This window comes from Winogradskyella maritima (assembly GCF_042650215.1).
In the GTDB taxonomy this organism is placed as follows: Bacteria; Bacteroidota; Bacteroidia; order Flavobacteriales; family Flavobacteriaceae; genus Winogradskyella; species Winogradskyella maritima.
On record NZ_JBHSAT010000004.1, the window covers coordinates 1,037,868 to 1,268,553 of the forward strand.

The 230,686-nt window shown below is 38.1% G+C and carries 209 protein-coding genes, 2 tRNA genes and 1 pseudogene (2 of these 212 only partly in view); 124 read left to right on the forward strand and 88 right to left on the reverse strand.

All coding sequences use genetic code 11. The annotated features are described in order from the left end of the window. The 20 genes from ACFOSX_RS05715 to ACFOSX_RS05810 form a co-directional block, all read left to right on the forward strand. On the forward strand, positions 1-1,076 hold the 3' portion of the coding sequence (locus ACFOSX_RS05715) for a cytochrome P460 family protein (protein ID WP_386097901.1). It extends 13 nt beyond the left edge of the window; 1,076 of the gene's 1,089 nt are visible here — the last part of the coding sequence; its start codon lies off the left edge, out of view; it ends in the stop codon at positions 1,074-1,076. A gap of 36 nt (positions 1,077-1,112) precedes the next feature. Then, a complete protein-coding gene (locus ACFOSX_RS05720) occupies positions 1,113-1,721 on the forward strand; it encodes a cytochrome P460 family protein (RefSeq protein ID WP_386097903.1) in 609 nt (202 codons plus the stop codon). A 161-nt stretch (positions 1,722-1,882) separates the two neighbouring features. Continuing rightward, entirely contained in the window at positions 1,883-2,044 is a 162-nt protein-coding gene (locus ACFOSX_RS05725; RefSeq protein WP_386097905.1) for a hypothetical protein, read from the forward strand. Further along, positions 2,044-3,042: a type I glyceraldehyde-3-phosphate dehydrogenase gene (gene gap, locus ACFOSX_RS05730; RefSeq protein WP_386097907.1), complete on the forward strand. Its 999-nt coding sequence runs from the start codon at positions 2,044-2,046 to the stop codon at positions 3,040-3,042. Before ACFOSX_RS05725 ends, gap begins: the two co-directional genes overlap by 1 nt. A gap of 11 nt (positions 3,043-3,053) precedes the next feature. Beyond that, on the forward strand, positions 3,054-3,566 hold the full coding sequence (gene msrB / locus ACFOSX_RS05735) for a peptide-methionine (R)-S-oxide reductase MsrB (RefSeq protein WP_386097909.1): 513 nt from the start codon (positions 3,054-3,056) through the stop codon (positions 3,564-3,566). A 16-nt stretch (positions 3,567-3,582) separates the two neighbouring features. Then, positions 3,583-4,134: a peptide-methionine (S)-S-oxide reductase MsrA gene (gene msrA / locus ACFOSX_RS05740; RefSeq protein ID WP_386097911.1), complete on the forward strand. Its 552-nt coding sequence runs from the start codon at positions 3,583-3,585 to the stop codon at positions 4,132-4,134. A 4-nt stretch (positions 4,135-4,138) separates the two neighbouring features. Then, positions 4,139-5,233 (forward strand): S1C family serine protease, encoded by a 1,095-nt coding sequence (locus ACFOSX_RS05745; RefSeq protein WP_386097913.1) that lies wholly within the window; start codon positions 4,139-4,141, stop codon positions 5,231-5,233. 10 nt (positions 5,234-5,243) lie between these two features. Next, the gene (locus tag ACFOSX_RS05750; RefSeq protein WP_386097915.1) at positions 5,244-8,780 is read left to right on the forward strand and encodes a ShlB/FhaC/HecB family hemolysin secretion/activation protein; all 3,537 of its coding nucleotides are present in this window, start codon (positions 5,244-5,246) and stop codon (positions 8,778-8,780) included. Between the two features lie 11 nt (positions 8,781-8,791). Continuing rightward, positions 8,792-9,586 carry a hypothetical protein gene (locus tag ACFOSX_RS05755; protein ID WP_386097917.1) on the forward strand — a complete coding sequence of 265 codons (795 nt, stop codon included), beginning with the start codon at positions 8,792-8,794 and terminating at the stop codon, positions 9,584-9,586. Positions 9,587-9,731: 145 nt separating this feature from the next. Next, the gene (locus ACFOSX_RS05760) at positions 9,732-10,289 is read left to right on the forward strand and encodes a glutaredoxin family protein (RefSeq protein WP_386097919.1); all 558 of its coding nucleotides are present in this window, start codon (positions 9,732-9,734) and stop codon (positions 10,287-10,289) included. Between the two features lie 50 nt (positions 10,290-10,339). Continuing rightward, a complete protein-coding gene (locus ACFOSX_RS05765) occupies positions 10,340-11,749 on the forward strand; it encodes an FAD-dependent oxidoreductase (protein ID WP_386097921.1) in 1,410 nt (469 codons plus the stop codon). 100 nt (positions 11,750-11,849) lie between these two features. After that, a complete protein-coding gene (locus ACFOSX_RS05770; RefSeq protein ID WP_386097923.1) occupies positions 11,850-12,680 on the forward strand; it encodes a formate/nitrite transporter family protein in 831 nt (276 codons plus the stop codon). After that, positions 12,670-13,584: a glutaminase gene (locus ACFOSX_RS05775; RefSeq protein WP_386097925.1), complete on the forward strand. Its 915-nt coding sequence runs from the start codon at positions 12,670-12,672 to the stop codon at positions 13,582-13,584. The genes ACFOSX_RS05770 and ACFOSX_RS05775 overlap by 11 nt, the downstream gene beginning before the upstream one ends. Before the next feature lie 52 nt (positions 13,585-13,636). Next, the gene (locus ACFOSX_RS05780; protein WP_386097927.1) at positions 13,637-14,851 is read left to right on the forward strand and encodes a bifunctional alpha/beta hydrolase/OsmC family protein; all 1,215 of its coding nucleotides are present in this window, start codon (positions 13,637-13,639) and stop codon (positions 14,849-14,851) included. A gap of 108 nt (positions 14,852-14,959) precedes the next feature. Continuing rightward, positions 14,960-15,391, forward strand: coding sequence for a DoxX family membrane protein (locus tag ACFOSX_RS05785; protein ID WP_386097929.1), 432 nt, complete (start codon positions 14,960-14,962; stop codon positions 15,389-15,391). Positions 15,392-15,597: 206 nt separating this feature from the next. Then, positions 15,598-15,963 (forward strand): hypothetical protein, encoded by a 366-nt coding sequence (locus tag ACFOSX_RS05790; RefSeq protein WP_386097931.1) that lies wholly within the window; start codon positions 15,598-15,600, stop codon positions 15,961-15,963. Between the two features lie 92 nt (positions 15,964-16,055). Next, entirely contained in the window at positions 16,056-17,663 is a 1,608-nt protein-coding gene (locus tag ACFOSX_RS05795; RefSeq protein ID WP_386097933.1) for a glutamate synthase-related protein, read from the forward strand. 80 nt (positions 17,664-17,743) lie between these two features. Further along, the gene (locus tag ACFOSX_RS05800) at positions 17,744-19,591 is read left to right on the forward strand and encodes a P-loop NTPase fold protein (RefSeq protein ID WP_386097935.1); all 1,848 of its coding nucleotides are present in this window, start codon (positions 17,744-17,746) and stop codon (positions 19,589-19,591) included. Positions 19,592-19,628: 37 nt separating this feature from the next. Then, positions 19,629-19,757: a hypothetical protein gene (locus ACFOSX_RS05805; RefSeq protein ID WP_386097937.1), complete on the forward strand. Its 129-nt coding sequence runs from the start codon at positions 19,629-19,631 to the stop codon at positions 19,755-19,757. 26 nt (positions 19,758-19,783) lie between these two features. Then, positions 19,784-20,083 (forward strand): RidA family protein, encoded by a 300-nt coding sequence (locus ACFOSX_RS05810; RefSeq protein WP_386100235.1) that lies wholly within the window; start codon positions 19,784-19,786, stop codon positions 20,081-20,083. 117 nt (positions 20,084-20,200) lie between these two features. On the opposite strand, the gene ACFOSX_RS05815 is transcribed toward ACFOSX_RS05810, so the two are convergent. Beyond that, the gene (locus ACFOSX_RS05815) at positions 20,201-20,569 is read right to left on the reverse strand and encodes a hypothetical protein (protein ID WP_386097939.1); all 369 of its coding nucleotides are present in this window, start codon (positions 20,567-20,569) and stop codon (positions 20,201-20,203) included. A 436-nt stretch (positions 20,570-21,005) separates the two neighbouring features. Between ACFOSX_RS05815 and ACFOSX_RS05820 the strand changes: the two genes are divergently transcribed. Next, on the forward strand, positions 21,006-21,848 hold the full coding sequence (locus ACFOSX_RS05820) for a helix-turn-helix domain-containing protein (protein WP_386097941.1): 843 nt from the start codon (positions 21,006-21,008) through the stop codon (positions 21,846-21,848). Between the two features lie 32 nt (positions 21,849-21,880). Here ACFOSX_RS05820 and ACFOSX_RS05825 read toward each other — a convergent pair whose 3' ends face one another. Both ACFOSX_RS05825 and ACFOSX_RS05830 read right to left on the reverse strand, forming a co-directional pair. Further along, positions 21,881-22,333, reverse strand: coding sequence for a hypothetical protein (locus ACFOSX_RS05825; protein ID WP_386097943.1), 453 nt, complete (start codon positions 22,331-22,333; stop codon positions 21,881-21,883). A gap of 183 nt (positions 22,334-22,516) precedes the next feature. Continuing rightward, positions 22,517-23,065, reverse strand: a complete 549-nt coding sequence (locus tag ACFOSX_RS05830) for a carboxymuconolactone decarboxylase family protein (protein WP_386097945.1) — start codon at positions 23,063-23,065, stop codon at positions 22,517-22,519. A gap of 515 nt (positions 23,066-23,580) precedes the next feature. On the opposite strand from ACFOSX_RS05830, the gene ACFOSX_RS05835 reads away from it, so the two are divergent. Together ACFOSX_RS05835 and ACFOSX_RS05840 are read left to right on the forward strand one after the other, a co-directional pair. Then, the gene (locus ACFOSX_RS05835; protein ID WP_386097947.1) at positions 23,581-24,159 is read left to right on the forward strand and encodes a DJ-1/PfpI family protein; all 579 of its coding nucleotides are present in this window, start codon (positions 23,581-23,583) and stop codon (positions 24,157-24,159) included. Positions 24,160-24,226: 67 nt separating this feature from the next. Beyond that, positions 24,227-24,862 carry a peroxiredoxin-like family protein gene (locus ACFOSX_RS05840; RefSeq protein WP_386097949.1) on the forward strand — a complete coding sequence of 212 codons (636 nt, stop codon included), beginning with the start codon at positions 24,227-24,229 and terminating at the stop codon, positions 24,860-24,862. Between the two features lie 47 nt (positions 24,863-24,909). Here the strand turns inward: ACFOSX_RS05840 and ACFOSX_RS05845 are convergent. The 5 genes and pseudogenes from ACFOSX_RS05845 to ACFOSX_RS05865 all read right to left on the reverse strand — a co-directional run. Continuing rightward, positions 24,910-25,113: pseudogene (locus ACFOSX_RS05845) on the reverse strand (recombinase); the annotation flags it as partial. A gap of 221 nt (positions 25,114-25,334) precedes the next feature. Further along, positions 25,335-26,177 carry an oxidoreductase gene (locus ACFOSX_RS05850; RefSeq protein ID WP_386097951.1) on the reverse strand — a complete coding sequence of 281 codons (843 nt, stop codon included), beginning with the start codon at positions 26,175-26,177 and terminating at the stop codon, positions 25,335-25,337. Positions 26,178-26,207: 30 nt separating this feature from the next. Further along, entirely contained in the window at positions 26,208-27,140 is a 933-nt protein-coding gene (locus ACFOSX_RS05855; RefSeq protein WP_386097953.1) for an SDR family NAD(P)-dependent oxidoreductase, read from the reverse strand. Positions 27,141-27,224: 84 nt separating this feature from the next. After that, positions 27,225-28,109, reverse strand: coding sequence for a helix-turn-helix domain-containing protein (locus ACFOSX_RS05860; RefSeq protein WP_386097955.1), 885 nt, complete (start codon positions 28,107-28,109; stop codon positions 27,225-27,227). 145 nt (positions 28,110-28,254) lie between these two features. Then, complete coding sequence (locus ACFOSX_RS05865) at positions 28,255-29,469, reverse strand: phage integrase SAM-like domain-containing protein (protein ID WP_386097957.1); 1,215 nt, start codon at positions 29,467-29,469, stop codon at positions 28,255-28,257. A gap of 403 nt (positions 29,470-29,872) precedes the next feature. Between ACFOSX_RS05865 and ACFOSX_RS05870 the strand changes: the two genes are divergently transcribed. Beyond that, positions 29,873-31,246: an MFS transporter gene (locus tag ACFOSX_RS05870; protein WP_386097959.1), complete on the forward strand. Its 1,374-nt coding sequence runs from the start codon at positions 29,873-29,875 to the stop codon at positions 31,244-31,246. Positions 31,247-31,261: 15 nt separating this feature from the next. Here the strand turns inward: ACFOSX_RS05870 and ACFOSX_RS05875 are convergent, their stop codons facing one another. The 4 genes from ACFOSX_RS05875 to ACFOSX_RS05890 form a co-directional block, all read right to left on the reverse strand. Further along, entirely contained in the window at positions 31,262-31,747 is a 486-nt protein-coding gene (locus tag ACFOSX_RS05875) for an SRPBCC family protein (protein ID WP_386097961.1), read from the reverse strand. A gap of 55 nt (positions 31,748-31,802) precedes the next feature. Continuing rightward, positions 31,803-32,219: an SRPBCC family protein gene (locus ACFOSX_RS05880; protein ID WP_386097963.1), complete on the reverse strand. Its 417-nt coding sequence runs from the start codon at positions 32,217-32,219 to the stop codon at positions 31,803-31,805. Positions 32,220-32,285: 66 nt separating this feature from the next. Next, positions 32,286-32,741, reverse strand: a complete 456-nt coding sequence (locus tag ACFOSX_RS05885; RefSeq protein WP_386097965.1) for a DinB family protein — start codon at positions 32,739-32,741, stop codon at positions 32,286-32,288. Next, positions 32,741-33,322 carry a TetR/AcrR family transcriptional regulator gene (locus ACFOSX_RS05890; RefSeq protein ID WP_386097967.1) on the reverse strand — a complete coding sequence of 194 codons (582 nt, stop codon included), beginning with the start codon at positions 33,320-33,322 and terminating at the stop codon, positions 32,741-32,743. The genes ACFOSX_RS05885 and ACFOSX_RS05890 overlap by 1 nt, the downstream gene beginning before the upstream one ends. An 84-nt stretch (positions 33,323-33,406) precedes the next feature. Here ACFOSX_RS05890 and ACFOSX_RS05895 point away from each other — a divergent pair, with 84 nt between their 5' ends. After that, the gene (locus tag ACFOSX_RS05895) at positions 33,407-34,312 is read left to right on the forward strand and encodes a helix-turn-helix domain-containing protein (protein WP_386097969.1); all 906 of its coding nucleotides are present in this window, start codon (positions 33,407-33,409) and stop codon (positions 34,310-34,312) included. An 86-nt stretch (positions 34,313-34,398) separates the two neighbouring features. Then, the gene (locus tag ACFOSX_RS05900; protein ID WP_386097971.1) at positions 34,399-35,166 is read left to right on the forward strand and encodes an SDR family NAD(P)-dependent oxidoreductase; all 768 of its coding nucleotides are present in this window, start codon (positions 34,399-34,401) and stop codon (positions 35,164-35,166) included. Between the two features lie 17 nt (positions 35,167-35,183). On the opposite strand, the gene ACFOSX_RS05905 is transcribed toward ACFOSX_RS05900, so the two are convergent. The 5 genes from ACFOSX_RS05905 to ACFOSX_RS05925 form a co-directional block, all read right to left on the reverse strand. Further along, positions 35,184-35,555: a hypothetical protein gene (locus tag ACFOSX_RS05905; protein ID WP_386097973.1), complete on the reverse strand. Its 372-nt coding sequence runs from the start codon at positions 35,553-35,555 to the stop codon at positions 35,184-35,186. Positions 35,556-35,629: 74 nt separating this feature from the next. After that, positions 35,630-35,983 (reverse strand): SnoaL-like domain-containing protein, encoded by a 354-nt coding sequence (locus tag ACFOSX_RS05910; protein ID WP_386097975.1) that lies wholly within the window; start codon positions 35,981-35,983, stop codon positions 35,630-35,632. A gap of 15 nt (positions 35,984-35,998) precedes the next feature. After that, positions 35,999-36,502 (reverse strand): SRPBCC family protein, encoded by a 504-nt coding sequence (locus tag ACFOSX_RS05915; RefSeq protein ID WP_386097977.1) that lies wholly within the window; start codon positions 36,500-36,502, stop codon positions 35,999-36,001. A gap of 219 nt (positions 36,503-36,721) precedes the next feature. Then, a complete protein-coding gene (locus ACFOSX_RS05920) occupies positions 36,722-37,183 on the reverse strand; it encodes a DinB family protein (protein WP_386097979.1) in 462 nt (153 codons plus the stop codon). A gap of 59 nt (positions 37,184-37,242) precedes the next feature. Beyond that, positions 37,243-38,148, reverse strand: coding sequence for an RNA polymerase sigma factor (locus ACFOSX_RS05925; RefSeq protein WP_386100238.1), 906 nt, complete (start codon positions 38,146-38,148; stop codon positions 37,243-37,245). A 109-nt stretch (positions 38,149-38,257) separates the two neighbouring features. Between ACFOSX_RS05925 and ACFOSX_RS05930 the strand changes: the two genes are divergently transcribed. The 3 genes from ACFOSX_RS05930 to ACFOSX_RS05940 all read left to right on the forward strand — a co-directional run bounded on the left by ACFOSX_RS05930 (position 38,258) and on the right by ACFOSX_RS05940 (position 40,187). Beyond that, positions 38,258-38,767 carry an SRPBCC family protein gene (locus ACFOSX_RS05930; protein WP_386097981.1) on the forward strand — a complete coding sequence of 170 codons (510 nt, stop codon included), beginning with the start codon at positions 38,258-38,260 and terminating at the stop codon, positions 38,765-38,767. Positions 38,768-38,835: 68 nt separating this feature from the next. Next, complete coding sequence (locus ACFOSX_RS05935) at positions 38,836-39,579, forward strand: alpha/beta hydrolase (protein ID WP_386097983.1); 744 nt, start codon at positions 38,836-38,838, stop codon at positions 39,577-39,579. Next, positions 39,576-40,187, forward strand: a complete 612-nt coding sequence (locus ACFOSX_RS05940; RefSeq protein WP_386097985.1) for a DinB family protein — start codon at positions 39,576-39,578, stop codon at positions 40,185-40,187. The genes ACFOSX_RS05935 and ACFOSX_RS05940 overlap by 4 nt, the downstream gene beginning before the upstream one ends. A 6-nt stretch (positions 40,188-40,193) precedes the next feature. On the opposite strand, the gene ACFOSX_RS05945 is transcribed toward ACFOSX_RS05940, so the two are convergent. The 9 genes from ACFOSX_RS05945 to ACFOSX_RS05985 all read right to left on the reverse strand — a co-directional run bounded on the left by ACFOSX_RS05945 (position 40,194) and on the right by ACFOSX_RS05985 (position 54,466). Then, positions 40,194-41,057 (reverse strand): phosphatase PAP2 family protein, encoded by an 864-nt coding sequence (locus ACFOSX_RS05945; protein ID WP_386097987.1) that lies wholly within the window; start codon positions 41,055-41,057, stop codon positions 40,194-40,196. Continuing rightward, complete coding sequence (locus ACFOSX_RS05950) at positions 41,058-42,155, reverse strand: DUF2652 domain-containing protein (RefSeq protein ID WP_386097989.1); 1,098 nt, start codon at positions 42,153-42,155, stop codon at positions 41,058-41,060. A 79-nt stretch (positions 42,156-42,234) separates the two neighbouring features. Next, a complete protein-coding gene (locus tag ACFOSX_RS05955; RefSeq protein ID WP_386097991.1) occupies positions 42,235-43,125 on the reverse strand; it encodes a hypothetical protein in 891 nt (296 codons plus the stop codon). Positions 43,126-43,174: 49 nt separating this feature from the next. Continuing rightward, entirely contained in the window at positions 43,175-43,756 is a 582-nt protein-coding gene (locus ACFOSX_RS05960) for a TetR/AcrR family transcriptional regulator (RefSeq protein WP_386097993.1), read from the reverse strand. 216 nt (positions 43,757-43,972) lie between these two features. Continuing rightward, a complete protein-coding gene (locus ACFOSX_RS05965; RefSeq protein WP_386097995.1) occupies positions 43,973-46,876 on the reverse strand; it encodes an alpha-amylase family glycosyl hydrolase in 2,904 nt (967 codons plus the stop codon). A gap of 72 nt (positions 46,877-46,948) precedes the next feature. Beyond that, the gene (locus tag ACFOSX_RS05970) at positions 46,949-48,757 is read right to left on the reverse strand and encodes a SusE domain-containing protein (protein WP_386097997.1); all 1,809 of its coding nucleotides are present in this window, start codon (positions 48,755-48,757) and stop codon (positions 46,949-46,951) included. An 11-nt stretch (positions 48,758-48,768) separates the two neighbouring features. Beyond that, a complete protein-coding gene (locus ACFOSX_RS05975) occupies positions 48,769-49,869 on the reverse strand; it encodes a SusE domain-containing protein (protein WP_386097999.1) in 1,101 nt (366 codons plus the stop codon). Positions 49,870-49,885: 16 nt separating this feature from the next. Next, positions 49,886-51,544, reverse strand: a complete 1,659-nt coding sequence (locus ACFOSX_RS05980) for a RagB/SusD family nutrient uptake outer membrane protein (RefSeq protein WP_386098001.1) — start codon at positions 51,542-51,544, stop codon at positions 49,886-49,888. Between the two features lie 6 nt (positions 51,545-51,550). Then, positions 51,551-54,466 (reverse strand): SusC/RagA family TonB-linked outer membrane protein, encoded by a 2,916-nt coding sequence (locus ACFOSX_RS05985; RefSeq protein ID WP_386098003.1) that lies wholly within the window; start codon positions 54,464-54,466, stop codon positions 51,551-51,553. A gap of 284 nt (positions 54,467-54,750) precedes the next feature. Here ACFOSX_RS05985 and ACFOSX_RS05990 point away from each other — a divergent pair, with 284 nt between their 5' ends. From ACFOSX_RS05990 to ACFOSX_RS06035, 10 genes are all read left to right on the forward strand, one after another. After that, complete coding sequence (locus ACFOSX_RS05990; RefSeq protein WP_386098005.1) at positions 54,751-55,791, forward strand: LacI family DNA-binding transcriptional regulator; 1,041 nt, start codon at positions 54,751-54,753, stop codon at positions 55,789-55,791. 129 nt (positions 55,792-55,920) lie between these two features. Continuing rightward, positions 55,921-57,456: an MFS transporter gene (locus tag ACFOSX_RS05995; protein WP_386098007.1), complete on the forward strand. Its 1,536-nt coding sequence runs from the start codon at positions 55,921-55,923 to the stop codon at positions 57,454-57,456. Beyond that, a complete protein-coding gene (gene pgmB / locus ACFOSX_RS06000; protein WP_386098009.1) occupies positions 57,449-58,111 on the forward strand; it encodes a beta-phosphoglucomutase in 663 nt (220 codons plus the stop codon). Before ACFOSX_RS05995 ends, pgmB begins: the two co-directional genes overlap by 8 nt. Positions 58,112-58,153: 42 nt before the next feature. Next, a complete protein-coding gene (locus ACFOSX_RS06005) occupies positions 58,154-60,460 on the forward strand; it encodes a glycoside hydrolase family 65 protein (protein WP_386098011.1) in 2,307 nt (768 codons plus the stop codon). Between the two features lie 63 nt (positions 60,461-60,523). After that, positions 60,524-62,527, forward strand: a complete 2,004-nt coding sequence (locus tag ACFOSX_RS06010; protein WP_386098013.1) for a glycoside hydrolase family 13 protein — start codon at positions 60,524-60,526, stop codon at positions 62,525-62,527. Continuing rightward, the gene (locus ACFOSX_RS06015; protein ID WP_386098015.1) at positions 62,520-63,479 is read left to right on the forward strand and encodes an alpha/beta hydrolase; all 960 of its coding nucleotides are present in this window, start codon (positions 62,520-62,522) and stop codon (positions 63,477-63,479) included. The genes ACFOSX_RS06010 and ACFOSX_RS06015 overlap by 8 nt, the downstream gene beginning before the upstream one ends. A 3-nt stretch (positions 63,480-63,482) precedes the next feature. Beyond that, a complete protein-coding gene (locus ACFOSX_RS06020; protein WP_386098017.1) occupies positions 63,483-65,906 on the forward strand; it encodes a TIM-barrel domain-containing protein in 2,424 nt (807 codons plus the stop codon). A gap of 9 nt (positions 65,907-65,915) precedes the next feature. Beyond that, complete coding sequence (locus ACFOSX_RS06025; protein WP_386098019.1) at positions 65,916-67,340, forward strand: alpha-amylase family glycosyl hydrolase; 1,425 nt, start codon at positions 65,916-65,918, stop codon at positions 67,338-67,340. Between the two features lie 2 nt (positions 67,341-67,342). After that, the gene (locus ACFOSX_RS06030; protein WP_386098021.1) at positions 67,343-69,016 is read left to right on the forward strand and encodes an alpha-amylase family glycosyl hydrolase; all 1,674 of its coding nucleotides are present in this window, start codon (positions 67,343-67,345) and stop codon (positions 69,014-69,016) included. A gap of 150 nt (positions 69,017-69,166) precedes the next feature. Beyond that, the gene (locus ACFOSX_RS06035; protein WP_386098023.1) at positions 69,167-71,548 is read left to right on the forward strand and encodes a GAF domain-containing protein; all 2,382 of its coding nucleotides are present in this window, start codon (positions 69,167-69,169) and stop codon (positions 71,546-71,548) included. Here ACFOSX_RS06035 and ACFOSX_RS06040 read toward each other — a convergent pair. After that, a complete protein-coding gene (locus tag ACFOSX_RS06040; RefSeq protein ID WP_386098025.1) occupies positions 71,538-72,821 on the reverse strand; it encodes a Pycsar system effector family protein in 1,284 nt (427 codons plus the stop codon). The two genes, ACFOSX_RS06035 and ACFOSX_RS06040, sit on opposite strands and share 11 nt — an antisense overlap. Before the next feature lie 163 nt (positions 72,822-72,984). Here ACFOSX_RS06040 and msrB (ACFOSX_RS06045) point away from each other — a divergent pair, with 163 nt between their 5' ends. From msrB (ACFOSX_RS06045) to ACFOSX_RS06140, 20 genes are all read left to right on the forward strand, one after another. Continuing rightward, the gene (gene msrB / locus ACFOSX_RS06045; RefSeq protein WP_386098027.1) at positions 72,985-73,443 is read left to right on the forward strand and encodes a peptide-methionine (R)-S-oxide reductase MsrB; all 459 of its coding nucleotides are present in this window, start codon (positions 72,985-72,987) and stop codon (positions 73,441-73,443) included. Then, the gene (gene msrA, locus ACFOSX_RS06050; protein ID WP_386098029.1) at positions 73,430-73,969 is read left to right on the forward strand and encodes a peptide-methionine (S)-S-oxide reductase MsrA; all 540 of its coding nucleotides are present in this window, start codon (positions 73,430-73,432) and stop codon (positions 73,967-73,969) included. Before msrB (ACFOSX_RS06045) ends, msrA (ACFOSX_RS06050) begins: the two co-directional genes overlap by 14 nt. Then, positions 73,970-75,532 (forward strand): protein adenylyltransferase SelO, encoded by a 1,563-nt coding sequence (locus ACFOSX_RS06055; protein WP_386098031.1) that lies wholly within the window; start codon positions 73,970-73,972, stop codon positions 75,530-75,532. A gap of 29 nt (positions 75,533-75,561) precedes the next feature. Next, on the forward strand, positions 75,562-75,843 hold the full coding sequence (locus ACFOSX_RS06060; RefSeq protein ID WP_386098033.1) for a DUF427 domain-containing protein: 282 nt from the start codon (positions 75,562-75,564) through the stop codon (positions 75,841-75,843). Between the two features lie 5 nt (positions 75,844-75,848). After that, positions 75,849-76,211, forward strand: coding sequence for a DUF1622 domain-containing protein (locus ACFOSX_RS06065; protein WP_386098035.1), 363 nt, complete (start codon positions 75,849-75,851; stop codon positions 76,209-76,211). Further along, positions 76,208-77,428, forward strand: coding sequence for a bifunctional alpha/beta hydrolase/OsmC family protein (locus ACFOSX_RS06070; RefSeq protein ID WP_386098037.1), 1,221 nt, complete (start codon positions 76,208-76,210; stop codon positions 77,426-77,428). The genes ACFOSX_RS06065 and ACFOSX_RS06070 overlap by 4 nt, the downstream gene beginning before the upstream one ends. Positions 77,429-77,430: 2 nt before the next feature. Further along, positions 77,431-78,600: an ergothioneine biosynthesis protein EgtB gene (egtB, locus tag ACFOSX_RS06075; RefSeq protein ID WP_386098039.1), complete on the forward strand. Its 1,170-nt coding sequence runs from the start codon at positions 77,431-77,433 to the stop codon at positions 78,598-78,600. A gap of 1 nt (position 78,601) precedes the next feature. Beyond that, the gene (locus ACFOSX_RS06080) at positions 78,602-79,540 is read left to right on the forward strand and encodes an L-histidine N(alpha)-methyltransferase (RefSeq protein WP_386098041.1); all 939 of its coding nucleotides are present in this window, start codon (positions 78,602-78,604) and stop codon (positions 79,538-79,540) included. A gap of 86 nt (positions 79,541-79,626) precedes the next feature. Next, entirely contained in the window at positions 79,627-83,346 is a 3,720-nt protein-coding gene (locus ACFOSX_RS06085) for a metallophosphoesterase (protein WP_386098043.1), read from the forward strand. 12 nt (positions 83,347-83,358) lie between these two features. Then, positions 83,359-84,639, forward strand: a complete 1,281-nt coding sequence (locus tag ACFOSX_RS06090) for a DUF2254 domain-containing protein (protein WP_386098045.1) — start codon at positions 83,359-83,361, stop codon at positions 84,637-84,639. A gap of 38 nt (positions 84,640-84,677) precedes the next feature. Continuing rightward, the gene (locus ACFOSX_RS06095) at positions 84,678-85,901 is read left to right on the forward strand and encodes a BaiN/RdsA family NAD(P)/FAD-dependent oxidoreductase (RefSeq protein WP_386098047.1); all 1,224 of its coding nucleotides are present in this window, start codon (positions 84,678-84,680) and stop codon (positions 85,899-85,901) included. Positions 85,902-85,958: 57 nt separating this feature from the next. After that, positions 85,959-86,210 (forward strand): hypothetical protein, encoded by a 252-nt coding sequence (locus tag ACFOSX_RS06100; protein WP_386098049.1) that lies wholly within the window; start codon positions 85,959-85,961, stop codon positions 86,208-86,210. Next, entirely contained in the window at positions 86,194-86,463 is a 270-nt protein-coding gene (locus tag ACFOSX_RS06105) for a type II toxin-antitoxin system RelE/ParE family toxin (protein ID WP_386098051.1), read from the forward strand. Before ACFOSX_RS06100 ends, ACFOSX_RS06105 begins: the two co-directional genes overlap by 17 nt. 18 nt (positions 86,464-86,481) lie before the next feature. Beyond that, the gene (locus tag ACFOSX_RS06110; RefSeq protein ID WP_386100241.1) at positions 86,482-87,006 is read left to right on the forward strand and encodes a DUF1697 domain-containing protein; all 525 of its coding nucleotides are present in this window, start codon (positions 86,482-86,484) and stop codon (positions 87,004-87,006) included. Positions 87,007-87,060: 54 nt separating this feature from the next. Beyond that, positions 87,061-88,131, forward strand: a complete 1,071-nt coding sequence (mvaD, locus tag ACFOSX_RS06115) for a diphosphomevalonate decarboxylase (RefSeq protein ID WP_386098053.1) — start codon at positions 87,061-87,063, stop codon at positions 88,129-88,131. Between the two features lie 21 nt (positions 88,132-88,152). Beyond that, positions 88,153-89,082 carry a mevalonate kinase family protein gene (locus ACFOSX_RS06120; RefSeq protein ID WP_386098055.1) on the forward strand — a complete coding sequence of 310 codons (930 nt, stop codon included), beginning with the start codon at positions 88,153-88,155 and terminating at the stop codon, positions 89,080-89,082. A 9-nt stretch (positions 89,083-89,091) separates the two neighbouring features. Next, a complete protein-coding gene (locus ACFOSX_RS06125) occupies positions 89,092-89,994 on the forward strand; it encodes a geranylgeranylglycerol-phosphate geranylgeranyltransferase (RefSeq protein WP_386098057.1) in 903 nt (300 codons plus the stop codon). Then, complete coding sequence (locus tag ACFOSX_RS06130) at positions 89,995-90,942, forward strand: carbon-nitrogen hydrolase family protein (protein ID WP_386098059.1); 948 nt, start codon at positions 89,995-89,997, stop codon at positions 90,940-90,942. Positions 90,943-91,018: 76 nt separating this feature from the next. Next, entirely contained in the window at positions 91,019-91,888 is an 870-nt protein-coding gene (locus tag ACFOSX_RS06135; protein WP_386098061.1) for a pseudouridine synthase, read from the forward strand. A 23-nt stretch (positions 91,889-91,911) separates the two neighbouring features. Next, a complete protein-coding gene (locus ACFOSX_RS06140) occupies positions 91,912-92,412 on the forward strand; it encodes a hypothetical protein (RefSeq protein WP_386098063.1) in 501 nt (166 codons plus the stop codon). 4 nt (positions 92,413-92,416) lie between these two features. Here ACFOSX_RS06140 and ACFOSX_RS06145 read toward each other — a convergent pair whose 3' ends face one another. The 3 genes from ACFOSX_RS06145 to ACFOSX_RS06155 form a co-directional block, all read right to left on the reverse strand. Further along, positions 92,417-93,427, reverse strand: a complete 1,011-nt coding sequence (locus ACFOSX_RS06145; protein WP_386098065.1) for a transglutaminase domain-containing protein — start codon at positions 93,425-93,427, stop codon at positions 92,417-92,419. Between the two features lie 13 nt (positions 93,428-93,440). Then, positions 93,441-93,857 (reverse strand): carboxypeptidase-like regulatory domain-containing protein, encoded by a 417-nt coding sequence (locus tag ACFOSX_RS06150; protein ID WP_386098067.1) that lies wholly within the window; start codon positions 93,855-93,857, stop codon positions 93,441-93,443. A 229-nt stretch (positions 93,858-94,086) separates the two neighbouring features. After that, complete coding sequence (locus tag ACFOSX_RS06155; protein ID WP_386098069.1) at positions 94,087-99,357, reverse strand: VPS10 domain-containing protein; 5,271 nt, start codon at positions 99,355-99,357, stop codon at positions 94,087-94,089. Between the two features lie 484 nt (positions 99,358-99,841). On the opposite strand from ACFOSX_RS06155, the gene ACFOSX_RS06160 reads away from it, so the two are divergent. From ACFOSX_RS06160 to ACFOSX_RS06185, 6 genes are all read left to right on the forward strand, one after another. After that, positions 99,842-101,293: an arginine decarboxylase gene (locus ACFOSX_RS06160; protein ID WP_386098071.1), complete on the forward strand. Its 1,452-nt coding sequence runs from the start codon at positions 99,842-99,844 to the stop codon at positions 101,291-101,293. A 19-nt stretch (positions 101,294-101,312) separates the two neighbouring features. After that, a complete protein-coding gene (speB, locus tag ACFOSX_RS06165; RefSeq protein WP_386098073.1) occupies positions 101,313-102,251 on the forward strand; it encodes an agmatinase in 939 nt (312 codons plus the stop codon). Then, positions 102,241-103,227 (forward strand): deoxyhypusine synthase family protein, encoded by a 987-nt coding sequence (locus ACFOSX_RS06170; protein ID WP_386098075.1) that lies wholly within the window; start codon positions 102,241-102,243, stop codon positions 103,225-103,227. The genes speB and ACFOSX_RS06170 overlap by 11 nt, the downstream gene beginning before the upstream one ends. Positions 103,228-103,229: 2 nt before the next feature. Next, positions 103,230-103,553, forward strand: a complete 324-nt coding sequence (locus tag ACFOSX_RS06175) for a hypothetical protein (RefSeq protein ID WP_386098077.1) — start codon at positions 103,230-103,232, stop codon at positions 103,551-103,553. Positions 103,554-103,641: 88 nt separating this feature from the next. Then, entirely contained in the window at positions 103,642-104,421 is a 780-nt protein-coding gene (locus ACFOSX_RS06180; RefSeq protein WP_386098079.1) for an RMD1 family protein, read from the forward strand. Positions 104,422-104,478: 57 nt separating this feature from the next. After that, the gene (locus ACFOSX_RS06185; protein ID WP_386098081.1) at positions 104,479-104,844 is read left to right on the forward strand and encodes a hypothetical protein; all 366 of its coding nucleotides are present in this window, start codon (positions 104,479-104,481) and stop codon (positions 104,842-104,844) included. Between the two features lie 229 nt (positions 104,845-105,073). Here the strand turns inward: ACFOSX_RS06185 and ACFOSX_RS06190 are convergent, their stop codons facing one another. Continuing rightward, positions 105,074-106,507 carry a mannosyltransferase gene (locus ACFOSX_RS06190; protein ID WP_386098083.1) on the reverse strand — a complete coding sequence of 478 codons (1,434 nt, stop codon included), beginning with the start codon at positions 106,505-106,507 and terminating at the stop codon, positions 105,074-105,076. Positions 106,508-106,612: 105 nt separating this feature from the next. Between ACFOSX_RS06190 and ACFOSX_RS06195 the strand changes: the two genes are divergently transcribed. Then, positions 106,613-107,041, forward strand: coding sequence for an SRPBCC family protein (locus ACFOSX_RS06195; RefSeq protein ID WP_386098085.1), 429 nt, complete (start codon positions 106,613-106,615; stop codon positions 107,039-107,041). Here the strand turns inward: ACFOSX_RS06195 and ACFOSX_RS06200 are convergent. The 5 genes from ACFOSX_RS06200 to ACFOSX_RS06220 are packed head-to-tail and all read right to left on the reverse strand — an operon-like array spanning position 107,038 to position 112,598. Further along, positions 107,038-108,528, reverse strand: coding sequence for a cellulose synthase family protein (locus ACFOSX_RS06200; protein WP_386098087.1), 1,491 nt, complete (start codon positions 108,526-108,528; stop codon positions 107,038-107,040). The genes ACFOSX_RS06195 and ACFOSX_RS06200 overlap by 4 nt on opposite strands. Beyond that, a complete protein-coding gene (locus ACFOSX_RS06205; protein ID WP_386098089.1) occupies positions 108,525-109,217 on the reverse strand; it encodes a glycosyltransferase family 2 protein in 693 nt (230 codons plus the stop codon). The genes ACFOSX_RS06200 and ACFOSX_RS06205 overlap by 4 nt, the downstream gene beginning before the upstream one ends. Next, complete coding sequence (locus ACFOSX_RS06210; RefSeq protein ID WP_386098091.1) at positions 109,218-109,691, reverse strand: toxin-antitoxin system YwqK family antitoxin; 474 nt, start codon at positions 109,689-109,691, stop codon at positions 109,218-109,220. Continuing rightward, on the reverse strand, positions 109,691-111,286 hold the full coding sequence (locus tag ACFOSX_RS06215) for a 4Fe-4S binding protein (protein ID WP_386098093.1): 1,596 nt from the start codon (positions 111,284-111,286) through the stop codon (positions 109,691-109,693). The genes ACFOSX_RS06210 and ACFOSX_RS06215 overlap by 1 nt, the downstream gene beginning before the upstream one ends. Positions 111,287-111,290: 4 nt before the next feature. Further along, positions 111,291-112,598, reverse strand: a complete 1,308-nt coding sequence (locus ACFOSX_RS06220; protein ID WP_386098095.1) for an NAD(P)/FAD-dependent oxidoreductase — start codon at positions 112,596-112,598, stop codon at positions 111,291-111,293. Positions 112,599-112,827: 229 nt separating this feature from the next. Between ACFOSX_RS06220 and ACFOSX_RS06225 the strand changes: the two genes are divergently transcribed. The 4 genes from ACFOSX_RS06225 to ACFOSX_RS06240 all read left to right on the forward strand — a co-directional run bounded on the left by ACFOSX_RS06225 (position 112,828) and on the right by ACFOSX_RS06240 (position 116,928). Beyond that, a complete protein-coding gene (locus tag ACFOSX_RS06225; protein WP_386098097.1) occupies positions 112,828-113,538 on the forward strand; it encodes a DUF547 domain-containing protein in 711 nt (236 codons plus the stop codon). 81 nt (positions 113,539-113,619) lie between these two features. Then, positions 113,620-114,489 carry a hypothetical protein gene (locus tag ACFOSX_RS06230; RefSeq protein WP_386098099.1) on the forward strand — a complete coding sequence of 290 codons (870 nt, stop codon included), beginning with the start codon at positions 113,620-113,622 and terminating at the stop codon, positions 114,487-114,489. Between the two features lie 34 nt (positions 114,490-114,523). Further along, a complete protein-coding gene (locus ACFOSX_RS06235; RefSeq protein ID WP_386098101.1) occupies positions 114,524-115,537 on the forward strand; it encodes a glycoside hydrolase family 113 in 1,014 nt (337 codons plus the stop codon). A 125-nt stretch (positions 115,538-115,662) separates the two neighbouring features. Continuing rightward, positions 115,663-116,928 (forward strand): POTRA domain-containing protein, encoded by a 1,266-nt coding sequence (locus ACFOSX_RS06240; protein WP_386098103.1) that lies wholly within the window; start codon positions 115,663-115,665, stop codon positions 116,926-116,928. A 75-nt stretch (positions 116,929-117,003) separates the two neighbouring features. On the opposite strand, the gene ACFOSX_RS06245 is transcribed toward ACFOSX_RS06240, so the two are convergent. The 12 genes from ACFOSX_RS06245 to ACFOSX_RS06300 form a co-directional block, all read right to left on the reverse strand. Next, positions 117,004-117,393: a hypothetical protein gene (locus ACFOSX_RS06245; protein ID WP_386098105.1), complete on the reverse strand. Its 390-nt coding sequence runs from the start codon at positions 117,391-117,393 to the stop codon at positions 117,004-117,006. Between the two features lie 61 nt (positions 117,394-117,454). Then, positions 117,455-118,144, reverse strand: a complete 690-nt coding sequence (locus ACFOSX_RS06250) for a TIGR04283 family arsenosugar biosynthesis glycosyltransferase (protein ID WP_386098107.1) — start codon at positions 118,142-118,144, stop codon at positions 117,455-117,457. A 35-nt stretch (positions 118,145-118,179) separates the two neighbouring features. Further along, complete coding sequence (locus ACFOSX_RS06255; RefSeq protein ID WP_386098109.1) at positions 118,180-119,082, reverse strand: DUF547 domain-containing protein; 903 nt, start codon at positions 119,080-119,082, stop codon at positions 118,180-118,182. A 22-nt stretch (positions 119,083-119,104) separates the two neighbouring features. Further along, positions 119,105-119,989 (reverse strand): sterol desaturase family protein, encoded by an 885-nt coding sequence (locus ACFOSX_RS06260; RefSeq protein ID WP_386098111.1) that lies wholly within the window; start codon positions 119,987-119,989, stop codon positions 119,105-119,107. An 11-nt stretch (positions 119,990-120,000) separates the two neighbouring features. Further along, positions 120,001-120,969 carry an arsenosugar biosynthesis arsenite methyltransferase ArsM gene (gene arsM, locus ACFOSX_RS06265; RefSeq protein WP_386098113.1) on the reverse strand — a complete coding sequence of 323 codons (969 nt, stop codon included), beginning with the start codon at positions 120,967-120,969 and terminating at the stop codon, positions 120,001-120,003. A gap of 8 nt (positions 120,970-120,977) precedes the next feature. Beyond that, on the reverse strand, positions 120,978-121,790 hold the full coding sequence (locus ACFOSX_RS06270; protein ID WP_386098115.1) for a purine-nucleoside phosphorylase: 813 nt from the start codon (positions 121,788-121,790) through the stop codon (positions 120,978-120,980). Continuing rightward, a complete protein-coding gene (locus ACFOSX_RS06275) occupies positions 121,787-122,410 on the reverse strand; it encodes a TIGR04282 family arsenosugar biosynthesis glycosyltransferase (RefSeq protein WP_386098117.1) in 624 nt (207 codons plus the stop codon). Before ACFOSX_RS06275 ends, ACFOSX_RS06270 begins: the two co-directional genes overlap by 4 nt. Continuing rightward, positions 122,403-122,918 (reverse strand): rhodanese-like domain-containing protein, encoded by a 516-nt coding sequence (locus ACFOSX_RS06280; protein WP_386098119.1) that lies wholly within the window; start codon positions 122,916-122,918, stop codon positions 122,403-122,405. The genes ACFOSX_RS06275 and ACFOSX_RS06280 overlap by 8 nt, the downstream gene beginning before the upstream one ends. Before the next feature lie 2 nt (positions 122,919-122,920). Continuing rightward, on the reverse strand, positions 122,921-123,985 hold the full coding sequence (gene arsS / locus ACFOSX_RS06285) for an arsenosugar biosynthesis radical SAM (seleno)protein ArsS (RefSeq protein WP_386098121.1): 1,065 nt from the start codon (positions 123,983-123,985) through the stop codon (positions 122,921-122,923). A 45-nt stretch (positions 123,986-124,030) separates the two neighbouring features. Beyond that, the gene (locus ACFOSX_RS06290; protein WP_386098123.1) at positions 124,031-124,366 is read right to left on the reverse strand and encodes an arsenosugar biosynthesis-associated peroxidase-like protein; all 336 of its coding nucleotides are present in this window, start codon (positions 124,364-124,366) and stop codon (positions 124,031-124,033) included. Between the two features lie 121 nt (positions 124,367-124,487). Then, positions 124,488-124,772 (reverse strand): GIY-YIG nuclease family protein, encoded by a 285-nt coding sequence (locus tag ACFOSX_RS06295; protein WP_386098125.1) that lies wholly within the window; start codon positions 124,770-124,772, stop codon positions 124,488-124,490. A gap of 79 nt (positions 124,773-124,851) precedes the next feature. After that, positions 124,852-124,927, reverse strand: a tRNA-Phe gene (locus ACFOSX_RS06300). Positions 124,928-125,389: 462 nt separating this feature from the next. Here ACFOSX_RS06300 and ACFOSX_RS06305 point away from each other — a divergent pair. The 7 genes from ACFOSX_RS06305 to ACFOSX_RS06335 all read left to right on the forward strand — a co-directional run bounded on the left by ACFOSX_RS06305 (position 125,390) and on the right by ACFOSX_RS06335 (position 133,263). Further along, entirely contained in the window at positions 125,390-126,118 is a 729-nt protein-coding gene (locus ACFOSX_RS06305) for a type III pantothenate kinase (RefSeq protein ID WP_386098127.1), read from the forward strand. After that, positions 126,118-127,446 (forward strand): hypothetical protein, encoded by a 1,329-nt coding sequence (locus ACFOSX_RS06310; RefSeq protein WP_386098129.1) that lies wholly within the window; start codon positions 126,118-126,120, stop codon positions 127,444-127,446. Before ACFOSX_RS06305 ends, ACFOSX_RS06310 begins: the two co-directional genes overlap by 1 nt. Positions 127,447-127,461: 15 nt before the next feature. Continuing rightward, positions 127,462-128,817 carry a tetratricopeptide repeat protein gene (locus ACFOSX_RS06315; RefSeq protein WP_386098131.1) on the forward strand — a complete coding sequence of 452 codons (1,356 nt, stop codon included), beginning with the start codon at positions 127,462-127,464 and terminating at the stop codon, positions 128,815-128,817. 3 nt (positions 128,818-128,820) lie between these two features. Continuing rightward, positions 128,821-129,375: an LPS export ABC transporter periplasmic protein LptC gene (lptC, locus tag ACFOSX_RS06320; RefSeq protein ID WP_386098133.1), complete on the forward strand. Its 555-nt coding sequence runs from the start codon at positions 128,821-128,823 to the stop codon at positions 129,373-129,375. A 124-nt stretch (positions 129,376-129,499) separates the two neighbouring features. Then, complete coding sequence (locus ACFOSX_RS06325; protein ID WP_386098135.1) at positions 129,500-129,703, forward strand: hypothetical protein; 204 nt, start codon at positions 129,500-129,502, stop codon at positions 129,701-129,703. Positions 129,704-129,709: 6 nt separating this feature from the next. Continuing rightward, entirely contained in the window at positions 129,710-130,993 is a 1,284-nt protein-coding gene (locus tag ACFOSX_RS06330) for a hemolysin family protein (RefSeq protein WP_386098137.1), read from the forward strand. Positions 130,994-131,112: 119 nt separating this feature from the next. Next, on the forward strand, positions 131,113-133,263 hold the full coding sequence (locus ACFOSX_RS06335; protein ID WP_386098139.1) for a SurA N-terminal domain-containing protein: 2,151 nt from the start codon (positions 131,113-131,115) through the stop codon (positions 133,261-133,263). Positions 133,264-133,355: 92 nt separating this feature from the next. Here ACFOSX_RS06335 and ACFOSX_RS06340 read toward each other — a convergent pair whose 3' ends face one another. Both ACFOSX_RS06340 and ACFOSX_RS06345 read right to left on the reverse strand, forming a co-directional pair. Further along, complete coding sequence (locus ACFOSX_RS06340; protein ID WP_386098141.1) at positions 133,356-134,264, reverse strand: GYDIA family GHMP kinase; 909 nt, start codon at positions 134,262-134,264, stop codon at positions 133,356-133,358. A 2-nt stretch (positions 134,265-134,266) separates the two neighbouring features. Next, positions 134,267-135,574, reverse strand: a complete 1,308-nt coding sequence (locus tag ACFOSX_RS06345) for a hydroxymethylglutaryl-CoA reductase, degradative (RefSeq protein ID WP_386098143.1) — start codon at positions 135,572-135,574, stop codon at positions 134,267-134,269. A gap of 147 nt (positions 135,575-135,721) precedes the next feature. Here ACFOSX_RS06345 and ACFOSX_RS06350 point away from each other — a divergent pair, with 147 nt between their 5' ends. From ACFOSX_RS06350 to ACFOSX_RS06360, 3 genes are all read left to right on the forward strand, one after another. After that, positions 135,722-137,953 (forward strand): S9 family peptidase, encoded by a 2,232-nt coding sequence (locus ACFOSX_RS06350; protein ID WP_386098145.1) that lies wholly within the window; start codon positions 135,722-135,724, stop codon positions 137,951-137,953. Between the two features lie 24 nt (positions 137,954-137,977). Continuing rightward, positions 137,978-139,570: a peptide MFS transporter gene (locus ACFOSX_RS06355; protein ID WP_386098147.1), complete on the forward strand. Its 1,593-nt coding sequence runs from the start codon at positions 137,978-137,980 to the stop codon at positions 139,568-139,570. A 71-nt stretch (positions 139,571-139,641) separates the two neighbouring features. Continuing rightward, complete coding sequence (locus ACFOSX_RS06360; protein ID WP_386098149.1) at positions 139,642-140,199, forward strand: thioredoxin family protein; 558 nt, start codon at positions 139,642-139,644, stop codon at positions 140,197-140,199. A 3-nt stretch (positions 140,200-140,202) separates the two neighbouring features. Here ACFOSX_RS06360 and ACFOSX_RS06365 read toward each other — a convergent pair whose 3' ends face one another. From ACFOSX_RS06365 to surE, 5 genes are read right to left on the reverse strand one after another with little or no spacing between them, the layout of a single operon-like run. Continuing rightward, positions 140,203-142,233, reverse strand: a complete 2,031-nt coding sequence (locus ACFOSX_RS06365) for a ComEC/Rec2 family competence protein (protein ID WP_386098151.1) — start codon at positions 142,231-142,233, stop codon at positions 140,203-140,205. A 22-nt stretch (positions 142,234-142,255) separates the two neighbouring features. Then, the gene (locus ACFOSX_RS06370; protein WP_386098153.1) at positions 142,256-142,780 is read right to left on the reverse strand and encodes a C40 family peptidase; all 525 of its coding nucleotides are present in this window, start codon (positions 142,778-142,780) and stop codon (positions 142,256-142,258) included. Further along, complete coding sequence (lpxB, locus tag ACFOSX_RS06375; protein WP_386098155.1) at positions 142,764-143,882, reverse strand: lipid-A-disaccharide synthase; 1,119 nt, start codon at positions 143,880-143,882, stop codon at positions 142,764-142,766. Before lpxB ends, ACFOSX_RS06370 begins: the two co-directional genes overlap by 17 nt. Then, positions 143,882-144,169, reverse strand: coding sequence for a hypothetical protein (locus tag ACFOSX_RS06380; RefSeq protein ID WP_386098157.1), 288 nt, complete (start codon positions 144,167-144,169; stop codon positions 143,882-143,884). The genes lpxB and ACFOSX_RS06380 overlap by 1 nt, the downstream gene beginning before the upstream one ends. Next, positions 144,162-144,938: a 5'/3'-nucleotidase SurE gene (gene surE, locus ACFOSX_RS06385; protein WP_386098159.1), complete on the reverse strand. Its 777-nt coding sequence runs from the start codon at positions 144,936-144,938 to the stop codon at positions 144,162-144,164. Before surE ends, ACFOSX_RS06380 begins: the two co-directional genes overlap by 8 nt. Before the next feature lie 172 nt (positions 144,939-145,110). Between surE and ACFOSX_RS06390 the strand changes: the two genes are divergently transcribed. Both ACFOSX_RS06390 and ACFOSX_RS06395 read left to right on the forward strand, forming a co-directional pair. Beyond that, positions 145,111-147,228: a carboxy terminal-processing peptidase gene (locus tag ACFOSX_RS06390; protein ID WP_386098161.1), complete on the forward strand. Its 2,118-nt coding sequence runs from the start codon at positions 145,111-145,113 to the stop codon at positions 147,226-147,228. Between the two features lie 6 nt (positions 147,229-147,234). Beyond that, the gene (locus tag ACFOSX_RS06395) at positions 147,235-148,329 is read left to right on the forward strand and encodes an ABC transporter permease (RefSeq protein ID WP_386098163.1); all 1,095 of its coding nucleotides are present in this window, start codon (positions 147,235-147,237) and stop codon (positions 148,327-148,329) included. Here the strand turns inward: ACFOSX_RS06395 and yihA are convergent. Continuing rightward, on the reverse strand, positions 148,326-148,943 hold the full coding sequence (yihA, locus tag ACFOSX_RS06400; RefSeq protein ID WP_386098165.1) for a ribosome biogenesis GTP-binding protein YihA/YsxC: 618 nt from the start codon (positions 148,941-148,943) through the stop codon (positions 148,326-148,328). The two genes, ACFOSX_RS06395 and yihA, sit on opposite strands and share 4 nt — an antisense overlap. An 86-nt stretch (positions 148,944-149,029) precedes the next feature. Beyond that, positions 149,030-149,794, reverse strand: a complete 765-nt coding sequence (locus ACFOSX_RS06405; protein WP_386098167.1) for an alpha/beta fold hydrolase — start codon at positions 149,792-149,794, stop codon at positions 149,030-149,032. A gap of 271 nt (positions 149,795-150,065) precedes the next feature. Between ACFOSX_RS06405 and mraZ the strand changes: the two genes are divergently transcribed. The 18 genes from mraZ to wecB all read left to right on the forward strand — a co-directional run bounded on the left by mraZ (position 150,066) and on the right by wecB (position 169,016). Next, positions 150,066-150,536 carry a division/cell wall cluster transcriptional repressor MraZ gene (gene mraZ / locus ACFOSX_RS06410; protein ID WP_386098169.1) on the forward strand — a complete coding sequence of 157 codons (471 nt, stop codon included), beginning with the start codon at positions 150,066-150,068 and terminating at the stop codon, positions 150,534-150,536. After that, the gene (rsmH, locus tag ACFOSX_RS06415) at positions 150,511-151,419 is read left to right on the forward strand and encodes a 16S rRNA (cytosine(1402)-N(4))-methyltransferase RsmH (protein WP_386098171.1); all 909 of its coding nucleotides are present in this window, start codon (positions 150,511-150,513) and stop codon (positions 151,417-151,419) included. Before mraZ ends, rsmH begins: the two co-directional genes overlap by 26 nt. Further along, positions 151,416-151,736, forward strand: coding sequence for an FtsL-like putative cell division protein (locus ACFOSX_RS06420; protein WP_386098173.1), 321 nt, complete (start codon positions 151,416-151,418; stop codon positions 151,734-151,736). Before rsmH ends, ACFOSX_RS06420 begins: the two co-directional genes overlap by 4 nt. A gap of 54 nt (positions 151,737-151,790) precedes the next feature. Beyond that, positions 151,791-153,749: a penicillin-binding protein gene (locus tag ACFOSX_RS06425; protein WP_386100244.1), complete on the forward strand. Its 1,959-nt coding sequence runs from the start codon at positions 151,791-151,793 to the stop codon at positions 153,747-153,749. Then, a complete protein-coding gene (locus ACFOSX_RS06430) occupies positions 153,746-155,209 on the forward strand; it encodes a UDP-N-acetylmuramoyl-L-alanyl-D-glutamate--2,6-diaminopimelate ligase (protein WP_386098175.1) in 1,464 nt (487 codons plus the stop codon). The genes ACFOSX_RS06425 and ACFOSX_RS06430 overlap by 4 nt, the downstream gene beginning before the upstream one ends. Positions 155,210-155,280: 71 nt before the next feature. Continuing rightward, on the forward strand, positions 155,281-156,522 hold the full coding sequence (gene mraY / locus ACFOSX_RS06435) for a phospho-N-acetylmuramoyl-pentapeptide-transferase (RefSeq protein WP_386098177.1): 1,242 nt from the start codon (positions 155,281-155,283) through the stop codon (positions 156,520-156,522). Continuing rightward, positions 156,523-157,854, forward strand: coding sequence for a UDP-N-acetylmuramoyl-L-alanine--D-glutamate ligase (gene murD / locus ACFOSX_RS06440; protein ID WP_386098179.1), 1,332 nt, complete (start codon positions 156,523-156,525; stop codon positions 157,852-157,854). 11 nt (positions 157,855-157,865) lie between these two features. Continuing rightward, entirely contained in the window at positions 157,866-159,056 is a 1,191-nt protein-coding gene (locus ACFOSX_RS06445) for an FtsW/RodA/SpoVE family cell cycle protein (RefSeq protein ID WP_386098181.1), read from the forward strand. Further along, positions 159,053-160,162 (forward strand): undecaprenyldiphospho-muramoylpentapeptide beta-N-acetylglucosaminyltransferase, encoded by a 1,110-nt coding sequence (murG, locus tag ACFOSX_RS06450; protein ID WP_386098183.1) that lies wholly within the window; start codon positions 159,053-159,055, stop codon positions 160,160-160,162. The genes ACFOSX_RS06445 and murG overlap by 4 nt, the downstream gene beginning before the upstream one ends. Next, complete coding sequence (gene murC / locus ACFOSX_RS06455; protein WP_386098185.1) at positions 160,159-161,508, forward strand: UDP-N-acetylmuramate--L-alanine ligase; 1,350 nt, start codon at positions 160,159-160,161, stop codon at positions 161,506-161,508. The genes murG and murC overlap by 4 nt, the downstream gene beginning before the upstream one ends. Next, the gene (locus ACFOSX_RS06460) at positions 161,498-162,217 is read left to right on the forward strand and encodes a cell division protein FtsQ/DivIB (RefSeq protein ID WP_386098187.1); all 720 of its coding nucleotides are present in this window, start codon (positions 161,498-161,500) and stop codon (positions 162,215-162,217) included. The genes murC and ACFOSX_RS06460 overlap by 11 nt, the downstream gene beginning before the upstream one ends. Before the next feature lie 3 nt (positions 162,218-162,220). Then, complete coding sequence (gene ftsA, locus ACFOSX_RS06465) at positions 162,221-163,552, forward strand: cell division protein FtsA (RefSeq protein WP_386098189.1); 1,332 nt, start codon at positions 162,221-162,223, stop codon at positions 163,550-163,552. Between the two features lie 53 nt (positions 163,553-163,605). Beyond that, a complete protein-coding gene (gene ftsZ / locus ACFOSX_RS06470) occupies positions 163,606-165,516 on the forward strand; it encodes a cell division protein FtsZ (RefSeq protein ID WP_386098191.1) in 1,911 nt (636 codons plus the stop codon). A gap of 231 nt (positions 165,517-165,747) precedes the next feature. Continuing rightward, positions 165,748-166,200, forward strand: coding sequence for a GatB/YqeY domain-containing protein (locus ACFOSX_RS06475; RefSeq protein WP_386098193.1), 453 nt, complete (start codon positions 165,748-165,750; stop codon positions 166,198-166,200). Positions 166,201-166,214: 14 nt separating this feature from the next. Beyond that, entirely contained in the window at positions 166,215-166,523 is a 309-nt protein-coding gene (locus tag ACFOSX_RS06480) for a GIY-YIG nuclease family protein (protein WP_386098195.1), read from the forward strand. Continuing rightward, a tRNA-Arg gene (locus tag ACFOSX_RS06485) sits at positions 166,501-166,574 on the forward strand. The genes ACFOSX_RS06480 and ACFOSX_RS06485 overlap by 23 nt, the downstream gene beginning before the upstream one ends. A gap of 420 nt (positions 166,575-166,994) precedes the next feature. Then, positions 166,995-167,873 (forward strand): zinc-dependent peptidase, encoded by an 879-nt coding sequence (locus ACFOSX_RS06490; protein WP_386098197.1) that lies wholly within the window; start codon positions 166,995-166,997, stop codon positions 167,871-167,873. A 48-nt stretch (positions 167,874-167,921) separates the two neighbouring features. After that, positions 167,922-169,016 (forward strand): non-hydrolyzing UDP-N-acetylglucosamine 2-epimerase, encoded by a 1,095-nt coding sequence (gene wecB / locus ACFOSX_RS06495; RefSeq protein WP_386098199.1) that lies wholly within the window; start codon positions 167,922-167,924, stop codon positions 169,014-169,016. On the opposite strand, the gene rpe is transcribed toward wecB, so the two are convergent. The 6 genes from rpe to rpsO all read right to left on the reverse strand — a co-directional run bounded on the left by rpe (position 169,013) and on the right by rpsO (position 175,187). Beyond that, entirely contained in the window at positions 169,013-169,675 is a 663-nt protein-coding gene (gene rpe / locus ACFOSX_RS06500) for a ribulose-phosphate 3-epimerase (protein WP_386098201.1), read from the reverse strand. The genes wecB and rpe overlap by 4 nt on opposite strands. Positions 169,676-169,874: 199 nt before the next feature. After that, positions 169,875-170,738 carry a sigma-70 family RNA polymerase sigma factor gene (locus ACFOSX_RS06505; RefSeq protein ID WP_008270568.1) on the reverse strand — a complete coding sequence of 288 codons (864 nt, stop codon included), beginning with the start codon at positions 170,736-170,738 and terminating at the stop codon, positions 169,875-169,877. Positions 170,739-170,834: 96 nt separating this feature from the next. Beyond that, the gene (locus ACFOSX_RS06510; RefSeq protein WP_386098203.1) at positions 170,835-171,209 is read right to left on the reverse strand and encodes a hypothetical protein; all 375 of its coding nucleotides are present in this window, start codon (positions 171,207-171,209) and stop codon (positions 170,835-170,837) included. 48 nt (positions 171,210-171,257) lie between these two features. Then, on the reverse strand, positions 171,258-172,286 hold the full coding sequence (locus ACFOSX_RS06515; RefSeq protein ID WP_386098205.1) for a hypothetical protein: 1,029 nt from the start codon (positions 172,284-172,286) through the stop codon (positions 171,258-171,260). A 94-nt stretch (positions 172,287-172,380) separates the two neighbouring features. After that, complete coding sequence (locus tag ACFOSX_RS06520; protein WP_386098207.1) at positions 172,381-174,648, reverse strand: polyribonucleotide nucleotidyltransferase; 2,268 nt, start codon at positions 174,646-174,648, stop codon at positions 172,381-172,383. A 269-nt stretch (positions 174,649-174,917) separates the two neighbouring features. After that, on the reverse strand, positions 174,918-175,187 hold the full coding sequence (gene rpsO, locus ACFOSX_RS06525) for a 30S ribosomal protein S15 (RefSeq protein ID WP_386098209.1): 270 nt from the start codon (positions 175,185-175,187) through the stop codon (positions 174,918-174,920). Positions 175,188-175,368: 181 nt separating this feature from the next. Here rpsO and ACFOSX_RS06530 point away from each other — a divergent pair, with 181 nt between their 5' ends. Further along, the gene (locus ACFOSX_RS06530) at positions 175,369-176,214 is read left to right on the forward strand and encodes a hypothetical protein (RefSeq protein WP_386098211.1); all 846 of its coding nucleotides are present in this window, start codon (positions 175,369-175,371) and stop codon (positions 176,212-176,214) included. 147 nt (positions 176,215-176,361) lie between these two features. On the opposite strand, the gene ACFOSX_RS06535 is transcribed toward ACFOSX_RS06530, so the two are convergent. The 11 genes from ACFOSX_RS06535 to tamL form a co-directional block, all read right to left on the reverse strand. Then, entirely contained in the window at positions 176,362-177,162 is an 801-nt protein-coding gene (locus ACFOSX_RS06535) for a T9SS type A sorting domain-containing protein (RefSeq protein ID WP_386098213.1), read from the reverse strand. Between the two features lie 10 nt (positions 177,163-177,172). Continuing rightward, positions 177,173-178,156, reverse strand: a complete 984-nt coding sequence (locus tag ACFOSX_RS06540; RefSeq protein ID WP_386098215.1) for a hemagglutinin protein — start codon at positions 178,154-178,156, stop codon at positions 177,173-177,175. A gap of 10 nt (positions 178,157-178,166) precedes the next feature. Continuing rightward, entirely contained in the window at positions 178,167-179,663 is a 1,497-nt protein-coding gene (locus tag ACFOSX_RS06545; RefSeq protein WP_386098217.1) for a hypothetical protein, read from the reverse strand. A gap of 31 nt (positions 179,664-179,694) precedes the next feature. Beyond that, positions 179,695-182,304, reverse strand: a complete 2,610-nt coding sequence (locus ACFOSX_RS06550; protein WP_386098219.1) for a hypothetical protein — start codon at positions 182,302-182,304, stop codon at positions 179,695-179,697. A 284-nt stretch (positions 182,305-182,588) separates the two neighbouring features. Beyond that, on the reverse strand, positions 182,589-182,786 hold the full coding sequence (locus ACFOSX_RS06555) for a hypothetical protein (RefSeq protein WP_386098221.1): 198 nt from the start codon (positions 182,784-182,786) through the stop codon (positions 182,589-182,591). Positions 182,787-182,889: 103 nt separating this feature from the next. Continuing rightward, positions 182,890-183,582, reverse strand: coding sequence for a LytR/AlgR family response regulator transcription factor (locus ACFOSX_RS06560; RefSeq protein WP_386098223.1), 693 nt, complete (start codon positions 183,580-183,582; stop codon positions 182,890-182,892). A gap of 72 nt (positions 183,583-183,654) precedes the next feature. Next, positions 183,655-185,574, reverse strand: coding sequence for a histidine kinase dimerization/phosphoacceptor domain -containing protein (locus tag ACFOSX_RS06565; protein WP_386098225.1), 1,920 nt, complete (start codon positions 185,572-185,574; stop codon positions 183,655-183,657). 14 nt (positions 185,575-185,588) lie between these two features. After that, a complete protein-coding gene (locus tag ACFOSX_RS06570) occupies positions 185,589-187,322 on the reverse strand; it encodes a tetratricopeptide repeat-containing sensor histidine kinase (protein ID WP_386098227.1) in 1,734 nt (577 codons plus the stop codon). Positions 187,323-187,583: 261 nt separating this feature from the next. Further along, positions 187,584-188,441 (reverse strand): acetyl-CoA carboxylase, carboxyltransferase subunit beta, encoded by an 858-nt coding sequence (accD, locus tag ACFOSX_RS06575; protein WP_386098229.1) that lies wholly within the window; start codon positions 188,439-188,441, stop codon positions 187,584-187,586. 126 nt (positions 188,442-188,567) lie between these two features. After that, positions 188,568-189,635, reverse strand: a complete 1,068-nt coding sequence (fbaA, locus tag ACFOSX_RS06580) for a class II fructose-bisphosphate aldolase (protein ID WP_386098231.1) — start codon at positions 189,633-189,635, stop codon at positions 188,568-188,570. Positions 189,636-189,759: 124 nt separating this feature from the next. Further along, on the reverse strand, positions 189,760-192,360 hold the full coding sequence (gene tamL / locus ACFOSX_RS06585) for a translocation and assembly module lipoprotein TamL (protein ID WP_386098233.1): 2,601 nt from the start codon (positions 192,358-192,360) through the stop codon (positions 189,760-189,762). A gap of 106 nt (positions 192,361-192,466) precedes the next feature. Here tamL and ACFOSX_RS06590 point away from each other — a divergent pair, with 106 nt between their 5' ends. Then, the gene (locus tag ACFOSX_RS06590) at positions 192,467-193,198 is read left to right on the forward strand and encodes a TrmH family RNA methyltransferase (RefSeq protein ID WP_386098235.1); all 732 of its coding nucleotides are present in this window, start codon (positions 192,467-192,469) and stop codon (positions 193,196-193,198) included. On the opposite strand, the gene porT is transcribed toward ACFOSX_RS06590, so the two are convergent. Both porT and ubiE read right to left on the reverse strand, forming a co-directional pair. Beyond that, complete coding sequence (gene porT / locus ACFOSX_RS06595) at positions 193,191-193,904, reverse strand: type IX secretion/gliding motility protein PorT/SprT (RefSeq protein ID WP_386098237.1); 714 nt, start codon at positions 193,902-193,904, stop codon at positions 193,191-193,193. The genes ACFOSX_RS06590 and porT overlap by 8 nt on opposite strands. A gap of 2 nt (positions 193,905-193,906) precedes the next feature. Continuing rightward, positions 193,907-194,638 carry a bifunctional demethylmenaquinone methyltransferase/2-methoxy-6-polyprenyl-1,4-benzoquinol methylase UbiE gene (ubiE, locus tag ACFOSX_RS06600; RefSeq protein WP_386098239.1) on the reverse strand — a complete coding sequence of 244 codons (732 nt, stop codon included), beginning with the start codon at positions 194,636-194,638 and terminating at the stop codon, positions 193,907-193,909. A gap of 131 nt (positions 194,639-194,769) precedes the next feature. Here ubiE and trkA point away from each other — a divergent pair, with 131 nt between their 5' ends. The 4 genes from trkA to ACFOSX_RS06620 all read left to right on the forward strand — a co-directional run bounded on the left by trkA (position 194,770) and on the right by ACFOSX_RS06620 (position 198,424). Further along, positions 194,770-196,119, forward strand: coding sequence for a Trk system potassium transporter TrkA (gene trkA / locus ACFOSX_RS06605; protein ID WP_386098241.1), 1,350 nt, complete (start codon positions 194,770-194,772; stop codon positions 196,117-196,119). A gap of 12 nt (positions 196,120-196,131) precedes the next feature. Further along, the gene (locus ACFOSX_RS06610) at positions 196,132-197,625 is read left to right on the forward strand and encodes a TrkH family potassium uptake protein (RefSeq protein ID WP_386098243.1); all 1,494 of its coding nucleotides are present in this window, start codon (positions 196,132-196,134) and stop codon (positions 197,623-197,625) included. A gap of 185 nt (positions 197,626-197,810) precedes the next feature. Beyond that, positions 197,811-198,059, forward strand: coding sequence for a hypothetical protein (locus ACFOSX_RS06615; protein ID WP_386098245.1), 249 nt, complete (start codon positions 197,811-197,813; stop codon positions 198,057-198,059). Between the two features lie 86 nt (positions 198,060-198,145). After that, entirely contained in the window at positions 198,146-198,424 is a 279-nt protein-coding gene (locus tag ACFOSX_RS06620) for a hypothetical protein (RefSeq protein ID WP_386098247.1), read from the forward strand. Here the strand turns inward: ACFOSX_RS06620 and ACFOSX_RS06625 are convergent, their stop codons facing one another. Together ACFOSX_RS06625 and ACFOSX_RS06630 are read right to left on the reverse strand one after the other, a co-directional pair. Next, positions 198,425-199,609, reverse strand: a complete 1,185-nt coding sequence (locus ACFOSX_RS06625) for a pyridoxal phosphate-dependent aminotransferase (protein ID WP_386098249.1) — start codon at positions 199,607-199,609, stop codon at positions 198,425-198,427. Between the two features lie 10 nt (positions 199,610-199,619). Beyond that, positions 199,620-200,720 carry a fatty acid desaturase family protein gene (locus ACFOSX_RS06630; protein ID WP_386098251.1) on the reverse strand — a complete coding sequence of 367 codons (1,101 nt, stop codon included), beginning with the start codon at positions 200,718-200,720 and terminating at the stop codon, positions 199,620-199,622. A 144-nt stretch (positions 200,721-200,864) separates the two neighbouring features. Between ACFOSX_RS06630 and rsmG the strand changes: the two genes are divergently transcribed. Beyond that, entirely contained in the window at positions 200,865-201,497 is a 633-nt protein-coding gene (rsmG, locus tag ACFOSX_RS06635) for a 16S rRNA (guanine(527)-N(7))-methyltransferase RsmG (protein ID WP_386098253.1), read from the forward strand. Positions 201,498-201,831: 334 nt separating this feature from the next. On the opposite strand, the gene pruA is transcribed toward rsmG, so the two are convergent. Beyond that, positions 201,832-203,457: an L-glutamate gamma-semialdehyde dehydrogenase gene (gene pruA / locus ACFOSX_RS06640; protein WP_386098255.1), complete on the reverse strand. Its 1,626-nt coding sequence runs from the start codon at positions 203,455-203,457 to the stop codon at positions 201,832-201,834. 158 nt (positions 203,458-203,615) lie between these two features. Between pruA and ACFOSX_RS06645 the strand changes: the two genes are divergently transcribed. Next, positions 203,616-204,623, forward strand: a complete 1,008-nt coding sequence (locus tag ACFOSX_RS06645) for a DUF6695 family protein (protein ID WP_386098257.1) — start codon at positions 203,616-203,618, stop codon at positions 204,621-204,623. Here ACFOSX_RS06645 and apaG read toward each other — a convergent pair. The 3 genes from apaG to ACFOSX_RS06660 all read right to left on the reverse strand — a co-directional run bounded on the left by apaG (position 204,616) and on the right by ACFOSX_RS06660 (position 207,739). Further along, the gene (gene apaG, locus ACFOSX_RS06650; RefSeq protein ID WP_386098259.1) at positions 204,616-205,002 is read right to left on the reverse strand and encodes a Co2+/Mg2+ efflux protein ApaG; all 387 of its coding nucleotides are present in this window, start codon (positions 205,000-205,002) and stop codon (positions 204,616-204,618) included. The genes ACFOSX_RS06645 and apaG overlap by 8 nt on opposite strands. A 37-nt stretch (positions 205,003-205,039) precedes the next feature. Continuing rightward, positions 205,040-206,413, reverse strand: a complete 1,374-nt coding sequence (locus ACFOSX_RS06655; protein ID WP_386098261.1) for a pyridoxal phosphate-dependent decarboxylase family protein — start codon at positions 206,411-206,413, stop codon at positions 205,040-205,042. 78 nt (positions 206,414-206,491) lie between these two features. Beyond that, positions 206,492-207,739, reverse strand: a complete 1,248-nt coding sequence (locus tag ACFOSX_RS06660) for a type IX secretion system plug protein (protein WP_386098263.1) — start codon at positions 207,737-207,739, stop codon at positions 206,492-206,494. Between the two features lie 268 nt (positions 207,740-208,007). Here ACFOSX_RS06660 and ACFOSX_RS06665 point away from each other — a divergent pair, with 268 nt between their 5' ends. From ACFOSX_RS06665 to nqrF, 6 genes are read left to right on the forward strand one after another with little or no spacing between them, the layout of a single operon-like run. Next, a complete protein-coding gene (locus tag ACFOSX_RS06665; RefSeq protein ID WP_386098265.1) occupies positions 208,008-209,360 on the forward strand; it encodes a Na(+)-translocating NADH-quinone reductase subunit A in 1,353 nt (450 codons plus the stop codon). A gap of 1 nt (position 209,361) precedes the next feature. Continuing rightward, entirely contained in the window at positions 209,362-210,588 is a 1,227-nt protein-coding gene (locus tag ACFOSX_RS06670) for an NADH:ubiquinone reductase (Na(+)-transporting) subunit B (RefSeq protein WP_386098267.1), read from the forward strand. A 2-nt stretch (positions 210,589-210,590) separates the two neighbouring features. Beyond that, positions 210,591-211,385, forward strand: coding sequence for a Na(+)-translocating NADH-quinone reductase subunit C (locus ACFOSX_RS06675; protein WP_386098269.1), 795 nt, complete (start codon positions 210,591-210,593; stop codon positions 211,383-211,385). 3 nt (positions 211,386-211,388) lie between these two features. Next, entirely contained in the window at positions 211,389-212,033 is a 645-nt protein-coding gene (locus ACFOSX_RS06680; protein ID WP_386098271.1) for an NADH:ubiquinone reductase (Na(+)-transporting) subunit D, read from the forward strand. Between the two features lie 3 nt (positions 212,034-212,036). Further along, positions 212,037-212,771, forward strand: coding sequence for an NADH:ubiquinone reductase (Na(+)-transporting) subunit E (gene nqrE, locus ACFOSX_RS06685; protein WP_386098273.1), 735 nt, complete (start codon positions 212,037-212,039; stop codon positions 212,769-212,771). Between the two features lies 1 nt (position 212,772). Then, positions 212,773-214,086: an NADH:ubiquinone reductase (Na(+)-transporting) subunit F gene (gene nqrF / locus ACFOSX_RS06690; RefSeq protein WP_386098275.1), complete on the forward strand. Its 1,314-nt coding sequence runs from the start codon at positions 212,773-212,775 to the stop codon at positions 214,084-214,086. A gap of 151 nt (positions 214,087-214,237) precedes the next feature. Here nqrF and ACFOSX_RS06695 read toward each other — a convergent pair whose 3' ends face one another. The 5 genes from ACFOSX_RS06695 to ACFOSX_RS06715 form a co-directional block, all read right to left on the reverse strand. Further along, on the reverse strand, positions 214,238-214,633 hold the full coding sequence (locus tag ACFOSX_RS06695; protein ID WP_386098277.1) for a response regulator: 396 nt from the start codon (positions 214,631-214,633) through the stop codon (positions 214,238-214,240). Then, on the reverse strand, positions 214,626-216,125 hold the full coding sequence (locus ACFOSX_RS06700) for a PAS domain-containing sensor histidine kinase (RefSeq protein ID WP_386098279.1): 1,500 nt from the start codon (positions 216,123-216,125) through the stop codon (positions 214,626-214,628). The genes ACFOSX_RS06695 and ACFOSX_RS06700 overlap by 8 nt, the downstream gene beginning before the upstream one ends. A 214-nt stretch (positions 216,126-216,339) precedes the next feature. Next, a complete protein-coding gene (locus tag ACFOSX_RS06705; protein ID WP_386098281.1) occupies positions 216,340-216,810 on the reverse strand; it encodes a Na(+)-translocating NADH-quinone reductase subunit F in 471 nt (156 codons plus the stop codon). A 54-nt stretch (positions 216,811-216,864) separates the two neighbouring features. Beyond that, positions 216,865-217,242, reverse strand: a complete 378-nt coding sequence (locus ACFOSX_RS06710; protein WP_386098283.1) for a cupin domain-containing protein — start codon at positions 217,240-217,242, stop codon at positions 216,865-216,867. Positions 217,243-217,247: 5 nt separating this feature from the next. After that, a complete protein-coding gene (locus ACFOSX_RS06715) occupies positions 217,248-218,684 on the reverse strand; it encodes an SLC13 family permease (protein ID WP_386098285.1) in 1,437 nt (478 codons plus the stop codon). A 54-nt stretch (positions 218,685-218,738) separates the two neighbouring features. Here ACFOSX_RS06715 and ACFOSX_RS06720 point away from each other — a divergent pair, with 54 nt between their 5' ends. From ACFOSX_RS06720 to ACFOSX_RS06765, 10 genes are all read left to right on the forward strand, one after another. Continuing rightward, entirely contained in the window at positions 218,739-219,599 is an 861-nt protein-coding gene (locus ACFOSX_RS06720) for a DUF4846 domain-containing protein (protein ID WP_386098287.1), read from the forward strand. Between the two features lie 67 nt (positions 219,600-219,666). Continuing rightward, entirely contained in the window at positions 219,667-220,044 is a 378-nt protein-coding gene (locus ACFOSX_RS06725) for a Na(+)-translocating NADH-quinone reductase subunit F (protein WP_386098289.1), read from the forward strand. A gap of 1 nt (position 220,045) precedes the next feature. After that, positions 220,046-221,026 carry an FAD:protein FMN transferase gene (locus ACFOSX_RS06730; protein ID WP_386098291.1) on the forward strand — a complete coding sequence of 327 codons (981 nt, stop codon included), beginning with the start codon at positions 220,046-220,048 and terminating at the stop codon, positions 221,024-221,026. 96 nt (positions 221,027-221,122) lie between these two features. After that, on the forward strand, positions 221,123-224,065 hold the full coding sequence (locus ACFOSX_RS06735) for a sensor histidine kinase (RefSeq protein ID WP_386098293.1): 2,943 nt from the start codon (positions 221,123-221,125) through the stop codon (positions 224,063-224,065). Continuing rightward, complete coding sequence (locus tag ACFOSX_RS06740) at positions 224,046-224,804, forward strand: LytR/AlgR family response regulator transcription factor (RefSeq protein ID WP_386098295.1); 759 nt, start codon at positions 224,046-224,048, stop codon at positions 224,802-224,804. Before ACFOSX_RS06735 ends, ACFOSX_RS06740 begins: the two co-directional genes overlap by 20 nt. Positions 224,805-224,913: 109 nt before the next feature. Continuing rightward, the gene (locus ACFOSX_RS06745) at positions 224,914-226,170 is read left to right on the forward strand and encodes a T9SS type A sorting domain-containing protein (RefSeq protein ID WP_386098297.1); all 1,257 of its coding nucleotides are present in this window, start codon (positions 224,914-224,916) and stop codon (positions 226,168-226,170) included. Between the two features lie 29 nt (positions 226,171-226,199). After that, positions 226,200-227,222 carry a hypothetical protein gene (locus tag ACFOSX_RS06750; protein ID WP_386098299.1) on the forward strand — a complete coding sequence of 341 codons (1,023 nt, stop codon included), beginning with the start codon at positions 226,200-226,202 and terminating at the stop codon, positions 227,220-227,222. Positions 227,223-227,339: 117 nt separating this feature from the next. After that, the gene (locus ACFOSX_RS06755) at positions 227,340-227,690 is read left to right on the forward strand and encodes a hypothetical protein (protein WP_386098301.1); all 351 of its coding nucleotides are present in this window, start codon (positions 227,340-227,342) and stop codon (positions 227,688-227,690) included. 89 nt (positions 227,691-227,779) lie between these two features. Further along, positions 227,780-228,685, forward strand: coding sequence for a BspA family leucine-rich repeat surface protein (locus ACFOSX_RS06760; RefSeq protein WP_386098303.1), 906 nt, complete (start codon positions 227,780-227,782; stop codon positions 228,683-228,685). A 120-nt stretch (positions 228,686-228,805) separates the two neighbouring features. Then, entirely contained in the window at positions 228,806-230,371 is a 1,566-nt protein-coding gene (locus ACFOSX_RS06765) for a T9SS type A sorting domain-containing protein (RefSeq protein ID WP_386098305.1), read from the forward strand. A 314-nt stretch (positions 230,372-230,685) separates the two neighbouring features. Here ACFOSX_RS06765 and ACFOSX_RS06770 read toward each other — a convergent pair whose 3' ends face one another. Next, position 230,686 carries a 1-nt sliver of a class I SAM-dependent methyltransferase gene (locus tag ACFOSX_RS06770; protein WP_386098307.1) on the reverse strand. 764 nt of this gene lie beyond the right edge of the window, so only 1 of the gene's 765 nt is visible here; its start codon lies beyond the right edge, outside the window; only part of the stop codon is in view: it crosses the right edge, with 1 base visible at position 230,686.

Sequence of the window (230,686 nt, forward strand, 5' to 3'; positions counted from 1 at the left end):
TAGTATTTATAATGTGTGGCTTATTTCTCGTATCCTGTAATAACAGTTCGGGATACGAAGAAGTCACCTATTTCACTGTGAATGGCGATGAGCTACAACGTCCCACAGATTATCGGAAATGGGTATTTGTAGGAACGCCTACCACACCTAATGATATGAATAATGGCGAAGCTGCCTTTCCAGAATTTCATAATGTGTACATCGATCCACAAAGTTACCAAGAGTGGAAAGAAACAGGAAAATGGCGAGAAGGCACCATACTGGTAAAAGAATTAGTAAGTGTAGGTAGCAAAGCTGCTGCGAGTGGCAACGGTTATTTCATGGGCGATTTTATTGGACTGGAAGCAACGATAAAAAGTAAAAAACATTTTCCAGATGAGCCAGGAAATTGGGCGTATTTCAGCTTTACAAATCCTGAAGGGAAAGAGCTTAAAAATACGGCTTCGGCTTTTGGTACTAATGATTGTAATGCCTGTCACGCGGCAAATGCTAAAGATGATTTTGTGTTCACACAGTATTATCCAGTTTTAAGAGCGGCGAAAGGTATAGGCGCAGACGTCATACCAGAAAATAGTGGGAAACGTGAAGGAACTAAAAAAGTAGTAGGCGTTTGGGACCCAGCAGCACCAACGCCAGAAGGACTGGACACAGAAATACCGCTGGCTAAAGAAAGCTTGTTTGCCTACCTGCAATCTGGCGCTTACAAAAAGTTTAAAACCCAAGAGAAAGAAATGCACCCATCGCAAGGACCACACACGCAAATAGGATTGCCCGTAAGAGTTTTTATGAATGACGCTATAGCCACATCACTTGCCGAAAACAGAGACGAGCATCCGCTGGGAGCGAGTATAGTTAAGGAGATGTTTAATGACAAAGGAGAACTCGCAGGCTGGGCAGTTATGGTGAAAACGCAAGACGAAACCGAAAAAGGGTTGGGTTGGTTCTGGTATGAAGTAACTAGTACAACAGACTCAAATGCGCTGGCAGCAATGGGTAATGGTGTGCAAGGATGCATAAGTTGTCATCATACTGGCGGGCGAGACTTGGTAAGAACGCAATTTCCTTTTAATAACTAACCATATCAATAATAAATAATTTAAAATCAAATAATTATGAAGACAATAGTATCAAAAGTAATAGCAATTATACTTATTTCTCTCAGTTTTTCCTGTGGAGAAAAAGACAATTATGAAAAAGTAACTTACTTCACAATGCAAGGCGATGAGCTTAAACGCCCTACAGATTACAGAAGTTGGGTGTTTGTAGGTGCACCACTTACACCTAACGATATGAATAATGGTAAAGCAGCTTTTCCAGAATTTCATAATGTATATATAGACCCACAAAGTTATGATGAGTACAAAGCTACAGGCAAATGGCGTGATGGTACTATTCTCGTTAAAGAGTTAGTAAGCGTAGGAAGCAAGGCAGCAGCAAGTGGCAATGGCTACTTTATGGGAGACTATATAGGATTAGAAGCCACTATTAAAAGTAGCAAGCACTTTCCAGATGAGCCTGGCAATTGGGCTTACTTCAGTTTTACAACGCCACCTGACGAAGATTTGAAGAATATGGCCACACCATTTGCCACAAATATGTGTAATAGCTGTCACGCTACAAGTGCAAAAGATGATTTTGTGTTCACTCAATATTACCCTGTATTGAGAGCTGCCAAAGGTGTAGGAGCAGAAATGGTTCCTGAAAATACATCTGCCAGATAGCAGATGGATATTGGTTTTATTGGTTAATAGTGAGAAGATGGGGTTGTGTTATACGCCCCATTTTTTATCTAAGGGAAAAATGTATAAGTATATCGGAAATACCAGTATTTCAGAAGCCTCATATCCAGAGTAGTTTTACAGTAAATAAAAATAAGAGCATTATGGACTATACAAATGACACCTCGGGAATAATGGATAAAGTACTCTACGGACTTTCAGGAGATACAATGTTGCTATCTGATAAATTCAGAATAGCAAGTTTTTTGGAGACTACAAAACATACATTAAATAAAATCAATAAACCATCAAAAACACAAGCATAATGAAGATTGCAATTAATGGAATGGGACGCATCGGGAGAGCTGCGCTCAAAGTAATTTTAGAAAACAAAGAATTAGAACTCGTAGCGGTAAATGATATTATTGATATCGAAAATGTAGCTTATCTATTAAACTACGATACCGTGTACGGAAATTATGAACACAAAGTTACACATACCAATACGTCACTTGAAATAAACGGAAAAACCATTCCCTTTTACAGCGAACGCAATCCAGAAGAATTGCCTTGGGAGGAATACAAAGTCGATTTGGTTATAGAAAGTACAGGAGTATTTACAGGCTACGAGGATGCAGAAAGACATATCAAAGCGGGAGCAAAAACAGTCATCATCTCAGCACCTACAAAAAGCGTCGAAGCACCAACAGTTGTTCACGGTGTAAATACAAAGGCAGGACATACCTCAGTATTTTCTTGTGCCAGCTGTACGACAAATAATATAAGTCCTATTGTTGAAATTTTAGGAAGACGTTTTGGCGTTAAAAAAGCCATAATAACAACCGTACACGCTTACACTGCATCACAAACAGCAGTAGATGGACCTAATAAAAAGAATTTTAGAATGGGTCGTGCAGGTGCAGCAAATATTATCCCAACCACAACAGGAGCTGCAATTGCCACTACTAAGGCATTACCAGAATATGAAGGGAAATTTGATGGTGTGGCCATTAGAGTGCCTATTCCTGTGGGTTCATTGTCAGATATGACTTTTGTAATGGAGAAAAATGTAACGGTTCAAGAGGTTAATGAAATCCTGCAAGAAGAAGCAAAAACAGACCGCTACAAAGATGTCATAGATACGACCTACGACCCAATTGTATCGTCAGATATTGTAAAAAGTCCTTTTGCCTCAACGGTAGATTTAAGTATGACGCGTGTGGTAGATGGTGATTTATTAAAAGTAATGACTTGGTATGATAATGAATGGGGTTTTACCAATCAAATGGTGCGTCAGATAATTGATATCAAGAATAACAAATAAATCAAACGATTATGAATTGGAATACAATTATAGAGTACATCAAGCACGGAAACCCAGAACCCAATCGTCGTGTAGACAAAACAGATGATGAGTGGCGAGCACAGCTCACACCAGAGCAATATAGAATTACAAGACAACAGGGAACAGAACGTGCGCATACAGGAGCATTATGTAGCATTTTTGAAGACGGAAAGTATAGTTGTGTTAATTGTAAAACACCTCTTTTTGATTCTTTTGGGAAATTCAATTCAAGTTCAGGCTGGCCAAGTTTTACAGAGCCAGTCGAGCAAAACGCAATAAAGTATATCAAGGATAAATCCCACGGAATGTTACGAGTAGAAACTGTATGCAATACCTGCGATGCACATTTAGGGCACGTTTTTCCTGATGGTCCAGGAGAAACAGGATTGCGTTTCTGTATCAATTCTGAAGCGATAGTATTAGAAAAAGCAAGTGATAAAAAACTTGCTAAGAAGAAAAGACCGCGTATTGCCAAGCAAATCAAGAAAGCCAATACTCTTTAATTAGTAGCGTAGTAAAATGAAAAACACAACATATAAAACAGCAATTTTTGGAGGAGGATGCTTTTGGTGTACCGAGGCTTTTTTTCAAGAAGTAAAAGGTGTCATCAATGTTACTTCTGGTTACAGCGGTGGAAATTCTGAAGAAGAACCAACCTACCAAGCAGTATCCTTAGGAATGACTGGTCACGCAGAGGTTGTACACATTACCTACAACCCAGAAATTGTGACTTATGAAGAATTGCTTGTCATTTTTATGATCACGCATAATCCAACATTATTAAACCGCCAAGGTGCAGACATTGGAACCCAATATCACTCTGTAGTGTTTTATGAAACACCTCGCGAAAAGCAAATTATAGATATTGTCTTTAAAGAATTACAACCCTTTTTTGACAAGCCTATAGTTACAGAAGTCAGCCCAAGAAAGACCTTTTTTAAGGCAGACGAAAAGCATCAAGATTACTATAAAAACAACCCAGAGTATCGCTATTGCACCGCAGTCATAGAGCCTAAGCTGTCTAAGTTTAGAAAACAATATGCAGAGATGCTCGCACAAAAACCAGCATAACACAATGAAAACCACCATCAAAATCATCATTTTTCTGCTCGCAACTACCGTTGTGGCACAAGAAAACAAGCACGTACAACCCTTAAAGCGCGTCATACCTGCAAACATTACAACTTCAGAAAAAAGTGTGGCAACCGTTTATGAAAAAGCGTTGCCAGCAGTAGTAACCATATTTACATCAAGCACAACACCATCAGAAAGAGGACTGCGTCAAGGTGGTGGTTTAGGCTCTGGCGTATTAGTTTCCAACGACTGCCATATTCTTACCGCAGCGCACGTTGTATCTGGTAATTCAGATATTATGGTAAAGACCCAAGACGGTAAAATGCGCAAGGCAACAGTACTTTTTAGCGAGGCAAATGCAGACATCGCCTTGCTGAAACTTGACATACCAGATAGCACACTGGTACACGCAACGCTTGGTGATTCAGATAAACTGGTGGTAGGTCAAAATATCTACGCCATAGGAAGTCCTTATGGTATGGAAAACTCATTTTCATCGGGAATTATATCTGCCTTTAGAGGCTTTAATAAAATTTACGATGGTACGGTTAAAGTTGAATTTATTCAGACTGACGCGGCCATAAATTCAGGTAACAGCGGTGGCCCATTATTTAATTCTAATGGAGAAGTTATCGGGATTGCGTCCAGTATTCTTACTGTTTCTGGTGGTTTTCAAGGCATCGGGATGGCGGTAACTATAAACACGGCTAAGGATTTATTGTCTTTTGAAGATAGACCTTGGATAGGTGTAGATGGATTATTACTCGTACGTGAAGAGTTAGAGCATTTGTTCAACCAGTCATTAGAAGGTGGCGTACTCATTCAAAGTGTGGCCAAAGGCAGTCCTGCGCACAAAGCTGGACTCAGAGCTGGAGACATTAAAGCAGTCGTAAATGGTCGCGAGCTGTTTCTGGGCGGAGACCTCATTGTATCCATAGAAAATCACAACACCTGTCACGTAGATTGTATGGAAGCCACAAGAATTTTACTTCAAGATAAAAACAGTTTAGAAATTAAATATATGCGAGATGGCCAGTTACATACTACCACGCTAGATGTCTCGGAGTCTCGTAAAAACTTTTTAGAAAAAATTTAAAACCACCATTATGAAACCAACTATACCAATACTAACTCTCTTAATAATGTTATTTGTTTCCGCTTTCGCGAAAGCGCAACAAGAACTACCCAATAAGAAAATATCACACACCTTTTATGCCATAGGAAACACGGCCGAGGGAACGACTGCTCAATTACAAGAAGTGCTGGACGGCTTGCAAAAAACTACAAAGAATGCGTCAAAGGAAAGTACACTACTTTTCTTAGGAAATGCAGTAAATTCAAAGGACGATAACACACTTCAACTACAAACCAAACTTGCTAATTCATTTAAAGGAACTTCCTTTTTTATCCCAGGTGATGCCGAGTGGACTGATGGTTTTGAAAACCTTAGAAATATTGAAAAAACGATAGACAAAGCGGTAGGCAAAAACACCTTTCAGCCAGAAAGAGGTTGCCCGATGGAGCGCGTAAAAATAAATGATGAAGTAGATATGATAATCGTAGATTCTCAATGGGCCATAATGAATTGGGACGCATATCCTACAATTAATGAACATTGTGACATAAAAACTAAAGAAGAATTTTATGTAGAACTGGAAAGCACAATTAAAAAAAGCGAGGGCAAAACGGTTATACTCGCAATGCATCATCCGGTAGAAAGTTTAGGGCGTGCTGGTTCTCAGTTTAGTTTTGGCGTTAATCCGCAAGATGTTAGTAACGTACATTATAAGGAATTGAGTGAGCGAGTGGTGACTATAGCAAGACAAATCAAAAATGTAGTGCTTTTAAGTGCTCACGACCATAGCTTGCAATATTTTGACATTAAAGGAATCCCAAATATCATAAGCGGTTCTGGTAGTGCAACTGCAAAGGTTGGTTCTGTAAAAGGTGGATTTAGCAGTTCACAATTAGGGTTTTCCAAAATCACACAATTTAAAGATGGTGCGGTTTGGGTAAGTTTTTACGATGCGTCAAACGGTTTTAGTACGGCTGTATTTTCAAAAGAAGTGCGACCACGGTATGAAATGGTGGCGATGCAAGATTATAAGGAATATGAAAGTCCGCAGTATGTCAACAAATCTATTTATACCGAAGAAGAGCTGGAAAGAAGCGGTTTTTATAAAGCATTATGGGGAGAACACTACCGTGATGATTATGCAAAAGAAATTAAGATAAAAACTGCCCTACTCGATACCTTATACGGTGGTTTAAAACCCTTGCGCAAAGGTGGTGGACATCAAACCAATTCCATACGTTTGGTTGATAAAGACGGAAGACAATATGCAATGCGTAGCGCAAAGAAAAGTGCCCTTAGATTTATACAATACTTCTTATTTAAAACAGAATATCTTGAAGCTGAAGTAGAGGAAACTTATTTTGTCCAACTCTTACAAGATTACTGGACTACGGCAAATCCTTTCGGTGCGTTAACCATAGGCGACCTTGCAGATGCTGTGGGCATTTTACACCCAAATCCAGCATTATATTACATTCCAAAACAGAATGCGCTGGGCAATTATAATGACGATTATGGTGATAATATTTATTTTATTGAAGAACGCTTATCAGACGGTCAGGAAGATGTGGCATCTTTAGGCGCAGGCGATAAAATTATCAATACCCTTGAGCTTTTTGAAGAATTACGAAATAAGGATGAGGTTACCATAGACGAAAGATTGTACATACGTACACGTATTTTTGACAACCTCATAGGTGATTGGGACAGGCACGCAGACCAATGGAAATGGACAGAGACCGAAGATGAAAATGGCAAGATGCACTATCGCCCAATACCAAGAGACCGTGACCAGGTCTATTCAGATTTTGATGGGTTTATTCTTGGAGCTTTAACCACACTTACACCGCCATTGCGTTTTATGCAACGCTATGACGAAGATTATAATCACGTAAAATGGTATAATGATGCTGGAGATGATGTGGACCTCGCAGTCCTAAAAAATCACAAAAGAGAAGATTGGGTTGAAGAAGCCCAGTTTATAAAAGCAAATATCACAGAGGATGTCATTGAAAAAGCATTTGCAAACCTTCCGCCAGAAATAGACCAAGAAAAAGTAGCTCGAGTAAAAAAAGCGCTCAAAGGCAGGTTAGCAAACATTGAGAGTAATGCAAACAATATGTTTGAGTATTTATCTCGCTGTATTCTTGTCACAGGAACAGATAAGAAAGATTTATTCATCATTACCAGAATGCCAGATGGTAAAACCAAAATTGTAGGAGAACGCCAGACCAAAGAAGAAATGGGTGAAGTGTTTTGGGATGTTACCTATGATAGAAAAGACACCAAGGAAATCTGGATTTACGGACTTGCAGACGATGACACCTTTAGAATAGAAGGTGAAGGCAATAAAACTATTCACTTAAAAATCATAGGTGGTAATGGAAACGACACCTATGAAGCGCTCAACCGCAAAAATGTAAAAGTGTACGACCATAAAAAGGAAGAAAACACCTTTAAAGCACCTGTGGCTAAAATGCTATCAGATAATTATGACCTTAATACATATTACTTTAAAAAACATCGAAGAGATTTGAGTAATACAACACCGCTTTTAGGTTTTGACCCAGATGACGGATTAGGCATAGGCGCACGTTTTAATTATCAAAAAAATTCATTGGTAAGAAATCCGTTTACAGATGAACATCATCTAGGGCTTACCTATTTCTATGAAACCAGTAGTGTAAATGTGTCCTATTCTGGCGAATTTGCATACATATTTAATAAAGTGAATTTAGGCATAGAAGCCGGATACAGCAGTCCAAGTTATACAGACAATTTTTTTGGCTTCGGAAATGAGACCGAAAATTTTGAAGATGATTTAGGAAGAGACTTTAACCGAGTACGCACACAACGCTTATCGTTTGCACCATCACTTATTTTTAGAGGCTATCAAGGAAGCGAGATTAAACTGGGCGTACGTTACGATAATTATGAGATTGAAAATACTGCCAACCGTTTTATAGCGCAAGCTGACATAAACCCAGAGAACTTTGAGGGACAGAATTTTGGGAGTATTGAAGCCTCTTACGAGTATGATAATCTTAAAGACGCAGTCGTTTCAAAAGCGGGATTAGGTTTTAAGTTAACGGCTGGTTTTACATCAAATTTAGAAAACAGTAACAACTTTGGCTATCTTATTCCAGAGGCGCGTATTGCGACCAAATTAGATAATCGAGGTAACTTTATACTCGCTTCAAAAGTAAAAGGACACATCAATTTAGGTAATGAATTTGAGTTTTATCAAGGCGCAACCATAGGCGGTAATGATGGGTTGAGAGGTTTTAGAAACGAGCGCTTTACAGGAAAACAATCTTTTTACCACAGCACAGACTTTAGAGTGGCATTAGGAAGATTACGCAACGGTATCATACCCATTACCGTAGGCGCTTATGCAGGATTTGATTACGGGCGTGTATGGTTGCAAAATGAAGATTCAGAGGAGTGGCATACCTCACCAGGAGCAGGTATGTACTTCAAAATGGGAGGATTTGCGGCCTTGAACTTTGCCTATTTTGATTCTGATGAAGGCGGGCGTATCACATTTGGGTTAAGTCTTCCATTTTAAAATAGAAAACTATGGGAGCTTATACAATATCACATCAAAAAGTAGAAATAGAGGTTCATAAAATCATACAATACCTCGCGGCGACGGCAAATAGTTTTCTTCCTAAGAAAAAGGACGACAGTCATACCAACTTAAAATCACTTACGGGCTGTGGCTGTTTAACAACGCGACCGTTAAACACAAATGGCGATGTGCTGGCTTTTAGCTATTCTTCATTTTCAATAGAATGGTGGATTGAAGGTTTTGATAAAATAAAATTTCCTTTAGAAGGTAAAACGCATAAAGAAGTCTTAGACTGGATAGAAAAACAAGCTATAGAAAATGGTATTTCGTTGCCTTTTACATATGAAATGCATTACACCTTACCTTATGAGCCTATAACTGATGAGTATGTCTTTCATCTTGAAAATATGCCACGATTGGGAGAGATTATGCACTACAGGATAATGGCACACTTAGCCTTAGAGGATGCGCTTCAGGAATTTACACCACATTCAGAAATTAGGGTGTGGCCACATCACTTTGGTATTGCATCATTGTACACTTTTAATAAACACAGAGGTCACGTTATAGGCCTTGGGATGTCGATTCCAGATGAGGTAAGTTCAAAATTCTATCTCTATGTAAAAGGCTATGCAGGAGAACATTCAGTAAATGTTGATACCATAACAGCGCTCAAAAATGGGCATTGGGACACTAAGTTTCAAGGTGCTGTGCTTGAACTTGATGACAACTGTACCATTAATGGCGGACATCAATTTTTTAAAGAAGCGGTACATAAACTCAAAGCAGAAGGCAAGGTATGAGTACGCTTTCGCGAAAGCGAATAAAGTAGCTTCACGATTGCCAAGAGAGTATAACCGTAAAGCAAACAACTTAGCTTCACGACCATCGGGAGAGCGAAAGCGATAAAGCGCAAACAAAATAATTCAACAGTAAAAGACACACGATATGGAAGCAATAAAACTTTTTGGGAAGGCAACCTGCCACAAGTCCAGATTTTATAAGCAATGGATGAGCGACAACCACATACCGTATGATTTTTACGAACTGGAGAATGATGTGATGAATCAAGAGTTCTTAACGCTGTTTTATGCTAATGGAGAGCAACATTTCCCAACCATAGTCATAGGGAACAAAACGTTGAGAAATCCATCAGTAACCAAAGTAAGCAAACAGCTTATTAAGGCAAGTGTTGAACAGTTAGAGGAAGGCTATTCTGAAGTGAGTTATAAGGGTCAAAAATATGCGGTGACCAAAGCGATTTTTAATCACGGAAAGAGTGTAAAAGTATATGCTGAAAATCTGAAAGATGGTGATTTTATTTCCTTCAATCTCTATCATACAAAAGCTGGCTTACAACTAAAACCTTGTGAGATGCCCGAGCATAAAGTGATTGATTTTTTAAAGCAATATGAACACTTACAGTACGGCAAAAGCTTTTCTGATTCACAAATGGGAAAAATGTATAATCACTTCGGAAATATGACTATTACAGAAACTGTGTAACCACAATACATTTGTGCTATCAAATATTCATAACTACAAAACCAATAAAAATGAACACACTAAAATTATACGGAGCCGACTGGTGTCCAGATTGTCGAAGAGCAAAAGCATACTTAAAAGAAAATAATATCCCTTTTGAATTTATAGATGTAGATTTAGATGAAAGCGCGACACGTTTGGTGGAAAAAATCAATAACGGTAAACGCATTATTCCGACCATAGATATAAACGGAACCACTTACACCAATCCAAACAACGCAGAGCTTGCAGATGTTTTGGGAATTAATGATGCTGGTGTGGTACAATTATTTGGCGCAGACTGGTGTCCAGATTGTCGTAGAGCCAAGAGCTACTTAGCAGATAACGGCGTTAACTTTCAATTTATAGATGTAGACGAACACGAGTGGGCAACCGATGAAGTTGAGAAAATCAATAAAGGAAAACGCATTATTCCTACCATTTTAATTGATGGTACGCCATACACAAATCCTGATAATGCCTCGTTAAAAGAGTTGCTGGATATTGATGTAAAGAAAGAACACAAGGTGTATGATGTTATCATTATTGGCGGTGGTGCAGCTGGATTAACCACAGCTATTTATGCACAACGCGACCGTTTTGATTCTATCATTTTAGAAAAGAAAACCATAGGTGGTAATGCTTTTTTAACCCAAACGATTGAGAACTATCCAGGATTCACAAATATTTCTGGTCCAGATTTAATGGATAAAATGGAAGAGCAAGCCCGTACTTACGGAGCAACTATTGCCACAGGAGTAGATGTAGAGTCTATTGAAAAGAAGGATAATAAATTCTACGTAAAATCTGCTACGGAAACATACATAGGTCGTAGTGTGGTGGCAGCTACTGGCTCAACGTACAGACGCTTGCACATTCCTGGAGAAGAAGAGCTCATAGGCTCTGGCGTTCATTTTTGTGCAACTTGTGATGGTGCGTTTTATAGAGATAGAACAGTCGTTGTCGTTGGTGGTGGTAACAGCGCGCTGGAAGAAGGAATATTCCTGTCCGGCTTTGTAAAAGAAGTGAAAATTGTACACCGTTCTGAAGAGTTTACGGCATCGCCTACCTATACAGAGAAATTGCCAAAAATGGAAAATGTCTCTACTTATATGAATAAAACCTCTTTAGAGTTTGTTGCAGATGATAATGGTCAATTTAAAGGATTAAAAGTCAGAGACAATGCGACTGGAGAAGAAGAACTCATTGAAGGCGATGGTACATTTATCTTCATAGGATTGATACCTAACTCGAAGCTTTTTGAAAACGTCATTGACTTAAATAAACAAGGCTTTATTACTTCCAGCGGACTCGCAAAAACATCTGTCGAAGGCATTTTTGCAGCTGGTGATGTGCGTGAAGGCGCTATTGCCCAAGTCGCAGCAGCGACCGGCGAAGGTGTTTTGGCAAGTTACGGACTTAAAGACTATTTAAAACATTAGGTTGTGCAAGCGAGTGGCATATATCTATAACCTTATTTCTGAGTATGTATAAGTCCATTTTACTAACTGATTAAATAATAAGCATAAAAATTTATTACCAATGAAAACCCAGTTCCTTAACATAAGTCGAGTTTCTGCAGAAATGTACAAAGAAACAAAGCATAATATAGAGATATCCTCTATAACCAGAATATTCATTCTAGCCTTATTAGGCGGTAGCTTCATTACGTTCGGAGCGCTGTTTTCAGTATTAATCTCAGCTGGTGTTGAAACCTTAGGGACTAAATTGCTGTTACAAGGCTTAGGTTTTTCTGTAGGTTTTTTTATTGTGATAATGACAGGAGCATTACTGTTTTCGGAAACTAATGTTGTCTTGCCTACATCTATTCTCAATTGTACTAGAAGAGAATTGGTGTCAAATGTTTTTAAATTCTGGGGAGTAACCATATTAGGCAATGTGACTGGGGCACTTACTGTGGGTTGGCTTATTAATTTTGCCCACGTATATCCTGAAGAAGTACAAACCGAACTTTTCCATCTAATTGAAAAAAAAATGTACTACGCTGAAGTTGGCACAACACTAAGTTGGTTCAAAGCATTAGTGTCTGGGATGTTTGGAAATATGCTTATTGGGATTGCTGCAATTTTAGCCCTTATGGGAAGGACAATTATTGGGAAATATATACCTGTGTTTTTGTCAGTGTCGCTTTTCGTTGCTGCAAATTTTCAACATAGTCCTGCAAATATGGGATACTTCTCTATCGCTATCCCAATGGGACAAGGTACGGCTTGGGCAGATGCTATAATGTGGAACATTTTACCTGCTGCACTAGGCAATATTCTAGGTGGCACCTTACTAGTGGCTTTGCCGCTGTATTATGTTTTTGCTGAAAAAAACGAAATGCAAGAAGAAAATAACGATGAACTATAAAAAAATAATACATAAAATTTATCATTCTATTAATGAACTAGAAAATTATGGAAAGATTGCAGACTACATTCCGCAATTGTCTTGTATAGACCCAGAAAAGTTTGGGATTTACTTTCGTACGGCTATTGGTGAGGAATATGGAACGGGAGACTATCAAACCAAATTTTCTGCTCAAAGTATCTCAAAAGTATTGTCACTCACCTTGGCCTACAAACTTGAAGGAGATGAGATATGGAACCGTGTTGGTGTTGAGCCTTCTGGAAATGCCTATAACTCATTGGTGCAACTTGAAGATGAAAATGGCATACCAAGAAACCCTTTTATCAACTCTGGTGCATTGGTTATATGTGACATTCTCGTAAGCAGACTAAAAAATCCTAAAGATGAATTTCTACAATTTGTACGCTCTTTATGTTCGGCAGAAAATGTTGGGTACGACTTATCCGTGGCAACTTCAGAAAAATCTGTGGGCTATAGAAACATAGCACTATGTAATTATTTGAAGTCATTTGGGAACATCAAAAATAAACCTAACGATGTTTTGGATTTCTATTTTACGATGTGTTCTCTGGAAATGAGTTGCGAAAATTTATCAAAAGCCTTTATGTTTTTGGTTAGTGACGCTCATAAAGGAAATGACAACCAACCCATAATTAATCCCATAAAGGCGGACAGAATTAATGCGCTTATGCAAACTTGCGGATTTTATGATGAATCTGGAGAATTTGCCTTTCGTGTAGGTCTTCCAGGTAAAAGTGGCGTTGGTGGTGGTATCATAGCTGTGTATCCAGAAAAATACAGTATTGCAGTATGGAGCCCAAGATTGAACGCTAAAGGAAATTCCTATCGCGGTATGAAAGCGCTAGAACTTTTTACAACCTATACAAAAACTACGATTTTTTAAGACAGTACCATTAGGTAGAGATGTTATTATTTAACTAAAAGAATAAACCAAAATGAACTCAAAACTTAAAATAAAAAACAGAAAAGGATATCTACTGCACACGCAGTTAGAATTACCATTACAACAGAAGCCTAAGGCCTACGCCATTTTTGCTCATTGTTTTACGTGCAGCAGCAGTCTTAATGCGGTAAGAAATGTAAGTAGAGCGTTAACCGATTATGGATTTGCGGTGGTACGCTTTGACTTTACAGGACTAGGACGTAGTGAAGGCAGTTTTGCTGAGAGTCACTTTGGCGCAAATGTGCAGGATTTGATTGACGTACATCAATACATCAAAGAAACTTACGAAGCACCATCTTTACTTATTGGGCATTCTTTAGGTGGAGCGGCTTCAATAGTTGCAGCTTCTCAACTGGAAGATATCAAGGCATTGGTCACCATAGGTACGCCATCAGATATTGAGCATACCGCGCAGCATTTTATAAATCAAGTAGATAAAAGCAGTAATGAGCCATCTTATGAAGTAAATATAGGCGGCAGGCCATTTGTTATCAACGATGAATTTATCGATAATTTTAAGAAAACGAAGATTGTAGATGTAATGAAGGAACTTAGAATCCCTTATCTTAATCTGCACTCGCCTATAGACCGCATCGTAGGGATTTCAAATGCTTTAGAACTCTTTAATGCTGCCAGACATCCGCGTAGTTTTGTGAGTCTGGATGATGCAGACCACTTGTTGAACAGAAAAGAAGATAGTCTTTATGTGGGCAAAGTCATTGGTTCTTGGGTAGAAAAGTATTTTCCGCAGTTGGAAAACACTGCTTTAGATGCTGGCGAAGACCAATTGGTGGCGCACCTTAATCTTCTCGAAGATAATTTTACTACAAATCTCAGTACAAATACGCATAACTTTATCGCAGATGAACCTGGCTCAATAGGAGGAGATGATTTTGGGCCATCGCCTTATCAATATTTAACCGCTTCCATTGCAGCTTGTACTACAATGACTTTAAAACTCTATGCACAGCGCAAAAAATGGGATTTACAAGAAGTGTACGTCTATATCTCTCACAGCAGGAAACACAGCGATGATTTAATGCTGGACATAGAAAAGCCAGGTTACATCGACCATATTTCAAAGAAATTAAAATTTGTAGGAGACTTAGATGATGCTCAAAAGGAAAAATTAAAAGCCATTGCCTCTAAGTGTCCAGTGCATAAAACAGTCGCAAGCAAGGTCATTTTTGACATAAAAGTGTTGTAAATGTACTCAAAGGGAAAAATGTATAAGTCGTAAGGAACTTAAGCTATTATTTGAGGGTAAGACGCCAAGTATATTTGTACCATACAATAATCATTAAAACAATATATTATGAAATCACAAAATTCAAAAATCAACGGAAATTTATTAATCAGAATCGGAATAGGATTTATCTTCATTTGGGGTGGACTTGAAAAGTTTATACCAGGCTTTTTAGGTGGACCAGGACTTGAAGGCGCTACTGGATTTATAGGAGGCGTATTTGGAGTGAGTGGCGTTATTGCTACTATAATGACTATAGGTCTTGCCATAACTGAACTAGTGGCTGGTGTTTTGTTAATCCTAGGCAAGAAATTATTTGAAACTTATGCGGTACTAACGCTGCTTTTATTAGTAGCAACAGTAATGGTTTGGCTTCCAGCAGGATTTGCCGATATGAGTGGAAACAACAATGTCACTTGGATAATTGTAATAACACACATAGGATTATTATTTACTCTAGCAGGTCTTACATTAAATGCTAAAAATGAGAAGTCTGCATAGAGCTTCTTAGATATACTCTTTCGCGAAATCGAGTCTGAGAGATTCACGACTGTAAGGAGAGCGAAGCGGTAAAGCGTAAAAACTCAATAGCTATCAAGGGAAAAATGTACAATATATTAGGGAATTACCATAAGCATAAAACGCATTTTTCATCGGATATTTGAACAACAAATTAATATCAATAAATACAATTAAAAAGACATATTATGAATACAACAGAAACAACAATCGAAAACAATTTAAAGAAAGTACACGGTCTTCTTGAAAAAGGAGCATTTATCGAAGCAATGGAAACCTATCTTCACGACGATGTACAATTAAGAGAAGCAAATGCAGCACCTAAAATAGGGAAGAAAGTAGCTTTAGATTTTGAGCACGACCTTATCAATAATCACTTGGAAGAGTTCATCAGCTATGAGATTGGAGACTACGCCGTACAAGGTAACCACAGTTATTATGACGCAGTAATGAAGCTCAAAATGAAAGATGGCAGCACAATGGTATCAGAACAAGTGGTAGCCACAGAGTGGAAAGACGGTAAAATCTATAGAGAGCGTTATTACCACGCATAGGCTTAAAAAACAGCTCAAATAGGGCAAAGGGACGAGTGTTTTCATTCGTCCCTTTAGTGCGTTTATATCTCAACAACTAATCAAATCAAACTATGATGACCAAAAAACAACTATTTAACCTTTCAGAATTAGAAGATAAAGTCCCTGTACACGCCTTAGTTTCAAAAACCGACCTTGTTATTGTAAAGTACGGAACAGAAGTTTCTGTACTCTACGGAAGATGCCATCATCGTGGCGCATTGCTGGGCGGTGGATATATAGATGGCGAGAATTTAATTTGCGGTGTTCACGGTTGGGATTATAGATACGATACGGGAATAAGTGAATACAATAATGATGAAAAGCTACACAAGTTTGAAGCTATCATTTCTGAAGGAAAACTCTTTGTAAATACAGATGAAATTCTTGAATTTGAAAAAGAGAACCCACCACCATTTAACCGTGATGAATATCTGGGAGCTTATGCAGACACTCATCCCGAAGACACCGAACCTTATACAGGTTACATAAAGAATTTATCTAAGAATGGTCTCAAAAAAGTAGGACATCACGGCGAGACCGTTTCTATGGGTGTAGATAGAAATCTGTTACCAAAATGGGAGAATATACAATACCTACCAGCACAATTACATCGTAAACCATTGTTAGATGATGCTTCTGTAAATACAGATACCGTTATAGGGCCAAAAGCCAAAAAGCCACTCACGTTAAAGATGCCCATTTTTGTGAGTGATATGAGTTTTGGCGCACTTTCTAAAGAAGCAAAAATCGCTTTATCAAAAGGTGCCGAACTCGCAGGAACAGGAATCTGCTCTGGAGAAGGCGGAATGTTACCTGATGAACAAGCTAATAATAGTCGTTATTTCTATGAGTTGGCTTCCGCAGGATTTGGGTTTAAATGGGAACTGCTCGATAAGGTTCAAGCCTTTCATTTTAAAGCTGGGCAAGGCGCAAAATCAGGAGTTGGTGGTCATTTACCAGGCAATAAAGTCACTAAGGATATCGCTAAAGTTCGCGGTATAAATGAAGGAGAATCAGCAATCTCGCCAGCAACTTTTCGAGATTTAAAATCAGTCGAAGATTTTAAGGAGTTTGCAGGCAAAGTACGCTCAAAAACAGGTGGTATTCCCATAGGTTTTAAATTGGCAGCTGGTCATATAGAAAAAGACATTCAGTTTGCACTTGATGTAGGTGTAGATTATATCATCCTTGATGGTCGCGGTGGCGGTACAGGAGCTGCACCTTCTATCATTAGAGATAATATCAACGTTCCTACGATACCAGCATTAGCACGAGCTCGAAAGTATCTAGACGCACAAGGTGCCACCGATGTTACCCTAATCGCGACTGGTGGTTTAAGAGTCGCCCAAGATTTTGCAAAAGCATTGATGCTGGGCGCAGATGCGATTGCGGTGGCAAACTCAGCCATACAAGCCATAGGCTGTTTAGGAATGCGTGCTTGTGCAACAGACTTTTGTCCCGTTGGTATCGCGACCCAAAAAGAATCGCTACGTAGTCGTTTAATTATTGATTCCTCAGCAAAGCAATTACATAATTTTTTCGATGCCTCTAACGAGCTTCTCAAAGTAATATCTCGCTCTTGCGGTTATGATGATATCACAAAGTTTAACGCAGATGATTTAGTAACCATTAATAGGGATGTGCATCACTTGACTGGGATTAATTATGCAGGAGTGTAATTTTTGAGCTTTAAAACTAAAAATCTATTATTAATATGTAAACCGTAAAAAATTGATTATAATGGTATTAAATTTTTTAAATGCGAACAGAAAATATTCAAGACATAATAAAGGCATACTTAGATAAACCGCAAACCCAATATGCTCTATTAATTAATGGCGGTTGGGGTAGTGGTAAAACATTTTTTTGGAAAAAATCATTGGTTAATGTTATAGAGAGTAAAGATTTAAAACCAATGTATATTTCATTAAATGGAGTCAACTCTATTGAAAAATTAGAACAATTAATTTTCATAGAATTGATACCTAAGCTTGGCTCTAGCCAGAGTGATATTGTAAAGAATCTTGCAGCGGTTTCAAAAAATATTGCCAATGCCACAAGTAAGTTTTTTTTCAAAAGTGATTTAACTGACATCGCTAAAGGTACTAGTATCAAAGCTTTTGGTTTTAAAAAATATTGTATCTGTTTTGATGATTTGGAAAGGTGTAAAATCCCAATTGACGAGTTGTTTGGGTATTTAGCAGATTTTATAGAACATAAATCATTAAAATGCATCGTTTTGGCAGACGAGGATAAAATTAAAGACCAAGAAACAAATAGGGCTTTAATTAACGGGTATGATATTATCAAGGAAAAAATAATAGGTAGAGTTCTCAATTATGATCCTGAGCTAGAAACGATAATTCCAATTTTAATTGAAACCTATAAAAATGAGAGTTCATTTTATGATTTTCTAAAAACGAAAGAAGATTATATAATAAGTGTTTTCAAAGAACAGAAAATAAAGAATTTAAGAATAGTAAACTTTTACTTAGAGTGTATTCAAACCATTTACCCAACTATAAAGACTAAAGAGAGTCAATATATTACAGAGTGTTTGTTTCTTGTTGCCATCTTTTCAATAGAGTTCAAGCAAGGAAAACTACAATCAAAAGATGCAACCACTTTTGATGATTTTAAGGCGATAGATGCTAACTGGTATTCAAGAATAACTTCCAACTATCTGTCTCGCCAAAACAAAGACGAAAAGCGAATAAAAACAAGGGCTGAACTGTTTTATGAAAAATACCTTACTTCTAATATAGACAAGTATCATTTTTACCCAAGCTTGTATTACTATGTGCTTTCTGGACATTTTAATAAAGAAATTTTTAAATCAGAGCTCAAAGTCAGAGAACCAGAAGTTCTATCTGATGAAATAATAGCATTCCGAAGAATATTAGATTATAAATTTAGAGAGCTTGATGACGAGGATTTTGCAAGAGTAAGTAAGAAAGTTTATGACTATGCTAAAAAAGGTGTTTACTGGATGTATGACTACAAACAGATAGCAAATTTCTTTTTCTATTTTTCAGATAAAGGTTTAATAAAATTAACTAAGGAGAAAATTGAAAAAGACCTGCTAAAAGGATTATCTATCTCTGGAAAGAGGAAAGAAATACACGAATATACCTATACTAATTTAATGCATTTTAAAAATGAAAACCCAGAAACGCAAATTATAGTTAATGCTATAAAAACTATACATCAAAAAATTAAAGCAGAGGAGGACACATCAATTTCCCTACAAGTTATAAAATACCTTAAAAACGAGAATAAAGTAGCTTTGGCCACTTTATTTACTGAGAACAAATTAAGTAAAGAGTTATTACAATACTTAGATGTTCCAGAGATACTGAAGTTAATACCTGACATTAGCAACGATTTAATCTTTGTGCTTTCAGAACTATTTAGAGAACGCTATGATTACGGTAACCCTGGGGAACATATGCATTTAGACTTATTATTTTTAGAAGACTTTCATAAAGGTGTCGTTGACTATTACAAACATATAGTTAAAACACAACCTCTAAGACGACATAATGTAAAAGATTTAATTAGTTCCTTAGAGAAAGCAATTAAAAAAATTAAAGCAACTATGAAATAGATTTAAGTGACTTAGTATTATCATATATAATTAGCAAATGAACATTACAAAACAACTAAACGAGCTCAATCTCAGTTTGCCCAAAGCTTCCGCACCAGGAGGTTCGTACAAATCTGTAAATATCAGAGGTAAGGTGGCTTACATTGCCATTCAGTTTCCTATTTAAATGAGAAGTTTCATTATCAAGGTAAACTGGGTAAAGAATTCACAACAGAAGAAGGTATTCGTGCAATGGAAATATGTGCTTTAAATGTGCTCGCTCAAATTGTTGAAAAGGTTGGGGAAGAAAACATTTTAGGCTTAAACCATATAGATGCTTATTATCAATCTTTAGATGATTGGGATGACGCGCCTATAGTTGTTGATGGCGCTTCAGATTTGTTTGTAAAAGTTCTTGGTGATGCAGGACATCATTCTAGAGCAATATTTGGGGTTCATAAACTACCTCGTAATTTTTCGGTAGGGCTTACTGTTAGCTTAACGATGATTTAATATTTTGAATTCTGTTTAAGCTTTCGCGAAAGCGTAATATTCAATATTTAAAAAGCCTATCTTCTCAAATCAATTAATGATTTGAGAAGATAGGCTTTTTGTTGTGATTAGATTTTACTAGGCTAAGGCAACAGGTTTTTGAACTTCGGCTTTATGTAGAGAGACTACAAGAAGTACAGCTGCGCCATTAATCCAATAAAAATAGGCGTCCAAACCTTCAAAAGAAAAGATAAAAGGTGCTAGTAAGAATAATATGGCTACCGCACCATCTACGATGAGGTGCAAGCGATACGGTATGAGTGACAGCAATCCTGTTTGGTGGTCTGTAAGTATAGTCAGGCCTAAGGCAGCTACACCTACAATGACTGAGAGATAAAAGGCTATAGGGTTTGTCTCGCCTAAGCCTAATAAAAAAGGCAATAGTATTAACGAGATTGCTACTGGGTAATCTAGGTACGAGTGAATTTTCTTTGTGATAAATCGCATAATTTTACGTTTTAAGATTATTAATAGTTCAAATGTAGGTGGATATCTAAGTGGTTGAAATATAATTTGTTCCCGTATGATTGTACATTTTTCATTTAAAAATTCATTTACAACTCTAAGGTGTTTAAATTTTGCCTATAAACGTCTCTGGTTTGAGAAATAACAATCTGAAATTATAAATAATAAGCATAAGGAAAGTCACTTAATAGCTTTAAAGTGTAAACTGAATCAAATTTTATCGTCTTTATATAAGAGACAAAACTTTTTAGTGCAGATTTAGAGTTCGTGTGAAGAAAATATTTCTAACGATAGCGACCGAATCACTATAAAGATTATGGTTTTTAATTAAATCAACTTACAAAGGTTTGCATAATGAAATCTAGGCGCTATTTAGAATTTTCTATCTTTATAAGTTGTTTGTAACAGTATACTATTTATGAAATTAGATTACTCAAGTATAAAAGATGAGAGTTCAATTACCCTAACCAATTTCACCTGCGGTCCAGCAATGAACCTATTGGATAGGAAAGGAATGTACAAAATCCTATGGGCAAGGGAAAAAGATGCTACCATAATTGTAGATGGCTATAGGTTACAAATAAATAAGAACCAAGTTGCTTTCTGTACACCGCTCAATATTGTTGAAATGAAAAAAGACTCAGGTTTAACCGCAGTCGTTTTCAACCGTGAATTCTATTGCATACGTGACCACGATGCAGAGGTTTCCTGTCAAGGGTTTTTGTTTTTTGGTTCTTCATTGCCACCAGTTGTAACTTTGTGTGAAAAAGATATAGCCAGTTTTGAAGCAATGTTTTTAATTCTGAAAGAAGAATTTGAAACCAAAGACCATATCCAAGGCGAAATGCTACGTTCTATTCTGAAGCGTTTATTGATTAAAGCGACACGCTTAATTAAAAATGAACAACCAGAAGCAGATTTGCCAAAACCGCAATACGACCTAGTAAGGCAATATCATATTTTGGTAGAACAACACTTTCGTGAAAAGCATCAAGTAGCAGATTATGCCGAGATGCTCTTTAAATCGCCAAAAACGTTGTCAAACTTGTTTAATAAATCTGGTGATAAAAGTCCTCTGAAAATTATCAATGAACGTATAATTCTAGAAGCAAAAAGGCTTCTGTTTTACTCGGACAAAACTGCCGAGGAAATTGGTTATGAAGTAGGGTTTTCTGAGCCTGCTCATTTTTCTAAATATTTTAAAAACCAAGTAGGTTCGCCACCGGCTACTTTTAAAAAAGAGTTTAAAGCATCTTTGTAAGTTCTTTCAGTTCTTTCAAAATTTACATAGTACTAGAAAATCCCACTTGGCAATTTATCTAAATAAGCGTGCAATGTACCTTCTCTAAACTTTGTGAAGATGTCAGCTGTTTCTCGTTCTGAAACATTGTTTAAGAATTTTGGATTATAGTCTGTAAGAAATTCTTCAAATTCTATAACATTTTCGGACCGTCTTGCGCCTTTTCTAAAAATCTTGACCAATTCTTTCTTTGTGTAAATTTCTCGCCCTATTTGATACCTTTTTTTAGCATCTTCGGCATCCTTTAAAAAGGTACGGTATTCAAAATTTGATGTTTCATAAATTTCGAGTGTCAATGCTGATACTGATTTTGTTTTAGAAATTTTCTTTGTAGAAACTGTTCTTACATCAGTTTCAAAATTTGAAGTATTTACGGCTACATAGTTTTGTGCTGTAAGCGTTACGGTTAGTAAAAGTGTTACGATTGTTGTGATTAAAGTTTTCATATCTATTTTGTTTTAAATTATAATGTAAAAGTAGCTTGATTATCAAGGCGGTATAATGGCTGTTTGGTGCTTTAAATTGTATATCTTTCCCTTGTCTGGCGGTTGCATCATATAATTGCCTAAATCAAGAACAGCTCACATAACAGTGAGCTGTTCAAAGTGAAACTGCATAAGTTAGGGGATTTATATTTGCGCAGTTTCTAATGATTGTACTTGAGGAAAATCTACCGGAATTCTTGTAGTGTTATTGATATAGTTAGATATAGTCTTGTCACCTACAAGCGAGATAGTGTCAATTAGGTTTTCCTTTGTCCAGCCAGCATTAAAGAAATTTTCTAATACATCGTGGTCTGTGTTTCCTCTATTTTCTGTAATATTTTTGGCAAGTTTTGCCAATGCATCAAGCTTTTGGTCAAAAGGTGCTTGTCCAGCTCGTAAGTCTAGGATTTGGTCCTCTGTAAATCCATTCATTTTGCCAATAGCTGTGTGAGCAGATAAACAGTATTCACAATTGTTTACTTGGCTAACCGCAAGGTTAACAACTTCTTTTTCTTTCGCTTTAAGCGATGTTTTCGCATTAGCAAAATCGAGATAGTTTTTAAGCGCATTATCAGAGTAAGCATAGGTTGCAAAAAGGTTAGGTACAAAGCCTACTGCTTTTTCTAAGTTGTCAAAAATTGCTTGGTTCGTTGTGTTTACTTCTTCTCTTGTTGGTACATTAAATGTTGTCATAATACTTGATTTTAATTGTTTAAAAATTGTTTATTGAAAATTTGAAATAAAAGGTTTTTCTGATTCACAGTACACACCAGATGCATACGGGTTATCACAATCTGCCTTTATGATTTGCAGTTGCACATCGTTTGATACGCTCTTGTTTGAATTGCTAAAAAGTGCCCTGAGTATGTTAAAAATTGTCGTCATCTTGATATATGTTTTGATTACACTACAAAGATGCGGTAGAGAAGGGCCTTCAGAAATAGATATGCTTCCTGAGGTATTATAGATTTTTCCTTTAAGATATATACTTTAGAAATTACTGTTGATTTAGGGTGTTTTTATTGGCTGAAGTTTGATTTTGATTGAATATAAGAGAGAAATCATTTTAAGGTAGTCACTCATCCAATCTATAGTAAGGCGCATATTGAAAATGCAGACACTTTTAGGGTTACAAAAGAGTAATTTATCCGTGATGATATCGACTACCTTTTTGTAGTATCGCATAAGAAGAATAAAATGATTTAAGAATGAAAAAAATACTTCTACTACTCGCTGATGGTTTTGAAATTTTTGAAGCAAGCGCTTTTATTGACGTGATGGGCTGGAATCTTGAAGAAGGTGATGGCAGTACTATTCTGCACACCAGTGGCCTTTCAAATACAATAACAAGCACCTTTAATCAAAAGTTGATAGTCGATTATGTTATTAACGAAATAGACATAAACGACTATGACGCATTGGCAATTCCGGGAGGCTTTGAGCAATATCATTTTTATGAGCAGGCATTTAGCGAACCTTTTCTTGAAGTCATTAGGAAATTTAGAGAAAAAGGCAGTCCTATTGCATCCATCTGCACAGGAGCGCTGCCCATTGCCAAAAGTGGTATTCTTAACCATAAAAAAGGTACCACTTATAATAAAAACCCGTTAAGACAGGATATGCTGAAAGAAATGGGTGTAAACGTCATCTCTAAGGCAATTGTAACGGATGATGATATTACGACATCTTGGAATCCCTCAACTGCAGTTGATGTTGCATTACTACTTTTAGAACGCCTCACTTCAGCTCAAAATGCAAAAAAAGTCCGTGAGCTAATGGGATTTTAATTTAACCTTTTGTTATGAAATTGAAACGAAGATATCTCGACGTAGAGATAAACTTAAAACCAAAAATATGTCTTTAGCAGAAACATTACTAAAAGCCAATACACTTAGCAGGAGTAAAATACCCACAGAAACACTTGCTGTTATGGATAAAGCCACAAACATCCTTGTTGAAGAGGGAATTTCAAAACAAGCCATACAGATAGGAGAAAAGTTCCCAAAGTTTGTGCTAAAAAATGCCAAAAGTGAAACTATTTCATCAAGTCATCTTTTAAAGAATGGTCCTCTGGTTATATCTTTTTATAGAGGAGGATGGTGTCCATATTGCAATATAGAGCTTAAGGCTTTACAAGCGGCTTTACCTGAGTTTAAAAGCAAAGGCGCCAATTTAGTGGCCATCAGTCCTGAAACACCAGACAACTCTTTGTCCACCGCCGAAAAAAACGAACTATCTTTTGAGGTGTTGACCGATGAGGATAATCTTTTGGCAAAACAAATCGGTCTAGTCTTTCAACTACCCAAAGAAATACAATCTATATATGACAACTTTGGTATTGATGTAGCAAAACATAACGAAAATGATAAGTTTGAACTTCCAGTTGCAGCAACATTTGTTGTTAATAAGGATGGCATCGTGACCTATCGCTATGTTAACGAAGACTATACTAAACGCGCAGAAATATCTGAAATCATTGAGGCTTTGTAGAAAAAGTTTTTTCCAAGAAATGATAGCGCATCTTTCACTTTTGTATATTAAAAGTTTACCACACTATCCAGAGCATCATCAGCCTCTTTATGAATGAAATTAGCCTGATAATTGATGGTAGTTTTTAAATCACTATAACGATATAGTTTTTGAAGCATCAAAGGATGAATAGAATCGCCAGCAATGTTGCCAAAAGAATGGCGGGCAATGTGAATTGTCACTTTCTTTGTAATCTTGCCTTTTTTGGTAATTCGGATTGCTAAAGGATATAAGCCTATGGAATTCCTCTTTTTTTGTAAAACGATTTGTGCACTTGCTGACATAGTTGACCTGTTTAAATTGGTCAAGTCAGATATGGCCTTACAACACTTTGTTTTTGTGAATTTGGACAAAAGGCGAAGACAATTATGCCATTGGCAGTCTGTACGGTCTTGAAAATTCAATTTCGCCTTTAGTATGTTTCTATATACCGTTATTTTTCAAACCGAGTATTCTCTCCTGTCTCTCTCCATTCCTCCAATTCTTTAATCAATACTTCGGCGTGTTCCTTTACGGCACTTATAGCATCCTCACCTAATTGAAGTCTTAGAGGTGTTTTATCAGATTGAAGAGCAATATCTATGGCTTTAGCAGCTTTCAACGGGTCACCTTCTTGGGTGCCATCCATTTCCTTCGCAAAATCGCGAGTTCCTCCTACAATTTCGTTATATGCCTCTATTTTTGGCATATGCCTGAATCCATCCCCAGCAAAATCCGTTCGAAATGCACCTGGTTCCACTATCATAGTTTTGATTCCAAATGGAGCTACCTCTTGAGCTAAAGCTTCCGAGGCTCCTTCCAATGCAAATTTTGAAGCTGAATATGCACTGAAACCCCCAAAACTCATATTACCGCCCATACTGCTTATATTAACTATAGCACCACTTTTCTGTTTCCTCAAATAGGGTAAAACTACTTGCGTCACGGCAACGGCACCAAAGAAGTTGGTTTCCATTTGACTTCGAAGTTCCTTTTCAGGAGTCTCTTCCAAGGCTCCAACAATGCCATATCCTGCATTATTAATCAATACGTCTATTTTACCATATTTTTCAATGGCTTTTTGAACGGCATTTTTAATTTCTGCGCGTTCGGTGACATCCATGGAAATCGGTAATATTTGCTCGGGTGCTGCCTTGGCAAGTTGTTCCAATTTTTCCTGCCTTCTTGCGGTCGCCACTACATTATAGCCTTGAGAGACCGCATATTGGGCGAATGCTTTTCCAAAGCCTGAAGAGGCCCCAGTTATGAACCAAACTTTACTATTTTCTTTTGTCATAATTTCTTTATTTTTTATTAAACTTACTTTTTATCCTGTGTATCTGGCATTACCTCCTGCTGCAACATCTAACACCAAACCACTGATGAACTTTGAATTATCTGAAGCTAAAAAAGTCGCTGATTGTGCAATATCTACAGGGTCTAAAGCTGGCGTAGGTAGTGAGTGATAACCCATCATTGCATTGTCTTGGTCCTCAAAGGATGACATACCCGTAGATTTGTATTGACCCTCGCTTCTGTACAACGGAGTATTTACAGCTGTTGGTGCAATAGAATTTACCCGAATATTATACTTTCCCAATTCCAAGGACAATGTTTTGGTAAGCCCTATTATCGCCCATTTAGTGGATGCATAATTGGCTACTCCGGGAACACCTTGTCTTCCGCCAATTGAGCTTAGTGTAATAACACTTCCACTTTTTTGTTTCTTTAATTGGGGAAGTGAGGCCCATACCGTATTTGCCACTCCGGTTAGATTAACATCGATGACATCTTTCCATTGTTTCTCGTTCATATCCTCAAAAGGGGACCAAATACCCACACCGGCATTAGCCACGACAATATCAAGCCCACCCAATTCCGAAATGGTCTTGTCCACAGCTTTTTTCATAGCTTCCAGATTTCGAACGTCGGCTTGAATGCCAATAGCTTTCACTCCCAGTTTTTGAATTTCTTTTGTGGCGGAATCAAGTTCTGATTTATTTGCTAAACGATATCCTTCAATTGCCATTCCACCTTTAGGGTCAGCAATATCCAATAATGCAACATTGATACCCTGCTTAGCGAAATCGACGGCTATACCAAGTCCGATACCTCTGGCAGCACCTGTCACTAAAGCTGTTTTTCCTTTTAAATCCTTAAGTTCCGTACTATTTACGTTTTGTGCGAAGAGACCTGTGGTACTTACTGCTATTCCCGCAGTACCTAATCCTACCGATTTGAGAAAATCCTTTCTGTTCATATCCTATAATTTTTTAGTTATACATTTAATACGACCCAAAATTAGAAATGAGCAGAACCAAAAAATTGTAAATTCTTGGGGTATTTAAACAGATTTATAAAATTGCCTTGGTGTCACTCCATAAAATCTTTTAAAATTGTTGGTAAAGTGACTTTGGTCATAAAATCCTATCGAATGGGCAATCTCAGTTAGGCTTATTTTCTTTAAACGTATGAGTTCACTTGCTTTCTCAAGTCGTAGCTTGAGAACGAATTGATGTGGGGATAACCCAGTAGTATTTTTAAATACCTTGGCAAAATGATAAGGGCTCTGATGAACTACCTCGGATAAAGATTGTAAACTAAGGTCTTGATAGAGGTTGGACATTACATAATCTAATATGTTTTTTGTTTGTATGCCGAAAAGTTTTCCAGTTGGGTTTTTAATTTTCTTGCCACCTGTTGAGTATTGGTTCAAAAGAAATGTCGCAAAAGCCATCCCCAGTGTATCTCGATAAAGCTTTCCATAACCGCTATTTTTTAAAAGCTCATTTTGAAAAAGCTTAGTGAAAAGAATTACGTTTTTGTCAATAGTACCCCTCTGGGTCATAAATTCCAATTCACGATAGTTCGTATTAGGTAGGATTTGTTCATAATACTGTGGTTTGATAGCTATTGCCAAAAATTGATAATCCTCCATCCATCTTGGAACACCAATATCACCGTGGTTTTGCATATTGAAAGAACCAGGATGGAGTGATATTGGCTTCCAAATCCCTTTTTCCCTGTGCTCAAAAGGTATTGAATTGTTACCCAAAGTTATAGCGAGCCTATGGTCTATGATAGTATGTTCTGGTAGTTCACCTTTTTGCAAAAAATGATGTTCAACTATCACTCCGTTAAAATCTAGTGAATTATTAACAGAAGATTTGGGAGCTGAGGGAATTATTTCTCCATTTTTAAGAAGTGATATCTTTGAAGATTTGCTCATTTACATAACTAGAACTTTTAATTTATCTATTATTTTTTATGGATTTTAGATGCCATTAATATCGTGAAATCAGTACCGAAATCCTAATAGATAATGGACTGATTATTGATGTCACTCAAAGTGATAAAGTCTTTTCTTGAGAATCTTAAAAATCAATAACACTATTTAAAGCTTCATCAGCCTCTTTATGGATAAAGTTTGCTTGATAGCTTATAGTAGTTTTCAAATCGGTATGTCGATATAGTTTTTGAAGCATTAGTGGGTGAATAGAATCTCCAGCAATATTGCCGAAGCTATGACGAGCAATGTGCATTGTCACTTTCTTTGTAATCTTGGTCTTTTTAGTTAAAGTTTTTAGATGCCTATTGAATTTATAATTGGCAGTCCTGGTTTTGTTGTAAACATCTTTAGCATTACTTAAGTCCGCTTTTTTCATTTCAGGAAATACAAAATCGTCTTCAGAAAGTCTATCTTTTTCATAGGATTTTAGAATAGCCAAAGCTTTTATTGGGATTTTGAGTGAGACCAATTTGCCGTTCTTACTCATACGATAATGCAGCCTACCATCATAAATCATTGACCAGCGTGTAAATAGCACATCCGAAACACGCATCCCAGCAAAATAAAAGCTGTAGAGCCAAACATTGAGGGCGTGTCGTTCTACATCCGTAATATTTTCAACATTTTCAAATATCAGTATCTCTTTTTTGTTCAGGCCAACCTTATGGGTCTCTGGAAACTTAATTTGAAAACCACCCTTTCCAAAAGGGTATAAATCTTTACTCACCACCTTATCTGAAATTGCCCGGTTGTATAATAACCGAATAAGGACCATAACATTGAGAGCCGAAGTTTCGGAAAGCTTTCTTTCACCAAGAAGATAGGTTTTAAATTTTTTTAGCCAGCGTTCGCTAATATCTTGAAATCGTAAATTTTTGGACCTGTGAAATACCCATATATAAGTGGTCAAGGCAGTATCTGTAGTTAGCCGGTTTATCTTTTTTTCAGCTTCGAGATTGTCCAAATGCTCTTTGGCATAATCGTGTAGGGTCAAACTCGAGATAGGCTTGTATATATTCCTTTTGATTTGACCAGCTGAAAAATCGGTGTTCTCGCTTTGAAGATTCATCAATCCTTTGCGTACTTCGGATAATCTTGAAGACAGAAGGTTGTTCAGGCTATCCGCATCGGGATTCGATTTTTTGACCTTCAGGTTTTTATCGTCCCAATCCTCAAGGTCAATGGTATGACCGATATGTTTGAAGGTTGAACGGCGGTTTTTGGTAATTCGGATTGCTAAAGGATATAAGCCTTTGGAATTCCTCTTTTTTCGTAGAACGATTTGTGCACTTGCTGACATAGTTGACCTGTTTAAATTGCGAAAGTCATATCAGGTACAACACTCAGTAAAAATCTTTTTTAAAGATACGGATTTAATACGATTTTTGGGTACAACATAGGTACAACAAATGCTGAAATCAACTGATATTAAATGACTTCAAATAAAATTTGAAAAAACACAACTAATTGAAAATGAATTAGTTTGGTGTTTATTGGGGCAAGATAGACAAGACTTAGGATCTAGTGCCGCGAGGTGTGGGAGTTCGAGTCTCCCCGCCCGCACGAAAAAGGATAAAGCTTCTCAGAAATGGGGAGCTTTTTTTGTGTTTTAAATTTGGGGTCAATAAGTGCTTCAATTGAGAATTGCAACCCTGGAGAATAGCAACATTTAGAGCTTAATTAAAACCAGCTATCTTTGTTAAATGCTCATCAATTCGACTTCCAATTTCTTTAAATCCAAAATCTTCCCGATTCTCTTGGTCAATTTTATTGGGATTCTGGGCTATAGTATCGTTGTCCCCATTCTCATTTTTATTGTTACCAAATTTGGTGGGAACGGATTCATCTATGGAATTTTAGGCGCCATGTATCCTTTCTTTCAATTTATAGGTGCGCCTATTTTGGGTAGACTCTCGGATAGGTTGGGTAGGAAGAAAGTGCTAATTATTTCACAGGCAGGTACTTTCGTAGCTTGGTTACTTTTTCTCTTGGCCTTTATTTTACCAGAAACCGAATTATGGTCTCAAGACACCGATACCACAGGAAGTTATGTTATGACTTTGCCTCTTCTGATTATTTTTATCGCGCGAATTTTTGATGGCTTTACAGGGGGAAATATTTCTGTAGCGAATGCCTATATGTCTGATATATCAACTGATGAAAACAGGAGTGGTAATTTCGGTAAGATGGGTGCCTCCACGAGCCTAGGATTTGTTCTTGGTCCAGCCGTTGCTGGCGTTTTAGCAAGTACTATTTTGGGTGAAGTTTTGCCATTAATACTAGCATCCGTGATTTCTCTAGTCGCCATATTTGTGATACATCTGCGGTTAGTAGAAAGTGTACCCTGCGTAGTAGACACTGGGAATGTATCTTTAAAGAATATTAGACGTTTCTTTCAAGTGGAACATAAAGACTGCTATACTGAGGGCGAGTTGGAATCTGGCCCTAAAGAAAAGAAAGATTGGCTGTCTATTTTGAGGATTTCCGGGATTCCTTTATTATTCACGATTTACTTTTTAACGTTTTTTGCGTTTAGCCTTTTCTATGCGGGATTACCAATTTATGCAAGCACAATTCTGGAATGGTCGGCCACAGATTTAGGGCTTTTTCTAGCGTACTCTAGTCTAATTATGGTTCTAATTCAGGGCCCTGTATTGTCTCGTTTGTCTCAAAGATTTTCCAGTCACAGTTTGGTGCTTTCGGGTTCGTTTTTATTAGGAATTAGCTTCTTAGTTCTTTCTAAGGAGAACTTTGTTTTACTATATCTAGCGAATACCCTGTTGTCTGTCGGAAACGGTTTAATGTGGCCTAGTTTTCTCTCCATTCTTTCCTCTACTGGGTCAAAAGCAAGTCAAGGCACCATTCAGGGCTATGGCACATCCATGGGGAGCATTGCCAGTATGATGGGCTTGATTGCCGGCGGATTGCTTTTTGGACGTATGGAAACCGACGTTTTTATTTTAGGTGGTTTTGTGTTTTTTTTAATTACACTTTTAATGACGATACATCGGTTGAATCATCGTAAAAAGTCCAGAATGTCCAAGGAAGAATATACGCTCATTTTGGATAAGTCCTGACATTAAGATTTTAAGTCATTTGAGATTTTTGAGTTCTCGTTTGGTAATTTTCCTTCCGGTTTTTAAGTAATGTTCCAAACCTATCAGAAAGTTTTCCGTGCCCTCGGTCATTTTTGGTCTAATCATAATGGGATTCATAATTTTGCCCATAATTCCTTTTGTTTCATACTGAAAGGTAAATGAAATTGTAGTTTTATCTTCTATCTCGGTCAATTCGATAATGCCACCCATATTCTTAATTGGTGGCAATTTTGCACCGTCATAGATATCAATGACCATTTTTTTATTGGGGACGTATTCTGTGATGCGTTCTTCAAATGAGCCGAAAGGTGCAAGGTCGCAGTGTCTTTGAGCACCTAATCCAGTCTTATTGCCTAAGGTTGTGCTATGGGAATCTTTTAATCCAGGATTCCAAAGGTGTATGTTATCAAAGTCATCCAATACTGCCCAAACTTCTTCCTTAGGAAAAGGCAAAGTGCGTGTTGCTGTTATTTTTTCCATATGTATTTTTATTGTAAAACACCGTCCATTTTAAATGGACGGTATTAATTGATTTTTAGGCGTTAGCAAATTCTGCAAGACTTATTGAGGCCATTTGATAGATTCCCTCGATGTTTTTCTTTATTTCAGGAAACGCTGGCTCATTTTCTTTAGATATTTCAAAATCTACGTCCCAATGCATCGTGGTATTGTCTCCATTATCTTTAAGGGTAATGGTACCTTCAATATCACTTATGGGCATAAAATCTTGCTTGTCGATACTGTATTTAAAGACTTTATTTTCGGCATCGGTCTGAATAGTTTCGTGTAAAGTGGCACCTTCTGGAGTTGTGCAAATACGTTTGTTACCCTCTACAGAACAGGTCTCAATAATTGGCATCCATTTGTCCATATGGGTTCCTGGCTCTACTTTTGCCCACACTTTAGCTAATGGTGCATTGACTTGGTTTACGGTTTCAATTCTTTTTTTCATTGTTTAAAATTTAAATTATAATTAATTATATAGATTGGTCTGTCTAATCGAATAGTAAAAAATATATTACCACCCTAAATACGATGGTGGTTTTACGTTTTTCAGTCTTAAATAAACAACCAGTTGTCCTCTATGATGCGACAGATGATTGTCCATTACGTTGGCAATTTCATATCGCGTTCGTTTCCCATACCAAACGTCTACTGTCTCGTTGATTTGCTCATCTGTCATCTGTTGTAACTGTTCAATGAACGTATCGAAAAAATCTTCTAGCGCTGTTTTGATTAAATCCTTTGACGTGAGTTTCGCTTTTGCGCCTGCCCGCTGTGGCGGGAAAGCGTAATCTGTAACAAATCGACTATGCGTTCGTAACCAACTCGTGATATGGCTCAATTGTGATTTATAGCTCTTTACTTCTGATGAAGGCTTAAAATCAAAATCTTCTTCTGGTAACGCATCCACAAATTTTAAGGTATAGCGTTTATTACCTTTCCATTTTCTGACCAATTCTTCGTTTCTCATTAGGGTTTCAGCATTAATTCTAATTGATTTTGAAAAGCGATAAGTGGTTCTTCGTGCATGCCTGATTTCATTAATACCAGTGCACCATTATACATCGCAAGCATAGCAATGGTTAAACTTCTAGCATCTTGTGCTGATGAAATCGTTCCATCGTTTTGTCCTTCTTCTATGCAGGCCTGAAAGACATCTATGAAATGTTCAAAATTAGTCGAGCAGGCTTCGGTCAACTTTGGATTGATTTGACCGATTTCCTGGCCCATTCCTACCAGTAAACAACCCCATTTGAAATTGTCTCGTTTGTAACCTTGAACGAATATATCGAACAGATGAATCAGCCTCTTTCTGGGATTGAGCGTTTTATCCGTTAGCATTTCTTTCATATAATCGGTGCTCCAAACGCCATAATAATCCAGAACCTGGGCACCAAAGTCATCCTTATCCTTAAAAAAATTATAGAAAGAGCCTCTTGAAATTCCAGCCGATTTTAAAATTTCATTCGTTCCCGTATTATGATATCCATTAAGCCGGAAAAGCTCCATTCCTGCTTTCAAAACATCATCTTTACTATGCTTTACATTCATAATATTACAATTAGACCAATCAATCTATTTGCAAAGATGTGGCATTTTTTTCAATTAGACAAATCAATCTAATTATATTTGTATATGACCAAAATCAAATCCTATAATTCTCTTTCTGCGCTATACCAAGATAATAATGTAGCACAACCTATTGAGCAAGCAATGGATTTTACGATTCACAGGATGGAAAAAGTGCATCCCAATCCCGTGACTTCACCTATTTTTAGGGCCAACTACTTTTCATTTTTAGTCGTTAAAAGTGGTAAAAGTTATTATACGATTGATAGCCATAAGTTTGATGTTTCGGCCAGCACGCTTTATTTTACAAATCCTGGGCATTTAAAATCCTTTGGTATAGAGGAAGTTGTAAATGGGTATATCATTACGACAAGCGAGCAATTTTTAAAGGAAAATGTCAATAATGATGTCTTTAGCGAGTTTCATTTTTTACTTTCAGAAACGGTTCCGCCTACCCAACTGACGGATGTTCAGCTAGAACGACTGCTTAATTTTTGTGAACAGCTGGAAACTGCTTATAGTAATACTTCTGCTTTACGGGACAAGATTTTAAGTTCGCTATTTGTCGTTTTTCTACTTAATATAAAGGAAATCTTGATGGCAAATGAGCAGTTTGTAATTGCCTTGGACCGTGATAGTGAGATTGTACAGCAATTCAAAAAAGATTTGGAAGTTGTCGTACGGTCAGATAAAATAAATCAAAGTGATTTAAAAGTTTCCGCTTTCGCGAAAGCGCAATCACTCAACGCCGCCTATTTTTCAACGGTTATAAAGACTAAAACTGGTCAGACTGCCAGTTACTGGGTTCAGCAGAAATTGGTCGATGAATCCAAAGCCTTGCTTAAAAACTCTACTCGAACGATAAAAAGCATTGCCTACAAATTGGGATACAGCGAGCCGACACATTTTACCAAATTCTTCAAAAACGCCACACAAATGACGCCTAGACATTACCGTAAGTCGGTTTCTTAAATGTTCGCCAGTTTTTCTAAAATATCTGCCTTTTTTGAGGCATAGTCTGTTTGCACCTTTGTATCGAACAAATAAAAAACAGAACTATGGAAACTTCAAGAACAAAAATTGCATTAGTAACTGGCGGAAGCCGAGGATTGGGAAGAGATATGGCGTTGCGCATTGCCGATAAAGGTGTAGACGTTGTGATAACATTCAATTCTAACGAAACCGCTGCTCAAGATGTCGTGAATTTGATTAAGGCTAAAGGGCGGAAAGCAATTGCGTTACAACTGGCGGTAGAAGACAACAAATCTTTCACGCAATTTAAAACTGATTTGGAAAGTGCATTAAGCAATGACTTTGATGCCACGCACATTGACTATCTCGTTAATAATGCTGGGATAGGAATGCACGCTAACATTGCTGACACGAATTTAGACCAGTTTGATACCTTATATAACATTCATTTAAAAGGACCGTTTTTCCTTACCCAAGAATTACTTCCTCTACTTGCTGGTGGTGGTGGAATTGTAAATGTATCCACAGGATTGACACGATTTGCGTTGCCTGGTTATGGTGCTTACGCCGCTATGAAAGGTGCAATGGAAGTATTTACGAAATATCTGGCTAAGGAATTAGGCGGTCGCGGAATCAATGCCAATATCATAGCGCCAGGTGCCATCGCTACCGACTTTGGCGGTGGTGTGGTGCGTGATAATGAAGAAGTGAATAATTATATCAGTTCTACCATTGCCTTAGGTCGCGTAGGTGAGGCAAATGACATAGGTGGTGTTGTGGCATTCTTATGTACTGAAGATGCAAAATGGGTAAACGCACAACGCATTGAGGTTTCTGGCGGGCAGAGTATTTAACTATTTTTAAACGATATTTAAGCCCATTTCTCAACCCTAAATTTGAAATCTGCGAGGTAGTAAGCGACCTTATTCTTCAGTACTAATTTTCCGAAGAGATTGTAAATAAGTCTTTTAAGCACGTTTGATTCGGCGATTTCATATTTTAAAATGGCCTTGATTATACTGGTGTTGTTCGAGCCAATTATGGTGGTAATAGCTACTTCAGGATTTCGAATATTTCGACATATTTTTTCTGGTTTTAACTGAAATGTGTGCAACAATAATTTTTTATTGTTGGCAGATGCGGTAATATGACCACTTTTAGTGAAAACAGTTATTCCTTCTGACAAGGAAGTAAATACCGTCATTGGCGACTTGTTAATTGTGCTTTGTAATTCTAATCTCATTGCTATAATATTAAAATGAAAAACCCTTGAAGCTTTCAACTTTCAAGGGTTTATCTGCTACTAACCATCAACCATTAATAGAAAAACTGTTCTGATAGGATTTTTCCGTTTTCAACTTTGTAAACGATAATCTCATCTAATGGCCATTTGTTGCCATCTTTCAATATCGCGGTCATTTTGTATGGAATAGCGATGTAGTCCTTTGCAACAATAGCGTCGCCTACTTCCAGACCTTCTGCACCAGCAATATTTTCTTGCATTGCTTTGTCTTTTGCTCTAATCGCATCAAGACCTTTTACATCTGCAAAATATTCAGATTGCGGTTCGATGTGATGCGCATCTTCGTGAAAGAGTTCTTCATAAACGGTTTCGAATTTACCTTCTCTTAAAAGGCTTACTAATCTATTTGCTACTTCTTGATTTGTCATTTATTTTAGTTTTAATTATGCGGCTTTTTTGCCTTTCTTCCTGAAATATTTTGCGTCAGATTTGATTTTCACGTCAGATTGTTTTCCAGTTTCGATATAATATTTTAAGTCCTCGAGGGTCTGATTGATATCCTTTCGCATTTTTGGTTTGATCATCCAACCCATCAACAATCCTGGTAGGGTTGCCAGTGTGACGTCTAAGTCCATTGTTACCTCCGAGGTATTGATACTCATTGGCTTTACTTTCCATTTTGCAGTCGCTGCTTTCATTATAAAAGGTGTGTCATCCAGATGATATTGTAGCTCCATCTTTTCTTCATCGGCGCGGTCTATGATTTCGCTCACATCGCCAAAAACGGTTGAACAGGTTCTACCTATATAATCGCTACCGGCTACTTCACGTTCTTTAGACTCGTTAACTGTACTTGCCCAATGGCAGGCATCTCCATAATTTGTGTAAAGCACTTCCCAAACTTTGCTGGCAGGTGCATTTACTTGAAGGGTTTTGTTAATTTTCATTATTTCTAAGTATTTATTTGCTTTAGCGCTGTGCTCTCCCGATGGTCGTGAATCTCACGAGTTCAATTTCGCGAAAGCGTAATCTTCATTGCTCTCTGCGTGATTGTTTATACTTAGATTCAGAATATGTAATGGTGTGACAACTTAAGCCGAGAAACCCCATAAAAAAACCTAAACAAAGGTTCAGGTCTTTCGAATATAGGGGTAACTATAATACTATTACCAAGCGATATAGCTGGGTGCTTTTATTCCTTTCATTCGTAAATGAACGATGGCTTGAGCCCTATGATGCGTGCAGTGATTAAAAACGATGTTCAAAATCTTTCTACGGCTCATCCGGCCAGCCCAAAAGGATGTGGTTTCTTCAAAATAAGACGCATCCTTGGTTTCAGCAGCCTCACTTAGCGCATTATATTGCTTCTTGAGATAAGAGATAACTGCATTCTTATCGTTCGCATTTGTGGGCTGCGGAACTGTTTGAAAATCCAAAGCTGAGTTTCCTATGTATGCCATTCCTTCTCCTATGTGTACCATTTGCTCTCCAAAAGAACGAACGTCTTCTGTGGGCTTATAGCTATAGGATGATTCTGGCATTTTTTGGGCTACATCAATCGTGTATTCCAGACTGTTTTTCCACTTCTTTAAAAATTCTTTCTTAAACGATGATTGTTGTGCTGTCATAGGCATCCAGGAGGTAAATAATAAGGTTAGTATTGCGGCTATCTTTTTAGTGATTTTCATTAGTTCAATTTCATTAAGTTCTTAATATGGTCATCATTTACGATGTCTTCCAGAAAGGTCTTTTTATCAAAATCCTTTTTGTAAGGTAATTGCCCATAGAGTTCAGCATATTTATCATCAATGATTTTCATCATATCGTCAGTATCGCCTTTGATTTCAGTTTTGAACTTTGAAAACTCTTCACGATTAAAAAGCAGATTTCTACTATCGATAACCTTATTATTTAGAGCAAAGGTCACTTTCTTATGGCATCGGCAAGGGTTGGACTTGTTTACCAAACCACATTTTTCGTTCATAAAATTAAAGATGTCCTTACGTGCTCTTGATAAACGCTGTCTAAAATTATCTTTTGAAATATTGAGAATTTCTGAGCCTAAGTTATGGTCTGCATTGAACATCTCGCCCAAAATATAGACCAGTCGCTGTTCTCGCGTAAGGCACAGAAGCATACCGCTCATACAGCTATAGTTCATTTCCTTTATAAACGCTTTGTTTTCTTTCTTTTCCATTTCTGTTAGCTCCGTGTCTGGCGTCATATCTAGACCTTGGGCCATTTTATCAAAACTCTCAAAAACAGACTCGTTTGGGCGTCTTTTAGACATTAAAAAGTGATTTGCCACGATACGATAGGCCCAGGTTCTAAAAGAACTCTTACCTTTAAATTGAGCCAAATTTGTTATAATCTTTATTGTCGCTTCTTGTGTAAGGTCTTCTGCATCTGCCGGATGACGAACCATCTTCCAGGCAATATTATAGATAAACGGCTGATGCTTGAGTATCAAATTTTCAAGAGATGCTTTATTACCATCTTGTGCCTCTTTTACCAATTGATGGTCGGTCTTGTCACTTGTATACTCCTTTAAGAACGGATTGTCCATAACATTGTCTTTAATAGTTAGATGCATCAATAGGCGGGGTGTGACAACATACTAAAAATAATTATTTCTCTGCCAAAGCTGTCACACATCATTAATGTCTGAATCTAAATCATATAATCTAAAAATGATAATTAAAATGAAACGATTAAAACATGTTATGGTATTTGCGATAGCCATATTTGGATTAAACCAAATGAACGCACAAAATCCCAACGCTAAAATAACAAACACAATGATTGTTGAGGCCTCAGCAGACGATGTTTGGGAAGTACTGAGAGAGCTTGATAATATCGATGAGCTTTCCAGTTTGGTAGCAAAAGTTGAGTTCACAGGTGACAAAGCTGCAGGTGGTACAAGAGTTTGCACGTCTCCCGACGGACAAGGAAAGTTTAAGGAAAGTATCCTTGCCTTCGATGATGCTGGTAGAACATACACCTATGCCGTAGTTGAAGGAGTCCCTGCAGCTGGAATGGTTAACAATTTTAAGGTAGTTGATTTAGGGTACAAGAAATCTATGATTGTATGGACGTCTACTTACGAGAAGTTTATGAAGAATCCACAGATGAACGAAGAGCAGTTTAATGGCTTTTTAAATACGGCATCTAAGGAAATGATGGCCAATGCGGCAAAAATGGCTTCAAAATAGTATTGAGTCTATTTTCCAAGTATTCAAAGGGTTGTGCTAATCGTACAACCCTTATTTAAAATGATGATATGAAGTTTAGAATTATAGCGATAGTAATAATAGTAGCGCTTTCGGGACGATTGTTCGGTCAGCCGGACACTGAAGATGACAAACTATCTTCCTTTACTATTGATAGTGATATTCTTTCTGAAAGTATTTCGGTTACGACATATAATGCAATTTCAACTGATAAAGTTTCGAACATCGTTTACATCACAGATGGTCAGAAAATGATTGACAATGGTGCTTTGGATACGATAAGAACACTAACTCAGGATGGAAAAATTCCAAAGGCTAAATATGTATTTGTAAGTACCATTGATGTTCGAACAAAAGAGGATAAACGCAACACCTATTTTTTCTGTAATACGGATTACATTCGGTTTTTTGAAGAAGAATTAGTTCCTCTAATAGAAGGGAGTCCGCGTCTCAATTCGAAATACAGAAGTCTGATAGGGATATCATTTGGTGGATTGAATGCCTCTTATTTTTCTGGGAGGACCAATTTGTTTCAGAACTACGCCTTGCTCTCTCCAATAACTTATCCTTGCAATGACGCGCTTACCGCTATTGCATTTTCAGAGAATAAAAACCTCAATATCCTAATTTCAACAGGAAAAAACGATGCTGAAAATTACGTGACACCGCTGACCAACCTTTACCAATCAAAAGGATATACAGTGAAAAATGTTACGACTAACGGTGCACACGATTTTGAAAATTGGAACCATCAGCTAGAGGACGTATTGAATTTCTTAATTCAAAAAAAATGAAAGTAGCACAGCTCATTTCTGTAATCATTCTAAGTATACAGACAATCGCTTGTCAAAATAATAAACCCATAAATCCAGATTCAGATATGCTCTTTGATAGAATACCACGTAGTGAGTACAACACGAATATGACGTATTATACCGACAAAGCTTTGCCAGGCTCTTCGCTTGAAGAAATGTTGAGAAATACAACTAACGAGATGATAGCATTTATCGATGCAATACCTGAAGATAAAATCGATTATGCATACGGTTCTTTTAAATGGACGGTTGGTGAGGTATTGCAACATATTATTTCATACGAAGAAATAATGCTTGAAGTCGCGCTTTTGAATGCAGGTGTTATTTCAGAAAAAGAGCATACAGTTTATTATAACCAAAATACCACTATTGCCGGCGCCAAAGGTAAAAGTAAAAGCGATTTGCTTGCTGAATTTAAACGTGTACGTCAAAAAACAGAAAATGCCTTTAATTCATTAACGGACGAACAGCAAAAGCGTATGGGTACTTTAGATGGAAATAAGACTTCGGTTAGGGTTATTGCATTCTGTATTTCAGGTCATCAGACCCATCATTTTAATGTGATTAGAGAGCTGTATTTGGATTAAAATAATCTAAAACGTAATTGTCGCTCCTATTGCGTTTCCACTGAAAGATAGATTTAGTGATAGTTTCTTGGTTTTTATATCATTGTATTTTTCTTCATATTTCCTATCGAGATAAATATCAATCGCCTCAACCATAAAATAACTTATTGCCCAGCTTAAAAAAACATCGCTTGCCCAATGTGCATCATCATAAATTCTTGATATTCCAGGGATGACACCTATAGCATAAATAGGTGCTTTTACCCACCAACTTTCAAACTGTTTGGCAATAACGTGTGTATTAGTAAAGGTTAATACAGAATGACCTGATGGGAATGAACGGTAGCTTGAACTACCGCCAAAAGGACGAAAATGATTCTTACCTAATTCCGTTCCTGGTCGAGCACGTCCTGTTGCAGATTTTGTAAATTGCTGAAGAAAACCAGTCGCGGTTGCAGAAGAAATAAGCAACACACCTGTACGCCGTAATTTTTCGTTCTTGGTAAAAAGACCAGTTAAATATACTGCTCCTGTAAATCCGTAGTTGTTTTGTGGACTTCCTGCATACCATCCATAGTCCAATAACATCTCTGGAACGCTTTCTATATGACCTCTAAACTCTCTCCTGATATTATCATCGATGGTATAAAGACCCAGCGTTCCAGCTGTAACTAGGCCTAAATTCATAAAGTCATTTTTCTGCCAATGCAATGGTCTTGAGTAGGCATAACCAGTGCCTTGAAAAACATTTCCCATATCATAAGTGAATGTTTTCCAAAGATTGCCTCTATCTGCTATTGATGTTTGTGCAATAGATAAGGAGAATAGTGATAACGTTACGATTAAAAGAAAAATCTTGCTAAAACGCATTTTATGAGAGTCGTATATCATCTAGTTTAATAACAACTGCTTGGAGCTTATAAGTTGGTGTAATTTATCTATGGATGAAGTTAGACCAATCCTGAATTGTTTTTTACCTACTAGAGTCATTAGAATTTTTTGGAAGATTGTCTTGGTTTTCCAGTATTGTTCGACTAGTAAAGTAGATTTGTTTTCATTTATCGGTTCTATGATATAAAATTGATACAGCTTATCCACAGGTGGTGGGTCTGTAGTGAGTTCGCCATAAACTAACTGCTCTATAGGAACTTTTTTAATTACCGTTGTGAAGTTGAAATGCTTGCCGTTAATTACACAAACGTGTTCTGTACCTTCACGTGTTACTTCATTCTTATTAAACTGAAACTCTTCCACACCGTCAACCCAAATATGGCGATAGCGATAGTTTGTTATCAATTCAAATAGACCATAAGCATCAATCGGCATTTCACGTTTTAGAACAAAGTTAGGTTCACTTTTGGTCACGATAATCTCTGGTGGTTCAAAACCTAATAGTTGGAGTTTATCAATATCAATTTCGGCAAATAGATATGAAATATTTTTCCCATCATAGGTATCTACGCTTTCGCGAAAAGTGAACAAATTACTTTCATACGTGGCGTTAAGGCCTATGACATTTGCCAGTTGCTCGCTTATCAAAACATAATTATCAGAATCGATTGAATTTTTAAGAAGTCTATGTGCTTGAATGACCATTTCGCCGAAAGGCTTTCTGTTATTCTGAACAGTCATAAACTGAAGTTCGCCACAATGCAGTACAATCTTTAATTTGAGATTAGGTGCCGACGCACACGCCCGACAAGGGCAAATACGGTTTGCTTCCATCATTTTGAGATGACTATAGAAAGCGGTGTACATCGTTTCAATCTGAGCGAGCAATTTCTCTTGCGATGGAATTTGATTTTCTTTGTAAAATAAGAGCGCGTCGCCCTCAACTTCAGCCAGGCGCATTGACTGTGTGTTTGCAGAAATAAGAACTTCAAGAAGTTCTGCAATAACGTGCTCACTATGCTGTACCTCGGTTGTTTGAACAAAGTGGGTGAAACCAGAAATATCTGGAATAAATAAAAGTGATTTTTTTAAGTCCATATGCTATGCCATTGTCAAGCAACCGTTGTTTTTAATAAGTTCTCTTCTTTATAACGCCTCTATTTTTTATATAGATGTTTTAATCATTAGGCTTCGAAAAACCTATGTATTCAACATCCTCAAGAGGATAGAGGAGTTCTTTTTCAAAAGAATCAAACTGATAATTGCTTAAAGCGAAACTATAAACCTTGTTATCCAATTTCTTAGGTCCTTTAAGTTGTATCTGAACATTACTTGGCAAATAAGCACCTATGCTTGTTTCCTTACGTTCATATCTTGCAGTAGCGTGTTGCATTCCTTTTGGCATTGGGAGAAAGAAATCATTAATAGTGACTTCTAAAAGGTCAATATGTTTGGTAATAGGATTGATGTACACCAAAAATCTATCAAACTGTTTATTGGGTTCCTCTGAACCCCATGTAACATAAACAGTTTCGTAAGTTTCGCCTTCGACATCCTTTTTGCCAGCATATCGAATAATGTCAGCATCGGGTAGGTGCACAGGAGCTTCTAATAGATAGTGAGAGGTGGCCAAACCCCAAATATATCTATCGTGTACGTGTCTTTTGAGATAGTCGCTACCGTTTTCTCTCTTATAACCTTCCCACGATTGGACTCCTTGTATAACACCTTCTTTACTGCCTTCTTTATATTCTACTTGACCGTCAAATGAGTTGGTGGCAAACCGTAGTTGAAGCTCCTTGTTGTTATTGCCAGGAAATGCATTCATAGGCATCATTAGCCAGATGCCCGTCCAATTGAATTTAGCATTAGCCTCATATACTTCCGTTTCTGAAAGTTTATCGTAGCCCATAGCATTCTTGGCTTCAATGAGTAAAGTTTTTCCTTTTTGTTCTGCGTTTGTTATGTTTTTATTCTTTAACGCATCTGTCCGTAAGTCGACGGCTTTGCAAGAACCGAGTAGAACGGTTACGAATACTAAGCTTAAGATTCTTAAATTTTCATTCATTGTATTAAATTAATTAGACTGTTCTGTTTATTTTGTAGTTAAATTTTTTTTAGACTGAAATGAATTTAAATGTCATCTCAAACCAAATATCCATATAAACTCTATTACGAGTCACTTTTGTTCTAGCTAGTACACCGTAAAAACCTGAGTGCATATATTCGGCGAGTTCAAGTGCCGAAAAATCCTTTGTTATTTCTCCAGCATCTTGCCCTTTTGTAATCTCCATAGCAAGAATGTTTAGCCAGCCCATAAAATGCTGATTTGCTTCTGAACCTAGAGTATCGTTTTGTCTACCTACCTCTACGCTCATATTATTTACAAGACAACCGCCGTTGTATTCATCTTTTTCATTTAAATTAATCATAAAAGAGTAGAAGGACTTCAAGCATTCTATCGGCGACAAGTCACACTCTTCAAAAAAGTCTTGCATCCAGCAGTAATTTGATTCACCATACTGCTTGATAACTTGTTGGGCAAAATCTTCTTTAGATTCAAAGAAGTTATAGAAAGAACCTTTAGGGATACCTGACTCTTTTAGAATCTTATTGATACCCACATTGTGATATCCATTAGTTCGAAAAACTTCGTAACCAACCTTGAGAATGTTTTCTTTGTTATGCTTGTAACCCATGTCGACTACAAATATATAGATTATTTTTAAATTAGACCAATTGGTTTATTTTTTATTTACCGAACATTATATGATCCTACATATAATTATTCTGTCGCACGAATTATGGTTTAAGAACCTACCTGCATTCTGGAGCGTTTTTAATCAAGGTATACAGTGCACAAAAAAAGCTTCCATATCGGAAGCTTTTTCTGGCTCAATTGCATTATATAAAAATTAGTTGAGCTTGACTAACTTACCTGTTTTAAAGCCTCCATCTCTACTTTTACTGCGTAGCATATAGATGCCTGTGTTCAATTCCGAAACATCAAACTCATGATTTTTATTGAAATCACCGTTAAAGGTTTTAACCAATTTTCCGGATAGGTCATAAACTTCCACCGTAGAGACGTCGGTTGTAATTTTAAAGCTGTCATACGTAGGGTTTGGATACATTACTAAAGAATTTAAGCGATTCTCTTCCAAGCCCAAACTTTGCACAGCCTGATTACCAAATATTCTAAATTGTCCGGCTGGGATAACAATTGACGGTGTTGATTGAGAAATCGTTGTTGCACCAGTAGGATCCATAAGATCGTACCAAGTTGAGGTAACACCTGTTGGAAAGCTTGTGTTTACGCTTTGATCGGTGACATTAAAATTGGCTAGTATGATAACGTTTCGTAGCTGGGATGTAGGTATTGTAGTATCAAAAACATCAATTCGTGGAGTGAAATTTCCTGAGGTAATGGTGTAATCTCCTTCAAAGACAGCTTCATTGATTTTAAGCGCATGCAGGCGTGACCAATCATCATAAATTTGTGCTCTCAATGCATCGCCTAACCAATTGTTCGCCCATTGTGGTTGTGGCTTAGTGTCTAATTTACAACTTCCAGGTGTAGTATCAGACTCTGTGTTTACAGTGCCGTTTGTACACGTAAATATCGAATTTTCCATACCTAGTTCACCAAAGTGCCATATCATCTTAGGGCCAGGGACCATAACCGACATTGCTCCAAGTGCAGACATACGCGAGAGTGCTGTGTTTAGATTCTGAACATTATGACTACTATTAGAGCTGTTACCGAACTCTAGGTTCTTATACATTAAACGCTCTTCGTCATGACTTTCTGGATAACCGACAACACGTGGACCAGCAAAGGTTGATCTCGATTTATGTCCAATGCCAGCAATATTTTTATTACCGTTCTGTCCCATAGTCAATTCATTATAAGGATCAGTCATTTTACCCCACATCATAATGCCTTTTCCTTCTGCAAAACGGTAATTAGCCCACTCCTTTTCTTCATTCTCAGAACCGAGATGTTCAAAAATTACGTAGTGGTCAGAATCTATAGCCCAAGAATGGTCTGCATATTCTCTAAGGACATCAACACGGTCTTGTTGGTAATTATTTGTGCAACCAAAATCACCATCAAAAGTACCGTTACCACAATTCTGCGTGAAGCCTTTAGTTAAATCCCAACGAAATCCATCTATTTTATATTCTTCGATCCAGTATGTTACCACCTGTTTTGCATAGTCTCGTGTTACTGTAGCGCTATGATCAAAATCACTACCTACGTTAAATGCATGCTGAGGGAACTGATTAAAGTATGGATTATTTGATGCAGGTCCTCCCCAGCCGTCACCATCTGGGTCGTCCATCCACATCCGGACCAAAGGATTTCGGCCAAAGGCGTGGTTTAAGGCAATATCCAAAATTACCGCGATACCATTTTGATGGCAGATATCCACAAATTCCTTAAATTTTTCAGGTGTGCCGTAATATTTATCTAACGCCATGTGGAATGAGGTGTTATAACCCCAGCTCTCATTGCCTTCAAACTCCATAACAGGCATAAGTTCTATGGCATTTACTTTAAGGTTCTTGAAATAATCGATGCGATCGATTAAGTCTTGGTAGTTTCTGTCGGCATCAAAATCCCTGACTAATACTTCATAGACAATTAGGTTTTCCTTTTTTGGTTTATTAAAGCTATTAACGACCCATGGATATGGCGTTTGTCCTGTTTGCAATACCGTAACTTCACGTTCTTGGCCTGCTGGGTAAGCGGGTAGGTTAGGATCTAAATTCGGATTAAACGGATCGTCAAACGGTGATAATACCAATGAAGAAAACGGATCTGCAGTTTTAACTATAGATGGCGAATTGGCAATGGGATTGGTGTCATAAACCCAATATTGATAGGTTTCATACTGTCCAGGAGTCAATCCTGTAAGCTCAATCCAGTATTTTCCTGTTGCCGGGTCGCGCTTCATGTTATCCGTGTTGGTTGGGGAGTAGTTGTTCCAACTTCCTGCCACTCGGATAAATTCTTTTTCTGGTGCGGTCAATACTAACGTAGCTTTTGTAGCGTCTGCACCATAGTTAATACCGTCTATAAGACCTGGGGCTAATGGTTCCTCCGTTACCGTCGGTGCAACAATGATATCAAAAAAGGCTTCGCCAGTTTCAGTCTCTCCTGGTGGTGTACCAACTAGACGTACGGTGGCGTCACTTGTCACACCAGTCAACGTTGCTACACAATTAGGAAAACCGCAGACTTCATCGCTTACCGTTGGGGTAGTATCATTATTTAGGAAGACATCAAGACGACCTTGAACTGTGGTGCTTCCTTGAAAGCCAATCGTTGCCGTGATATTAACGTTATCACCACTATTAATAATGACAGGATCACTCGTCGGTGCTAAGATATTCACTACAACACGCCCAACTTCTTTAAAGTTATCTGATGATTGATTCGTACCATCCTTAGTTTTAAGCAGAAATCCGATCTCTGCAACATCGGTAGAATTAAAAAAAGTTTCAGGAACACCAAAATTGTAAGAATAGGTGCCATCACCATTATCAGTGAACTTAGCCGTTTCAGGCGAATTGAAAAAATCACTTCCAGTTGCGGAGGGATTATTTATCTGTGTTCCTGCACTATTAAAGTGCCATGCCCACAAATAAATATCATTGACACCCCATTGGGCTACAGGGTCGAAATTGGATACAGTAAGTGTAATATTAGGCTCATCGTCATTAAAGAAAGCTGGTGTCCATGTATAGGTTTGTGCCAATAACGATGTTAAGCCAAAAAAGAGAGAGACTATAAAAAGTAGTGTTTTTTTCATTGCATTTTGTTTAAAAAGTAAGGGCTATGTAGATGTCTACACAGCCCTTTAATTTAATATGTACTGCTAATTTTACTCAAGAGTAATAGTTTTAGCAACCGTATTCAGTGTCAGGGTATAAGTACCTGGTGTTCCATTGAAGAAGAAATTGCTGTCTCCATCATTGGCATTTTCTAGTTGGGAATCGATTGTATATCCGTCGTTTTCGTAAGTTGGATAATTGATTCCAGTTGCCCAATCACTATTGACGGTAAAGAATCTAAAGGCATCATTTGTTAATGCTACAGGCCCTGAGTAAATACCAGCACCAGTGCAAGGTAAAGCTACTGGAGTATCCCAAGACCATCCTGCATCTACCACACCTGCTCCCACCAGCCATAATTGTTCAAATTCGCACTGTAATTGTTCTGGCTCTACGGTAATGGTTTTATTGATATCATCAACCGTCACAAAATAAGTTCCAGGCGTTCCGTTGAAGAAGAAATTGCTATCTCCATCATTGGCATTATTGAATTGTGCATCAATAGTATAACCATTTCCTTCATAGGTCGGATAGTTAATACCAGTTCCCCAATCACTATTTACAGTAAAGAATCTAAAGGCATCATTTGTTAAAGCTACGTTACCGGAATACGTTCCGTTTCCAGTACATGGTAAGGCTACTGGCGTATCCCAAGACCAACCAGAATCTACAACACCAGCACCAACCATCCATAACTGGTCAAAGTTACAGTTAGGACCAACCACAGGAGGGCCTAAGGTTATGGTTTTTGCTTCTGTATCAATTTCAATAAAATACTGGCCTGGAGTGCCGACAAATCTAAAGTTACTATCACCATCATTGGCATTCTCTAAATTACTATCAATGGTATATCCTACGGCTTCGTAAAATGGGTAATTTAAACCTGAAGACCAATCGGATTCTATTTCAAAAAATCTGAATGCGTCATTTATTAAATTAATGTTTCCTGAATATTTAGTCCCTTGTAATGGTAGCTCTACAGGATTATCCCAAGACCAACCAGCATCTACAGCTCCGGCTCCAACAACATATAGTATCGGGGCTAGTTCTACGCTAAATGGTGTCACTTCAATGGTAATAACATCGGAAAAACGTTCCATATTTCCGCCATCCATCTCAATGGTGGCTTTAATTCTAACATCTAAATTTGAAGCTTCTTCAGCGTTTAATCCTATTGCCAAAGCCAACTCGTTAAACTCAGTATGTGTCATGGAAACAAACATTTCTCCATCTGCAGGGGACACAGTTTGTACTGGATCAAAATCGGTGCCTGCGGCTCCAAACTGTACTTCGTAAATAACATCAACACTACTTGCATCCCCAAAGTCTGGATCTTCAATAGTCACAGTTATGGCTTCGTCATCTGGAGTAGTTTCTAGTAATACTACTGAGAATGTATTGTCTATCCCAGCAACAACTGGAGGTGCTTCTGCAAAAGAAGACACACTAAAACTTACACTATTTGAAACGACGTTTCCAGAATTAATACGCATAAATACGGTGAATGGCTCAAAGGCATTAGCACCATTATCAATAAGTATTTGGTTAAATTCATCAACAGTCATTGAGAAGGTGTTCCCCGTTGAAGTTCCCAACATTATTGGAGATTCAAAAAGAGAATTGACATCCATCTCAATGGTGTAGGCGTCAGAATTTGTGACATCATCATTCCATGCAATCGTAAAGGCTATATTCTCTGGAAGATTATAGTTAAGATTGATATTGGATATGGAAGGTGCCAACAATTCAAAATCGGCTTCCGGTTCGGTAAGTATTAGAGTCTCTTCTGTTTCACAGGCCGTGAACATCAAGAGCAATCCTAATACATAAAAAGGAATTTTTTTAATATTAAATTTCATAGTCGTTTTTTTTAAAGATTTAATGGGATAAGAATATACTCTCCAGTAAGGTCGTTGAACCAAACATCGTAGTCGTCACCTACAACCACTGGTATGCTGGCGCCTCCTTCTGTTGCTATACCAGAGAATTCATTATCCGTTGCCCATGTTGTCCCTGTATTTGTTAAGAAACCAACTTCACCTTGCGACAACGTAACGCTGTTTGCGTACCAAATATGTCCGTCAAAATTAAGTTGATTCATGCTTACAGGCTCTGATGTAGCAGATCCTTGAATAGTCATACTTGAAAAGTCAGTAGCTCCTGATGCATCAAAAGACTCAAATGAGTAGCTAAAGGATCCGAAATTAATGGTGAAGGTATAAAAACCAGCAGTCTCGATAGCTTGGTTGTTATTAGGGAATGTTCCAGGATCATCAGTATCTCCAGGATTAACGTCTATTGTAGAACCATCATTGGTACCCCATTGTGGTTGCCACTGTCCTTTTACTTCTAAAACTTTAAACTCGCCTGCTGCAAAGAAGCCTGTATATCTATAAATACTGGAGTTGTTACCGTCACGGAATAGCGCAGGATTATTGTTATCGTTATTCCAGTCTGGAGGTGTTGCATTTCCAACAATATAATAATCCTTAAAAGGATAGTTGAAGAATGGCGTTACTGTAAAACTTATAATGTTAGAAGGTACTGGTAAACCATTCTGAGTTCCTATGGAAGACATGATACGAGCATACAAAATACCTTCGGTAAAAGGTGCAAGACCAGCATTACTAGCAGCACTGTTTAGTTCCCCTACAGACAAAGTAACTGTATTTGTACCACTGATATTTGCTACAACAACAGGTTCGGTAAAAGCTTCGTCTGAAGAGACTTCTAGTGCGTAATTTTCTGCTGTTGGTTGTCCATAATCTGCTTGCGTCCAAATAAATGTTGCAACAGGATTAGCCGTATTGTTAGGATCTAGCACAATCGATGAACTGGCTAAATCTCCTAAAACCACGGGCTGTGTACTGTTAACTGTAAATGTCTCAGAATCATCCTCACAAGAGGTGACAAAGACACTGGCCAAAGCAGTGGCCAAAAATAGAATTGATATATTTTTATATAGTTTCATAGTCATTTTAAATTTTTTAGTAACCTGTGTTTTGGTTTAATTCAGGATTTGAAGCTAAACTCAAACTCGGAATTGGATAAACATTGAAATGTGCCGGAATAGCGATTCCATTACTTCCATTACCCTTCCATGCCCAGTTGTAGTTACCGCCAGTGTATCTATTGAATCTAATCAAATCTTGGCGTCTATGCGCTTCCCAGTGTAATTCTCTTGAGCGCTCGTCTAAAATAAAATCTAAGGTTAAATCACTAGATTCTACAACTTCATCATTATTTGCTCTATCTCTCAACTCATTTAAAAGGCCTAAAGCTGTAGATTCTGAACCACCGCCACCTCTTAGGTAAGCTTCGGCATACATCAAATACACATCGGCTAATCTAAACAATGGAAAATCGGTATCTACAAAGGTCTGGTCAATACCTGGTGTTCCGTCTGATGAAACATTAGAGTATTTCTGTAAAATAAAGCCTGTATCACGATTTGAAATATCAACAATATCGACTGGTCTTGGTGTAGGAGGCGTTGGTGGCGTCGTTACAATCGTTACACCATTAGGAACATTAACACCTTCAATAAGTGTATTTCTTTCGTCTTGAGAAAAAATACCATCAGCAAATAACTCAGCAAATTCTCTACGTACACGAAGAGCACCACCCCAACCACCTTGGGTTACTCCAACGACTAACCCATTGGTTTCAAGACTGCCTACAGAACCATTAACCATAACCGTAGTAGGGCCAAAGTTTTGAGTGGTTAATCCATCAGAGACAATGGGGAAAATAATTTCACTAGTCGCTGAATTGGTATTGTTATCTGCCATAAAGTTGTGCAAGTAAGAATCAGCCAAAGCATAGCCAGAACTTAGAAGTGCTTCACATTGTGTTATACAATCTGGATATCTGTTTTCTCCTATGTAGACTTCAGCATTTAGATAAATCTTCGCTAGAATCATATTAGCTACACCTCTGTCGGCACGGCCATATTCGTTTTGACCAGCAGCAACTAAATCACTTTGGATATCTAATAATTCACTTTCAATAAAAGTAAAAAGCTCAGCGCGACTTACTTCTGGCGGCGTAAAGTTAAGAGGGTCATTTTCAGTGATGAAAGGCGCTTTTCCGAAAAGGTCCATCATATAGTAATAAGCCATAGCCCTTAATAACCTAGCTTCTGCACGGTACGCAACAATATCTTGGCGTGTGGCGTCACTAACATTTCTACCGTCCAATTTTTCAGCGGTAGTTTCCCTTAAAAAATTATTGGCAAAGGACACTGAAGCCATAGTTCTACTAAACATCCCTAAAATCAAAGGATTTTGGGGTGTCCATATATTACGTTGAAGTTCTCTAGTACCAGCATCATTTTCATAAGACCAAATCATTTGATCGGCAGCAAGTGTTTGCATGTAGAGCAATACACGGCCAAATTGGCTAGTACCCGCATCAATACCTGCTAGATTGGAGTTTTCAGCCCCTTCTGTTCCAGTTAGGGCCAAATTGGCATAGACCCCAGCAAGAAGGCTACGGTAGGCACTTTCGTCTTCAAAGGCATCTTCGGTCAATAGTGTGTCATCATCATTTGGCGTGATATTTAGGTCGTCTGTACAACCTACCATAAATACCATTATTAATAATAAGACACCAACTTTTTTAAATTGTTTTAATTTCCTTTTCATAGTGTTTTAAAATTTAAAGTTAGCTCCTACTAAGAAGTTTCTTGTTCTTGGGAAAATATTACTATCAAAGCCAGATTCTCCGACTTCTGGATCCAAACCGCTGTAATCTGTTATGATAAACGCGTTTTGCACACCACCCCATAAGCGAATACTTTTAATAGCTTTTTCAAAATTAAAGGTATAACCTAAAGTAATGTTGTCCATTCTAAGGAATGATGCCTCCTCAACATAAAGGTCAGACAATACAACATCTGAGGTTTGTTGAAAATTAGTATTAAATACCGATGTAGGTATATTTCCTAAAACGGACTGGTCTTGCAATAAAGCGTATTGGGCATTACCCGATGCCACATTGTTATAGACATAACCACCAACACTTGCACGAAGGTTAAAAGAGAAATCGAAATTCTTGTACGTCATATTAGATTGAAAACCAAATAAAGCATTAGGGTTCGGATTCTCTCTGATATAGCGATCTTGATCATTGATAATATTATCGCCATTTAAATCGACATAAGCCCCTTCAATTGGTGCTCCGTTAGCGTCATATAATTGTTTGAATACAAAGAATGAGCTCGGTGCTTCACCTTGTCGTTGTAATTGAATATTACCACCAGTGCCACTTGGATTTGGCCCCACAGGAATATCTGCGCCGAAAGGCAATGAGGTAATATCCCGGTCAAGTAAAGTAGCGTTAAAATTAGCATTCCAGTTAAACTCACCTTCTCTGAACACATCTGCGTTGACTGAAAACTCTAAACCTTGAATTCTAAACTCTCCAATATTTTGAATGATATTGTTAGTAAAGTTACTTCCATCAGGGACAGGTGCAGCAAATAATAAATCTTCTGAATCTTTCTGGAAAACATTTAAAGACCCTGTAAAGCGATTGTCAAATAAACCGTAATCAATACCAAATTCAATGGTACGTGTTTCTTCCCATTTAATGTCTGGATTAATAGCTGAAGGCAGCAATGTTTGTACAGGCATATTTCCAAATTGGAAAATAGAATTTTCATTTCCTTGACGTAAACGGCTTAGGAAAATATCTGTTTGCCCAATTTCCTGCTGTCCATTCCATCCAACACTCGCTCTTAGTTTTAACTCGGAAATAGTATTAGAATCCTTTAAAAAGTCTTCATCGCTTAAACGCCAAGCCAGTGCTGCACCACCAAAATTACCCCATTGGTTGTCTTCGCTGAAGCGAGATGTGCCATCACGACGATAGTTTAAGGTAAGAAGATATTTGTCATAGAAATCCAAGTTTAAACGACCCCAAAAACCGATCAAAACAATGTCTGGATCTGCGAATGTATCTCCAGTAGTTTGGGGGTCTTGTAGGTTGCCTGTAAAACCACCATCATTTGTAAATACCTGATAAGAGTAACCAGCTGAAACATCATAGTCAAAAACATCACCGGAATCGTTGGCATAATTTAAATAACCGTCTAAAGAGCGGTTGACACGTTGTTGATTAAAGAAGGAGGTTTCTCCTCGAACAACATCTTGCGTAGCAAAGCGAGCAAAAGTACTGGTGTTTGACTCAGAGTGGTCATAACCTAAGTTTAATACAGCTCTTAATTCTGGTAAAAAGTGAAATTTGTAATCTAAATTAATATTACCAAATAGTCTATTAAGATCACCCTGATTATTACGCTGCAATAAATTAAATATAGGGTTAGTTCCACCATTGGCAATTAATGAATTATTTCCAGGTACCGTATGCTGATAAAAACCTGCAAAGAACGGATTGCCATCACGTACCGGTTGTGTAGGGTCGTAGCGTAAAGCTTGCCCAATTTGACTTCGATCTGCGAATCGGTTATCTTCGAACGCCATGTTGGCATTGATGTTCACCTTTAAGTGATCGTCAAAGAAGCTCGGATTTAAAGACAGGGACAAATTACGTCTTTCATTTAACGACGTAATTAACGCTCCTTCTTGTCGAGAGACACCAAAAGAAAAACGTGTTGGTAAGAACTTGAAGAGTTCTCCTCTTAGCGTCACATTATGGATGGCAGAAACGGTTTCTCTAAAGATTTCGTCTTGCCAATCTGTGTTAGCGTTACCCAAGAGGCTTGTGTCTAAGGTTGCACCAGTAATAGGTTGTGAGTTAACTAGGTCTCTAAATTCATCTGCAGAGAGGACGTCAATACGCTCATCGATCTCACCAAAAGTATATTGCGTATCTATATCTGCACTAAAAGTTTTACGTCCTTTTTTCGTAGAGATTATAATAACACCATTAGATGCTCTTGATCCATAAATGGCGGTAGCCGAAGCATCCTTTAGTACCGAGAATGACTCTATATCATTAGGGTTAAGGGACGATAAAATACCACGAGAACCACCAACATTATCATTGGTAATAGGTAATCCATCAATGATAATTAGCGGATTATTAGAGGCATTGATAGATGAACCACCACGGATTCTAATGGTAGAACCCGATCCAGGTGCACCACCGTCCGTAGTCACATTAACACCGGCAACCCTACCAGAGATAAGATTATCTGCAGTGACAATATTACCACGTGTAAAATCTTCTTCAGTAACCGATTCTACAGAGCCAGTAGCATCCTTAACCGTGGTTGTACCGTAACCAATAAGTACTATTTCGTCGAGCTGCGAGGCATCTTCAACAAGACCAATATTTATTGTATTTTGGCCGTTGTAAGTGACTTCTTGAGTAACAAATCCAAGGTAAGAGAATACAAGGACGTTGCCATTACTTACATTCAATGTATATTTTCCATCAAAATCCGTTGATGTTCCTGTTGTTGTCCCTTTTACCAACACATTTACACCAGGTAGAGGCAATCCATTAGTACCGTCTGTTACAGTACCACTCACGGATTGACCAAAAATGAGTATTGGCATAAAAAGCAACGCAAACAAAACGGCGTTAAAATATGTTTTCATAAACTATTTTTAAGTTAATTGCTTAGTTAATTTGATTATATTTTTACTTCACGGGATGAATATATGTAAACAAATCATTAAATTATCGTTAATGAAATTCTAGGACGGTACGAAAACGTTTTCGTGTTAAAAACTTTTTGGAAAATTAGAATTTTCTCTTTAAAATATGGCATTTTTGAGGATTTGGCAACTATAAAGTCTTAAAATTGAGAAGTCTTGAATTTTGTTTAATTCAATTTCAATTATCTTAGTCAAAAAATTAGCTCTGTTTTAGCAGAAAAACTATGAAACGAAAAATTACCCTAAAGCAAATTGCCAGAGAATTGGATGTTTCCATTTCAACGGTTTCAAAAGCCCTGAGGAATAGCCCAGAAATTTCTGAAGATACCAAGCAGAAAGTTCAGGCTTTTGCCAAACTATATAATTACCGGCCAAACAACATTGCGTTAAGTCTTAAGAATAGAAAAACCAATACTATTGCTATTCTTATTCCAGAGATTGTGCATCATTTCTTTTCAAAAGTGATTAGAGGTGTGGAGTTGGTCGCTAATAAGCGTGGCTATAATGTTATTGTTGGACTATCTAACGAGTCTTTTTCAAAAGAGGTTATTAATATGGAAATGCTGGCCAACGGCAGTATTGATGGATTTATTCTTTCAATTTCCAAGGAAACTCAACAGCTTCAAGATTACCACCACTTTAACGAAACCATGAGTCAGGGTATGCCAATTGTAATGTTTGACCGTGTAGTGAACGAAATTAACTGCGATAAGGTCATTGTTGACGATTTTAAAGGCGCCAAAAATGCAGTTAACAAGCTGATTTCAAACGGCTGTAAACATATAGGTCTTATAACCACTAACGATTATGTGAGTGTTGGTAAGCTACGAACACAAGGTTATCTCGAAGCGCTGAAGGAGAATAAAATGAACCTAGAAGCAGATCTTATCCTTAAACTCGAAGACAATATGGACTACGAAGTCCATTTGGATGCTTTAGAGTCAGAGATTGAAGGACTCTTTAAGGCAAACGAAAAAATTGATGGTATTTTTGCAGTTAACGAATTATACGCCTTGTCAGCGATGAAGGTGGCACGTAAAATGGGACATAATATACCTGACAATATTCAGGTAATTGGATTCACCAACGGTGTATTGTCAAAGCACGCCACACCTAGTCTCAGTACGGTAAGTCAGCACGCCCAGCAAATGGGAGAAACAGCAGCGGATTTGTTAATCAATCGGCTAGAAAATGATAGCGAAGAAGAGATCTATCAAACGGTAGTAATAGAAACCAATTTAATAGAGCGCGAGTCCACCAAGTAGAATTTTAACTTGGTCACTTTAAAATCTTTACTATCTTTATCGCCGAATCAAGACTTATATTTTTACTTCACAACCATAAGTTTTGATAAGTTTTGCTTATCAGAATAGTATAAATTTAATCATACTATTATGAAAAAGCGTTCTCTCGGATTTTGGGAAATCTGGAACATGAGTTTTGGTTTCTTAGGAATTCAAATGGGTTTTGCCCTTCAAAATGCAAATGTCAGTCGAATTTTTCAGACTCTTGGAGCTGAGATTGAAGATATACCTATACTTTGGGTTGCTGCTCCATTAACAGGGCTGATTGTTCAACCTATTATCGGTTATTTTAGCGATAGGACTTGGCATCCAAAATTGGGTCGCCGTAGACCTTATTTCTTAGTAGGCGCAATTCTGGCGTCCCTTGCATTATTTATAATGCCAAATTCACCTATGCTTTGGTTTGCTGCGGGTATGCTTTGGATTATGGATGCTTCAATTAATGTTTCCATGGAGCCGTTTAGAGCTTTTGTGGGTGATAATTTGCCGGACCACCAATTGACAAAGGGCTTTGCCATGCAAAGTTTTTTCATTGGAACAGGGGCATATGTAGCATCACGTTTACCAGAGTTTATGACATTTATTGGTGTTTCAAACACAGCACCAGAAGGTGTTATTCCAGATACAGTAAAGTATTCATTTTACGTAGGGGGATTTGCATTTCTAATTGCTGTACTTTGGACGGTCTTTAAATCGAAAGAATATTCTCCTGAAGAAATTGAAGCGTTTGAAGCATCAAAAGCAGAGGCTGATTTTAATAAAGAAAAGAAATCTAGCGCGTGGTTTTCCGAAAACGGTCAGCGTCATTTAATACGTGGTGTATTAATCTTTCTCATTGGTCTAATTGCAACATTTGCCGTGTACCATTTCGGATTGAAAAAAGATCTTTATGTTCTTACTTTAGGCCTTATAAGTTTAGGCGGTTTGGCTCTTATAATTTCTGGACTATTTCAAAAAGGTGGGCGCTTTGATAATGGTTTTGTCACGATAATGAACGATTTTCAGACCATGCCAAAAGTAATGAAGCAATTGGCTTGGGTGCAATTCTTTTCTTGGTTTGCCTTGTTTTCTATGTGGATATATACTACAGGAGCAGTGACAGAACATATATATGGTACGGTTGATACAACTTCGGATGCTTATAATACAGGAGCGAACCAAGTAGGTACTATGTTTGCCAACTATAATCTTGTAGCAGCACTTGTTGCTTTTTTATTACCGCTCTTAGCCAAAAAGACCAGCAGAAAATTTACGCACTTTTTGGCCTTGACGGCTGGAGGTTTTGGTCTTATTTCAATTTATTTTATTAGTACACCGAGCGTCTTTATGCTAGAATGGTTACCAATGATTGGTGTAGGTATTGCATGGGCTAGTATTCTTTCTGTTCCTTATGCTATGCTTTCTGGATCTCTACCAGCGTCCAAAATGGGTTATTTTATGGGGGTGTTTAACTTCTTCATAGTTATTCCCCAATTGGTGGCAGCGTCAATTTTAGGTTTTTTGGTTTCTAGCTTTTTCGAAAACCAGCCTGTTTACGCACTGTTAGTTGGTGGTGGGTCAATGATCTTAGCAGGACTATTATCGCTAGGCGTCAGTGACAATGCAAAAGTTATAATCGATGAGTAATAAAGGATTCATATTCGATTTGGATGGTGTCATCGTTGATACGGCGAAATACCACTTTTTGGCATGGAGAAACCTTGCTAACAGCCTTGATATTGACTTTAGCGAAAAAGAAAACGAGCAACTCAAAGGCGTGAGTCGTGTGCGTTCGTTAGAAAAAATTTTAGAGTGGGGTAATAAAACCATTTCAGACCATGAGTTTACGGCGCTCATGGCTCAGAAAAATGAAGAATATTTGGCTTATATAGATAAAATGGATCGGTCAGAATTATTGCCAGACGTTCTCCATTATCTAGACCTATTAAAAGAAAAAGAACAAGGTATCGCTTTAGGTTCCGCCAGTAAAAATGCACGTCGTATCTTAAAGCAAATTCACATTATCGACAAGTTTGAAGCTATTGTTGACGGTAACGACGTTAGCGCGGCAAAGCCAGACCCAGAAGTGTTTTTAAATGCGGCTGAGGCCTTAAATATTACACCCGAAAACTGTATCGTTTTCGAAGATTCCGTAGCTGGTGTTACAGCCGCCAACCGAGCAAATATGATTTCTATCGGAATTGGAGATAAGGAAGTTTTAGGTCACGCCGATTATGTATTTAAAGATTTCACGGAACTATCCGAAGAATTTATTGACGAATTAATTAATAGAAAAAATTAGACCATGTGAATTTCAAAATTCACTGGATTTACAGCATATAGAATGAATCAGAATTATATCATACCAAACGAATGGTCCATTATCGAAGAAGGTTTCGATAAAGATAGAGTGATGTCGTCCGAAAGTTTGTTCAGTATCGGTAACGGTGCCATGGGGCAACGTGCCAATTTCGAAGAAACCTATTCTGGCCCAACCTTCCAAGGCAGTTATATCGCAGGGGTTTACTATCCAGACAAGACCCGAGTCGGTTGGTGGAAGAATGGCTATCCGGAATATTTTGCGAAGGTATTAAACGCACCAAGTTGGATAGGTATAAACGTCATAATCAATAACGAAATATTAGACCTAAATACCTGTGACACGGTTTCCGATTTTAAGAGAGAACTAAACATGAAAGAAGGTTGGCTCTCGCGTTCTTTTGTCGCAACCCTAAAAAATGGGATTCAGGTTGAAGTGAAATCCATTCGTTTTCTAAGTTTAGATTTGGATGAATTGGGCGCTATCAATTACTCTGTTAAAGTATTGAATGATGATGCAACGGTTGTATTCGAACCTTATTTAGATGGTGGTATTACCAACGAAGATTCTAATTGGGATGATAAGTTTTGGGATATTCTAAGTGTAACACGTGAGGATGAGATGGCGTTCATACAAGCCAAAACTATGAAGACTGGGTTTTCAACCTGCACGTTTATGCAATCGACTTTCAAAATGAATGATGAAGACCTTCAGATTGCACCAAATGTTAGTCAATCCAGCACTAAAATAAGCTTTAGTTATTCGGCGAATCTGTCTCAAGGCGATACCTTTTCCATTACCAAATATGGCGGGTATACTGTAGATAGAAATCATGATAAATACGAATTGGTGACCGCCGCCAAAAACGTGTTGAGAAAAGCACAAGACTATGGTTTTACTGCACTTTTGGAACAACAGAAAAACGCCTGGTCAAAAATTTGGGATATGGCAGATATTACCATTTCTGGAGATATTGAAGCCCAGCAAGGTATTCGTTTTAATATCTTTCATCTAAACCAAACCTATCTCGGTACAGACCCAACACTCAATATTGGACCCAAAGGGTTTACTGGAGAAAAGTATGGTGGAAGCACCTATTGGGATACTGAAGCCTATTGTCTTCCGTTTTACATGGCAACCAAAAACCAATCGGTAGCCCGTAATTTGTTAGAATACCGATACCATCATTTAGATAAAGCCATTGAGAATGCCGAAAAATTAGGCTTCAACAGTGGTGCCGCATTATACCCAATGGTAACCATGAACGGCGAAGAATGCCATAACGAGTGGGAAATTACCTTTCAGGAAATCCATAGAAATGGTGCTATTGCCTTCGCTATTTTTAACTATTATCGCTATACGGGTGACTTCAGCTACATTCCAGAAATGGGCTTGGAAGTCTTAATCGGGATTGCTCGTTTTTGGAACAAGCGCGCAACCTATTCAACAGCTAAGGATAAGTATGTCATTCTCGGAGTTACGGGGCCAAATGAGTACGAAAACAACATCAATAACAATTGGTACACCAACTACATTGCCAAATGGTGTTTGGAATACACCATGGAAATGATAGCCAAAGTAAAGTCGGATTACCCATCAGATTTTACAAGAATCCAAGAAAAAGCCAAGATTTCAGATAACGAATTGGCCGATTGGAAAAACGTAGCGGATGCCATGTATTTCCCATATCATGAAGGCTTAAATATATACTTGCAACAAGACGGCTTTTTAGATAAAGAATTAATAACAGTTGCCGATTTGCCAGAAGACCAACGCCCAATCAATCAAAAATGGTCTTGGGATAGGATTCTGCGTTCACCATACATCAAACAGGCGGATACGCTTCAAGGTTTCTACTTTTTTGAAGACCATTTTTCAACCGAAGAGCTAGAACGTCATTTCGATTTTTATGAACCATTCACGGTGCATGAAAGTTCCTTGTCGCCATGCGTACATAGCATTCAAGCATCAAAATTGAATCGTATGGAACAAGCTTACACTTTTTATTTGAGGACGTCTCGATTGGATTTAGATGATTATAATCACGAAGTGCACGAAGGTCTTCATATTACCTCAATGGCGGGAACTTGGATGAGTATCGTTGAAGGATTCGGAGGCATGCGTATTAAAAACGACCAATTGACTTTTGAACCGCGGATTCCCAAAAATTGGGACGCCTATTCCTTTAAAGTGAATTTCAGAAATCAAATTGTAAACGTAAAAGTGAATCAGCAGAAAACGGTGTTTGAGTTGGAGGGTGATGCTGATTTAACCATAAAAGTAAACGATAAGGATATTACCATAAGCCCAGACGAATTGGTAGTCGTCTGATTAATAGCGATAAAAACCTGAACGTTCTATGAGCGCTCAGGTTTTTTTATTTAAACTAAAGACATGAGAGTACTTCAAGTTGTATTGGTGGTTTTTTTTATTTCGAATTGGTCCTGCAAAGAGTCCGAGTCGAAAGACGTTGAGGCAGAAACCTCCGAAAAAGTTGCTGTAATTGAAGATGTTCGTCACGATTTAGAACGAATTGAACCACCACATTGGTGGACAGGTTTTAAGTCTGAAAATCTTCAACTGTTGGTCCATCATAAGAACATTGGGAATGTCATTAATGTTGATTTGCGTTATCCAGGTGTGTCTTTGGAGGAAGTACATAAAGCCAAAAGCCCAAATTATCTTTTTCTCGATTTAAAGATTGCCAAAGATGCAGAAGCAGGACAATTCAATATAAATTTCGAAATAGAAAACGATGATGACCTCATTCAAACGTATGAATTAAAGTCCCGCAAAAGACCAGCAGAAGAGTATGTGGGCTTTGATAGTTCGGATGTGATTTATTTAATTACCCCAGACCGTTTTTCAAATGGAGACCCAGCGAACGACATCATTTATACACCAACAAAGGAAAGCAAAGAGGTCAGTACTGAGGTTGGTGCTTTAGAAGAAAATACTATAGATAGGAATGAAAATTATTCACGTCACGGCGGTGATATTTCAGGTATTATCAATCATTTAGATTATGTTGAAGATATGGGATTCACAGCCATTTGGCCTGGGCCAATGCTTATAAATGATATGCCAAAAGGGTCCTATCATGGCTATGCCATTACGGATTATTATCGTGTCGACCCACGTTTCGGGACAAGCGCAGATTATATTGAGCTTTCACAAAAAGCGAGTAAGCGTGGTATTAAACTCATCATGGACCAAATTGCCAACCACTGTGGTTTAGAACATTGGTGGATGAAAGATTTGCCTTTTGAAGATTGGGTAAACCATCAAAAACAATATGAAGATGACAAGGACAACTGGACGTGGGAGAAAACAACATTTTCAAACCACAGACGTACAGCAAACCAAGACCGCTACGCCTCTCAGAGTGATATTGTAGGTTTAACGGATGGCTGGTTCGTCGATGCTATGCCAGACCTCAATCAGCGTAATCCGTTTATGGCCAAGTATATTATTCAGAATAGCATTTGGTGGATTGAAACCTTGAAGTTAGGTGGCATTCGCCAAGATACCTATCCGTATCCGGATAAAGATTTTATGGCAGATTGGGCGGGTGCTATTATGCAAGAATATCCCAATTTTAATATTGTCGGTGAGGAATGGAGCTATAATCCTCTGTTGATTGCTTATTGGCAAGACGGTAAGGAAAATAAAGATGGTTACAAATCCAATCTTAAATCTACGATGGATTTTGCCATGCAGGAAAAGGTCGTAAAGGCGCTAAACGAAGAGGAAAACTGGAACACAGGCTTAGTTCATATTTACGAAGGTTTGGCCAACGATTTTGCCTACGCCGACCCAAAAAATATTATGGTCTTTCCTGATAATCACGATATGAGTCGTATTTACACCCAACTCGATGGTGACCTCACTAACACAAAAATGGTTTTAAGTTACTTGTTGACTTTACCTCGAATTCCACAAATCTATTACGGTACTGAAATTTTAATGGACGATTTTGACCAGCCAGGTGACCACGGCCTAATCCGTACGGATTTCCCAGGCGGTTGGGAGGGCGATACGGTTAACGCTTTTACAGGTGAAGGCTTATCCGATGACCAAAAAGAGATGCAAAATTATCTGAAGAAATTACTCAACTTCAGAAAACAGAGTAAAGCTATTCACAATGGTGATACGGTTCATTTTGCACCGGAAAATGGCGTTTATGTCTTGGTCAGAACATCAAAGGATGAAACTGTAGTTCATATTATTAATAAGAATGAAACACCTTACGAGCTCGATTTAAAACGATTCGAAGAATTGAATCTCAAGGGAAAAACCCTCAAAAACGTTATTACAGGCAACGAGATACAATGGCAAGACAATTTGCGTTTAGATAGCAAGGGAAGTTTAATGTATACAAGTAAAACTAATGAATAGAATTTTGTTTTCCATTTTAGGCGTCGTCGGGATTTGTCTTTTTTCAGTTTTGGGTGTTAAGAAAGAGACATCCAAACAGTCTTATGAGTTTAAGAAAGTAGAAGATGCGGTTTTGGCTTCAGGAAGTTTGTTGAGATTGACAGATTATGAATCGGAAAATATCACACCTAGACCTGTAGACGTTTGGTTGCCAGAAAATTATTCCGAACACCAAAAATACAAGGTACTTTACATGCATGATGGGCAGAATCTTTTTGATAGCACCACCACATGGAATAAGCGCGAATGGAAAGTTGATGAATGGTTAACCAAGCTAACTTCTGAAGAAAAAATGAATGACATCATCGTTGTCGGTATTCACAATATTCCAAAGTTGCGTTGGCAAGATTTATTTCCAGAAAAAGCCTTTGAATATATGCCAGACCAAGTCCGTGACTCCTTACTTGAAGCTGGGCGAGAGGCCAAACTCAATCTCGATTTTAGAGGCGACGAATATCTTAAGTTTATCGTAAAGGAGCTCAAACCACAAATCGACGCGCAATTCTCAACTCAAAAAGATGAAAATTATGTGGCGGGTTCTAGTATGGGCGGTTTAATGTCCATGTATGCCATGGTGGAATATCCCGATGTTTTTAAAGGTGCCGGATGTTTATCGACGCATTGGGTAGGTGCTTTACCGACCAATCCAAACCCGTTTCCTGAAGCGATTTTCAAGTATATGGAAGACAACCTTACGGAGGCCGAAGGCAATAAATTTTATTTCGATTATGGCGATAAAACCTTAGATAAGTACTATCCAAAATTCGCACCGCGAGTTGATGCTATTTTTAAAGCTAAAGGCTATTCAGAAGACAATTTCAAGAACCTTTATTTTGAAGGTACCAAACATTCCGAGGAGTCTTGGAACAAACGATTAGACCAACCATTCACCTTTTTATTCGGAAAGCCCTAAGCCATGAAACAATTCGTAATACTTGTCACGTTAATTTTCGGCTATTTTGTTTCAGCTCAGAATGTTGACCGTAAATACCTATCACATTCCGAAGAAAATGGTGTTTTTAAAGTTAAAGTTTCGGATGGTGAATATATGATTGTGCCTTTTTCCGAAGATATCTTTCAAACGACATTCATTCCAAATGGAGAGACCAATACCAAAGCTTCGCATGCTGTTGTAAAAACGCCCGAAAAGGTAAAATTTAAATACAACAATGTTGGCGAGACCATTTCTTGGTCAACGGAAGGCTTAAGTGTTTCCGTCATTACAGAGCCTTTTCAGATTATCTATAGCTATAAAGGACGACCGCTGACATCGGAAAAGCGGGGTTATTACAAAAACGCCCATGAGCCGATGGAAATGGTGCAAGGCAATATCATCGCTGACGAAACGGAAAAAATTGAATTCAATCTTACAGATTCCGAAGTGCTTTACGGCGGGGGCGCTAGAGCCTTGGGTATGAACCGTCGCGGACACCGATTGCCGTTGTACAATCGCGCGCATTACGGCTATGAAACGGAGAGTCAATTGATGAATTACACCATGCCGATTATTATATCTTCAAAGCGCTACATGATTCATTTTGATAACGCCCCGATTGGCTATCTGGATTTAGACAGCAAGGCCAACAATACTTTGACGTACGAAACCATTTCAGGTCGTAAAACTTATCAGGTCATTGCAGGCGATTCTTGGTATGATGTTATAGATAATTACACCGATTTAACTGGAAAACAACCTATGTTGCCACGTTGGGCTTTGGGCAATTTTTCTAGTCGATTTGGCTATCATTCCCAAGCTGAGGTGGAAGCGACCATTAAAAAGTTTGAAGACGAGAATATTGCCGTTGATGCTATAATTCTCGATTTGTATTGGTTCGGAAAAGATATTTTTGGCACCATGGGCAATCTGGAAGTCTTTCGGGATTCTTTCCCAGATTTTGAAGGCATGGTAGAACGCTTAAAAAACAAGGGCGTTAAAACCATCCCGATTACGGAACCTTTTGTACTGACTACCTCGTCCAAGTGGGACGATGCCGTAAAGTCAGGCGCTATGGCCAAAGATTCTGTTGGCAATCCAGCGAAATATGACTTTTACTTTGGCAACACAGGCCTTATCGATATTTATAAATCCGAAGGCGAAACTTGGTTTTGGAAAGTCTACAAAGACTTAGCCGATAAAGGCGTCGCTGGTGTTTGGGGTGATTTGGGTGAGCCAGAGGTGCATCCTACCTGGGTGCAACATCATACAGGTTCTGCGGATGAAGTTCATAATATTTATGGTCATGATTGGGCACGATTGGTCTATGAGGGCTATCAACGCGATTTCCCTAAACAAAGACCTTTTATCCTAATGCGTGCAGGCTATTCGGGTTCCCAACGATATGGGATGGTACCTTGGTCTGGTGATGTCAATAGAACTTGGGGCGGTCTCCAATCCCAACCCGAAATTGCCCTACAAATGGCTATGCAAGGTCTCGCTTACATGCATAGTGACTTGGGCGGATTTGCAGGAGCCAACCTAGATGATGAGTTGTATGCACGTTGGTTACAGTATGGTGTTTTTCAACCTATTTACAGGCCTCATGCACAGGAAGACGTACCGAGTGAACCCGTATATAGAAGCGATAAAGCCAAGCGTTTAGCACAGTTCGCTATAGAAATGCGCTACCGCATGTTGCCATATAATTACAATTTAATGGCTGAAAACCATCGTTTTGGAAAACCACTCATGCGTCCTTTATTTTTTGAAGAACCAAATAATCCGGAATTGCTCAACTATTCAAAAACCTATCTCTGGGGTAATGATATTTTGGTTGCGCCAATTTTGGAGGCAGGTCTAACCCATCAAGAGGTTTATTTTCCTGCTACCTCAAATTGGTTCAATATTGAAACAGACGAAATAATTAAAGGTGGGCAAACCAAATCTATTGAAACGCATCCTGCTTACATTCCAACTTACGTAAGGTCTGGCACTTTTATTCCTTTGGCGACATCCATGCAAAACACCGAAGCTTACAATGGCGACACCTTTCAATTGCAGTATTACCACGATGCTTCGGTGAAAACATCAATGAGAGAACTGTATATGGATGATGGAAAAACCGCCAATCCCATAGAGAATGAGGCTTACCAATTATTGCAATTTCAATTTGAAGAAAAAAACAAATGTCTAGATTTTAAGTTCGAAGCTGAAACAGCTAAAAACTACAATACCTCTAAAAAAGCCATCGAATTTGTGGTGCATAATGTATCAAAAGCACCAAAACGAATCAAGGTCGATGGCAAAAAAGTGAAGGGCAAATACAATGAAAAATACAAGACGGTAACCTTAGATATTAACTGGGATACGTCTGATGAAAAAACCATAAAAATCAAATTTTAACCACCAATTATGAAACAATTAATAGCAGTATTTAGTTTAGCTTTAGTCATGGTCAGTTGCCAAGATAAAGCCAGGGAAGAGGTTGATGTGGCTGAAGTACAGTCTGAAGAGATGCAATTGGAACCCATCCAACCAGAAGATTTAGAAACAGCCATAATCTACGAGGCCAATATCCGTCAATATTCGCCTGAAGGCACATTCGATGCCTTTACAAAAGACATCCCGCAACTCAAAGATTTAGGTGTTAAAGTGATTTGGTTAATGCCTGTTTTTCCTATTTCAGAAACTAAGCGAAAAGCTACTGGCGGACCAGAAAGTAAGTTTGCCTCAGAATTTCCGGAAGAGGAGCAAGACAAGTATTTAGGAAGCTATTATGCAGTTACGGATTTTACAGAAATCAATCCAGAATTCGGGACAAAAGACGATTTTAGAGAACTGGTAAAAACCGCACATGCCAATGGAATCTATGTGATTTTAGATTGGGTGCCAAATCATACGGGTTGGGACCATGAGTGGTTAAAAACCAATCCTGAATATTACACACAAAACGAAGACGGCGAAGTCATCCATCCAAAAGACACCGATTGGACGGACGTTGCTGACCTTAATTATGACAATGCCGAGATGCGCAAGGAAATGATTGCCGATATGCTGTACTGGGTAAAAGAAGAAAACATAGATGGGTTTAGATGTGATGTTGCGGGCTCCGTGCCAACAGATTTTTGGGAGCAGGCCGTACCAAAAATTAGAGCAGAAAAAGATGTATTTATGTTGGCAGAAGCTTGGGAATCTGAGTTGCTGAAAGGCAATTTGTTCGATATGGCTTACGCTTGGGACGGTCATCATTTAATGAACGGTTTGGCTAAAAACGAGAAGACAGCATCAGACTTTAAAGCTTATTTAGAAAAAATAAATTCGGATTACGAAGCCGATGATATCCTCATGAATTTCGTGACCAATCACGATGAAAATTCATGGAACGGTACCATCAAAGAACGTATGGGTGCTAATAGCGAGGTAATGACGGCTATGGTGTACACCATCGACGGCATGCCTTTGATTTACTCTGGTCAAGAGTATAATTTAGACCACCGCTTAAAGTTTTTTGAAAAAGACTCTATTCCGAAGAAAAAAGGTTCGGCTTGGTCACAACTGGAGGCTTTAGGGAAATTAAAAAAGACAAATCCAGCATTGCACGGCGGAAAAAATGGCGCTTCTTTAGAACTCTTTGAAACGCCAGAAAACGTAATTGCGTTTAAGCGCGAAAAGGACGGAAACGTTGTTCTGTTCATGGGAAATCTATCGAATGAAACAGTAAAAATATCTTCTCCAGTTAAAGGTAAATTCACAGATTACATGTCGAATTCAGATATGGAATTGAATGACGACGCGCTTAGTTTAGAAGCTAATTCTTATAAAATTTTAGTACAGTAAGTATGAAACACTTTTTCCTCCTTTTAATAATCCTTTCGCTGAGTAGTTGTAACACAAAAACGAAATTAGATTCTGATGTCAAACATGAAAATGAAACGGTTTCAAGTGCATTCGACTGGAATGGCGCAAACATTTATTTTCTCTTAACAGACCGTTTCAACAATGGCGACCCATCTAATGATGTGAATTTTGGGAGAGATAAGAAAACTGGTGTTTTAAGGGGTTTTGAAGGAGGCGATATTAAAGGCGTTACTGCAAAAATCAAAGAGGGATATTTTACCGATTTAGGAATTAATGCCATTTGGATGACGCCTATTGTAGAACAAATTCACGGCGGAACTGATGAAGGCACTGGATTAACCTATGGATTTCACGGTTATTGGACAAAGGATTGGACAGCAATAGACCCAAATTATGGGACGAAAAAAGACCTTAAAGAGTTGGTAGAAGAAGCGCATGCTAAAGGTATTCGTGTGGTATTGGACGCGGTGATTAACCATACGGGGCCTGTAACAGAACAAGACCCTGTTTGGCCAAACGAATGGGTACGAACAGAACCACAATGCACTTATGATAACTATGATAATACGGTGACTTGTACGCTGGTGAAAAATCTTCCGGACATCAAAACTGAAAGTGATGAAGCCGTAGAATTACCACCACAATTAGTCGACAAATGGAAAGCCGAAGGACGCTACGAGCAAGAGGTTCAGGAACTTGATGATTTCTTCAAACGTACAGGACACCCAAGGGCACCACGCTTTTATATCATGAAATGGTTAACCGATTACATCACGGAATTTGGCATTGACGGGTATCGCGTTGATACGGTTAAGCACACTGAAGAATCTGTTTGGCAGGAATTTAGGAACGAATGCGACTATGCCTTTTCAGAATACAAAAAGACGAATTCAGATAAGGTGTTGGACGAAAACGAATTCTACCTCGTTGGTGAAGTGTACAATTACGGCATCAGTTCTGGTGAGGCTTTCGATTTTGGCGATAAAAAGGTGAATTATTTTGATGGTGCTTTTGATGCACTCATCAATTTCGAAGCCAAATGGAATGCCTTACAGCAATCTAATGAGGACGTATTTAGTCGATATTCTAAGATTTTAAATGATAGCAATTCTGAAGTCCAAGTTTTGAATTACATGAGTTCCCATGATGATGGGCAACCCTTTGATGCTACTAGAGACAAACCACACGAAACAGCGACAAAGCTATTGTTAATGCCAGGTGCTTCACAAGTTTATTATGGTGATGAATCTGGAAGAATCCTACAAGTTGAAGGCGCTATCGGTGACGCCAATCTCCGCTCGTTTATGAATTGGGAAGACATACAACAATACGATGAATACATCGCAGTTCTAGAACACTGGCAAAAACTAGGGCAATTTAGAGCCAATCATCCTGCTGTTGGCGCAGGTCAGCACCAGATGATAACGAGCGAGCCGTATGTATTTTACCGAAGTTATTCTAAAGGGAATGTTTCAGACTTAGTTGTTGTGGCGCTAGATTTACCTTCAGGCATAAAAACAATAGATGTCTCTAAAGTCTTCGAAAATGGTGCTATTATTAGAGATGCCTATTCCAATACTACTGCCGAAGTTTCAGACGGGAAATTAATCATAGATTCCCCACACGATATGCTTCTTCTGGAAAAGGTGGAGTAATTCAAACCTAGAAGAAATCCTTTCAAACTTAAATCTCGTATATATATTGAAAATATATCGGTTTAGCTTGTAACGTTTTGGAGCTAACAGCGTCTAAAACACAAGGGCTTAGCTGATTTTTCGTAGCTTTGCCATAAGATTGTTATATACGTGAAGATTACCCAAGACATAGAGACCCCTTTTAATATTAAAATTGGCTTTAATAAATTGCTGAAAAGCTATGAGGCCATGCTTGATAGTGACGATGAATTCGCCGTGCGAAAAGCCAAGGAAATTTTGGCAGTAGCTGAGCAGAATCCGGTACTTCGTGAAGGTTTTGATGACCCTAAATATTTTGAAGAGTTAAAGAGCGAAATTGCAACGGTGATGCAAGATTGCTTTAGTTCGGTATTGACCTTAAATGAAATTAAGGTGGCGACGATTCCTTTTCAGAATGTGGTTTTCAATAGCTCACAGCGTTTTAAAAATATTATTAAAAATGCAGGTGAGGATTTTCAGCTTGAAGTGAAAAACTTGCCTGAAGATGATAGCTATATCATCGGCTGTATCGTCATCCTCAACCATGTTTTCGGCTATCAGGTCAGTTTTAAGCGTCCTTATTATTATCAAATCCCCGATGCATCGGGTTTTATGCGTCACTATAAAATCCTTTACAATGCAGACTTTGTAGAGATTGAAAAAACAGCGTCGGCACCAGATATTACAGAAGAGGATTACAACGAATTACTGGACAATTTTGATAACATTGAGCTTTGGAAGGAGAAATTCCCAAAAGGCTCTTATAACTTTACGGGCTTTGGTTTGGCAAATATCGTCGATGTTACGGATGACCAGTCTATTTCTAATATAAAATCGAATTTAATTGCCGACGGTACCAACAAAACAGTCTCTTTTGTAACCGATTTAAGACAAACCTTTAGGTCCTTATTCAATCTTGAAGATATCGATATCGGATTTTCCCAATACAATCCCGAAACGGACGCTTTTGAGCAGGTATATGGCGAAGGTTTTGAAAGTTTTATGCTTTTAGGGAAAGAGGCCATCAATTGTAAATCTGCATTTTGTGAGAATTCCTATAAAACTATTTTAGAGGAAAAAGAATTCTTTGCTATTGCGGATGTAGACCGCTATTTTAAGTTATCTCAAGGCCAAGCGCCACAATATAAAATTCTAAAAGAAGCTGGAATAAAGAGTGCCATTTTAGCACCAATTGCCAACAAAAAGGGGCTTCTTGGTGTTCTGGAAATAGTATCCAAAAAACCAAAAGTATTGAACAGCATCAATGCCAACAAACTAAACGATATTATGCCGTTTATAGTTATGGGCGTTGAACGGTCTAAGCGTGAAGAAGCTAACCTTATTGAGGCTATTATTCAGCAAGAATGTACCTCAATTCATCCAAGCGTTCATTGGAAGTTTAAAGATGAAGCTAAATCTTTTATTCGCGCAAAAGTAACGGCTGATGAAGTACCGACCTTTAAAAAGATTTCGTTTGAAAATGTGTATCCCTTATTTGGGCAAATCGATGTTAAAGGCTCTTCCGACGCACGAAATTCAGCAACCCAAAAAGACTTGGCTTTACAGTTAAAGATGGCGAGCTCAATTATATCTTCTGCCTTAGATAAAGATTATTTGCCTGTTTTTGAGCAGGTGAAGTTCCAACTCGATGACTATAATTCAGAAATAATATCCGACTTTAAAGTGGATAGCGAGCATACTATAAGTTCGTTTTTAAGGAATGAGGTTCAGCCAATCTTAGAATTAATTGCAACCAAACATCAAGACTTAGAATCTGAAGTTTCGGATTATATTTCCAAAATTGATGATGATTTAGGTGTCATTTATTTCTACCGAAAGCATTATGATGATTCAGTAAAACTCATCAATAAAAATATGTCATCACTTTTGGATGCTAAGCAGATTGAGGCACAAAAAATGTATCCGCATTTTTTTGAGCGCTTTAAAACCGATGGTGTTGAACACAACATGTACATCGGTGAAGCCATCACCAAAGAAGAAAATTTTAATGAGATTTATCTATTCAACTTAAGGTTGTGGCAACTACAGGTGATGTGCGAAATGGAAAATGAATATTACCACAAACAACATGAATATCCTGTGGCATTAGATGTGGCTTCTATGGTTTTGGTTTTCAACCAACCGTTGACCATTGGTTTTAGGATGGACGAAAAGCGGTTTGATGTTGATGGTACATATAACGCCAGATACGAAGTCGTGAAAAAACGTGTGGACAAGGCATACATTAAAGGTACTGAAGAGCGCGTCACTCAAAAAGGAAAATTGACGATTGTCTATTCTCAAAAAGAAGACGAGATAGAGTACAAGCGCTACATTAAATTTTTGCAGTCAAAACAGCTTTTAAATGATGATATGGAGGTTGTGGAGTTGGAAGACCTACAAGGTGTAACAGGCTTACGTGCTTTGCGCACAAGTATTCTCTATCATTCCAAGGAAGATTCAAGTGATGCCTATTATACCTATGAAGATTTAATGGATACCATTAAATCATAAACGCTTCCTCTAACTTAGAGTCATGCATTGTATCCTTAATAAAGTAAGAAGTAGTGACGCCCTCAGGTAAAATATCTTCAACTTCAGCATCTGGGTGTGTTTTTAAGGCTATGGCAAAAGCAAGCACTGAGATAATGATACCAGCCATGAATATTGTGTAGGTTACCCTAAGAATTCTGTATTTACGTTCTAGTACGATTCCTAAATAATACAAGTCCTTTGTTAAACTGTCATAGATGTATTGTTTATCATCAATAAGTTCATTGATGGCCCATTCGTAATCCTCATATTTCATTTTATGAAAGTTACCAAAGAAGGTTAAATTCACATTTTTGTTTTTTACATCTTCCTTAGTAAACTCTCCACTTGTTACGTTTGGCCTTGTAGCTATCACTGATAAAATCATGGAAACTACACAAGATAATGTAAAGATGGCTGTAGGATAGATGAGGTATTGGTTTTGGTCGAGACTGGAAATTAAATTAGCTAGAACTAAAGAAATAATAATAGCATTTACCGAAAGCAGAATGTTGGCCTTGGTATCCGCAATATCACTTAGTTTAATATGATTTCTTAAAGCTACACGATAAAAGGTCTGAATACCTCTTTCAGGACTTTCGTTTTTGTATTTCGCCTTTAGTTTTGCCTTAACCTCCTCTTTCTTCATCTTCTTTTTGCGCTTCTTTTTGGCGTCCATTAAATCGACCAAATTTTTGTTCTTGCGCTTTTTCCAATTTTTGATGGCATAGTCAGTGTGAAACTGATGTTTTGTAGTTAGTACTTTAATATTTTCTTCACGCCATTCTTTCGGTGAGTAAGAGCTATGACCTTGTAATTCCAGTTCTTTTCTTAGGAATTCGCTAGCCTCTTCAAAATATTTCTTTCCGAAGTGGGAGGCATCAGCATCTTTTATGATTTTATCAAGTTCAGTTTTTGGGGCTTCACTGAATCGTGTTGCCATGATGCATTCATTGACACCAGCAATAATTTTTTGGTCTACCTTTTTGCTTTCCAAAAATTCAGTAGCAATTTTAACGCTTTCCTCTTCGTGTTTTTCGCACCCTTTAACATAGCCTGTGTCATGAAGCCAAGCCGACAACTCAATAATCAGTTTTTCATCATCCGATAGGTCGGAATCTTCAATGATTTCACATGCGCTTCGGTGTACACGTTCCGTATGTGTAAAATTATGATAGATAAAAGACGGGTCGAGTTCCTCCTTAAATAGGTCAAAAACAAAATCTTTAGCGTCGTTTACAATGGACTGGCTCATATATCTTAGTGTTTGAAAGCTTTTAAAATTACGAAAAGAACCCTTAACATTTTGTTCTGTGAAGGTCTTCTGATTAAATCGTAACTTCAAAATTATTTTAAATGTAAGGGTTTAGTAGGTTTAATCGACTAAAATCTTACTTCGATACCTAAAAAAACACACAATGCTCAATTGGAAACATATTATGGATTTTGCCGTCAATGGCAATCCAGAACCAGACACTCGGGTTGAAAAATCTGAAGCCGAATGGCGCGAACAACTAACGCCTGAACAATATAGAATTACAAGGCAAAAAGGCACAGAAGCACCGCATACGGGAGCACTCTGTAGTACGCACGATGCTGGTATCTACAGCTGTATCTGCTGTGATACAAAGCTGTTTGATTCTACCATAAAATACGATAGTTCCTCAGGCTGGCCGAGTTTTACCCAACCGATAAAAGAAAACGCTATTAAATACGAAAAAGACACAACCTTTGGGATGGTACGTGTAGAAATTATATGCAATACCTGCGACGCGCATTTGGGACACGTCTTTCCTGACGGTCCAGAACCAAGCGGATTGCGCTATTGTGTAAATTCTGAATCCATTAAAATTGAAAAACAAAATGTCGAATCTTAAAGTCGCTACAGTCGGAGGCGGATGCTTTTGGTGTACGGAAGCCGTATTTCAGGAAGTGAATGGCGTTGAAAAAGTAGTCTCTGGTTATTCTGGTGGAACTGTACCGGGACATCCCACCTATCGTGAAATCTGTTCGGGATTAACGGGCCATGCGGAAGTCATTCAAATCACCTTTGATGAAAATGTGCTGTCTTACGAAGATTTACTCATCATTTTTATGACCACGCACGACCCAACAACTTTGAATCGTCAAGGCGCCGACCGAGGGACGCAATACCGTTCTGTGATTTTTTATCATGATGAACAACAAAAACGAAGTGCCGAAGAAGTCCTTAAACAACTCAACCCGCATTTTGACAATCAAATCGTCACGGAAATATCGCCTTTGGAAGCATTTTATGAAGCTGAAAAGGAGCACCAGGATTATTACCGCTCCAATCCCAATCAAGGGTACTGCAGTTTTGTGATTACGCCAAAACTTCAAAAGTTACGACAATTGCATGCCGATAAACTCAAAGCCTCTTAATTGGAATTAAACCTAAAAAATACATTTACCGATGCTTTGCCCTCAGACCCTGAACTGGGAAACTATGTTCGGCAAGTCAAAGGTGCGACGCATTCTTTTGTAGCGCCCAAAATACCTGCGAATCCATCACTGATTCATGCAAATCCTGAAATGGCGATGGCACTTGGTCTAACTGAAGCTCAGACTAAATCCAATACATTTTTGAATGTCTTTTCAGGTAAAACCGTTTACCCGAATACCAAGCCTTATGCTATGGCGTATGCAGGGCATCAGTTTGGGAATTGGGCAGGCCAATTGGGCGATGGGCGTGCTATAAATTTGTTCGAAGTCGAGCATAAAAACAAGCTATGGGCAGTACAACTTAAGGGTTCAGGAAAAACGCCATATTCCAGACAAGGCGATGGATTGGCGGTGCTGAGGTCATCCATTCGTGAGTATCTCTGTAGCGAAGCGATGCATCATTTGGGTGTGCCTACGACACGAGTTTTGAGTCTTATGCTCAGTGGCGAAGATGTATTACGCGATATGCTCTACGACGGCAATGCCGATTACGAAAAAGGCGCCATTGTAGCTCGTGTGGCACCAAGTTTTATTCGCTTTGGCAATTTTGAATTGTTCGCCTCAAGACAAGACCATAAAACTTTAAAACAATTGGTAGATTATACAATTCAGAATTTTTATCCTGAGTTGGAAAACACTTCTGATAATAAATACCTCGCTTTTTTTGAAGCCGTGACTCATAGAACCTTGGAGATGATTATCCACTGGCAACGGGTTGGATTTGTGCATGGCGTGATGAATACCGATAACATGTCCATTCTCGGATTGACTATTGATTATGGCCCTTACGGCTGGTTAGACGATTTTAATTTTGGTTGGACACCAAACACAACGGACGTTCAACACAAACGCTACCGATTTGGAAATCAACCTAACATGGCGCTGTATAATTTAATTCAGCTAGCAAATGCTTTGTATCCTCTAATTGAAGATGCCAAACCTTTGGAAAAAATTCTTGAGCACTATCAAAATGATTTTGAAAGAAAGTCATTGGATATGATGCGACGTAAGTTAGGACTTCAAACTAATAATGAAGAAGACATAAAACTGATAGCACAACTTGAAGAACTCCTACACGAACATGAAACCGATATGACCATCTTTTTCAGGTTGCTTTCCAACTATAAAAAAGGAAGTGCTGAAGATGGTATTCAAATTATAGCCGACGCATTTTATAATCCCGAAGCACTTTCCGAAGCCACCAGCAAAAAATGGAAAGTTTGGTTTAAGGCTTACGACCAAAGATTGAAGAATGAACAAGTGACGGATGAAGAAAGGAAGAAGGCAATGAATGCTGTAAACCCTAAATACGTGCTCAGAAATTATATGGCACAATTGGCAATAGATGATGCAGATAAACGCGATTATGCACTGTTGGAAGAGCTTTTTGAAATGTTGAAAAATCCGTATGAAGAACAGCCAGAATATGAACAATGGTTTGCAAAACGACCAGATTGGGCACGCACGCGTGTCGGTTGTTCTATGCTATCCTGCAGTTCTTAAAACATATTAAACTAACCAAAAACAAAACCATGAAAGCAATTTGGAACGGACAGGTCATCGCCGAAAGCAACGATACTGTAGTTATTGAAAACAACCATTATTTTCCGCACGACAGTATTAAGAAAGAATATTTTGAGAAGAGTGATAGCAAATCCGTTTGCCCTTGGAAAGGAGAGGCAAGCTATTATACGATTAAAGTTGACGGCAATGAGAATTTAGACGCCGCTTGGTACTATCCAGAGGTTTCAGAACTCGCAAAGGGTATTAAAAACAGAGTCGCTTTTTGGAAAGGCGTGACCGTTGAATCCTAGAAAATATGCGACATTACATACAGATTATCGCAGAAATAATTGAAGGCTTAGGGGTTGCAATTCTACTTTTAGGAGTAGTTTATTCTCTAGTCGATTTTTTTATTTCAAAATACAAAGGCAAGGAAGACTGTTATTTTAGATTGAGAAAAACCTTGGGCAAGTTTATTCTTCTTGGCCTAGAGGTATTGATTGCCGCTGATATAATAGCAACAGTCAACACTAATCCTACATTAGAGTCCGTGACAATTTTGGGCATAATCGTTCTAATAAGAACATTTCTCAGTTTGTCAATTCAAGTAGAGATTGAAGGCCGTTTCCCCTGGCAGAAGACATCTCAAAATGTATTTCATAAAGATTCCAAAGAATGAAAGAAAAGCTAAAAATTAAGAATAGAAAAGGTTATGAACTGTATGCCCATTTAGAGTTGCCAGCTGACCAAAAGCCACAGCATTTTGCGATATTTTCCCATTGTTTTACCTGTAGTAGCGGGCTTTCAGCTGTACGGCATATCAGCAGAGCGTTGACCCAAGATGGTTTTGGCGTTGTCCGTTTTGACTTTACCGGATTAGGACGAAGTGAAGGCGAATTTGCCGAAAGTCATTTCTCGGCCAATGTTGAGGATTTGCAGGATGTCTATCATTATATATCTGAACACTATCAGACACCAAGCTTACTCGTTGGGCATTCCCTTGGCGGAGCCGCTTCTTTGGTTGGAGCTTCAAAATTAGAAGGGATTAAGGCGGTTGCTACCATCGGTGCTCCAGCATCTGTATCTCATGTAAAGCGTCTGTTTTCCCATGAGTTTGAAGAAAAAAAAGACAAAGGTGATGTTGTGGTCAATATCGGCGGAAGGCCATTTAAAATCAATGAAGAATTTGTCTCTCAGTTTGAAGGGGTTAATTTACCCGAAATAGTAAAGAATTTACGTAAACCCCTATTGATTCTTCATTCACCAATCGATACTATCGTTGGTATCAATAATGCTGAGGACTTATACATCAACGCGCACCATCCCAAAAGTTTTGTGTCCTTAGACCAAGCCGACCATTTGTTGACCAATGAAGTGGACAGCGATTATGTTGGTGCAGTGATTGGCACTTGGACAAAACGGTATTTTCCAAAGAAACAACATAAGATTTTAGATACTGAAGGCGAGCAATTAGTCGCCCATCTTAATATTGAGGAAGATAATTTTACCACAACCATTCAGACGGAAAATCACGCTTTTATCGGCGACGAACCAGCAAGTATTGGCGGGTCAGATTTTGGGCCATCACCCTACGAATTTTTGAATGCTGGTTTAGCCTCGTGTACGGCAATGACTTTAAAAATGTATGCTGAACGTAAAAAGTGGGACTTAAAAGAGGTCTATGTTTACACAACCTATTCCAAAAAGCACGCAGAGGACCTTCCAGAAGGCTCCGAAGCACCAAAAAAGTTGGATTACATCAATAAGAAGTTGAAATTAGTTGGTAACTTAGATGCCAAGCAACGAGAAAAACTCACGGATATCGCTTCAAGATGTCCTGTACACAAGACCTTAGCGTCCGAAGTTATTTTCTCAACAGAATTATTAGACTCTTAAATTTGGAAACACTCACCAAAACAGACCAACTCACATCTAAATTTCAATTTGTACGCAGAAGGACCGAGGTCATTTGTAGCAATTTAGAGGTGGAGGATACGGTCATACAACCCGTGGAATTTGTATCGCCACCAAAATGGCACTTGGCTCATACCACTTGGTTTTTTGAAGAATTTGTACTGACCAAATACAACCCGGATTACAAGGTTTTTAATCCAGAATATTCCTATTATTTCAACAGTTATTACAATAATGTCGGCTCTAGGGTTTTACGACCAAACAGAGGTTTAATGACACGCCCAAAACTTCAGGATGTGCTGGACTACCGTTTATATGTAACAGAACAACTCTCCGATTTTTTAGCGTCTGAAGACCTTTCTGATGAGCAAAAAGAAGTCATAGAAATTGGAATTCAGCATGAACAGCAACATCAAGAATTGTTGCATTATGATATAAAATATATTTTCGGGCATCAACCGGCGTTTCCAACGTTGGAAAATGCACCAAGTTTAAAGGACGAGCTTAAAACTGAAAAATTCCTTTCATTTGAAGAAGGCGTCTACGAGATTGGTCACCAAGGCGACGATTTTTGTTTTGATAATGAATTGGGGAGACACAAGGTCTACCTTCATGATTTTGTCATTTCCAATCGATTGGTAACCAATTCAGAATACATAGAATTTATTGAAGCTGGAGGCTATTCAAACTTTAATCTGTGGCACGCTGACGGCTGGGAATTCATTAATAGTAACGCCTTAAATGCTCCGATGTATTGGCATCAATTTAATGGTCAATGGCATCATTATACCTTAAGTGGCTTTCAAACGGTAAATCCTAATGCCCCAGTTAGTCATGTAAGTTTTTATGAAGCCAGTGCCTACGCCAATTTGAAAGGCCTGAGGCTACCCACAGAATTTGAATGGGAAGTAGCATCTTCAAAATTAAATTACGGTCAGCTATGGGAATGGACCAATAGCGCCTATTTACCTTATCCAAATTTTAAAACGGCCGATGGTGCTTTGGGAGAGTACAACGGTAAATTTATGGTCAATACCATGGTGTTGCGTGGCGCTTCAATTGCCACTTCTGTTAACCATAGCAGACCGACCTATCGCAATTTTTTTGCCCCTAATGACCGATGGCAATTTGCCGGAATAAGACTAGCCAAATAACATGACAAATAGCTTTGAAGCAGACGTTCGCGCTGGATTATCAGCAGAGCAAAAGCATCTTTCTTCTAAATATTTTTACGACGATAACGGTAGCAGGATTTTTCAGGAAATCATGAATATGCCTGAATATTATCCAACCGACGCTGAGTTCGAAATTTTGGCCATGCAATCCAAAGCCATTTTTGAAGCGTTGGATTTTTCACAACCCTTCAACATCATAGAATTGGGTGCTGGCGACGGTTTTAAAACCTATAAATTATTAGAGTATTTGGTCAATGAAAATATCAACTTTAATTATGTGCCGATAGATATTTCGCAACAAGCCATTGATAGTTTAACGAAGCGTTTGTCGGAGCGTCTTCCAGGTTTGAATATTAAACCTAGAACAGGTGATTATTTTCATGTTTTGAAAGAAGAAAAACACTCGGAGATTCCTTCGCTCCTCTTGTTTTTAGGCGGAAATATTGGGAATTATCACCCAGACGAAGCCGATGAACTCCTAAAACTCTTCCATAATAACATGAATGAGGGTGATAAGCTCTTAATTGGTATCGATTTAAAGAAAAACCCGCTTATTATTCACAAAGCGTATTTTGACCCGCATGGTATTACCAAGCGTTTTAATTTGAATTTACTCTTACGCATGAATCGTGAATTGGGTGCTGATTTCAAAGTTGATGATTTCGATTTTTATTGCCACTACAATCCAATTACAGGTGATGTGAAGAGTTATATCGTAAGTCTTAGAGCGCAAAAAGTGCATTTTAAAGCCATGGATTTCACCGTGGATTTCGATTATAACGAACTCATTTGGACCGAGCTTTCAAAAAAGTATGATTTTGAAGGAATCGATAGCATGGCTAGCCGTTCAGGTTTTGAGATTCAGGAGAACTTTTTGGACTGCAAACACTATTTTACAGACAGTCTCTGGGTGCGTTAGTTGGTATAAGAATTAATATCTTTACCTATACAGCTAAGTCCACGCGTTAAAAATAACGTGCTTTGTAGACTAAGCACTCATCAAACATGCAAAAAACACAATTATTTCTATTATTTGGCATTGCCCTTCTTTTGACCAATTGCGCCACATTTGAGGCCAATTACGTCGATAAAGAAAACAGAACTGGGCAATTGCCGAATAAACCAATCCTAAACACTATTTATTTGGTGGGTGATGCGGGAAAATCCCCGATGGGTGAACTCAATGATGCCTTAAAATCATTTAAGACACATGTAGAATCTCAAAGCTACAACGAAGGTGATTACACATTGTTCCTAGGGGACAATATTTACCCTAGCGGTTTGCCCGAGGAAGGAAAAGAAGGACGAAGTAGTGCCATTAATGCTCTTGATGCACAAATAAAAGCGGTAGAAAATTTTGAAGGTGGTGTGGTCTTTTTGCCTGGAAACCATGATTGGTATGCGAAGGATGGATTGGAAGGTCTTAAGCGACAGGAAAAGTATATTGAGGATGCACTCGGGGAAAATACATTTCTTCCAGAAAATGGCTGTCCACTAGAAACAGTTGAGATTGGTGATGACATTGAGATGATTATCATTGACACAGAATGGTATTTAGAAGATTGGGAGAATCATCCGACGATAAATGATGAATGCGAAATTAAAGACCGTGAGCGGTTTTTTGATGAACTGGAGGGCGAGATTAAGAAAGCCCAAGGCAAAACCATCATTTTGGCGATGCATCATCCTATGTACACCACAGGAAGTCATGGTGGATTCTACCATGCAAAAAAACATCTATATCCTTTTCAAAGTAAATTGCCCTTGCCAATTCTGGCGTCTGCCATTACGCAAATGAGAACACAAGGTGGTGTTTCGCCTCAAGACCGCTACAATGAACGTTACAATAGACTGATGAAACGTTTGGAAGTTTTAGCTATTGAGGCGGATCGTATGGTAATTGCTTCTGGTCACGAACATACTTTACAATATCATGTTGCTGAAGAAGGGCGTATTAAACAGATTGTTTCAGGATCAGCTGCCAAAGAAGGTGCGGCAGCATTAAGCGAAACTGGCCAATTTACCTACGGCGGTATGGGATTTGCAAAGCTTGTGGTTTACGAAGACGGAAGTTCTTGGGTTCAGTTTTTCAGTGCAGTCAACGGTGTGCCTGAGCCATTGTTTGCAACAGAAGTCAACGAGCCTAATAATGTTGAGTTTGATATAAGCCAGTTGCCAGATACTTTTCCTTCAACGATTGAAGCTTCAATTTATACAAAAGAAGAAACCGATAAAACGGATTTTTTCCAGTTCGTTTGGGGAGAGAATTATAGGGACATCTACAGCAAAAAAATCACAGTGCCCGTCGCCACTTTAGATACGCTTTATGGTGGACTTAAGATAGTGAGAGCTGGTGGTGGCCACCAGACAAGATCGTTACGTTTAGAAACTGCTGACGGACGTGAGCTTAATCTTCGTGCCTTAAGAAAAAGTCCGGCGCAGTACATGCAAAAAGTAGTCTTCAAGGATAACTTCATTGAAGATGAGTACGACGAAACATTGGTGGAAGATTTAATTCTAGATTTTTATACGGCGGCACATCCCTACGCTTTTATGGTAGTTCCGGATTTAGCAGACGCCGCACGCTTATTCCATACCAATCCCAAGATCATATATGTGCCCAAGCATAAATATATGGGCAACTACAATACAGAATATGGTGATGAATTATACATGATTGAGGAACGTCCTTCCGACACCTATGAAGGGGAACGTAACTTTGGTTATGCCGATGATATTGAAAGCACGCACGATATTATCGCAAAAATCCGTGAAGACGAAGAATATAAAATAGACGAGGTGCAATACATACGCTCAAGATTATTTGATATGCTTATTGGCGATTGGGATCGTCATCAAGACCAATGGCGATGGGCTCAGTTTGACCAGCCCAATGGTGATAAGTTGTACAAACCGATACCAAGAGATAGGGATCAAGTGTTTTCGAATTTTGATGGTGCATTATTAGATTTAGGACGATCTATCTCAAGTTCTACAAAACAGCTTCAAGTTTATGATTCTGAATTGAAAGATATCCGTTGGATGAATGCGGCTGGTTATCGTTTAGACCTTACACTGATTAAAAATTCTGACGAAAGAGTATGGATAGAACAGGCAAAATTACTTCAAGAAAAAATCACAGATGATATTATTGAAAAAGCCTTCAAGAATGTCCCTGTAGAAGTACAAGACTCTACCCTAGCTGGTATTAAAAAGAACCTCAAAGGACGTAGAGGTAACCTTGTGGATATCGCAGAACGTTATTCCGCTTATTTAGATGAATTGGTAGTATTGAAAGGAACTGATAAAGACGACCATATTACCATTACCAGAACCGAAAATGGCAAAACCAACGTTAAGATTAGCCGTATTAAAGATGGCGAAAAAGGCGAAGTGTTGGTGGATAGAACCTTATCTAAAGAACGGACAAACGAACTCTGGGTTTACGGGCTTGATGACGATGATGTCATTGAGGTCAAAGGCAAAGCTAACAATCCGATTTATACGCGAATTGTTGGAGGGCAAAACAATGACGTCTACAAAATAGAGGAAGGACGCGCCATTAAAGTGTATGACCACAAGTCTAAACCAAATACCATTGAACAGAATAATGGTGCATCTATTAAATTGACGGATGATTATAAAATCAACCATTTCGATTATAAAAAATCCATTCAAAAAGGTGGATTAATAACGCCTTTGTTAGGCTATAATCCAGATGATGGTCTAAAGCTTGGATTAAAATTCCATAAGACCAAAAAGGGTTTTGATAGAAATCCATTTACAAACGAGCACAGATTCCAAGCAGGATTCGATTTTGCAGTCAATGGTTTGGATGTTCGTTATGAAGGTGAATTTGCACATTTTTTAGGCGATTGGAATTTTAAAGTGGGCGGTCGTTATACTAATGATAATTACACAAGGAACTTCTTCGGATTGGGGAATGAAAGTGTGAATAATGACGAAACGCTAGACTTTGACTACAACCGTGTAAAAATGAGTATTTACGGTTTAGACCTTGGTATTTTGAAGACGAGTGAATACGGTACCGATTTTGGCGTTGATTTAAAGCTCGAAGCAATTCAAGTTGGTGCAACAGAAGATAGATTCATAACAGACTTTGTACCTGCAACAAACGAAGACTTTTACGACCGTCGCTATTTTTCAGCAGTTGAAGGTCGTTTTAATTACCACAGTGCGGATGATGAAATTGCAACATCTCGAGGTATGGATTTCAACATTGATGGCGGTGTAAGAGCAGAAGTCACTAAGTTTGATAATACTTATGCCTTCGTCAATGCACACCTTGGTTTTTACAATTCCCTATCAAAAAACAACAAGCTCGTCCTGAAGACAGACTTAAGGACCCAATTGCGTTTCGGTGATGATATTGAATTTTATCAATTTGCCAATATAGGAGGGGAAACTGGACTGCGTGGTTATAGAAATGAACGTTTTAAAGGTCAGCGTTCTCTAGTAGGTAGTGCCGATGTTCGTTATGCATTCGATAGCTTCAGAACTTCCATAGCTCCAGTGCAACTCGGTTTATTTGCTGGCGGTGATGTAGGGCGTGTATGGTTTGAGGGTGATGGCTCTAAAAAATGGCATAACGACTATGGTGGTGGCTTTTGGGTCGCTGTTGCCAATAGCATGGCCGGAACCTTTAACTTTTTTACGGGTGATGATGGCTTTAGATTCTCATTTGGGTTTGGAGTAAACTTTTAAAACATATTAAGTATGAAGGCCTACTTCAAACGTTTCTTAAACTATTTTGTAAAGCTCGAAAGCAAGATTGCCTTCTATCCAGCCGTTTTTAGTTTTCTCGGTTTTCTCTTTGCGTTTTTTATGTATTATGCTGAGAACAAAGGCATTTCCGCGTATCTTATTGAGAACGTACCGTGGATGGTCATTAACAACGCAGATACCGCGCGTGTAATTCTTACCACTTTTATTGCTGGACTCATTTCCATAATGGTATTTAGTTTTTCTATGGTGATGATTTTACTTAATCAAGCGTCCAGTAATTATTCACCAAGAGTCTTGCCAGGACTGATTAGTAATCGGAGACATCAATACATTTTAGGTATTTATAACGCTTGTTTGCTTTACTGCATCTTCACATTAATTACTGTCAAACCTACTGGTGATAAATTTCAACTCCCTGGATTTTCGGTATTGCTTTCCATCATATTTATGACTATTTGTTTGGGTGCCTTTATCTATTTCATTCATTCCATCTCTCAAGAAATTCAAATCAATACCATACTTTCAAAAATATATATCAAGGCCAAAAACAGATTGAATCTATTATTAAAATCTGAAGAGGACCCAAAAGACTTTCCAAATTCCGATGATTGGCGCACTATTCATTCACCAAAAACCGGCTATTTTCAAGATATCAATCTTCATTATCTCTGTGAAATTTGTACCGAAAATGATTTGAAGGTAGAAACCATTGCAATAAAAGGAGAATATCTTCTGGAAGGTGACCTTATTTTGAAAGTGGATTCCTCGGTGGACGAAGACATGGAAACTAAATTAAAGGAATCGTTCATGTTTTCAAAAAGTGAAATGATTGAAGACAACTACGTACTGGCCTTTAAACAAATTACCGAAGTTGCGGTCAAAGCCATGTCACCAGGAATCAATGACCCAGGAACGGCCGTCAACGCTATTGATTACTTAAAGGATTTATTGAGGCTTCGATTACTAAAGCATGATATAAGCACCTTTATGGATGATGAAGGCCATGTAAGGATATTCATCAAAACACTCAATTTTAAGCATTTGCTGTATGGCGTTATGGCCTCTTTAAGAGCCTATTGCAAGCACGACGTTTTGGTGGTCCAAAAATTATTCAGTTTACTCAGTTATCTTGAAAACGATGCGGAAAAGGCAGAACCACATTACCAAGATGCCATAAAAGCAGAAATCGAAAATCTTTATAACGATTGTAAGGCAAGCCTCACCAATGCCACGGACTTGTCATTAATTGAGAAATTATATCTCAAATCTTAAAGGAAACAATATCTTCGTTCCACACCAATAATTAACGATTGAAAAAAGACGTCATCATAGTTGGAGGCGGTGCTTCAGGATTTTTTACGGCGATTAATGTCGCTGAAAATTTTCCCGACAAAAGCATTGCCATTTTAGAGCGTGGTAAAACAGGATTGCAAAAGGTTAAAATCTCAGGTGGCGGACGTTGTAATGTAACACATGCCGAATTTATCCCTTCGGAATTAGTGACCAATTACCCGCGTGGCGAAAAGGAACTCTTAGGGCCATTTCATACTTTTATGACGGGCGATACCATTGCTTGGTTTGAAGACCGAGGTGTGGAATTAAAGATTGAAGACGATGGCAGAATGTTTCCCGTAACCGATTCTTCTCAAACCATAATCAATTGCTTTTTACACGAAGCTAAAAAGCTCAATATTGAGGTAATGTACAATCACAGTTTGAAAACAATTGTACAGAATGACGGGAAGGGTAGCCAAGAATCAAACTTCATTTTGAAAACCAATCAAGGCGACATCCAATGTAAAAAACTAGTCATTGCCACCGGAAGCAATCCTAAAATTTGGAATCTTCTGTCCGACTTAGGGCACACCATCGTAAAGCCGGTGCCGTCATTATTTACATTCGATATTAAAGATGAACGCCTTAAGGATATTCCGGGTGTCGTTGTAAAGGATGCTGAGGTTAGCGTAATTGGTAGTGATTTAATCACAGAAGGCCCTGTTTTAGTCACGCATGCAGGACTTAGTGCGCCAGCCATTTTAAAACTCTCGGCAATCGGAGCCTTTTATTTTGAAGAATGCGATTATAATTTCAAGATTAGAATCAATTTTATCAAACAGACATATGAAGATGCTTTAACGAGTTTGAAAAATCTTAAATTGGAACTAGCGAAAAAGAATATTTCAAAATTTCCCCAATTCGATATTCCTAGACGACTATGGGTAAAGCTTTGCAGTTACAGTAAGATTGAAGATGCTACAAAATGGGCAGACCTGAATAGAGCCCAACTCGATGCATTAGTCGAACAGCTCACTAATGCCGAATTCCACGTAACGGGTAAAAGTACCTTTAAGGAAGAATTTGTAACCGCTGGCGGAGTGGATTTGAAGGAACTCAATTTCAAAACCTATGAAAGTCGACGAATCCCAAATTTATTTCTGGCAGGCGAAGTGCTAAATATCGATGCAGTTACTGGCGGTTTTAACTTTCAGAACGCATGGACAGGAGGTTACATTGTAGCGCAGAACATTTTTTGATATAAAAATTATATATAATCTATATATTTTGTATATTTATCTTATAATTATTCGATTATGGGAAAGACAAAAAAATTAATAGAGTTGGACGATAAAGCTATTGCCATTTTAGAAAAGCAAGCCAAACTTCAAAAGCGCTCGCTTAAAAATTACATTGAGTATATGTTGGAAGACAAAGCGCTTTGCATGAGTGAACCGTCTGAAGAATATAAGGCGATGATGGATGATATGATTGAGCGTCACGAAAAGGGTGAGTTGAAATTTACGCCACTTTCAGAAGTTTTAAAGAAATATGGACGTAAACTATAGTATTTCGGACGAAGCTCAACGTGAGCTATATAAGGCCTCGTGCTATTTCAAATATATTGAGAAAGAAGATGCTTTTTTTGAAGATTTGATGAATCAATTGAGATTGATTCAACGTATGCCTTATTCATTTCAAATTCGCTATCGTGATGTGAGAATTGTTCAGCTTGAGTATTTTGCTTACACTATTCATTATCGTGTTTTTGATGATGGTATTTACATTGTTAGACTTTTACAACAATCCCAAGATTTCTAAATCATAAAAACCTACGTAATTCTACTTAGAGGCATCAACGTCGGTGGTCATAACAAACTACCGATGGTAGACTTAAGACAAGCGTTGACGTCAGAAGGCTTCGCAGATGTAAAAACCTATATCCAAAGTGGAAACATTATTTTGAAATCTGAGCTAAATAATGTCGCAAAAATAAAAACAAAAATCGCCAAAGCCATCAAAACTCATTTCGAATTAGATATTCCTGTATTGGCAAAAACACCTTCAGAATTACGAGTCATCTTTGACGATTGTCCGTTTGAAGATGCCGTAAAACAAGTAAGTTATTTTGTATTGTTATCTCAAAAACCGACTTCGGATAAGGTCGGGATTGCTCAACAAAAAACATACCCAAACGAAGAATTTCATATTATTAATGATGTCATCTATTTCTTTCCAAAGAATGGTTACGGACGTGCTAAATTCAATCTCGCTTATTTTGAAAGAGTCCTTGAAACCAAAGCCACAGCAAGAAACTACAAAACCATGCTAAAGCTTTTGGAATTATCTGAGGCCAAACCCTAAATCTTGGGTAATTCCGTATTTTTGTGACTTCAAAAGTACCTTCAAATTTCATACATGACTGACGAAACATTCAGATTAGAGGCTTACAATTCCAACATAGAAAGTGGTCGCGTAAAATGGGCCTCGCCAAGTAATATTGCACTAATTAAGTATTGGGGAAAACGGGAGCAACAAATTCCTGAAAATCCATCCATCAGCTTCACACTTAGCGAATGCAAAACCATTACCGAAGTATCGTTTTCAAAAAAAGAGGGCAATAATTTCAGTTTTGATGTCATATTTGAAGGCGTAAAAAATGAAGCTTTTAAACCAAAAATCCAGACCTTTTTCGAGCGGATTGAGCCTTACATGCCATTTTTACGCGACTATCATTTTACCATAGAAACGTCAAATACCTTTCCGCATAGTTCTGGGATTGCCTCTTCCGCATCTGGCATGAGTGCGCTCGCTTTGTGTTTGATGGAAATTGCAAAGGATTTGGGGATTGTAGAACAAGATTTCAATCAAAAAGCCTCCTTCCTTGCTCGCTTAGGTTCAGGAAGCGCCTGCCGAAGCGTAGAAGGGCCTTTAGTTGTTTGGGGCGAAAACGACACCGTTTCAAATTCATCAAACCTGTTTGGGGTTAAGTATGAAGCGGAAGTACATTCAAACTTCAAAAATTATAGAGACACTATTCTACTCGTCGATAAAGGCGAAAAACAAGTTTCAAGTACGGTTGGCCATAAGCTGATGTTTGGGCATCCGTTTGCCCAAGAGCGGTTTCAGCAAGCGCATAAAAATTTAGCTGATTTAGATAAGGTTTTGCAATCTGGCGACCTTTCAGAATTTAATAAAATCGTGGAAAGCGAAGCTTTGACGCTACATGCTATGATGATGACGAGCATGCCTTATTTCATTTTAATGAAACCAAATACCTTGGAAATCATCAATAAAATATGGCAGTTTCGGGAAGAAACAGGCTCTAAAGTCTGCTTTACCTTAGATGCTGGAGCGAATGTCCACGTCTTATATCCCGATGCTGAGGCCGACAAAGTTTTAGATTTCATTAAGACACAGTTGGTTGCGTATTGTCAAAACGGTCACTATATTTGCGATACGGTTGGCTTTGGTGCTGAAAAGTTGTAACTTAGCTTAACCCATAAAACTATGAAAGGACCACTTTTTTACTCAAAAATATTGCTCTTCGGAGAATATGGTATCATTAAAGATTCTAAGGGTTTATCTATCCCTTATAACTTTTATAATGGCGCGTTAAAGCTTGACGATAATAATTCTGAAACAGCAAGGAAGTCGAACGAAAGTTTAACAAAGTTTGCTGGTTATCTAGAAAACATCGATTACGATTTGGTGTCTTTTGATATTGAGCGTTTAAAACAAGATTTGGCCGATGGGATGTATTTTGATTCCTCAATTCCTCAAGGCTATGGTGTAGGAAGCAGTGGTGCACTCGTAGCATCTATTTATGACCGTTATGCGTCTGAAAAAATCACTGTTCTCGAAAATTTAACCCGAGAAAAGCTTTTAAAGCTAAAGGCTATTTTTTCTGAAATGGAATCTTTTTTCCATGGAAAATCGTCTGGTTTAGACCCGTTGAATAGTTATTTGAGCTTACCTATTTTAATCAATTCTAAAGACAATATTGAAGCCACTGGCATTCCATCTCAAACCGAAAAAGGTCAAGGCGCAGTCTTTCTTTTGGATAGCGGAATTGTTGGCGAAACGGCACCGATGGTCAGTATTTTTATGGAAAACATGAAACAAGAAGGTTTCCGTAAAATGCTGAAAGACCAATTCATAAAACATACCGATGCTTGTGTGGATGATTTCCTAAAAGGCGATATTAAGTCCTTGTTTAAAAACACAAAGCAATTATCTAAAGTGGTCTTGAGTAATTTTAAACCTATGATTCCACAGCAGTTTCATGACCTTTGGAAGAAAGGTTTGGACACCAACGACTACTACCTAAAGCTTTGTGGTTCAGGCGGTGGAGGCTATATTCTAGGTTTTACCGAGAACATCGATAAGGCCAAATTGGCGCTCAAAGACCACAAATTGGAAGTCGTTTACAACTTCTAATTCTGCGTTGTGCTTTCCCGAAAACAAAAACACTACCTGAAAAAAGTCTTCAGCCTATTTTCAGTCGTTCGAGGCTACAATATCTTGGTGGTTATCATTGCGCAGTACTTGGCGTCAGTCTACATCTTTGCGCACGATAAGCCAGTTCGTTCTGTGGTTTTTGATGTTAACTTGCTCATGCTCGTTTTGGCGTCTTCCGCCACAATTGCAGGAGGATATATTATCAATAATTTCTACGATTCTGAAAAAGACCTTATCAATCGTCCTAATAAAACGATGTTAGATAGATTAGTCAGCCAAAACACCAAGCTGTCGTTTTACTTTATCCTGAATTTCCTTGCCGTCATTTTCGCAAGCTACGTATCGTTTAGAGCAGTTATGTTCTTTGCCTTGTACATCTTCTCTATTTGGTTTTATTCGCACCGTTTGAAGAAAATGCCTATGACCGGGAACTTGGTATCGGCCGTTTTAACGGTAACGCCATTTTTTGCGGTCTTCATTTATTACAGAAATTTTGAAACCGTGATTTTTATTCACGCTTTGTTTTTGTTCCTCTTAGTTTCTATGCGAGAACTGACCAAAGACCTCGAAAACATAAAGGGTGACCTCGCATTAAATTATAGAACTGTACCTGTAGTGTATGGCGAAAAAATTTCAAAATACGTGCTTACAATAGTTGCATTGGTCACCATTGTAACAGCCTTTCTCCTGATTTTTTATTTTGAAATTGGACGCATGTATTATTTCTTCTACAGTAGTGTAATGTTACTCATCTTATTCCTACTTATCCTGTGGAATTCGAAACGTAAAATGCATTATTTGATACTTCATAACATATTGAAGGTCATTATCGTAGTCGGTGTATTTTCCATTACATTGATTGATATTAACCTTGTATTAAACCAAATATAAATGGAGACTTCCCTAAAAATAGCAATGGCGCAAATCGCCCCAGTATGGCTGAACAAAAAAGCAACGCTCGAAAAGATTGAAAACAGTATTATCGATGCTTCTAAACAAGATGCTGAACTGGTTGTCTTTGGAGAGGCCTTGTTGCCAGGTTATCCATTTTGGTTGGCCTTAACAGGTGGTGCGGAATGGAATACCGATGTCAACAAAGCACTGCATGCACACTATGTAAGCAATTCGGTGTGTATAGAAAAAGGAGATTTAGATTCGGTTTGTCAATTGGCAAAAGAACATAATATCGCTATCTATTTAGGGATTATGGAACGGCCTGAAGACCGAGGCGGACATAGTATTTACGCTTCTTTGGTCTACATTGACCAAACTGGAACCGTGCAATCCGTACATAGAAAATTACAACCTACGTACGATGAGCGCTTAACTTGGGCGCCAGGTGACGGAAACGGATTGCAAGTGCATCCGCTAAAAGCATTTACAGTTGGTGGTTTAAACTGTTGGGAGAATTGGATGCCCTTACCAAGAACTGCGCTGTATGGCTTGGGTGAAAATCTTCATATTGCGGTTTGGCCAGGCAGTGACCATAACACCAAAGATATTACACGTTTTATCGCTCGTGAATCAAGGTCGTATGTGGTGTCCGTTTCGAGTTTAATGTCAAAATCCGATTTTCCTTCAGACACGCCATATTTGGAAGACATTTTAAAAAATGCTCCCGAAACCTTAGCGAACGGCGGAAGCTGTATCGCAGGACCCGATGGCGAATGGATTATTGAACCTCAATTACACACCGATGGATTAATTGTGGAAACCATTCATTTTAATCGGGTGTTGGAAGAGCGTCAAAATTTCGACCCCGTTGGGCATTATTCTCGTCCGGATGTCACTAAGCTTACGGTAAATAGAGAGCGTCAAAGTACGGTGGAATTTAAGTAGTTCAATCCAACTATTGTTGTACCTTTGCCGGCCTATTTATTTGGATATGAATTCCAAATGATATAAATTAACAGTTATGAGCAGACATCAAGGAAGTAAAGGGAAACGCAAGGTTTCAGGACGTGGAAGTAGAGATGCTAAACCTGGGGATAATCGTGCTAAACCGGCATCTAAAAAGCCGTTTGTACGAGGAAATGCTCCAGTAAAAAAGAAAAGTACACCGAAAAAAGTATCAGATTCTGATGAAATCCGCTTAAATAAATACATTTCCAATTCGGGAATATGTTCTCGACGTGAGGCCGATGAAAATATTGCCATTGGTTTGGTAACCGTTAACGGACAAGTCATCACGGAGATGGGTTATAAGGTTAAGCCAGATGATGAAGTTCGTTTTGATGGTGCGCGAATTAGCCCAGAACCAAAAGTATATGTGTTGCTAAATAAGCCGAAAGGTTTTGCGACAACCACAGCCGAAGGTAAAGGCCGAACGGTCATGGATTTAGTGGCCAATGCTACGAATGCCAAGATTAGACCAATCGGGCGATTAGGTCGAAATTCTATGGGCTTGTTATTGTTTACCAACGATGAAAAAGTACATCAAAAATTCACCAATTCTACAACTGGGGTTGCTAGACTGTTTCAGGTTGAACTCGATAAAAATTTAAAGTACGAAGATTTAAAAGCCATCCAAGACGGTTTTAAAATTGATGGAAAATTGGTTAGCGTTGAAGAAATCAGCTATGTGGAAGGCCAGTCTAAAAATCAGGTCGGCATCAAAATAAAGAATACTGGAAACACCATTCTTAGAACCATTTTTGAACACTTTAAATACGACATTGTAAAAATAGACTGTGTTTCAATTGGTCACTTGACCAAAAAAGACATTCCACGCGGACATTGGAAACACTTAACGACGCAGGAAGTGAATACGCTGAAAATGATATAGTATTCTTGATTTAGCTCAATTGAATGAAGGTAAATGTTTTGACTTCAAAAGCAAAAAAGGCAACACGAAATTTTAATATATCGATGTTGATATTATTTTTCAGCTTACTCATTTTTACATTTACATTTTGGCTTCCTGAGAATAAATTCAATTTCCTAATTTTCGTTATAGTTGGTTGTACATTTATTTTCGGTTTAGTACTTACTTTTGTATTAGTATTGATTCGTAAATCAAGTGCGTCTCTTATTGAAATTGATATTGGGGATGTTGAAAGATTAACAGTTAACAGTCATATAAGTGCTAAAGATATTGTACGGGTTGATGAAATCGGTTATTCAGGAAATTTCATATCTCTAATAATAGATAAAGTCGCCTTAGAGGTTGATAATAAAAGTGCTTTCGAAATACTTAAGAATGCAAATAATTTGAATGTTTCAAGTCAATTTATAAATACTAAAAACTTGGAACTTTCTCCCAAAGAACTCTTCAAAAGTATAATGTCAATTCTTTGGGCTTCTAGTTGAGAAATTATCGCCTCACGCGTACCGTATGTGTAGAAATCAAACTATTCTCTAGCAATAAGTGCACATCATAAAAACCTACATTGTGGAAGGTGTAAGTCGCTGTCATGAGATTATCTTTCGTTTCATAGCTATCTGGCTTAACCGTTTTGGTTTCAATACCATTATCGATGCTAAAACGAAGAGCATCTTTATCTAGAGTTGAAGCTAATTCATATTCAAACGTCACAGATTCATTTTTGTTGATGTCATGATGGAACTGTAATGGTGCTTCAATCACATTCAATTTTCTGTACGCGTTTCCGTAAAGAATCGGTGCATTTAAGAAATCGTCATAACTCGGAGACTCGTTGAGTAGTGCCCATTTTTGGTCGATAGGATGATGGTTTACCGCAAATAACTTTGGGTTAGTTAAAAATAGACCATCATTATAATCAAACGTAAAACGGTTACTTTCTGGGTCTGGAATACCACTCGCCCAAGTGGGGTCGGCGAGATACCATTTTCCGTTAAGTTTAACAGCATTCCAACTGTGGTTGGGGAATTGTAAATCCTCCTCGGAGGTCATGCTGGTTCTGCCATAGCCATGAACGATTTCACATTCTAAACCGCTCGCTTCAGCAAGCTGTTGCACTAAATAAGCATAGCCCGTACAGATGGTTTTACGATGTTTTATCATGTTGGAAATCATTACTTTTTTGAAGTCATCATTCCAAATATTAAGTTTTGTAGAATCCGATTGATAGCGTTTACGCTTGCGCTTATTTCTATAATAGGCGCTGTAATCATTGGAGATATTGGCCGTGACCCATTTAAAAACAGCCCTAAAACGCTCAACACCTGTGGTCAAACCATCAGTAAGGCAAGACGCTAAATTTGAGATGTTTTTTAGAGATTCATTTTTGCATTTCAGGGCAAGCTTATCCGCTTTTGAAAAATTGATAGTTTCAAAATCCGATTGTTGTGCCTGGACCTGAAATGCAATAATGAATAGGAGTAGAAAACTATAGCATTTCATAAATTGGGTAATGCTACTGCTTGCGTTTGCTTCGTTTTGATTTATAAGGCTTTTCCGAAGCTGGTGCGCCCAAAATTTCAATAAGGTCATCGGTCATTTTCACTTCCAAAAAGTCAGTATCAGCCTTGATTCTGATTTCTTGGGTTTCAAAACTTAGGAAACTGAAGACCAAAACATCGTTGACTTTTAAAGGTCTTGGAAAAGTAAACTCGCCATTACGGTTGGTGGATGTTCCCACGCTAGTACCTTTTAAGATAACATTGGCTCCTGCTAGAGGCTCGCCTTCGGTGGTCACCACGCCTTTAATGGTTTTGCCCTGCGCTTGGCTTTGGGCGTTAAGGGAATTGAATCCCAAAAATGTCATAAAAAACAACCCGACAAAAAGGGTCAGTTTAGAAAATGTACTGTTGGTAAATGTGTGTGCTTTCATAATGCGATATATTTTGTTACCGTCTAAAGTATGTATGTTTCTTTCATTTTGAAATTGGCAATGAGTAAACCACCAAATTCTTCAAGTTAAACTGCTAAATGGCTTAGTTTCAACTAAAGTATGATTTTTAGCCCTAAATCCGAAAGTTTTAACACATGGCAAGGCCTAAATACAACAATCCCCTCGTCAAAAGCGAAGGGATTGTATCTTTTGAATAGTTTGAAAACGTCTAGCGCTGAATAATCACTTTTCTTAAACTTGTTTCGTTTGAAGCACTTACAACCACGAAATAAATACCCGTTGGCCAGTTAGAACTATCAATGCTCAAGGCTTCCACCTGCCCAGAACCTTTTACCAATTGGTTGTGGATACCTCGACCTAGAATCGATTTCACCATAACGTTGTAATTGGTGTTTGCCTTAGCACTGAATCTTACGTTGATAACGTTATTTGCCGGATTAGGGAATAAGCGCATATCCTTGATGTCATTTGAAGCGTCTTCAAGTATTGCATATTCTTTAGCGTAATCACTAGGACTGGCTTCACCTGTACTTTGTGTACAATAGTCAATACTAGATAGGTTCACACTGATTGAAGGTGAATTGCCATCAAACCCATCACTTAAAGTTACAGTTACTGAACTAATATCTTGACTAATAGAAACGTTAATTGTGCTTTGGTTTGTGCCACTAAAGTTTCCATAAGACTGCGTATTGCCATTGGCGTCTATATAGCTGATTGAAACATTATCAATATAACGACTGCTTTTATTTCCATTTATTTTAGAACCTAATCCACTAACGGTAAAGCTCACGTCTGTTGACAACGCTGAGAAATTAAAGCTTGTTGTGCTAGACCCATTGCCTGAATGTAATAAGGTGCCAGAACTAAAGTTTCCGGTTTCTGATGTACAGTCACCACTATCACAAGCATCTGGGATACCGTTACCATCTAAGTCAATAGTATCATCACCTGCAGGACAGATATCATCTGCATCACAAACGCCATCACCATCAGAATCGACGTATGTTCCCGCGCAATTACAATCGGTTGTATATACATCATTTTCGGTACATGCATCACCATCGTCGCAGGAAGTACCTATAAGGTTGTCATCAAATCCATCACAAATATCATCGGCATCGCAAACGCCATCGCCATCAGAATCTGTACAGTTTAAGGCCACACAAGACGACACAGAACCAAGCGTTATACGCATTGTTGTGCTAGAGTTGCCATCAAAAGCATCCGAAAGTGCTATACTAATCGATTGAACTTCTCCAGCTATAGATACGTTAACACTGCTTGTTGAACTTCCAACATAGGTGCCATAGGTTTGTGTTGAACCATTACCATCAACATAAGTAACCACCACACGCTCATCAAATCTGTTTGCTGGTTTTCCACCTAATCTTGAATTAATCTCCGTAATACTAAACGAAGCATCCGTATGTGTACCGCCAGTTAAACTCAAGGTCGTAGTACCAGAACCAGAACCTGAATGTGTTAGCTGACCAACAGAGAAACTACTTGTTGTTGGAATACAATTACTATCGCAGGCGTCTGGGATACCGTCACCATCTGAATCTATGTTGTCATCACCTGCAGGACAAATATCGTCCGCATCACAAACACCATCACCATCCAAATCGTTAGAAATACCATTAGCATCTACATCTTGCGGACAAGGTGAATTGATTTCTTGATCGTCACAATCCAACACACCATCACCGTCCGTGTCAACATCTGAAACGCCACAACCGCAGTCACCTGGTTCGGTTTTATTTGGGTCGCTTGGACAGTTATCTAAACAATCCGCAACACCATCACCATCCGTGTCAATACTATTGTCACAGCTGTCATTACAATTAGGAATGCCGTCATTGTCATCGTCATTAGAGACACCATTAGCATCAATATCTTGAGGACAAGGCGAGTTGATTTCTTGGTCCACACAGTCTAAAATACCATCACCATCGGTATCTAAGTTGTTGTCACAATCGTCATTACAATTAGGGATTCCATCGTTATCATCGTCATTGGAAACTCCATTGGCGTCTACATCTAACGGGCAAGGCGAGTTTAGCTCTTGGTCATTACAATCTAAAACACCATCGTTATCTGTATCAACATCTGCTATACCACATCCACAATTGCCTGGCTCGGTTTTGTTGCCGTCATTAGGGCAATTGTCTAAACAATCAGGTGTACCATCATTATCTGTATCTATTCGGTCATCACAACTGTCATTACAGTTTGGAATACCGTCGTTGTCATCATCGTTTGAAACACCGTTGGCATCCACATCTTGCGGACAAGGTGAATTTATTTCTTGGTCCACACAGTCTAAAACACCATCGTTATCGGAATCTGCTGTGATTACTGTTCCTGCACAATTACAGTCAGCATCAAAGACATCGTTTTCGGTACAATCATCGCCATCGTCACATGAAGAACCTTCACCACCAATATTTGGGTCACTATCATCGCAATCTAAATCGGCACAGATACCATCACCATCAGCATCGCCACCATTGTTGCTACATGCTCCAGAGACTGCATCTACCGTTATCAAATCAACAGCAATATCACTTTGCCAATCACTTCCTGTTGTTGCTGTAAAAGCATAGGTTAATTGTCCGCTAGCATAAGTGCTTAAATCAACATTAGCGTTTAACCACTGGTCACCTTGGTTCCCAGAGGCTGACCATACTGTAGAATACGTTGAGCCACCATCTGAGGACACATCTAACTTTATTTCGTTGACATTGAGACCAAACATGTGGTACCAGAAGTTTATCGATACTGAACTAGCCCCAGCGGTATCATAGCATGCGCCTTTAAATATGGCAACCTTGGTTGGATAATTAGGGTCGGAAGATTCAATATAAAAATAGTTGCTTCCAGAATGGGCAATACTAGGACCAACCCCAGTTGACGGTGTTGGACCGCTTAGAACCGTCCAATCAATATCATCTGAACTGAATTGACAAATATCACCTAAACCGTTTTCAAAATCTTCAACATGAGGGAATGTTGAGATAGAGCTGATACAAGAACTACAATCTATAGAAGTGTCACAGCTGTCTGGAATGCCATCCATATCAAAATCTATGGTGTCATCAAATCCTGCACATTGGTCAACCAAATCACAGACACCATCGTTATCTGAATCTCCAACTGGTGTTCCTGCGCAACCGCAGTTTTCATCATAGACATCGTTTTCTGTACATTCATCAAAATCGTCACAGGGTTGTCCTACTTCATTGGGACTGCATTGAAATTCGTATTTCCAAAGGCCACGACCATATGTTCCAACGTAAAGGACATCATTTCTTATCTCTAATTCCGTAACTCGTACTCTTGGTAAATTTCTGGAAACATCCGAATAGTTTGCATTTCCTGCGGATGCAGAATAATAGACGCCTGGATTTCCTCCTGCGTAGAATCCGCCATCACTGGCTTTGTCGTATAAAACACATTCTATGGTTACTGCGGAAGGAATGTTTCCTGTAATGTTTGTCCAGTTACTTCCTGCATTAGTGCTCTCAAAGATTTTAGAACTAGAACCCGAAATGGCTATCGCTACTCGAGATGCATTGGTTGGGTGAACCGTTATATAATTAATACGACTACCAGCAGGAATACTTGTAGAACTCCAGCTAGAACCGCCATCAGTTGTGGTGTAAAATGTTGTGCCGATACTGGCATAAATATAATTGCTGTTGGCTGGAGAAATTTTCATCTCATCCACCAATCCGCTTGGAAAATTTGATATAGGCGACCAACTGGTACCGCTATTGGTGCTCTTATAAATCTGGTCTTTAGCGGTGTAAATTGTTGAAGCCACATTTGGGTCTTGTTCAAAAGGCGTGACCCAGTTTCCATTGTCAGCCGAAGGTTGCGAAATACTTGCTCTGCTAATACCACCGTCTGTAGATTTTTGCAAAGACCCTCTCTGCGTAGTGGCGTAAATTATATCAGCGTTTGAATAATCTATAAAGGTTTCCATACCATCAGCACCCAACCAGTCGCGCCAAACACCGTTGACTAAGGTTCCTGTACCATTATCTTGGCTACCGCCAGACACACGGTCAGCATCAGTTTGTGATGCACCAATTCTATAAAATTGTCTAATGGCTAATCCAGCCGAAATATCCGTCCAACTTGTAGCATCATCCGTAGAATAGTAGATGCCTCCATCGGTACCAGCTACGATTCGGTTGCCGTCATAAATCAATAAGTCGATATCCGCATGAATAAAATCACTAGCTCCTGGCGCATTCCACCTTGTGGTCTGTACCCAGCTTTGCCCTAAATTGGTAGATTTCCAAGTTTCTACACCTGCAACATGAACAATATTGGCATCTACTGGAGAGACAATAATATCCATATCTCTCGGAGCCTGACCGCTCTGTACAGTTTGGTCATAACCCATAATGTTATTGGTACCATCGTAGCTGTCTTGTGTGGACCATGTCGCTCCGGCATCTTGTGATAAATACAGCGCGTTGAAACCACCACCTTGCTCTTCTAAAGCATAAAGGTTATTTGGGGCATCAGGCGTTACGGCTATCATAATCACATTACCTGAGCCATTCCAAGGTCCTGTGGTAATTTGAGTGAAATTAGTTCCACCATCGGTTGATTTATATATTCGGTCTTCTCCAGACACATAAATGATGTTTGGATTTGTTGGATGGAATTCTAAATCAAAAAAGTCGTTTGTAATATCTATTTGCAATGAAAAACTTGCACCGCCGTTTGTTGATTTAAATACCTTACCACGGTATTGTCCCACCGCAAAAACGATGTTTGCATCTGTAGGATGCGTTCTAATGGTATTGTATAAATCACTGTTGTCAACGCCAGTAACCGCACTCCAATTGGCACCGCCATCTGTACTCCGTACCATACCGCCATTAAGACCACCTAGATAGTGGTTGGGGTTGGCGTGCGAAATTTCTAAAGCATAAACGTCTATATTAGCTTGGTCGTCAAATAACGGAGTCCAAGAACCACCGAGGTTTGTTGTTTTCCAAATACCACCTGTTGGCGAGCCAACAATAATATGATTGTCATTATTAGGGTCTAGACCAATTGCACTTACTCGACCCAAGCCCGAAGACCAGGTTGAGGTATATTGAGAGGTTAAAGGTCCTAGCTCTACATAATCAATATCAAAAGCCCGTTCTAATGAGCTGTTTTGTTCTGAAAATTTAGCGTAGGCTTGAAGAGCATCTCTAGTGTTTCGTACTTTTCCTGAAGTATCTAAATTTCGACTTGCCCAATATTGCCAGCGTTGAAATTGTTTGTATCCAACACCTTTACCCCGTCCGGTGCGGTCAAAATGCTGTTCAGACTGATTAACAATTTGCTTGAATGTGAGATTGCCTTCTCTTTGTAATTTTTCATGAAGCTGAGCATTTACAGATAAGCTCATAGCACAAAATGTAAATAGAATAGCATAGCATCCTAAGGCCTTAAAGTTGATTTTCATAATAGCTTGTAATTATTTGGGTTACAATTGATGGAATATGGTTTAGCTAGGAGGGAGGTCACATATTCAATCACGGTTCAATATATCAGATTGTTAAGGAAACCTTAAAATGTTATCGACTAAAGGTCAATGTTTTAGTTAAAGGTCTTAAACCGACTAAAAAAGTTTGAAAATTTTTCTCACAATGTCTTTCATATTCAAAAAAAATATAAATTTGCCCCGCTTTTAGCTGAACATATTGAAACCTGTTTTTACGTTCGGGCTTTTGAAAATTAGGAAGTCATATTCAAAAGTAGCTTATAGGATAAGTAACCGAATTTTAGAGCTAACTTCCGCAAATACCATCGCTGATAGTCAGCATATCTATGGTTTTGTCCCAACTACACAAAGCCAAATTCAAGTTTGAATACACCCTAATTATGACCTTACCTAAAGGTCTTGAATGACGTTACCCTTATTTCAAACTATTTCTATTTAACAAAAAATGAATACCAAATACATTGACCTTATTGGTCAGTCTTTCGATTTTCCTCAGCCAGAATTTAAGCTAGAGGATAAAACCTTGCAGTTTCACGATGTGGATTTAATGCAACTCATAGAGCAGTATGGTGCGCCTTTAAAGTTTAGCTATCTGCCCCAGATTTCCAATAATATTCAACGGGCTAAATCCTGGTTTGCTGAGGCTTTTGCCAAGCATGATTATAAAGCGACGTACAACTATTGCTACTGTACTAAAAGCTCGCATTTTAAACATGTTTTGGATGAAGCCCTAAAGAATGACATACATATTGAAACTTCGTCAGCGTTTGATATTGACATTGTACAAAGCCTTAAGAAAGAAGGTAAAATTACTAACGATACTTATGTGTTGAGCAACGGATTTAAGCGTGAGCAATATGTAACCAACATTGCGAATTTAATTAACGGTGGTCACCATAATTGTATCCCGATTATTGATAATTACGAAGAATTAAACCTACTGTCTCAAGAGATTGAAGGCCAATTCAACGTTGGTATTAGAATTGCTTCGGAAGAAGAGCCAAAATTCGAATTCTATACCTCACGTTTAGGCATAGGTTACAAAAACATTGTGCCGTTTTACAAGGCGCAAATTCAGGAAAATGAAAAAGTCAACTTAAAGATGTTGCACTTTTTCATTAACACCGGTATTAGAGACAACGCTTACTATTGGAATGAATTGACCAAATGTTTAAAGGTCTATACCAGTTTGAAGAAGATTTGTCCAAGCTTGGACAGCTTAAATATCGGTGGCGGTTTCCCAATTAAAAACTCTTTGGCTTTTGATTTTGATTACCAGTATATGGTGGAAGAAATCGTGCTTCAAATCAAACAAGTTTGCGAAGAAGAAGGCGTGGATGTACCTCATATTTTTACTGAATTCGGGAGTTTTACCGTTGGCGAAAGTGGCGGTGCTATCTATAAAGTATTGTATCAAAAACAGCAGAACGACCGTGAAAAATGGAATATGATTAATTCCTCATTCATTACAACCTTACCAGATACTTGGGCCATTAGTAAACGCTTTATTATGTTACCGATTAACCGTTGGCACGACTCTTATGAACGTGTTTTATTAGGAGGTCTTACTTGTGATAGTGATGATTATTACAATAGTGAGCAACACGTCAACGCTATTTATTTGCCAAAATATAGAGAAGACAAACCATTATATATCGGTTTTTTCAATACGGGCGCTTACCAAGAAACCATTGGCGGTTTTGGCGGATTGCAACACTGTTTAATCCCTTCGCCAAAACATATTCTCATTAATAAAAATGAAGATGGAAGCATAACCACAGAGGTTTTCGCTGAACAACAGAAAAGTGAGGATTTGCTAAATATTTTAGGCTATACAACTACCCAACCAAAAGATAAAACTACAGAGGCTGAAACTACAGCATCTGTAATATTATAAAACAACACAACATTAAAAAATGAAAACAAACACATACGCTGGGATACCAGATGATTATTCAAAATTAGAAACGGCCAAAATCGTTTTGATTCCTGTGCCTTATGATGGTACAAGTACTTGGCAAAAAGGAGCCGATAAAGGGCCTGAAGCATTTTTACATGCTTCAGAAAATATGGAACTTTATGACATTGAAACTGAAACCGAAGTATACAAACAAGGGATTCATTTAACAGATGCAGTCACTGAGAACAGCTCTCCAGAAGCCATGGTAGATGCCGTACATCAGCAAACCAAACGCTATATTAAAAAGAACAAGTTTGTAACCGTAGTCGGTGGCGAACATTCGGTCTCTATTGGAACAGTTCGTGCATTCAATGAGATGTTTCCAAGTTTAACCGTATTGCAATTAGATGCGCATGCCGATTTACGTAAATCGTATGAAGGTTCAACATGTAACCATGCCTGCGCCATGTACGAGGCTAGCCAGAATACCAATTTAATCCAAGTAGGCATTCGTTCCATGGATGTAAAGGAAAAGTCGGTAATGGACATGGATAAAACCTATTTTGCCCACGAAATGGCGATGGATGACAATTGGATGGATAGTGCCATTGACCAAATGACGGACAACGTTTTTATCACTGTAGATTTAGATGTTTTTGACCTGTCGATAATGCCAAGCACAGGCACACCAGAACCAGGTGGCTTATTATGGTACGAAACGCTCGAATTTTTAAAACAAGTCTTTGAAGAAAAGAACGTTGTAGGCTTTGATATTGTAGAATTATGCCCAAATAAGAATGAAAAGTCTTCTGACTTCTTGGCCGCTAAACTCTATTACAAGATGTTATCCTATAAGTTTATGGATGAAGATGCAGAAGATGATTTTGAAAGTAATTTTAAACAAGGAAGTACTGTAAACAAAACTTCAAAATTCGCAATTGACGATGACTACTAAAGGACAGATTTCTCAATTTATAGAAAAGTATTACTTGCATTTTAATGCGGCCGCTTTGGTGGATGCCTCTAAAGGCTACGAAGCGCAATTAGCACAAGGTTCCAAGATGTTGGTGTCTTTAGCTGGCGCCATGAGCACAGCGGAATTAGGTAAGATTTTTGCTGAAATGATTCGTCAAGATAAAGTGCATATCATTTCGTGTACAGGCGCTAACTTGGAAGAGGACATCATGAATTTGGTAGCACATTCGCACTACAAACGCGTGCCAGATTATCGTGATTTAACCCCTCAAGATGAATGGGCTTTGTTAGAAAAAGGCCTAAACCGTGTTACGGACACTTGTATTCCCGAAGAAGAAGCTTTTAGACGTATTCAAGAACATATTGTTAAAATTTGGAAAGATGCTGAAGCCAACGGCGAGCGCTATTTGCCACATGAATATATGTATAAATTGTTATTGTCTGGGGTTTTGGAACAGTATTATGAAATCGATATCAAGGATTCTTGGATGTATGCGGCGGCGGAAAAGAACTTGCCGATTGTATGTCCAGGATGGGAAGACTCTACGATGGGAAATATTTTTGCCAGTTATGTCCTAAAAGGCGAGTTAAATGCAAGCACCGTGAAGTCGGGTATTGAGTATATGACGTTTTTGGCCGATTGGTACACGGTCAATTCCAGTCCCGAAGTGTCGGGAGGCATTGGATTTTTTCAAATAGGAGGCGGTATCGCAGGTGATTTTCCTATTTGTGTGGTGCCAATGTTGTATCAAGATATGGAACGTGAGGATACGCCATTCTGGAGTTATTTCTGCCAAATCAGTGACTCCACAACCAGTTATGGGTCATACTCTGGTGCCGTACCAAACGAAAAAATCACTTGGGGAAAATTAAACATTGATACCCCAAAATTTATTATAGAAAGTGATGCTACAATTGTCGCACCTCTTATATTTGCATATATACTAGATATGTAACCATGAAAAAAACTGACAATCTAAAGCGTGTCATTGTTGACTTTAAAAAGTTAACACCTGAGATTTTGGCTCTTCTGGTTGAAAAATATCCAGATGGTTATGATGATGTTCACATCATTACATTTAAGAATGCAAAGAACGAAACCATTGAGGCTGTGGAGGTGACAACGGAAGACACCAAGTACCTCGTTAAGGTAAGTTCTAAGCTTGAGGTAACCATGGAGAATTATGATGAGGATGACTACGAGGATTTTGACGACGACGACCCAGATGCGGTAACCGACCCGTTTTCAAACGCAGAGGAGGACAACTTCGAAGACGAGTAGGCCAAAGGTCACTCAAAACATATCAATAGGCCAGTAAACCTTTACTGGCTAAAATTCACTAATACATACAGTTTACTGTTTTAATATTATGGCATATCATGTTGTCGCATACAATGTGGCAAAAAGTGTGGCAGTGAAATCCTGTAAAAATAATTTAAAGTTCCAGCTTCTTTTTTCGGATAGCGATGAACTCTTTTATCAATTTAAAGCGGAAAAATACATCTACGTATTTCAGTATGGTATGTTGAGTTTTTTCAATATGACGTCGGAAGAAATTTCAGAAGTATTCAAACTTATCAAACCTTACGCGGTCAATTTTGAAACGCCTGAAGTGTCAGAAGATATTTCAATCACGTTCGAAAATGAGAAAATGGCTGTGGAGTTCGACCATATCGTTTTACCGTCGTTTGATGCCGAAATGATTCGTTTGGTAATGCTAAATGCATCGCAATCTGTGGCGTTGAGTCGGTATTCCGAAATAACAGAGAACCTTTTGTTCGAAACCAATAAACACACCGTTTATCTCGAAAAGAAAGGGAAATTGGATATTTCAGGCAATAAGTTGAAACGCTTTATTGGTAAGACGCTAAACATCAAAAATAAGATTTCTGAGAATCTCTACATTTTTGATTCCCCAGATGTCACGTGGGAAAATGAGCAATTGAATAAATTGAACCTAGGGTTAAAACAAACCTTCGATTTAAAGGACCGTTACCGTGTCATTCACGACAGGGTAGAAATTATAAAGGAAAACCTAGAATTGTTTAAGGATATCATGGACCACAAAGAAAGTAGTAAATTAGAATGGATTATCATCATCCTAATTTTGGTTGAGGTGGTAGATATGTTCATTTTAAAGATGCTATAAAACAGATAACAAAAATTATATTAACTAAAAGAATTCCGTTAACAACGGGCATTAATTATGAAAACAAAAACAAAATTTATCATTATGCTTTTGGTAAGTATGGCGACTGCGTATTCGTCTTCTGTTGTTGCGCAAGACGGCACTAAATCACAAATCAAGACTATTGTCGGAACCTTTGATGGTTATGACGAGGAAGATGGCTACAGCTTTTTAATACTGGATGAAGAAGATGGTAACGAAAAGTACATGTTCTTCACCAAAATTACAGATGAGGCTTTAAAAATGGTCAATCTTAAATCAAAAGCCATGGAAGGCCAAAAATTTGAACTGAGCTACAGCACAAGAGCTTACACTGAAAAAGATGATAGCGGTATTGAAGAAACCTACGAGGAATACACCATCACTGAAGTAAAGAAAGTATGAGGTACCACCCGTTGTGCATTTTGATAAAAATCGTCACTTCGAGTGGATTTTTCGATTGAAAATGAGAAAAATTTGTATCGAGAAGCGGGATTTTATTCAATAAAATGTTCTCGATACAATTTTTCGTGCCTCAAAATCACTCGAACTGACGACAGAATTTGTTTTTAAGTACAAAATACACAACGGGTATAAAGTCTTTTTTATGACCTTGTAGGAATAAATCTAGATTTTAATAAGACTGTCCAAAAAAGGGTAGTCTTTTTTTTAATAAAACCTCCCAAATAAACGCACTAAAGACGATGACATATTCAAGAAATACCACCCAAAGGTTTTCGTGAAATTCTACATCGGTATAAGCGACATAACTTAGAACCACAGCCAGCGACCAATACAACGGAAATCGGTATTTGGTAAACAACGATACCAAAACAACCGTACTCACATACCACGGATGAACGGTAGTACTCATAAACAAATAAATGCTGAACAATAGCGTTATGGAAGTCGCCAATTCTGCAATTGAATTATTTTTTCGGAAGAAGGAAATACCGAGAATAACCACTAAGGAAATTATAGGCAAAATCTTCCCGATTATCCAAATTTCATTATAACCTGTGATGGCATAACCAATTTCTCGAGCGAGGTAGTAGATGCTCGCGTTGAATTCAAAATTACTAAACCAAAGTCCAACGGTTTGACTGTAGTTTGATACAAATTCCGAAGAAAAGAACGGCAGAAACAACACCAGAATTGTTGCCAAAACAATGGCGTAAAACCCGATAAGTTCGAAGAGTTTAAGTTTCCATTTCCTGTCACTTCGAGCGGACTCGAGAAGTCTTAACAGTGGATTAGACAGCAAAGTTTTAGACCTCTCGACTCCGCTCGAGGAGACAGTATCTTTTTGAGGGGAATCTTTATCCAAAAACCACCAAAAAAACACTGGTAAAAACATCAACGGAATCAACTTAACGGATACCGAGGCCCCAATGGCAATTGCAGACCATTTCCAATACCCTTTTTGAAGCAAATAAAAACTGAGCACCAAAAAGAAAAGCATCACACCTTCAAAATGAAGATTGCCAGTAAACTCAATAATGATAAATGGATTTAAGATGTACCACCAAATCCTGCTCGATGGTAATTTTAAATGTTCCAGCAGTTTCTTTCCGAAGTACAACACCCCAATATCGGCTGAGATAATAATAAGACGAAGCACAATCACGGCACTCGCAATGCTCTTTCCACCAAACAGCGAAGCGATGTAAAAACACAATTGATTCAACGGTGGATAATTGGTATAGTGTCGTGCGCTTAAAGGACCCATGCCATTATAAAGTTCTTGCGCTTCGTTAACAGGGAATTCCCCTGCGTTTATAAATGAATCTGGTGTGTAGAGATAGGGATTAAAGCCTTCAAAAAGTAGCCGTCCATCCCAAATAAAACGGTAAAAATCTTGTGATAAATTCGGTATGGCAAAAAGAAAAATGGCTCTAAAAACCAACGCGCTTATGACCAATACACTAAAATTGAATCCAGCGGATTTCTTTAAGTGATAAGCTAAAACAAAAAGTGCTGTGTAGATGCCAATGAGCAATGTAGATTGCGACCGTTCCAATTCAAACCCAAAATACCAATAAAGGATAACGCTCAATAAAATGAGCATTAAGGGTGTTTTATTGTATTTAAAAAATGTGGGGTTGAGTAACACGGTTTAAAGGTAAACTTAATTGCGAATTCACAATTTAAAATCAAATCCCTAAATTTAACTATGGGATTTACTATTTATCAAGATTTGGTCGTAAAGACCAACAAACCTAACGTTTTTGAAGCGATTTCTAATCCGACGATATTGGAAAAATGGTGGCCGTTGAAATGTTCAGGGCAACCTGAAGTTGGTGCTACCTACAATTTCAATTTTACGGATGAGTACGATTGGTATGCTGTGGTTGCCAGTTGCAAAACAAATGACCACATCCATTATAAAATGACAAAGTCTGATGTCGACTGGAATCCCACCACCTTTGGTTTTGATTTAGAAACCCATAAACACGGAACACAACTCAAGTTTTGGCATAAAGACTGGCCAGAGTGTAATGACCATTTTAAGCATTCGTCCTTTTGCTGGGCGCTACTTCTAAAAGGATTAAAAGATTATTTGGAAAAGGGCATCGTGATTCCGTTTGAGGAGCGCTCCTAAGCTTTGGAAGTTAAACTTTTAAAGAACACATAACCAAACCCGATAAAGAGCATCAAGTGAAATGGGAACAATCCAAAGTCCCCACCTTGGTCTCCGACGACGAAAGCACTGTATAATCCAAAGGCAAAATAAAGCATCAACATGCCTTCAATAATCACATGAAGGGATGGTTTTTTCTTTAGGTATTTGTTGCCTTTCCAAGAATCCTTCAAACTAGAAATATTGAATTTCGGTGTTCGAACAAACTCGCTTCGTTTTCCGATATGGCCTTCAATCACTGCAATAGAATTATGCAATGAAAAGCCCATAGCAATGGAGAAAAACGTAAAGAACATACCAATATAACTAAAGAACTTTTTAAAGCCACTACCGTAGATATTGCGGTACATAAACCAATAGCAAACAAAGAAAATAATAGTACTGAGCACAAAGAAGCTCATAAAGTAAAAATACATTCTAAGGTGGGCATATTCATTTTTAATATATAGCATAGGTATGCTTAATATGGCTACCGTAAAAATGCTGAGAAACATCGTACTGTTCAGTAAATGTAACAGTCCGTGTATTTTGGTTTTGACCGAAATATTCTTCGATTTAACTACACGCCATAACATCTTCCTAAAGTTTTCGGCGCCACCTTTGTTCCAACGGAACTGTTGTGAGCGCGCCGCGCTAATCACAACAGGCAATTCGGCAGGAGTTTCAACATCTTCGAGATACTTAAACTCCCAGTTTTTGAGTTGCGCGCGGTAACTTAAATCGAGGTCTTCGGTGAGGGTGTCGCCTTCCCAATTCCCAGCATCGAGAATGCAGGCTTTTCGCCAAACACCAGCGGTACCGTTAAAATTGATGAAGTGCCCTTTGGAATTTCGTCCGACTTGCTCCAAGGTAAAATGTGCATCCAAAGCAAAGGCTTGGATTCTGGTCAACAGAGAATAATTTCTATTAATGTGTCCCCAACGTGTTTGGACCACGCCGATTTTTTCATTCTTAAAATAAGGGATTGTACATTTTAACCAGTTTGGTTTCGGGAGGAAATCCGCATCAAAAATGGCAATAAATTCGCCTTTAGCAACTTTTAATCCTTCCTTTAAGGCGCCAGCTTTATAGCCACTTCTGTCGCTTCTCGTAATATGCTGAATGTCTAAACCTGTTGCTTGCAATTGCTCAACATGTGCCTTTGTAGTAGCTACGGTTTCGTCTGTAGAGTCATCCAAAACCTGAATTTCCAACTTGTCTTTTGGGTAATCAATCAAGGCGATATTATCCAACAAACGTTCCATCACGTACATTTCGTTGAAGACTGGTAATTGAATTGTCACTAACGGAACTTCGTTTAAATCCTCTAAATCATAAACCTCACAATCGTCTACTTTTTTGTGTGCAGAGAGGTAATTAAAAAGCAAATTGAGCTGGGCCAATGCGTAGAAAAAAATAAGCACAATGGCGATGGTGTAAACGACAATAATGACTGATTCGAAAATCATTTCTTAAAACTATATTTAAATATCCAGGTGAGGATTTTAACGCCCGCAAATATAGCACCTTTTACGGTTCCTGAAACTTTTGAGACGCCTATTCTATTTCTATAGTTTACAGGGACTTCAAGATAGCTAAATTTTTGTTTTAAAGCCTTTAATTGCATCTCAACAGTCCAACCATAAGTCTGGTCTTGCATATTGAGAGCCAGTAACTTATCATATTTTATAGCCCTAAATGGCCCTAAATCCGTAAATTTTGAACCGAACATAATACGCATTAAGGTGGTTGCCAGCCAATTCCCAAAAATTTGTGGAAAGGTCATAGAACCCGCTTCACGTTTCGATTTTACCCGTGCACCAATCACAAAATCGATATCATCTTCAATAATTGGTTGTACAATTTGGGTCAATTCTTCAGGATAATCACTGTAATCCCCATCCAAAAACACCACGATATCTGGCATATTTTCTAAATTTGAAATGTAATCCATACCCTTTAAACAAGCGTATCCGTAACCAGGTCTTGGTTCGGACAAAACTGTTGCGCCAGCGTTTCTGGCATTTTTTTCCGTATCATCTGAAGAATTATTGCTAACAACAATGACTTCATCAACGATTTCAGGAATATCATTAATAACCAATGGAATAGATTCTGCCTCGTTGTAAGCAGGAATAATGACTTTTATATGTGTCATTTAGCGTAAATCTGAAAGTTTATTGTCTTTACGAAAAGACCTGTAATCCGTCCATTCATTGATTTTCTTTCCTTCTTTGTACTTTTCAGCACGCACCAATTTTTCGTGTTCATATCTTAGACAATACCCGTTCTTTTGGTTGTTTTTTAGTTGACATTTATGGTTAATATGTCCCATGCTATCATAGAACAACCACCATTTGGCTTTGGTACCGTTTTCAAAATGACCTTCTTTTTCTTTTGAGGCATCCGCACGGTAGAACTTCCAATATTTCGTTTTTTTACCTGCTTCGTAATGCCCTTCGCTTTTCACTTGTCCGTTAGTATGGTAAAATCTCCAATACTTTACTTTTTGGTTTGAAGCATTTACCCAACCTTCAGATAATAAGTTGCCGTTATTGTCATGATTTTTCTGATAGGCATTCTGTCCAGAAACCAATTGGCAAAGAAAAAAGAATAAAATGAAAAAACGCATTATTTTTGATTTACCAATGTCATTAAGTCAACATCGTTACCTAGTAAGATGTCGTTAGGATTGATGCGACCTTTCAAACTATCGTTCTCTAATTTTAAAACACCGCGTGGACAAACAGCGGAGCAAACCCCACAACCCACACAACTAGAACGTACGATATTTTCGCCCTTTTGAGCGTATGCACGGACATCGATACCCATTTCACAATAGGTAGAACAGTTACCGCAAGAGATGCATTGTCCGCCGTTGGTGGTAATTCTAAATTTTGAAAACATACGCTGTTGGAAGCCAAGGATAGCGGCCATTGGACAGCCAAATCGGCACCAAACACGGTTTCCTAAAATCGGATAGAATCCCGTGCCAACAACCCCTGAAAATATGGAGCCGATGTAAAGCCCATAAGCCGAACGCATAGCTCCAGCTTTAAAAAAGAAAATGCGTTCCGTCGTGCCTGTATAATGCATTACAAACAAAGAAGCTATGACAATAAGAAATCCGATGGCGCCATAACGTGCATGCTTGCCTAATTCTTGGCGCTTATAAATCATGGTTAGTGCAAAAATCCCGGTAAGGAATGTTCCAACACTAATTAAGAAATTCGATTTGGTTAGCCAATATTTAGAAGTATCTGTTCCTAAATACGAATGAATTACAGCCGTCGTCATAATCACTGAAAAGACCAATACGGTATGAATTAACCAACGCTCAATTTTCCAAGCCGATAGCTTTTTGCTACTCAAATGTCTAAAGGAATCACCAGCGGTTTCAGCCAAGCCTCCACAACCGCAAACCCATGAGCAATACCAGCGTTTACCGTATTTGTAGGTGAGCCATGGAGACACCAAAAAGACCATGGCAACGGATAAGACCAAAAAGAAAATGCCTATGGTTTCTGCATTTATAAATTGGTCCACACGCCATTGGTCAAAGGCATAATAGTTCAGTGGCCACATATTTTTAAGGTCGTTGTATGGCAATGAAAAGGTGTCGGAATTTAAGCGAGCCATCAACTCTGGAATCAAAAAAGCAAAGGCTGTCTGAAAAAACATCACAGATACCGTACGCAATTGCTCGTATTTGTTGTGCTTGTATTTCATTAAGAATTTAATTCCGAAGCCAAGAATGGCAATAGTATACAATACACCATATACAAACCATTGACTCGCGGGATTGCCACTTAGGAGATAGCTTAGAGGGTCAAATAACCTAATCAACCCTGTATTGGCGCCATCCACACCTTGACCAAGACCTAATAAATCTGCATAGAAGTATAAAATAATGTAAAATCCGGTTAGTGCAACGCCGGCTACCCAACCCAAGACGCCTCTAGAGGAAATGGATTTAAACCAAACACCATCATTTTTAATACCTTCTAGCTTATGGTCGTAGGCGCCTTTTGAGAATACGATAATCCCAATCATTAAGGCCGAGAGTGCTATAGTAAGCACCAAGCCATTACTGAATAATTCAACGTTAAAAGTGGCGAGTAATAGAATCAGCAATCCTACCATGCCAATAACGACACCGATTTTTTGCTTGGTGTTTAAACTTTTTGGGGGTTGACCCGTGAGAGCCATATTATTTTCTAAAGCCATAATTTTATGCGTTTACAGGTTGTGGCGTTTTAAAAGTGTTAAGAATTTGTGATTCGAATGTTGCATAAAACTCAGGGTCAAAGTTGGCTTTGGCCAAGTGTTCCATCACATAGTCGACATCTCTGTTTTCGGTCAGCCAGCGGTCAAAGACTTCATGGCGCATCCGAATCCCGAAGGTATTAATGCCTAAAAATTGTCTATTACCTTCATGAAAAGCTACAGTAATACATTTGGTGTCATCCTCGTGTTTCCAGTGAAAATGCTTTTCAAAATCTTGCTTGTTTCGTTCGCTAAATACCCAACCGTAGGTTTGATACTCGATATCCAAAAACTTGGCTGAGTTAAACCAATAACCTGGTTTGTATTCAATTTTATTTCCGCATAGGGTTTGTGCGAGTGTTTCGCCCATCATTCGGCCTGTGTACCAAACGGCTTCTATTGGTCGACGATTACCAATAGCTTCATGTTGCTCAGCGCAATCGCCGATGGCATAGACATCCTCAATGTTGGTTTCTAAATGACGATTCACTTTAACACCTCGGCCCAATTCAATACCTGAGTCTTTTAGAAAGGCAACATTTGGCGACACGCCAGCGGTTAGTCCTAAGACATCGCATGGGATTTCTTCGCCTGTTTCATCAATGATAACCGATTTTACCTTGCCGTTGTCATCTGATTTTATTTCTCGCAAGTTGGTTGACAAGCGTAAATCAATGTGATGATTTTTAATATGTCGGTTAATCATTTCGCTTTCGCCCTGAGGTAGAACACCATTCCAAAAGCTGGATTCACGAACTAAAAATGTCACAGGAATCTCTCTGGAATTCAGCATTTCTGCCAATTCAATACCTATTAATCCACCGCCAACGATGACGGCGCGTTTGCAGACGTCTTTGTTTGGTGCGTATTTTTCAAGATTATCCAAATCCTGTTTGCTATACATCCCCATTACACCGTCTAGGTCTTGTCCTGGCCAACCAAACTTATTGGGTTTGCTTCCTGTGGCAATGACCAACTTATCGTAAGTCATGTTGCTACCATCCGCAAAGTTGAGTGTCTTGTTTTCGGTGTCTACTGTTTCCACCCAAGCTTTTTTCAATTCAATTCTGTTCTTTTTCCAAAACCAGTTTTCGTAAGGTTGAGTGTGTTCAAATTTCATGTGGCCCATATAGATATACATGAGTGCCGTACGCGAAAAGAAATAATCCGTTTCGCCAGAAATAATCGTGATTTTCTTGTCGGAAAGTTTTCGGACGTGTCTGGCTAGAGTGACGCCAGAAATCCCGTTTCCTATTATAACAATGTGCTCCATAGTTGTGTTCCGAGAATTCGGAAAATTTGGTTGTTAGTTCTGCTTAGGTCGTAGTTAAAGTTAAGAACTTAAGTGAGCTTTTCAATTTATAACCAATTTAAATTATCAGAGTAGTGTAAGGTTTGGCCTTGATTTTAGACGCTGAAATTCTTTCAAATTTATTGTAAGCTAAAATTTAGCCTATCGACCTAAGGGGCGTTACAACACTCTAAAAAGAAAACAAAAACTTATGAAATCATATATAATAGTAGTTGCTTTGGCTTTCGGAATTTTAGGGCATTCACAAAGCTTGAATGACTTTTTTACAAAGTCGGACGCCTTCTTCAAATCCAATGTAAAAAGCGGAAAAGTCGATTATAAAGGCATAAAATCCAATCCTGAAGCGTTAAATGAATTATTGTCTATTGCTGAAGGTATTTCGGTGTCTACGAGTGATACAAAAAATTATCAGGCCTTTTGGATTAATGCTTATAATCTCTCCGTTATTAAAGGCTTGGTGAATAAATACCCGACAACATCACCATTGGACCACGATGGTTTTTTTGATAAAACCACATACAGTTTAGGCGGAAAGCAAATCACGCTAAACGATATTGAAAACAAATTATTGAGAGCGAAATTCAATGATGCGCGATTCCATTTTGTATTGGTTTGCGGTGCGTTGGGCTGTCCTCCAATCATTAATTCGGCTTATAAACCTTCAACTTTAGATGCTCAAATGCAAGCCCAAACTGTTAAGGCGCTCAACGGCGATTTCCTTAGAGTAAATACCAAAAAGGAACGTGTCGAGGTTTCAGAAATCATGAAATGGTACAAGGAAGATTTTGTGACTAACGGACAATCTGAAATTGACTTCATTAATACCTATCGTGAGGATAAAATTCCTTCAAACTTTAAGCTCAGTTACTTTCCGTATAACTGGACTATTAATGAGCAATGACATATATCCCTGCCGAAGCAGGAATCTCAAAAAAGAAACTCAAATTTTAAATAAAAAGATACCCGCTTTCTCGGGCATATTATGAAAAAACTAATCCTATCCATAACCTTAGTCGCCCTAGCATTTACGGGCTTTTCACAAGATGATGAAGACGCTTCAAAAAGTGTTATTCAAGAATATACGCCTTCAAAATTATTGAACAAAGGGCAATGGGACATCAAGTGGTTCAATAACTTATACACACAAACCGAAAGTACATTTAGCGAAGGCACCGAACCGAGACAGACCTTTTTTACATCAACGGTCGATATATTTACTGGTGTTTCAGAAAGTAGTACGTTTAATGTTGGTGTGTTGTTAGAATTCAGGTCTAATGTGGTCGCTGGCCGAGATGCGTTTGATGTCTTTTCGTTTGATGGCGATGCAGGCACAGCAAGGTCTGGCTTTACCTCATTTGCACCGGCGATTAAGTTTAATCCACTGAAAAATGTGTCTAATTTTACCATACAGACGGCGTTTCATATTCCCTTGGTGGATAATGAGGTGGACGAAGGGGTCTTCTTAGACCAAAAAGGATTTATTTTTCAGAACCGTTTCTTTTACGATTATACCTTTCCTTCGGGCGATTGGCAGATTTTTTCAGAATTGAATACAGAATATAACTTCGGAAAGAACGAAGACAGCTTCGCCAATGATAGTTTGTTATTAACGCCTGGCGTGTTTTTAAGCTATTTTCCGAGTGATACTTTTACCATTTTGGCCTTGGCGCAACACCAACAGCGTATTGATTTGGGCAATAATTTTACCCAAGATTTTACGGCACTCGGTGGTGGATTAAAATACCAATTGACCAAAGTGTTGAACATCGAAGCCCTGTACACCAACTTTGTAAGAGGCAATAATACTGGCCTTGGTGAAACTTTTAATATTGGCTTAAGAGCATTGTTTTAGAGATTAACTTAAATTAGGGGCTTAATTCTATGCTATGACTAGAGCTAAGCTCCTCATTTTTTTGTGTTTTGCCATTGGTTTATCGTCTTGCACAAGTCAGGTGGAAAAGATAAACGGCGTCAGTTTTGTGGCCTATGGTAGTCCCGTAGATTCTACACATACCACACCTGTGGTGACACAAGTTAACGCCAATTACGCCACGGTAATGCCTTTTGGATTTATACGAGATTTGGCAAATCCCGAAATTCATCACAATACCGAACGCCAGTGGTTTGGTGAAACCCGAGCAGGGACCAAACAGTATGCTGAAGAATTACGAAAGCTGAATATTAAAATTATGATTAAACCCCAAATCTGGATTAGAAGAGGGGAGTTTACAGGATTTCTGAATATGGAATCCGAAGCCGATTGGCTAAAGCTCGAAGAGGAATACGATGAGTTTATCCTTGAGTATGCCGATTTAGCCGAAGAGATTGACGCAGAAATTTTCTGTATTGGCACTGAGCTTGAAAATTTCATAGACAAGCGTCCTGAATATTGGAACAGTTTGATTAAAAAGATTAGAGCAATTTATAAGGGGAAATTGACCTATGCATCCAATTGGGATGAATTTAAACGAACACCGTTTTGGAGCCAGCTTGATTTTATTGGGATTGACGCCTATTTCCCGGTAAGTGATGAACAAACCCCTTCGTTTGAAAAATGTATGGAAGGCTGGAAGCGTCATGTTCCAGTGATACAGGGGCTGTCGGAATCGGTTCAGAAGCCCATTCTATTTACCGAGTACGGCTACCGAAGTGTGGATTACACGGGCAAGGAACCTTGGAAGTACGACCGTGACATGACGGAAGTCAATCTCCAAGCCCAAGTCAATGCCAGCAAGGCGCTATACGAAACCTTTTGGGATAAGGACTGGTTTGCCGGAGGCTTTATCTGGAAATGGTTCATCAATTACGAAAAAGCCGGAGGCCCCGAAAACAATCAATTTACGCCTCAGAATAAACCTGTAGAGGAAACTATTAAATACTATTATAGTCTTAAGCATTAGATAGTATACATATAGGTTGGTCTATAAAAACATCTTATCATTTTATTTGAGTAATGTTTTAAAAATGTTCACGTCTAAATTGCTATTAGTTTAGACCAAGCTTCATGTTTTTAAACCACTCAAAATTGAAACGCGTCACTTCTTTTATCGTATGCGTTTTTGGTACTATAAATTTCGCTGTTTCGCAACATATGGTTGCAGACTTAAAGGTACAAGGCAATAAAAAGCTAAAAACATCTTTCGTTAAGCGCATTTCAAAAATTAAATCGGGTATGGTTTTAGATTCGGCAATGATAGCAGAAGATATAAAACTACTCAAGCGATTACCTGGTGTTGCCCATGCTTATTTTCAGGTGTTTCCGGCAGATGACGAGGGGCTTTATAATGTATTTTACAATATAGAAGACAATTTCACCATTATCCCTTCGGCGAATGTATATACTACTAATGATGATGAATTTGCCTATCGGTTGGGATTGTATGAGTTTAATTTATTTGGGCAAAATATAACCTTTGGGGGATTTTACCAGAAAGATATATATAGTTCTTATGGTATAAATTTTAGAGCTCCTTTTCTATTTACAAGGCACATTGGTCTAGCTATAAATTACCAGGATTTAACGACCCAAGAGCCTGTTTTTTTTAATAACACTACGGCTGACTACAAATACAATAATGCATCCATTGAAGTATTGGGACTTTATCAATTTAATTTTAATAACCGATTGGAGTTTGGACTCAATTACTTCACTGAAGATTATCAATATAAATTTGGAGCGACGGACCCTGCGGTTCCCTTGGAGTTGAGAGTGAAAAAGTTAATGTATAAAGGCATATACGAATACAACAATATTGATTATTTCTATCAGTATTTATCAGGATTTAGAAGTCAGTTAAATCTTCAATATGTCACGACACGAGACGAAACCTTACCAGAATTTTTAATAGGTTGGAATGATTTCTCCTATTTCTTAAGAGTCGGTGAGAAAGGCAATTGGGCCAATCGATTACGTCTGGGATTAGCAACAAATAATGATAGTCCTTTTGCGCCTTTTGCTGTGGATAATAACTTGAATATTAGAGGCGTTGGAAATCTAATTGACCGAGGTACAGGTGCCATTGTATTAAATACCGAATACCGTCATACACTTTATGAAAAAGATTGGTTTGTTTTACAAGGCAATGCTTTTGTGGATGCGGGGAGCTGGCGAAATCCGGGAGGTGATTTTGGTGATTTTGGTGATTCGCAGAACGTGAGAATCTATCCGGGATTGGGCCTTCGCTTTATCCACAAGAAAATTTTCAACGCTATTTTTAGAATCGATTATGGCTACGGTATCACGCCAGATGCTACACAAGGGTTTGTGTTTGGAATTGGACAGTACTTTTAGTGAGACCCATCACACGCGAGAGCTCCGCTCGAAGCGTGTGATGCTGGTCGAACTAACCCCGACCGAACATCGTCATTACCTTTTAATAAACTTCTCCTGACAACCTTCAATACAGAAATAGCTAACAATGAGTGTGCTTCCATTTTGCTCAAACGGGATTTGCCAATCGGGATTGCTACAACTATCCGATTGTAAATAAAGACCAGTCTCAGAATAAGTGCCTACAGTTCCATTGCTACTTTCGGTAGATATAAAGCACATAGTTCCATTAGAAGACCAAGTACCGTTTGAATTGAAGGTTACGGTTTTGTTGCTATTTACAGGGTTAAATGTACCACTACCATCGCCTGGGTCTACCAAAACTTCGGTTAATTGCCAACGCCCCACTAATCCTGTGTCGCTGTCATCGCTACTACAAGAGCATAAGAGACACGTGACAATCAGTAAAAAGATGAATTGTTTCATGATTGGTATTTGTTATAAGATAAGAAAATTGGAGAATGGTTGCGTTGTAAGCTAGAAATTTCTAGGCTATATACTTTTTGTAATACGCCAACAAGTCATCTGCAGAGGCTCCAAACCATTTTTTAACATAGATGGCCCAAAAGTGGTACTGTAGTTTCCAAATGCCGTGACGTTCGTAGAGTCGGGCAGAGGTGCGGATTTTTTGGTTGATGACCACAAACTCATTCCGTTTGTACAATTCATTGATGAGGATATTGTCCTCGTAGATGGTGTAGCTTTCGTCATAACCGCCAATCTCTTGAAAAAGCGCTTTCGTGATGAACTGACTTTGGTCTCCACCGCGACAGGCCCGCCAACTAAACTGGGTCAACCAACTGGCAAGGCGTAACCACCAATGATTATGGTCAAATTGAAGTCTGAAACAACCTGCATTATTACCGTTACCTACTTCTTCGATAATGTATTTGTCGTACCGATTCGGTGGAAAGGAATCTGCATGTAAAAAATAAAGAATGTTGCCTCGGGCAATTCTTGCACCAGCATTCATCTGCTTGGCACGTCCTTTTTCTGAAGCCAACACTTTAATATTGAGGTCTAATTGGGCGATTATCTCTTGCGTACCATCCGTACTGCCACCATCCACAACAATGATTTCTGAAATGTTCTGTAATTCGGCATTGTCTACCAAATGAAAAAGGAGTTCTTCAATTGTAGAGGCCTCGTTTAAAACCGGAATAATAATGCTAATCATATAGCCTATATACGCAGAAACGGCAAGATGAGTTTTTAATCATTCAAATCCCAATTATAATCCTTATATGTTTTTTTGGCGTTTGAAGAAATGTTCACCTCCGAATACTGATTCAAAAAATCAATAACAGAGCCATTTTCGGTAAAGTCCGATTTAAACCATTTAAAGATTTTTGAAATAGCGATGCGGTCTTCTGACAGGTCATTCCGGTTAGGGTCTGCCAAAAAACTTTTGGTAGCTTCTGTTAATTGCGCGTCCAAGTTTTCTGCAGTAAACGCTGAATTTTGAAGTTTTGGGCATGAAAATGATGCGCATACAATAGCAAAATGAATACGAGGTTCATCCATTTTCCGAAGAATCTCATGCTCAATCTGATTAAGATTAAACCACTTGTCACCAAACTTCCAAAGGCGTTGGTCCCAAGGGTCTTTAATATCCTTAATGCTTTTTACAGGATAGTTTCGTAAGATTAAATCAATCGTTAAGGCATTGTAGGCATTAATCCAATAAGCAAGTTTGTCTTCTCGAGATAATGAGTCAAGATACGGATACAATTTTTGAAGTACGCTGATATATCCTAATAATTCTTTGTGGGAAGATTTGAATCCCTTATAGTTTACATTACCTTCTTTAGAAACATACTTTTGAAGTAATTCATCATACAATATGTGTAAAGGTCCTACACGTTTTGAAAGTGTTTGGTTAAGTCCAAAAGAGTCTTCTTTGGTATTCTTTTCTTCCGCTTTTTGAGGTTCAACCTTTTCTTCAGTCTCAACTTCAACTTCAGTTTCAACCTCTTCAACCTCAATTTTTGTCTCTACCTTTTCAATTTCGACTTCGACTTCAACTTCGTCTTCTTTGGCGTTTTCAATAGCTTTCTTACTTCCAGAGCAGGAAACTATGAGCAAAATCAGTATGATGCTGTATATCGTTTTCATAACCTTCAAATTTTAAAACCCACTACTTTTTGCTGAGCGGATAGAGTTCTTGACTGACAAAATCTTTCGGAAATTTATCGTCGTCCTTAAAACCTAATTCAATATCCCTGCCAGAATGAGGCACGTAATCGGTTTTAAAGATATAATCCCAAAGACTTAAGGTTAGTCCATAATTAACACCATAGCTTACACCTTTTGGTAAAGCTTTGGCATGATGCCAAATATGCATTTTTGGGTTATTGAAGACGTATTTGAGTGGCCCATAATCCCAGCCGAGATTGGCGTGGTTAAGATGACCAACCGCAATTGAGATAAAATAAACAATGGCCACATCTTGCGATGAATAATTGGCCACTAGCGCCAAAGGAATGTAAAGCAATGATTTGTACACGACAGGCTCCATCCAATGGTAACGCAGATGCGCCGCAAAGCCCATTTCCTTTACAGAGTGATGGACTTTATGAAAATTCCATAGCCACGGTACGCGATGTAGCAAGCGATGCGTATTCCATTGCACAAAGTCCGATACTAGAAAGAAGATTAAAAGCCCTAACCACTTCGGGAGGTCTGTGGAATCAAACAACTGAAGACTTCCGATGGAAATTCCAATAGCATTTAAAGCATCATTGAAAAGCGTCGAAACCGTATTTGATAATGCTATAAAGACAATTAAATTAAGAAGGAAAAAATTGAAGAACATATAAAAGGTGTCTAACCAAAAATCCTTTCGGAATATGGATTGGTTTTTTCGCCATGGGAAAAAGATTTCCAACGCCCAAACCACCAAAGAAATGATAATGAGTCCATAGAAATAGTTGTTCCAATGGTTGAGGTCAGAGAATTCGTATTTAAGATAATTCCAGTATCCCGAATACGAATTCACAAATATGTCCCAGTATTTTTCCATCGATTAGTGGTTTAGCAACAACCGCCACCATCATAATGGTATGTAGATTCGCTGATGAAAATATCATCACGACCTAAGTCTGCTAATGCACCAGCAGTTTTATCGCAAACCGCAATTGGCTGATTTTTCAATAGGATATGTCCTTTTTTATCATCAAAATAATCCTCAGAACCATAGTAGATAGCAGCCTTTCCAGTAAAGATGCAAGGGCCATCTTCTGGCATTGGGTCTTTTATGGCGGCAACCTCGATAGATTCGATATAGATTAACTCATCAGTAGGATAATTTTTAGGGTCTAGGATGCGATAAGGCTTGCGCGCTCTTATTTCAATAGTTCCGAAGCCAGCATCGGTTAGTGCTTTTACATACTCTGCAATAGGTAAACTACCACTTAAACATAAGGCACGTAATCTATCATCGTTACGTAGCGTATCGTTCATAGGTTGCTCGCAAGTTGGGTCACTCATTATTAAACGCCCGTGAGGCTTAAGGACACGGTACATTTCTTCAATGGCTTTTTTTAAGTCTTCAGCCTTAAAAATGTTGAACAAGCAATTTTGCGCTGCTACATCAATGGAGTTATCTTCGACTGGGAGATTTAGAGCATCTCCTTTTTTAAGGTCTACAAATTCACTTTTAAACCAATCGTTTTGTGCTTCAGCTTCTTTGAAATTTTTACGCGAGGCTTCCAACATTTCATCGACAACATCAACACCGATTACACCACTTTTCTGACGGTTGAAATATGAAAATTGCAATAATTCCATACCACCACCAACGCCAACATATAACATCTTAGGGTTGTTGGTTAAATCACGTGCATTTACTGTACTACCGCACCCGTAGTTCATTTCTTGCATAATTTTAGGAATCTTCAATCCTGGTAATTCCCAAATCGGATTTGTGGTACAGCAAAGGCCTACATCTGGTGTTAATGCGGCTTCTTTATATAAATCGTTAGTAGCTTCTAAATAACTCATAGTAATGTTTATAAACTTTTTATTAATTTTTTGAATAAGGTAATCAATTCAGGTTCTGCTTTGGCGGCCATGGCCATAATTTCTCCGATATCAACTGGCTTTAGGTTATCTGGGTCGCATTCATCCGTTAAAACTGACACTGCGGCCACCTTTAAGTTTAAATGATTGGCGACAATAATTTCTGGGACTGTAGACATGCCTACAGCATCTGCACCAATAATTTTTAGCATACGATATTCCGCACGTGTTTCTAATTGTGGACCTACAACGGAAGCGTAGACCCCTTTGTGGAGGTTGATGCTGTTGTCCTGAGCGATACTTTCAAATTTTGAATTGATTTCAGCATCATAAGGTGCACTCATATCCGTAAAGCGTTCGCCTAATTCCGAAACACCTTTAAATGCCAGGGGCGAACTGCCTTGTAAATTGATATGGTCATCAATCAACATTAATTCTCCTTTTTTGAAATTGAGATTTATAGCTCCGGCGGCATTAGACACGAGTAAAGTTTTTATACCTAATTTTTCCATGATGCGGACTGGGAAAGTCACATCTTGCAAGGAGTAGCCTTCATACACATGGAAGCGTCCTTGCATAATTACCACCTTTTTGCCTTCGAGATTACCATAAATGAGTTTTCCTTTATGGAATTCTACCGTAGCCGTCGGGAAATTGGGAATGTGATTGTAACTGGCTTCCGCAATAATTTCTACATGGTCTAAGAGTTGCCCTAAACCTGTACCTAAAATGATGCCGACTTCGGGATTGTCAAAGCCTTTGCTTTTTAGGTAGTCAGTACTTTCGTTTATAAATTTTATCATTCTTGTTTTATTCTCGATTCAAGGTTAAACAAATAATTGAAATCAGCATAGGGAGCCAAATCTTCAAGATAATCAATGTCGTTAAGGGTTTCCAAAATGCTCAAGTTATCCAACATTAAGTCTGAAACTGTATCGTTATATACTGTATCTGTTCCCCATTCTTTATTTTTAAAAACTTTTTCAATAAGTCTAGTCATTCCCAAAAGATAATAACCTCCATCTTCGGCTGGGCCGATGACGGCTTGGTTTTCTTCAAGTTTATTGAATGCATCACGGATGAGTTCAGCGTTTAAATCCAATAAATCGCTACCTACAATAATGATTTTCTTATATTTTTTTTCAAAAAGCATTTTAAATGCGTTCCCCATACGCTCGCCAAGGTTGTTTCCTTCTTGTAGTGCTTTAGAAAAGTATGCATTATCCCATAGGTCGTTTTGTTGGATGTCTTCTGAATAAAAAACGTAACGATTGGCATCGACCATTTTTGCTACGTTAGATGTATGCTGTAATAAATGCTTGTAGATGTTAAGTGCTTCTTGGTCACCCACAGATTTTGCGAGGCGTGTTTTGCATTTCCCAAGTTCGGGATTACGGGTAAAAATAATTAGAGCCTTATCCATCGGTTTTTAGTGTCTTAGAGTAAACTTTAATGCCATTTTTCAGCCATTTGCTCCATTCTTTGGAAAAGGCGTGTACGCTATCGGTGGTTTTATTGTTAGAGTTGTACACTTCAAAATTGTTATTCTTCCATTCAAAAATACCGCCGTAAAGATTTTTAACGTTGGTGTACCCGGCTCGTTTGAGCTTTTCGCCAATGCTTTCAGAACGAATGCCCAAAGAACAATACACCACAATTTCTTTGTCTTTATCTGGTATCATGGTTGTAACCCTGTCTATATCGAAGTCATTATAACCAACGCAAGTTGCATCTTCAATATGGCTGACTTCAAATTCCGAGGGTTCTCTTGCGTCTAGGATTATAGCGTCTGTATTTGGCGAAGCTAGCTCTTGAACAGAAATATAAGGCACACCTTTATCATTATACTGTTTCAATAATTTCGAAAGTGTTTTTTGGGAGTACCCAAAGAAAGAAAAAAGCAATACGAATATGGAGATATAAACTTTCATGATTAAGCCACGGAACCTTGACAGCTACTTCCGGCGCCAGCCGTACAGCCGTAGCAATGTTGCGAAATGACGATGTTTCTGCCTTCAAGTAGTTCAGTATTATAATCCGAAATGTGCTTCGATTTACTATTTACGGGCAATTCTAACATCTGGTTAAAATCACAATCAAACAAATAGCCATCCCAACTTACGGAAAGCGTGTTGGTACACATTACGTTTTCAACAGCCATCGGGTTATAGGCTTCCACCAAACTGTACATGTAGTCTTCGTAATTTTCTGAAGCAATTAAATAATCCAAGAACCTTGCAATCGGGAGGTTTGTAATAGCAAACAGATTATGAAACTGAATCCCAAAATCTTCAAGTAATGCTTTCTTAAAATCTTTTTCCATTGAGGCTTGGTCACCAGGCAAAAATGCGCCTGAAGGATTGTAGACCAAATCTAATTTTAAATCGCTATCTGGCATGCCGTAACCTACAGCATTTAGTTCTTGTAAGGCCTTAATAGACATGTCGAAAACGCCTTCGCCTCTTTGTTTATCGGTTTTACCTCGAGTCCAATGTGGCATGGAACTTACGACATGAACGTTATGTTTTTTGAAAAACTCCGGTAAATCATAATATTTTTTATTGGCTCTAATGATGGTAAGGTTAGACCTTACAATAAAATCCTTAACGCCAATCTTTGAGGCTTCCTCAACAAACCACCTAAAATTAGGGTTCATTTCTGGGGCACCACCGGTTAAATCCAAAGTATGAGCCCCTGTGTTTTTCAGCACGTCCAAAATCTGTTGCATGGTCTCGCGCGTCATAATTTCTTTTCGGTCTGGACCAGCGTCTACGTGACAATGCTCGCAGACTTGATTGCACATGTAACCCACATTTACCTGAAGAATTTCCAAAGGTTTTGCCTTTAATGGAAACTGATTAGTTTCTGCGATTTTATTTTTGAAAGTTGGCAATTCTCCACTTTGAAAGATGCCGTTAGATAGTATTTCGAGCTGGCGATTGCTTTGCGCCAAATCGCTATCCCGTTTTTTTAAAGATTGTGTTTTTAATTTCCCCATTCTAAAGTTTTGCTGTACTACTTACGTAAAAATTGGGTGTACAGTTTACATTTCTAATTTATTAACCTTGTTCATCATTTGCACGCCATGGACAAGCGTTGCACCACTTTTTATGGCGGCGCCAACATGTATGGCCTCCATCATTTCTTCTTTGGTCACGCCACGCTGTAGTGAGTCTTTGGTGTAAGCGTCAATACAATACGGACATTGCTCCGTGTGGGCAACGGCTAAGGCAATCAATGATTTTTCGCGTGCTGTGAGTGCGCCTTCTTCAAAAACCTTTCCGTAATAATCGAAAAACTTGGTACCAAGTTCTTCACTCCATTCGGTGATTTTCCCGAACTTTCTTAGGTCGTTAGCGTCATAATAAGGTTTGGACATAGCTACTGTTTTAAAACATTAGGATTTTGGTCGAAGGTAAGTGTATTAGATTACAGAACAAAATGGGAAAAGTTTGTTGGAGAAGAAAGAAATCAATAAACCATTGATTTTGACTTGAACCTCAACCTCTATTCTTCAGTAAATCAGACAAAATAGTTGAGTTGTCAATAATCTTTTCAATAAATTTTCTGCTCTTCATGCGTTTAATAAAAGTCTCTAAGAATAGAGCATCGGTTCTATTTATAGTTTGAAAAGAGAGTTTTAGAATCCAATCTGATGTAGAACTCGTGAAGCTAGATTTGTAATGTTTGGTGTTATGTTGTAGCACGCGCTCCTCTAAATCAACTGTTTCGCCTACATAATACTTGTCAAGTTTTTTTGAGTAAATGATGTAGAGGAAATGCATGAAGTTCTTTAGAGTAGAGAGTAATTGTAAAAGCACAAAGAAACAAAAAACCCCGACAAGAAACTTGTCGGGGCTAAAATGGTGGTGCCTCCAGGAATCGAACCAGGGACACAAGGATTTTCAGTCCTTTGCTCTACCAACTGAGCTAAGGCACCATTTTCATTTTCAATATTTCAATAGTTTCAAGAAGGTGCTATATCCTTGGAAACTTACCGATTTTATGGCTTCAGTTCTTTGCTCTACCTCCCGACGCTTCGGGATGAGCTAAGGCACCATTTTCATTTTCAATATTTCAATAGTTTCAAGAAAGTGTTATATCCTTGAAAACTTACCGATTTTATGGCTTCAGTCCTTGCTCTACCTCCCGACGCTTCGGGATGAGCTAAGGCACCATTTTCATTTTCAATATTTCAATAGTTTCAAGAAGGTACTATATCCTTGAAAACTTACCGATTTTATGGCTTCAGTTCTTTGCTCTACCTCCCGACGCTTCGGGATGAGCTAAGGCACCAGTTGGTTCATTACTAAAGCGGGTGCAAATATAAAGTCATTTTTAGTTTTAGCAAAAAGAAATTTACAAAATTTGATTTTATAAATTTACAGTTCTAAGGCAAGCTATGAAACTTATAATCGACGTTGGGAATACTTTGGTGAAATGTGCTGTTTTTCAGGATTCTGAAATCGTTGAACATGTAAGCTTCAAATTATCGCGTTTTGTTTCAGAATTAAAAAGTCTCCGGAAAGCGTTTCCAGCTATAGAAAAGGCCATCATTTCCTCTGTAGGTAGATTAAATGAGAGACAGCTTCATGTGTTACGTCAGCATTTCAAACTTTTACAGTTAAACTCCGACACCAAATTACCCTTTAAAAATCTTTATGCGACCCCAAAAACTCTTGGCGTTGACCGCTTGGCTTTGGTGAGTGCATCGGTAAAATTTTATCCCGATAAAAATGTACTCATCATTGATGCTGGCACTTGTGTAACTTATGATTTTATTACTTCAGAAAATCATTATCTGGGTGGGGCTATTTCGCCTGGTTTACGACTTCGGTATAAGGTCTTAAATAATCTTACGGCCAATTTACCGTTATTGGATACAAAGGCTCCTGAGCATTTTATAGGCAACAGTACCAACGAAGCCATTCACTCTGGCGTCGTTAATGGTTTAAGCAGGGAAATCGACGGGGTAATTAATGACTATGGCGCCAAATACCCAGATTTAACAGTTATTTTAACAGGGGGAGACGCTAAATTGTTGTCAAACCAATTAAAAAATAGCATATTTGCCGTCTCGAATTTTCTTCTTGAAGGTTTGAATTTTATTCTAGACTATAATTCAAAATAATGATAAAAAAGGTCGTTGTAATTCTCATTACAATCTTTAGCTGTTCGTCATTTGCGCAACAGGGTACTGCATCGCCATATTCTTTTTATGGTATTGGCTCTCTAAAATTTAAGGGTACTGTTGAAAACCGAATGATGGGAGGCATCAGTGTCTACATGGACAGCATTCACCTTAATTTACGAAATCCGGCGAGTTATGCTGGTAAAAATATTGAAGCGGCGCCGTATGATGGTGAAAGTAGACCGGTAAAATTCGCTGTCGCTGGTACGTTCAATACTTTAAATTTAAAGACTAATAATTCCAAAGAATCAACTAGCACAGCTGTGTTTGATTATATCGCCTTGTCCTTTCCGGCCGGGAAATTAGGTTTTGGATTTGGCCTTTTGCCATTTACTTCTGTTGGATATAAGTTGCAAGATACCGATGATGACGGTAATCTCCTCAATAGATATCAAGGCGAAGGCGGACTAAATAAAGCTTATTTTGGTGTGGGTTACCAATTGAGTCCAAAATTTAGAATTGGAGCAGATGTCAATTACAATTTCGGAAGAATTGAAAACAGTGCTCTAGCATTTGTCTACAATGAAGACGGAGAATTGGTGCAGTTTCAAACTAGTGAAAACAACCGTTCAGACTTGAGTGGTCTCAATATTAATTTTGGAGCCATATATAAAACTAAGATTTCGGATAAATTGGACTTTTCTGCGACCGCAACTTTTGCGCCTGAAAGTAATTTGAGTTCGGAAAATCAAAGGTCTATATCTACTGTAGCAGTAAATGGTAACGGTGATGAATTTGTGCAAGATACAATTGAAGTAGAGTTAGATAACGGCTCGCAAAACTTAAGAGAAACCGATTTGTCCTTACCATACAGATTATCATTTGGTGCAGGTATCGGCGAAGCCCAAAAATGGTTTATTGGCGCAGAGTACGAAGCTCAGAACACAAGTGTTTATGCCAACCCTTTAATTACTGATTCTGGGACGGAGTTTGAAAATGCTTCAAGAATTTCAATCGGTGGATTTTATTTGCCAGACTATAATTCGTTTTCAAAATATTTAAATAGAGTGGTTTACCGTGCAGGCTTTAACTTTGGAAACTCAGGTTTAGTGGTAAATAATGAGTCTATAAACGAGTTTGGCATGTCTTTTGGATTAGGATTACCAGTTGGCGCAAATTTAGGAGGAGTTTTCTCTGAATTAAATGTCGGTTTTGAATACGGCCAACGCGGAACCACAGATAGTAATTTAGTAAAAGAGAATTTTTTCAACCTTAATTTAAGTCTATCCCTAAGTGATAGATGGTTTAGAAAAAGAAAATATAACTAACAAAACAGAAACACGATGAAGACGAAAATTACATTAGTACTGCTCGCATTGGTCCTTGGTTTCAATATGGGACACGCACAGCAAGATGAGGAATGTATGACAAACCTCCAGATTTTTGCACCTTATGCAAAAGCTAAAAAATATGATGACGCTTATGGTCCTTGGAAAAAACTTTGGGAAAAATGTCCACAGTTTAACCAAGCGATTTACGCTTACGCAGATAACATTTTAGAACATAAAATTGAAAACTCTACGGGTGCTGAGCAGTTAGGTCATATTAACGACTTATTGAAGGCCTATACCCAATACAATGAATATTTTTCATCTAAGATGCCTTTAGGTAAAATGCTAGTTGAGAAAGCACAGTTGTCTTATAAGTACAGAAAAGAGTTAGGTAAAAGCGATGAAGACTTATACAATATGTATAATGAGGCTTTTACTAAAGACGTAGAGAATTTTACAAGCCCACAAGGATTGTATACATACTATTCTTTAATGGTGGATTTATTTGATGCTGGTAAGAAACAAGCTCAGGAAATGTTCGATAAGTACGATGATGTTATGGACAAAATCGAAACCGAAATTGACGATAACTCAAAGAAGTTGAATAAGCTTGTGGAAAAAGAAGAAGCTGGCACGGCATTGACAAGCAGAGAAGGTAAATTGAAAAGACAGTATGAGCAGTACTTAGAAGTTTATGATAAGATTACAGGTAGCATGGACCAAAAATTAGGTAATAGAGCAACTTGTGAGGTTTTAATTCCACTTTATCAGAAGGACTTTGAGCAGAATAAGAATGATGGTCTTTGGTTGCAGAGAGCTATGAACAGATTATATAACAAAGGGTGTAAGGATGATCCAATGTTCTTAAAAGTGGTGCAGCAGAAAAATACTATTGAGCCAAGTGCAGATACAGCATTTTACTTGTACCTTCTAACTGATGAGCAAAAGTATTTTGACCAAACGGTTCAGTTGGAAACGGATCCTATCAAAAAAGCAAAGCTTTACAAAAAGATCGCTAACGATTTTAAGAAAAGAGGAAGTTACGGTAAGGCAAGACAGTATTACAGAGAAGCAATGCAGTTGAATCCTTCTGACGGTAGCCCACACATTCAGATTGCCATTATGTATGCGGCTAGTGCGAACAGCTGTGGAGATGACAACTTTAGCAAGAGAGCAGTATTCTGGTTAGCAGCTAACGAAGCTGAAAGAGCTGGTTCTAAGGATTCTAGATTAAGAAGTACGGCAGCACAATACGCCGCAAACTATAGAGCAAAAGCACCAACGACTTCTGAGATTTTCTCAAAAGGTAATAAAGGACAAACGATTAGCATCGGATGCTGGATAGGTGGTTCGGTTAGAGTACCTTAATCAATGACAGTATATACAAGATATATTATAAATAGCATGGTTGTAGCATTAGCTGCGACCATGCTTTTTTCTTGTAAAAACAATTTTAATGAGGTACAGCAGATTGGTGTGCTTCAAAATGCGCCAATAGGTGAGGCCGATACCATTCACCTAAAGCATACCGATTCGTCTAAACTTATAGCGGATCTCAAAAGTCCAAAGATGTTCGATTATTCCAATCGTCCGTTTGGCTATTCAGAATTTCCCAAAGGAATAGAGTTGACAATTTTTGATAAAGAGGGCAATCCCAGTAAAATCTTCGCAGACTACGCGATTTCCTACTTAAATACAGATCTTATCGATTTACGGGGTAATGTGCTTTTGGCAACTTATACTAAAGATAGTCTCTTTACTACCCAAATGTATTATGACCAAAAGAACGAGTGGGTGTTTACCAACGAGGATTATAGGCTAAAAAAGGGATACACTGATATAAGCGGTCGTGGTTTTGATTCCAGTCGTAATTTCAAAACCTATGAAATGCACGAGCCTTCAGGACCTATAGAGTTTAATAACTAATTTTAGTATTAAATTTTCACTTCGCAAGTACCGATGATTCAGGAGCGCCCAGTCGCAACCTAATTCACTTATAGTATAAAGAAGAGTTTCTTAATTGATATATTTGCCTAACTAATTCATCATAATGGCTATTCTTAAATTTTTTCAGTACGCATACTTAATTTTTGCTGCATTGTTTTTATACGATGCTGTTTCTAACTGGTCAACAGACCGAACACGTGCTTATATCTCTTTATTGTTTGTTGCCGTGGCTATCTTTATGTTTTTCTTTAGAAAGCGCTTCAGAAAAAAGTTTGAAGACCGTAATAACCAGAATAAACCTAAGTAAACCACAATGGACATCGTTATCATTGTAGTGTCATTGTTGCTATCGGCCTTCTTTTCTGGGATGGAGATTGCTTACGTCTCTTCCAATAAAATTCATATTGAAATTGAAAAGAAGCAGGGCGATTTTCTTGGGCGGATTTTAACCAAGCTTACCGCAAAACCTTCAAAATTTATTGCTACGATGCTTATTGGAAACAATATAGCCTTAGTGATTTATGGATTTACCATGGGTGATGTTTTGGTACGTTGGTTTCAAGGGTTTCTGCCTTCCGACTCTACACTAATTAATTACCTGTTTGTGGATTTACAACTTCTGTCACAAACGGTGATTTCCACCTTAATAATTTTAATTACGGCTGAATTTTTACCAAAAGTCTTTTTTCAGATATACAGCAACACCATGCTGAAAATATTGGCCATTCCAACATATATCTTCTATTTACTCTTTTGGTTCGTGTCCGATTTTGTCATTTGGATATCCGATGCAGTCCTGAAAACCGTCTTTAAAACCGAAGGTGACCAAGTAGCCCTTGCTGTTTCAAAGGTAGAATTAGGTAACTACATTACCGAGCAAATGGAATCCGTAGAGGAACATGATGAGGTGGATAGCGAAATACAGATTTTTCAGAATGCGTTGGAATTTTCCGAAGTAAAAGCCCGCGAAGTTATGGTGCCACGTACCGAACTGACGGCAGTGGAACTGTCGGAATCTCTCGATAATCTAAGGCAACTCTTTATCGATACTGGTTATACCAAAATCTTGGTATATAAAGAATCCATTGACGATATTCTGGGCTATGTACATTCGTTTGAATTGTTTAAAAAGCCAGAATCCATTGCGTCGATATTGATTCCTGTGAGCTTTGTTCCAGAGACCATACTCATTAAAGATGTCCTTAATATTCTAACCAAAAAGCGCCGAAGCATAGCGGTGGTGATTGACGAATACGGTGGAACATCTGGTGTGATGACCGTTGAAGATATTATTGAAGAACTATTTGGTGAAATTGAAGACGAGCATGATAGTATTGCCCTTACCGAAAAACAGGCACCCGATGGCAGTTTTACTTTTTCGGCTCGCCTACCTGTAGACCATATTAATGAAACCTATAAACTTGACCTGCCCGAAAGCGACCAATACGAAACCTTGGGCGGGATGATTGTGCACCAAACACAGGATATTCCGGAGTTGGATGCCGAAGTAATTGTAGGAAAATATCGCGTAACGATTAAAGAAGTATCGTCTACCAAAATTGATATTGTCCATCTTAAGGAAATCCCTTCGGATTAATCGGATTTACAGTGGATAAAAACTAGTTTTCTCCTTTTATTATTTGCTAGAAAAACCTATTTTCGCACACTAAATTTTGAACTTGCAACCCGAGTTCTAGACTAATACAATAGCATAAAATGGCAGTTTTAAATAAAATTAGACAACGTTCAATGGTCCTAATCCTTGTGATTGCTATGGCCTTATTCGCCTTTGTAATTGGGGATTTATTCCGTAATAGCGATGCACTTACAGGAAGTTCCGTAGATACCATTGCAACGGTAAATGGAGAGGATATTAATCGTGAGGAATTCATGTTTAAGGTTGAAAACCTACAGCGTAGAATGGGGCCGAACAGTACATCTGTACAGACCATGAACAATGTATACAATCAAGAATTAAGAAGAATAATTCTTCAAACTGAGTACGATAAATTAGGCCTTTCAGTTGAAAAAGACCAAATGCGTGAATTATTACAGAATAGTTTTGGTTCATATCCTGAGTTTCAAAATCAGGATAGTATTTTCGATGTAAATCGTATGAATGCTTTCATCGCTAATCTTAAGGAGATTGCGCCGCAACCAGCACCGTTGAGTACGTTTCAGATTAACTACCAACAGTGGAATGAAAATGAGCAAGCCATTGCGGCAGGTGCTCTTCAAAATGATTATTTCAATTTAATCAAAGCAGGATTAGGTGCTACGGTCGCTGAAGCGCAAGACGAATATGTGGCGGATGCTAAAAAAGTAGATGTACGTTACGTGCAAGTGCCATTTACATCAATCGCGGATAGTTTGGTTGAGGTTTCTAAATCTGAAATTAAAGCCTATATGGAAAAGAACAAGGAGAAGTATCAAGTTGATGCCACTCGTGAGATTATCTATGTCCAGTTTGATGAAGTTGCATCTCCAGAAGATGAAACCATCATGAAGGATAATTTGTTAACCCTTAAAAATGACCGTGTGGAATTTGTGAGTGCAGAGCGTCCCAACGATACTATAAAAGGATTTGACAATACAGATAACATTGAAGCTTTTGTAAACGCTAATTCTGATTTAAAATATAACGATGTCTTTTTAAGAGGCGGTGAATTACCAGCTGCACATAAAGACAGTATTTTAGGCACTAATGTTGGTGGTTACTACGGCCCTTACAATGACAATGGATTCTACAAACTATCTAAGGTATTGGAAAAGGAAACACGTCCAGATTCCGTTAAGGTAAGACATATCTTAATTCCTTACGCTGGAGCAACACGAGTTGATCCAACAATTACCATCACAGCAGAGGAAGCAAAAGCGACTGCCGATAGTATTTTTAACGTTGCTAGCCGTAATCGTTCAAAATTTCAAGACTTATTAGAATTGTCTTCAGACAAAGTGAGTAACGAAAATGATGGTATTATTGAGTTTGCCTACAACCAATCTTTTGCACCAGAGTTTAAATCGTATTCATTCGATAATAAGATAGGTGATATGGATGTAGTTGAAACCTCTTTTGGATATCATGTTATTGAGATTTTAGATCAAACAGGTCTTAATCCAACAGTAAAGTTGGCAACTATTGCTGATAAAATTGAGCCTTCGGAAGAAACCATCAATGATGTTTACAATGCGGTAGGTAAATTTGAAATCGCTTTAGAAAATGGTGATTTTAGAACTATTGCTGAAGAGAAAGGATTATCCGTTCGTCCTGCAACGTTTAAGGAGTTGGATGAGAATATTCCGGGTCTTGGAAGTCAGAGACAAGTGGTACGGTGGTCTTTTGAAGATGATACTGAACTGAATGATTATAAGCGTTTCCCAATTGCGGGTCGTGGTTTTATCATTGCGCAATTGGTTGATATTAATGAAGAAGGGTTAATGGATGTAGACAATGCTACTACACCAGTGTTAGCTGAAGTCCGTAAGGAGAAAAAGGCTAAAATGATTATGGATAAGATTTCTGCTACTAGCGTTGATGATATTGCAAGTGCCCAAGGCCAGTCTGTAAAAACGGCTAGCGGTTTAACCTTGAAGAATACGACGCTTTCAGGAGCTGGTGCCGAACCTAAAATTGTAGGTGCAGCTTTCGGTTTAAAAGAAGGTGAAACATCAAAACCAATTGTTGGAGATCGTGGGGTTTATGTATTGGAAGTGACCAAAGTGACCGATGCACCTGCATTGGATAATTACACTGCTGTTAAAAACAGATTAAGTACAGCTAGAAGAAATACAGTGCAATCTAAGGTGTTTACGGCATTACAGGAAGCTGCGGATATTGATGATAACCGTGCGAAGACCGTCTACTAAAATTTTATAGGGTAGATATTTATTCCAGCATCAAAATAAACAAGCAAGGCTACTCATTTGAGTAGCCTTTCTTGTTTTGCAACCCCCAAAATCTATAATACCATATCGGCATAAGGAATCACCACGGTAAACCCCTTGTTTTTAAAATAATCGGTTGGATCATCATTTGAGCAGGCCAAAACAAAATCACCGCCCCAAGCACCAAGACTTTTAAGCGTGCCATTGAAATCTTTAAATTGATCTGAGACTTTATGTTGCCTTGTTAATTTTGAAATCAAGTCTTCATGTGTTTCTAACAAGCTCTTAAAAGTTTCAAATGAGGTGCAATCCAATAGGGCTTCCGTTATGGCAGAAATTTCAGTGATGGCCTTTAAATCCTTGGATTGTGTTTTGTAATAGGCAATACCATCCCTACTGTTTTTCTTTTCGTTGAGATAGACGAAATAGAGATGTTCCTTGAATTCAGGATTGAAATCTACGGATTCAACACTTGCTTCTCCATTGTCTAATCGGTAGATTAAAGGCGATTGCTGTTGCGCACAGGCAATATCGTAACCACTGCCACCGAAGGTTTCTTGGAGTAATGCATAAGCATCAATGTTTGCCCAATCTGCCAAATTATTAATGAGTGTAGATGAAGTACCCAAGCCCCATCGACGATTAAAATCTTGTGTGGTTTTAAAATGGACTCCAGTTAAGTCTTGAAAAATTTTAGGATTTAAATCATCTAATACTTTTAGAATTTGAACAAGGCGTTGAGCAACATCACCATCTGATGCTGAGGTGGTTTTGAATTTACCATCCTTAAATTGAAAAGCACCTTCAAACCAAAGGGACTCAGTTTCATCGTAGCTCTTCCAAAGAATGGCCTTTGTATGTTGCTCAGAAACTTCAAGAGTCTGACTGTATGTCGTCGGAATCGCTAGCGCTTTGGCGCCGTCCAAAACCACATATTCGCCAGTGAGTAAGAGCTTACCATGACTTTTAAAGTGCTTCGGCATGATTAGTGTCTTAGATTTTCTAGAGCGCTTACTACGGCACTATGACTGACAGTTTCGGTTTTAAAATGTTCAACTAGAGCTTTCTTTTCTGTAGCATTGGCTCCAAACTGATTGAGAATATTCATCAAGTGCATTTTCATGTGGCCTTGTTGAATCCCCGTTGTTGTCAATGATTTTACGGCGGCGAAGTTTTGTGCCAATCCGGCAACAGCTACAATTTTCATAAGTTCTTTTGCATTTGGTTGGCCAAGCATTTCCAGACAAAATTTTACCAATGGATGCAAACGCGTTAAGCCGCCAACGGTACCTAAGGCCAACGGAATTTCAATCCAAAATCGAAAAGTATCATTGTCAATACTGCAATGGGTTAAGCTTCTGTATTGTCCATCTCTCGAAGCATAGGCATGAATGCCAGCTTCAACGGCTCTAAAATCATTTCCGGTGGCGAGAACAACGGCATCTATACCATTCATGACACCCTTATTGTGAGTTACAGCCCGGAAAGGTTCCACTTTTGCGATGTCAATTGCCTGATTAAAACGTTCTGCAAATTCCTGAGGGTCTACGATATCCTTGTCCTTTAAATCGGAAATCGGGCAACGTACTTCAGCTCTCACAATACAATCTGGCACATAATTGCTTAGAATACTCATGACGATATCCAAATTGGAACTGTCCGTGTTAAAAGCATCAAAACCAGTTTCAAATGTCTGGGCAAACTGTTCCAAACATGAATTTATGAAATTGGCGCCCATGGCATCCAAGGTTTCAAACGTGGCGTGCAGTTGATAATAATGGTCTAATTGCTCCGTTTTGTCACGCAATTCAATATCTAAAATCCCGCCACCGCGCTTTTCCATATTTTTAGTTATGGGTTTGGCCTCTTCAAAAAGGCGCGGTTTTATATGCTGAAAATAGGACTGTAGGGTATCGTAATTGCCATTATATATAAAATGGACCTGTCCGACTTTGGTGGTAGACAATACTTCTGCTTTAAAGCCGCCGCGTTCTAACCAAAATTTGGCCGCTTTACTGGCGGCAGCCACCACTGAACTTTCCTCAATGGCCATGGGTACAGTCACTAACTTGTCATTAAGCAAAAAGTTAGGCGCAACGCCTAAAGGCAGATAGAAGTTAGAAACGGTATTTTCAATGAATTCATCATGCAATTGTTGCAATTTTTCATCAGCGTTGGCATATTGCTCCACGGTTTGTTTTGCATCTGTACTACCATCAAAATAGGTGTTAATCAGCCAATCAATCTTCTGGGATTTGTTCCATTTTGAAAAGCCAGAAATGGGTTTTTGCATCTTCAAATTCATTTAAATAACAAAGATACTAGGATTGGCACAAATTGTGTGCTTATTGCGCTATAATTGCCGATTTACTGTTAATAATAGGGGATTTTTGTATTATTTTTAGTAAACTTGGCAGTATTTTATTTAAAAGAAAACTTAATGAGAATAAGGCATTGTTTAGCCGTCATCGGCATTATGTGTACCGCGGTTTTAGTGGCGCAGGACAAACAGATTAGTTTAGAGGATATTTGGAGTGGGGAATTTAGAACCCAAGGGATGCAAGCCTTACATTCCATGGCCAACGGGAAACAATATTCGGTTTTGAATTTTGATAGAGCCAGCAGAAACTCAAGTATCGATATTTACGATTATAAGACCTTAGAAAAAGTAGAAACCATTTTAAACTCAGCGGATATTGCTGATTTAAATGGTTTTTTTGATTATAGCTTCAGTGAAGACGAATCTAAAATTTTGTTGACCACCAATTCAAAACCTGTGTTTCGTCGTTCTACTTTAGGCGAATATTATATCTACGATCGTGATGACAAAACGGTAACAAAATTATCCGATGATTTGGTGCAAGAACCAACATTTTCACCAGACGCTTCCAAAATTGCTTATGGTTTAAACAATAATCTCTACGTAAAAGATTTGGAATCTGGAAAGGTAACGCAAATCACAAATGACGGTAAAAAGAACAGTATTATCAACGGTATTACCGATTGGGTGTATGAAGAAGAATTCGGTTTTGTCCGTGCGTTTGATTGGAATGCCGATAGCGATAAAATAGCTTTTATTCGTTTTGATGAATCTGAAGTCCCAGAATTTTCTATGGATGTTTTTGGGTCGGATTTATACCAGACACAACAGGTTTTTAAATATCCGAAAGCAGGCGAAAAAAATGCGGATGTTAGTTTGCATTTGTATGATTTAAACTCTGAAAAGCTTTCAGAATTGAAAGTGTCAAAAACCTATAATGATTTTTATATCCCAAGATTGAAATGGACAAATGATGAAGACGTTTTGAGCGCGCAATACATGAATCGCCATCAAAATGAATTGGATTTATGGTTCATTAACGCTGAAGACAATACCTCCAAATTAGTCTTGGCTGAAACCGATAAAGCCTATGTGGATGTGACGTTTGATTTAACGTTTTTAGACGATGATAGCTTTATCTGGACGAGCGAAAAGGATGGTTACAATCATATTTATCATTATGACAAATCAGGAAAGCTCATCAATCAAGTGACCAATGGCGATTGGGAGGTGACCAATTATTATGGTTACGATGAAGATGTGAACACGGTATATTACCAATCTGTGGAGAATGGAAGTATTAATCGTGATGTATACAGCATTAAGTTGAATGGTAAGAACAAAGAACGCTTATCATCTACGGACGGTACCAACAGTGCTTCGTTTAGTGCAGATTTCACTTACTTCATAAATACGCACTCTAGCGCTATGTCGCCTTCAACATACACATTGAACAGTGCCAAAGATGGAAAGGTGATAAAAACCATCATTGATAATAAAGATGTGGTTGAAAAGCTCGACGATTATGTCACGTCTCAGAAGGAATTCAGTACCATTTCTGTAAATGGTAACGATTTGAATATGTGGATGATTAAACCAGCGAATTTCGACCCAAATAAGGAGTACCCGTTATTTATGTATCAGTATTCTGGTCCTGGTTCTCAACAAGTGGCTAACCGTTGGAACGGTGCTAACGACTATTGGTATCAACATCTGGCACAGCAAGGTTATATTGTGGCCTGTGTAGACGGGCGCGGTACAGGTTTAAAAGGCAGGGACTTTAAAAAAGTCACCCAAAACGAACTCGGTAAATACGAGGTTGAAGATCAAATTGAAGCGGCCAAATTGCTTGGAAAACGTTCATACATCGATGAAGACCGAATTGGTATTTGGGGTTGGAGTTATGGTGGTTTTATGAGTAGCAACGCTTTATTTAAAGGAAATGATGTCTTTAAAATGGCAATTGCCGTAGCACCGGTAACGAGCTGGAGGTTCTATGATACTATATACACAGAGCGATATATGACCACGCCACAAGAAAACCCAAGTGGTTATGATGAAAATTCACCGATTAATCATGTAAATAAACTTGAAGGTGACTTTTTATTAATACACGGCTCTGGTGATGATAATGTGCATCTACAAAATACCATGCGTATGATTGAAGCTTTGGTGCAGGCCAACAAGCAATTCGATTGGATGATCTACCCAGATAAAAACCATGGGATTTATGGGGGTAATACTCGATTACATTTATATACCAAAATGACCAATTTCATCCACGAAACTTTGGGCGACAAGCGAGAGCTAAAGCCTGAAGAAGAGAAAGTGAAATCACAAATCAAAGGATAAAATCAAATAACTAAATTATACTATATGGAATTTAAATACGGAGGTTCGGAAACCAACCAGAAAACTGTCTTAGGGCATCCTTCAGGTTTATTTGTACTATTTTTTACAGAAATGTGGGAGCGTTTTTCCTATTACGGAATGCGTGCCTTATTAGTTCTTTTCTTAACAGCGGCTATCATTGGTGAAGGCGGTTGGGGCTGGGAACGTTCTGAGGCTCTTATTCTTTATGGATGGTATACAGGTTTGGTTTATATTACTCCAATAATTGGTGGTTTTATAGCTGATAAATTAATGGGTTATAGAAATGCCGTTGTTGCCGGGGCCTTGTTGATGACCTTAGGTCATGCGTCTATGGCTTTAGAATATTCCGCAGATTCTTTTTTCTATCTAGGTCTTGGCTTGTTGATTATTGGAAACGGTTTGTTTAAGCCAAACATTTCCTCGATGGTAGGTCAGTTATATAAAACACAAGGAAAAGAGAAAGATGCAGGTTATACCATTTTCTATATGGGAATTAATGCTGGAGCATTTTTAGGAATTCTTTTGTGTGGTTATGTAGGTGAGACTTCAGGTTGGCACTATGGCTTTGGCTTAGCTGGAATTTTTATGTTCTTCGGAATGTTGCAATTCTATTTTGCCCAAAAGATTTTTGGTAAAATTGGATTATCTCCTAAGCAGTCTGAAGATTTTGACGATGTCATTGAGGATTCATTGGAAGAAACAAAAGAAGATATAGAAGAGGTTATGACATCTGCGTCAAAATCTAAAGTTGTGGGAGACCGATTAATGGTTATAGGGGTTTTCTCGTTTTTTACCATATTCTTCTGGTGGGCTTTCGAACAGGCAGGCGGTTCTATGACAATATTTGCTGCGGATTACACTGACAGGGTATTAACTGGTAGCGGGGCAACAACCTTCAAGATTGTGAATACATTATTAACCGTAGTGCCTTTACTAATCATTACATACGTTTTGTTTTTGTTATTTAAAAAAACCTTTCAGAAGTACGCGCTATCAAATGTTCTCTTAGGAACAAGTTTTGTAATTATTTGGGGCATTGTAATTTGGATGCTTAATAATGAATTTTCTAAAGAGGCAGCTGAGGTAAAAGCATCTTGGTTTGGTATTTTAAATTCTTTCTTTATAATAGCCTTTGCACCATTATTTTCAAAAATTTGGCAAAGTAAATACAATCCATCAGGACCGGTAAAGTTTGCTATAGGTCTGATTTTATTAGGGTTTGGTTTCGCCATTTTAGCTTATGGCTCTATGGGCATTCCTTTAGGAGCCAAAACAGCTTCAGTAAGTATGATTTTCTTAGTGTTAGCTTATTTGTTCCATACATTAGGAGAATTGTGCGTTTCGCCAGTAGGCTTGTCTTACGTAAGTAAATTAGCGCCAGTAAAGCTTGTTGGTATGATGTTTGGTATATGGTTTGTAGCAAACTTTATAGCGAATCTTACCGCAGGTTGGACAGGTAGTTATATCGACCCGATTGTTGAGGATTACGGAATGAGTACATTCTTCTTGATTTTTACGTTGATTCCCGTCGGAGCAGGTATATTAATGCTGATATTAAACAAGACCTTGATCAGAATGATGCACGGTATCAGATAATAGACGCTTTAATTTTGCGTTAAAAAAACGGCTAAGGTGTAAGACCTTAGCCATTAATACAACAAAGAGGTATGAAAAAATTTGTAATGTTAGCTTTTACGTTTTCACTGTTCGCAGTGATGACGCTCCAAGCACAGGAAATCAACTGGGTGACCTATGAGGAGGCCGTAGCGCTCCAAAAAAAGAATCCTAAAAAGATTATGATGGATGTCTATACTAACTGGTGTGGGCCTTGTAAAATGCTAGACAGGAATACCTTTCAAAATAAGGATGTTGTAGACTACGTCAACAAAAACTATTATGCTGTAAAGTTTAATGCTGAAGGCAATACCGTTGTCAATTATAAGGATAAAACGTTTAAAAACCCTGGATACGACCCGGCGAAGGCTAATCGTCGTAATAGTTCACATGAATTTGCCCGTTTTTTAAAAGTACGCGCTTATCCGACCATTGCATTTTTAGATGAAGAGTCTAAAATGATTACAGCACTAACGGGCTATCACAAGCCACAGCAATTAGAGTTGTACTTAAAACTATTTAAGGACGATAAGTACAAGGAAATGACAACTCAAGAAGAGTTTAATAAATACTACGAAGGCTTTACACCAGAGTTTAAAGAATCTAAATAGTATTTACTTTATGGAATAGAATCCCTTTTCATACGTGCTATGGAAAGGGATTTTTTTTCTTTCTGAAGTTCCCTTCCAGCGTAATACATAGGATTTGTAATTGTTCCCATCGGCAATTATGCATTGAGGTTGAAGACTGTCAATCAAGCGTTCTAGATTAAGTTTTGGGGATTGCGTTAGTAGGATATAATCAGGTCTGAAGGATTTTACCTTATAGCTCGAAAGACTATCAACTACCAAAAGCGTTTTATTTTTCATTTGAAATACATTTCTGAGCGAATCCTCTTTAAGTTCAGAAATAAATTCGCCGACCTTATAGGTTTTGATAGTCTGGTCTTTAGATTTTGAAAGACTATCCATAGTATGAAAAACCTTGATTTCCCTTCCAGATTTTTCAGCAATAAGGGTTTGTCTGGATTTGTGGAAAATAATAAGTTCGTCACTCGAATATTGTTGTTTGGTGTATATAAGCACACCGCCGAAAAGAACCAAAGCAATCATCAGGTTTCTAAACGTCGCAAAATGTGCTTTTCTAAACAGTTGAACGCTCGCTAAAATCACTAAATAAAGGGCAATCGCATGCCAGAGACCAAATGGGATATCTTTAAAGAGGAAGTTTTCAAACTCTGCGACCCAGGCAATAAAGTCATTCAGACTTGTGATAACAAAACTAAAACTTGTGACTATAAACTCAGGCAAAATATTCAGAAGAGCCAAGACAATGACTAAGATTCCAAATCCAAGAATGAGGGCTAAAAATGGAATGATGAGGGTGTTCGAGATGAAGAACAAGCCTGGAAATTGATGAAAATAAAACAAGCTAATCGGTAGCACACCGACCTGCGCAGAAACCGTTACCGTAAAAGCATCCCAGAACAATTTAACAGGATAGAATTTGGGTCGCCAAAGCTTATCAAACAAAGGCTTTATGGATACAATCCCAAGTACGGCCAAATAGCTGAGTTGAAACCCGACTTCAAACAAAAACCGTGGATGAATCAGCAATACGATAAAGGCTGAAATAAATAGATTGTTATAAACGTTGCTAGGCCGTTTTAAATTCAGGGTAATGGCAAATACGGTGAACATGGTCACAGCTCTAATAACGGAAGGCGACAGTCCCGCAACTATGGCAAACGTCCAAAGAAAGATAATGATGAATACCATTCTGAAAATACGACCGTATTTCACATAATTTAAAGGTCGAAGTACAAACTGAAGAATCAACAAAATAATCCCAACATGTAATCCTGAAACGGCTAGAATATGAATAGTTCCAGCATTGACATAGGTGTTGTAAATTTCAGAATCGATGTCCTGCCGTTGTCCCAGAAGCAAAGATTTTAGAATGGATAATGGTTCTTTTTCAAATCCTGAATCTTCAAGCTTCGTAATGATGGTCTCTCTAAATTGGTCAGCTATACCATAGATGGAAGTCTCGTCAGAAGGTTGTTGCAATAGTTCGTGCCGTTGAATTTTGAATTGACTATAGATTTCTCGATTTCTCAGGAATTTACCATAATCAAACTGATGCGGATTTAAGGGTTTTGGAAGGGCTTCAAACGTAGCAACGGTAACATAATTATTATCAACCTTTAGGTTGAGTGGCAATGAATCTTTGGAGATATTGAGCAAGACTTTTCCTGTTGCTATTTCGGAATTTATGCCTTGTAATTCAATGATATATTTGTCGTTGTAACGGTCTGGTTTCAGACGCTCATCAATCTTAAATGCTATGGTGTATAACTGATTTTGGTCAATTTCAAAAAGCACGTAATGCCTATCGTCAAGTCGGTCGTCATGAAAAGAAAGGCTGAGCATACCGAGACTTACCATCGTCAGAATGGAAACGACATCAAAGAGAAGCGTATTTACTTTCGACCTAAAAAAGAGCAACAATAATCCAAGAGTAAAAACAAAAGCGCCAGCGAGATAAACGGTTTCCGTAAAACTGATACGAAGCTGTCGGCCTAATAAAATACCAGTGATTAAGCCAAGGGTCAATTTTATAATCGGAAAGCGGAGTAACTTCATTATAGAAAGTTACTAAAAATCTCTAAAGTACGCGACGTGCTTGGACGTAGGCCTTATACCAATAAGTGTCTGATAATTTTGAAACCATAACCCCGCGACTACTCGAAGCATGGATAAATGAAAAATCGCCCGAGCTAACTTCAGTAACAATCCCTACATGATTCACCTTTCGACTATTTTTACGGGTGGCAAAAAATACCAAATCCCCAGGAATCACTTTCTTTACATCCACCCAATCTCCGTGAGAGGAGAGGTCCGTTGTAGTGCGTGGCATAAGAATGTCTTTAGACTTAAAGGAGGTGTAAATCAACCCCGAACAGTCCATGCCTTTTTTCGTAGTACCGCCATATTTATAGCGTGTGCCTTCGTAAGACAATGCTACATCTATGATGTCTTCAGCTTGTGAAGATGGTTCTACGGTAGTGGGTTTCGACGTTTCAGTTCGAGACTTTTTTACGACGACTTTATTTCGTTTTGATGCGCCACAGCTCATAAAAAGCGTCAGAGCAAGGCAAGCAAAAAGAATAGATTTAAGATTTTGGGGCATTAGCATTATAGATGAGTTTAGCGGTTTTGGAGCTGGCGCCTTTTCCTCCTAATTTTTGTTCTAATTCGTAATAGTTCAAGAATTGTTGCTCGCGTTTATCACCATCGAGGATAGCGGAGAGCTCCTTTTTTAAGCGTTTAGTGTTGAGGTCGCCTTGGATTAACTCTGTCACGACTTCTCTATCCATAATAAGATTGATCAGGGAAATAAATTTCAAGGTAATAATTCGCTTTGCAATTTGATAGGATATGTTACTCGCTTTATAGCACACCACTTGTGGCACTTTAAAAAGCGCAGTCTCTAAAGTAGCGGTACCAGAGGTTACTAAAGCGGCGTAAGATAGGGTCAACAAATCGTAAGTTTTGTTATTGACAAACGCAACAGGTTGCTTTTTTATTATAGATTGGTAGAAGCTGAAATCCTGACTCGGAGCTCCAGCAATCACAAATTGATAGGCTTTAAAATCGTCAATTACGCTAAGCATCACGCTGAGCATTTTCTTGATTTCTTGTTTTCGGCTTCCGGGAAGTAAGGCGATAATAGGCTTGTCGCCAAGTTGGTGTTCCTTTCTAAATGTAACTTCTTCAATTTTTTTCCTATTGCCAACAGCATCGATTAAAGGATGCCCGACAAAATGTACATCATAACCATGAGTTTTATAGAAGTCTTTTTCAAACGGAAGGATAACATACATAGCATCGACATCACGCTTTATTTTTTCAACCCGACTCGCTCTAGATGCCCAAACCTGAGGCGAAATATAATAATGAGTTTTAATTCTGTTTTCTTTTGCCCATTTGGCAATGCGAAGATTAAAACCAGAGTTGTCAATCAGAATTAAGACATCAGGTTGGTAGGCTTCAATATCTTGCTTACAGAATTTAATGAAACCAAGTATTTTTCTAAGATTAAGTACTACTTCAGCAAAGCCCATAAAAGAACGTTCCTTGTAATGCTTAACGAGTTCACCACCTTGAGCCTGCATAAGGTCGCCACCCCAAAACCGAAATTCGGCATTTGGATCTTCAACCTTCAAAGCCTTCATAAGGTTAGACCCATGAAGATCGCCAGAAGCTTCGCCAACAATGATGTAGTATTTCATTAGAATCGGTTTATAATAAAAATTACGGCAATAAGCATCGTAGCCATTAAAACCCCTTTGGCATAATCTTCATTCTTCCTATTCAAAAACAGGTAGAAGACAGGAAGGTTAATCAAAGCACCAACACTAGCACGCTTACCTAAAAATTTGGTAGACCAGGTTCTTGAAAAGCTGGTGCTGATACTATCACCATTGATTAGTCCGAGGATAATATCATAAAGCAAAATGCCAATTCCTGCGGAAGCCAAACCAATTAAAAAGCCAAAAATGACATCTTTTTTACGCATTAAAATCCCAGGTGTTTAAAGTCTTTATGGCGTGATGAGCGGTTAAATCAAATTGTACGGGTACGATGGAAACATAATCTTGCTCTAGAGCCCATTCGTCTGTGTCTTCGCCTTGATCCATATTTATAAACTCACCAGTCAGCCAGTAGTAATCCCGACCCATTGGGTTTTGACGCTTGTCGAACTTTTCTTTCCAGTTGGCACGTGCCTGTCGGCAGACTTTAATGCCTTTGATGTCTGAAGCTGTTTTATTAGGAATATTTACATTGAGAACAACGCCATCATTTAGCCCGTTTTCAAGAACATTTTCGGCAATGGTTTTTACGAATGTTGTGCAATGTTCAAAGTTGGCGCCCCAGCTATAGTCCAATAAGGAAAATCCTATCGCAGGGATACTTTCGATACCCGCTTCTAAAGCGGCACTCATGGTGCCAGAATAAATCACGTTGATGGACGAGTTAGATCCATGGTTAATGCCAGAAACGCATATATCTGGTCGACGGTCGAGAATTTCATTCACTGCTATTTTCACACAGTCCGCTGGTGTCCCAGAGCAAGCGTATTCTTTTTGTGGGCCATCATCAATCGTCATTTCTTCAATATAAAGCGTAGAATTTATGGTAATAGCGTGTCCCATGGCGCTTTGTGGACTGTCTGGTGCTACCACAACGACCTCTCCGAGCTGATTCATCACGCTGATTAATGTGCGTAAGCCAGGTGCTGTTATGCCATCATCATTCGTAACAAGTATTAAAGGGCGTTTTGCCATAAAACAAGCGGGGTTTTTATATCCTGCTAAAATACTAAAATCTCTATGAAACCTCGGGTACGTTGGTTTAACAAAAAATTAGTAGCTCCATAATTTTATGGCATGGTTTTTTCTCCTACTTTTAGCAATTACTTAAAATTAACTAAGTTAGACCCCAAAATTGAAGGCTATTATGACAGGGAAATACAAATTTTTGCTACTGGCAGGCTTAATTGCTTTTGCTTCGTGTAGCTTTACTTCTAAGACATTTCAAGATCCAGATAAAGATAAATTGCTCATTCAACTCATAACTTATGTGTTAGATCAAGGGCATTTTGAACCACAGGATATCAATGATGATTTCTCAAATCGTGTTTTCGATGATTATTTAGATCAACTAGATCCTTTTAAGCGTTATTTCTATCAATCCGACATCGAAGATTTTGAAGCGTATCGTTCTCAAATCGACGATCAACTTCAGGAGTTGGATTTAACGTTTTTCAATTTAACGCATGAGCGTTTGTTAGAGCGCATTGAAGAGTCCAAGAAAATTTATGAAGATATTTTAGATAAGCCTTTCGATTTTACGGTTGACGAAGATTTTAATGCCGATTACGAAAGCTTGGATTTTGTGAAAAATAAGCGCGATTTAAAGGAACGCTGGAGAAAACAACTAAAATTCTCGACTATTGCCAATTATGATGAAGCCATTGAGTTGAATGAGACAGAGGATGAGAAAAAGTCATTAGAGCAACTTGAAGAAGAAGCGAGAGAACAAACCAAGGAGTCTTTAGATGAGCTTTACGATTTTATTGATGATAGACGTCGCCAAGATTGGTTTGCCGTTTATATCAATGCCGTTGTAGAAGAGTTTGATCCGCATACCTATTACTTCGCACCAACCGATAAGGAACGTTTTGATATGCGTATGTCTGGTGAGTTTGAAGGCATCGGTGCCCGTTTACAAAAGCGAATGGATATGATTACGGTTAACGAAATTATTAGTGGAGGCCCAGCGTGGAAACAGAATAAACTAGAAGTAGGAGATCAAATATTAAAAGTACGTCAGGAAGATGAAGAAGAACCTGTTACTATCGTCGGAATGCGATTAGACGATGCCATCAAATTTATTAAAGGTCCAAAAGGAACCAAAGTCACCTTGACCTTAAAAAAAGTCGACGGAACTATCGAAGATTTAACGATTACAAGAGATGTAGTTCTTATTGAAGAAACTTACGCAAAATCTTCAACCGTTAAAAAAGATGATAAGATTTATGGTGTAATTAACCTTCCAGGATTTTATGCCAAGTTTGATGAATACAATAAGCGTAATGCGGCTTCAGACGTAAAAAAAGAAATCGAAATGTTGAAAGCCCAAGGCGCAGAAGGCTTGGTGTTGGATTTACGAAACAACGGCGGTGGATCGCTTCAAACCGTAGTGGATATGGTTGGTCTGTTTATCAAAAAAGGACCAGTTGTGCAAGTGAGAACTACAGGCGAAGCAAAAGAGGTTTTGGCTGATGAAGACCAGTCAATCTATTGGGATGGCCCATTGGTGGTATTAGTGAATGAGTTGTCGGCATCGGCTTCAGAAATATTGGCTGCTGCAATGCAAGATTATAAACGTGCCATTATCATTGGAAGTGAGCAAACGTACGGAAAGGGAACGGTTCAGAATGTGTTGGATTTAAACCGCATGGTACGAAACAATTCAAACGGAGATATGGGTGCTATTAAATTTACCACTCAAAAATACTACAGAATCAATGGAGGTTCTGTACAGTTAAAGGGCGTCGAAAGTGATATTGTGGTACCGGACCGTTACAAATACATTGGTATCGGAGAACGAACGTATGACAGACCATTAGAATGGGATCAGATAGATTCTGCTGATTTTACGGTTTGGGAAAACTATTTTGATTTTGACGGTGCTATTGAAAAGAGTAGAGCCAGAATGGCCAATAATGAACAATTAAGTTTAATTGATCAAAATGCCAAGTGGATTAACGATATTAGAGAGAACGAGCAGTATTCTTTGAACTACCAGAAATACAAAGATCGTTTGGAGAAGAACGAAGAAGAAGCTAAACGCTTTGAAAAATTATCGGACTATAACACGAATTTGACCTTCAATTCATTGCCTTACGAGTTGACCTTGATGGAAAAGGATTCCGTTTTAAAGGAGAAGCGTGAGCGCTGGCACGAGAGTTTAGCAAAAGATGTTTATGTTGAAGAAGCATTGAATGTCTTAAACGATTTAAAGATTGCGTATGCTATTAAACCAAAAGTAGCAAGCTCTGTAAAGAACTAAAGATGAATGACTGAGCAAAGTAATTCATTAACACAACAAGCGCTTCAAAAATTCAAATCGAATTTTTGGGGCGTTTTCAGTTTGGGTATCATTGTTCTTATTGGTCTGTTTTCGCTTTTTGCTTATGTATTGGCACCAGATGCATCTAAAAATGCCAATCAGATGCATTTATCCATTCATTCTAAATCGCCAGGTTTCAAAGTGATGATGCTTGAGGTACCTTCGAAAGTTGAGTCCGAGCAAGGTTTTTTATCGAAACTATTTAATGGGAAAGAAGTGGTCAACATAGAAATTCCCATATCGAATTATAATATTGAAGGGAATGACCTAAAATATACCGAATATGCTTCAGACGGGTTGGTCGGTCTAGAAAAATCCATGTCACTTTCAAAATTTCCTGATTCCAATCCTGAATCATTTATTGAAGAGCGCTCTTTTGTATTTGGTACGGATAAATATGGACGCGACTACCTTAGCCGAATTTTAGTTGGCTCTAGGATTTCCTTCGCCATCGGTTTTATTGCCGTTTTCATTTCACTTGTTATTGGATTAATTATGGGAAGCTTGGCGGGCTATTATGGTGGACGTGTAGACGCCTTAATAATGTGGGTCATTAATATTGCTTGGTCTATTCCGACGCTACTTTTAGTTATTGCGATTACTTTGGCCTTGGGTAAAGGCTTTTGGCAAGTATTTATTGCTGTAGGATTAACCATGTGGGTGGAAGTTGCAAGAGTAGTAAGAGGACAGATTATGAGCGTCAAGGAAAAGCAATATGTTACTGCGGCACGGGCTTTAGGATATACTGATTTCAGAATTATAAAAAATCATATTCTCCCAAACATTGTAGCACCGCTCATTGTGATTTCGGCAGCCAATTTTGCAGCCGCCATACTTATTGAAAGCGGTTTAAGTTTCTTAGGGATTGGCGCTCAACCTCCAATGGCCAGTTGGGGTGCCATGATTAAAGACCACTACAATTACATTATTTTAGGAAAGCCTTATTTAGCCTTGATTCCCGGACTTTGCATTATGCTTTTGGTGATGTCCTTTATGCTGATGGGCAATGCGCTCAGAGACGTTTTGGATGTAAGGACTTAGATGGAATTTTTAAGTTGTTCAATCTCCTCATTTGTTGCTTCAATAAAGTCTAAAACTTCATCTTGACCAATCTTTTTACTCGATGAGGTGATGAAGTAATGAGGCAATTCTTCCCAAGTTTCCAAGAGAATATTGCAATAGTCCTCCACATTTCGCTCTATCGCTTTTGGCTTTAATTTGTCGGCTTTGGTAAAAATGATGGAAAACGGAATCCCGCTTTCGCCTAAGTACTGCATAAATTCTAAATCTATAGGTTGAGGTTTGTGACGAATATCCACCAAAACAAAAGCAGAAACGAGTTGTTGGCGCTGTTCAAAATAATTGGTAATGAATTTTTGAAAGGTCTTTTTAGACGATTTAGATACTCTAGCATAACCATAACCTGGTAGATCCACTAAAAACCAATTATCATTGATGATAAAATGATTGATAAGCTGTGTTTTTCCTGGTCGTCCAGAAGTTTTGGCTAAACTCTTGCGGTCGGTAAGCATATTAATCAACGAAGATTTCCCCACATTAGAACGCCCGATAAACGCATATTCAGGAATGGGATTCTTAGGGCACTTGGCCACTTCAGAATTACTCATTACAAATTCGGCTGATTTTATTTTCATGGTAACTTCCTATATAGGCAGGAATCGTATTATTTAAACTTCATTTAAGAATTTATTCCTCCCCTCGGGGAGGTGAGGAGGGGCTTTTAGTATCCCTTTTCCACCAACCACTTATGCAGAATTTCATTAAATTCTTCAGGATGTTCCATCATCGCGGCGTGTCCGCATTTATCAATCCAAAACAAGTCAGAATTTGGTAACAATTCATGGAATTCATCCGCCACTTCTGGAGGTGTTACCGTATCGTTTTTTCCCCAAATAATACAAGTTGGTGTTGCCATATTAGGTAAATCCTTAGCCATGTTATGACGGATGGCGCTTTTGGCAATCGCCAAGGTTTTAATTAGTTTATTGCGGTCATTTACGGTCTCATAAACTTCATCTACTATTTCCTTGGTCGCCACCTCAGGATCATAAAATACCTCTTGGGCCTTTTTCTTGATAACCTCGTAATCACTACGCTTGGTATAACCGCCACCCATGGCACTTTCGTACAGTCCAGAACTTCCGGTTATGATGAGTGCTTTCACTTTTTCAGGATACATTTTGGTGTGATATAAACCAATATGGCCACCAAGGGAATTTCCGAGTAAAATGACCTCTTCAAACCCTTTAAAATCAATAAATTTTTTCAAGTAATTGGCAAAGGCTTTTACATTGGTCTTCAGTAAAGACATGCTGTAAATAGGCAATTCGGGAATCAAAACTTTATAGCCGTTTTCACTAAAGTGATTGGTCACGGCATCAAAATTACTAAGACCTCCCATTAATCCGTGAAGGACTATGATTGGTGTGCCTTCTCCTACTTCAATATATCTAAAATCCTTTTCTTCTTTTAAAAGGTGTGCCATGCAATAGTTAGTCGTTAGTTAAAAACAAATATAACTAAATCCGATTTAAAACAAGGACGCTGTTAAAATCAATCTTGACGGAATTCCAACAATTCCAACACGTCAAAATCCTAGTAATAGAAAGTGGTTCCACAATATGCTCTCACCGAGCTAAAGTGACTTTTTATCGAAAACGAAAGAACTTATCAACAAATGTGGTAAAAAGTGGTAAAATGTGGGTAATTTTTCAATATATTTGAATTTATATCGTTCGACAACTAAATCAATCACATTGAATTCATTCATAGGAACATACGAAGTGAAAGCGGATGCCAAAGGGCGTTTGATGCTTCCTGCTGTCTTGAAAAAGCAGATGTCTTCGGTAGTGGATAAAGGCTTTGTGATTAAGCGAGCGGTCTTTCAACCCTGCTTGGAGCTCTACCCGATGGAGCAGTGGCAGTTGTTGATGAATAAGGTAAATAAGCTCAATCGATTCAATAAAAAGAACGATGCTTTCATTAGAAGATTTACGGCTGGTGTAAAAGTGGTTGAGGTTGACAATGCAGGGCGATTACTCATTCCAAAAGATTTATTGGCGTTCTCAGGCATCAGCAAACAAACAGTATTGGCTTCTGCGGTGAACATCATTGAAATCTGGGATAAAGACCGCTACGAAAAAGCGATTGATGATGCCTCTGGCGATTTCGCAGACTTGGCTGAAGAAGTAATGGGACAAGATGATGGTGACGATGGAATATCATAATGCAGTATTACTGAACGAAACGGTTAATGGTTTGGCAATAAAGCCCAACGGAACTTATGTCGACGTCACTTTCGGTGGTGGAGGGCACAGTCGTGAAATATTAAATCGCCTTGGCCCGGACGGAAAACTTTTTGCATTTGACCAAGACAAAGATGCGCTTGAAAATAAAATTGAAGACGACCGATTTACTTTGATAAACGAAAATTTTAGATACATCAAACGTTTTTTGCGCTTCTACGGCGTAAAGGAAGTCGATGGTGTCCTGGCAGATTTCGGTGTCTCTTCTCATCAGTTTGATGTAGCAGAACGCGGTTTCTCTACTCGCTTTGAAGCCGACTTGGATATGCGCATGAATCAAGATAATAAAGTTTCTGCCTACGAGGTCGTCAATCATTATTCCGAAGAGGATTTGAGAGATGTCTTATTGCAATACGGCGAGTTGCGCCAGGCGCCAGCCATGGCTCGAGATATTGTTCACGCTCGCACTCAAGAGCCGATAAAAACATCAAATCAGTTAAAGACGGTTTTAAAGCGCTTTTTACAACATAAAAAAGAAAACAAAGTGTTGGCTCAGATTTATCAGGCCATCCGTATTGAAGTCAACCAAGAAATTCAGGTGTTAAAAGAACTATTGCTTCAAATGCCAGAAGTCTTAAAAGTAGGAGGGCGATTGAGTTTTATATCGTATCACTCTTTGGAAGACCGATTGGTAAAACGCTTTATCAGAAACGGTTTGTTTGAAGGCGAGCCAGAGCGAGACATGTTCGGGAACTTTGAGGTGCCATTGAAAAAAGTAGGACCACTGATTGTACCGTCACAAATTGAAATAAAAGAAAATAGTAGAGCGCGAAGTGCAAAGCTTCGGATTGCTGAGAAACTATGAAAAAAAACATCTACAGCATACTCAGGGGGACTTTTCTAATCAGTGATGATTCGTTTAAAAATTGGCGTGTCATCATTTTTATTTCTGGTTTGGCAATCATCATGATTGCTAGTGCCCACAGTGCGGATAAGAAGGTTTATGAGATTGCAAGATTAAATAATGAGGTAAAGGAATTAAGGTCTGCCTTTGTAGATGGGCGCAGAATCTTAATGCGATTAAAAATGGAATCCACCATTACATCAAAAGTTGAAGATAAGGGTTTGGCCATTTCAGAAGAGCCACCGCAAAAAATAATAATTAAATCAGAAGACCAATAATTGGCAACAACTGAAACTCACATATTGAATAAATTGTACTTCGTTGCAGGTTGCATGTTTGTCTTTGCCTTGGCGGTAATTTTTAAGCTGTGTACTATTCAGTTTGTGGATGGGGACAAGTATCGCGCCATGGCACAAAAGCGTACCGTTAAAGAATGGGAGATTCCAGCAAATCGGGGTAATGTCTATTCTGCAGATGGTAGTTTGTTGGCAACCTCTATTCCTAAGTATGATATTCGTATCGATGCCATTCAGCCTTCAAATTCTACGTTCGAAGAGTTGGTCAATCCATTGGCAGATTCCCTATCAAAATACACGGGGAAATCAGTAAATTATCACGAGCAAAGTCTTCGCAAAGCCCGAAAGAGTAAAAACCGCTATTTCTTATTGGCTAGAAACATCAGCTACTCCGACTACATAAGATTCAGAAACTTTCCCATGCTCGAAAAAGGGGCAATTAAAGGTGGTCTCATTGTGGAGCAAACCACAAGACGTGAGCATCCTATGGGCGGTATTGCTGAACGTGCCATTGGTTACGAAAAGCAAGACGATAGTGGGTATTGGACACGTGTTGGCATCGACGGCGCTTACGGACAGGACTATTTAAGAGGCAAAAATGGTAAGCGTTTAAAGCAAAAAATTGGTAACGGCCAGTGGAAACCTGTTAGGGATGCCAATGAGGTAGAGCCAAAGGATGGTTTCGATATTTATACCACAATAGATGTCAATATTCAGGATATCGCTCATCATTCCTTATTGGGTCAATTGGAATTGTATGAAGCTGAGCATGGTTGCGCAGTGGTTATGGATGTGAAAACGGGTGAAATCAAAGCCATTTCAAACTTAGGTCGAAATAAAGAAGGGAAATATTACGAACGTCTTAATTACGCAGTAGGTGAAAGTCATGAGCCGGGTTCAACGTTTAAGGTTATGGCTATGATGGCCGCTTTAGAGGATAAAGTCATTGACACCTCTACGGTAGTCGATACCAAGAATGGGCGTAAAATGTTTTATGGTCGTCCTATAAATGATTCCGGTGCGGGTCATGGCGAAATTTCTGCCGCCAAGGCTTTAGAAGTTTCTAGTAATATTGGTTTGGCAACCATTGTAGATGACCATTATTCCAAGAATCCTAAGAAATTTTTATCACGTTTATCCAAATGGCGCTTAGACCAGAAATTGGGTGTGGAAATCATCGGAGAAGGCGAACCTGTCATTCCAAAGCCAGGAGACAGAATATGGAGTAGAAATGCTCTGCCATCTATGGCTTACGGTTATAACATGCAGTTGACACCACTACAAACTTTGGCTTTTTATAATGCCATTGCCAATGATGGCGAGTTGATAAAACCACGATTCTTACGCGCTGTGAAGGAGTTTGACCGCATCGAAGAAAAGTTCGAAAAAGAAGTACTAGTCAAAAAAATATGCTCTGATAAAACATTGCTTGAAATCAGGGATATTCTTAAAAACATTGTCATTCGTGGTACTGGAAAACGCATGTATTCCCCAACATTTTCAATGGCCGGAAAAACAGGAACAGCAAGAACGGACTATGCCAATTATGAAGAATGGCGCAAAGACCGAAAATATGTATCGTCGTTTGCAGGTTACTTTCCGGCGGAAAATCCAAAATATTCATGCATTGTGGTCATTCACAAGCCAAGTACTAAAGTTGGCTACTATGGTGCGGATGTTTCTGGCCCAGTTTTCAAGCGTATTGCCCAAAAAATTTATACAGACACACCGCTCATCGACGAGTTGAATTCCCTCGAAGTCAAAAACGCCAATGTGGAATCCAATTTTGAAGCCTATAATAACCTTTCAAACACCTATAAAACCATTATGCCGAACGTCGTTGGCTTACCGGCTATGGATGCTGTGGCCATGCTTGAAAATATGGAAGTAAATGTTAAGGTGAAACTGAATGGCTCGGGAACGATTAAAAAGCAATCCATTGCCAAGGACATAAAATTAAAAGCTAACCAAACCATTGTTTTAGACGCCTCGTGAAAGCATTAAAAGACATATTGTACAAGGTTAGTATGAACGCTGTCTCGGGAGATACGGGAATTTCTATTTCGAATATTCAATTCGATTCGAGAAAAGTAGAAAATGATGATGTGTTTGTCGCTATTTCTGGTACCCAAGTGGATGGTCATAACTACATTTTTAAGGCCATCAAACTCGGGGCAAAAGCCATTGTTTGCGAAAATTTACCTGAAGACTTAGCTAACGGAATCACTTATATCCAAGTAGTAAATAGCAACGAGGCTTTGGCTTACATGGCATCAAATTATTACGGAAATCCATCTGAAAATTTAAAGTTGGTAGGTGTTACGGGGACCAACGGGAAAACCACAGTAACATCACTACTCTACAGATTATTTAAGGAAGCGGGCTATAAAGTCGGATTGCTATCTACCGTAAAAATCATGGTAAATAATCAAACCTACAATGCTACGCATACAACGCCCGATTCTTTGACGATAAATTCCTATCTGAATGAAATGAGCGATGAAGGCGTGGAGTTCTGTTTTATGGAAGTGAGTTCGCACGGGATTCATCAAAGTCGTACCCACGGATTGACCTTTGCTGGTGGCATTTTTACCAATTTATCCCATGACCATCTTGATTATCACAACACGTTCGCTGAGTACCGCGATGTTAAAAAACAATTTTTTGACGGACTCGGTAAAGAGGCCTTCGCTTTAGTGAATATTGATGATAAAAATGGCTTGGTGATGCTTCAGAACACCGATGCTAAAAAATACACCTACGCCTTAAAAACCTATGCAGATTACAGGGCGCAAATCATGGAAAATCAATTCAGTGGTTTGCTGTTGAAGTTGAATGGGAATGAATTATGGTCAAAGTTAATAGGAAATTTTAACGCCTATAATTTACTGGCCATTTATGCGACTTCGGAATTATTAGGTCTAGACAATCATGAAAGTCTTCGATTGATTAGTCAGCTCGAAAGTGTCAGCGGACGTTTTGAATACCTAGTATCGGACGAAAAAATCACGGCAATTGTGGATTATGCCCATACGCCAGACGCATTGAAAAATGTTTTGGAAACCATCAACTCTATCCGTACCAAAAATGAAGATTTAATAACCGTAGTAGGTTGTGGCGGTGATAGAGATACTACCAAGCGACCAAAAATGGGACATATCGCTTCGGCCTTAAGTACCAAAGTGATTTTTACAAGCGATAATCCAAGAACAGAAGACCCTGCTAAAATCATTGAGGATATTGAAGCAGGTGTGGAACCTCAGAATTTTAAGAAAACCCTTTCTATAGAAAATAGGGACCAAGCGATAAAGACAGCCTGCCAGATGGCCAGCGCTAATGATATCATTTTAATTGCTGGAAAAGGCCACGAAACCTATCAAGAGATAAATGGAGTCCGTATTGATTTTGATGATTTTGAAATCGTACAGAAATATTTAAAACAGTTGCAAAAGTAAAGTATGAAATCAAGCTGTCATGTTGAGCGCAGTCGAAATGTAAGCTTGAATCAATAAAGTTGAATTAATATATGTTGTATTACCTCTTTGAATATTTAGAACAAGAGTTCCAGTTCCCTGGAGCCTCACTTTTTGGGTTTACCACCTTCAGGGCGGCTGTGGCTATCATTCTGTCTCTATTGATTTCGGTGGTTTTTGGTAAGCGTATTATAAAATTCTTACAAAAGAAACAAGTTGGAGAAACCATCCGTGATTTAGGTTTGGAAGGCCAAGTGGAAAAAGCAGGGACACCAACTATGGGTGGTATTATTATCATCATGGCGACTGTTATTCCTGTGTTGTTGGTCGCTAAGCTTGAAAATATTTATGTCATTCTTCTACTCATCACTACTGTGTGGATGGGTACCATTGGGTTCATAGACGATTATATAAAAAAGTTTAAAAACGATAAAGAAGGTTTAAAAGGACGCTTTAAAATTTTGGGTCAAGTCGGATTGGGCATCATCGTCGGAGCGACGCTTTATTTCAATAATGATGTGACCATGCGAGAAAAACTGCCTGAAGCGCAGCAACAAATCTTACTTGAAGAAAACCCGCGAATTGAAGCCGGTAAGCTTTTCGAAAAGGAAGAGAAATCTCTAAAAACCACGATACCTTTTGTGAAGAACAATGAGTTCGATTATGAAAATTTAGTGACTTGGATTAGCCCAAGCTTAAAACCCTATGCTTGGATAGTATTTATTCTTGTGGTCATATTTATCATAACTGCCGTGTCCAACGGAGCCAATCTTACGGATGGTATTGATGGGCTTGCCGCTGGTTCTTCAGCCATTATTGTGTTGACGCTCGGCATTTTTGCTTTCGTTTCGGGAAATATCATTTTTTCGGAGTACCTCAATATTATGTTCATTCCTCGGGTTGAGGAAATTACTATATACATCGCAGCTTTTGTAGGAGCATTGGTCGGTTTTCTCTGGTACAATACCTATCCGGCACAAGTCTTTATGGGCGACACGGGAAGTTTAACCATTGGAGGCATTATCGCAGTAATTGCTATAGCTGTTCGTAAGGAATGGTTGATTCCGGTATTATGCGGCATTTTCTTGGCAGAGAATCTATCGGTGGTACTGCAGGTGAGTTATTTCAAATACACACGAAAAAAATATGGAGAAGGCCGACGCATTTTCAAAATGTCGCCATTGCATCACCATTATCAAAAATTAGGCTATCACGAAAGTAAAATAGTCACACGGTTCTGGATTGTAGGGATTTTTCTTGCCATTCTAGCTATCGTGACATTGAAGATTAGATAAATGAAAAGGCTTGTTGTATTAGGTGGTGGAGAGAGTGGTGCAGGTACGGCATTACTAGGGCAAGCAAAAGGATTTGAGGTTTTTGTTTCGGACAAAGGGAAAGTCAAACCAAAGTACAAGGACGTTCTTATACATCATGGAATAGATTGGGAGGAAGAGCAACATACCGAGGCTTTAATTCTGAATGCCGACTTGGTCATGAAAAGCCCTGGCATTCCAGATTCGGTACCATTGGTAAAAGCTTTGGTAGAAAAAGGTGTTGAGGTGATTTCTGAAATAGAATTTGCGTCACGATATACCGAGGCAACTTTAGTCGGAATTACCGGAAGCAACGGTAAAACCACCACAGCCTCATTGACACACCATTTGTTGAAGAACGAATTGAATGTCGGCCTAGCAGGCAACATCGGCGATAGTTTTGCAAAGCAAATTTTAGAAGATGATTTCGAAAATTACGTCTTAGAAATCAGCAGTTTTCAACTCGATGGGATAACAGACTTTCGACCGCATATTGCTGTCTTGACCAATATCACGCCAGACCATTTGGATAGATACGATTACAAGTTTGAAAATTATATCGCTTCAAAATTCAGAATTGTAGAAAATCAGACCAAAGATGATTATTTCATCTACGATGCGGATGACCCTGTAATCGCCGAATGGCTTTCAAACCATAGCATCCAATCTAGACCATTGCCATTTTCATTGACAAAAACCATTGATAATGGTGCGTATGCAACACAAAACGAAATAATAGTAACAATAGATAACAACCAGATAATTATGCCAATAAAAAAACTTGCCTTAGACGGCAAACACAATGTAAAAAATGCCATGGCGGCTTCGACCGTGGCGCACCTATTAAAAATTAGGAAGCAGACCATTAGAGAGAGTTTAGAAAACTTTCAAGGTGTGGAGCATCGTTTGGAAAATGTACTTCGAATTAATAAAGTACAGTACATCAACGATTCTAAAGCCACAAACGTTAATGCCACCTATTTCGCATTAGAAAGTATGGAAAGTCCAACCATTTGGATTGTCGGGGGTCAAGATAAGGGCAATGACTATAAAGAGTTATTTCCATTCATAAACGAAAAAGTAAAAGCTATTATTTGTCTTGGAGTCGACAACGAAAAGTTGATGGCTACTTTCGGGAATATGGTCGATATTATTGTAGAAACACAATATATGAGTGAGGCCGTAAAAGTGGCTTATAAGGTTGCTGAAGCAGGTGATAATGTACTGTTGTCTCCAGCTTGTGCGAGCTTCGATTTGTTTGAAAATTATGAAGACCGTGGTCGTCAGTTTAAAGAGTGTGTAAGAAGTTTATAGAATAAGCTAAAGTGGAATTGTTTAAACAAATAAAGGGGGATAGGTTAATTTGGGCGATAGTAGCATTACTAGCTATTTTCTCGTTTTTACCTGTGTACTCGGCGGCTAGTAATTTGGCATATACCGGCGGAGCAGGGAACACCTTCACTTATTTTGTAAAACACTTTATGCACTTGGCCTTGGGTTTCTCCATTATGTATATGGTGCATCGTATTCCGTATCGCTATTTTAGGGGTTTATCGATGGTGATGTTACCCATCGTTTTTGTATTACTCATTGTTACATTTTTGCAAGGCACAACTATCGACGGGGCTAACGCTAGTCGCTGGATTCGTATTCCCATAGTAAACATGTCTTTTCAAACCTCTACTTTGGCATCGGTAGTATTAATGGTCTATGTAGCACGTTATCTCTCAAAAATTAAAGACAAAACCATCGCCTTTAAGGAAACCATCTTACCGCTTTGGGTGCCAGTTTTCTTAATTCTCGCATTGATTCTTCCAGCAAACTTTTCAACTACGGCTATCATTTTTGTAATGGTCATGATGCTGGCTTTTATAGGAGGTTACCCCATTCGATATTTATTGGTTATCGTTGGAATGGGAATTGGAGCCCTGGTGCTTTTCATTCTGGTGGCAAAGTCATTTCCAGAAGCCATGCCCAATCGTGTGGATACGTGGATGAGCCGGATAGAAAATTTCACCAACGGAGAAGACACAGAAGAAGATTATCAAATTGAATTAGCTAAAATCGCCATCGCATCGGGAGGCGTTACTGGGGCAGGACCTGGGAAATCCATGCAAAAAAATGTGTTACCTCAGTCGTCTTCAGATTTCATATTTGCAATAATAATAGAGGAGTACGGATTGGTTGGAGGCTTGTTTTTACTAGTTATGTATTCTTGGTTGTTGTTTAGGTTGGTGATTGTCTCCCAAAAATCAGATACCATATTTGGAAAATTATTAGTGCTCGGTGTTGGGTTGCCAATCGTGTTTCAGGCCTTGATTAATATGGCTGTAGCTGTAGAACTGTTCCCCGTAACAGGACAAACCTTACCATTAATAAGTAGTGGTGGAACTTCTATTTGGATGACCTGCTTAGCTATTGGAATTATTTTGAGCGTGAGCGCCAAGCGCGAAGAACTAAAACAAAACGAATCTGAAGAGGAAAACCCTCTTGACATACTTTCTGAAACTATATGAGCAATCGTAAATCCACATATCGTTTCATTTTATCTGGAGGAGGAACTGGAGGACATATTTATCCAGCGATTGCCATTGCCAATGAATTGAAAGAGCGTCATCCAGATGCTGAATTTTTGTTTGTAGGCGCCAAAGACCGTATGGAAATGGAAAAAGTGCCTTTAGCAGGTTATAAGATTGAAGGCCTTTGGATTTCAGGCTTACAACGCAAATTGACGTTGAAGAATTTAATGTTTCCATTTAAGTTGATGTCTAGTTTATTCAAATCTCGAAAAATCATCAATCGGTTTCAACCAGACGTGGCTATTGGCACAGGTGGCTTTGCGAGTGGACCTTTGTTGCAGGTGGCAAATTCTAAAGGGATTCCGACATTGATACAAGAGCAGAATTCATATCCCGGGATAACTAACAAACTATTAAGCAAAAAAGCAAATAGCATTTGTGTGGCTTACGACGGTTTGGAAAAATTCTTCCCAAAGGAAAAACTGAAATTAACAGGAAACCCAATAAGAAAAGATTTATTGGATATTGAAGGTAAGTCCACAGCATCCAAAGTGGAATTCGGGTTGAACTACGACAAAAAAACCTTATTGATATTAGGTGGAAGTCTTGGTGCTCGACGTATTAATTCTTTTATAGAATCGAGATTGGATTTCTTCAAGGCCAACGACATACAATTGATTTGGCAATGCGGTAAGCTTTATTTTGAACAATACAAAAAGCACAGCGATTTAGAAAATGTACAAGTGCATGCTTTTTTAAATGAAATGGATACTGCCTATGCGGCGGCGGATATTATAATTTCTCGAGCCGGAGCTAGTTCGGTTTCGGAATTATGCGTGGTTGGTAAACCTGTGATTTTTATTCCATCGCCAAATGTAGCAGAAGACCATCAAACAAAAAACGCCAAAGCCATTGCCGATAAAAATGCGGCCATACTAATAAAAGAAAGTACACTTGAAACTGATTTTGATAAGGCTTTTGAACAATTGTTGCAATCTGAAGATATCCAAGAATCGCTCGGAAAAAACATCAAGGAATTGGCATTAGCCAATGCCACAACAACTATTGCGGATGAAGTTGAAAAACTATTGAATCGCAGATGAGAAGTATTCCAAAACATATTTTTTTCATTGGCATAGGCGGTATCGGTATGAGTGCGTTGGCGCGATATTTTGTTGCCAAGGGACATGGTGTTGCGGGTTATGATAAAACACCGAGTGAAATTACAGAGAGTCTTCAGGATTTAGGAGTTTCTGTTCATTTTGAAGATTCGGTTTCAAATATTCCTGAGGCGTTTAAAAATCATGAGCACACCTTAGTGGTTTACACACCAGCAATACCTGGAGACCATAAAGAACTGGCCTATTTCAGAACACAAGGATTTTCAGTCCTTAAGCGTTCCGAAGTTTTGGGTGAAGTGACCAAAGATAGTTTTTGTTTTGCGGTTGCAGGGACGCATGGTAAAACGACTACTACAAGTATTTTGGGTCATTTATTGAATGAAGTCGACACAAACGTCACGGCTTTTTTAGGTGGTGTTAGTGAAAATTATAATTCCAATTTAATCCTTAACGGAACTGACGTGACAGTCGTTGAAGCTGATGAATTCGACCGTTCGTTTTTAACGCTATCGCCTGATTACGCATGTATTACGTCTATGGATGCCGACCATTTAGATATCTATGGCGAGGCTTCAGAATTGGAAAAATCCTTTAGAGACTTTGCTTCAAAATTAAAGTCAAACGGAAAGTTATTCGTGAGAAAGGGTTTGCCAATTGAAGGTATAACTTACGGTATTGAAGACGATTCAGACTATACCGCACAAAATATAAGAATAAAGAATGGGTCTTACGTGTTCGATGTAAAAACACCGACGACGACCCTCAACAATTTTAAATTTGACCTACCTGGTAGACATAATTTGTCTAATGCATTAATAGCCTTGGCGATGTCTGTAGAATACGGCATCCCTCAGCCACAGCTCGCCAAAGCTTTAGCATCTTACAAAGGGGTCAAACGACGATTTACCTATCAGATAAAGTCGGACGATTTGGTGTTTATCGATGATTATGCCCATCATCCTGAAGAAATCAATGCCGTGCACCAAGCTGTGCGAGAAATGTATCCAAACGAAAAAGTATTGGTCATTTTTCAACCGCATCTATTCAGTAGAACACGAGATTTTGCGGACGACTTTGCAAAGGCGCTTTCAAACTTTGACGAGGTAGCTCTTTTGGATATTTATCCTGCTAGGGAATTACCGATTGAAGATGTGACTTCTGAATGGTTATTGGAAAAAATTCAAAATGACAATAAAAAATTGATTTCAAAGTCTGAAATCTTTCAAACCGTAAAAAATTCTTCAAAACGTATCATCATGACATTGGGTGCGGGCGACATAGGAGTTGAAGCGCAAAAATTAAAACAAGAATTGCAGTATGCGGGTTAATTGGGGATACATAAAGGTTGTGGTTCTGATGCTGTTGGTTGGGAGTTTGTATGCGTTTTCGAGCCATAGAAATTTAACCCGAAAAATAGCAACGCCCCAAGTTGAATTTTCAGGGTCGGATAACCTGTTTCTAACCCAAGAGAATGTTAGTAAATTGTTAATACAAAATCAAGCGGGGTCTTCCAACGCGCATAAAGAAATGATAGATTTGAATCAATTGGAAACTGCCCTAAATTCCAATCCGTTGATTAAAACCGCACAGGTCTTCAAGTCAGTAGACGGTGTGCTTACCGCTAAAATTGAACAAAAGCGACCAATTGCCAGAGTTCACACCAATGCCTCATATTATGTGGACGACGAGGGTTCCTACATGCCTTTGTCAGACAATTATTCGGCGCGAGTTCCATTGGTAACAGGTAAGGTTAGAAAAAATAGTTTGGAAGCCATTCAAAAAATGGCAACAGCTATAGATGAAGATGAATTTTTGAAACAGCATGTGACGGAAATCATCCAAAATGAAAAGGATGACATAAGTCTGAAAATGAGGACATATGATTTTGTGGTGGATTTGGGAAGTTTGAATATGCTACAAAAGAAAATCAACAATTTTAAAGCGTTTTATAAAAAGGCGCTGAAGGATAAAACACTAGACAATTACACGCGTGTAAACCTGAAGTTTGAAACCCAGGTCATTTGCACCAAAAAATAAGGGATGGAAAAGCAGAACATTTCAGTAGGATTAGACATCGGAACCACAAAAATTGTGGCAATGATTGGCCGTAAGAATGAGTATGGAAAGGTAGAGATATTGGGTGTCGGAAAATCCAAAAGCCTTGGTGTGCATCGTGGTGTGGTAAATAACATTACGCAGACCATCCAATCCATCCAACAAGCGGTACAAGAAGCTGAAGTCACGGCATCTGAAAAAATTGAAGATGTCACGGTAGGTATTGCCGGTCAGCACATTAGAAGTCTTCAGCATAGCGATTATATCACAAGAGCCAATTCTGAATTGGTCATCGATGAGGACGATATTGACCAGTTAATCAATCAAGTTCATAAGCTGGTGATGTTGCCAGGTGAGGAGATTATCCATGTTTTACCACAGGAATTTAAAGTGGACGGACAAGCTGAAATTAAAGAACCTATCGGGATGTATGGCGGTCGATTAGAAGCTAATTTTCATGTTGTTGTAGGCCAAGTATCGTCTATTAGAAATATTGGGCGCTGTGTTAAAAGTTCGGGATTAGAGTTGGAAGGCATCACTCTAGAGCCTTTGGCATCGGCAAATGCGGTACTGAGTCAAGAAGAGAAAGAAGCTGGTGTAGCGTTGATTGATATCGGTGGTGGTACTACGGATTTGGCGGTGTTCAAGGATGGCATCATAAGACATACAGCTGTGATTCCTTTTGGAGGGAACGTGATTACTGAAGATATTAAAGAAGGCTGTTCCATAATTGAGAAACAAGCAGAACTCTTAAAAATAAAGTTTGGTTCTGCATGGCCAGGCGAGAACAAGGATAACGAGATTGTATCTATTCCAGGATTGAGGGGCCGTGATCCAAAGGAAATCACGTTGAAAAACCTATCAAAGATTATCCATGCGAGAGTGGTGGAAATCATTGAGCAAGTCTATGTAGAAATTAAAAATTACGGTCACGAGGAGCAAAAGAAAAAACTCATCGGTGGTATTGTTTTAACGGGTGGTGGAAGCCAATTGAAACATTTAAAGCAATTGGTGGAATACATCACAGGGATGGATACCAGAATAGGCTATCCTAACGAGCATTTGGCGGGAGATAGTGATGATGATATTGCCAGTCCGTTGTATGCCACGGCTGTAGGGTTGGTCATGGACGGCTTAAAGCGTCAAGACCGAAAAGCAAGAGAGGCTCAAGAAGAACTACAGCTCGAAGAAGAGTCATACGACGACACGGAATCCGTTGAAGAAGAACAGGTATTGGAATCAGAACCAAAAGAGCGTAAATCCTTTTTGGATAAGCTTACTGAGCGTGTCAAAGATTTTTTAGACAACGCCGAATAAATAGTAGAAATAAGAAATAAAACAATAATAGAAAACCCCATAATTAAGTCAATATGAGCAACAACAATGAATTTGGGAATATTTCTTTCGATTTACCAAAGAACCAATCTAACGTCATCAAAGTTATTGGTGTCGGTGGTGGCGGAAGCAATGCTATAAATCATATGTTTCAACAAGGCATCAAAGGTGTAGATTTTGTTATCTGCAACACGGATGCGCAAGCCCTTCAAAATAGTGGCGTACCTAATAAAATTCAGTTGGGTGTGGCCTTAACTGAGGGACTTGGCGCTGGTGCAAACCCTGACGTAGGGGAGCAAGCGGCTGTTGAAAGTTTAGAGGATATCAAACGTATGTTAGACACCAATACCAAGATGATTTTCATCACGGCTGGTATGGGTGGTGGTACCGGAACGGGTGCGGCGCCGATTATTGCAAAAATGGCGCGTGAACTCGACATATTGACTGTAGGTATCGTAACAATGCCATTTCAGTTTGAAGGAAAAATGAGAAACCAACAAGCCCAAAAAGGGGTTGAGAATCTTCGTGCTCATGTAGATTCTTTGGTGGTTATCAATAATAACAAACTTCGTGAAGTCTATGGAAATCTTGGCTTTAAAGCCGGATTCTCAAAAGCTGACGAGGTATTGGCAACAGCGTCAAGAGGAATTGCTGAGGTCATCACACATCACTACACACAAAATATTGATTTACGTGATGCCAAAACCGTACTGAGCAATAGTGGTACAGCCATTATGGGTTCTGCAACGGCATCTGGCCAAACCAGAGCTAATGAGGCCATTATGAAAGCTTTGGATTCGCCATTGTTAAATGATAATAAAATCACGGGTGCCAAAAACGTATTGTTGCTTATCGTTTCTGGTTCGCAGGAAATTACCATTGATGAGATTGGAGAAATTAATGACCATATTCAAGATGAAGCGGGTCATGGTGCCAATATCATTATGGGTGTCGGTGAAGATGAGTCGCTTGAAGAATCCATCTCCGTAACCATCATCGCTACAGGGTTTGATGTCGACCAGCAAGATGAAATCTCTAATACGGAGATTAAAAAGGTGATTCACGCTCTCGAAGAAGATAAGACTGAATTCGCTCCTTCAGAGCATGAGCCTGCTATTATCACACCAGATATTGTATTGGAAGAAGAAAAGGAGAAGCCAATTGTGCATACTTTGATTGATGATGAGTTTGAAATTGAAACACCGACAAACGAATTGATTGAAACTACGGAAGCTATCAAAAATATCAATGTGATTTACGATGAGGTTTTAGACATTAAGCCTGTGACCAATGAAGATTTCATCATTACACCTGTGAGAGCTGAGCAAGAAGTTCAGGAAGAGCTAAGTAAAGATGAAGAGCAGATTACCTTATCTTTTGATTTGCCACTTTCAGAAATAAATACTCCTGAAGTTGAACAGCCAGAAGAGGATCAGAAGCCAATGCTGTTTCATTTGGATGATGAGGTCAGCGAAATAGATGTCACTGACCCAATTGAACTGATTTCTGTGACAGAGGTCAATGAAGAAGGTGAGAAGCGTTATGCATTAGAAGAGTTCTCTACTGAACAATCCTCTATAAATACGAGCACAGAGGCTGAAGTCCAGCAAGAGGTGGTATTTGAAAAGAAAGTGCTTCCAGCTGAAGTGAAGCCTGAAATTCAAGAGGAGGATATCGACCCAATGAATAGCCCTATTTCAGATATTTTAAAGGCTAGAGCAGACGAACGCCGTCGCATGATGAAAGACTTTAATTATAAGTTCAACAATGCTAAGATTGATGAAATTGAAAAAGAGCCGGCTTACAAAAGACAAGGTGTAAACTTAGAAGATGCTAAGCATTCTTCGGAGTCCACGGATGCCTCGCGTATGTCTGTAGGTACGGATGACAATAACGACATTCAGTTGAGAAGTAATAATTCCTTTTTACATGACAATGTCGATTAATAGCAGTGTTAATGGTTAAACACTTAAGAAACCTGAATTGTTCCCCAAGCAATTCGGGTTTTTTTAGCTAGACTCTGTTTTTAAAAGACGGAGTTGTATTTGGAAAAAGTTAGTTGGGCTCACCCCATTTGGACAGGATTTTTAATTTTGAAAGACCCATATTTTGAAGAAATAAGTCCATTAGGAACTCTTATAATTTATTATCTTCGCACTTCCTTAATACAAGATATTATGAGTTTGCAATCCAAATTAATGCCGGCAATGAAGACGGCTATGAAAAAGAAAGACCAAACGGCCTTGGCGGCGTTGCGAGCCATTAAATCTGAAATATTGATGGCTCAGACAGCGTCTGGTTCGCAATACGGATTGACGGAGGATGAAGAAATTAAGTTGTTGTCTAAATTAGTAAAACAACGAAAAGACAGTGCTACTATTTTTGCTGAGCAAAACAGGAATGACCTGGCTGAGCCAGAGTTAGCCCAAGCGGAAGTCATTTCGCAATTTTTACCAGAGCAATTGTCAGAAGAAGAAATTAGAACGATTGTTACTAACATCATTTCTCAAACTGGTGCGGAAGGTATGAAAGACATGGGCAAAGTGATGGGTATGGCCAACAAAGAAATGGCTGGGAAAGCTGACGGAAAAACGATTTCGACAATAGTCAAGGCACAGTTGATGTCTTAAATAAATACGGCCGCGTGGCGCAACTGAATACCTGCCTGCCGGCAGGCAGGGCGCAGAAGATTATGGAGTTTTATGCATATGTTCTTAAAAGTGAGTGTGATGGAAGATTATATAAAGGTCATACATCAAGATTAGAAGAGCGAGTAGTCGAGCATAATGCGGGCAAGACCAAATCGACAAAAGGATTTAGACCTTGGAAATTGGTATATTTTGAAGTGTTTTCAACAGAAAAAGAAGCTCTTGAGCGAGAAAAGTATTTTAAGTCAGGTAGTGGACGAGAATTTTTAAGAAATAAGTTAAGGCCGCGTGGCGCAACTGAATAGCGCATCAGATTTCGGCTCTGAGGGTTGGGGGTTTGAATCCCTCCGCGGTCACGAATAAATAGTTCAAAAAGGAAAAACGCCAACCTCGATTGAGCGTTTTTTCGTTTGAACTATTTTCAAAGCGGAGCTTTGAGGGATGAATCCTTTGGATTCAATCCCAAAATTACTCTATTGGCTCAAGCATTTTATACGGGATTCTATTTTCAGCGCGTAGCGCTAAGGGATCTGTAATCCAAGGGATTTAATCCCAAAAATACCCTATTCGTTTGTGCGTTATTTCGTTTAAACTATTCTCAATCCCAAAACATCGAGCGTAAGGCTTTGGAGCACATCGGTAATATTCACTCCCTCCACTATTAGTTTCAATTGAACATTCAAATTTACAAATGCAGTGCATCGAAGAAATAAGCTTTCTCGCGCAATTCAACTTATTTAATCGACGTTTATATATCTGATATTCAAAATAATTAATTGAATATCTATCTTTCACCTATGATTCCAATCCCAAGTCTCATCTCCGAAATGCATCCAACAACTCGCTTGGTGTTTCTTATCTTATTTTTTGTTGGTATGGGTTGGATTGTCCTAAGTCGGTTTTACATCTATTTTGAACAGGTATTCGCAAAGAAATACAAACGACCTTTTTTTTTGAATTCCATTATTTTCCGAAGACAGATTTCCCAAGACAAGCGACGTATTCTCGAGAAGGAGTTTTCGTTTTATCAAAAATTAAGCACAAAACAAAAACGCATATTTAGGCACAGACTGGCAAATTTTTTAAGAAACAAGGAATTTGTTGGACGAGACAATTTTGAAATCACAACCGAGGTCGAAACATTGATTGGGGCAACAGCCGTAATGCTGACCTTTGGCTTGAAAAATTATCAGTTAGATGTTTTTCATACTATTCTAGTGTATCCCAAGTCATTTTATTCAAAACAAGGTGGAACGCTTCACAAGGGAGAGTTTAATCCACGGATGGGGCTTATTGCTTTTTCGTGGGAAGACTTCAAATTCGGCTATGACATTAGTAATGACAATCTTAATTTGGGCATTCACGAATTTGGTCACGCCATGCACTTCAATAGCTTCAAAAACGGAGATATCAGCTCTATAATTTTTAGTGACACGTATAAGGACTTAAAACGCTATTTACGCTCGGATGAAGAAAAGCGAAAGGCCTTGTTAGATTCAAAATACTTTAGGGCTTATGCGTATACCAATGAGTTTGAATTCTTCTCGGTTCTTCTTGAATGCTTTATGGAAACCCCAAGGGATTTTAAGGCGCAATTTCCAAAACTCTACGGCTATGTAAAGCAAATGCTCAATTTTAATTTTGCAGGATACTAAACGCAATATTATACTTATTTTAGAGATTCAATTCAACTGACTCATTTTATGTTTAAACTGACCATTGTTGCTGGTGCTAGGCCAAATTTTATGAAGATTGCGCCAATTATTCATGAGATTGAACGTCGAAAAGCAGATGATGTTCCTATCGATTATCAATTGGTGCATACCGGACAACACTACGACCGCAACATGTCTGGTAGTTTTTTTGACGAATTGAATATCCCAGACCCAGATGCAAATTTAAATTGCTCTGGTGGGACTCAAGCCGAGCAAACCGCATCTATTCTATTGGCTTTTGAAAATTACCTTTTAAAAAATCCATGTGATTTGGTAATTGTGGTCGGTGATGTAACGTCAACCATGGCTTGTACATTGGTTGCAAAGAAGCTGAATATAAAGGTGGCTCATATTGAAGGCGGTATCCGTTCGCACGATTGGTCCATGCCTGAAGAAATCAACCGAATTGTTACCGATAGTATTAGCGACTATTTTTTCACCACTTCGGAATTAGCCAACGACAACCTTTTGAAGCAAGGTGTTGACGAACAGCAGATTTTTTTTGTAGGGAACACCATGATTGACACACTTTTAAAAAACAGACCTCGCTTTAAAAAACCAAACATTTGGAATGAACTTGGTCTTAACGAAAAAGAATACATCGTCCTGACTATGCATCGCCCGGCCAATGTTGATGAGGAACATCAGTTAAAAGCCATGATAGATGCAATTATGGCTGAAACTCAGGATTTACCTGTTGTTTTTCCTGTGCATCCAAGAACAGCTCAAATTTTAGAGCGAATGGATATTACACATCCAAGATTACATAACATACCACCTTTAAGTTATTTAGAATTCAATTATTTGGTTGAGCGCAGTAAGGCTGTAATTACAGATTCTGGCGGAATTACGGAAGAAGCATCCATAATGAATGTCCCTTGTATGACCTTACGCGACAATACCGAACGTCCTGAAACGATTACCCTCGGCACAAACGAACTCGTTGGTACACAACCAGAAAACTTAAAACCTTATTTGGAAAAGTTGTTTAGTGGCGATTGGAAAACTGCAGAACCCATTCCACTATGGGATGGAAAAACAGCCGAAAGAATCATCCAACATATTGTTGAAACAATAGGCTAGTTATTCGCCAAGCGCTTCAAATTAGATATAGTATCTGTTGGGTTTTCACTCTTAAAAACGTGGCTTCCTGCCACAAACACATTAGCCCCTGCTTCGGCAAGTTGCGCAATATTTTTATCGGTTACACCACCATCGATTTCAATTAAGGTATCTAAGCCTTGTTCGTCAATCATCTTGCGAAGTTTTTTGACGCGTTGATAGGTCATATCTTCAAACTTTTGGCCCCCAAAGCCTGGGTTGATGGACATTAACAAAACCATATAACATTTCGGAAGAATGTCTTCCAAAACCGAGACTGGAGTTGTTAAGTTGAGAACGACACCTGCCTTGCAACCCGCATTTTCAATTTGGGTCAACGTTCTATGTAAATGTACCGTAGACTCATGATGTACTGTAATAATATCAGCACCGACCTTGGCAAATTCTTCGATATAACGTTCGGGCTTTTCAATCATTAGGTGCACATCTAAAGGCTTAGTTGCATGCTTTTTCATGGCCGAAATAACTGGCATACCGTATGAGATATTCGGAACAAAATGCCCATCCATAACATCGATATGAAACCAGTCGGCTTCACTGTTATTGACCATTTCTACATCACGTTGAAGATTTCCGAAGTCTGCAGCCAACATCGACGGCGCAATTAAATTTGAAGCCATTTTTAATGAAGAATTAAGTGTTGTGTTTTTAGTTTCAGCAAAAGTAATTAAAAAAAGAAGTTTCTTCCCTTCGGGAAGACGGAAGATGGGCTATAAAAAGTGAACCCCCGGTAATCAGCCGGGGGTTCTTTCATCAATCAAAAAACGAACAGTTATGTTTTGTAACTGTTGTTGCGTTTATTTAGTCGTAATATAACTATTATCCTAAATATGTCTTTAATATTTTACTACGAGACGTATGTTTTAATCGTCTAATTGCTTTTTCTTTAATTTGTCTAACACGCTCACGGGTTAAATCGAAGGTTTCTCCAATCTCTTCAAGCGTCATTGGGTGTTGATTTCCAAGTCCAAAATATAATCGAATTACATCTGCTTCACGAGGCGTTAATGTTTCTAGCGCACGCTCAATTTCCGTTCTTAAAGATTCGTGTAACAAATCTCTATCAGGATTTGGCGATTCACCAGAACGCAATACATCGTAAAGGTTAGAATCTTCACCTTCAACCAATGGTGCATCCATGGAGACGTGACGACCAGAATTCTTCATTGATTCCTTAACGTCATTGATAGTCATATCCAATTCCTTCGCAATTTCTTCTGCTGACGGTGGACGCTCATGACTTTGCTCTAAAAAGGCAAAGGTCTTATTGATTTTATTGATAGACCCAATTTTATTCAAAGGCAAACGTACAATACGGGATTGTTCCGCTAGTGCCTGTAAAATAGATTGTCTAATCCACCATACGGCGTAAGAAATAAATTTAAAACCACGGGTTTCATCAAAACGCTGTGCGGCTTTGATTAATCCTAAGTTGCCTTCATTAATTAAATCGGGTAGGGTCAATCCTTGGTTTTGATATTGCTTAGCAACAGATACCACGAAACGTAAATTGGCCTTAGTCAATTTTTCTAAGGCTATTTGGTCACCCGCTTTAATGCGCTGTGCCAATTCCACTTCCTCATCGGCAGTAATTAAATCTACCTTTCCAATTTCTTGAAGATATTTGTCTAAGGATGCGGTTTCACGGTTGGTTACCTGCTTTGTAATCTTAAGCTGTCTCATCTACTATATAGTCTTTTTTTAGAATGAGCACTATAGTAGTGCTAAGTAGTTATACGTAAGATAACCCTTTTTTGTTACAATAAATGTGAAAATAATTTACAGTTTAATGATTTTAACGGTATCTAGATTGATAGCGTCCGTAATATCATTTGAGAACTTGTAGTGTCCGCGCTTTGTAATTAGCCTAAATCTATAGGATTTTAATTGGCTCAAGGTATTTAAGAATAACCATTTGGATTTTAATAACCGTGGTTTTACCGTTTTTAAACTTAAATCGAAAAGATATTTACGCCCTTCCTTCTCAGCTACAATATCTGGAGTCACAGCAATGTTACTACCTTTTTTTAAGTAAGATTTCGGCGTTTCAAATCCGTCGATATCGGCTTTGATGTTTTCGTAACCTAAGTTCTCTAAATAGGTAATGGAATCGTTTAATTCGTTTTTGTAGTTGTCTTTATCTTGTTGTATCATAGTCTAATAAACTACGAAAAATAAAGCGGAATTGCAAATTTTGCGGACTTACAATTCACAATCATACTCTTTGTTAAATGAAATACTATTTACTATAATCTCATCATTTATAGAGTTTTCAATACGATAGAATATAATAGTGGATTCTAAATTTAATTCTAAATTGAAACTAATTGCATTTACATTTTGGTTAGCATACTCCTCATTTAGATGATAAGTTATAGTGTAATTGGTATTATCAAAAATTCCATTTTGAAACAATATACACGCATTAAATAATGCTAAATTTACAGTTGGATTAAGATTTTCGGTTGTACAAATTGGTATTTCAGAAGTTGAGCACTCATCATAACATTCTTTTAGAAGGTTTAAGGTGCTGTTGGTATTTTCTAAAGTAAAACTATTATTATTTTCAATAGAAATCATCCAATCAAAATTCCAGAAAGTAGAGACGTCAGAATTATCTTGTAGATTAATGTTAAGATGAACTTGATTATTCATTAAATAAACAGTCCAATTGCCCAAATATGTCATTTCATTGTAGTAGTAAGTTACACCACCATCATTGGTAAAAACGAAGAATGAACCGTCGTAAGTTTCATTATTCTCTACATTCCAAATGCAGTTTTGAGAAGGTAAATTCGCTTTGCAATACTCTATAATATCTTCATTTAAACATGCCGTTATTCGGTCATTTAAATCCTTATAAGTATATACAACAATTGATTGGCCATTGTCAATTCTAATATTTAAAGGCAAGCTTAAACTTATTGACTCATTCTCTAAAAGAGAGGATAGAACATCTACAAATTGCTCATCATTTGTAATAACATAATTTTCTTGCAATAAAAGAGTAGCATCGTACCTAAAAAGAGTAAATGGATATATGAATTCTAAACAAGAAATTGCATTTTCCGAATTTTCATCCTTAGCAACACGCTCAATTAAATTAAACAATCGAGATTCTACCTTTATGACATCGTCCTCTTGGGCCACTAAGCTATCTAAAGGTTCAACATTGCAAGAAAATAAAGTTAAGACATAAAGTACGGAAAATAATTTAAATGTATTTTTCATAGTTGATTGGTTTGTTATTAATTATCAAAAAGCATGCCATAAAAAACCCGAATCAGATTATGAATCGGGTAAAGGTTAAAATCATTATAAAGAATTAATCCTCCTTATTCTCTTCCCGTGGTGTTCTATCGTCTCTACGATTATCGCGGTTACGGTTATCACGTCCTCGATTGTCACGTCCTCGGTTATCACGTCCGCCACTTCTATTGTTATCCCTAGGTGGTCTTGCAACATAACCTTCAGGTTTTGGTAAAATAGCTTTACGAGACACTTTTTCCTTACGTGTTCTAGGGTCTATTCCGAAGTACTTTACATCAAATACATCACCCATATTGACAACGTCTGATACGTTTTCCGTTCGTTCCCAAGCTAATTCACTTACGTGTAATAAAACTTCGTTTCCTGGTGCGTCCATATACTCTACAACGGCACCGAAATCTAACATCTTAATGACTTTAACTTCGTAAACGCTTCCAACTTCAGGTTTGAATAATAAGGAATCAATCTTAGCCATTACGGCATCAATTCCTGTACTACCAACTCCTAGAATTTCCACAACACCTTCTTCTGTAACTGGGTCTTCGTTAATTACGATAGTGGTATCTGTTTCTTTCTGTAATTCCTGAATCACTTTACCACCTGGACCAATTAAAGCACCAATGAATTCATTAGGAATACGACGTGTTACCATAGTCGGTGCGTGCTCCTTAACTTCTGGGTTTGGCTGTGCAATGGTATCAGTAAGTTTTTCAAGAATGTGTAAACGTCCGTCTCTAGCTTGCTTTAAAGCATTTACTAAGATTTCGTAAGACAATCCTTTTACTTTAATATCCATCTGGCAGGCCGTAATACCATCAGCAGTACCTGTTACTTTAAAGTCCATATCACCTAAGTGATCTTCGTCACCAAGGATATCAGACAATACAGCGTACTTTCCTGAATCTGCGTCAGAGATTAATCCCATGGCAATACCAGAAACTGGTTTTTTCATTTGTACACCAGCATCCATCATAGCCATTGTACCAGCACAAACCGTTGCCATAGAAGACGAACCATTAGATTCTAATACTTCTGAAACAATACGTACTGTGTAAGGGCAATCTTCTGGCACCATACCTTTTAAAGCACGTTGCGCTAAGTTACCATGTCCTACTTCACGACGAGATGTTCCACGAATTGGTCTGGCTTCACCTGTACAAAACGGAGGGAAGTTATAGTGTAAATAGAAGCGCTCTTCACCTTCGTGAGATGGCATGTCTATTTGGTTAGCATCTCTAGAGGTACCTAATGTTACGGTTGCTAAAGCTTGAGTTTCACCTCGTGTAAATAGAGAAGAACCATGTGTTGAAGGTAAGTAATCTACCTCACACCAAATAGGTCTAATATCCGTAGTCTTACGACCGTCTAAACGTAAACCTTCATCTAAGGTTAAATTACGAATTGCTTCTTTTTGAGCCTTAGCTACGTATTTATGAATCAGTTTTCCTAAATCTGCTTGCTCTTCTTCAGAGAACGCATTGAAAACTTCTTCTTTAATTTCACTGAATGCTGCGCCACGTTCATGTTTGGCAGAACCAGCTTTTGCGATGGCATACGTTTTATCGTAAACCATATCATGAATTTTCTTAGCCAAGTCCTCATCAGAACGTTCTGGATCGTACTCGCGAACTTCTTTTTTACCAACAGCTTCAGCCAAACGTACTTGTGCTTCACATTGTATTTTAATGTGATCGTGAGCAAATTTGATGGCTTCTGCCATTTCTTCTTCAGAAATTTCATCCATTTCACCTTCAACCATCATTACAGAATCAGCAGAGGCTCCAATCATCATATCGATGTCAGACTCTAATAATTGTGCTCTAGTTGGGTTGATAACAAACTCACCGTTAACTCGTGCTACTCTAGCTTCAGATATTGGACATTCAAACGGGAAATCTGATAATTGAATCGCTGCAGAAGCGGCTAATCCTGCCATAGCATCTGGCATAACATCTTCGTCATGAGACATTAACTGAATCATAACCTGTGTTTCAGCGTGATAATCCTTTGGGAATAACGGACGCAAAACACGGTCTACCAAACGCATGGTTAATACTTCACCATCACTTGGTCTGGCTTCTCTTTTAAAGAAACCGCCTGGATAACGACCAGCAGCCGCAAATTTTTCACGGTAGTCTACTGTTAATGGTAAAAAGTCTACATCTGCAGCATGGTAGTTAGATACTACGGTACACAATAGCATACATTTGCCAGATTGCACAACAACACTTCCGTGTGCCTGCTTGGCTAGTTTTCCGGTTTCGATAGAAATTTCCCTACCGTCACCAAGGTCAATGACCTCTTTGTAAGTCTTTGGAATCATAAAATTTTTAATATAGTGCTGACATGCAAAGCATCGTCAGTACTGTTAAACAATGGTCGTTGTGTTGTTGTGTAGAGATTGTTGTGTGACCAATGAAAAACCTTGTAGCTTCTTCTAATTTGTGTCATTGCGAAGCCACATTTTTTATGTGGCTGTGGAATCTGTTTCTTTATGAAGAGATTACCACGTTGCTACGCTTCTCGTAATGACGTTGTAGCAGTATATTTTATAACAAAAAACCACGCCGTAGCGTGGTCTATGTATTGAGATTATTTTCTTAATCCTAATTCCTTAACGATGGCACGGTATCTTAAGATATCCTTTTTGGTTAAGTAATCTAAAAGCGAACGACGCTTACCTACCAATTTTACCAAAGAGCGCTCTGTATTAAAATCTTTACGATTGTTTTTTAAGTGCTCCGTTAAGTGATTAATTCTGTGCGTAAATAACGCAATCTGTCCTTCAGCAGAACCGGTATCGCCTTTTCCTTTACCGTGTTTAGCGAAGATCTCTTCTTTTTTCTCTTTTGTTAAATACATTCCAATATTTAGTTAAATGATTTTTATGTACACGAAAGTTTTTCTTTCGAGCGGCAAATATAGGACTTTTTATGAATTGAACACCACAAACTACCACAGTTTTAAGCTTTTCGATAAACGGTTTTAAACCTTTCTTAATATTTGCCGTCCAATATAATGTTCAACAAAAAACAAAGAAACCATGAAACATTTAAAATTTACAGCGGCATTGTACTTAGGATTGATCATTTTTGGCCTGTCGCTTACGAGCTGTACCAAAGACAATGAATTTACAGAAGAGCTAATAACTGCAGATAGTCAGTTAGAATTAGAACGCGCGGCCGAAATTGATGCCGTAGAAAGTGCATTAAGTGATTTGGTCATTCAAGTCTATGAAAATGATAACGCTAACGCCTCTGGTCGTTCTGCACAACCACCAGCGTTGCCAGACTGTGTAACTATTACTTTGGTAGCACAACAAAATTTCAGGGAATTGACGATTGATTTTGGCTCGGAAGGTTGCTTGGTACGAGGGCACCTTCTAAAAGGGCAACTGGTTATAGACTATACCAGAGATCCAGAGGCGCAAGAAGTGACAATTAATTACAATTTGATTGACTTTTATTTCGATAACAAGAATGTTCTCGGAAGTCGAAGTATTTTGAAAGAACGCTCTAATGCAAACGGAAACCCTCAATTTACCCACACTTTGGATTTAACTGTGATTTGGCCGAGCGGATTAGAAGCGTCTCGTGAAGGTCTCAAGATTAAGGAATGGGTGGAAGGTGCCGGAAGCGGTATTTTTAGCGATAATGTTTTTGAAGTGACTGGAAACTGGACTTCAACATTTAGAAACGGAAACGCACACAGTTACGAAGTTATGGAGCCATTACGACGCGAAGTGATTTGCACCTATTTTGTTAGCGGTACGGTTGATGTATCCCGCACTAACTTTGGTGGTGTGTTTGATTTTGGTGATGGCGATTGTGATAACCAAGCGACATTTACATATAATAATGGTAATGTGCTTGATATAACATTGAATTAGTCTGTTTTCAACATTATTCAATTAAAAAACCTGTCAGGTTATAGAAACTTGACAGGTTTTCAATGTTTTATGTTTTGAGTTATTATGCTCCATCTAAAAGGATAAATTTAAACTCATCCATTTTTTCTCGCTCATCTAATTTAATCTTTAATATACTACAAATTTCTTAGTAATAGATTCTCCATTCATATTTATTCTTGCGAAATAAATCCCTTTCTGAAAGGATTGAACTTTAATATTATTAAACTGGGTTGTTTGTAGAACACTCTGACCAGATACATTAAAAATTTCAACGGCGTCTATAGCAAATGAAGAATTTATATTGAGATAATCCTTTGTTGGATTTGGATACAATTCTAGAGTCGCCTTTTCAATTTTTAAATCTGAAACGGTTAATGAATTAAAAGCTATTGAATTTGCAGTTGGTTCATTTTGATTATAGGCATTTATTGTTCCTGCTCCTAGATTAATATTCATGTAGTTTTCAATAAATAAGAGTTCATTGAATACAGGATCTCCATTTTCTACGAAAGTAATATCACCAGTCGTTGGATTTGGATTGGCTATTACATCAAACAAGACTAATTCAAAAGGGCCGTCACCATTTAATAAAATACTTGAGGAGCCCGCTTCAACTCTAGAAATAAAATAAGGATCTCCGCTAGAATTACTTGATCCTAAGTCTTGCGTTGACCACTCACTCGCAGGAATATTAGAGTTACCAGTTTCAAAATTACCAATAGTTAGACCAAGGGGAATATAGAACCCTGCACCCATATCTGCTGTATTACCATCTGTTATTGTAGCGCTTGGTGTGGCAACCAAAGCAAACTGATAGTTATTGGTATTAGAATTAACACCTATAAAGCTGATGCTAAAATCAAATGTTTGTGCTTTACCTGTTGTGAGACAAAGTAGAATAAAAAGAAGGGAGTAAATGTTTTTCATAATTGAATAATTATTGGTTAATGTTTGGAATTTGTGATATGAAAGGGAAAAAATTTGAAGTCGTTCCATTGCTAGGGTGACCTAAAATAATATCTTTAAGAATATTGGTGTCATTACCAGGACCTAAGTAGCGTACTTGACCATTCATGTTTATATCAGCGTTGCTATACGCTGAAAAGGGAAAAAAATTACTGCTTGTGGCATTACTACTATTTGCTAAGACGGCGTCCTTAATTGTGTTAGTATCATTCCCAGGACCTAAATAACGTATTTGTCCATTAGAATTGACATCGCCCGCCCAAAGCGCGTTGGACCCCATTAGATTAGGAAGTGTAGTCACGGCATTAGTGCCAAATGTGCTAAACGAAGGATTCGTTGTATCAAAATTTGTTATCGATGTGGAACTGAATTGCATAGGTGATTCGTTCATAACGCCCAAATGGTTGCGATGTTCTATAGCCAAATAATAGGTGTTTTGATAGGCGCGTAAACTTATAGGCGTGACGCCATCAACATCTACGATACTGCCGTCTCGTCTAAGTAATGCCGAACGACCATTTATTAGACTACTTGTATTATCCTTAGAACGTAAGGTTAACCATACCCAATCTACAATAGCTCCATTGCCAGTAGTATTAAATACAGTGGCTTCGCAAGTTGCATTATCAGAATATGGACTTGTTGTAGGAATTAAGCCTAAGCTTCTAAGGTTATCATTCATTAGTGTTGGTGTATCTGGATTTAATAGTGGGCCTTGTAAATAGACTTTTGCAGAAAGGTTAAGTTTAGGTGCTTCCCCTATAAATCCTTCAGATCTGGAGACACCTCCAGTAGAACTTTCTTGTACCGCTACTTCTCCAATAGTATAGACGATTGCAATACCAGATGCGTTAGTGGAAGACCCACCAGAATCTATACTTGACTTTTCTAGTGTTTGCGCATTGAGAGCAACGCCAAAGAGAATTAGTGTAAATAAATTAGATGTCAATTTCATAGTATATTTTTTAATCTATTCTAAAGGTGATTCCGTTTAAGGACAGATAATTCAAAGCAGTATTGTCAAAAGCAACTACAGAGCCATCGGGATTGATATCCACTCTAACAGTACTGGAGCCAGTCTGAGTTGCCAAGGCAATCACTATAAGATTAGGTCTATATCCAACAGGTAGTGTAAAGAGGACATCTCCTGCAGATACGGCTCCAGCGTTGCGCCTTACGAGACCTTCAAGATGAACACGATTGTTTTCAATGAAGTATCTTGGTTTTTGATAAGGTGCACCGAACGCATTATAATTTGCATCATAGTTATTTATGTCCAATGGAGTCACTACACTATTAACGCTTTGCCAAATTACAGTACCATTACCTTTTGCGGTTAAAACTTGATTTTCAGAACCATCTGTGTTTGGAAGGTTATAGGAGTCATTTATGTTTAGCGTCCCATTTTTATAAACAGTTAATGCGTTACTTCTATCGTTGTTACTTGTCCCATTCCCAATTTCAAATAAGGGATCAGATAAAATCCATTGGTTTGACGTGCCACCGCCATTATTAAATCGTCCTACAGCAGTATTGCCAAAAGCTTCTGCTTTAGTTGAAGAGCCTGTGGCAAACGATGAATTTCCGGATGCTAGCGTACCGACACCAGTTGCCGTTGAACCAGATCCTGAAGCTACTGTAGAAGCTCCAAAGGCAACTGCTGAATTTCCTGTGGCTTGACTACCACCACCAATTGCCATGGCACTAATTCCAGAGGCGGTGGTATTAGATCCCATGGCTACCGAACTGATACCTGATGCTGTTGTACCAGACCCTATTGCAACTGAGCTAATTCCTGAAGCTTCAGTACTGGTTCCCATGGAAAATGAATTGTTTCCACTAGCTATTGTAAGATTTCCCATTGCAAAAGAATTGTCACCAGAAGCCAAATTTTGAAGTCCAGCAACGAAAGCAAATTGTCCAGAAGCTCCAAAGGGTTGCGCATTTGTGAAGCTTGTACTCAGGTCAACGGCATTGTCACCAGTCCATACGTAATTGTCAGGATCTTTACCTTTTAGTCGCCATCCTGTGGTATTATCGCCATATACTTTTTCTAATCCATTAACATTTAAGGCAATTGGTACGGCATTAAATGGAGTATTTCCTAAATCAACAAATCCAGAACCTAAGTCAACTTCAACTTTTAATAAATGCGGATATCTATCCCATTCAATTGGACTAAAAGCGCCTAAATCTGGTGTTCCTTCTCCAATGCAAACAATTGCTATACCATTTGCGTCTGTTGTGATAGCATGTGTTTCTCTGTACACTAAAACGCCACTAGCATTGTTATCAATTAGAATATTAAGTCTAAGATTTATATTCTGATTGGCTACAGCATTGCCTAAACTGTTTTTGATTTGAGACTTGTAGTTGATGCAATTTTGCCCAATTAAAAACGAGAAGCTTGATAGTGCAAAAACGAGTGTTATTTTTTGAAGATAATTGTAAAGTGTTTTCATTATTATAAGTATTGCAATTTGTGATATGTATTTAATCTATTCGAAACGAGATGCTATTGAGTGCAATAAATTGATTGCTAGAGTCCTCTTCAGCAACTACGGTGCCATCAGGATTTACACTAACTGTTAGGTTTGTGCCAGCTACTTGTGGACATATAAACATGTGCTTGTTCAACGGCCGGTAACCAGTTGGTAATACAAATAACATATTACCTTGGCTTATTCCACCAGTCCCGAAATCCTTTCGCATATAGCCTTCAATATGTACTTTATTTTTATCGATGTAATAGCGGGGACCTTCAAAACCTGTTGAGACATAGGGAGAATAGGAGATACCATAAGTTGTGACATCAATAAGTGTAGGTATATCATTATTAATAGAGGTCCATTCTACATTTCCATCGGCTTGGGCAGTCAGCACTTGTCCTGTTGAACCATTGGTTCGTGGCAAGGTATAAGCATCATTAAAGTTAACAGCTCCATTTTTATATACTGTAAGTGCATTGGATCGATTATTATCAGCCGAACCATTTCCTATTTCGAATATTGGGTCAGAGTCAACCCAGCTTCCGGAATTGCCATTACCATTGTTATATCTACCAATAGCAACACCACTATAGGCTTGTGCTCGGGTAAAACGGCCTGTGGCTGTAGCACTGCGCCCAGAAGCTACTGTAGCGCTTCCCATTGCTGTTGCTCCGATATTGGAGGCCGTGGTTTGACTGCCTAATGCCACGGCAGATCCTCCAGAGGCTACAGTCAATCGGCCTAAAGCAATAGAATTATCTCCTGTTGCTGAAGCTTCATTTCCAATAGCCATTGCATAAATATTCGTTGCACTACTATTGAACCCCATTGCGGTAGAATAATTACCGCTAGCTGTGGTGTTAAATCCTGTACTAATAGCGCTAATACCCGTTGCTCCATTAGTGCTAGAACTACTATTGCTTTCACTAAGATCAACTGCATTTGCACCAATATTTCCATAGTTGGCTGGATTTTTGTCTTTAAATCGCCACCCGATACCATTTCCTTCATTAATGGCTTCTAAACCGGTAGAATTGTCGCTTGTAATAGGAAACCATACGGTAGTTCCATCACCCACGGCGGTTAACACTTGGCCTGCAATACCATCGTTATGAGGTAAATCATAAGCGTCATTAATATTTACAATTCCGTTTTTATATACTGTAAGCGCATTAGATCTGGCATTATCTGCTGATCCGTTACCAATTTCAAATAAAGGGTCTGTTGGATCCCAGGTTGTTAGATTACCACCGCCAACATTAAAGCGTCCAAAAGCAGTTGATATTGTTGCTTCTGCTTTTGTAAACGCTCCGAATGTACTGGTGTAATTCCCCAAAGCTTCGGTGCTGAGACCAGAGGATAAGGACACAAACCCCGATGCTTTAGTATTAAGACCAGAACTTAGGGCATATTCCCCTGAGGCACCAGAATTTCCATCACTAGAATTATTAGTTCCGCTGAGATCTATAGCCCCCAACCCAATGTTGGCATAATGATCTGAGTTTTGTCCAATCAATCGCCAACCTTGACCAGCACCTTCGTCTAAAGCTTCTAATCCGGTAGCTGTAGCACCTGAATTAGCTTCTAGGTATTCTTTTGTAATTAAGGCTTTAGCGTCTGTAATTTCATCAATTTCAAAGCTTGGAGCCGTAATAGTACCATTTTTTAGAACTGTTAGGGCATTGGAACGGTTATCGATGTCATCGCCATTGCCTATTTCAAATAAAGGATCTGTACTTGTCCACCCGCTACTAATTCCACCACCTATATTGAAACGACCAGTTACGGTTACAAAGGAGGCATCTGCATAAGTCGTGAATCCCATGGCAGTAGAATAAATGCCAGTGGCACTATTTTCTGAACCAAAAGCAGTAGAACCTGTTCCTGAAGCATTATTATTTATTCCAAATACTGACGAAAAATTACCCGAAGCTGAAACACCATTTCCAATGGCTACAGAGCTTAATCCTGAAGCGGTAGTAAATGCTCCCATTGCTGTAGCATTTGCACCAATTGCTGAAGTATTTCTTCCAGTGGAAAAACTTTTAGCTCCTAAGGCGCCATGTTGTGAACTAGTGCCTGTAGAATAACTTAAATCTATCGCATCTGAACCAATATTACCATAAAAATCAGGATTTCTACCAATTAAACGCCAACCTATACCGTTACCTTCATCTAAAATCTCTAGGCCAGAGACATTATTGGCGGTTTGTGCAGTTATTGCGTAATTGGCATAGGGCACGGTTTGAAATGGGATAGTACCCAAATCTTCTAACCCATTACCAATATCTATTTTGGTATTTAGGTTGTGATTTTGTGTTGTCCAATCAATTATTGATAAATTCCCTTGTATTGGAGTTCCAGACCCAATAGTCAGAGTAACGATTCCGTTAGTATCTGTTGTTATTTGGTGTAACTCTTGATATCTCAGTAAATTATCTTCGAATATTATAAATTGGACGCTTACATTCTGATTAGAAACCACATTACCCATGTCATCCTTGATAATTGCCTTGTAGTTAAAACCACTTTGTTGGGCAAAAGCTTCAGATAAGCCTGCGATTATAAGTAATACTGTTATCTTGAAAAGATGGTTTTTGAATAGAGAAGACATTGTAACTAAAGATGTGTTATGAATTCATTAAAGGCAAGTCAGCAAAGCCTCACAACAAGGCTTTTGCTAACTCAACTGATTAATAGCACTTTAAAGTTATTTTAAGTTTGGTGAAGCGTGCTTTATTTTTAGTGAACAAGCACTTTTTTTTAGTGGATCTATCTTGGGTAGTGTAGACTTAACACTAAAGTATTTAATGGTTCTCAACTTAATGTCATTAAAATATAAAGCCTCTGGTACCGTGACCAGAGGCTTTCTCTATAATAAGGGTGACGTAAATGTGCTCAGAGAGAAACATCTACATCAAAGACATCCCTTACATCTTTAATAACTTTAAAGCCATAGTACCCTAAGGCTAGCAAAGCTTCACTTCCCATCATTAAGATAGGATTGACATTTCCGATAATTGAAGCTGACAATTGACCTACCAAAACACTCGAGTTCAATACTAGTAACGAAAGTATGACTGTTGACGTTTTCATGATTATTAAATTTTTTGATTAATAGCTTTCTAAAGCTATATAAAGGTTGGTCAGATCAATATTTTTTTTAGTGTAAAGCATTAAAAATTAAGTGAATGAAGATTTAATTACTCATTTTGAAATAGGCAAGGACACTATTTTTGTTCGAAGAACTTAAAGGTATCTTATGCTTGGCAACCATGACTGTAGATTTGTCAATACTTTCAATATGCTGCATATTTACCCAAAAAGACCGATGTGTTTTAATAAACTTGGTAGAATCTAAATCTTCAGACATATACTTTAAGGTGTGTGGTACCAAATAACTTTCAAATGCAGTAACCACATAACAATAATTATCAAAGGCTTTTAGATATAGGATGCTATCTTGGTTTAAACGCCTAAGCTTTCCGTTAGATTTAAATATGAGATAGTTCTTTTTTTGCGTAGTGTGTGTGTGCCAAGCTAATTCAATATTACTTCTAAGTCCATTCTCCGTAAATGGCTTTACAATATAGCCTAAGGGGTTGGTTTGTTTTACTCGTGTGATGGTGTTAGGATCTGTTTGCGATGTGAGATATAAGTAAGGTTGCTGACGCTTATCCAATTCAAATGCTAAGTCTATACCGTCTTTATGCCCATCGAGTTGTATATCTATAAGAACTAAGTCCGGATCAAGTATGTTGATCTCTTTTAATGCTGTAGCTGTATCTTCAGCATCACCAACGATTTTGTGGCCTTGCTTTAGTAGCGCTGTTTCTATAGTAGAAACGATTAGCGGTTCGTCTTCAACAATATATATACTTATAGTATGCATTTACAGTTTAAGATAAGAGCAGTACACCCAGGGTCATGTTTTTTTTAGTGAATGCCTCTGTTTTTTTAGTGACTAGGTGACTATTGTATATCTATTGATACTCAGGACGGCCATTGTTCCTTCGCCAGGATTAGAATTGTAATTTAATGTTGCCTTCAATTTTTTGGATAGGGCTTTCATTAACTTTATACCAAAGGAACTTGATTTTACTTCTGATTTAAGTCCCACGCCATTATCCCCAACAGATAGTACTAATTGGTCATTTTGTTTATTAAAATTCACTCTTAGATTATTAGCTTCAGATACCGTTTTAAAGGCATGTTTTAATGTGTTTATAATAAGTTCGTTTAAAATAAGACCTATGGGGGTTATGGTTTCTACATCTAAAATAATGGGTTCTATATTTAAATTATAACTTATATTTCTATCAATGGTTTGATGGCTCTCAAAAATATCTTTAACCAAGTCGTTGAAATAGTCTTTAGTATTTATACCAACCAACTCATCTCTGTTGTAGAGTTTTTGATGTATAAGAACCATTGAACGAACTCTGTTTTGAGCTTCTTTGATTGCGAGTTTAGCTTCTTGATCTTCAATTGTTTCTGCCTGTAGATATAACAAGCTAGATACTATTTGAAAACTATTTTTTACCCGATGATGCACCTCTTTAAGCAGTGTGTTTTTTTCATCCAAAGTGCTTTCTAATAGAGCTTTTTGAGAATTTAGTTTTTTGTTTTTAGATGTAATTTTAAAAGCAAAATAACCAATTAGAAAGGTGAATAATAATCCAAAGATAGCTAGAGTAGCATATTGACGAGATCTTAGAGTTTGAGCTTTATTTTCTGAATCTAGTAGTTCTATCTGCGCTTGCTTTTTCTCACTGTCAAACTGCACGTTAAGTTCGGCAACTTTGTTAATAGTTTCTTGGTCTCTAATTTTATTTTGAACCAACATATAGTCATCTAATGCACGAACTGCATCTTTATAATTGTTGATTTTTAAGTAAGACTTATAAAGTGAATTATGACTAATTAGCTTACTGAATATATTAACATCATCCTTATTATAGTTTAATGAAGTTTTAAAATAATCAATTGCCTCATCATATCTATTTAGAGCCATTAACCCTTGACCAATTTGATTAGCCAATTGAATTTTATAAAAGTCGTAAGCGAGATAATCGTCTCCTTCAAGTATACTTTTAAGCTCCTTAATATAAGTCGCTGTATCCTCAAACTCTAGCATTGAAGCATAGGAGACATGTTTTTCAGGTATTTTAGTTACATCTTTCTTAATTAGATATTCCTGAAACTTTTGGCTATAATACGCATGTTTCTCAAAGTTTTTTCTGTTTTTAAAGTGATAAACAACAATTGAGAAGTTGTAGGTCATTTTCTTCGAAGGATTTTTTAAAACCACTTCAGCTATTTTTTCCATGTAGGCGTCCTCTTCCTCAGGGTCATCTAAAGTATTGGCAATTATCGCTCTTTGATAAAACACCCTTGCCATTTTATGTCTTAGTCTTTCATTTTTAACAATAATCTTTTCTGAGCGATTTATATAGTATAGTGCGGAATCAGTATTACTTAAGTTGGTATATATGTTCGCCCTTAACTGAAACACCTCGTAAGAAATTATATCAGATTTTAGTTCTCTGGCAATTTTAATGCCCTCATCACTAAACAGCAATGCTTTTTGTGGTTGTCCAACTCTTAAAAAAGTACTTAATTGGTGTTGATAGAAGTAGAATAAAAGCGAATCATTTTTGCTGATTTTTGGTTTTAAATAGTCAAATTTTTCTTGCGCGCTTTCAAAAGGTTCAAGAGAGATTTGCCAAAGCAAACGGTTAATACCGGAGTAATTTTCAGTAAGACCTAACGCCAAAGTGCTGTCTATTTGCTTATAGCTTTTGGTGTTTTGTTCAGTTTGTGAATAACTCAGTCCGCAACATATAATGATCAAAAGCGTAACTAAATTTCTGGAATTACTCATGTATTATATTAATCTTAAGAGACTAAGTTATACTTTTTTATAATTAAAGTAGCCGTGGTGCCACTGTATTTATTTATAGTATAGTCTAAGGTTGCTTTCAGTTTTTTGGATAGTGCTTTCATAAGTCTAATACCGAAAGAAGACTCTTTAATTTCAGAAACAAAGCCTTTACCATTATCGGCAACAATTAGCTGTAAGCCCTCTTGTTCTTTATTAAAATTAACTATTAATTTGCTTTGCTCGGAGACCTCAACAAAAGCATGTTTGAGAGTATTAATAATAAGTTCGTTTAAAATTAGGCCAATAGGGGTGATGGTTTCAACGTCTAAAACCATGGGTTCTATATCTAATTGGTATTCGATTTTTTTGTCTGTAAACTGGTGGCTCTCAAAAATATCAGAAACTAAATCATGAAAATAGTCTCTAGTGTTAATGCCTACTAATTCATCTTTATTATATAATTTTTGATGAATTAGAACCATAGAACGGACCCTGTTTTCGGCCTCTTTAATTGCAATTTTAGCCTCCTTGTCTTCAACACTTTCCGACTGTAGATACAAAAGGCTAGATACAATTTGAAAGCTATTTTTTACACGATGATGTACTTCTTTGAGCAATACGTTCTTTTCATCTAAAGTTGCTTCTAACAATTTCTTTTGACGGTCCAATATTTTGTTTTTCTGCCTGTTCTTATAACCAAAATAGCCTAACAAACTGGCAAATAATAGACCAGCTATAGCTAAGATTATGTAAGTTCGTTTTTGCTGTTGTGCTTTTTCATTTTCTGCACTGATCAGTTTTAATTGGGCATCTTTTTTTTCGGTTTCGTATTTCTGAAGGGCGTCTGAAAGGTTTCTGTCCTTTTCCACAGTGAATATAGAATCTTTTAGCTTTTGATGGACAAATGACAGTTCAAGTCCTTCTTTGTAATTGCCGTTGATTTTATAGGCATTAATTAAATCAGGCATCATATCAAATACTTCATCAGAAAATCCATTGGCTTCAAATTTAGAGTAGGCTTGCTTCATGAGTCGAAGGCCTTCAGATTTTTTATTTTTTATAATGGAAGAGTGACCTAGCCATTTCAATGCGGTTGCATAGCTAAATACATCTGAAACGGTATCTAATTTAGTGACCACATCGGCGTATATGGTTGAAGCTTTTTCGTATTGCTCTAAATCGTTGTAAATATTAGCCAAGCCCATAGAGATGAGGTTGATGTATTGTTGGTGTGACGTTTCTGAAATTTCTGAAACTGCATTTTCCATATATTTTTTTGCAAGTTCCAACTCCCCTCTTCTCTTATAAATATTTGCAATGCTATTAAGAGCTATTGCGCTCCTTCTTTTATCACCTATAGATTTACTAATACTTTGAGATCTTTTAAAATATTTGAGTGATAGAGAATCATTGCCACTATTTTCGTAGGCCGCACCTATACCGTTTAAAGTGGAACTATACCTAGAGGAGTCTTTAATCTGCTCAAAATAATCTGAAGCTTTAAAATAATTTGTAAGTGCTTTTTCAAAGTTGCTCTGAACTACATTGGCATTTCCAATATAAAAATGGGCGATGGCAGTTTGTTGAGAATCTTTAATCTTTTTAGCATATTCTAGATATTTCTCTGTAAAACCCTCAGACATTTTTGGATCACTATAATAAGTGGCGCGTCTCAATTGATTATAGGTTTGCATTTTTAGAGTATCATCTTCTGTTTTATAAATGATATTTTGTAATGAATCAATCAAAGCTACATTTTGAGAATAGCCGATCGTGTTTAAAGTAATTATTAGAAATAGAGAGGTCGTAATTGTCTTGCGCATATTTTAAACTCTTTATGATTATTACTATTGATAATATGCAAGTATAAATGATGTATTAAATTAATATTTAATACTTTAATCCTATAACAAAGTCCATAAACGGAATATAATTAAGACTAAAAACACTTATAAAAAAACCTCACCGCTAATAGGGGTGAGGTTCTTTTGATACAGGTAGTAAAAATATTACGCTCTTAAAGGCTGATTCAGTATCAAATCGATATACTGATTTACCTTATCTTTTAAATGTTGTCTGTGCGTAATAAAATCCAAGAAACCGTGCTCTAGCAAAAACTCTGAGGTTTGGAAGCCTTCTGGTAACTCTTGACCCGTGGTATCTCTTACAACTCGTGGACCAGCAAAACCAATTAAAGCACCAGGTTCAGAAATATTGATGTCACCAAGCATTGCAAAAGAAGCTGTAGTACCTCCTGTTGTGGGATCTGTACATAAGGAAATATAAGGAATGCCAGCATCTGCCAATTGCGCTAACTTTGCCGAAGTCTTTGCCAATTGCATTAAAGACAAAGCGGCCTCCATCATACGTGCACCACCAGACTTACTGATGATCATAAACGGAATATTATGCTTTAGCGAATAATCCGCTGCTCTGGCAATTTTTTCGCCGACTACCGACCCCATAGAACCACCAATGAATTTAAAATCCATACAGGCAATGACTAAATCATTCCCTTTAGATTTTCCCACTGCTGTGCGTACGGCATCTTTTAATCCGGTTTTAGCCTGGGCCGCTTTTAATCGATCTGGGTATTTTTTGGTGTCTTCAAACTTAAGCGGATCCTTAGATGATAGTTTGGCATCTAATTCTTCAAATTTGTTGTCGTCAAATAATATTTCAAAGTATTCCTTGCTTCCAATTCTTACGTGATAACCATCTTCTGGGCTTACATAAAAATTCTTTTCAAGCTCTTTGGTATCGATTATTTTTCCTGTTGGAGACTTATACCAAAGGCCTTTGGGTGTGTCTTTTTTTTCTTCAGTTGAGGTCTGAATACCCTTATCTTTTCTCTTAAACCAAGCCATATGGATGTCGATTTAGATTCCTGATTGTGGAACAGCAAAATTACCGCCGTTCACATTCCAATCGTAATTTTTAGTTAGTTTTAACTGCAAATGTAAAACATTATAAAATAACCCAAAGGCTAAATCTTATAATGTGTCGACGTTATTGAGGTCTTCAAAAGCCTTTTTCAATCGCTCTACAAAAGCATCTTCGCCCTTACGCAACCAAACGCGTGGGTCATAGTACTTTTTGTTAGGCACATCATCCCCGTCCGGATTTCCAATCTGTGTCTGTAGATAATCTTTTTTATCTTGAATATAATCCCTGACTCCACTCAAGAAGGCGTATTGCATGTCTGTGTCAATATTCATTTTTATGACACCATAGCCAATTGCTTCACGGATTTCTTCAACCGTTGAGCCAGATCCTCCATGAAATACGAAATCGATGTGGTTGTGCTCTACATTATATTTTTCAGAGATGTGTTCTTGTGAGTTCTTCAAGATTTTCGGCGTTAATTTTACATTACCAGGTCTATAAACGCCATGAACATTTCCGAAAGCTGCCGCAATGGTAAACTGGTCGCTTACCTTACTCAATTCTTCGTAGGCATAAGCAACTTCTTCGGGTTGGGTGTATAATTTTGAAGCATCGACATCACTATTGTCTACACCGTCTTCCTCACCACCAGTAATCCCCAATTCAATCTCTAAAGTCATGCCCATTTTGCTCATACGCTCGAGATATGTTTTGCAGATTTCGATGTTTTCTTCCAACGGCTCTTCAGATAAGTCAATCATGTGTGAACTGTATAACGACTTTCCTGTTTCTTTAAAGTGAGCTTCGCTGGCATCTAACAAGCCATCAATCCAAGGTAGTAGTTTTTTTGCACAATGATCCGTATGAAGAATCACAGGGACCCCATAAGCTTCGGCCATTTGGTGCACGTGCTTTGCTCCGGCGATAGAACCGGCAATTGCCGCTTTTTGATTCTCATTGCTCAAGCCCTTGCCAGCGTTAAATTGCGCTCCACCGTTTGAAAATTGGATTATCACTGGTGCATTCAGCGCTTTAGCTGTTTCTAAAACGCCATTGATAGTATTGGATCCTATAACATTAACAGCAGGAAGTGCATAGCCATTAGCTTTTGCATGAATAAAAATTGCTTGTACTTCGTGACCCGTGGCAACGCCAGGTTTTATAGAGTGACTCATAGTTTTGTTCGTTAGTTTTTGAATTTCAAAAATACACAAAATTTGAAGATTCTTTACGAGAAATCTCTTTTGAAAGCCTGTAAAATCACAAAATTGTTTTAGGTATGATCAAGTGTAGAGCCCTTTAGAAAGGATAGTTGATGCCTATATTAAAAACTGCATTCTGAAAGTTATATTCCTTAAACCATCGCTCGCCCAAAGGGCGCTCAGGGTTATAGGTTTTAAAACCGATATCGCCTCTAATAACGAAATATGTGAAGTCATAACGCAACCCAAAACCACTACCCACAGCAATATCGCGTAGGGATTTTAATCCTCCAAAGACTGATGGTTCGTCATCGACATTATCAAAAACATTCCAAATATTTCCAGCATCCACAAAAATGGCCCCATTAAATTGCCCAAAGATGTTAAAACGTTGCTCAACACTAAAATGTAATTTAAGATTGGCCTCGCTGAACTCATTGATCGTTGACGAACTTCCTGGCCCCAAATTGTAAGCCGTCCAAGCACGGTTATCATTAGGGCCTCCTCCGAAAAAACTTTCAGCAAACGGAATACTGTTGGAATTGCCAAAAGGAATGGCTATACCGAAATAACTTCTTGTAGCCAAGACGCTCTTTCTGCCCATTTCAAAATATTTTATATAGTCCAATTCCGTTTTAAAATATTGTGAAAAAGCAACGCCCAAAATTTCGTAGCGCCCTTCGTCATCTTTTTCAGCTCCAGTAAAACTTGAAATGCCCGAAAGAAGATTACCGGCTAATTCAACATGCCATTTAAACGTAGAGAAGTTATTGTCAAAAATACCTTCGCGTTTATCAAGACGATAATCGAAACTACTGGATACGATTAAGTTGTTCTCCGTTAATCGGTCTTTACGTTGGTCAATATTATTTACCGTGATAAAATCTTGGTCTGTGCTAGTCAAACTGGTGTTGCCATTTAAGACATCAGAAATAAAATCATTGGCGGGTTGAAATCTCGGTTCTGTGGATTCTGGAGGATTTTGAAGTTCTTCATCCGGACCTATCTCACCGATGTTTTGCGCAATAGCATTTAATCGGTTAAATGAATTTCGGTATACCCCAAAATAATTTCCGACATTAAGATTTCTAACATACTGAATATTGAATAATTCCAACCCATTATAGACTTTATCACTAGGATTCCATTGATAAGCAAAGACACTGGATAGTGTTTGTTTGTCCAAACCAATATTTTGCTGACTGGTCGCCGAGATATTGATTTTAGTGGTAGGCGACATATATTTAGGTACTATATTATCTACATCAAAAGGCAAATAAAACCTAGGAATAGTCAATCCGATGGTACCACCAAATTCATTAATGTCAAAAAATGGGTCGTTTTCATCCCGGTTGTCTTTTGAAGCACCGATGGAACCAAGCGCCGAAATATCCAAGGTTTCTGCACCTCTAAATACATTTCTGATTTTTAAACCTGTGCTAAAGGCAAAACCAACAGTTTGAATATTACTTTGAGACACATCAAAAGAAACACCTAAACTGTACTTTTTTCTTGGTGACAAATAAATATTAGCAGTCAATGTAGTGTCTTGAGGGTTTTCAACATATTCCACACTCGGAAAGTTGAACATCTGTAACTGATTTATAAATCGAGACGTCCGTGTTCTGTCTATATCGCGATATAAATCACCTTTATGAATAAAAACCGCATCCGTTAGAGCCTTTGGACGAAACTTCATCTCATCAAAACTATACAGATTATAGTCGTTAAACGATATGGAATCCGTTATTTCACTGTCGACCTGATTTTCATACGTGTAATCCGTAAAAATATTGACGTCCTTTATCTTATACATTTTAAAGGGCTCACGTATGGTCGTATCTTGATTTCTAATCCTGCGATTGTCAATAATTAAGTCGGTCTTAAATTTTTTATTACGTCCAACGGTATCTAGCTCAAAGCTCACATATTCTTGCCCAAAATGGTACACACCGTTATTTCGCATAACCCTATTAATTCGGGTGCGTTCAGCTTCAAAATCGGCTTCATCATATTGTTTGCCTATTTTAATATTTGAATCTGCCTTGTTGGCATTGTATAAGGAATCTATTATGGGCGTTTCAATAAACGTTTCTAAGGAGTCCATTTTATAACCTGCATTTCGTGTAACAGTGTAGGTCACTTGTGCCTTCTTATTGGAGTCGCGTTTTATCTCATAATCCACTTCATTATTGAAGAAACCGCGCTGAAAATAGTAAGCCCGCAATCTATTTGAAGATTTTTCAGTCTTTGTATCGTCAACAATGACGGGTGCTTCACCTGTTCGTTTTAACCAGGCGTTAAAGTTTTTTCGACTTTGCATTTCACGTTCAAACTGTTTTTCGGAGAGCAGATTTATTTTTCGTTTTACTTTCGCCGAGTCGCTGTAGACTTTTTCTTGAAGGATGGAATCGATATTTGGACGTGCCAAATTGTAAATATGAAGACGAAGCGGAAAATTACCAATAGGTAAAAAGGTATTGTTTGGCTTTTGAACAGGAATGTTATTCACTCGCTCCTTGTTGCTCACCTTGCCATCAACGACAATTTTGTTTTCTGTCAACAGATGTTGCCCATCTTTAACTCGCTTTACGGTATTGCAGGATTGAAGCACAGAAAAAAGTGCGATTAAAAAACAGAACAAACCAGCATTAAAACTGCGATGTCTAAACCAGTAAGTGCATTGAAGACGCTTCAAATCTGTTCTATCCTAAAATTTATAATGTAAAACTAACGCAAAAATTAGTCCAAAAAAGATTTATTTTGTGAACTTAGTTGGCCTAAACAAAAGTAAAGACATTTTAGTGTTATCAAAGAACCAGATAAAATTAATTAAGCGCTTATCTCAAAAAAAATATAGAGATGAAGACGGTCTTTTTGTGGTGGAAGGTGTTAAGGGAATTGAAGAGTTTTTATCTTCAGACTTCGACTTAAAACATTTGTACACTACAGATACACGATTTGATGTTGATACCTCTCTTCAATCCGAAATTTCTACGGCAGACCTCAAAAAAATTAGTCAATTAAAATCGCCAAACAAGGCATTGGCGGTTTTTGAAAAACCGAAGCCAAAACCAATAGACGATTCAAAATTAATTGTGGCCTTAGATGATGTGCGCGACCCCGGAAATCTCGGTACCATCATTCGCCTATGCGATTGGTTTGGCGTGCAAGATTTGGTCTGTAGCTTGGAGACTGTGGATTGCTATAATCCAAAAGTTGTTCAAGCATCTATGGGTTCACTGACTCGAGTAAATATCTCTTATATAAATCTGAAGGAATTTTTAGAGCAGTCTCAGGCCGAAACTATCGGTACATTTTTGGATAGTCCTTCAATTTATGAGTCAGAATTGTCTTCAAACGCAGGGATTCTTGTTATGGGTAATGAGGCCAATGGTATTTCTGAAGGGGTTTCAAACTTAATATCTAAGCGCATTACCATTCCGCAATACGGCAACAAAAAAGCAACGGAAAGCTTAAATGTAGCAACTGCGACTTCAATATGTTTGGCCGAGATAAAAAGACGAATTACCTAAAGGTAAAGTTGATAAATATCCCGCGAGTCTTACCGCTTCGGATGTTGCCGGTCCACGGACTGTTAGGGTCTAAGTCACGGATAATTTCGTCGTTAAAGGCGAAAACCCCTCTAATGGACGGCGTAAATTTGAAGTAAAGCAGGTATAAATCAATACCAAAACCAACCTCGTAGTAATAGGTGTTGTTGGTCATTCTAAACTGCCCTGCCGAGTTGTCGTCTGGGTTTTCTTCGTTACTGGATAAGTTTAAAGAAGTAGAGACCCCACCAACAATAAATGGTCTAAAATTGTTGATACGATTAGTGGAAAACTTCATCAACAGCGGAAAGTGAATGTAAGTGGATTGCACCTCGCGAAGCAAGTCATTATCGTTGAATTCCTGCCCATCAAAATAACTTTCGTCATAACGAATGTTACGCTTGGCAAAGTATACGCCAGGTTCAAAACGTAGATTGAGGTGGTCGTTTAAACGTAAATCCCCTGTAAGTCCTAATTGAAATCCTGTGCTTTTATCAACCAAGATGTCTTCGAGATTTTGCTCATATTCAAACTTAAAATCGTATGAGTTCAACCCAATAAAGTAACCCCAGGACAGGACTTTTTTGTCCATATTCTCAAGATTTATCAATTTCTTTTTGGTAAAAAGCTGAGCGGTACTCACTTGAATGCTGAAAAAAACAGCGAAAATGACTAAGATGTGCTTCATTTCTATGCTTTTGAGGCGGTATATATGGTTGCCACGCCAAATGTTTGCGGGTGGTCTTCGACATTAATAAACCCAATTTGTCTAATAATATTGTTTAGCGCTTCCCCAAATGGGAATTTTGAAGCCGATTCGCTAAGGTATTTGTAAGCACTTCGGTCTTTAGAAAATACCTTGCCGATAGTAGGTAAAATGTATTTTGAATAAAAAGAATAGCCTTGTTTATAAACAGGTTTTGTTGGAACAGACGTTTCCAGAATCACAAAGAGACCTCCAGGTTTCAGTATGCGTAGAATTTCTTCAAGACCTTTTTCTAGGTTCATAAAATTACGAACTCCAAAAGCTACAGTGATGGCATCGAAGGTGTTGTCGGCAAATGGCATGTCTTCGGAATCACCAACAACCATTTCAATTTTATCGGATAGGTTTTTGGCCTTTATTTTTTCCTCACCAACCTCAAGCATGCCAGGACTGATATCCAACCCAATGATTTTCTCTGCACTGGTATCTGCCATACTTATCGCTAAATCACCTGTACCGGTAGCAATATCCAATATCTGTTTGGGATTGGTTTTTCTAACAATATCCACCACACGGTTACGCCATTTAATATCTATACCAAAGGAAATAACTCGGTTTAAACCATCATATTCCTTAGAAATGGTGTCAAACATTTTAGTGACCTGTTCCTTTTTGTTGAGGTCACTGTCTTTGTATGGTTTTACTTTTTCAGACATTGAAAATTTTAGGCAAATATAAGTTTTTGAATGCTGTAAATGAAGGTGCAAGATTATAATTATATTGATTTTTGATTCAATCAAACCTTCAAAATATCCGTATATTTGTATGTTTTTCTCAAACAACAAGAATGAAGATTATTATCGCGGGTGCTGGAGAAGTGGGATTTCATTTGGCTAAACTTTTGTCCTATGAATCTCAGGAAATCACACTGATTGATACCAAAAAGGAAGGTCTTAATTACGCTAGTGAACATTTAGATATCAGGGTTTTGCGTGGGGATTCTACGTCAATTTCCACCCTTAGGGAAGCACTAATAGAAAGCGCAGAATTGTTTATAGCGGTTACCTCTACCGAAGCTACAAATATTACGGCTTGTGTCTTGGCCAAACAGCTAGGAGCAAAGCGAACTGTAGCACGTATTTCAAATACAGAATTTATAGAAAATAAGGAAGTTGTTGGTTTTTCAAAATTTGGAATTGATGAATTGATTTCACCAGAATCATTGGCGGCTTCGGAAATAGAATTACTGCTCAACCAATACGGATTTAACGATTCTTTTGAGTTTGAGGATGGCGCACTCACTATGCTGGCTTTACGCTTGTCCCGTACCGCCGATTTTGTTGGTAAAACCGTGCAAGAAGCGGCAGAATTTTATCCGGAATTACATTTTATTCCTATTGCTATTCAGCGTTATGGAACGCAATACACCATCATTCCTCGTGGTGATACGTATTTTAAGGAAGGTGACAAAGTAGTATTTATGACCTCAAAAGGGGGTGATGAGGAATTGTTCGATTTATCAGGTAAGGTAAAAGTGGACATTAAGAATGTTATGATTCTTGGTGGCAGTAAGATTGGCTACAAAACAGCACGAGACCTTTGCGATAGTAAATTTAATGTGAAAATTGTTGAGAGTAGGCGAGAGATTGCTGAAGATTTAGCTGATGACCTACCTGACGCTTTGGTCATTTGTGGTGATGGAAGAAATGTTGAAATATTAGATGAAGAAAATATAGCCGATACAGACGCCTTCATAGCAGTTACCGGTAATTCTGAAACCAACATCATGTCTTGCCTCTTGGCAAAATCTAAGGGAGTTAAAAAGACAATAGCCTTAGTTGAAAATATGGATTATTATCAATTATCACAGTCCATAGGTATTGATACCCTAATCAATAAAAAACTCTTGGCCGCCAACAGTATTTTTAGATACATCCGTAAAGGTGAAGTTGTGGCCATGACTAAAGTTACTAACATGAATGCGGAGCTTTTGGAATTTGTAGTAAAGAAAGATTCAAAAATTTCCAATAAAAAAATCAAGGATCTCGATTTTCCGCGTTCTGCCATTTTCGGCGGAATTATTAGAAATGGAGAGGGCATTATTCCTCTTGGCGATTTTAAAGTAGAATCTGGTGACCGAGTCGTAGTATGTTGCTTGCCTAGATCCATTTCAGAGGTAGAACAATTCTTTGCCTAGCTCATGTCTGCAATGAAACTCAACTATAAAATTATATTCCATTTTTTTGGATTGTTGTTGTTATGCAATGGCGGTTTTATGTTGATCGCAACACTTATTAGTCTTATTTACAGCGATGGCGTTACCATGCGCTTGCTGGTTTCTGGATTAACCATTTTGCTTCTTGGTGCATTGCTTATGGTATTTACCAGAAAGCACCGAAAGGAAATGAATAAGCGAGAAGGTTATATCGTTGTTGCTTTCGGTTGGATTGTGATGTCACTTTCTGGGTCTTTGCCATATTTGGTTACCGAAGCAATTCCTTCATTTACAAATGCTTTTTTTGAAACGATGTCTGGGTACACCACAACAGGCGCCAGTATTTTAAACGATATTGAAATTTTACCAGAAGGTATATTGTTTTGGCGAAGTACCACGCACTGGATTGGCGGCATGGGAATCATCGTATTGGCCATTGCAATTCTGCCATTGTTGGGGATTGGAGGGATGCAACTTTTTGCAGCCGAAGCACCTGGCCCTGGAGGCGATAAATTACATCCAAGAATCACGGATACCGCAAAACGACTTTGGTTGATTTATGTGGGGTATACTGCAGCTGAGACACTATTATTGAAACTCGCTGGGATGTCCTTTTTTGATGCTATAAATCATGCATTGAGTACATTGTCTACTGGTGGTTTTTCGACTAAAAATGCAAGTGTTGCGCATTGGAATGACAATCCTGCAATACAATACATCATCATCTTTTTTATGTTTGTGGCGGGAACCAACTTCGTTTTGAGTTATTTCGCGTTTAAAGGTCGTGTTCAGAAAATTATAAGAGACGAAGAGTTTAAACTCTATGCTAAGTTTATATTGGCATTCACGATTGTCGCTTCAATCATCGTTTATTTTAGAGCAGATTTTGCAGCATCTACGGTCAATCATCCTATGGTTTTTGGTGAGTTGGAAGCTTCCATTCGGCATGTCTTGTTTCAAGTATTGGCTATAGTCACAACAACAGGTTTTGCTACAGCAGATTACACGGCATGGACACCATTTTTAACGGTTTTCTTCTTTGGGTTGATGTTCTTGGGTGGATCAGCAGGAAGTACGTCTGGTGGCGTTAAAGTGGTTCGCCATTTGGTGATGATTAAAAATGGCTTTATGGAATTTAAACGCGCCTTACATCCCAACGCTATATTGCCAGTACGTTATAACAATAAATCGGTTTCTGGTGATATTGTCTTTAATATTTTGGGATTCTTCATTTTATACATGCTTTCGTTCATTATTGGTGCTTTGGTTTTTTCTATGTTTCAAATCGATTTTGAATCGAGTATTGGTTTGGCAGCTTCGAGTTTGGGTAACGTTGGGCCTGCAATAGGAGATTTTGGACCGATGGATAATTATGCAGCTCTGCCGGATGGAGGTAAATGGTGGGCGACTTTTTTAATGCTTATTGGTCGATTGGAACTTTTCACGGTACTTATTCTTTTAACACCTTTTTTCTGGCGAAACCGTTAAGTGTTTGTAGAAATTTAAAAATTTTTCAATTATCGAAAGTCTAGAATCTACGGCAACTTCCGAGGGTTAGGTATTGGTTTTTAATCATTTATGGAATATATGCTTGTAACATTTTAATTATATGTGCGTCATATCTATGTAACCAATTAATGCTGAACTTGTTTCAGTATCTAAAATCAATCATTATGGAAATTACAGTAACAACACAAGATTTTGACCCAGGTCCCGAACCGGGTTCACAGACATTCGCCGTTGAATCTTTATCAAATTCAAACTACAAAAAACTGGCCGCGCAAAATTATAGTGCGTCAACATCAAAATCAGTTTTTGGCATTAGACAACATCTAAAAATTAAACAATTCAATATGGTCAATCATATTGATGTCGCTCTAAAACTTAGCATTTTCTTAACTGTAATCGCGATTATGTTTTAGATCAAAAAAACATATAGATCTTAAACTAATGCCTTCTTCGGAAGGCATTTTTTATTCACAAATTTTAATCATTAATACTTATGACTATGGGATTCGGAGGGTCAGCACAAGCCATGATCACGGCTATTAAGAACAACGAAAAAATGCGTCGTGCAAAGCGAGAGCGTTTTAAAAGTTTGGGTAAAGGCGATTATAAGGGATTTTCTAAAAAGACGGAATATGATTTGCCTCAAGCATCAGAAAAACAGCTTCATGCTATCAGGAAACGCATGCAAAGAGAGCGTAAATTTTGGTGGATAAAAGTCTCTGTACTTACCTTAATTGGGTTCCTTGCCCTCGTAACTGCAATTCTGATTTTAACCTAACTAAGAAACTGCTTTGGCTATTCGTTTAATGGCTTCAACAATCTGTTCTTGTGACGCCGCATAAGAAATACGAATGCAATTAGGATTGCCAAAAGCTTCTCCTGTTACGGTCGCTACGTTAGCGTGCTCCAACAAGTACATGGCAAAGTCTGAAGCATTGTGAATCACAGTGCCATTTAAGGTCTTTCCGAAATAGTAAGATACATCCGGGAATACATAAAAAGCGCCTTCGGGTTCATTGCAGATAAATCCTTCAATTTTGCTTAAAAGTCCAAGAATAAGCTGTCGACGCTCTTTGAATTCGTCCACCATATATTTGATTTTAGATGGATCTGCTTCCAGGGCTGTAATTACTGCACGTTGTGCAATACAGTTTGCGCCACTCGTGACTTGACCCTGCATTTTGTTGCAGGCTCTGGCAATCCAATCTGGAGCACCAATGTAACCAATTCGCCATCCTGTCATGGCGAAAGCTTTTGAAACTCCATTGACGGTTACAGTTCGGTCTTTCATATCGGCAAACTCTGCCATACTAAAATGACCCCCAATAAAATTGATGTGCTCATAGATTTCATCAGAAACCACAAAAATATTAGGGTGTTTTTGCAGTACATCAGCCAAGGCTCTCAATTCATCTTTACTGTAGACGGAGCCACTAGGATTACAGGGCGAACTATACCAAATCATTTTGGTTTTAGGCGTAATGGCCGCCTCCAATTGAGTCGCGGTCATTTTAAAATCTGTATCAATACTGGTTTTAACTTCAACAGGAACACCCCCATTAAGCTTCACAATATCGGCGTAGCTTACCCAATATGGGCAAGGTAAAATCACTTCATCTCCGTCATTCAGCATTACTGAGGCAACGTTAGACAAGCTTTGCTTTGCACCAGTAGACACTACAATTTGCGCTTGACTGTAATCTAGATTATTGTCACGCTTAAACTTTGTTATAATGGCTTGTTTCAATTCCACATAACCATCAACTGGCGTATAACTATTGTAGTTATCGTTAATGGCCTGGATGGCGGCATCTTTTATGAAGTCTGGTGTATTAAAATCGGGTTCGCCTAGGCTTAGTCCTATAATATCTTTTCCTTCAGCTCTGAGTTCTCTGGCTTTGGCAGCCATGGCTAGGGTGGCAGAGGTTGATAGATTGTTAATTCTATCAGAGAGTTGATTCATGCGTTGGTGTTTATGCAGTCATTGCAGGCTTCATGCCCATCTCTTTCAAAAATTTGAAATGAGCAATAACAGCTTTGCGCGTTGTTTTGTATTCTTTGTAAGGTAGATTGAATTCTTTGGCCGTAGACTTTACTATCTCAGCAATTTTTCCATAGTGAATATGACTGATATGTGGAAAAATATGATGCTCTACTTGGTGATTTAAACCACCTGTATACCAATTGACCAACCAATTTTTAGCACCAAAATTAACTGTAGTTTTCAATTGATGAATGGCCCAAGTATTTTTCATGGTACCGTCTTTTTCTGGCATTGGCATTTCAGCTTCATCCATGACATGGGCGAGTTGAAAAACAACACTTAAGATGAGACCTGCTACATAATGCATAATTAAGAAGCCTATGATAACTTCATACCAAGCTAAGTCTGTTAACGCAATCGGAATTATAATCCACATGCTAATATAAATCAATTTTGAAATCACCAACTTACTCCAATTAGCCACAGGATTTGGGAATTTCCCATAGGATAATTTACGTTTCATATAACGACTCATCTGCATAAAGTCGGTGGTAATAGCCCAATTAATGGTTAATAATCCATAGAGTAAAATTGAGTAGTAATGCTGAAATTTATGATGTTTATACCACTTAGCGTGTTTTGAAAAGCGAAGGACGCGCCCGGCTTCCAAATCCTCATCATGACCGTGGATATTTGTATACGTATGGTGAAGGACATTGTGCTGTACTTTCCAGTTATATACATTTCCGGCTAGAATATAGATACTACTTCCCATTAAACGGTTAACCCATTCCTTATTGGAAAAGGAGCCATGATTGCCATCATGCATAACGTTCATACCAACACCGGCCATACCAATTCCCATAACCACCGTTAACAGAAGTTGTGCCCAAGTTGGGATGTTAAGCGTAAGTAGTAAAAAGTACGGTGCTAAAAATAAAGCAAACATCACAATGGTTTTTAGCCATAGTTTCCAGTTGCCTGTACGTTTAATATTATTCTCTTTAAAATATGAATTGACGCGTTTGTTGAGCGTTCGGAAAAATTTTGCCGAATCAGCACGAGAAAATGAAAGCGTTTGGGATGACATAAGCCTTAAGTTTTATTTCCATAACGAATATAAAAAGAAATCATTATGGAAGCGTCAAAGATATTAATAAATAAACGAACCACCCTGTTGTTGATACTGATTTTAAGACCATAGAAATTGACTATTTTTGCCGAAATATCTATTATGGAATTACTTAAGAACTATTTCCCAGATGTAACGGAAGACCAGCTTCACAAGTTTGAAGCTTTGGAAGGCTTGTATAAAGAGTGGAATGCCAAAATCAACGTAGTTTCTCGTAAGGATATCGATGAGTTGTATCTACGACATGTGCTACATTCACTGGGTATAGCTAAGGTAATGCCCTTTGCTGATGGCTCTTCCATTTTAGATGTGGGCACTGGCGGTGGTTTTCCGGGTGTACCATTGGCGATTATGTTTCCTAATTGTAAATTTCATTTGGTGGATAGCATCAACAAAAAGCTAAAGGTCATTAATGGTGTGGCTGAAGCTTTGGGCCTTCAAAATATTAGAACCACGCATAGTAGGGTAGAAGACATTGATGAGCAATACGATTTCATTGTAAGCAGAGCCGTGACCCAAATGCCAGAATTTACGAAATGGGTAAAAGGTAAAATCGCAAAAGAGCAAAAGAATAGCCTTAAAAACGGCATCCTATATCTTAAAGGCGGTGATTTAACGGAGGAACTTTCAAAATATAGTACGGTAAAGCTTTTTCCGTTGTCTGATTATTTTGAAGAAGACTTCTTTGAAACCAAGAAGATCGTTTACTTACCGATGAAATATAAAGTGTCCTAAAAAAATCTTTCTGCGTCAATGAGGTATTTCTTCATTGAAAATCAACATTTTATCGAATTTTTTGGTATTTACTCAAAAGCTTCAAAGCGTTGAGATAGTTTTAAATACATTTAAGCAGAGTTTCTTATTTCGATTAATAGCATTTTAATTTTTAACTCAACCGATTTCCGGTTAAAAAAGACATGTTATGAAATCATTCATCGATTTATTTAAAAACAGTGACGTCCTAATAGGTTTAGGGTGTATGGTCATTTTTATAGTGGTTTTTCTTTTTATATCATAAAAAAAGCTATCCCAATGAGATAGCTTTCTTAATATGTAATCTTTTTGAGGTTTATCCCAAAAACGGATATCTATAATCCGTAGGTGTTACAAAAGTTTCTTTTATCATGCGGGGTGATACCCAACGTAAAAGATTGAGCGCACTTCCTGCTTTATCATTGGTGCCCGATGCTCTAGCTCCACCAAACGGCTGTTGCCCGACAACGGCACCTGTTGGCTTATCGTTAATATAAAAGTTACCAGCACAATTTTGAAGGGCTTTAGTCGCTTCTTGTATCGCGTATCTGTCCTGTGATAAAATTGCTCCTGTTAAGGCATACTCGCTGGTTTCGTCAACTAATTTTAAGGTTTCGGAATACTTGTTTTCATCGTACACGTAAATAGTAATCACTGGGCCAAAGAGCTCCGTACACATGGTAGTGTACTTTGGGTCCGAAGTTACAATGACGGTTGGCTCAATAAAGTAACCTTTAGATTTATCGTAACCACCACCTGCAATAATTTCGGCATTAGGGTCTGATTTTGCACCATCGATATACTTGGCTAATTTGTCAAACGAGCCTTCGTGTATTACGGCCGTAATGAAATTACCCATATCTTCTGGGGAGCCCATTTTAAACGATGCGATATCTTCCTTAACAAACGCTTCAACCTCTGGCCAAAGATTAGACGGGATGTACGCTCGAGAGGCTGCACTACATTTTTGACCTTGAAACTCAAACGCGCCGCGCGAAATGGCTGTAGCTACTTGCTTAGCATTTGCTGATTTGTGGGCAACGATAAAATCCTTACCACCGGTTTCTCCAACAATGCGTGGATAGGTTTTATAATTATGGATGTTATTTCCTATTTGCTTCCAGAGTTCTTTAAAAATATGTGTGGACCCGGTGAAATGAAGTCCTGAGAAATCTGGACTCGCCAATACCGTTTCTGTAATCATAACTGGGTCTCCGAAGACCACGTTAATAACTCCATCCGGAACACCAGCTTCCTTAAAGATATCCATAATAATTTTAGCTGAAAAAATCTGACTGTCACTAGGTTTCCAAACGACAACATTACCCATCAATGCCATACATGCCGGTAAGTTTCCAGCAATGGCTGTAAAATTAAATGGCGTTACGGCGTAGGTGAACCCTTCTAACGGACGGTATTCTAATCGGTTCCATGCATCAGATGTGCTTTCTGGCTGATCGTGATAAATTTCCGTCATAAACTGTACATTGAATCTTAAGAAATCAATGAACTCACAAGCAGCGTCAATCTCAGCTTGGTGAATGGTTTTTGACTGTGCAATCATGGTTGCCGCATTGATCTTGGCACGGTATGGTCCAGCAATCAGTTCGGCAGCTTTCAAGAAAATACCGGCACGTTGTTCCCAAGGCAATTCTGCCCAGGTCTTGCGAGCTTCCAATGCTGTAGAAATTGCTTTTTCAACATGGGATTTTTCGGCTAAATGATACTCACCAACCACATGTTTATGGTCGTGTGGCGGGCTCATTGTTCGGGTATTTCCCGTTTTAACGTCTTCACCATTGATGTATAATGGCACTTCCGTTCTACTATTAAATAAGTCTTTATATGCTTTAGAAACAGCATCGCGCTCTGGAGAACCAGGTGCGTAAGATTTTACAGGTTCATTGACGGCAATTGGTACGTTAAAGAATCCTTTTCCCATGTTATGTTGATTTTTTAATTAGAAATTTTGATGTGCAAAGGTACAATTTTTAATGATGTTGCTTTAATGGCAATTCCTAAGTAAATCCTAATTTTGCTTTTAATTTTGTAAGTTCATCGCTTCGTTTTAGACTTTGCTCTTAACTAACTGACATATATTTGAAAGACGACGCCGTAATCATCACGCTAGCTTATCCTGAAACCATAGTTATGGTTGCTGAAGAGTGGTATTCTAAATATTTATTCCGAATTGGAATTGGAAAACGCAATTACGTCCGTGCCGGTCATGCGGCGATGGTACTTATCAACAAAGCAAGAGGTGTTTTGGAGTATCATGACTTCGGAAGATATATTACACCAGAACCCTACGGAAGAGTAAGGGGAAGAGATACGGATGCAGAGCTTAACTTTCCATTGAAAGCAACATTTGAATGCGATAGCATTTCAAACCTTGAAGACATTCTGAAATTTTTGGGAACACATCCCAAACTTACTCATGGTGAGGGCAAATTGGTGGCTTCAGTTTGCACGGCCGTGAATTACAACGAAGCCCGAACGCATATCTCAGCAAGACAGGCGGAAGGCTTTATCTACTATGCGGCCTTTAAGAAAGTAGCCTGTAATTGCGCCCGCTTTGTCACCGACGCCTTGATTGCTGGAGTTACTGATGAAAAAATTAAGCGAAAACTTATTGCCTCAAAGCGATTTACGCCAAGTACGGTGGGTAATGTCGTTATCGCAGATACGGAAAATTATATTTACCAGGTGTCTGAAGCGGGTGAAATTTCAGAATATACAGATTCTGTGAGTAAGGCCAATCGCCGTTATTTTCTGGACCGATTGCAACAACATCAGCCTAGTTTTGTTGGCACTTTGGAACCGAGAGAGAACGAAGAAAAACAATCGCATGCGCAGTGGTTACCAGGCATAGCAGCCGGCGCTTGGTTTGAATTGTATGACTTGGGTTCAGAATCTGAATTTAGATTCAGGCGCATTTCTCCATACGCAAATGTAGATATTGATGGTGTTTTTACAATTGAAGAACAAGGCTTTCGGTATGATTTGCCTTATCAATTTGTGCAGTATTCAAACTGTTTGTTCTTTCATGTAGAACAGGAAGGGAAACGGTATAAATTCAATTTTAAAGATACCTATTCGCCTAGTTAACAGCAAACGGCGCACTTAGTTTAAATGCTGGGATGTAGACTTTAAATTCCTCTTGTGTTTCAATATTCGTCATGTTGTAATGGCCTTTCATGCCACCAAAAGGAGAGGTCAATAAACAACCAGAGCTATACGTATGAGATTCGCCAGGCATTAACAAAGGTTGTCTGCCAATTACGCCTTCGCCGTCAACAGTTTCTGGATTGTTTAAAGCGTCCGAAATATCCCAATGTCTTGATAGTAGCTGTACTGTATTTTCACTCTGATTTTCAATGGTGACCGTGTACGCAAACGCAAAGTGCACCTTATACTCTTTGTAGAATGTGCCTTCAAATTCAGTTTCCACTGAAATTTTAATACCGCTTGTGACTTGTTGTACCATATTGGTGCTAATGTAGTATTTTTTTGGAATAAATGATTTAGGCCAAGGTTTTTAACAGTTTAGATTCGACAAATGTTTCTAATTTCCCGAAGAAAGCATAAATATCGTCTGGTTCCAATACGGAATTGATGGTGACCATTCTTACAAATTCATCGTCTTTAAATTGCCCAAACCCAACCATAAGTTCTGCACTTTCATACAGCGCCGTGCATAATTCTTTAGCCGGAATATCTTTATAGTTGAAGCATACCGAAATTGAATCGTCAAAACTATATAAGGTATAATCTGGATTGCTTTTGATGTAATCTCTAGCAATAGTCGCCAATTGAAACTGCTTGTCTACCAATTGTTCTAATCCTGATGTGCCAATGGATTTCCAAAGCGTCCACAATTTTAAAGCATCGTTTCTTCTCCCACATTGCAATGAGGTTTTTCCTAAATTATAGTCATCACCATCGGTTTGATAGAGGTATTCAGCATCGTTGGAAAAGGATTTATACAACTGTTCCTTATGTTTGGTCACAATAATGCTACAGCCCAATGGTGTGCCCAGCATTTTATGGCCGTTAATACTAAAAGAATCTGACAATTCTACACCATCTGCAAGATGTTTGTAGCGTTCACTAAAAATAACACCGCCACAATAGGCACCATCCACGTGCAACCACAAATTGAAGGTTTTACAGACTTTTGAAACAGCTCTAATATTATCAAAAGCACCCAAAACTGTGGTGCCTGCCGTAGCATTAACAAAAAACGGAATGTGGCCCTCGTTTAAATCGTTTTGAATTAATTCTGAAAGATGCTCTGCTTGCATCTCGCCTTTATCGTTGGTTCTTACAAGTCGTACTTGGTTACGGCCAATTCCCGTCAAAGCAGCATTTTTTGCGATGGAGTAGTGCGAGGCTTCCGAGGTGTACACCATCATCTTTTTGGTTTGGCCTTCAGTACGGACCTCAGGTGCTTTAAGGTCTCGCGCCATAAGCATGGCCATCATATTGGTCATTGAACCGCCTGGTGCCAAGGTGCCGTCACTTCCTTCAGGATACCCGACAAGACGACTGATTTGATGTATGATTTCCTTTTCAATTCCAACCTGTGGTCCAGCGACTTTGTAGGTATACATGCTGTTATTCAACATTACTGCCAACAAATCACCCAAAGTGGCTTTGCCTATACGACCGCCAAACAACTGGTTGAAAAACGACTTTGATGCTGTCTTTGGGGTGTATTTTATAATGTCACCAAGTTTCGATGTCAATTCCTCATCGACAATGCCTTCGTGATTAAGGCTTAAATCTAGTGTTGAGAATAAATCGGATGTTGGGATAGGCTTTGCTACGGGTTGCGATTGTTCTTCGCTGAGTAATACCTCACAAAGTTCAGAAAATAAGGCAATGTCTTTCTGCATAATCAGTTTAAAAAGTATAACGCTTAGTTTGGTCAGAAAATGATAGGAAACTTACAAATAAGACCCCGAAGGAAGAAATTAATTTCTAATATTCACAGAACTGGCTTCCCCATAACCAATCAATCGGTCATATCTAGCGCCTAAATCCCTGTAATAGACCAGGACTTTATAATTATTTTCGGTTTGCCAAAAATTACCGCTAGTCGCGGACTCGTCAATGGTGCCATCTCTAGCGAGAGTAACATATTTATAATTGTAAAAGCCTTGTTTTAATAAAAGTTCGGTTTCGTAAACACCACGTTCTTGGTTAAAGGTCATTTTGGTTTCTTCGTCCGGTGTGAAATTATTGAAATTCCCGTAGACATGAACATCTTCATTTTTTAATTCTTCAATCTTCAGTGAAAAGTGTACAGACACATAATCGGCTTCTACATTGACATTGTCACGGTCTAGGGCATCAATTAGGAAGTTACCGTTTATATCTGGCCAATAGGTATAAATTTGTTCGCTTCTGTTTTCGTTGGTGAAAAGATAGTTATGATAAATATCTTTTAAATCAATAAATTGAATGGCCACTGTTGCGGCGCGTAAATCCTTGTTGTCAAAAAACAGAAACTCGTTCCCCGCCCAAAAGGACGACTCTTGGTCGTAACGGTAAATCAGTTCTTGACCTAGCGTGTATTGTGGCTTTAAATCAGTAATTGCCGTCTTTAGATTATTGTTTTGCACAATCATGGTTTTAACGGTTTCCAATGGATTGTTCAACAGAACATCTCTTGTATTTATGGTAAGATTTACGATTTGTTTTTCTTCAATAGTTTCTAAATCGCGCGTACGTTTTACTTGTGCGCTGACAGCAACAACATCTTCAAAAATCATGAATTTTCGAGAGAACATCAACTCGCCATAATCATCAAAAACGCTAATCATGTAATTACCGCTTTTGAGAAAGCCCTTGGTGTTTTCATTAGGGATTCTTAAATCGTAGTGCGAATACATTTGAAGCGTATTCAAGCTATTCAAATAATTTCTTATACGTTGATTGTCTAGACCCCTCAGGTATTCGCCTTGTACTAAGTTTGAAGGAGTCCAGTCATAATTAAAATGCTCAATTTTATAGTAGAAATCTTCCTCGTTTGTCGTTAACGCATCAAATTGAAGGCGTAAGGGTTCGCCTAATCTAAAAATGGGTAATTGACTTTCGGGCGTATTGCTTGTAAAGGTTATGGTTTTAATGAAATTTGGAGGATTGACCTCGGTAGCTTGAGCCGAAATCAAGGTCGGAAACCACATTAAACTAAAAAGAAGAGAAAGTCTTTTAAGCATATAAGATTATTTGTTTCAAAGATAAGCAATTTCTGTGCCTAAGTAATTTCATGAAAAGTTTTGAATCAAGAGTTTAAGTAATCCGATTCAAAATTTTGTTCAAAGATTTAATCTAGGGGAACGATAAATTCATGATTAGCTTCAACAAACGATTTCAGAATTACAACAATGTCCTTTTTGGGCTAAATTTTAAATTGAATAATTATGGTAGCTGTAAGAGAAATTCGTATTTTTGCACCGATTTTTAGATAACTAATCTTTGCTACATATGTCAAAAGACATCAGAATTAAAAAGGGTTTAGATATTAAGCTGGTCGGAGAAGCCGAAAAGACGACCGAAAATGCGATTCTAAGCAATTCTTATACCATTAGACCCGAAGATTTCCACAGTATCATTCCAAAATTAGTTGCCAAAGAAGGTACGCACGTTAAAGCTGGAGAGACTTTGTTCTACAACAAGGAAAATGAAGCGGTGAAATTTGTGTCGCCAGTTTCTGGAACGATTGCAGAAGTGATTCGTGGGCCAAAACGCCGAATAGACGGTATTAAAATCACGGCGGACAAAGCACAAGAGTTTGTAGACCACGGAAAGTTTGATGCCAATGCCAATGCAGAGGCTTTAAAAGCTCATTTATTAGCTTCAGGATGTTGGGCATTTATAAAGCAACGACCTTATGATGTGGTTGCGAACCCTGAGTCTGAGCCAAAAGGTATTTTTATTTCAGGTTACGCAAGTGCACCTTTAGCGGCGGATTTGGATTATACTTTGGCAGGAAAAGAAGCAGAGCTTCAGACGGCGGTTTCAGCTTTGGCTAAACTTACAGCTGGTGACGTTCATATTTCTGTTGGAAAAAATAGCAATTCACCTTTAGCAGGATTGAATGATGCAACGATTCATAAAGTATCAGGACCACATCCATCAGGAAATGTGGGTACTCTGATTAACAAAATAAGCCCAGTCAATAAAGGTGAAACCGTTTGGACGGTCAGCGCACAAGATTTAGTGATTATTGGCGAGTTATTACTCACCGGAAAATTCAATGCAGAACGTATCATCGCTTTTGCAGGGTCTTCAGTTAAAAAGCCTCGTTATTTCAAAACTAAGATTGGTGCTGAGGTGTCGACAATGGTTTACGATAATGGTGTGGAGCAGAACGGTAACGATAGAATTATTTCTGGAAACGTTTTATCTGGCAAAGAAGTAAAGCCAGATGGTAACTTAGATTACTACAGCAACGTAATTACAGTTATTCCAGAAGGGGATGATTACGAATTCTTCGGTTGGAACAAGCCGGTTTTCGATAAGATTTCGCCATCAAGAGCATTTACATTCTCGTGGATGCAACCGAACAAAAAGTACGAGTTAGACACCAATACAAATGGTGAGCATCGTGCTTTTGTAGTTACAGGAAATTATGAAAATGTATTTCCGTTGGACATTTACCCGCTTCAGATTTTAAAAGCCTGTATGTATCAGGATTTAGATGAAATGGAAGCTTTGGGTATGTATGAGGTAGCGCCAGAAGATTTTGCACTAACAGAATTTATTTGTGTGTCTAAACAACCACATCAGCAAATTATAAGAAACGGATTAGACTTAATGCTTAAAGAGATTGGTTAAAATGGGTTTAAAACAAAAATTACATCAATTAAAAGAAAAGTATAAGGGCAAAAAGATGGCTCCGGCCTTTAATGCACTTCATACGTTTTTATACTTGCCAAACGAAACAACGCACGGCGGTACGCATATAAAAGCGGCGGACGATTTAAAACGAACCATGAACACGGTCATCATTGCTTTGGTGCCATGTTTAATTTTTGGGATGTTCAACGCTGGTTACCAACATTACTTAGCCTTAGGCGAGATTGAAGCCTCTAACGGCTTTTTGGGCTCTACATTTTGGACGTTAGATAATCTATGGGTTGGTATCACACAAGTATTACCATTAGTTGTGGTATCTTATGGTGTTGGTCTGGCTGTAGAATTTTTATTCGCGGTCATTAAAGGTCATGAAGTTGAAGAAGGTTATTTGGTTACAGGTATGCTTGTGCCATTGATTGTTCCTGTGGATATTCCACTATGGATGTTAGCAGTAGCTGTGGTCTTTGGTGTAGTTATCGGTAAGGAAGTGTTTGGTGGTACTGGGATGAATATTTTGAATCCTGCGTTGACCATACGTGCCTTTTTATTCTTTGCTTATCCGACATGGATGTCTGGAGATAAAGTTTGGGTTCATGGTGCTGTAGAACGCAATGAAATGATAGCGGCCGGACAAAATGTCGATGCCATTTCTGGAGAGACCTTATTAGGTGCTTATGCACAAAACAATACTTTAGCTAACATTGATTATTGGGACATGTTCTGGGGTTTAATTCCTGGCTCCGTCGGAGAGACTTCAAAATTCTTGATTATCATCGGCGCCTTGTTCTTAATCTTCACAAAGATTGGAAGCTGGAGAATCATCTTAAGTACTATCATAGGTGCTTTGGTTATGGGCTTAATATTCAACGGCGTTGTAGAAATGGGATGGATTGCAGATACCAGTAAGTTCTATGGATTAATGAGTGTACCGTTCTGGCAACATCTAATTATTGGAAGTATCTTGTTTGGTGCCGTGTACATGGCTACGGATCCAGTAACGGCTTCACAGACCAATAAAGGAAAATGGATTTACGGATTCTTGATCGGGTTCATCTCTATTATGATTCGTGTCTTCAACCCCGCATATCCAGAAGGTGTATTCTTGGCTATTCTATTAATGAATGTCTTTGCGCCGACTATAGATCACTATGTGGTTCAAGGAAACGTAAAGAGAAGACTAAAACGTGTAAAAGTTAAAACAGCTTAATTATGGCAATTAACACAGATAAAAATTCATATACGGTCATATTTGCCGTAGCAATGGTTTTGGTTGTGGGATCCTTATTGGCTTTTATTGCCTCGTCCTTAAAACCAACGATTACAGAAAACCAGCGTTTAGAAAAACAACAGAATATTCTTTACGCTATGGGTATCAACGATAATGATGAAAGCAGTGCTGTTTTCATTTCAACGGATAAGGCACCTAAGGCTTTCGAAGAAAACGTAAAAGAGCAGATTGTTTTAACGATTGATCCTAACGGTAAGATCCTTAAAGAACAGACAAGAGACGAGTACTTCGCTGAAACTAACGAAGAACCTTACCTTATTAACGTAAAGAAAGAGCAGGCCAAAGCTAATGCTGGCGAGCCACGCTACTTGCCATTGTTTGTTGGTGACAACAAAGAAGGCAAACAAGTCTATGTTGCACCAATTTATGGTAAAGGGCTCTGGGATGCAATTTGGGGTTATGTTGCCGTAGATAAAGATATGGTGGTGCAAGGTGCTTATTTTGACCATAAGGGTGAAACCGCTGGACTAGGTGCCAACATTAAGCAACGTTACTTTATGGATGATTTTTATGGAGAGCGTTTGTTGACTGAATCTGGAGCGTTTAAGGGCATCACTGTTGCTAAAGGTAACGCTGACCCAAAGAACGAAGACAAAACTGATAACGAAGTCGATGCTATTGCAGGAGCAACCATCACAGGAGACGGTGTTTCAGCAATGATCAAAAAGGATATGAAATTATATTACCCTTATTTCCAAAACTTAAAAACGAATTAATTTATGGGACTACTATCAAAAAAAGATGCAGCCTTAATTAAGGATCCGTTTGCGGACAATAATCCAATTACTATTCAGGTATTGGGAATTTGTTCTGCATTGGCAATTACGGCAGAACTTGAGGCTTCTATTGTAATGTCTATATCGGTATTATTCGTTATGGGTGTTGGAAACGTAGTGATTTCTTTAATGCGAAATATTATTCCTTCAAAAATTAGAATCATCGCGCAGCTCATCGTAGTTGCGGCTTTGGTAATTATTGTAGATCAAGTACTGAAGGCTTTTGCATACGAATTGAGTAAAACACTTGGAGCTTTCGTTGGTTTAATAATTACTAACTGTATCATTATGGGACGATTTGAAGCTTTTGCCTTAGGTAATGGCCCTTGGCGTTCATTTTTAGATGGAATTGGTAACGCTGTAGGATACGGTGTTATATTAATCATCGTCGGATTTGTGAGAGAGCTTTTAGGTTCAGGAACATTATTAGGTTTCCCAGTATTGGGAGATCCTATTGAAAAAACAGGATTATACGCTTTAGGTTATGAAAACAATGGATTCATGTTATTGGCACCAATGGCGTTGATTGTGGTTGGAATCATCATTTGGATACAAAGAAGTAGAAACACAGCATTAATAGAAGACTAAGACATGGAACATATAGAATTATTTTTCAAATCGATTTTTATAGACAATATGGTCTTCGCCACGTTCTTGGGAATGTGTTCGTATTTGGCTGTATCTAAAAAAGTATCAACTGCAGTTGGTCTAGGAGCAGCGGTCATCTTTGTATTGGCCATTACTGTACCTTTAAACTGGTTGTTAGATCAATATGTTTTACAGCCAGGCGCTTTAAGATGGTTGGGCCCTGAGTTTGCAGACTACGACTTAAGTTTTCTATCGTTTATCATGTTTATTGCAACTATTGCAACCATGGTACAATTGGTAGAAATCATTGTGGAGAAATTTTCACCATCTTTATATAATTCATTGGGTATCTTCTTACCGCTTATTGCAGTAAACTGCGCCATTTTAGGTGGGTCATTATTTATGCAGTCACGTGAAATACCAACATTGGCCTTAGCTTTAAATTATGGTGTAGGTTCTGGTATTGGATGGTTCTTGGCGATTTTAGCTATTGCAGCAATCCGTGAGAAAATCAGATATTCTAACGTTCCTGCACCTTTAAGAGGTCTAGGAATTACATTTATCATTACAGGATTAATGGCTATCGGCTTTATGAGTTTTGGCGGGATGTTAACTGGTGGTGATGAGAGTACTGAAAAGAAAGAAGAAACGACAGTTGAAATCATTAAAGATGATATCACTCCAAAAGATTTAGAAGAAAAGAAATTGGCTAACAACACAACAAAAGAGTTAAACTAATATGGTATTATTAGCAGAAAGTACAGTTGGAACAGTCATAGCTACCGTAGCGGCCTTTTTATTAGTAACGCTATTATTGGTAGCCTTGCTACTGTTCGTAAAGCAAAAATTATCGCCATCAGGTCCTGTGACCATTAAGATTAATGGCGAGCGCGAAATAGAAGTAGCTTCGGGTTCAACCTTGTTGACGACTTTAGGAAGCAATAAAGTATTTTTACCGTCAGCTTGCGGTGGTGGTGGTACATGTATTCAGTGTGAGTGTCACGTCCTTTCTGGTGGTGGTGAAGCATTGCCTACAGAAACCCCACATTTCTCACGTAAAGAATTAAAACAAGGTGCACGTTTGGCTTGCCAAGTGAAGGTAAAGCAAGACATGGAAATCACCATTCCTGAAGAGGTTTTCGGTATCAAAAAGTGGGATGCTGTTGTTGTGAGAAACTATAACGTAGCCTCATTCATCAAGGAGTTTGTTGTAGAGATTCCTGAAGACATGAATTATAAGGCTGGGGGATATATTCAGATTGAAATTCCGCCTTGCGAAATCAAATATTCAGACATAGATATTACAGCGCATCCTGAAGAGCATGAAACACCAGATAAGTTTCAAGCGGAGTGGGATAAGTTCGGATTATGGCCATTGGTCATGAAGAATAATGAAACGGTAGAGCGTGCCTATTCTATGGCCTCTTACCCTGCAGAAGGGCGCGAGATTATGTTGAATGTACGTATTGCAACCCCGCCATGGGACCGTTCTAAAAACCAATGGATGGATGTGAATCCAGGTGTTGCATCATCATACATCTTTGCACAAAAACCTGGTGATAAAGTCGTGATTTCTGGACCTTACGGTGAATTCTTCATCAATGAGTCCGAAAGTGAGATGCTTTACGTCGGTGGTGGCGCCGGTATGGCGCCGATGCGTTCGCATTTATACCACTTATTCAGAACCTTAAAGACAGGTCGTAAAGTGACGTATTGGTACGGTGGACGTTCTAAGCGTGAGCTGTTCTACATCGACCACTTTAGAAATTTAGAAAAAGACTTCCCTAACTTTAAATTCTACATGGCACTTTCTGAGCCGTTGGAAGAAGACAATTGGAAAGTGAAATCAGACATCAATGATGAAGCTGGTGACGGTTTTGTAGGTTTTATCCATAACTGTGTTATCGATAACTACCTGAATCATCATGAAGCACCAGAAGACATAGAATTATATTTCTGTGGTCCACCATTGATGAACCAAGCAGTTCAGAAAATGGGAGAGGATTTCGGTATCCCAGATGAGCACATTAGATTTGATGACTTCGGTGGGTAACCAAGACATTTTGTCATTCTGTCCTGAGTTTTCGGGATTTATTCAGAAACTTATATAAAAAAGAGCACTTAAATTTAGGTGCTCTTTTTTTTATTGTATAGAATATATTCCAAAATAGAACAAATTCTCTATTCAGAACAAAAGCTAAAAATTAAGCAAAATCTTTTTTTATAATATTTAGAGTATCTGGAGAAATCGGTTTAACGATGTAGTTTGAGACGTTTTCATAATTTTCTACTCGTTTCATATCCATTGGATCAATAGAAGAACTTACAATGTAAATGGTTATTTCTTGGTTACATTCTATCTTAATAAACTCATCGAGAAACTCCCATCCATCCATTATTGGCATATTGATATCTAATAAAATGATATCTGGAAGTTGTCTGCCAGATTCAAGGATGGGCTTTAAGTTATCTAAAGCGTCCTTACCATTTTTAAATATCATAAACGAACTGCAAAAGTCTGCCATTTCCATGATACGCCGAGCCCCAAATACAAAAATTGGGTCGTCATCTATTATACAAGTTAAGTCAATTCTACTCATTGAATTTTCTGAGATATACTTTAAACGTTGTTCCTATGTGCACTTCACTTTCTACTTTAACGTACCCACCAATAGCTTCAATTTGATTACGTGTTATAAATAAACCCAATCCTCTAGCTTCTTCATGTTTATGGAATGTTTTATACATGCCAAATAGTTTATCACCGACACGTTCTAAATCTATACCCATACCATTATCTTTAAACTCTATTAGTATAAACTCATCTGCTTCAGAAGCCTTTACTTCAATGTTTGCTATTCCGTCTGGTTTTTTATACTTGACGGCATTGGTCAAAAAATTGAGCATTATGCTGTCTAGATATGCTGGAATACCAATAACCTTTAATTTTGGATCAATGTTAGCACAGACAGTAGCCTTAGATTCCAATATTAATCCTGATATACTTGAAAGTACACTTGTAAAAGTATCTAGTAATGAAATAGGCTCAAGCCTTATGTCTCGCTTCATATTAATAGCGGCGACATCATTAAGGTTTTCAACGGTTTCTCCCAAATGATTTATAGCATCTGACATCATAGTGAAAAGATGATGTTTTTTTAATTCTGGTAAATCAACTTGAGCAATATCTAATAGCATATCCAAGTTACTGTAATGTGATCGCAGGTTATGGGATACTATATGTGCAAAATTAAGTAGTCGTTTATTCTGCTTTTCGGTTGTTTCGAGAAGCTGTAAAACTTTTTTACTACTATTCTTTAATTGGGTAAGATCATTGACTTGTGCTAAGAAATGAAGCGGTTTGCCATTGTTCTTTCTCACCAAGGAAACAGATAGTAAGGTCCAAACTATGTGACCATTTTTATGGATATATCGTTTTTCAGTTTCAAAATGGTTTCGCTTACCACTAACCATATCAAACATGGCTCGGTAGCCTTTCATGAGGTCATCAGGATGGGTGATGTCCATAAATGTCATGCTTTTTAATTCCTTTTTGGTGTATCCCAACATGTGGCAGATACTTTTGTTGACCTTGAGCCAATTTCCGTCGAGATCTACCAAAGCCATTCCTATAAGTGCATCATTAAATGTTCGTCGCAATTCACTCTCTTTAATTGCCAGCACTTCAGCACGTTTTGTTTTTTCATCAATATCTTGAAATAAGCCTTGTACTTTAACACACTCGTTATTGACTACAACAGGTTTGCCAATAGCCCTTACCCAGCGTTTATTTCCTTTTGCTGTTACTATTTGAAGTTCTACATCATAAGGTTTGAATTCCTCTAGGCTTTCCGTAAAAAGTTGTGTGATTTTGTTCCGGCTATAGCCTTTTTTATAAAAGTTTATAGCTGTACTAACATCAGGTACATAATTGTCGGGTACCTCATGAATTTTTTTGACTTGTGAACTCCATTGTAAATCGGAATTCAATACGTCAAAATGCCAAGTTCCTATTGATGCTTGTTCTTGGATAAACTCCAAGAGCATATTATCATGTTTTTGGCGAATTGGAATAGATTTCGTCGCTTGCATTGATAAGTAGGTTAGATAGGGCAAATCTAATGTAGCTCATTTTTTCAACATTAACCTAGAAAAACCGTAAATTTTATCGATAAACGGCAAATTTGTAGGAATAATCTTTATTTTTAATATTTTTTTTAACCTTGAAGTTTACGCTGAATATGAGATTTTAGTGATTCTCTCATACAAGAATCTCTTCTTTTTTCGGTGTAATAGTTTTTAATAATTATGAATGGCAAGTTGAATAGAGATGCTGACCTTTGTTTGGTAGAGGTATTTTTAATTTAAACATAGCAGTATAATCCATCACATTCTCCACGCCATCCAAAGCACACAAATGCATAACTACTGCTTCTAATCCATTAAAAAGCACATCAGAATCGGTTGGATTTTCAGGCTTACTATTCTTGTGATGTAACGGAATTTGAAAGCCACAAGCTTTAAGAAACACAGCTTCAATATTCAATAATTCTAAAGGCGTGTAGCCATTGAAACGTCGTCCCAAAGTTTGATGAACGCGCCCTACATAATTCAGTTGAGTTGAGCCATGTTGGTCGGAGAGGTGTTTCCAGCTATCGGTATTATCCAGAATATTTCCGACGGCGCACTGCTTGCAACATTCAGGATTTAGGGTGTTGTTGTGGAAGGCCGTGTAGAGTTTTTGTATGGCGTTTTCAAATCGAGATGGACGTATCATAGCTATTCTTTTTCATGATTAAGATACGAAATGTTCTTCAAATAGTTTGTTAAGCTATTTATATTCAATTATTAAAAATTCAGCAGTAGTGTCGCCAATATTAAGAACCTCATGCGATGAGATGCTATCATTACTAAAGCCATATCCTGTAGGAACGTTGACCTCACGAGTCCCTGTTTTATCGGTAATCCTAAATTTGCCTCCAGAAATTGTGTAGCCATAATGAGGATTATGATAATGCTTTTCATGCCCAACATTCGGCGGAAACGTACATTTTAAAATCCGAATGCTTTCGTTCTCTTTTTGAACTTCGCAAACGGCTTTGCCTTTCCAGCCAGCTTCCAACGGGTCTGGGAGTTTTGGAACATCTTTACAGTTTAAGAACATTCCTAAAATCAATAGAATGAAATAATATTTAGAAGACTTCATCATGGCGTTCAAAATATCAAGGGAATAAAAAATTGAAACATGAGAATCAGCAATCCGACGGAAATCAAATTCAAAATAAATCCAACACGCGCCATCTCATGAACTTTAATGTAACCACTAGCAAAGACAATAGCATTTGGCGGTGTGGCCATCGGTAGCATAAAGGCACAACTGCTGGCAATGACCACAGGAATCAATAGCTGTAAAATAGGGATGTCCAAGCCAATGGCAATTCCGGCGACAACAGGGGCTAACACGGCCGTCAATGCAATGTTACTCATCAGTTCGGTCATAAAAAGCATTAAAAGGATAAGTAAGCTAGCGGTCAACAGAATACTAATTTCGCTGGTAGAGATGGCATTGGCTACCAAATCTACAATGCCGGTGGTAGACATGGCTTTAGCCAAGGCTAGACCTCCGCCAAAAAGAATGAGAATGCCCCAAGCGAGCTTGCTGGTGTCTTTCCAGTCGAGGATAAATTCACCTTTCTTTAGATTAAACGGAATGGCAAATAGCGCTATTGCGCCTAACATACTAATCATGGTATCATTCAAACCAAGATTCGGGAATATGGAATTAATGAGCGTTCTAAAAATCCACAGCGACACAATAATTGCAAACGTAATAAGTACCTGACGTTCCTTTGGCGTTACTTTTCCTAAGGCTTTCAATTCGTCTTTTATCACAGATTGTGTAGCGCCAAAGACCAATCCTTTGTTGGGGAACATCTTTATTAATACAAAGTAGATGATGGCAATTAAGGTAGCCGAAAACGGAACGCCGAGCATCATCCAGCGGACAAAGGATATTTCAATGTTGTATTCATTTTCCAATAATCCTATCATAACTGAATTTGGAGGAGTGCCGATTACTGTGGCAATACCGCCAGCATTGGCTGAAAATGCAATCCCGAGCATCACGCTCAATGCAAAATTCTTGTCTTTTTTAGTAAAACCATCAGCGTCATTAATCAACATTGCAATAACCGACATGGCAATGGGCAACATAACCACTGTGCTTGCGGTATTGCTAATCCACATACTCATAAATGCTGTGGCTATCATAAATCCGAGAATCACTCTATTGGGAGATGTTCCTGTTTTATTGATGATACTAAGGGCTATCCGTCTATGGAGGTTAACTTTTTCTAACGCCAGTGCCAAAACAAAACCACCAAAGAAGAGAAATATGATTGGGCTTCCGTAGTTAGCTCCAACATCTTCAATAGGCATGACCTTTAACAACGGAAATAGCAATAGAGGCAACAATGCGGTAACCGAAATAGAAACGGCTTCGGTAATCCACCATATCACCATCCAAAGGGCAACAGCAATCACCTTATCGGCTTGGGCATTTATAAGGTCTATCGGTCCCAGCGTAAGGATTAAAAAAACCAGCGGTCCTACAAATAAGCCTATACTCTTAGACAATGGGTGTAATTTCATGCGATTAAAATAAGTATTAAATACGAATGTGAATAGACCCCACGTTTATCTCTTATGAAGAAACTTTTACTCAGTTTGGTGCTTATCGGTGGTCTGCTGGCTTTGGCCTATCAAATTCGGCCTGTACGGCAAACCGTCGTGGCTATTGTGAATACACCAAACTATATTAATGAAGCTGGAAAAACCATTGCAAACCGTGTGAGTATGCCTGATGGATTTGAGCATATTAAGGTCGATTCAAACTCATTTCAATTTTATATTCGGCATCAAAATTTGAAGCCCTTTGGGAGCAAGGTAATCAATTACGATGGTGAACCTTATTTCTACCAATTGGGACATGTTGGCGTTTTGGATGTGGACGTCCCTAGCAACGGCTTGCAACAATGTGCTGATGCCCTCATTAGATTACGAAGCGAATATCTTTGGAACACCAATCAGAAAGACAAAATTGGTTTTGAATTTACCAGTGGCGACTATTGCTCTTGGAAGACATATGCCGAAGGCTATCGTCCAAAGATTAATGGCAATGACGTTCGGTTTTTAAAAACGGCACAAGCCAATCATTCAAAAGCAAATTTCTACAACTACCTGAATCTCATTTACACCTATTCTGGGACGATGTCTTTGAACAACGAGTTAGAAACAGTTTCATCAATCGAAGACCTTCAAATTGGTGATATGCTTATAGTCGGTGGCTTTCCGGGCCATGTAGTCATGATTGCTGATATTGCAGAATCTGATGAAAACGACCGTTTATTTTTATTGATTCAGGGCAACACGCCAGCGCAAAGTATTCATCTGTTGAAGAATCTTGAAAACCCTTCGATTTCACCATGGTATAAGTTGGCGATTAATTCGGAAATCTATGTGCCAGGCTTTACCTTTGCTAATTCAAAATTTGTTAGATTTAAATAATTTGCAAATACAAAGATGCTGTCACATTGAGCGCAGTTGAAATGCATCTGACGAATACACCAATTTAATGTCTAAACCACTCACAAAACAAGAATTACACAACCTAGCCATGAATCACGTTGGTAAGGATTTGGAATCTCGTGGTTTTGAATTTGTAGCGATTAACAGCAAATTAAAAAAGCATCCTCAATTTGTGTGTATCGATAAAAACAGCCAGTATTTTTTTGTGATTGTACGTGCAGTGTTACTCCCAGAAAACCCGAATAATTATGATGTTATTTGGATGGAAACATTCAAGAATCACGCTAGGGATAAAGATGCCAAAGTCTTGTATGCTGGTGTTGGTTTGGGCAATCCCAATGGCGTAGATTTACCCGTTTATCTCAATGAAGAGTATTTGATTGAATACAACGGCATTCAGGTTATAGAAACACACTTAAATTAATATGAAAAGACTACTACTTGCGTTTTGTGTTATTTGTTGTCTGGCTTGCGAAGATTATAAAAAGGAAAACATGAGCATGTCTGGGCCTATCTTTGGCACCGGCTTTAATATTCAATATTATTCAGAAAGTGACACTAACTATCAGAAACAGTTTGATAGTATTTTTGCGGTTATAAATAATTCCTTATCCACCTACATTCCAGATTCTGATATTTCTAAATTAAATCGAGGAGAAACGGTGACCATGGATAAACATTTCGATAACGTCTATCAAGCTTCAAAAAAAATCTTCAAGGAAACCAGAGGTATTTTTGACCCTACGATTGGCAATGTGGTTAACGCTTGGGATTTTGGACCAGAGGAAAACAAGTTTGTTACCGATAGTACCACTATTGATAGCTTAATGAAGTACGTTAATTTTGATAAGGTTATTAAGCTAGACAACCGATTTATAAAACCAGAAGGCACCTATTTTGATTTTAATGCTATTGCCAAAGGTTACGGTATTGACGTCATTTGTGATTTTTTAGAGTCGGAAGGCGTGACCAATTACATTGTGGATATCGGCGGTGATATGCGTGCTAAAGGGATTAATGTTGAAAAGTCTAAGGTTTGGACGGTCGGTATTGATGACCCCAATTTTGATGGGTCACAGAGCTATTCTAAAGTCATCAACCTTTCTAATAAAGGCATGGCAACGTCTGGCACATATCGAAAATTTAAAGTGGATGAAAACGGTAATCGCTATGCACATATCATTGACACCAAAACGGGCTACCCAACCAAAACCAATGTGTTAAGTGTCTCGGTAATTGCACCAAACGCCATGTTAGCAGATGGTTATGCTACGGCCTTTCAGGCAATGGGAGTTGATTCAACCAAAGACTTTTTGAAAACACATGATGAACTCAAAGTCTATTTTATTTTTCTGATTGCCAATGGTGAATTGGAGACCTTGAGCTTGAATGGGTTTCCGGAGTAATGTTGTACTTAGAAATAAAAGAAACGCTTTTAGAAAATATTACTTCTATAATTCATATGACTTTTCATCTTTGTAACTTCAAATTCTATCAATAGGTTGAGGTTCATAAGTCTAATACTTCTTTGTGTAATTTACACTGCTCGGATTTTTGCCCAGCAACCCGCCCACATACAACTTACAGAAAAAGATGGGCTACCAGATATCGAAATATTTAATATAATTGAAGATTCCAAACAATTTATTTGGTTGTCCGCGGATAAAGGTTTATTCAGATACAATGGAAGAGAATACAAGCATTTTACGCATCCCAAACAGCGTGGTAATGCTGTCTTTGGTGTCCTTGAGGACACTCAAGGTAGAGTTTGGTGTACGAATATTTCGGGTCAATTTTTTTATGTGGAAAATGACCGAATGCATTTGTTTTTAGATTTGTCAGATAAATTGAGAGGTCTAATTTCAGAATTTTTAGTTTCCGATAATATTCTATATGTCCTGTCTGCGCAGAAGCTGTTTAAAATCCCCATTAAAACATCAGAAATAACGTTATTGAAAAACAATAGAGGCTTTATCGGTTCATATAGTCAACATAATCGAGGCTATGTTTACTCTTCCTTTAATATGTTGTATTTTACTGATAAAGAATTTGTAATACAAGATTCTCTAAAGCTAGACATGATTAAAAGTTTTGATGAAGAATCTGGCATAATCAGGCGGATAAATACGTTCCATGACGATGAGACTTCATTCATATATTTTTTAAAATTCGGAAAAAACACATTCTATAGTACAGATTTTGAGAATCAATCTATTAGCGCTATTGAGATCCCAGAACGTCTAGAGCAAACGTTAATAACACATATTTCAAAATACCACGATCAATTCTGGATATCTACAGACAACGGTCTTTTTGTTTGTGAGTTACAAAGTAATAATTTGAGAATTGTTAATCATTGGTATAATAAAATATTTGTGACTAAGACTATTTTAGACAAACAAGACAACTTTTGGATCAGTACTAAAGGTAACGGCATTTACCTAATACCTAATATTGGAATTTATCATTATCCAATGTCAGAAAGTTTAGAAAATATAACAGAATTAGAATCAATAGATAGTAATGAAATATTATTTGGAACAAACACTGGGTATCTGTCAAAGTATAACATAAAGTATCATAAATCAGCAATTATTGATTCTTCTGGGGCTAATAGGGTTTCTAAAATTGTCAAAGCCCAATTTGATAAGGACTTTATCGTCGCTAAAGAAGATAAGACGTTCTTATATAAAAGTAATGCTGAAGAGTTACTAGAAATTTCTTCTGATTTTAATGGTGCTAAGGATATATCAGTAGTAAATGGTGGTTATCTAATATCATTATATAATGGCGTAAAATTAGTTGACCTAAATTATAATCTAGAAGAATCACTTGGAGAGACACGGTCTTACGCTAACTGTTATAATTTAGAGGAGAATTCAATTTACGTGGCTTCCGTTAATGGCTTAATGTTTAAACCCGACGGAGCTGAACTCAAGGAAATATTTAGTGATGGTAAAAAAATGTACATCAAAGTATTAGATATTTCTACTGAAAATGAGGTTTGGGCAGGGTCATTTAAATCTGGTATTTATAAGTTGAAAAATGGTAATGTTGTAAAGCATATAACCAAAAGAGATGGACTACTAAGTAACATTATTACAGAAATAAAATGTGATGACAAAGGGCTCTGGATTGTCACGGATCTTGGTTTACAATACTACGACTTTTTAACCAAAACGTTTAAATCTATTACTAAACAAGATGGAATGCCAACTTACCGTATTGCTGATATTTTACCAATAGGTGATTATATTTATATGGCTTCGAACAATGGGATGTTCCGGCTTGATAAATCTACGGTGTTCAAACCTAGGAAAACTGCAGATATATATATCGCCAATATAAAGGTAGATTCTGAAATCAAAACTCTCAAAAGCCATTATAACTTAGATTATGACGAAAATGCGATAGAAATAACGCTTAATGTTAATGGCTTCCAAACCTCAGAAAATCTGAAATACCAATACCGGCTTATCGGATTAGGAAATAAATGGCAGACACTCAGGGGGAGTGATCCTCAGATAAATTACAATAGCTTGCCGAGTGGTAATTTTAAGTTCGAAACAAGAACGATAACATCCAGTGGTGAGATTGGTGAACCCATTAATCTAACATTTAAGATAGCAAGACCCTTTTGGTCCACTTGGTGGTTCTATGTGTTAATTATTCTTACTGTAGGCTTTTTAGCATATCTTTTTTTTAGACGAAAAATTAATGTCCTTAAGCAAAGGCAGGTCGAGGCTCTTCAACAAGAGATGGTAAGTAAGCAATTAGTGCTTTCTCAATTGGAAAACTTACGTTCGCAAATGAATCCGCATTTCATCTTCAATGCCCTTAATTCTATTCAAGAATATATTGTGATGAACGAAAAAGATCTAGCGAGCACCTATCTTATAAAATTTAGTCGACTCATTAGAATTTATTTGGATCATAGTCGTGAAAACGAGGTGGTACTTTCTGAAGAAATTAAGGCGCTGAAAATTTATCTTGAACTTGAAAAGAACAGATTTGAAGATGCACTAGATTATTCGATACATGTTTCTGACAATTTAAGTACAAGTGATATTCAGATACCATCTTTGTTTATTCAACCGTATGTGGAAAATGCTCTGAAACACGGATTACTTCATAAAAACACCAATAGGGAATTAGACATCTCGTTTAACTTGGATCGCTTAGAAACCAAGCTATTCTGTACTATTAAAGATAACGGTATTGGCGTAGAGGCTTCAAAAGAACTCAACAAAGGACGTAGGCCACAACACAGGTCTTTTGCAACTAGTGCTAACGAGAAACGTGTAAAGCTTATAAATCAAAACAGAAACGAGAAAATAAAGGTTACTGTTAATAGTAACTCTGATATTGATAATGATTATTGCGGTACAGAAGTAATTATTACCATACCATTAAAATCATATAGATATGAAGGCTTTAATCATTGATGACGAAAATAAGGCAAGACGCTTGCTCAGATGTATTATCGAGGAATTCTGCCCTGAGATTATAACAATTTTTGAGGCACCAGAATTAGAAACGGGTGTAGAAATAATTAAAGCGGAACAACCAGATATTGTGTATCTCGATATTGAAATGCCTAAATATTCTGGTCTGCAAATTTTGGAATTGCTTGAGGATGTTTCGGTAAATTTTCAAATCATTTTTACAACAGCTTATAACCAATATGCGGTTGAAGCTTTTAAGCTGTCGGCCATTGATTATTTATTAAAACCAATTGATAAAGAAGAATTTAAGCAAGCTACTGATAAAGCTATAGAGGCGCAAAAAAGTCGAACTTTGAACAATCAATTTGCAGAATTAAAAAAGGCATTCAATCAATTGGCTTTGAGTAAAATAGCATTAGAAATACCAAAAGGTGTTATATTTATTTCACATGACGATATTTTGCTTTTTGAAGCAGATGGCATGTACACTAAAGTCTACTTGCAAAATGGCGAAACGCAATTAATATGCAAACCCCTCAAACACTTCGTAGGGCAATTGAGGTCACTTTCATTTTTTTATAAACCTCACCGTTCATACCTAATCAACTTAAAACATATTAAAGAATTGTCGAGAAAAGACGGTTACCATTTAATTATGAAAAACAACAAAACTATACCAATAGTAAAAGATAAGCGTGAAAATTTTATGTCTGTAATTCAGCAAATATTTAATACTTAGATTTAGCCCCTTTTGATTTAGAAAAAAATATATAGACTTCAGAAATAAAAGTTTAAAAATGCCTCCATAGTGAGGCATTTTTGTTTTGTATAATTTAAAACTTTCGGAGATGAAATTAAAATTACTAGTTGCTACATTGTTAATATTTGGAATGTCTTATACACAGACCTTCAATTGGGATTCATCCAGTGTAAATCTTGCTAACTGTAATTCGGGACCTTCAAGTGGTCAACTCTGCACAATCACAGAAACTGTTATGGCTGTTACTTGTGCATTTACTGCAGAATTAAATGGTAATAATTCCCGAGTTATTTTTGGTCCCTTTAATCAGGGAGCGACAGGTAATGGTGTGTCTAATGCAGATGACGATGCTACGGTCGTTATTACATTTAATAGTCCTGTAGATATATCTACTATTAGCGCCTTTACGGACACCGGGTCTGGTTCTTTTGAGTTTAGGCCAATTTCGGCTACCAGCGGCAGTAACACAATTTTAAATATTAATAACAGTGCTTCTACACAGGCCTTAAACTGGACAGGTGTAACAAGAATGGAAGTAACACCAGAACTTAGTGGCGCAAATAGAGTTATTCGTTTAGATGATATTGCATTTACGCAACCTATAGTTAACATACCAGATGCTACCTTTAAAGCAAATTTGGTTAACAACACCAATATTAATACCAATGGCGATACCGAAATACAGGTTGCTGAAGCTGTTGTATTTACGGGAGGCATTCAAATTAATAGTCAGCCAGTTATGGATGCTACAGGTGTTGAGGCTTTCACAAATCTTTCAGGTTTTCTTTGTAGCGGTTGTCAATTGACGTCAATCGATGTCTCAGGTCTATTATCATTACGTTTTTTTGATGTCGGTAATAATTCTATTCAATATCTCGATTTATCTAATAATTCAATGTTAGTACAAGTTGTGGTTTTTAATAATGGTTTATTAGGTTTGGATGTGGCAAATGGGAATAATACGGATATATCTATATTTTCAGCCGAAATAAACCCGAATCTGGCTTGTATTAATATAGACAGTGGTTTTACACCACCGAGTAGCTGGAGAAAAGATAATGCATCAATGTATAGTGATAATTGTCCACCATTACCTTCATTATCTATTAACGACTTTAGTAGCATTCATTTTAGGTTATACCCAAATCCAACGACTTCACTTTTAAATATTGAAAGTTTACAAGACATTAAACAAGTAAATGTTTATTCCATAACAGGAAAGGTTTTGAAAACCATCAAAAACTCTAAAGCTATTGATGTCTCAGACTTAATGACTGGTGTCTATTTTGTTCAGATTACTGGAAAAAATGGAGCGGTTTCAAAATCAAAATTCTTAAAGAAATAATTACATAATTTTTAATTTAGTATATCAAAATGAAAAAGCCCATACTGATACTTGCGTTTTTATTCGCATTGTTCAACGCTTACGCACAAGACACGGTTAATGATCAATCACAAGAGCTAGGTAGTATCGCTACAGGTCAATATTTAGCCTACTTAACAAAACAAGATGCAAGCGGAAAATACCTCGGTGGTATCCGAGAAAAACCATATTTCGTTTATGCCAAAAATGCTTATAGAGTAAGACCAACAAGCCGACATAAAGAAGTGTATTTGTATGATAATCCCAAATATCTTGAAGAAAACGCAGACTTAGAAAGATGCCCAATGTATATACCAGATAACGAGGCATTTCCGGTAACTTACGTAAAAAATAATTACGAAGGTAACACCAAACTACAATCGAGTATCGGGTTTACCCCAAGGTCCGAAGCATATATGCAGGAGTCTAGAGCTGTATTTTTAGATGGTAAAATTTACTTGATTGAAGACTGGAAAGATCAAGACAATTACGCCTTAAAAATGGTTTTGGAACTTCAAGAAGGCAAATTAGGTGGCTTGAAAAAAATAAAGATGTCAATGAAAAGTCCAAAAAAAATGGCTACTGAAGACCCCAAGGCGGTTTTGGACGCTTATTTAAAAAATGCCTTTGCTAAGCAAAAAGATGTGTATGCACAATGGATAAAAGATCCAATAAATAAAGGTATTGAAAGTAATAAAAAGGACATAAGCCTATTAATGGCTAAAACCATTAAAAAAATGAGTGATGACTATTTAAAGTCTGCCGAGTTTAAACGTATCCAAGAAAACAACCGTTTGGCTGAACAACGTGATAATGCAGGCAAAGTCACTATTAAAAATAACACGGGTCAAACTATCTACATATATGAAGAAGGCTCTAGAAACGGTAGTGCAGTTCGCCCCAACAGTTCGGGTTCTGGTAATTGTAAAAAAGCACTATACTATACCTTTAGTAGCAATTCTTCAGTAAATGGTGGCGGCACAAAATTTTATGCAGGCAATGAATCTTGTGGTGGCACGGTATCAATTGATTAATATGTTTAAATTCTCTTTTTCGAAAACTACAGTAATAATGCTTTTTTTAGCCTGTTTGCTTTTCCTTCAATAATTGCGCAACCATCAGCAACAACTATAGATGGAAAATACACAGCAATGGAACCCGAGCGGGGCACATCTGGTCCTAGTAAGGATAAGGTGATTCAACTTGTCGAAAATAACGGAATGCTTATGTTGGCGGTTGCCGCTTGCGAAAAATGCTTTCCGGCCTTATATACGTATAAATCAGATTTAAGTAAACAATTTGGTAAATCTGTTTTTAATAATAGCATGGGTTTTTATGCTGTTTCATATGATGGTAATAGCTTCGTTGTTTTCTTACCTTCATTATCTGCAGAAAAAGATTTTGAGTTCAGTAATTTTTACAGCAAAGAAACTTCAAAATTAAAGTTCTTAACAAAAAAGAAAGTAGAAGAATATGCCACAAAACTTTTGGATTTGCTTTAGAAAAAAACCAAGTACATTCAGAAATAAAAGTCAATTAGTGCCTCAATAGTGAAGCATTTTTGTTTCTAATTTTAAGAAAATCCTACATTATGAAAAAATCAGTTTTAAGGCTATTTACGCTTGCCATGTTATCAAGTTTTCTTTTTTTGGCCTGTAGCAATGACGACGATGCATCTAATAACGAGCCAAGACCATTCGTGACACAATGGAGAACAGACACTAATGACCAAGAGATTACTATCCGTACCAATCCTAATCTTACGGATTATGATTATAGCATTGATTGGGGCGATGGAACCATTGAGAATAACCTATCTAATGATGCCATACATACGTACGCGAACGCGGGCACATATATTGTAGAAATCTCGGGAGATTTCCCAGCGATTTTCAGTCAAACAGGTGATTTTGATAACACGCTCAAATTAATAAGTATTGACAGCTGGGGAGATATACAGTGGCAGAGTATGCAAGCTGCCTTTAGGGAATGCAGAAATTTAGAGTACAATGCTACGGATGTACCAGACTTGTCCCAAGTTACGGATATGTCCTCTATGTTTCAAACCTTCGGATCTTCAATTTTTAATGGAGACCTTGATGATTGGGATGTAAGTAACGTTACCAATATGAATAACATTTTCGCTAGAGCAACATCTTTTAACAGTGATTTGAACAACTGGGATGTTAGGAATGTCAACGATATGGATGAGATGTTTGCCAATGCAGAAAATTTTAATGGAGATATAAGTGATTGGAATGTTGGTAATGTAATAACAATGCGTTCTATGTTTTTTTCGGCAAGTGCGTTTAATAGTAATATTAGCGGTTGGAATGTGTCTAGTGTGACGAATATGGATTTTATGCTTAATTCGGCAACCGTTTTCAATCAAAATTTAAGCGGTTGGGCTACAGATAACGTGGTTAACTGCATGCAGTTTGGTACAAATTCTGCATTGACCGATGGCAATTATCCTACTGCTGGTAATTGTTTTTAGATTCTTGATTCAAATCAAATATTCAGAAAAAAACAGTGCACTTTCAGAAAAGATGTAATTAAAATGACTCGATGTCGAGGCATTTTTGCTTTCTAATAAAAAATCTAAATCTATTAAATTATGAAAAAACTACTACTTATTTTGTTGTTTTGCATAGGTACAGCCAATGTAAATTCACAAACTGTTGTCTATGTAGATATTGATGCTACTGGAGCAAATGATGGCACATCATGGGCCAATGCTTACAATGATCCAAATGAAGCTTTCCAAAATTTGTCCACAAACAACGTGGAGTTCTGGATAGCAGAAGGCGTGTATTTGCCCGATTCTTACGCTACTTTTAATGCTTTTGGTATACCTAATGCTTTTGATAATATTAAAGTTTTGGGAGGATTCAATGGCACTGAAACCAATGCTTTGCAAAGAAATTTTAGAGCCAATCCCACAGAGTTAACTGGAGACTTTTCGCAGAATGACGTTATAGGTGGCTCATCAAATTTAAGGGTTGATAATGCTCAAACAACGCTTTTTATAGGATCGAGCAATACTTTGGTGGAAGGTGTTACAATTAGTGGTGGTTATTCTGGCGGTGGCTCATTAATAATCAATAAAAATGGTGGTGGTGTATTTGTAAGCGGCACAGCTTTAAATGTAACTTTAAAAAACTGTAAAATAACAGATAATTATGCAGCCAATGGCGGTGCAGGAATCTTCCACTTTGCGGAGGTTAGTACCGCTTTGGAAATTGTAAACACCGAAATTAGTTTCAACAGAGCCAATTGGGGCGCTGGGATCTATGCCATTACTTTTGCCAACAATATTAGCTATGATGTAAATAGCTATGGTAATCTTTTCTTTGGAAACCAAACAGATCAATTTGACAGTTCTTCAACTGTATTTTCCGGAAGTGCTATGTGGCTTAGGGCTTTTAATACTGGGTCAACCGTAAACGCAAATATCTTTAACAATGTTATCTATGGTAATATTGATGGAGGATCCTTACCTGCGGACAGAGGCAGAACATCAGTAGGTGTAGAAGAAGCTAATGGTGCTACAATCAATGTACAATTTTCTAACAACATTACAGAAAAAAATACGGATGGCGTAGCTTTTACAACACCAATTCTTTCTGAAATTGTAGATGGTACCAACTACGGTAATCCTGTTATTACTTACAATCTTTCTGATGCAGGTTTTAGTGGTTATGCAGGAGCTACTGTTAATAACAACACTGTTATTAACGATTCAAATACTAATCCAATATTTTCAGATGCTGCAAATGGAGATTTTACTTTGGTTAATAATTCGTCGGCTATAGATAGTGGAGATGCTAATTTGCTGCCATCAACATTTACTGTAGATTTTGCTGGTAACCAACGTGTTTTTGGAGCAAATGTAGATCAGGGAATTTATGAATTTGGTTCGCCAGTGTTAAGTATTGATGATGTTGATGTATTTAACAAAGAGATTAAGCTGTATCCAAATCCCGCAAGGTCTATTTTAAATATCAGAACCAATCAACCTAATGCTGGCATTGAGATTTATTCAGCATTGGGACAGAAAGTGATTGTTTCAAATCAAGATACGATAGACGTATCACAACTTGAAAATGGGCTCTACTTTGCGAAAATAAAATCCGAAAACGATAAAATACAAACTCTAAGATTTATCAAAATTAATCTCTAAAACGGTTGGTTGATTTATTTAGTTAGTGGAGCTGCAAGGATTGTATGTAAAAAGTCAATCCTTGCATTCTTTTTAAAATTAAAATTAATGTCATATCGGATCGTTCTTTGATCGTATAAAGTCTATAGAAATGAAGTTTATTAAAACGTACAGATTGGAGATTTTTCTTTTTTTGTTTTATAGTTTATTACTCTTCAGTCTGTTTTAAAATTTTTACTGGTCTTGCAGCAAGCTTATGTCTAATCAGTATGTTACAACACATAGAGCCAAAACCTCTAACAATATAAACGGCAACTGGTAATTAAGAAAAAAGGT

What these genes read in the sequence shown, in the direction of transcription:
- ACFOSX_RS05720 (WP_386097903.1), top strand. Translation starts at nt 1,113, where the DNA reads ATGAAGACAATAGTATCAAAAGTAATAGCAATTATACTTATTTCTCTC.
- ACFOSX_RS05725 (WP_386097905.1), top strand. Translation starts at nt 1,883, where the DNA reads ATGGACTATACAAATGACACCTCGGGAATAATGGATAAAGTACTCTAC.
- gap (WP_386097907.1), top strand. Translation starts at nt 2,044, where the DNA reads ATGAAGATTGCAATTAATGGAATGGGACGCATCGGGAGAGCTGCGCTC.
- msrB (WP_386097909.1), top strand. Translation starts at nt 3,054, where the DNA reads ATGAATTGGAATACAATTATAGAGTACATCAAGCACGGAAACCCAGAA.
- msrA (WP_386097911.1), top strand. Translation starts at nt 3,583, where the DNA reads ATGAAAAACACAACATATAAAACAGCAATTTTTGGAGGAGGATGCTTT.
- ACFOSX_RS05745 (WP_386097913.1), top strand. Translation starts at nt 4,139, where the DNA reads ATGAAAACCACCATCAAAATCATCATTTTTCTGCTCGCAACTACCGTT.
- ACFOSX_RS05750 (WP_386097915.1), top strand. Translation starts at nt 5,244, where the DNA reads ATGAAACCAACTATACCAATACTAACTCTCTTAATAATGTTATTTGTT.
- ACFOSX_RS05755 (WP_386097917.1), top strand. Translation starts at nt 8,792, where the DNA reads ATGGGAGCTTATACAATATCACATCAAAAAGTAGAAATAGAGGTTCAT.
- ACFOSX_RS05760 (WP_386097919.1), top strand. Translation starts at nt 9,732, where the DNA reads ATGGAAGCAATAAAACTTTTTGGGAAGGCAACCTGCCACAAGTCCAGA.
- ACFOSX_RS05765 (WP_386097921.1), top strand. Translation starts at nt 10,340, where the DNA reads ATGAACACACTAAAATTATACGGAGCCGACTGGTGTCCAGATTGTCGA.
- ACFOSX_RS05770 (WP_386097923.1), top strand. Translation starts at nt 11,850, where the DNA reads ATGAAAACCCAGTTCCTTAACATAAGTCGAGTTTCTGCAGAAATGTAC.
- ACFOSX_RS05775 (WP_386097925.1), top strand. Translation starts at nt 12,670, where the DNA reads ATGAACTATAAAAAAATAATACATAAAATTTATCATTCTATTAATGAA.
- ACFOSX_RS05780 (WP_386097927.1), top strand. Translation starts at nt 13,637, where the DNA reads ATGAACTCAAAACTTAAAATAAAAAACAGAAAAGGATATCTACTGCAC.
- ACFOSX_RS05785 (WP_386097929.1), top strand. Translation starts at nt 14,960, where the DNA reads ATGAAATCACAAAATTCAAAAATCAACGGAAATTTATTAATCAGAATC.
- ACFOSX_RS05790 (WP_386097931.1), top strand. Translation starts at nt 15,598, where the DNA reads ATGAATACAACAGAAACAACAATCGAAAACAATTTAAAGAAAGTACAC.
- ACFOSX_RS05795 (WP_386097933.1), top strand. Translation starts at nt 16,056, where the DNA reads ATGATGACCAAAAAACAACTATTTAACCTTTCAGAATTAGAAGATAAA.
- ACFOSX_RS05800 (WP_386097935.1), top strand. Translation starts at nt 17,744, where the DNA reads ATGCGAACAGAAAATATTCAAGACATAATAAAGGCATACTTAGATAAA.
- ACFOSX_RS05805 (WP_386097937.1), top strand. Translation starts at nt 19,629, where the DNA reads ATGAACATTACAAAACAACTAAACGAGCTCAATCTCAGTTTGCCCAAA.
- ACFOSX_RS05815 (WP_386097939.1), bottom strand. Translation starts at nt 20,569, where the DNA reads ATGCGATTTATCACAAAGAAAATTCACTCGTACCTAGATTACCCAGTA.
- ACFOSX_RS05820 (WP_386097941.1), top strand. Translation starts at nt 21,006, where the DNA reads ATGAAATTAGATTACTCAAGTATAAAAGATGAGAGTTCAATTACCCTA.
- ACFOSX_RS05825 (WP_386097943.1), bottom strand. Translation starts at nt 22,333, where the DNA reads ATGAAAACTTTAATCACAACAATCGTAACACTTTTACTAACCGTAACG.
- ACFOSX_RS05830 (WP_386097945.1), bottom strand. Translation starts at nt 23,065, where the DNA reads ATGACAACATTTAATGTACCAACAAGAGAAGAAGTAAACACAACGAAC.
- ACFOSX_RS05835 (WP_386097947.1), top strand. Translation starts at nt 23,581, where the DNA reads ATGAAAAAAATACTTCTACTACTCGCTGATGGTTTTGAAATTTTTGAA.
- ACFOSX_RS05840 (WP_386097949.1), top strand. Translation starts at nt 24,227, where the DNA reads ATGTCTTTAGCAGAAACATTACTAAAAGCCAATACACTTAGCAGGAGT.
- ACFOSX_RS05850 (WP_386097951.1), bottom strand. Translation starts at nt 26,177, where the DNA reads ATGACAAAAGAAAATAGTAAAGTTTGGTTCATAACTGGGGCCTCTTCA.
- ACFOSX_RS05855 (WP_386097953.1), bottom strand. Translation starts at nt 27,140, where the DNA reads ATGAACAGAAAGGATTTTCTCAAATCGGTAGGATTAGGTACTGCGGGA.
- ACFOSX_RS05860 (WP_386097955.1), bottom strand. Translation starts at nt 28,109, where the DNA reads ATGAGCAAATCTTCAAAGATATCACTTCTTAAAAATGGAGAAATAATT.
- ACFOSX_RS05865 (WP_386097957.1), bottom strand. Translation starts at nt 29,469, where the DNA reads ATGTCAGCAAGTGCACAAATCGTTCTACGAAAAAAGAGGAATTCCAAA.
- ACFOSX_RS05870 (WP_386097959.1), top strand. Translation starts at nt 29,873, where the DNA reads ATGCTCATCAATTCGACTTCCAATTTCTTTAAATCCAAAATCTTCCCG.
- ACFOSX_RS05875 (WP_386097961.1), bottom strand. Translation starts at nt 31,747, where the DNA reads ATGGAAAAAATAACAGCAACACGCACTTTGCCTTTTCCTAAGGAAGAA.
- ACFOSX_RS05880 (WP_386097963.1), bottom strand. Translation starts at nt 32,219, where the DNA reads ATGAAAAAAAGAATTGAAACCGTAAACCAAGTCAATGCACCATTAGCT.
- ACFOSX_RS05885 (WP_386097965.1), bottom strand. Translation starts at nt 32,741, where the DNA reads ATGAGAAACGAAGAATTGGTCAGAAAATGGAAAGGTAATAAACGCTAT.
- ACFOSX_RS05890 (WP_386097967.1), bottom strand. Translation starts at nt 33,322, where the DNA reads ATGAATGTAAAGCATAGTAAAGATGATGTTTTGAAAGCAGGAATGGAG.
- ACFOSX_RS05895 (WP_386097969.1), top strand. Translation starts at nt 33,407, where the DNA reads ATGACCAAAATCAAATCCTATAATTCTCTTTCTGCGCTATACCAAGAT.
- ACFOSX_RS05900 (WP_386097971.1), top strand. Translation starts at nt 34,399, where the DNA reads ATGGAAACTTCAAGAACAAAAATTGCATTAGTAACTGGCGGAAGCCGA.
- ACFOSX_RS05905 (WP_386097973.1), bottom strand. Translation starts at nt 35,555, where the DNA reads ATGAGATTAGAATTACAAAGCACAATTAACAAGTCGCCAATGACGGTA.
- ACFOSX_RS05910 (WP_386097975.1), bottom strand. Translation starts at nt 35,983, where the DNA reads ATGACAAATCAAGAAGTAGCAAATAGATTAGTAAGCCTTTTAAGAGAA.
- ACFOSX_RS05915 (WP_386097977.1), bottom strand. Translation starts at nt 36,502, where the DNA reads ATGAAAATTAACAAAACCCTTCAAGTAAATGCACCTGCCAGCAAAGTT.
- ACFOSX_RS05920 (WP_386097979.1), bottom strand. Translation starts at nt 37,183, where the DNA reads ATGACAGCACAACAATCATCGTTTAAGAAAGAATTTTTAAAGAAGTGG.
- ACFOSX_RS05925 (WP_386100238.1), bottom strand. Translation starts at nt 38,148, where the DNA reads ATGCATCTAACTATTAAAGACAATGTTATGGACAATCCGTTCTTAAAG.
- ACFOSX_RS05930 (WP_386097981.1), top strand. Translation starts at nt 38,258, where the DNA reads ATGAAACGATTAAAACATGTTATGGTATTTGCGATAGCCATATTTGGA.
- ACFOSX_RS05935 (WP_386097983.1), top strand. Translation starts at nt 38,836, where the DNA reads ATGAAGTTTAGAATTATAGCGATAGTAATAATAGTAGCGCTTTCGGGA.
- ACFOSX_RS05940 (WP_386097985.1), top strand. Translation starts at nt 39,576, where the DNA reads ATGAAAGTAGCACAGCTCATTTCTGTAATCATTCTAAGTATACAGACA.
- ACFOSX_RS05945 (WP_386097987.1), bottom strand. Translation starts at nt 41,057, where the DNA reads ATGATATACGACTCTCATAAAATGCGTTTTAGCAAGATTTTTCTTTTA.
- ACFOSX_RS05950 (WP_386097989.1), bottom strand. Translation starts at nt 42,155, where the DNA reads ATGGACTTAAAAAAATCACTTTTATTTATTCCAGATATTTCTGGTTTC.
- ACFOSX_RS05955 (WP_386097991.1), bottom strand. Translation starts at nt 43,125, where the DNA reads ATGAATGAAAATTTAAGAATCTTAAGCTTAGTATTCGTAACCGTTCTA.
- ACFOSX_RS05960 (WP_386097993.1), bottom strand. Translation starts at nt 43,756, where the DNA reads ATGGGTTACAAGCATAACAAAGAAAACATTCTCAAGGTTGGTTACGAA.
- ACFOSX_RS05965 (WP_386097995.1), bottom strand. Translation starts at nt 46,876, where the DNA reads ATGAAAAAAACACTACTTTTTATAGTCTCTCTCTTTTTTGGCTTAACA.
- ACFOSX_RS05970 (WP_386097997.1), bottom strand. Translation starts at nt 48,757, where the DNA reads ATGAAATTTAATATTAAAAAAATTCCTTTTTATGTATTAGGATTGCTC.
- ACFOSX_RS05975 (WP_386097999.1), bottom strand. Translation starts at nt 49,869, where the DNA reads ATGAAACTATATAAAAATATATCAATTCTATTTTTGGCCACTGCTTTG.
- ACFOSX_RS05980 (WP_386098001.1), bottom strand. Translation starts at nt 51,544, where the DNA reads ATGAAAAGGAAATTAAAACAATTTAAAAAAGTTGGTGTCTTATTATTA.
- ACFOSX_RS05985 (WP_386098003.1), bottom strand. Translation starts at nt 54,466, where the DNA reads ATGAAAACATATTTTAACGCCGTTTTGTTTGCGTTGCTTTTTATGCCA.
- ACFOSX_RS05990 (WP_386098005.1), top strand. Translation starts at nt 54,751, where the DNA reads ATGAAACGAAAAATTACCCTAAAGCAAATTGCCAGAGAATTGGATGTT.
- ACFOSX_RS05995 (WP_386098007.1), top strand. Translation starts at nt 55,921, where the DNA reads ATGAAAAAGCGTTCTCTCGGATTTTGGGAAATCTGGAACATGAGTTTT.
- pgmB (WP_386098009.1), top strand. Translation starts at nt 57,449, where the DNA reads ATGAGTAATAAAGGATTCATATTCGATTTGGATGGTGTCATCGTTGAT.
- ACFOSX_RS06005 (WP_386098011.1), top strand. Translation starts at nt 58,154, where the DNA reads ATGAATCAGAATTATATCATACCAAACGAATGGTCCATTATCGAAGAA.
- ACFOSX_RS06010 (WP_386098013.1), top strand. Translation starts at nt 60,524, where the DNA reads ATGAGAGTACTTCAAGTTGTATTGGTGGTTTTTTTTATTTCGAATTGG.
- ACFOSX_RS06015 (WP_386098015.1), top strand. Translation starts at nt 62,520, where the DNA reads ATGAATAGAATTTTGTTTTCCATTTTAGGCGTCGTCGGGATTTGTCTT.
- ACFOSX_RS06020 (WP_386098017.1), top strand. Translation starts at nt 63,483, where the DNA reads ATGAAACAATTCGTAATACTTGTCACGTTAATTTTCGGCTATTTTGTT.
- ACFOSX_RS06025 (WP_386098019.1), top strand. Translation starts at nt 65,916, where the DNA reads ATGAAACAATTAATAGCAGTATTTAGTTTAGCTTTAGTCATGGTCAGT.
- ACFOSX_RS06030 (WP_386098021.1), top strand. Translation starts at nt 67,343, where the DNA reads ATGAAACACTTTTTCCTCCTTTTAATAATCCTTTCGCTGAGTAGTTGT.
- ACFOSX_RS06040 (WP_386098025.1), bottom strand. Translation starts at nt 72,821, where the DNA reads ATGAGCCAGTCCATTGTAAACGACGCTAAAGATTTTGTTTTTGACCTA.
- msrB (WP_386098027.1), top strand. Translation starts at nt 72,985, where the DNA reads ATGCTCAATTGGAAACATATTATGGATTTTGCCGTCAATGGCAATCCA.
- msrA (WP_386098029.1), top strand. Translation starts at nt 73,430, where the DNA reads ATGTCGAATCTTAAAGTCGCTACAGTCGGAGGCGGATGCTTTTGGTGT.
- ACFOSX_RS06060 (WP_386098033.1), top strand. Translation starts at nt 75,562, where the DNA reads ATGAAAGCAATTTGGAACGGACAGGTCATCGCCGAAAGCAACGATACT.
- ACFOSX_RS06065 (WP_386098035.1), top strand. Translation starts at nt 75,849, where the DNA reads ATGCGACATTACATACAGATTATCGCAGAAATAATTGAAGGCTTAGGG.
- ACFOSX_RS06070 (WP_386098037.1), top strand. Translation starts at nt 76,208, where the DNA reads ATGAAAGAAAAGCTAAAAATTAAGAATAGAAAAGGTTATGAACTGTAT.
- ACFOSX_RS06080 (WP_386098041.1), top strand. Translation starts at nt 78,602, where the DNA reads ATGACAAATAGCTTTGAAGCAGACGTTCGCGCTGGATTATCAGCAGAG.
- ACFOSX_RS06085 (WP_386098043.1), top strand. Translation starts at nt 79,627, where the DNA reads ATGCAAAAAACACAATTATTTCTATTATTTGGCATTGCCCTTCTTTTG.
- ACFOSX_RS06090 (WP_386098045.1), top strand. Translation starts at nt 83,359, where the DNA reads ATGAAGGCCTACTTCAAACGTTTCTTAAACTATTTTGTAAAGCTCGAA.
- ACFOSX_RS06100 (WP_386098049.1), top strand. Translation starts at nt 85,959, where the DNA reads ATGGGAAAGACAAAAAAATTAATAGAGTTGGACGATAAAGCTATTGCC.
- ACFOSX_RS06105 (WP_386098051.1), top strand. Translation starts at nt 86,194, where the DNA reads ATGGACGTAAACTATAGTATTTCGGACGAAGCTCAACGTGAGCTATAT.
- mvaD (WP_386098053.1), top strand. Translation starts at nt 87,061, where the DNA reads ATGACTGACGAAACATTCAGATTAGAGGCTTACAATTCCAACATAGAA.
- ACFOSX_RS06120 (WP_386098055.1), top strand. Translation starts at nt 88,153, where the DNA reads ATGAAAGGACCACTTTTTTACTCAAAAATATTGCTCTTCGGAGAATAT.
- ACFOSX_RS06130 (WP_386098059.1), top strand. Translation starts at nt 89,995, where the DNA reads ATGGAGACTTCCCTAAAAATAGCAATGGCGCAAATCGCCCCAGTATGG.
- ACFOSX_RS06135 (WP_386098061.1), top strand. Translation starts at nt 91,019, where the DNA reads ATGAGCAGACATCAAGGAAGTAAAGGGAAACGCAAGGTTTCAGGACGT.
- ACFOSX_RS06140 (WP_386098063.1), top strand. Translation starts at nt 91,912, where the DNA reads ATGAAGGTAAATGTTTTGACTTCAAAAGCAAAAAAGGCAACACGAAAT.
- ACFOSX_RS06145 (WP_386098065.1), bottom strand. Translation starts at nt 93,427, where the DNA reads ATGAAATGCTATAGTTTTCTACTCCTATTCATTATTGCATTTCAGGTC.
- ACFOSX_RS06150 (WP_386098067.1), bottom strand. Translation starts at nt 93,857, where the DNA reads ATGAAAGCACACACATTTACCAACAGTACATTTTCTAAACTGACCCTT.
- ACFOSX_RS06155 (WP_386098069.1), bottom strand. Translation starts at nt 99,357, where the DNA reads ATGAAAATCAACTTTAAGGCCTTAGGATGCTATGCTATTCTATTTACA.
- ACFOSX_RS06160 (WP_386098071.1), top strand. Translation starts at nt 99,842, where the DNA reads ATGAATACCAAATACATTGACCTTATTGGTCAGTCTTTCGATTTTCCT.
- speB (WP_386098073.1), top strand. Translation starts at nt 101,313, where the DNA reads ATGAAAACAAACACATACGCTGGGATACCAGATGATTATTCAAAATTA.
- ACFOSX_RS06170 (WP_386098075.1), top strand. Translation starts at nt 102,241, where the DNA reads ATGACTACTAAAGGACAGATTTCTCAATTTATAGAAAAGTATTACTTG.
- ACFOSX_RS06175 (WP_386098077.1), top strand. Translation starts at nt 103,230, where the DNA reads ATGAAAAAAACTGACAATCTAAAGCGTGTCATTGTTGACTTTAAAAAG.
- ACFOSX_RS06180 (WP_386098079.1), top strand. Translation starts at nt 103,642, where the DNA reads ATGGCATATCATGTTGTCGCATACAATGTGGCAAAAAGTGTGGCAGTG.
- ACFOSX_RS06185 (WP_386098081.1), top strand. Translation starts at nt 104,479, where the DNA reads ATGAAAACAAAAACAAAATTTATCATTATGCTTTTGGTAAGTATGGCG.
- ACFOSX_RS06190 (WP_386098083.1), bottom strand. Translation starts at nt 106,507, where the DNA reads ATGCTCATTTTATTGAGCGTTATCCTTTATTGGTATTTTGGGTTTGAA.
- ACFOSX_RS06195 (WP_386098085.1), top strand. Translation starts at nt 106,613, where the DNA reads ATGGGATTTACTATTTATCAAGATTTGGTCGTAAAGACCAACAAACCT.
- ACFOSX_RS06200 (WP_386098087.1), bottom strand. Translation starts at nt 108,528, where the DNA reads ATGATTTTCGAATCAGTCATTATTGTCGTTTACACCATCGCCATTGTG.
- ACFOSX_RS06205 (WP_386098089.1), bottom strand. Translation starts at nt 109,217, where the DNA reads ATGACACATATAAAAGTCATTATTCCTGCTTACAACGAGGCAGAATCT.
- ACFOSX_RS06210 (WP_386098091.1), bottom strand. Translation starts at nt 109,691, where the DNA reads ATGCGTTTTTTCATTTTATTCTTTTTTCTTTGCCAATTGGTTTCTGGA.
- ACFOSX_RS06215 (WP_386098093.1), bottom strand. Translation starts at nt 111,286, where the DNA reads ATGGCTTTAGAAAATAATATGGCTCTCACGGGTCAACCCCCAAAAAGT.
- ACFOSX_RS06220 (WP_386098095.1), bottom strand. Translation starts at nt 112,598, where the DNA reads ATGGAGCACATTGTTATAATAGGAAACGGGATTTCTGGCGTCACTCTA.
- ACFOSX_RS06225 (WP_386098097.1), top strand. Translation starts at nt 112,828, where the DNA reads ATGAAATCATATATAATAGTAGTTGCTTTGGCTTTCGGAATTTTAGGG.
- ACFOSX_RS06230 (WP_386098099.1), top strand. Translation starts at nt 113,620, where the DNA reads ATGAAAAAACTAATCCTATCCATAACCTTAGTCGCCCTAGCATTTACG.
- ACFOSX_RS06235 (WP_386098101.1), top strand. Translation starts at nt 114,524, where the DNA reads ATGACTAGAGCTAAGCTCCTCATTTTTTTGTGTTTTGCCATTGGTTTA.
- ACFOSX_RS06245 (WP_386098105.1), bottom strand. Translation starts at nt 117,393, where the DNA reads ATGAAACAATTCATCTTTTTACTGATTGTCACGTGTCTCTTATGCTCT.
- ACFOSX_RS06250 (WP_386098107.1), bottom strand. Translation starts at nt 118,144, where the DNA reads ATGATTAGCATTATTATTCCGGTTTTAAACGAGGCCTCTACAATTGAA.
- ACFOSX_RS06255 (WP_386098109.1), bottom strand. Translation starts at nt 119,082, where the DNA reads ATGAAAACGATATACAGCATCATACTGATTTTGCTCATAGTTTCCTGC.
- ACFOSX_RS06260 (WP_386098111.1), bottom strand. Translation starts at nt 119,989, where the DNA reads ATGGAAAAATACTGGGACATATTTGTGAATTCGTATTCGGGATACTGG.
- arsM (WP_386098113.1), bottom strand. Translation starts at nt 120,969, where the DNA reads ATGAGTTATTTAGAAGCTACTAACGATTTATATAAAGAAGCCGCATTA.
- ACFOSX_RS06270 (WP_386098115.1), bottom strand. Translation starts at nt 121,790, where the DNA reads ATGATAAAATTTATAAACGAAAGTACTGACTACCTAAAAAGCAAAGGC.
- ACFOSX_RS06275 (WP_386098117.1), bottom strand. Translation starts at nt 122,410, where the DNA reads ATGGATAAGGCTCTAATTATTTTTACCCGTAATCCCGAACTTGGGAAA.
- ACFOSX_RS06280 (WP_386098119.1), bottom strand. Translation starts at nt 122,918, where the DNA reads ATGAAAGTTTATATCTCCATATTCGTATTGCTTTTTTCTTTCTTTGGG.
- arsS (WP_386098121.1), bottom strand. Translation starts at nt 123,985, where the DNA reads ATGGGGAAATTAAAAACACAATCTTTAAAAAAACGGGATAGCGATTTG.
- ACFOSX_RS06290 (WP_386098123.1), bottom strand. Translation starts at nt 124,366, where the DNA reads ATGTCCAAACCTTATTATGACGCTAACGACCTAAGAAAGTTCGGGAAA.
- ACFOSX_RS06295 (WP_386098125.1), bottom strand. Translation starts at nt 124,772, where the DNA reads ATGCATTTCCTCTACATCATTTACTCAAAAAAACTTGACAAGTATTAT.
- ACFOSX_RS06305 (WP_386098127.1), top strand. Translation starts at nt 125,390, where the DNA reads ATGAAACTTATAATCGACGTTGGGAATACTTTGGTGAAATGTGCTGTT.
- ACFOSX_RS06310 (WP_386098129.1), top strand. Translation starts at nt 126,118, where the DNA reads ATGATAAAAAAGGTCGTTGTAATTCTCATTACAATCTTTAGCTGTTCG.
- ACFOSX_RS06315 (WP_386098131.1), top strand. Translation starts at nt 127,462, where the DNA reads ATGAAGACGAAAATTACATTAGTACTGCTCGCATTGGTCCTTGGTTTC.
- lptC (WP_386098133.1), top strand. Translation starts at nt 128,821, where the DNA reads ATGACAGTATATACAAGATATATTATAAATAGCATGGTTGTAGCATTA.
- ACFOSX_RS06325 (WP_386098135.1), top strand. Translation starts at nt 129,500, where the DNA reads ATGGCTATTCTTAAATTTTTTCAGTACGCATACTTAATTTTTGCTGCA.
- ACFOSX_RS06330 (WP_386098137.1), top strand. Translation starts at nt 129,710, where the DNA reads ATGGACATCGTTATCATTGTAGTGTCATTGTTGCTATCGGCCTTCTTT.
- ACFOSX_RS06335 (WP_386098139.1), top strand. Translation starts at nt 131,113, where the DNA reads ATGGCAGTTTTAAATAAAATTAGACAACGTTCAATGGTCCTAATCCTT.
- ACFOSX_RS06340 (WP_386098141.1), bottom strand. Translation starts at nt 134,264, where the DNA reads ATGCCGAAGCACTTTAAAAGTCATGGTAAGCTCTTACTCACTGGCGAA.
- ACFOSX_RS06345 (WP_386098143.1), bottom strand. Translation starts at nt 135,574, where the DNA reads ATGCAAAAACCCATTTCTGGCTTTTCAAAATGGAACAAATCCCAGAAG.
- ACFOSX_RS06350 (WP_386098145.1), top strand. Translation starts at nt 135,722, where the DNA reads ATGAGAATAAGGCATTGTTTAGCCGTCATCGGCATTATGTGTACCGCG.
- ACFOSX_RS06355 (WP_386098147.1), top strand. Translation starts at nt 137,978, where the DNA reads ATGGAATTTAAATACGGAGGTTCGGAAACCAACCAGAAAACTGTCTTA.
- ACFOSX_RS06360 (WP_386098149.1), top strand. Translation starts at nt 139,642, where the DNA reads ATGAAAAAATTTGTAATGTTAGCTTTTACGTTTTCACTGTTCGCAGTG.
- ACFOSX_RS06365 (WP_386098151.1), bottom strand. Translation starts at nt 142,233, where the DNA reads ATGAAGTTACTCCGCTTTCCGATTATAAAATTGACCCTTGGCTTAATC.
- ACFOSX_RS06370 (WP_386098153.1), bottom strand. Translation starts at nt 142,780, where the DNA reads ATGCCCCAAAATCTTAAATCTATTCTTTTTGCTTGCCTTGCTCTGACG.
- lpxB (WP_386098155.1), bottom strand. Translation starts at nt 143,882, where the DNA reads ATGAAATACTACATCATTGTTGGCGAAGCTTCTGGCGATCTTCATGGG.
- ACFOSX_RS06380 (WP_386098157.1), bottom strand. Translation starts at nt 144,169, where the DNA reads ATGCGTAAAAAAGATGTCATTTTTGGCTTTTTAATTGGTTTGGCTTCC.
- surE (WP_386098159.1), bottom strand. Translation starts at nt 144,938, where the DNA reads ATGGCAAAACGCCCTTTAATACTTGTTACGAATGATGATGGCATAACA.
- ACFOSX_RS06390 (WP_386098161.1), top strand. Translation starts at nt 145,111, where the DNA reads ATGACAGGGAAATACAAATTTTTGCTACTGGCAGGCTTAATTGCTTTT.
- ACFOSX_RS06395 (WP_386098163.1), top strand. Translation starts at nt 147,235, where the DNA reads ATGACTGAGCAAAGTAATTCATTAACACAACAAGCGCTTCAAAAATTC.
- yihA (WP_386098165.1), bottom strand. Translation starts at nt 148,943, where the DNA reads ATGAAAATAAAATCAGCCGAATTTGTAATGAGTAATTCTGAAGTGGCC.
- ACFOSX_RS06405 (WP_386098167.1), bottom strand. Translation starts at nt 149,794, where the DNA reads ATGGCACACCTTTTAAAAGAAGAAAAGGATTTTAGATATATTGAAGTA.
- rsmH (WP_386098171.1), top strand. Translation starts at nt 150,511, where the DNA reads ATGATGGTGACGATGGAATATCATAATGCAGTATTACTGAACGAAACG.
- ACFOSX_RS06420 (WP_386098173.1), top strand. Translation starts at nt 151,416, where the DNA reads ATGAAAAAAAACATCTACAGCATACTCAGGGGGACTTTTCTAATCAGT.
- ACFOSX_RS06425 (WP_386100244.1), top strand. Translation starts at nt 151,791, where the DNA reads ATGTTTGTCTTTGCCTTGGCGGTAATTTTTAAGCTGTGTACTATTCAG.
- mraY (WP_386098177.1), top strand. Translation starts at nt 155,281, where the DNA reads ATGTTGTATTACCTCTTTGAATATTTAGAACAAGAGTTCCAGTTCCCT.
- murD (WP_386098179.1), top strand. Translation starts at nt 156,523, where the DNA reads ATGAAAAGGCTTGTTGTATTAGGTGGTGGAGAGAGTGGTGCAGGTACG.
- murG (WP_386098183.1), top strand. Translation starts at nt 159,053, where the DNA reads ATGAGCAATCGTAAATCCACATATCGTTTCATTTTATCTGGAGGAGGA.
- murC (WP_386098185.1), top strand. Translation starts at nt 160,159, where the DNA reads ATGAGAAGTATTCCAAAACATATTTTTTTCATTGGCATAGGCGGTATC.
- ACFOSX_RS06460 (WP_386098187.1), top strand. Translation starts at nt 161,498, where the DNA reads ATGCGGGTTAATTGGGGATACATAAAGGTTGTGGTTCTGATGCTGTTG.
- ftsA (WP_386098189.1), top strand. Translation starts at nt 162,221, where the DNA reads ATGGAAAAGCAGAACATTTCAGTAGGATTAGACATCGGAACCACAAAA.
- ftsZ (WP_386098191.1), top strand. Translation starts at nt 163,606, where the DNA reads ATGAGCAACAACAATGAATTTGGGAATATTTCTTTCGATTTACCAAAG.
- ACFOSX_RS06475 (WP_386098193.1), top strand. Translation starts at nt 165,748, where the DNA reads ATGAGTTTGCAATCCAAATTAATGCCGGCAATGAAGACGGCTATGAAA.
- wecB (WP_386098199.1), top strand. Translation starts at nt 167,922, where the DNA reads ATGTTTAAACTGACCATTGTTGCTGGTGCTAGGCCAAATTTTATGAAG.
- rpe (WP_386098201.1), bottom strand. Translation starts at nt 169,675, where the DNA reads ATGGCTTCAAATTTAATTGCGCCGTCGATGTTGGCTGCAGACTTCGGA.
- ACFOSX_RS06505 (WP_008270568.1), bottom strand. Translation starts at nt 170,738, where the DNA reads ATGAGACAGCTTAAGATTACAAAGCAGGTAACCAACCGTGAAACCGCA.
- ACFOSX_RS06510 (WP_386098203.1), bottom strand. Translation starts at nt 171,209, where the DNA reads ATGATACAACAAGATAAAGACAACTACAAAAACGAATTAAACGATTCC.
- ACFOSX_RS06515 (WP_386098205.1), bottom strand. Translation starts at nt 172,286, where the DNA reads ATGAAAAATACATTTAAATTATTTTCCGTACTTTATGTCTTAACTTTA.
- ACFOSX_RS06520 (WP_386098207.1), bottom strand. Translation starts at nt 174,648, where the DNA reads ATGATTCCAAAGACTTACAAAGAGGTCATTGACCTTGGTGACGGTAGG.
- rpsO (WP_386098209.1), bottom strand. Translation starts at nt 175,187, where the DNA reads ATGTATTTAACAAAAGAGAAAAAAGAAGAGATCTTCGCTAAACACGGT.
- ACFOSX_RS06530 (WP_386098211.1), top strand. Translation starts at nt 175,369, where the DNA reads ATGAAACATTTAAAATTTACAGCGGCATTGTACTTAGGATTGATCATT.
- ACFOSX_RS06535 (WP_386098213.1), bottom strand. Translation starts at nt 177,162, where the DNA reads ATGAAAAACATTTACTCCCTTCTTTTTATTCTACTTTGTCTCACAACA.
- ACFOSX_RS06540 (WP_386098215.1), bottom strand. Translation starts at nt 178,156, where the DNA reads ATGAAATTGACATCTAATTTATTTACACTAATTCTCTTTGGCGTTGCT.
- ACFOSX_RS06545 (WP_386098217.1), bottom strand. Translation starts at nt 179,663, where the DNA reads ATGAAAACACTTTACAATTATCTTCAAAAAATAACACTCGTTTTTGCA.
- ACFOSX_RS06550 (WP_386098219.1), bottom strand. Translation starts at nt 182,304, where the DNA reads ATGTCTTCTCTATTCAAAAACCATCTTTTCAAGATAACAGTATTACTT.
- ACFOSX_RS06555 (WP_386098221.1), bottom strand. Translation starts at nt 182,786, where the DNA reads ATGAAAACGTCAACAGTCATACTTTCGTTACTAGTATTGAACTCGAGT.
- ACFOSX_RS06560 (WP_386098223.1), bottom strand. Translation starts at nt 183,582, where the DNA reads ATGCATACTATAAGTATATATATTGTTGAAGACGAACCGCTAATCGTT.
- ACFOSX_RS06565 (WP_386098225.1), bottom strand. Translation starts at nt 185,574, where the DNA reads ATGAGTAATTCCAGAAATTTAGTTACGCTTTTGATCATTATATGTTGC.
- accD (WP_386098229.1), bottom strand. Translation starts at nt 188,441, where the DNA reads ATGGCTTGGTTTAAGAGAAAAGATAAGGGTATTCAGACCTCAACTGAA.
- fbaA (WP_386098231.1), bottom strand. Translation starts at nt 189,635, where the DNA reads ATGAGTCACTCTATAAAACCTGGCGTTGCCACGGGTCACGAAGTACAA.
- porT (WP_386098237.1), bottom strand. Translation starts at nt 193,904, where the DNA reads ATGAAGCACATCTTAGTCATTTTCGCTGTTTTTTTCAGCATTCAAGTG.
- ubiE (WP_386098239.1), bottom strand. Translation starts at nt 194,638, where the DNA reads ATGTCTGAAAAAGTAAAACCATACAAAGACAGTGACCTCAACAAAAAG.
- trkA (WP_386098241.1), top strand. Translation starts at nt 194,770, where the DNA reads ATGAAGATTATTATCGCGGGTGCTGGAGAAGTGGGATTTCATTTGGCT.
- ACFOSX_RS06610 (WP_386098243.1), top strand. Translation starts at nt 196,132, where the DNA reads ATGAAACTCAACTATAAAATTATATTCCATTTTTTTGGATTGTTGTTG.
- ACFOSX_RS06615 (WP_386098245.1), top strand. Translation starts at nt 197,811, where the DNA reads ATGGAAATTACAGTAACAACACAAGATTTTGACCCAGGTCCCGAACCG.
- ACFOSX_RS06620 (WP_386098247.1), top strand. Translation starts at nt 198,146, where the DNA reads ATGGGATTCGGAGGGTCAGCACAAGCCATGATCACGGCTATTAAGAAC.
- ACFOSX_RS06625 (WP_386098249.1), bottom strand. Translation starts at nt 199,609, where the DNA reads ATGAATCAACTCTCTGATAGAATTAACAATCTATCAACCTCTGCCACC.
- ACFOSX_RS06630 (WP_386098251.1), bottom strand. Translation starts at nt 200,720, where the DNA reads ATGTCATCCCAAACGCTTTCATTTTCTCGTGCTGATTCGGCAAAATTT.
- rsmG (WP_386098253.1), top strand. Translation starts at nt 200,865, where the DNA reads ATGGAATTACTTAAGAACTATTTCCCAGATGTAACGGAAGACCAGCTT.
- pruA (WP_386098255.1), bottom strand. Translation starts at nt 203,457, where the DNA reads ATGGGAAAAGGATTCTTTAACGTACCAATTGCCGTCAATGAACCTGTA.
- apaG (WP_386098259.1), bottom strand. Translation starts at nt 205,002, where the DNA reads ATGGTACAACAAGTCACAAGCGGTATTAAAATTTCAGTGGAAACTGAA.
- ACFOSX_RS06655 (WP_386098261.1), bottom strand. Translation starts at nt 206,413, where the DNA reads ATGCAGAAAGACATTGCCTTATTTTCTGAACTTTGTGAGGTATTACTC.
- ACFOSX_RS06660 (WP_386098263.1), bottom strand. Translation starts at nt 207,739, where the DNA reads ATGCTTAAAAGACTTTCTCTTCTTTTTAGTTTAATGTGGTTTCCGACC.
- ACFOSX_RS06665 (WP_386098265.1), top strand. Translation starts at nt 208,008, where the DNA reads ATGTCAAAAGACATCAGAATTAAAAAGGGTTTAGATATTAAGCTGGTC.
- ACFOSX_RS06670 (WP_386098267.1), top strand. Translation starts at nt 209,362, where the DNA reads ATGGGTTTAAAACAAAAATTACATCAATTAAAAGAAAAGTATAAGGGC.
- ACFOSX_RS06675 (WP_386098269.1), top strand. Translation starts at nt 210,591, where the DNA reads ATGGCAATTAACACAGATAAAAATTCATATACGGTCATATTTGCCGTA.
- ACFOSX_RS06680 (WP_386098271.1), top strand. Translation starts at nt 211,389, where the DNA reads ATGGGACTACTATCAAAAAAAGATGCAGCCTTAATTAAGGATCCGTTT.
- nqrE (WP_386098273.1), top strand. Translation starts at nt 212,037, where the DNA reads ATGGAACATATAGAATTATTTTTCAAATCGATTTTTATAGACAATATG.
- nqrF (WP_386098275.1), top strand. Translation starts at nt 212,773, where the DNA reads ATGGTATTATTAGCAGAAAGTACAGTTGGAACAGTCATAGCTACCGTA.
- ACFOSX_RS06695 (WP_386098277.1), bottom strand. Translation starts at nt 214,633, where the DNA reads ATGAGTAGAATTGACTTAACTTGTATAATAGATGACGACCCAATTTTT.
- ACFOSX_RS06700 (WP_386098279.1), bottom strand. Translation starts at nt 216,125, where the DNA reads ATGCAAGCGACGAAATCTATTCCAATTCGCCAAAAACATGATAATATG.
- ACFOSX_RS06705 (WP_386098281.1), bottom strand. Translation starts at nt 216,810, where the DNA reads ATGATACGTCCATCTCGATTTGAAAACGCCATACAAAAACTCTACACG.
- ACFOSX_RS06710 (WP_386098283.1), bottom strand. Translation starts at nt 217,242, where the DNA reads ATGATGAAGTCTTCTAAATATTATTTCATTCTATTGATTTTAGGAATG.
- ACFOSX_RS06715 (WP_386098285.1), bottom strand. Translation starts at nt 218,684, where the DNA reads ATGAAATTACACCCATTGTCTAAGAGTATAGGCTTATTTGTAGGACCG.
- ACFOSX_RS06720 (WP_386098287.1), top strand. Translation starts at nt 218,739, where the DNA reads ATGAAGAAACTTTTACTCAGTTTGGTGCTTATCGGTGGTCTGCTGGCT.
- ACFOSX_RS06725 (WP_386098289.1), top strand. Translation starts at nt 219,667, where the DNA reads ATGTCTAAACCACTCACAAAACAAGAATTACACAACCTAGCCATGAAT.
- ACFOSX_RS06730 (WP_386098291.1), top strand. Translation starts at nt 220,046, where the DNA reads ATGAAAAGACTACTACTTGCGTTTTGTGTTATTTGTTGTCTGGCTTGC.
- ACFOSX_RS06740 (WP_386098295.1), top strand. Translation starts at nt 224,046, where the DNA reads ATGAAGGCTTTAATCATTGATGACGAAAATAAGGCAAGACGCTTGCTC.
- ACFOSX_RS06745 (WP_386098297.1), top strand. Translation starts at nt 224,914, where the DNA reads ATGAAATTAAAATTACTAGTTGCTACATTGTTAATATTTGGAATGTCT.
- ACFOSX_RS06750 (WP_386098299.1), top strand. Translation starts at nt 226,200, where the DNA reads ATGAAAAAGCCCATACTGATACTTGCGTTTTTATTCGCATTGTTCAAC.
- ACFOSX_RS06755 (WP_386098301.1), top strand. Translation starts at nt 227,340, where the DNA reads ATGGAACCCGAGCGGGGCACATCTGGTCCTAGTAAGGATAAGGTGATT.
- ACFOSX_RS06760 (WP_386098303.1), top strand. Translation starts at nt 227,780, where the DNA reads ATGAAAAAATCAGTTTTAAGGCTATTTACGCTTGCCATGTTATCAAGT.
- ACFOSX_RS06765 (WP_386098305.1), top strand. Translation starts at nt 228,806, where the DNA reads ATGAAAAAACTACTACTTATTTTGTTGTTTTGCATAGGTACAGCCAAT.